Raw genomic sequence first — 230,686 nt, 5'->3', positions numbered from 1 at the left:
GATCGTCGAGGAGTTCGCCGAGGGTCGCCACGACCGGTGATCAGTCCATGGGCGAGTGCGGACGGGTCGCGTCGGTTGCCGGCGTGGCCCCCATCCGTGCCGTCAGCACACCCAGTCCGATCATCCCGATCCCGAGTACGAAGTGCAGCCAGTTGTCGGCCGTGTTGACCGGCACGAAGTTGGCGGAACTTTCCTGATCGATGAGGAGCCCGTAGATCCACAGCACGAGATAGATCACGCCACCGCCGATGAGGAACAGGCGTGCGGTGTGTGCCGCCCGGGCCAGGACGATGCCGGCCACACCGAACAGCAGGTGCACGACGTTGTGCAGGATCGACACCTGGAAGATCCCGAGCAGCTTCGCTTCCGAGTGGTGGCCCGCACCGCTGAGGGCGTCGTAGTCGGTGGTGATTCCCGGAATGAACCCGAGTATCCCGACGAGCAAGAACACCGCACCCACGGCGAGGGCAGCGATCTGCACCGGCGAACGGGTGACAGACGCATCACGTGTACTCATAGCACTCCTTTTCTAGGCGACATCTCAGGCGACATCTTTTTGGGCGAACATCGGATGCTCACCGTTTACCCAGCGTGGAATGCCATCAACCGATTGGGCGCTCAGCTCGCGTCGGGCACAGTGACCACCACCCGCGTTCCCCTCCCGGGCGCCGAGGTCAGATCGAACGAGCCGCCGAAACTTTCTACCCGGACGATGTGTGACGCCAGCCCGATGTGGCCCTGCGCCACCCGCTTCGGAACGACGGCGGGGTCGAATCCGGCGCCGTCGTCCTCGACCGTCATGACCAACCGCCCGCGCTCGCGGGTGAGCCGCAACTCGACAGTCGTGGCCTGAGCATGCCTGCCCACGTTCGCCAGAAGTTCACTGGCCACCCGGTAGAGCAGTTCCTTCGCGGCCGGATGCCCCACATCGTCGAGAGCCGTCCGCACCTCGAGGCCACCGCGGCGTGCATGCGCGTCGGCCAGTTCGCGCAACGCCGCGGTGAGTCCGAGTTGGGCGAGCACCTGGGGATGCAGCGTCGTCACCGTGGAGCGCAGTTGGCCGGCGGCCTCTCGTAACGCGGACTCGGCAGCGGTGAGCCTGTCGTCCGGATGCCTCTCCAGGGCCTCCTCGACGTCGAGGCGGGCGGCGAGAACGTTCTGCAACGGGCCGTCGTGCACATTCTCGGCCAGCTGCCTGCGTTCACGTTGTTCGGCATCCATCGATTCGGCGACCAACTGTTTACGGACGTCGAGCAGTGAGATGACGGTGGCCGAACGCCGGACGAGGACATAGGACAGCGCAGTGGTCGCGGCCGCGAGCCACAACAGGAAGCCGACATACAGGTACACCTCGTCCGGGAACCCGACGGCATCGTCGCGCTTGGAGTACACGATCCAGACGGCCTGATAACCCACGGCCGTACAGAGTCCGACTATCGCCGTCAGGCGGGGCCGGTACTGGAACGCCACCGAGATCGGCAGCAGGAAGAACACCGGCAGCAACACCGACGTCGCACCGCCCGAGGCGATACACAAGGCCAGCACTGCGGCGACGTCGACGGCGGTGGACGCCCACCCCGCCCAAGGGCCGACCTCCCTCATGAGCACGACGGCGAGCCAGATCACGGCGACGAGTGCGTAGACGATGAGCAGACCGGTGAAAATGTCCGGCTGCCAATGTGATACCTGGATCACCGGGCCCAGCAATGCCATGAGCCCGATGAGCGGCAACCTGAGCACGGCCGTGACCCGAACCGCTTCGGTGGTGTAGCGCCGGACTACGCGCCGCTGGAAGGGAGCCGGCACGTCACTCCAGCAGCCCGCGTCGCATCGCCTCGGCGACGGCGGCGGCCCGATCGCTCACACCCAGCTTGTCGTACAGACGTTGTACGTGCGTCTTCACCGTCGACGGAGCGAGATACAGCTCGCGGGCAATCGTGGGGATGCTCTGCCCCTGGGCGATCAACCCCAGCACCTCCCGCTCGCGGCCACTGAGTGTGGGCCCGGCCGGTTCACTGCGGCGACGAACTTCGCCTGCCAGTCCCACGGCCAGGGACGCCGGCAGCACGTCGCGGCCCTGAGCGCACTCGCGGACGGCCCGGACGATCTCGGCGCGGGTCGACTCCTTCGGCAGGAATCCCGCGGCCCCCTCCTGCAGCGCGTGATACACGATCGCCGACTCGTCATGGGCCGACAGCAGAAGCACTCGCGTGGTCAGTTCGGCATTGCGCACCGCCGCCGCCACCTGCGCACCGTCGAGTTCGGGCATGCGGTAATCGAGCAGCGCCACATCCGGCACCAGGTCGCGGATGAGTGCGAGGGCCGCGGCACCGTCGTCGGCCTCCCCGACCACCTCGATGTCCTCGCTCGCGACGAGCGCCCGGACCACTCCGTCCCGGAAGATCGGATGGTCGTCGCCCACCACGACACGCACGATGCTCACGGCGCGGCTCGATGCGATGTGACTCCGGCGAAGCCCATTGCTCACTTTCTCACGAGACGAGGCCCGCGCGGAGCACTTCGCGGCGAAGGTGTCCCCCGATCGGTGGACCTCGAGTTCATCCCGCTCTCCGTCCTGTCAGTGGACAGACGTCGGCCCTGATCCGCGACATAGTTGATGCACACCGGAAACGGGACACGGAAACCGAGTTCCACTCCCCCACAGACTCTTTCCACCAAGCACAGGAGAAGCCACCATGCGTACCCCCACCCGCCGCCGCGTAGCCCTGTTTTTCGCCCTGCCCGCCACGGTACTGACCGTCGCCGGCCTCGCCGTGGCCGCAAGCGGGGTCGCCACCGCCGGAACGATGCCGACGTCGGGCCCCACGATCGCGATGACGATCAGCAACGACACCGACCTGCCGATGGTCCTCGCGGGTTCGTCGAACCCCTACGGGCAGTGGATTCAAGCGCCGTCGGACTACCTCGCCCCGCACAGCAGCCAGATCGTGAAGGCATTCTCCAACGACCCGAACGGCGTCGAGGTGGACGCCACCTACTCGTTACCCGGTGGTGCTCAGGCCGTGTTCAGTGCCGACAACTACAGCAACACCACCGACGTGGACGGCACTCGCGTGGACGCCGACTTCGGCCACGCCTACGGCATCAGCAGCTGGATCGACTCCGGCTACCCGAACATGAACGTCGGCTACCACCTGTACGGACATCCCTGATCCCGACCGACTACCGATCCCTATCGACCACCGAACTTTCGACGAAAGCCAGAGACCATGATCATGCACGTCGACAACACCCCCACCCCGACAGTCTCCCGAACGATGTGGACCACCGAGGAGATCAAGGCACGTCTCGAGGAGATGGACATTCCGCGCACACGCACTCGCCGCGTGTCCCGCTGGGGCAGCCGCGACCGATAACCGCTAGGTCAGCGCTTGTGTCACCGCTGGGTCAGCGCTTGTGTCTGGGCTTCCAGACGACGAGTGCGTTGCTGCGGGGGATGGGAACGAGGTCACGCCGGTAGCCGGCGTGTACCTGAGCGAGTTCCTCGGCCAGCTCCCGCACACGGTGTTGTAGCGCTTCCACCTGATTGGTGAGTTCGATGATGCGCTTGATACCGGCGAGGTTGACACCCTCGTCCTGGGAGAGCCGCTGGACCTCGCGGAGCAGTGCGACGTCGCGCGGGGAGTAGCGTCGGCCGCCACCCTGGGTGCGGTGCGGGGTGACGAGGCCCAGACGGTCGTAGTTACGCAACGTCTGGGCGTGCATCCCCGCAAGCTCCGCCGCTACCGAGATCACGAAGATCTGGGCATCGGGGTCAACGGACGCGTCGTGTGGTTCCTGAGTTGTATCGGTCATCACGCACCTGCCCACCCGGCCCTGGGGTCGAACCCACTGGCCTTTTCGGCTTCCAGATAGGTTTTCAATGCGTCGACAGCGGGGTCGTCCAGTTTCTGCGGTACCGCAATCTTGACGGTGACCAGCAAGTCACCTGCCCCGCCGCCACGCTTGGGGACGCCTCTGCCGCGGACGCGGAGGATGCGTCCGTCCGCTGTTCCCGCCGGAATCTTCACGCCGACACGCCCCTCCAAGGTGGGGACGGAGACGGTCGTACCGAGCACGAGTTCACCGTAGCTGACCGGCACCACTACGGTGAGGTCGTCGCCGTTGCGGCCGAACACCTTGTCGGGTCGCACCCGCACGGTGACGAAGAGATCACCCGACGGCGCACCGCGCAGGCCCGCCTCCCCTTGCCCGGCCAGCCGGATCTTCTGGCCGTCACTGACACCGGCCGGAACGCGGACCGTGATGGTGCGGGTGCGGTTGGTCACCCCGTTGCCGTGGCACACCTCGCACGGAGAATCGATGATGGAGCCGGTACCGCGGCAGTCGTCACACGGTTCGCTGAAACCGAAGGCGCCCTGGTTGCGGCTGACGATTCCGGTTCCGTTGCAGCGGGGGCATACCCGCGGGCTGGTTCCCGGCTTGGCTCCGCTGCCGTGGCACGTGGTGCACGGCGATGGGCTGGTGAGGCGCAGCGGAACCGTGACGCCGAGAGTGGCCTCGCGGAATTCGAGCGTTGTCTCGGTCTCCACGTCGCTTCCACGACGCGGACGACTGGACGTGCGGGTGGCGCCGCCGCCGGCACCGCGGTTGAACAGTCCTCCGAAGAGGTCACCGAGTCCGTCGGCCGCGGCGCCGCCACCGCCGAACAGGTCGTTGATGTCGAAACCGCCCTGGCTGAAGCCACCCCCGGCGCCGGGGCTGAATCCACCCCGGCCGAAACCGCCGCTGGCGAACAGGCGCCGGGCTTCGTCGTACTCCTTGCGTTTGGCGGGATCCGACAGCACGGCGTGCGCCTCACTGACGGACTTGAACCGCTCCTCCGCTTTGGTGTCGCCGGGGTTCGCATCCGGGTGGAGGTCGCGGGCGAGCTTGCGATACGCCTTCTTGATCTCGTCCGCGGACGCGTCGGACGAGACGCCCAGCTCCTTGTAGAAGTCCTTCTCGATCCACTCCCGTTGGCTCACTGGGCGTCTCCTCCTCTCGCTCTTATTCTTGTTCCGACTCGGCGGGCTGTGCAGCCTCGTCGGAGGTATTCTCTCCGCCTTCGACGCGATCGATCACAGCTACCATCGCATGCCGCAGGACGCGGTCACCGAATTTGTAGCCCTTTCGCATCACAGTGCCCAGCACGGGGTCGTGACCGTCTCCCTCGTGCTGCACTGCCTCGTGCAGCGACGGGTCGAACGGATCGCCCTCCGCGCCGAACTCGCTCAGACCCAGAGAGGTGAGCGCGCCGGTGAGCTTGTCTGCCACAGCCTTGAGCGGCCCCGAGTCGAGGTCGCCGTGGCTGCGTGCCCGATCGAGATCGTCGAGCACACCGATGAGTTCACCGACCACCGACGCCTTGGCCGACTCGATGTCGACCTGCTTGTCACGCTGGACGCGGCGACGGTAGTTCGCGTACTCGGCCTGCAGTCGCTGCAGGTCGGCGGTGCGCTCGGCCAGCTCGTCCCGCTCGGGCGCAGCAGCCTGCTCCTGCACTTCCCCTTCATCCACCGAGCCGGGCTGCGGAGCGGCGGCGGCGCCCGCGAGGGACTCCGTCACCGGTTCCGCTTCCCGCACCTGACCGGTCTCGGGGTCGATCTTCCGCTTGTCCACGAAAGTGACCGGTTCCTGCTCGGTGTTGTCGGACGTCACTTCTTCTCCGCGTCGGAAGGCTCGTCCACGACCTCGGCGTCGACCACGTCATCGGAGCCGTTGCTGCCGGCGCCGTCGGTGTTCGCCGCCTCTTCAGCAGCGCTCGCCTCGTAGATCGCCTGGCCCAGGGCCTGCGATTCCGTGGCCAGCTTCTCCACCGCGGACTTGACCGCTGCGATGTCCGTGCCGGCCAGGGCGTCGTTGGCTTCCTTGATGGCAGCCTCGACCTTCTCCTTGACGTCCCCGGACACCTTGTCCTCGTTGTCCTTGATGAACTTCTCGGTCTGGTGCACCAGCGACTCGGCCTGGTTGCGAACCTCGGCCTCCTCCCGACGCGCCTTGTCTTCCTCCGCGTGCGCTTCGGCGTCCTTGATCATGCGGTCGATCTCTTCCTTGGACAGACCGGAGCCGTCCTGGATCTTGATCGTGTTTTCCTTGCCGGTGCCCTTGTCCTTCGCGGTCACGTGCACGATGCCGTTGGCATCGATGTCGAAGGTGACCTCGATCTGCGGCACGCCCCGCGGGGCGGGCGGCAGTTCGGTGAGCTCGAAGGAACCGAGGAGCTTGTTGTGCGAGGCGATCTCGCGCTCGCCCTGGAACACCTGGATCTGCACCGACGGCTGATTGTCGTCGGCCGTGGTGAAGGTCTCGGACCGCTTGGTCGGGATGGTGGTGTTGCGCTCGATGAGCTTGGTCATCACCCCACCCTTGGTCTCGATACCGAGGGACAGCGGCGTGACGTCGAGGAGCAGCACGTCCTTGACCTCGCCCTTGAGGACACCGGCCTGCAGGGCAGCGCCCACGGCGACGACCTCGTCCGGGTTCACGCCCTTGTTGGGCTCACGTCCGCCGGTGAGCTCGCGCACCAGGTCGGAGACGGCGGGCATGCGGGTGGAACCACCGACGAGCACGACGTGGTCGATGTCCTTGACCGCGATACCGCTGTCCTTGATGACTGCCTGGAACGGGGCGCGAGTACGGTCGAGCAGATCAGAGGTGATCTTCTGGAATTCGCTGCGCGAGAGCTGCTCGTCGAGGAACAGCGGGTTCTTGTCCGCGTCGACGGTGATGTAGGGCAGGTTGATCGAGGTGCTCTGCGAGGAGCTCAGCTCGATCTTCGCCTTCTCCGCCGCCTCACGCAGGCGCTGCAGCGCCATCTTGTCCTTGGTCAGGTCGATGCCGTTCTGACTCTTGAACTTCTCCACGAGCCAGTCGACGATGCGCTGATCCCAGTCGTCACCACCGAGGTGGTTGTCACCGGAGGTGGCGCGGACCTCGACGACGCCGTCACCGATCTCGAGCAGTGAGACGTCGAAGGTGCCGCCGCCGAGGTCGAACACCAGGATGGTCTGTTCCTTGTCGCCCTTGTCCAGGCCGTAGGCAAGTGCCGCGGCGGTGGGCTCGTTGACGATGCGCAGCACGTTCAGGCCGGCGATCTGGCCGGCCTCCTTCGTGGCCTGACGCTGGGCGTCCTCGAAGTAGGCGGGGACGGTGATCACGGCGTCCGTGATGTCTTCACCCAGGTATGCCTCGGCGTCACGCTTGAGCTTCATGAGCGTGCGCGCGCTGATTTCCTGAGGGGTGTACTTCTTGCCGTCGATTTCCACGTTCCAGTCGGTGCCGATGTGGCGCTTGACGGAGCGGATGGTGCGGTCGACGTTGGTGACCGCCTGGTTCTTGGCGGGCTGGCCGACCAGCACCTCACCGTTCTTGGCGAAGGCGACGATCGACGGGGTGGTGCGAGAGCCTTCGGCGTTGGCGACCACTACGGGCTCGCCGCCTTCCAGCACAGACACGACCGAGTTCGTTGTACCGAGGTCGATACCGACCGCACGAGCCATAGTGTTCCTCACTTTCGTTTTGCAGTTCCGGGGGCAGAGTTTTTTCGTACCGAACTGCGATGTTGGCGCTTGGTGAGCGCCCTCGGCTCAAGTTTGCACCCGAACCGCGTCGGGAGTCAATTCGAACTTGAGTCCAGGGCACTCAAGGTTGTCAGAAGGCTCAACGGGCCGTACTCCGGATTTGTTCCCAGTCGCTGCGGACAACTTCCAGGTCGTCGAGACGGTGAATGTACCTTTCGGCGCATCTGAGGCGTCGAAAGGTACATTCACCCGGCGGTGGGTGTGTCCGGCCGAACCACTGAGCGAGTCGGCACGGTCGCTCGCGACATCTCGATAGGATTCCCACCGTGACGACACCCGAACAACCGCCACGGCGCCCGGCCCCGCCGCGGCCCGTCCCGCCCCGTCCGGAGTTCGCGGTTACGCCCCTGCGCACCGCGCCGACCGACTCCACACCGAAGGCAGTGACGGTCTCACTGACCGCGTGGGTAGGTTCGTTCGTCGTTCTCGCCGGCATCGCGGGCGCCGTGGCTCTGGACCTTCGCGCCGTGCGTGATGCACTCGAGGCCTCGGTGGCCGCGGAGAATCCCGCCGACTCCGCACAGGACATCACCGACACGGTGAACTTCACGCTGATTGCCAGCGGCGCCATCGCGGTCGTGCTGATTCTCCTGGCACTCCTCGGGATACAGCTCCTCCGGGCCCGAAAAATGGCGGGCCTCGTCACGCTGGTGGTGATCGGCCTCCTCAGCGCGGCCGGTGGCGTCGGATTCTGGACCCTTCTGTCGGACGCCGGCGACGCCACGGCCGGGGTGTTGCAGTGGGCGCCGCTGGCCTACAGCGCACTGGTCGCCGTCGGCGTCCTCGCCCTGTTCGCGCCCGGCGTGTCTGCCTGGTTGCACCGACGCCGTTGATCCGGCTCAGGCCTGGCACGAATCCGTGCTGCCCGCGAACTCGGGATCGGGGTCGTATTCCTTGTTCGACGTGCCGGAGTACTCGGGATCGGGGTCGTACTCGTCGTTGGTCGTCCCGGTGAAGTCCGGATCCGGGTCGTACTCGTCATTGCTGGTTCCCTCATAGGAGGAGTTGCACGCCGGAGTGGCCGCCGCCACCTGTGTGACCGATGCGGCGCCGAAGAAGAGTGCCGCGGCCGCCAGGGCAGTAAGCGTGGTACGGAACATAATTGGGACCTTTCAGAGACGACCGAGTGAGGTAACCGAGCGGGGTGAACCGGGCAGCGCGGGCAGATCGAAGAAGACGCGGCTTCACAGCAGGACGAGACAGGCAGGGGGCGACGCGCACCGGATCTGTGGGGGCGGCCTGTGCGCGGGCTCCTCGGTGCCCCACCCCGGATACTGCACACCGGAAGCGTGAAAGCCGTGTACGTGACCGTTCATATGGCGCACTTCCCACACCTCGGTGGAGACCGGCTTCACAACTTTGTCGACTCGTCCCAAGTCCATCGACCGTTCGTTGGCCCGACTCGAGTTGGTGATGACGAAGTGGCGCGTCACCGAGGGGATACCCAATTTCTGACGGAAAAACAGTTGTCGGCGAACTTCTTTTCCGCTACGGGGACTTATGCCACCGTGAACCTCGACGCCCGGCTTCGCCTCACTGCCGAACGGGTCGAACTCACCGAGGAACCGGCCGCCTTCGGTGGGACGAAGATCACCGGAAATTTTGTCCCCCAGCAGATGTCGTCGGTACCGAGGTGTTGCCGCGACACGGTCGATCGCCTCGCCCCCAACGCACCGGCCCCACGACTACGCAGTGGCCGCGGCTCCGATGTCGGCAGAAGTTTCATGGTTGAAATCCTGCGCTGCAACCGGTGTCGGCACATCCAGGAAGGCACCCAACTTCGACCCCGAGAAACACCCCGAGATTGCCCTGCCTAACAAGGACCGTTTCTGACCGCAATACCGCCTATCGTTCTTTTCATGACCACTTCGGAGAAGCCCTCGATCACCGGCGAACGCGCGGACATCCTGCAGATCCTGCAGGAGCAACGAGACACGTTACTCATCACCGTCCGCGGCATCGACGACGCACAGGCACGTCAGCGCTCCACCGTCAGCGACCTGACACTCGGCGGGCTGATCAAGCACGTGTCCCACACCGAAAAGCACTGGATCGAAACCATTCTCGAACCTGACGAGAACGCGGAGTTCGACATGGAAGCGGCTATGGAGCTGTACTACATGCGAGAGGACGAAACCCTCGAGGGGCTTCTGGCCGATTATGCCGAGGTGGCCCGTGCGACGGAGACTGCGCTGGCGGGCCTGAGCGACCTGGACGTACTCATCCCGCTCCCCACCGCGCCGTGGGCACCCGAGCGGCAGTATTGGACAATCCGCCGGACCCTGCTCCACATCATTCGGGAGACCGGCCACCACTCCGGTCACGCCGACATCATTCGCGAATCCCTCGACGGTGCCAACACGACGAAGACGATGGGCACCGACGCCGGTATGGAGTTCTGAGAGGTCGACGCATCACCGTCCCTCGACGCCGGGATACCGTGAGGAGATGCCCTCGAAGCAGCGCGTTCGGGGCACTCGGTCGTTCGAGGGAAGGATTGCTCGATGGCGGTGCGTGATGAGGAAAGCGCGCTGCGAGCGCCCGCCGGGAGCAGGGTACGTAAAACCCGGACGAGGCTGGCGGACGGGCGCGAGCTCATCTACTTCGACGACTCGGAGCCGTACGTCTCCGGTGCGGCCACCCGTGAACCGGTCGATTCCAGGCCTCTGCCACCCGCCGTCTCGCAGTCGCAGATGCGTTTCGACGTCCTCACGGGTGAATGGGTTGTCATCGCGGCGCAGCGAATGGATCGCACGTTCCTCCCACCTGCCGACGCGTCACCACTCGCCCCGAGCCGGCCGGGTAAGCCGCCCACCGAAATACCCGCCGACGACTACGACGTCGTCGTCTTCGAGAACCGCTTTCCTGCCTTGGCGACCGTCGCAGAGGAGCAGCACCTTCCCGGGCGCGTCGATGACGAACCACTGTGGCCGCTGGCCCCGGCGTCGGGCCGATGCGAGGTGGTCTGCTTCAGCAGCGACCCCGACGCCAGGTTCTCGTCCTTGGACCCCGGCCGGGTCCGCACTGTGATCGACGTCTGGGCCGACCGCACCGCCGAACTGTCTGCGCTGCCCGGGATCCGCCAGGTGTTCTGCTTCGAGAACCGCGGTAGGGAGATCGGGGTGACGCTGACCCACCCTCATGGGCAGATCTACGCCTACCCGTTCCTGCCGGCGCGCACCGCCACCCTGATACAGCGGTCGCGCGCCCACGTCGAGCGGACGGGCAGGCTGTTGCTGTCAGACGTGCTCGAGGCGGAAAAACGCGCGGGCCGGCGGATCGTCCTTGCCGCCGAACATTGGACTGCCTATGTGCCCGCCGCCTCCCGGTGGCCGCTCGAAGTGCACCTCGCGCCACACAGCGACGTCCGAGACCTCGCCGAACTCGACGACGCCCAACGTGACGAACTCGCGCTCGTCTACCTCGAACTGCTGCGACGGGTCGACCGCTTCTTCGACGGCGTCGACGCCGTCCCCTACATCGCCGCATGGCATCAGGCGCCGGTGGGCGACGATCGCCCTTTCGGGCGCCTGTACCTCCAGCTGTACTCGATGATGCGGTCGCCGGGCCGGATGAAGTACCTGGCGGGTTCCGAGTCGAGCATGGGCGCCTGGATCAATGACACCACCCCGGAACGCATCGCCGACCGCCTGCGCGAGGTGGCCTCGTGACGGCCCCCACTGGGGTGGAACCCGCCGACGCCTACACCGTCGCTGCGGGCGCGGAAGCCTTGTTCCGCAGCACCTTCGGTGGAGCCGCTGACGGCGTGTGGGCCGCGCCCGGACGTGTCAATCTCATCGGCGAGCACGTCGACTACGCGGGCGGGCTCGTACTTCCGTTCGCACTCCCCTACGTCACGGTGGTGGCCGCCCGCATCCGGAACGACGACCGGATGCGTTGCGTCTCCACCCACACGACCGACGGGTGGCAGGGTGCAGTGGCCGAGGTGGCGCCGGGACGTCCGTCCGGGTGGGCCGCCTACCTGGCGGGTGTGCTGTGGGCGTTACGAGATTCGGGCATCGCGCCGGCGGGAACAGGTTTCGACGTCGCGGTGCACTCCACGGTTCCCGTCGGTTCGGGGCTGTCGAGTTCGGCGGCGCTGGAATGCGCGTTCGCGCTCGCCGTCGCCGACTCGCTCGGGCTGCCCACGAACACGGACGGACGCCGGACGCTGATCGACGCGTGCATCCGCGCGGAGAACGAGATCGTCGGGGCCGCGACCGGGGGAATGGATCAGTCGGTCGCGATGCTCGCCCGCCCCGGGCACGCCCTGCTGCTGGATTGCCGCAGCGGCGACAGCCGCCTCGTTCCCCTCGACTTTGCGTCGGCGGGTGCCCGACTCCTGGTGATGGATACCAACGCTCCGCACCGACTGGCCGACGGGCAGTACGGCGCGCGGCGGGCGACAATCGAGCGGGCATGCGCAGACCTCGGTGTGGACACACTGCGAGACATTCGCGACGTGGACGGCGCACTCGCCGCGCTGACGGTGCCGCAGTCGGTGCCGCGGGTGCGGCACGTTCTCGCCGAAATTCGGCGCGTCGACGAGGTGACCGATCTGCTGGCGCAGAACCGCATCGCCGACATCGGGGACGTCCTGACCCGTTCCCATCGCTCGTTGCGGGACGACTACGAGGTCAGCTCCGTCGAACTGGACTTGGCCGTCGAGGCCGCCCTCGACGCCGGAGCGTGGGGAGCGCGAATGACGGGGGGCGGCTTCGGCGGCTCGGCCATCGCCCTCGTTCCGCTCGACCGGGTCGAAGACGTGGTCGCACACGTACTCCACAGGGCCGCATCCGCGGCGTTGCCCACCCCGCAGTTCCTGTCCGCCACGCCGTCGTCCGCGGCGCGCCGACTCTGAGATGGGATCGTGCGAGTCCTTTCGCCAGCGGTGGTACGAGCAGTGTCGCTAACGTGGGTAGTCCGGTGACGCCCACGTGCGGGTATCGGACTCGCGACAAGGAGGGCATTGTGAACGATGCCGATTCGACCAGGCAGAAGCAGATCGTCGGCGCCCTCGTCGAGGCGTTCGCCGATCTCATGGAGGCAGACCCGAGCGCCTTCCGTACCAAGTTCCGGAAGATGGCGGCCAACCCGTTCGCCTTCTACCGGGGCAGTGCCTGCCTGTTCTACAACGACATCCGGGACTTCGACGACCCCTGGGCAGATGAGCGCACCAGCAGGGTGTGGATCCACGGCGACCTGCACCTGGAGAACTTCGGAACATACATGAACTCCGAGGGCACCCTGGTCTTCGACGTCAACGACTTCGACGAGGCCTACGTCGGGCACTTCAGCTGGGACCTTCGGCGCTTCGTTGCGAGCCTCGCGCTGATGGGCTGGCAGAAGGCTTTGCCCGAAAGTGATGTCCGGGCACTGGCAGAGACCTATCTGCGTACGTACGTCGAACAGGTCATGCATTACGTACAGCAGGAGGCGGACGACGCGTACGCGCTGCGGCTGGACAACTCCCGCGGCAGTATCCACGACCTTCTCCTGCAGGCCCGCCTCGCGACCCGTGTCAGCCTCCTCGACTCCGTCACGGTGCTCGACGATTACGACCGGCACTTCCGCCGCGGTCGTGGGGTCCGGGAACTGGACGAGAACGAACGCGACACCGTGTGCGAGTCGCTGGACGCCTACATCGAACGAGTGCCCCCCAACAAGAGGTCGGAGCGCCCGGTTTTCTATCGCATCAAGGATGTGGTGGGGCGCAAGGGTTTCGGTATCGGCAGCGCCGGCCTGCCGGCGTACAACGTGCTCATCGAAGGGGCCACCCAGGCACTGGAGAACGACATCGTGCTGTCCATCAAGCAGGGCAATGTCGCGGCCCCGAGCCGCATCGTCGACGAGCCGGCCGTCCGTAATTACTTCGAGCACGAGGGTCACCGCACCGTGGTGAGCCAGCGCGCCCTGCAGGTCCACACCGATCCCCTGCTCGGCTACACCGAGATCGGGGACACCGGATTCGTGGTCGCCGAACTGTCACCGTACGAACTGGACCTCGACTGGTCCGACCTCACCGAACCGGAGGAGATCGCCCCCGTGCTCGAAGACCTCGGCCGGGCGACAGCGAAGGTTCACTGCGTCTCCGACGAGGATAGTGATCAGACCCTGGTCACATTCCAGACCGAGGACGCCATCCATGGTGTGATCGAGGGTCGGCTCGACCAGTTCGTCGAGGAGATCATCGACTTCGGCCTCGCGTATGCAGAGGTGAGCCGCAAGGATCACCAGCTGTTCGTGGAGGCATTCCGGGAAGGCGAAATCGCGGGCGTCTCGGCAACCTGACGCGCTACAGGAGTACCGAGTTCAGCTCTTCCAGGACGCCTTCCGCGCTTCGTGCGGCAACGGTGCACGCCCGGGCGGTGAACTGGTCCAGCAACGGGTGACGCGCGCGTTCCCGCCATTTCCGGACGGCGGCGAGTGCCCTCATCCGCTGCAATTCCACCGCGTCGTCATTGTCGGTCCCGAGCCGCTCGGAGATCGAGATCCCGAATCCGCCGATCAGTCGCTGCAGCTCGGCCACGTCGTCGGGGGGTAGCCCCACCTCGGTGGACCGCAGCCGCCCGAGAAGCCGCAGTTCCTGGAAACCGTGCACATCGGACAGCAGACGCTCGGCAGCCAGCAGGATCCCGCCTGCGCCCTGCACAGGATGGGCGGTGAGCACCCGCTTCAACGCAACCAGCGCGGAGTGCGTCTTCAACTGGTCGGCACGCTGCCCGAACTGGATGTCGATGACCTGACGCAACTCGTCGAGCCCACTCCGCTCCACCAGTTCGGCGGCAAGGGTCGGCGAGTCCCGGGTGCCCAGCCGAATCAACGTGACGGCCATTCGAATCCCGAACAGCCCGAACCGGTCGGCCAGCTGCGCCCGCATTCGAGCATCGACGGGCAGCGGGCTGTCTTCCCGGGCGAAACGGTCGGCCGACAGCATGGCCATGTTCAGGTCGTCCACCGACACCTCGGCCAGGTGCTGGAATGCGGCGAACTCGGCCTGCCGCATCGTACGGGCACCCAAGGCCAGCAACCCCGCGACGGGAACCACCGCCTGGCACAGCCCGGTGCGTTCGAGCTCGCCCGCGAACCGGGACGCCACTTCCTTCGCCGACATCATGGCGTCGAGGCGTCCCGCCCCCACCTCGTCGGCCCGGGACACGACACCGACCACACCGAGCGGACCCGACTCGTCCCCCACGTGATCCCCGATCTGGCCGAGGAACTGCACATCCGTCGCGTTCAGGGTGCGCAGAAGGTAGACGACGGCGTCGGCACCGGAAGCCTCGTTGTCGGGGGTGAGCATCTCGAGGGTGCGCGCCGACACGTCCCGCGACAGCGAGGAGGTGCCGGGGGTGTCGATGATGGTGGTGTGGGCCAGCGCCGACGAAGGCCACTCCACATCGAGCCGGTCCACCTGCGCGGCGGTCAGGTGCCCGAGGTCGAAAGTCAGATGTCCGTCCCGGCGCAACACCGGAACGTTCGCCGAGGCCAACGCGCCGTCGGGGCCGTCCGCCTGGTACCAGGCGGTGACGGCGGGCGTCGACCCGCTGCGGTACCACGTGACGACACGGGTGCACTCCGTCGCATCCGTCGGGGCGATGTCCTGGCCCACCAGCGAATTGAGCAACGTGGACTTGCCGGCTTTCAGAGAACCCGCCAGCGCTACCCGCAGTGGTTGTTCGAGGCGGCGAGCGCATTCGGTGAGCTGATCGCGAATCTCGGGCCGGCCGGCGTAGAGCTGCCTGGCCGACGCGATCAGCCTGCGGGCCTCCGGAAGTGGCGCTGCGGTCATGCCGTGATCGCTCCGGCGTCGCCGACGACGAGCTGGGCTGCCCGCTCCTTCAGTTCGGAGGCGATGTGCAGATCCTTCTCGAGTTGAGCGATCCGGCGCGTGCGCTCGGTGGACTCTAGGTTGGCCGCCTCCTGCGCGGCACGCAGCGACTCGTTGATCGAGCGCAATGCCTGCTCGGCGATGCCTGTGAAGTGATCGCGCAGCAACCGCTGGATCGAGCGGAGCCGGTCTTTCGACTCCTTGCCCACCTGGAAGCTGGCGTCGTCCGCGAACCGGCGGATGGCCGCCTTCGCCTCGCCCCGCCGTTTGAGGACCCGGCTCTCCTTGTCCTCTCGATACGCTTTGGTACCGAGAAGGACACCGGCCCCGATCGAGATGGGGTTGACCAGCGCCATGCCCATCATGGTGGTGATGAGCCCGAACATCAGCACACCACCGTACGAGCCGCGCATACCGACGAGCACTTTCTGGGTAATGCCGATCCGGCCCGACTCGAGATCTGCGAGCGAAGCGACGGGCTCGAGGACCCCGTCGACGTTCGCGATGTCGAGGTGCGGAAGCTCCACGGCACCGGTTTCGGCGAAGTGTTGAGCCACCACCTCGGCGAGCCACAGCGCGCGGTCGTGCGCCCAGACGAAGTTGTCACCGATAGCGGTGGCGAACTCCTGCTCGAGCCACTGCCCCAACGCGTCCCAGTCCTTGCCCGGGTCCCCCTGGTCGACGGTTTCCTCGGCTTCCCGCGTCACGCGGCGCAGCCGGTCGCGGAGATCGTGATCGATATCCGCGGCCAGGTCGGCGATACCGTCTCCGAGGGTCTGCTGCCACAGCGACGTCCGCTTGTGCAGATCTTCCGCCGCGGCCTTCGCCTTCTGCAGCTCGGCGACGGCAGCGACACCCTTGGCCGGATCACGAAGGGCGGCAAGCTCACTACCGATTCCCAGAGTCAGATGCTCGGCCACCGAGGACACGTCGAGCGACACCGCGCGACGCGTGTTCGACTCCGCGCGGGCCACCACCCGATCGCGGAGGAAGGCGTAGAGCTCGACGAAGCCCGATTCGGTGTTGAGCTCCTCGTCCTGCAGCCGCAGCGCATGGGAACGGAGGAGTGAGGAAATGGGAATCAGTGGTACGTCGAGGCCGGCGCGCGCGAGGTGCCCTCGATCGGCCTCGACGATGTCCCGCCAATGGGGATACAGGTCGGTCTTGCTGATCAGGCAGGCCACCGACGGGCACAGGCTCGTGACCTGCCTGATGAATCCGAGCTCCGGTTCGGTGAACTCCTGGCTCGCGTCGGAGAGAACGAAGACGGCGTCGGAGGCGGGAATCAGCCCGAGCGTGCTCGCGGCATGTGGGTTGCCTGCGCCGCCCACGCCGGGAGTATCGACCAGGACCAAGCCGTCCGCCAGCAGTGGACTCGGCACGTTGACCTCGACCCGCAGTACCTCCCGGCCCCCGGCCCGGGGTGAGGCGGGCGTAATGCCGGTCAGCTCCTCGAGAGGCAGCGGGACCCGGATCGGATCTGCGCCGGGATCGGCGAGGACGAGTTCCGCCGACGCAGTCTCCGCATTCTGCACGAGGGTGGGAATGGCGGTGGTCTCGTCGTCACCGACCGAGCACACGGTCAGGTTGAGCAGTGAATTCACGAACTGGCTCTTGCCCTGCTTGAGCGGGCCGACCACCACGATGCGCATCCGCGGATCGAGGACGCGGGTCCGAGCCTGGTCCAGCCGCTGCGCCAGATCTCCGCGTCCGAACCGCCGCGCGACATCCAGAGTCTGCTCCAGCAGGGCGGTCATGGATTGCGCAGTGGTGGCGCCGTGCTCGGCGGTTGCACCGTGCTCGGTGGCACTGTGCTCGACGGCACTGTGCTTGCCGGTGGCACTGTGCTTGACGGCACTGCTTCTAGCGGCTGCACTGTCCATGAGTTCCGTTGACCCGCAATTCTTCCGACCTCGTGCGCACACCGCGTTCCGGTGCACCCACACCCGACTGTGGAATCAGCCCCGTCCGCATAGCGCGTCCGGGGCTGATTTCGTTACATCGTACGGCGGTTCCGGCCGCCCCGTCTGGGGGATGCCGGAACCGCCGTCTCATCACGGTTCGAAGTGATCGACAACGTCCGTGACGTGTTGCGTGGGTGCCACCGAGGAGTCGGTGTCGGCGAACAGGGAGCCTTCCGAATCACCGGTCAGGCTCGACTCCGCACCGAAGGCGTCCTGGGCGTCGATCGAGGACCAGGCGTTGGAACCCGCGTCGACAGTGCCGCCCAGCGTCGACTCGAGGTCGCCGCCGATCTCACCGGTGGTGTCGGCCACAGCCCCGCCGACCGCTCCGATGTCAGCCGAACCGCCCGTGGTCGCGTCTGCCTCGGCCGATCCACCGGCCGAAGCGCCACCGTCGATTGCACCGCCCACTCCGGCGGCACCATCGACAGCTCCGTCGAGGGCTCCACCGACCGAGGTGCCGAGCGAACCGAGGCCACCCACGCCACCCGACAGTCCGGCACCGAGGTCGGTCACCGCATCGGTGGTGGCGTCGAGGCCACCGGTGAGACCTGCGGTGGCGTCGACCGCGCTGTCCACGCTGCCTTCGATTCCACCGGCGACGTCGCCACCGATTCCGGTCGCGGCGTCCACCGTGCCACCGAGGGTTCCACCGACGTTCGCCGCCGTGTCCAGCGCGCCTTCGACGGTTCCGCCGAGGTTCGCCGCGGTGTCGAGCGCACCGCCGAGGTTGGCGTCGACGTTCGCGCCTGCGTCGGCCACGGCACCGACCGTGGCACCTGCTTCGCCGACCGCGTCGACGGCACCGTCGACACTTCCGGTCACCGCGGTGCCCAGGCCTGCGCCGGCATCGAAGATTCCGCCGAGTCCGCCGGTGAGGCCGCTCGTCAGACCGGCGCCGAGGCCACCGGCCGTCTCCAGGCCGCCGACCAGGTTGGTTCCGAGGTTGCCGCCGAGGTCGGCGCCCGCGTCGGCGACCGCACCGACACCGGCCGCCACTCCGGCACCGATGCCCGCGGCGGTCTCCGCACCACCGGCGACACCGCCGCCGACAGCTCCACCGACGTTGCCCGTCAGCTCACTACCTGCGTCGATCAGTCCACCGAGGGCACCGTCGATGCCGCCGGTCAGGCCGCCCGCGAGGTCGGTACCCGCGTCGAGGGCACCGTCCAGGGCCCCGCCCACACCGGCAGCAGCGCCGAGTCCGAGGTCGGCATCCAGCGCCGAGTCGAGATCGAGTCCACCGCCGGCCTCGAGTGCGGTCTCCAATGCGGAGCCGAGCGTGGCGCTGAGGTCACCGTCGGCCCCGAGGACACCACCGAGGGCGGTACCGAGAGTGCTACCGATGCTTCCTTCGCCACCGAGGACGGTGTCGAGGTCCAGAGCGCCGCCGGTTTCGAGTGCGCCACCGAGGACGCCGCCGAGAGCTGCACCCAGGTCGGCGCCTGCGCCGCCACCGACACCGAAGGCGCCGCCGAGCAGACCACCGAGATCGGTCACCGCATCGAGGTCGACCCCGCCACCGGCTCCGAGCGCCGCATCGAGTGCTGCGCCGAGGCCGGCGGTGGCGTCACCGTCGACTCCGAGGGCGCCACCGAGTGCACTGCTGATCGTGGTTCCGAGATCCGCACCGCCTTCGAGGATGCCGCCGAGTCCTAGACCGCTCTCCAGGGCACCGCCCAGAACGGCTCCGAGATCCGCACCGGCCTCGCCGCCCAATCCGAGGGCACCGCTGAGCGCCGTCGTCAGCTCGGAAGTCAGTTCGCCACCGAGTCCGAGGTCACCACCGAGTCCGAGACCCAGGTCGCCGCCCAGCAGGCCGCCGAGGTCGATGTCCGTCACACCACCGGCACCGAGCACCGCTTCGAGGGTGCTGCCCAACTCGGTGGCCAGGCCACCGTCGAGCCCGAGCGCACCACCGAGGACCGTGCCGAGCGCGGCATCAAGTCCCAGACCGCTCTCCAGCGCAGCCGACAAGGCGCCACCGAGACCACCCTCGAGATCCAGGGCGCCACCGAGCAGACCACCCAGCGCACCACCGAGGTCGGCACTGACATCGCCACCGGCACCCAGCACACCTCCGAGCAGACCGCTCAACGCACCACCGAGGTCACCATCCGCACCGAGAACCGCACCGAGGTCCAACCCGCCACCGGCACCGAGAACCGCCTCCAAGGCGGTACCCAGGCCAGCGGTCAGATCGCCACCGACACCGAGCTCGCCGCCCAGCAGACCACCGAGAACCGCACCGAGACCACCCTCCGCACCGAGAACCGCGTCCAGGTCCAGGCCACCACCGAGGTCGGCGATCGAACCGAGAGTCGCACCGAGCGCAACACCGAGATCCGCACCGAGGTCACCACCGGCACCGAGAACCCCACCCAGCGCGCCACCGAGCACACCACCGAGATCCGCACCGAGCACACCGTCGAGCGAACCCGCCACATCACCGAGCAGGTCGCCACCCAGCAGGCCGCCGAGGTCGATGTCCGTCACACCACCGGCACCGAGCACCGCTTCGAGGGTGCTGCCCAACTCGGTGGCCAGGCCACCGTCGAGCCCGAGCGCACCACCGAGGACCGTGCCGAGCGCGGCATCAAGTCCCAGACCGCTCTCCAGCGCAGCCGACAAGGCGCCACCGAGACCACCCTCGAGATCCAGGGCGCCACCGAGCAGACCACCCAGCGCACCACCGAGGTCGGCACTGACATCGCCACCGGCACCCAGCACACCTCCGAGCAGACCGCTCAACGCACCACCGAGGTCACCATCCGCACCGAGAACCGCACCGAGGTCCAACCCGCCACCGGCACCGAGAACCGCCTCCAAGGCGGTACCCAGGCCAGCGGTCAGATCGCCACCGACACCGAGCTCGCCGCCCAGCAGACCACCGAGAACCGCACCGAGACCACCCTCCGCACCGAGAACCGCGTCCAGGTCCAGGCCACCACCGAGGTCGGCGATCGAACCGAGAGTCGCACCGAGCGCAACACCGAGATCCGCACCGAGGTCACCACCGGCACCGAGAACCCCACCCAGCGCGCCACCGAGCACACCACCGAGATCCGCACCGAGCACACCGTCGAGCGAACCCGCCACATCACCGAGCAGATCGCCACCAAGCAGTCCCTCGAGCGTCGCGCCGAGGCCGCCGCCCGCACCGATCGCCGCATCGAGGGCACCGCCCAGAGCGCCGCCGAGACCGGCGTCCACTCCGAGCACACCACCGAGCGTCGAGCCGAGTGCGCCACCGATGTCCAGTCCGCCGCCGATGCCGGCCAGGATGTCACCGCCGAGGTCGCCGCTCACGTCTCCGATCACACCGAGGACCGCACCGAGGGCAGCACCCACGTCGGCACCCAGGTCGCCGCCGATGGCCAGCGCGGGAGCGAGGATCGCGGTCAGTCCACCGGTCAGATCGATCGCCGGGACCGCGGAGACAGCTGCTGTCAGAGCAGCGGCGAGCTGGGCGGTGATCTCGCCGCCGAGGCCGAGGAAGCCGTCGAGTGCACCGCTGATGACGCCGCCGATGTCGAGGGCGCTGTCGAGGTCGAGGCCACCGGTGAGGGACAGCGCAGCGTCGAGCGCCGCACCGAGCGCTGCACCGAGCTGCGCACCGATCTCGCCGCCGATCTCGAGCGCCGCACCGAGTGCCGCACTCAAGGCCGCGCTCAGTTCTGCCGCGAAGTCGAAGTCGCCGCCGAGACCGGCGCCGAGGCCGAGGCCGGCACCCGCTCCGACGCCTACTGCACCGCCGAGGCCGCCACCGAGTCCGAGGCCACCGCCCAGGCCACCGCCGATTCCGGCACCGATCCCACCGGCGACGTCACCGACGACGCCGGTGCCGGCGTTGACGATGGCAGCCAGGTCGGCTCCGCCGCCCGCGAACAGTCCGGACTCGGCCACCATCGGGGCGACGGACACGATGTCGGCGTGGGTCACACCCTCCAGGCCTGCGGCGCACAGTGCGTCCGTCGGGTTGGCGCAGTAAGCGGCAGCAGCCTGCTCGTCGCGAAGAAGGCCGAGGATGAACTCGAGGACGGCGTTGGTAGCCATGGCAATCTCTCCTGTGGTCGAGGATCGGGGAGTTCGGGTGGCCACCACAACAGCTGTGACGGCGAGTGAAACCCACGTTATGGATCGGCGGCCCCCTTCCCAACGGGGAGCGGCCCCCCACTCCCGCACCCCTCGATCGGGGATGCCCCCTCGGGGGGAACCGGCACCTCGTTAGGGGGTAGGGGGCCGTTAGGGGATCGTCCCCGTAATGTGCGGCGACCTGCACTGTCGACGTAACGAAACAGCCATTGCACGCGACAAGCCGGGTAACGACACGACGACGGTGCCGTCTGAGAACACGACGGCGGTGCCGTCTAATGGACACGGCGGCGGTGCCGTCCAAATGACACGGCGGCGCCCGCCCGCCCGGACCACAGGAGTGGAACATGGCTGCAGCGCTCGGCATCGGTGTCGGATCGGTCAATACGGTGGCCGCAGTCGACGCGGACGGAACGGGTGTTGCGGAGGCCTCGGACCTCACCGTCCTGTCACGGGCCAGCATTCTCCACCTCTCCCCCGATCGGGCGCCGGTCCTCGGCACCGACCCTGAGGAGCCGGACGCCATCGCGGTCTCCGATTTCGCGAACCGTGTCGGGGATCCGGTGGGGATACTCGCCGACGACGGCTCGACCTACTCGGGCGAGGACCTCGTCGCCACCGCGGTCAGCTGCATCGTGCACGAAGCCGCATCGGGCAGACACGGGATGCCGACCACGGTGGTCACCCACCCCACTGTCTGGTCGCCGTACACGGTCGGTGTGCTGGCGTCGGCGCTGGAACAAGCCGGTGTCGCGGACGCCACCCTGGTATCCGAAGCGCAGGCCGTGACGGCATGGCTCGAGCGAACCCGTGGCACGCTCCGCGACGCGGTGACCGTGATCTACGACCTCGGCGGCACCTCCCTCGACATCACCTTGTTCCGTTCCACCGAGAACGGTGAGGGTGCCGGTGTGCTCGGTAAGCCGGTCCGCTCCGAAGACTTCGGTGGCGCACATTTCGACCACGCCACCATGCAGTACGTGCTGGGTAACGTCGCCGAGCAGTTCGGGGACATCGATCCGTTCGCTCCGGACACCGTGGCCGCACTGACCGTGCTGCGCGCGCGCTGCACCGCCGCGAAGGAGGCTCTTTCCTCCGACACGGAGGCCACGATCAGTATCAAGCTTCCCGGGGTCTCCACGGACGTGCGGCTGGTGCGTTCCGAGCTCGAGGACCTCATTCGCGAACCCCTTCAAGAATCGGTGACGCTCGTCCGTGAGAGCATCCACGCTGCCGGCCTCGAGTCCAGCGACATCACCCAGGTGGTGCTCACCGGGGGAAGTGCCGCCATTCCGCTGGTCGCCGAGCTGCTCTCCGCGGAACTGCGTGTCCCGGTGATCGCCGCGGAACGTCCGGCGCACACCGCCGCGCTCGGTGCGGCCCTACTCGCGGGCGAGCGCAATGCCGGACGCGCCGCCGCCCCGACCGTCGCCCGGATGCCTGCCGTCGTGCCCGTCGCCGCGCCCGCCGCTGCGGCCGTTCCGGTCGCTCACATCGACTCCGACGCCGAGACCGTCGCCTTCACACCACGAACACCGGCACCGGTCCTCGCCGATCCCCCACCCACGGGAATGTCCAGGAAGAAGAAGGCCGGCATCATCGCGGCGTCCGCGGCGGCGATCGTGCTACTCGGCGCCGGCGGGCTCTCGCTCGGCACCGCGTTGACCGCCCCGACGGCCGAGTCCGATTCGGCCACCTCCCAGTTGTCGAGCACCTCGGGCGGCTCGGCGACCACCTCCGGCACCCCGGCCGAGGCGGCCGCCCCCGGCACGTCGGCCGCGGCAGATCCCGGTGCAGCAGCCGGTGTCGCGGCGACGGGCGTGCCCGGAACCGCCGCTGGTGTCGCCACTCCGGTAGCCGCACCCGGAGCCCCGGCTGCGCCGCCGGCACCGGTCGGACCGGCCCCCGCCCCGGCCGCCCCCGGCGCTCAGCCCGTCGCACCAGCACCTGCTCCAGCACCTGCCCCTGCTCCGGCACCGGCACCGGCACCGGCACCGGCTCCCGCGCCGGCCCCCGCACCGGCACCTGTTCCTGTCCAGCCGGACGGCGGCGAAATCGCGAATTCCTTCATAGAGGGAGCGCAGATCGTCGGAGGGTACATACCGACGGCGCCTCAGCAATTACCTGTGCCCAACTTCCCATCCGGCAACGGCGGATAGGGACCGCCGGTGTCTACACGGCCTCCGTCGCCTGCACCCGCCACCCACCGCGACCTCGCGTCGCTCGATGCTTCCCAGCTGTCGGTACTCGGATTGCTGCTGCTCGGGAACGACCCCGACGAGATCGTGGTCGCCGCTGTCCTCGACATAGAACCCGACTCCGCACGCAGTGTGATCGAGGTGTTGCGCGCGGACGGTTACGTCGACGACCGTGACACCCTCGTCGAGCCGCATCGCCGCCGTCTCGCCGGTGTCCTCGGCGAGAACCGCGTGCACGCATTGGCTCGCCGCCTGCTCACCCATCATGTCGCCGCGGGTACGCTCACCCTCCCCGTCGCCCGGGCAGTGGCCAAGACGGGTGTCCGCAGTAGCGAATTGTCCGAGTTCCTCTGCAGCCGAGCAGAATTGGCCGATCCGTCCGAGGCGGTGTCGCTGTACGGCGACGCCGAACGCGTCGGCCGGCTCGACGATGCCGCCGTTCTCGGTTACGCGGAGGCCTGCGCCCTCAGTGGTGACCTCGACACGGCCGTGGGTCTCGCCGATTCGGTACTCGAGCGGTCGGCCTCCGTCAGTGATGCGGATCTGGCTGCTGCCGTGCGCGTGTCGGCCGCCGGAGCCGCCTACTGCGGGATGATCGACCGCAGTGCCGAGTTGTACGCCTGGCTGGGCCCGAGCCGGGTGGGTTCGGACGCTTCCGTCGCCGCCTCCGTTCTGGTCGTCGCCGGCCGGCTCGACGAGGCGCAATCCGTCCTCGCCGCGAGCGCCGGTGCGCCACCGACGGCCACCACTGCCGGTGCCGCCCTCGTCGCAACCGGGCTCGTGCACTCGGTGACCGGTTCCGCGAATGCGGCACTGAACTCCCTCACCCGCGCGCTGTCGTTGCCGGGTCGCGCCGCGCGGCCCCGCGTGCTGCCCGACTCCCCAGCCGCGATCACGGCTCTTGCCGCCCTCCATTGCGGTGAACTCGCCCACGCGGAAGCCGTGCTCGCTCGTGCCCGGGAGAGCGACCGGCCCGGAAATGTCACCGCGAATCGACACCACCTCCTGACGGCGTGGACATCCATGGTGCGCGGTGACCTCCCGTCGGCGCAGGCCCGGCTCGATTCGCTCGACGTCGACACCATGCATCAACGTGATCTTCTGTTCGTCCACGGCCTGCGGGTCGGTTTGGCACGGCGGACCGGTGACAACGCCGCACTGTTGCAGGCGTGGGCCGGAGCGCAGGGGGTTCTCGCCGAGTATTCGGTGGACCTTTTGAGCTTGCTACCCCTCGGTGAGCTGTGGTTGACGTCGATCCGGGTGGGCGAGGCGGCCCGCATCACCCATCTGGTCGAGGACGCGCAGTCGCTGGTACGCACTCTCGGCGAACCCGCCATGTGGGCGTCGGCGCTGCACTGGTACGGCGTCCAGGCCTCGATTTTGGCCGAATGCCCCGCCGATCTGATCCCGCACGCGCGGGCCCTCGGTGAAGCTTCGAAGGTCAGCGCCTACGCCGCCGGCCTCGCCGGTGCCGGGCGGGCCTGGTTGCGCGTGCTGCAGGGCGATATCGATGTCACAGCCGTCGAGGACGCTGCCCGGACCCTCGACCGGATCGGACTTCCCTGGGATGGTGCGCGCCTGGCCGGAGAGGCCGCGCTGCGCGCCTCCGACACCAGGGTGGCCACCGCGTTGCTGCAGGTGGCGCGGGCCCTCCGCCAGCCGGCAGCGACAGCGACGGGCGCGGAACCCGCAACAGTTGCCGGTCCGAGTGCGCCGGGCACCCTCACCGACCGCGAAGCCGAAGTGGCCGAGCTGCTCGTCCAGGGACTGACGTACAGGGAGATCGGAAGCCGGTTGTACATCTCCGCCAAGACGATCGAACATCACGTGGCACGGATTCGGCGGCGCCTCGGCGCCGAGTCGCGGTCGGAGCTGCTGTCGATGCTGCGGGCCATGGGACATGGGACCACGTCGGACACCGCACGCCCCTGACGCCGGGACCGGTGTAACCATTCGACCTCGTCGGGCGACACACTGTGCAGTGGTGCGGTGACGCACCTCATGTAACGGTGCGGTGACGCACCTCATGTAATAGTGCGGTGACGCACCCGAAGTAGTGGTGCGGTGACGCACCCACGACCGTGCGCCCAGTAAGGATCTGCGATGACCACCGGAGTCGGACTCACCGTCGGCCATTCGGTCTCCACTGCGGTGGTGACCGCCTCGGGCACCGATGTGAGAACGATCGAGCATCCGTCCGTCCTGTTCACCGCACCGGACGGCACGGTGCAGCTCGGTGACCCCGGTACGGAGTCGACGGGGTCGGTGCAGGATTTTCTCGCCCGAGTCGGCGAGCCTGCCGGGATCGAGTACGCGGGCACGCTCACCCGTGCGGAAGATCTCGTCGCCACCGCCATGTTCTGTCTCTTCCGCGAGGCCGCCGAGGGGCTGACGGGGACGGTGAAGGTGACCGCCACCCATCCGTCGGACTGGGCCGCGGACACGGTGACGAAGCTCCGCGAATCTCTCGACTACATGGGTCTGCAGGAGGCGACCCTCGTCGCAGAGTCGGTGGCGCTGGCCGCCTCGGACGAGTCGCCGGCCCACGGCGCGGCCCTGCTTGCCGCCGGCTTGGCATTGACTCCCGACGACACCCAGGCCGACACCGAGTCGATCCCGGTGATCGCACCTCCTGTGCACACCGCGTACTCCGCCGTCACGGATGTGCCCGTTGTCGTCGCAGCGCCGGTCGTCGCAGGTTCGGCCGCGGACCCGTCGGTCGCCACCGGCCCGGCCGCTGTGCCGACCGGCTTCACCCCGCCGGTACCCGCCGCGAAGCGCACCACCCGCAGACCGTTGATCTTCGCCGGCGCCGCCGCAGCCGCACTGATCGCCATCGGTGGCGCGGTGGCCTTCGCCCTCACCGACACCGGCAGCACGGCCGTTCCCGCCATCCAGGACGCCCAGACCGCGTCGCTGCTGCCGTCGTCGACCACGACGGCGGTGAAGGCGCCGGTTGCCTTTCCCACTGCCGTTTCCGAGGAGGTGCCGCCGACCACCGACGTCGCCCCGCCTCCGTATACGGCGGTCGAGCCGACACCGGTGGCGACGACGTCACAGTTCGTGCCACCGCCACCGCCGCCGCCGGTCATCACGCTTCCGCCCGTCACCATCGTGACGACGACGGCACCGACGACGACGGTGACCACGGCGCCGACGACGACCACACCGACTACGACGGAGACCTCGACGGAGTCGGTCACGACGACGACCACGACCACGACGGTGGCGGGAGCGGCCGAGTAGAGGCTTCGGTCACACCTCACCGACATGTTTATGCGTTCGTAGCCTAAGGTGGGGCGCTGATACCCACCCAGAAGGAATCCCTCGACATCGGGTTCCGCGCAGAAGGGATTTCATGCGTAACGTGCTGGCGCACCGCGCCGCTGTAGTAGGCGCCTCGGCGATGCTTCTCCTCTTTCCGTTCTCGACCGCCGCCCAGGCAGACCCCGTTACGCAGCCCGACAGCACAACTCAGCTGAGTGCGGACGCGTTGCCGGCCGAACTCGTCGAAGCGATCACCCGCGATCTGAAGATCAGCCCGCAGGAGTACCTCGACCGCGCCGCGAAGGCTCAGGAGCTGGGTAGCTACGCCGAAGACTTCCGAGCCGAGCACCCGGACGGTTTCGCCGGTGCCTGGATCGGTCTCGACGGACAGCCCGTCGTTGCGGTTACCACCACGGAGGCTGCCGCGAAGGCGGCTGAGGCCGGGTATACGACGCGCATCGCGCCGGTCTCCGCGAACGGCCTCGAGAAGACTCTTTCCGACGTGAACGGCTGGATCGCGGGCCTCCCCAAGGATGTCGCCTCGCAGGTCAATTCCGCGTCGATCGACGTACTCGAGAACCGCGTCGTCATCGACGTCGTCAATTCGCCCATCGGTCAGGCGCTCAACCTGCCGACCCTGCTCGCCAACGTCAAGGTCATGCTGAGTCCCGGCGGTGGCGGTCCGGTCGAGAGGGGCCCCCTCGGCGGCGACACCTACATCACGACGGTGGGTGAACTTCCGAAGACGCCGATCGGGGAGATTTCCGTCTGCTCCCTCGGTTTCAACGGAGTGGACGACAGCGGTCAGTCGTACAACATCAGCGCAGGCCACTGCAATCCTGCGGAAGGCCAGCCGTCCCCCGTATTCCTCCCGAATCACCAGAACGTCGACGACAGCCAGCAAATCGGAGCGTTCTCCCACTCCTCTGTGGGTAACCCCGCAGACAAGCTGGACTACTCGCTCATCAAGCTCAACGACGCCGGTGTTCAGGCCGGCCTCGACCGTCCCGCGATCCGCGGCGCGAACGGCACCGCACTGCAGATCACGGGCACTGCCCGGCCCGTCGTGGGTGCCCCGATCTGCAAGTCGGGTCAGACCTCGTCCTTCACGTGTGGTGTGGTGGCCGCCGACCACGTCGAGACGCAGCTGTTCATGGCCGATGGCAGCAATCGCGTGATCAACGGGTTCGCCGGCACCGCCTGCACGCTCGCCGGCGACAGTGGCGGTGCCATCGTCACCGGAACGCTTGCGCTGGGAATCACCAGTGGATCCAACGCCAGTGGGGCGCCGAACTGCACCGAGGCCAACTTGGTCCTGGCCCCCGAGGGCGGCACGGCCAACCTCGGGATACCGGTGGCGGACATCGTCGCGGCAGCGGGTTCCGGCCTGCAGGTTCGCACCAACGCCGACTAGTTCCGCTGTTCTTCCACCTCGCCCGGCATCCGTCACTCGGATGCCGGGTGAGGTCGTTTTCGCGGTCCGGAACTCGAGTCGGATTGTGTGTGTGCCCGTCGGCCGATCGGCCGCAGCCGACAGTGTTACAGGTGGGATTAGACGGCCGGAACCCATATAGTCGACTCCGACTGTGTACGGCCCCACCCGCGGGGGCCGTATTCGTATGCGCCGCGAGCGCCTGCGAACAAACGAACTGAGAAAGGCCCCTATGCGTAGCTCCATCGCACGTCGTGCCGCCGTGTTCGGCTCGGCAGCGCTGCTGCTCCTCGGTCCCGTAACCGCCTCCGCCCAGGCTGATCCGGTCGAACCCGAAGTCTCCGATCAAGCTGCGGCGCTTCCGGTCGAACTGATCGACGCGATCCAGCGTGACCTCGCGTTGAGCCCGGACCAGTACCTGGAGCATGCGGAGCTGGGGCAGAAACTCGCCGAGTTCGCCAAGATCGCTCGTATCCAGTTCCCGGACGCCTTCGCCGGTACCTGGCTCGATGACGCAGGCAACGCCATCGTCGGTGTGGCCGACGGCGCCGACAAGGATGCCGCGGTGGCCGCCGCCCACGAGGCCGGCTTCCAGGTCAAGGACGTGGCCCAGAGTGAGAGCAGCCTGCAGGCGCAGCTGAAGACCCTCGACGGCTGGCTCGACACGCAGCCGCCCGCGGTCGCCGACCTCGTTCGCGGTGTCACGATCGACATCGTCAACAACGGCTTGGTACTCCGCGCCGACAACGCAGGTGGCTTGCAACTTCCCGACTTCCTGCAGGGGGCACGGGTGGTGCAGTCACCGGCCACCGCTGCCCCGCAGCCGTCCACCGACCTCGCACCGATCGCAGAGGTCATGCCCGCCGACGCCCTGCTGGGCGGCGACGCCTACGGGTCGCTGGGTGGTGGCATCGGTCTGCGTTGCTCGCTCGGTTTCAACGGCACCGACAACTCGGGTGGACCGGTCAACATCACGGCCGGACACTGCGACCCCAACCTCGCCGCTGCCGGTACCGCCGACGCGTCCGAGGCGTTCGCGCTCGCTCCGGGCGGGACGGGTCCGCGCGTGGGCACCTTCGCCAAGACGAGTCTCGACATCCACGATTACGCGATCATCCGTGCCGACGCGGGCGCTGCGCACCGATTCGAGAACAACGGTGTCCGGGTACCCGGCGCCGCTCCTCTGGCGATCACCGGAACAGCTGACCCCGTCGTCGGTGCGCCCGTCTGCAAGTCCGGTCTCACCACCGGCTACACCTGCGGTGTGGTGAAGGCCGTCGGCCAGACCGTCACGGTGGGCGAACGCACCCTGGCAGACAGCTTCTCGACGAGCATGTGCGCGTTGCAGGGCGACAGCGGTGGCACCATCGTCACCGGCACTCAGGCCCTGGGCATCTCCAGCGCGTCTAACGTGGGCCAGTACCCCGTGTGCCAGGTCGCGGACGTCGTCACCTTCGTCCTCGGCGAAAGTCCCGAGTTGTTCGCCACCCCGATCAATGCGATTCTCGCGGAGAACCCGGGTCTGCGCGTGCGCACGTCGTAACACTCGGCGCAAGACATACGACTACGGCCCGTCTCCTCGAGGAGGCGGGCCGTAGTCGTATGTCGAGAATCGTCCGGACTGGCTGTACAGCGGGAACTCGCGTCGTATCTTCTGGCGGTCGGTCGCGCTGATTCAGGCGGTCGGCGCAGGCGGCACGAAGGGCGTGTTGACGGTCACGAGGTACTGGATGCCGAGGATCGCCAGAGCGGCGCCACCCACGACGATGGTTCCGACGAGGCCTCCGGCGGCGAAACCTGCCATCAGGCCGCCGAGGCAGCCGACCGGTGCGCCGACGAGTGTCACCGCGAAGAGCCCGCACCCCACGACCAGACCCACGACCCCGAAGACGACGCCGAAGATCAGGCCACCGATCAGGGTGGCGTATCCGAGGTAACTGTTGAAGTCGGCCAGTGCCTTGTCATCGCGTTCGTCCTGCGTGTCGAAACCCTCGTCGGCCACGGACTTCAGCGACTGTGCGACATCGGCAGGGACGCGGGGCGTGAGACGCAGCGTCCGCTCAGCGAGGTCGACGTCGATCGGATAGACCGCCTCCCCCACACGGATGGTGAGCGGAAGCGCGGCGACGACGGTGCCACTGTCGTCCACCACCTCCACCGCGTCCTCGGCGTCGGTGATGCGGAACGTTCCCGCATCGATGGAGGTGACGACGGATGTGCCCTCGGCGTGGGCCGCGTACCCGATGTCCGGGGAGTCGGCGGTCGGAACCGGCGCCGCGTGTGTGGTCCCTGCCGAGATCGCGAGCGCTGCCACGACCAGGATCGCGCCGCTGGTGACGGTGCGCAGAGAACCGGCGAAACGGCCGCTCATGCGGCCGGAGCCGGAGCGGCGGGGGGAACGAAGGGGCTGTTGATCGTGTTGAAGTACTGAATCCCGAGCACGACGAGCGCGCCGCCGCCCACCACGATGGTGCCGGCAAGTGCGACCACGGGCGCGACGATCAGGGCACCGCCGATGCATCCGGCAACCGGACCGGCCAGTCCGAGGAAGGGAATCACCAGGGCGGCCGTGCCCGGGATGACGCCGATCGCGCAGCCGATGCCACCACCGATGATCGCCGCGACGATGGCCGTGATTGCCGTCGTGATTCCCAATTGCTGCTGGAAGTCGTCGAGCGCCCGCTTGTCGCGCTCAGCCTTGTCCTGCGGCGCGGCGACATCGTTCAGAGTCAGTCGTTCCGCGACAGGAACGGGGGTCGCGGCCGCAGGATCCATGTTGGGAACCAGCCGAAGGACCTTGGCGGAGTGGTCGACGGCAACCTCGAACGGGTGCTGCAGGTCGTCGACCCGGAAGAAGGTCGGAATGGAGGCCACCACGGCGCCCCCGTCATTGATTACGTCGACCGTGTCGTTCGCGGCGTTGATCGAGAAGGATCCCGCGTCGATGGTCGCTACAGCCGCGTCGCCGTCACGCGCGGTCTGGTAGTTGATGTTCGGGACGCCCTGCTGCGCGGCCGGCGCAGGTCCCGGCGCGGGCTCGGCGGCCGACGGCGCAGCTGCCAGGGCCATCGCCGCGACGACGAGCATGGAAGTAGCGGTAAACCTTCGAAGAATCATCGAGATCCGTTTCAATGAGCGCAGCGATGGGACGCACGAAGGGTAGCCTAAGCATTCCCCAGATCCGCTAGTCGGCTCAGCAGGTGTGATCGAGCTCACTCACCGAAACGGGAACCGCCCGCCCTCCATGTGACGGAGGGCGGGCGGGCGAGAAGAGGGGACGGACGCCTCCTACTTCACCCACTTCGTGGTGCCGGGAGGCGCGTTCAGCGTGTTGATCAGATCGATGCCCGCGACTACCAGCGTGGGACCACCGACGACAATGGTGCCGATGATGGCGCCGATTCCGGCTCCGGTCACACCGAACGGCAGGCATCCGAACACCGCGACGGGAGTGCCGATAGCGCATCCGACAGCGAATCCGAGGATTCCGCCGACGATCGTGCCGCCGAGACTCCCGACCGTGGTGGCAATTCCCAGTTGCTGCTGAAAGGCCGATTGAGCTCGGGTGTTCTCGTCGATCGAAGCGACGTCGTGCAGCGCGATGGCCTCGATCCGGTCGTCGGGAGCGACGGGCGTGGCTTCGGCCTTGTCGACGCTCGGTGTCAGACGGAGCGTCTTACCGTCTTCGGTGATCTCCTCCTCGAACGGAAACTCGAGTCCATCGAAGCGGTACGCGAGAGGAAGCGACACTACGGTCGCCCCGCCTGCATCCTTGATCGCGACCGACTCCCCGTCCGAGGAGACCTCGAACACGCCGGCATCGAGTGTGGTCACGACGGCACGGTCCTCGATGTGCGCCTCGTACCCGATATCGTCGCGAGATTCTGCCGGGTCCGCGACCGCAACCCCTGAGCCCGTCGCCAGGACACCAACCAATAGAGCCGATGTCGTAACGAAACGACGCAACTTCATTCCATCCCCTTAGAGTTTCAACCCCATCCATAAAGGACAGTAACGTGCGCCTGTGACAGATCCCAATTCAGGCACTATTCGATAAAATCGTGCAATACGGCAATGCCGATACCGAGTAGGGATCGACGACCATTCACGAGAATGGAAACCCGGCCAATCACCTCTTACCGAGTGCGCATTCAGATAATCTCCAGCAAACAGACCAGGGGACGGTTTCGTTGTGGGGCAGCTCTCCGAGCCCGGGCAGCGAACAGCCCCGCCGTGAAGGAGCCGCGACGGGGCTGGAGCGGGGAGACCGGGACTACTTGTCGCGGTCCGCGTAGATGGAGGTGCCGGGAGCGGCGTTGTACGTCTCCCACAGTTGATACGCGCTCACACCCAGCGTGGGGCCGCCGGCGACGATCGTTCCAAGGACACCGCCAATCCCCGCGCCTGTCACCATTCCCGGTAGACATCCCGCGGGAATCGTTAGAGCACAACCAATTCCAGCGCCGGCAATGGTCCCGACCAAGCTACCGACAGTGACCGCGATACCGACCTGTGTACCGAACTGGGCGAAGGCCCGGTCGTTCTCCTCCCGGGAGGCGACGTCGTGGAACGGTAGCGACGACACTGCCGGTGCGCTCGATACCGGCGCGGAAGCGGGCCCCGCAACAGGTTCCGCTTGGGAAACTCCAGCAGCTGAGACGATGGCCAGTGCCGCCATTCCCGCTGTGGCTGCAGCTTTTCTCACGATCATGGATGCCTCTTTCAGGAACGTCCCGACGAAGTACTGGAAAACCGTGTTCTGGAGCACGTGTTCTGGATCGACTTGCGCGCTGAGCCCTCCCCGCACGACCCTGGGCAGAGCCGGAAAACACGCTCAGAGTAACAGCGCAGTCACGATCGAAACGTTCAAAAAAAGAAACTCGTTACCGGTCCCATGTTACCGACGGGTAATGAGCGGTCTTTCGTAATTCAGTCGAATGACAAAAGCCGCCAGTCGCTGAAAATCCGCCCGAAAAACCAAACAGAACTGCAGTAATTGTTATTCGATTGCAACGCCTTCGCATCATCTCCGTGACAGCGGCCGCCCGGTGATGTCCCGGCAGGAGGACCACCGAGTCCGCATTCCGCACGCCCGAAAAGTGAAGTTAGGACGACCTTGGGAGCGGGGTCACTTTTCGACCACCTAACGTGACTTTCAGTTACGTCCGGTCGGTGCTACCTCTCACACCGATTGGATACCCCGACGGTGCTGGTAGACCGTCGAAAAACACTGGTTACCGGTCAGTAGGATGTTAGAGTTACTGGTGGGTAACTTACGACGGGTTACGATCTTGAGCATTCCCGTGGTGGCCCCCGCGCCGCCCTGAAACGAAAGGCCGCGACATGAATGCCCTGACGATCACGTTGGGCACCATCGGCGTGCTGTTGAGCCTCGTGTGTTGGTTCGCCTTCATCGGTGGCGTGCTGAAGACGGTGAGCATCGTCCGCCTGGGCCAACCGGCACCCGACCGCTGGCGACCCTTCCTTCCCCGCTTCAAGCAGATGTGCGTCGAGTTCATCGCCCACACCCGCATGGCCAAGTTCCGCACGGTCGGCTGGGCCCACTGGCTGGTCATGGTCGGGTTCATGCTGGGCGCGGTCGTTTGGTTCGAGGCGTACGGCCAGACCTTCGACCCGGCTTTCCACTGGCCGCTCGTCGGTAACACCGCCGTCTACCACTTCATCGACGAGGTCCTGGGCCTCGGCACGGTCATCGGTATCACCACCCTGATCGTGATCCGGCAGCTCAACCACCCGCGCAGGCCGGAGCGGCTGTCCCGATTCGCGGGCTCGAACTTCCGCGCGGCGTACTTCGTCGAGGCGGTCGTCCTCATCGAGGGTCTCGGCATGATCTTCGTAAAGGCCGGCAAGATCGCCACCTACGGGCATGCCAACGCGTGGACCGACTTCTTCACGATGAACCTGGCGAAGCTGCTGCCCGCTAGTCCCAACCTGGTGGCGGTCTTCGCGTTCGTCAAGCTGATGTCGGGCATGGTCTGGCTGTACATCGTGGGCCGCAACATCACCTGGGGTGTCGCCTGGCACCGGTTCGCGGCCTTCTTCAACATTTACTTCAAGCGTGAGGACGACGGCGGCGTCGCCCTCGGTGCGGCCAAGCCCATGATGTCCGGCGGCAAGCCGATCAACATGGAGGATGCCGATCCCGACAACGACACGTTCGGCGCCGGCAACATCGAGGACTTCTCGTGGAAGGGCTGGCTCGACTTCAGCACCTGCACCGAGTGCGGCCGCTGCCAGTCGCAGTGCCCCGCCTGGAACACCGGCAAGCCGCTGTCACCGAAGCTCCTCATCACGTCGCTGCGCGACCACGGGTCGGCGAAGGCCCCGTACCTGCTGGCCGGTGGCCGCAAGGACATGGGCGGCGACGAGATCGGTCTGGTCGACGGCGACGGCGGCGTGGACGAGGCGAAGCTCTCCGCCATCCCGGAGAGTGCCCGTCGTGAGGCGGAGCGCAAGCTCGTCGGCGAGACCGTCGAGGGCGAGTTGGCGCCGGTCATCGACTCCGAGGTTTTGTGGTCGTGCACCAACTGCGGTGCGTGTGTCGAGCAGTGCCCGGTGGACATCGAGCACGTCGACCACATCATCGACATGCGCCGTTACCAGGTGCTGATCGAGTCGGAGTTCCCCTCCGAGCTCGCCGGCCTCTTCAAGAACCTCGAGAACAAGGGCAATCCCTGGGGTCAGAACGCCAAGGACCGTCTCAACTGGATCAGCGAGATGGACTTCGACATCCCGGTCTACGGCCAGGATGCGGACAGCTTCGAGGACTACGAGTACCTGTTCTGGGTCGGCTGCGCCGGCGCCTACGAGGACCGTGCGAAGAAGACCACGAAGGCCGTTGCCGAATTGCTTGCCACGGCGGGCGTCAAGTTCATGGTTCTCGGCGCCGAGGAAACCTGCACCGGCGACTCCGCCCGGCGTGCGGGCAACGAGTTCCTGTTCCAGCAGCTGGCCATGCAGAACATCGAAACGCTGAATTCGGTGTTCGACGGCGTCGAGCAGAACAAGCGTAAGATCGTCGTCACCTGCGCGCACTGCTTCAACGCTCTGGGCAACGAGTACCCGCAGGTCGGTGGACAGTACGAGGTGGTTCACCACACTCAGTTGCTCAACCGCCTGGTCCGCCAGAAGAAGCTGATCCCCGTCGCCTCGGTCGGCGAGGACGTCACCTACCACGACCCCTGCTTCCTCGGCCGTCACAACAAGGTGTACGACGCCCCGCGTGAACTCATGGAGGCGTCCGGCGCGAAGCTCAAGGAGATGCCGCGGCACGGCGAGCGTTCGATGTGCTGTGGTGCCGGTGGTGCCCGCATGTGGATGGAAGAGAACATCGGCAAGCGCATCAACGTCGACCGGGTGGACGAGGCGCTGAGCACCGCAACCACCAAGATCGCAACCGGTTGCCCGTTCTGCCGGGTCATGCTCAACGACGGTGTCACCGCGCGCCAGGAGTCCGGTCAGGGTGAAGGCGTCGAGGTCGTGGACGTCGCCCAGCTGATGCTGTCGTCCATCACGCGTCTCGACGCGGACAAGCTGGCCGAGAACATCAAGGTGATCCCTCGTGAGAAGCCGGCCGAGCCGCAGAAGCCGGTGGAGCCGGTGAAGGACGAGGCGAAGGCCGAGGTCGTCGAGAAGGAGCGGGTCCAGGAGATCGAGGAGGCGGCCGACTCTCCGGCCGCCAAGCAGGCTCCCGCCGGTAAGGGCTTGGCAATGAAGGGCCTGGCCAAGGCACCCGGCGCCACAGCACCTGGCGCGAAGGCTCCCGGGGCGAAAGCTCCCGGCAAGGGGCTCGGCATGGCAGGCGGCGCCAAGGCGCCCGGCGCGAAGAAGACCGCAGCTCCGGCGGCCGAGAGCGCCGAGGCACCTGCCGCAGAGGCACCCAAGCCCAAGGGCCTGGGACTTGCGGGCGGGGCCAAGGCTCCCGGTGGTAAGGGTCTGCAGATGAAGGGTGCCGGAAAGGCGCCCGGAGCCAAGGCCGCTGCTCCGGCTGCCGGCTCGTCGGCGCCGTCCGAAGCTCCCGCCGAGGCAGCCCCGACCTCCGAGGCACCTGCCGCGTCCGAGGCACCCAAGCCGAAGGGCCTGGGACTCGCCTCCGGAGCCAAGGCACCGGGCGGCAAGGGTCTGCAGATGAAGGGTAAGGCGAAGGCGCCCGGCGCCAAGGCCGACGCCGCTCCGACGGCCGATTCTGCACCGGCGCCGGCTGCCGAACCCGAGGCACCTTCGACCGCCGAGGCACCTGCTTCTGAAGCTCCTGTCAGCGAGGCACCGAAGGCTCCCCCGGCTCCGAAAGCCGGCGGGCTCGGTTTCAAGGGCGGCGCCAAGGCACCGGGCGCCCGCCGGGCAGCGGCTCCCAAGGCCGCTGCTTCCCAGGCCGCTGCTCCCCAGGCACCGGCAGGCGAGGCGGACACCGCCGCAGCGTCCAAGGCTGAACCCGTGAAGACGACAACGACGAAGGTCGATGCCGTCGATACAGCCCAGGAGTCGGCGCCGAACGGTGACGGATCGAACGGCCAGACGCCGGCGCCGCCGAAGGCGAAGCCGGGTGGGCTCGGCTTCAAGTCCGGAGCCAAGGCACCGGGTCGCAAGAGCTAGCTCCACTCAGCACGACAACCAGCGCCCCCACCGGACACGGTGGGGGCGCTGGTTTCGCGGTGTGACCGCCTGATTCGCGTCAGCGACCGGGGGTAACCGACTCTCGTGTCCGCGAGGAAGGAGTCGACATGGCCACGTGTGAGACCTGCGGAAACGAATATGACAAAACATTCACGGTGACCCGGGGTGATCGATCCGCCACCTTCGACAGCTTCGAGTGCGCGATCTCGGCGATGGCACCCGAATGCTCGCATTGCGGGTGCCGGATCATCGGTCACGGCGTCGAGGTAGAGGAAGTGATGTTCTGTTGCGCCCATTGCGCGGGCGCCGCAGGACACAGCGAGCCGGTCGATCGGGTCGCTCGATGACGACGGACGAAAGTCGAGACACCGATCGCGCCTTTCGAAGTGCCGCCACGTTCACGTTGTCGGTACTCGGTGCCGCACTGCTGACAATGGTGGTGGCACTCGTGTGGATGTCGACGCAATCCGGGGACTGCACGGACTCGATGATGGAGTGTGCCGGAGACGAAAAGTACCTTCTCGTCTTCGGCCCTCCTCTCGTGCTGATACTCGGCGGTGTCACGGCCTTCGTCCGCACATATCAGGTGTGGCGTGCCGGGGGCAGATGGTTCGTCTGGCAGGGCGCCGGCTGGATGTTGTTCGTGCTCATGCTGATCTATGCCGCCGCCTCGTCGCGCGCCCTGCTCGATGTCTGACCGATCGCGGTCTTACTGCTCCGCGTCCGGACGCCAGAGTTCGAGCCGCGGAATGTCGGGCGGTTCGAATCCGAGCACCTGCCCGTAGAACGAGAGCTCGGCGTTGCGCGAACTGATCAAGGTGGCGAGTCTCCGGAACCCGTGCGACTCGCCCTCGTACGCGAGGTAGGCGTGGGGTATGCCCTTGGCGACGAGCGCATCCCGGAATCGCTCCGCCTGCGACGGCGGGACGATCGGGTCGTCGAGTCCCTGGAGCAGCAGGACCGGGCAGTTCAGTCCGTCGACGTTGTTCAGGGGAGCACGCTCGGCGTAGAGGTCTGCCGATTCGGGGAGCGGTCCGATCAACCCGTCGATGTACCGGGACTCGAAGTCGTGTGTCTCCTTGACGAAACCGTCGAGCTCGGCCACACCGTAATAGGATGCGCCGCAGGCGAACACGTCGGAGGTGGTCAGCGCCGCCAGCACGGTCCAGCCGCCGGCGGAACCGCCCTCGATGGCGAGCCTGCGCGGATCCGCCAGTCCGGCGTCGGCCAGACCGGACACCGCCGTGACCACGTCTTCGACGTCGACCACACCCCACTGGCCTCGGAGCCGGTTCCGATACTCACGCCCGTATCCGGTAGACCCGCCGTAGTTCACATCGACGACGCCGATTCCGCGGCTGGTGAAGAATGCGAACACCGGATTGAGGGTCGGTGTCACGCGGGAGGTGGGCCCACCGTGAACGAACGCCACATACGGCGGCAGCTCGCCGTCCATGCCGCTGTACAGCGGGTGACGTGGCGGGTAGGCGATGACGTGCACCTCCCTCTCGGGACCCTGGAAGGTCAACTGCTGCGCCTCGGGGAGGTACGCGGCCTCGGGGAGCTCGGTGACGGACAGGCGGACGGTGCGGAGTGCGCCGGTGTCGAGGTCGAGCTCGCGTAGGCCCGACGGAGCTTTCGCGCCCCCCGTGAGCAGCAATAGGCGATTCCCCTTGCGGTCGGACAAGCCGACCGTGGTGAGACCGTCGAGGGGGATGTCCGTCAGGGAGCCCGTGTCCGGATCGAGCACCGCCAGGGTGTCGGTCCCGAAGGTACGGACGGTGAGCAGGGTGCCGTCTTCACGTCGGGTGTGCCAGCGCGCGCCCAGCATCCACAGCGGACCACCGAAATCTGCGTCCATCGGGCACAGCGCCACGGGATCCGCATCGTCGGTGCCGATGCGGTACATGTTCCACCAACCACTGCGGTCGCTCACGACGTGGAGCTCGTCCACTCCCGCCCATTCGGGCTGCAGCACCGATTCCTCGGGTCCACCGAGAAGTGTCCTCACCTCGCCGACCGCGCGGCCACCGGCAAGGTCCACAACCCTGAGCTCGGTACCGTCCCAGGGCATTTGAGGGTGGTTCCACGCGATCCACGCGAGGTGACGTCGGTCGGGAGACAGTCGCGGATACGCGAGGAAGTCGGACCCGGCCACGACGGACCGAACACGATCGGGGTCGTCCGCGCCCGACCCGTCCAGAGGAACCACGCAGATGTCGCGGGTGACGCCGCCCTCGGTGTCGTGCATTTCCCGCACCGCCCATACCGCTCCGTCGACGACCGACAGGTCGCCGTAACGCAGGGAGCACGGGTGCGGCGGAACCGGGGTCAGGGGTACCGGCGTCGCACCTTCGAGGAGGTAGAGCCGTTGATCACCGAATTCGGCGAACACGAGATGGCCGGAGTCGGTCACCGTCCAGGCGCCACCGCCGTATTCGTGTACCCGTGTCCGCGCGTTCCACGGGGCAGGCAGCACGTCTTCCGGCTCGCCGTCCAGGCCGAGACGGCGCACGGCCACACGCCCACCTTCGCTGGGGCGCAGCTCCGACCACCACACGTCGTCACCGACGTACCGGCCGCCCTCCACGTGGTGGCCGCTGGACGCGAGGTCCGCCGCCGCGATCGGAGAGGGCCAGGAGCCGTAGGGCGCAGAAGTCATTGGCCGAGGATATTCCGCCTCACCTCACTGCGCAGGCAGCCACGCCCCGTGAAGTCCTGCAGGCACCCGGATAGGCAACCGCACCTTGGCCATCGGCCCGGATCCGGGGTCTTCGGCGGGAAGCACGAAGAACCACGACGACATGTCGTTCCGGTCGGTGCCGATCATTCCCCAGTATTCGTGCTCGGCGCCCGGCATGAAGATCGGTTCGCCCACCGATACACTGCCCGGGTCCCAGTGACACTGCGTGCCGCGGACGGTGTCGAAGAACCACAACGAATCCTGCCTGCCCCGGCTGACGTCGAGCTTGCCGACGGTGGCGATCGCGCGATGCGGTGCGGTGAGTTCGCGGTCGTCGATCCGGGGGAACTCGACGTCTCGGTCGGACATGACGTCCTTCGTCAGGTGTCCGGTCTCGGGATCGATGACGACGCGGACCAGTGACCCGGTCGAGGGGTCCGGCGCCTTGGCGAACCCACCGGGGTACGTCCACTCCACATAGTCGATGGACACCTTCCCGTCGGGCAGATCGAAGGCATTGGCGAAGTGCCACACCCAGTACGCATCGCACGTCAGCCAGCGCACGCGGCCGCCGTCGCGCGGAATCAGCGCGATACGCGTTCCCTCCTCGGGCCGCCAGTCGAGCACCGAACCACCGGTCAGCACCGCGGCCATGTCGAAGACGAGGGGACACAGCATCAACACGATGTACCGCCGCGTCAGCGCCATGTCGTGGATCATCAACGGCGTGTCCACGCCGTCGACCGCCGTCGGCGGGCGGGCCGCCGACCCGTCCGCGGCCACCACCGACCAGGTGAGATACGGGGCCTCGAGCATGTAATTGAACAGCACCATCTCGCCGGTCACCGGGTCGATTTTGGGGTGGGCGGTGCTCCCGACGGACATCGCGCCGTCGCAGTTGTCCGGTCCGAGCGTGCTCAGGTCCTTGGGATTCAACCGGTACGGCAGGCTGGTTTCCGCCATTGCCAGCAGGCGCCCGCCGTGCCGCACCACGTTGATGTCCGGTAGTTCGCGCGGTCTGCCCGCGAGTTCGGGCCCCACCTCCTCCACCCCGGGCGTGTACAGGTCGGTGACGCCCGGCCAGATGACGTGCCCCGCCTTCTCCTCCGCCTCCACCATCGGCGTGCGGACGAATCGGTTGGTGTATCGGGCAGTGCCGTCGGTCACTTCGACGCGGTGCACCATGCCGTCGCCGTCGAGGGGATAGATGTAGCTGCCGATCGGGTCGAAGCGTGGATTCGGTCCGTTGCGGAGGTAGGCACCCTGAAGATCGCCGGGCAGTTCGCCGATCACGTCGAGGCCGCCCACGTCCACCTCCTCGCGCTGGGGCTCGAATACGCCTGTGAGGTGGCTGTGGTGCACGACGTCGACGGGTGCGGGACGGATGAATTCCGGTGCGGACATCTTTCTCGTGCCTCCGGGTGACTGTGGGCGTCGGCCGAATCGGACCTCTTGTCGAGGGTACGGTGACCTTCCTCACATGTGCCTGCTTTTTCGCGGGTCGACCACCTCCGACCAGGGCGCTCGTACCGACCAGTAGAAATCGAGTTGCCCAGAGGTGGGAGAATGGCGGTCGTGAGCAACCCAGACCACGGCCATCACCGCACACCGCCACGCACGCTGGAGCAGTCGACCAAGCTCCAGAACGTGCTGTACGAGATTCGTGGACCGGTACACGCCCACGCCGCCCGGCTCGAGGCGGAGGGCCACCGGATCCTCAAGCTCAACATCGGCAACCCCGCGCCGTTCGGTTTCGACGCGCCCGACGTGATCATGCGCGACATGATCGCGGCGCTCCCCTATGCGCAGGGTTACTCCGAGTCGAAGGGCATCCTGTCGGCCCGTCGGGCGATCGTCACCCGCTACGAACTGGTGCCCGGCTTTCCCGAGCTCGATGTCGACGACATCTACCTGGGTAACGGTGTCTCCGAGCTCATCACCATGACGATGCAGGCCCTGCTCGACAACGGTGACGAGGTGCTGATTCCCGCACCGGACTACCCGCTGTGGACGGCCATGACCAGCCTGGCCGGCGGCACTCCCGTCCACTACCTCTGCGACGAGGGCAACGACTGGAATCCCGACATCGCGGACATCGAGTCGAAGATCACCGAGAAGACCAAGGCGCTGCTGGTCATCAACCCGAACAATCCCACGGGTGCGGTGTATTCGATGGAGGTGCTGCAGCAACTGGTCGACCTGGCGCGTAAGCATCACCTGCTGCTGTTGGCGGACGAGATCTACGACAAGATCCTCTACGACGACGCCAAGCACATTTCGCTGGCCACGCTCGCGCCCGACCTGCTGTGCCTGACCTTCAACGGCCTGTCGAAGGCGTACCGGGTGGCGGGATACCGCTCCGGTTGGGTCGCCGTCACCGGCCCCAAGGCGCATGCTGCGGGCTTCCTCGAGGGGCTTGACCTGCTGGCGTCCACCCGGCTGTGCCCGAACGTTCCCGGTCAGCACGCCATCCAGGTGGCGCTCGGCGGTCACCAGAGCATCGAAGATCTGATTCTGCCCGGCGGGCGACTGCTCGAGCAGCGGGACGTGGCGTGGGAGCGGCTCAACATGATCCCCGGGGTCTCCTGCGTCAAGCCCCGAGGTGCGCTGTACGCGTTCCCCCGCCTGGACCCCAACGTGTACGAAATCTACGACGACGAGAAGCTGGTCCAGGACCTACTCCTGCAGGAGAAGATCCTGATGGTGCAGGGCACAGGGTTCAACTGGCCGGACCACGACCATCTGCGGATCGTGACACTGCCGTGGGCTCGCGATCTCGCTGTGGCCATCGAGCGGTTCGGTAATTTCCTCACCAGCTACAAGCAGTAGGATCGGGGCACAGCAAGCGACACGCGCGTCGCTTGCGTGTCTTCCGGGGGAACACATGGTCACCAGCACCCGCGCGCGTTTCGGACAGTTCGTCTACAAGCGACGGCGTTTGCTGAACCTCACGCAGGACCAGGTCACGGCTGCCGGTGGTCCGTCCGACGCGGCGCAGACCCGCGCCGAGAACGGGACCGGGCCGGACCCGAGCATCGAGACTCTCCGCAAACTGGATGTCGCGCTGCGCTGGGCCCCCGGGAGCGCTGCCAGGACGCTCGAGGGCGGCAGTCCTACTCCCCTCGAGGCCCTGGACGCTGAAGAGCGGTCGGCGCCGTCCCGCCCGCTGACGCTGGGGCCGTCCGAGATTCCACTGAGCCTGGACACGATCATCGAGATCCTCGGCCCACACACCCGGATCACCAAGCTGAGTGCGGCACACCCGGAGGTCCCGGGATTGGCCGACGCCGCTGCCGACCTCAGCCGGGTGGTGTCGAAAATCACCGGCGCCTACGTCACCCGTTTGCTCGAGGTCAACGGAGGTCCGGCCGGCCCCCGACAGCCACTGATCGAGTTCGCCTTCGGCCATCTGCTCGAGGAACCCTCCACCGCGGACGACCCGCACGAGCGGGAGGAAGCCCTCTACCGCCGCTTCCTCTACGGGCGGGAAGAGGGCCTGGATGCCGCCACACGCGAGCGCTTCTGGCGCCGATGGGAAGACGCGGTGAGACTTAAAGACACCGACCACCCGGAACGTAGCGGCGACACGGAGGTGACAGGATGAACGGCGTGCCACTGTCGGTGCGGGTCAACCGCCTCTTCGCGCTGGCCCACGAACTCGACGACCCGGAGCCCGGGACAGAGATCGTCGCCGCGAGCGTTTCCCGCATACTCGGGAGGACCGTGGATCCTTCGGTGATCGATTCGTTGCGGCGCGGCGAGGAGCACGCGGCCCAGGCAGAGGTGCTCCGGGCGGTCGCCCAGCACTTTTCCGCACCCGAGCAGTACCTTGCCGCCGACGGGTACGGCGATTACGACACTCTCGTGCGCTTCAAGATCGCCGTTCGGGACGCCGGCGTGCAGCATCTGTCCATGCGCTCGCTCGATGCCGCCGCGCTCCCGACTGCCGACGAGATGGAATCCTTGATCCCGGTTCTGGAGAACTTGCGGCGAACCCCCGGCCGCCCGGCATAGCCCTATCCGGCGGTCACACGGTCATCCGGGACGGGAGCTGCTTGCGCCCACCGAACTGCGGTAGCCGCCGCTCCCACAGTGTTGCGGCCACCTGTTCGGCGTCGTGCCAGTGATCGGCCAGCTTCGCCAGCTCCCACGGTTCGCCGCCGATGTCGGACGACCACGAGTGTGCTTGCACGCCGGTGCCGTGTGCCGAGTGGCCGGCGATGCGGGCTCTGCACGCCAGGTGTAATCGGGTGGCCACGATCAGGGGCGCTGCACTGCCTGCCTGGTTGCCCAGTTCGAACACCACGTGCCGGTCCAGGATGAGGATTGCGTCTCGGATCTCGACGCCCATCCGGTCCAGACGATCGTCGGCCGACAAGGTGCGACGATCTTTGGGGCGTAGTTCGAGCACCACTTCCGGGACGGCTTCCGTCAACGTTCGCCACATCGGCAGTAGCCGCCTGGAAACTCGCCACGAACGGTACCGTCGACCGGCCGCCCGCAGCGCGGGTCCCAACGCGATCAGGGCTCCGGCCGACACCGCGAACAGCCGGATGAAGGCTCCCGAGTCGTAGTGCGTTTCGGTGAAGGTGGTGCCGTCGCTGACGGCCTTGCTCACGCCCGTCACCATGACGGTTGCCATGTCGGCCATCTCGAACACCGACAATCCGATGACGGCCAGGAAGATGCGGCGCTCGCGCCCGGCCACCGCGCTGCGCACCGCTTTCATCGAGATCCACAGATTCAGGCTTGCGGCCGCGAAGATCGGCGACGCATAGGTGAAGCAATATGCCGCGAAACGCCAGCCGCCTTCGTCCGCGAGAGAAATTCCCCGCGAACGCGCAGGCGCGCTCAGAACGACCATGATGGCCCCCGCGACGAGCGCCGCCGACAACGCGAACACATGAATTCGGGGAAGTCTCTCGGAACCCAGTGCCCACACGGAGAACAGGCTGATCAACGATGCGGCGGTCAGCATGATGCAGACATTGCCGAGGACTCGCGTGAGTCCGTAACCGAATTGGCCGTCGACGAGGTCGCGGATCGCCGGACGCCCGAGGACGAGCGACAGCGACGCGAAGACGAGCGCCGCATTCAACCGGCGCTCGGCGACCGTCGATCGGACGAGGAGCAGCCGGAGAATGGTTGTCGCCCAGGCAATCGACAACAGAGGCAACGTCACGTAGGCGGGAGGCGCGTACACGAGCTCAGAACGTTCCGAGTATCCGCGAGGCCCGCGGGTCACCGCCGGTGTCGCACATCGTCGATCGCCGTCCGCTCATGATGAGCGTGGCGAGAAGCTCCGCATCGTATTCCTGGTCGTTCGAGTAGTTGGAGCGACCGAACACCTTGACCACGTCCGTCGTGTCCACGGACGGCGCCGCCTCGGCGAGGACTCTCGAGTCGACGGAGGTATCACCGATCGCAGTGCGATCGTGGCCGAGTTCCATGTGCGCCAGCTCGTGGCAGATGATGTGCATGGCGTGTACGTCCGATGTCCCGGCAGCGTAGAGGATGACGTCGTCGGTTGCCCGCGCGAGCCAGAGGCCGAAATGACCGCCGCGGACGAGCGCGTGCGCAACCGGAACGACGAGGATGGGGCGTCTGCGCCGCCGCGCGACGCTGTTCACCAATTCGTCCCTGTTCCAGGGCACGGGAAGGTCCATCTGCGCCACGATCCGGCGAAGATGGTTCCTGGACCGCGGCAGCCGCGAAATGCGCATGGTGACACCTCCGAACGGCTGTAATCCTAGGCCGTCGGGTCGGCAGATCACGACACGGTGCGCGAATTGACGTACCCGGTTGACGAATACCCCCACCGTGTCGGTAGATTGGCAGACGGCACCTCGAGTGCCGCGAGCACCTGTCGCCCCTCCCCCCCCTGTGGGCGTCAGGTCGGTGGCGGGGTCAACCCCCCCTGTACCCCGCCACCCAGCTCGGCACTTCTCTCAGCAGGCCGTCACTTCTCTCGGCAGGGCGTCGGGGCTCTCGTCAGGGCCAGCCGGAACCCACCCCTCGTTTCGGGATTCCAACCCTTCCTTCGCAGATCTCAGCATTCGCTGCGTAATAACTGCAGCGCGCCACGCATCGATATCTAACCACACTGGCGACATCTAGGCGACACGAGAGCAATACCCACCAGATATCGCGGCAACACATGCATCTCTGGTCACTCCAGCCACAAAAGAGAGCGATGATCTCCGGCTACCCTGTGTGCGTGCGGAGACTATCCAGCCGGCAGCCGACGCGGTACCGCCGATGAGCGACTTTCACGGCCACGGCCACGGTCACGGCCACAGCGGCGGCCCGGTACCGGTGGGGCCCGTCGCCGCGAAGGTGGTGATCGGGCTCCTGGTGGTCATCGGCATCGCCGTGCTGATCGGTGCGATCGCGCTGTGGCCGAGCAAGCAGGACGTCGCCGTGGATCTGCCTTTCCAGAGCGCACAGGGCGGCGTGGCGGTCACCGAGGCAGGCACGGTGACCATGCAGAACATCGGCCCCTGCGGCAGTTCCTCCGCGGGGCGCGCGTTCACCGGTTCTCCCGTGCCCCCTCCGACGGACGCGTACGAGTGCCAGCGAAGCATCGTCGACATCGAGTCCGGTCCCAACGCCGGCACCCAGACGTTGCTCGAAATCATCCCGGGCCCCGGACAACCTGACCTCAGGGTCGGGGAGAGCATTCGTCTCTCCCGGCAGACCGATGTGAACGGGACGACGGAATATTCGTTCGAGGACTACGCCCGCGGCTGGCCGGTCACACTCATCGCGCTGACGTTCGCCGTCGTCGTCATCGTCGTGGCTCGGTGGCGGGGACTTCGGGCGCTGGTCGGCATCGTGGTGTCGTTCGGGGTGCTCGTTCTTTTCATGCTTCCCGCACTGCTGGACGGCAAGCCGGCGATACCGGTGGCTCTCGTGTCCGGAGCGATCATCCTGTACGCCGTGTTGTACCTGGCGCACGGCGTATCGCTACGTACGAGTTCCGCGCTGCTGGGCACACTCGCATCGATGCTCCTCGCGGCGGTCCTCTCCTACCTCACGATTTTGATGACGCAGCTGACAGGACTTTCCGAGGAGCAGAACACCAACGTCCAGGCCTATATCCAGCACGTCAGCATCACGGGTCTTCTTCTGGCGGGCTTCATCATCGGCTCGCTCGGTGTGCTCAACGACGTCACCATCACGCAGGCCGCGTCGGCGTTCGAACTCGCTTCGCTCGACCCCGACGCATCACGACGCCAGATCTTCGGTTCGGCGATGCGCGTGGGCCGCGACCACATTGCCAGCACGGTGTACACGCTGGTACTCGCCTACGCCGGTGGTGCGCTTCCCCTTCTACTGGTGTTCAGTGTCGCGGGGCGGTCGATCCAGGACGTGTTGCTCAGTGACGCGGTGTCCATCGAGATCGTGCGCTCGGCGGTCGGCGGTATCGCGCTCGCACTGTCCGTGCCGTTGACGACCGCCATCGCGGTGGTACTGGCACGCCCGCTCGGATCTCGGAGCGGCGGAAACAGGAACAGCGGCAGAGGCAACCCGCAGTTCCGCACCGCCGCACCTTCGCGAGGCGGCCGCCACTCGAAGTGAGGCCGGCTTCAGTTGAGGATGCCGGCCACCTGCAGCGCGATGATCAGGAGGGCCGCGGCCATCAGCCCGTAGACGGTGAGCATCGCCACCTTCTCCGCGGTCTCGCTGGTGGGCGGAAACATCCTGAGGATCGGCTTGTAGTACGCGACGGGAAGACTGCCGTCGCGCGTGCTACCGGACGAGAAGTTTCGTGTATTCGGGGTGTGGTACGACCCCGCGGGGGTGACAGTCACTGCACACTTCCTTCCTGCGCGACCTGGGTTCGACGCCGCCCGGACTCGGACAGTGCGAGAACCACATTCCATGGTAGGCGTGCAGAGCGCTTCGCCACCACGGGGAAAGTCGCGAAGTGCGGAGGTTATGTGCCGGGGATTCTCGGCAGCGGGGGCAGCTGCAGGGGTGGCAACTGGAACTGCGGAAACCCCGGGAACACCGGTGCGGGCGGTGGCGGCAAGGGTTCGGGCTCCGGTTCCGGAATCTGGATCCGGGACGCGGTCGCCGCGGGCTCCTCGACGACTTCGGTCGGAGGTGGCGGCGGCGCCGTCGGTGACGGAGTCGCCATCTCGGTCACCGCGGGGAGCTTCGCTTTCGGCTGAGTGGTAACCGGCTGGGACGTGCCCTCCGTGCTGTTGAGCAGGGTGCTGCCGTAACCGAGTCCGAGGCCGATCAGTGCGATGACGGCCAATGCCCCACTTGCGAGCGCGGCACCCCGGATCTGGACCTTTGCTACGCGCTGACTCGGTGGTGGCGCCGCCGCACTCAACCACGACGGCGTACTCGAGAGCCCGCTACTGCGTCCGCCCGACGGACCCGGCGCCTGGCGCGGGACGGAGGCGTCGTCGTAGTCGAGGGGCAGCACGGTGGGGCCGGCGGGAACAGCAGCATAGGGACTCATCGTTGCGTCGACGCCCGGTGGTGGGAGGACAGTGACGCCACCGGGCGCCTGCTGTTGCTGCGCCCGTTGCGCCAGGAGCGCTGCGCCCTGTGCTGCGACGAGTTCGGGGTGGTCCGGCACGATGACGGGCAATGCCAGCCAGGATTCGAGGACGGCGCGCACCAACGGGATCCGCGCCCCACCGCCGGTGAGAACCACGGCGTCGGGGATTCGCCCCGACCGAGCGATCACATCCCGAGCCAGGCGGGCAGAGGACTCGACGGTGACGCCGATGAGGGAATCGAACACATCGCGCGACAGCAGCAGCAAGCCGCCGTCCCCGGGCACCGCGACAGCGCCGCCGACGGACAGCCGTTCCTTGGCCTCCCGGCAACGGAGGTCCAGGGCGTGGCTCGCGGCGGCGTCGTGCGGCGTGGAGATGCGCTTGTTGACCAACTGGTTGTCGCGGATCAGCCGGTCGAAGAGGTCACCGCTCACGGTGTCGGTACGGGTGCTTTCCACCACGGCGCCGGTTTCCCGGTCGACGACACTGACGGTGAGGCCGGAACTGCCGAGGTCGTAGAACACCAGCGTCGAGTGGTCACCCAACGCGCCCGCAGCGTCGAGCACTGTCAGCGCCGCGGAAGCCTCGGGAACGAGTTGATAGTTCCCGAGCTGTTGGCGTGCCATCGCCGCCTGCACGGCGCCTGCCTGCGCCTCGTCGCGATACGCCACACCGGTGGCATGCACCTCGCGGTTGTCGAATCCCCCGGCCAGTACGACGCCGATCGATTCGGCGGCGAGGTCCTCGGGCAGTTCCCGCCCCGCGGCGACCACCTGGGCACGGAAGTCGGGTAACACGCGGTGTCCCGAGTCCTCGCGGGTCACGGAGTCGGGTCGTGCCAACCGCACAGCGCTTGCACCAACCGAAACTCCGAGAACCGAACTCATGGGCCGCCTTACTCGACTGTGCACGGGTCCGTGTGATGGAATCCCCCACTCCATTGCCCCGCAGTCTAACGAAAGGCATCACCGGGGCAACCGGGCAGCCCGGGAGGGAACGGTTAGCCGGCTGCTCAGGAGTTGCTCGCGATGATCACCCCGGCGATACCCGTACCGAGGGGAACAACCGTGCACGGGGGAACGGCCGCGTGAGCCGGATCGAGGGTGTTGAGGACGAGCTGCTGGGTGAAGGAGTCGTACGGCAGGTTGAAGTGCCCGGTCTGGTCGAGCGGGCACAAATCCTGGACGAGGATGTTCGTTGCGCCGGGGTCGCGTAACTCCACATTGGTGTACGGCTGGATCACCTCGTCGTACCGCGTCCCGATGGTCGTGTACTCGACGCCGGGTACGGTGTCACCGCCGCTGTTGAGCCGGGTGAGGAACTCGGAGCCCTCCACCTGTTCGGCCAGCGCCTCCGAGCCGAACCCTTCGATCAATTGGGTGCCGCCCGGCAGTGACACCACAGCGGTGGCGATGCCGAAGAAGGTTCCGCCGTAGGAGGGCGAGGCCAGACCGATCCACCGATCCACTTCGGCCGCTCCGCCGAGCTCTTTGATGTAGTACCTCGCTACGGTCGCGCCCTGGGAGTGTCCGACGATGTCGACCTCGTCGGCGCCGGTCGTGGACAGCACGTCGTCGACGAACTCCGCGAGCTCGTGTGCGCCGACCGTCATGGGCTGCATCCCGAAGTGGTCGGTTCCGGCCTCGCGGCCGTAGTTCAGCGCGAAGAGGCAGAACCCGGCGGCCTTCAGTTTCGGGCTCAGGCCCGCCCAGTTGGAGTATGCGCTGCCGTCGCTCCCGTGCACGAGGACCACGGGGGCGGGATGTTCGGGACCGGGACGGCAGGAGAAGTCGTTGACGCCGGGGGGTGCGGAACCGGGGTTGTCCTTCGAGTACCGGATCGCTGCGCCGGCGTCGGACTGTGCCGGACCCGGCCGAGTCGGGATTTCGGCCGCGTGGACGGGGACCGCACCGAGCAGGCAGACGAGCGCACCGAGCAGTGCTGTTGCGAATCCGACCCGGAACTTCGCCATCGCCTCGCCCTCCGTAGCGGCGAGATCAACGTTATCCCCTGCCCAGCCCCCGGTACACCCATCCCGCGTCCCGCCACTGCTGGGCGTCGAGGCAGTTGCGGCCGTCCACCATCACGCGGGCTCGGACCACTCCGGCGAGATCGTCCGGCTTCAGGGCCGCGAATTCGGCCCATTCCGTGAGAACCAGTACCGCATCGGCGTTTTCGCAGGCTTCGGCGACCGAGGTGGCGTAGTTGAGAGTCGGGAAGAGGCGCCGCGAGTTGTCGAGTGCCTTGGGGTCGTACACGCTCACGACGGCGCCGTGTAGCTGCATCATCCCCGCGACATTGAGGGCGGGCGAATCACGGACGTCGTCGGACTCCGGCTTGAACGCTGCGCCCAGCACTGCGACGTTGGCGCCCAGCAACGAGCCGCCACACACCTGTGCTGCCAGTTCCACCATCCGCGTACGTCTGCGCATGTTGATGCTGTCGACCTCGCGAAGAAAATGCAGTGCCTGGTTGGCGCCGAGTTCACCGGCCCTGGCCATGAACGCGCGAATGTCCTTCGGCAGGCAACCGCCGCCGAATCCCAGTCCGGCGTTGAGGAAGCGCCGGCCGATGCGCGCGTCGTAGCCGAGCGCATCGGCGAGCTGGGTGACGTCGGCGCCGGTGGCCTCGCACACTTCGGAGATGGCGTTGATGAAGGAGATCTTGGTGGCGAGAAACGCATTCGCCGAGACCTTGACCAGCTCGGCGGTCGCCAGGTCGGTGACCAGGAAGGGAATGTCCTCGGCGAGCAATGGGGCGTACAGCTGACGCAACTGCGTCTCCACACTGCCGGGTCGGTCCCGGTCGACTCCCAGGACCATTCGGTCGGGGTGCAGGGTGTCCTGGACGGCGAACCCTTCCCGCAGGAACTCGGGGTTCCACGCCACCTCGACGGTGTCCCCTGCAGGTGCCAGCGCCCGCGCCCTCGCGCCCAGTTCTGCCGCGGTTCCGACGGGCACCGTCGACTTGCCGACGATCACCGCGGGTCGGTCGAGGAGGGGCGCCAGGGTGTCGATCACCGAGTGCACGTGCCGCAGATCGGCGGCGTATTCCCCCTTCTTCTGCGGGGTGCCGACTCCCAGGAAGTGGAGGTCTGCGAACGCGGCGGCCTCGGTGTAGGAGGTGGTGAACTGCAGTCGCCCCGCCTCGATGTTGCGGCGGAGAACCTCGGCGAGGCCCGGCTCGTAGAACGGCACCTCACCGGCGGAGAGTTTCGCCACTTTTCCGGGATCGATGTCGACTCCCAGCACGTCGTGCCCCAGTTCCGCCATGCAGGCGGCATGGGTCGCTCCCAGGTATCCGGTTCCAAAGACGGTGCAGCGCATGCACCGTTGATATCCGGCGCGGGTGAGCAGGGCATTTACCCGACTGATGTTCCAAGCCAACAGTGCGTGTACGCGCGGTGCAGACCGAGACCCTATGCTTCGCCCATGCATGTTCTCTTCGTCTGCACCGGAAACGTCTGTCGTTCTCCTACGGCCGAGCGCCTCACCCTGGCATTCGCCGAGGAGCTCGGACTGACCGATCTCACTGCCGAAAGTGCAGGTACCCGCGCCATGGTGGGTCATCCGATGGAGCCGACCGCGGCCCAGGTACTCGAAGGCCTCGGCGGCGATCCCAGCGGGTTCACGGCTCGGCGACTCACCGAGGACCTGGCGGTCGACGCCGACCTGGTGCTCACGATGACCGAGCGTCAGCGTGAGAAGGTGCTGGCGATGGCTCCTGAGCAGTTGAAGAAGACCTTCACGTTGAGGGAGGCCGCACGACTTGCCGTGGCCGCAGATGCAAAGTCCGTTGCCGATCTGGCAGCAGCGCGTCCGAAGCACAGATCCGCAGACGGACCTGAAGACATCTCGGACCCGATCGGTCAGGACGAGGAAACCTTCCTGGCCGTCGGGTCCGAGATAGCCGACCTACTGGGTGTCTTGACGCGCACCGTCCGGAACTACTGACGCAGAGCGTCCGGGGCTACTGACGCGGCGCCTCCGGCCCGGACGCATCCTCCCCGTCTTCGCGGTATCGCCGAGCGCGCCGCGGAGCGGGGGGCTGCGCGGTGTAGGCGTGCGAATTCACTCGCTCCACCCAATCGGTGTCGTGTTCTTGTTCGAGCACCTGGTGGGCCTGCGTTTCCACATATTCGGAGCCCGAATGGTGTCCGTTTCCGGCCGGTGCGGAGTTGCGGGCCGGCGGCGCGGCCGGAGCCGGGGCGGCGTGGACCGGCTGCGGTGGTGTCTGCACCGCGGCCTCGGCCCGCTGCATCTGCGGCAGCGACTTGTCCGTCTCGTAGTAGTACTTGTATTCGTAGACTCCCTTGCCGCGGCTCGGCGTCATCGTGATGATCGTGCCGAGGATGGTGGCGCCCACGCTGTGCAGGTTTCCGACGGCGCGGGTCAACTGCTCGCGCTTGGTTTCGCCGTGCCGGGCGATTACCAGCGCGCCGTCCGACATGGCGGTGAGAACGGTGGCGTCGGTCACCGGGAGGAGCGGAGACGCGTCGACGATGACGTAGTCGAAACGTTCGCGTAGGTCGGCGAGAACCTGTCGCGCCGTGGCCGTTCCGAGCAACTCGCTCGGGTTCGGAGGGATCGGCCCGGACGCGAGGACGGTCAATCCCTGGTACGAAGTCGGCTGGAGCACCCCGTCCAGAGTGGCCTGCCCCGCCAGCACGCTACTGAGACCGACCGATCCGACAACGCCCAGATACTTGGACACGCGGGGCTTCCGGAGATCGCCTTCGACAAGGCATACGGACTTGCCGCCCTCGGCGAGCACCAACGCAATGTTGATGGCCGTGGTCGTCTTGCCCTCTGTGGGAAGCGAACTGGTGACCACGATGACCCGGGGCGGGTTGTCGACCTCGAGGAACTGCAGGTTGGTACGAAGTTCTCGGTATGCCTCCGCGCTCGACGAGTGGCCCTCCGCGAAATTGATGGGCTGCTGGGTCTGCCGATCCTTGTCGAACGGGATGGTGCCGATCATCGCGGAGCCGGCCAACTCTTCCACCGTACGACGGTCTTTCACCGTGTTGTCGAGGCGATCACGCAGTACCGCAAGGGCGATGCCGAGCAGGAGGCCAACTGCGGCACCGAGCGCGAGATTACGCAGTGTCTTCGGGGAGACGGGCGTCGACGGCGTCTGCGCTTGCTGTTCGACGACAACGCGCGCGGCCGGTGCGCCGCCCCGTTCGGGTGTTTCGAGTTCACGGACCATGACCACGAATTCGTCGGACATCGCATTGGCAATGTCACGGGCACGCTCGGGTGAGGGGTCCTGCACCTTCAGGTCGACGAGGACGGTGTCGGGTGCGGAGGTGGCCTTGACCTGATTGGCGAGCTCGGCCGGTGTCTCGGTGAGACCCAGCTTGTCGATGGTGCGCTGCGCGAGAGTCTGACCGGTCAGCAATTTGGTGTAAGACGCCACGCGTTGCTGCGAGTACAGGTTTCCCTGGTAGAGCTCATTGACCGACGAGCCCGCCGAGGTGGAGACGAACAACCGGGTGGAGGCTTCATACAGGGGCGTGGTGAGCAGTGAGGCACCGAGCGCCCCGAGGATCGCCACCACCGTGGTGATGGCGATGATTTTCCATCGTGCCTGCAGAATGCGCAGGTAGTCCTGGATTTCCATGTTCGAGTCTCCCATCGAGTTCACGCGCCGAGCGCCGTGATCGCGTTGTCATTCGTGTGTCCTGACCCGATCGACCTCCTCGTCTCGAAGGATGCGGGCCTCGGCTTGCTCAGGTTCCAGGGGCCACTGTGTTCCCCCGATCCCGTAACACTCGGCCGATCTCGGCGAGCGGTTCCTTGTCCGCCAGGGCGGCGTGGGTGGCGTCGACGTCGAACTCGATGAGGTTCTCGCCGAGCCGGCCCCGCCACATCTGTGGGGGACGCGCATGAAGTTCGAGGTCTGCTGCCGCGGTGAAGAACTGGATCTCTCCGTCGTAGCGGCGCGGTTGATGCCGGGTATTGAGGAGGCCGAGTTGGTCGATCACGTTCCCGAGTCGGCGGAGGGCGTCGGCGGTGAGGAAGCTCAGGCCCGGATGCTCGTCGGCCAGTACTCCCGCCGCGTCCTCGTAGTCGATCCCGCCGTCCGGCAACCGGTCTGCCGGGACACCGAGTTCGACCAGCGCGTCACCGATCGACGGCTGCTCGCCGCGGATGTCTTCCCGTTCGTGGAATTCCGGCGGCAGGGTGTCGAGCATCGCGAGTGTCGCGACACTCTCGTGGTTGTCACTCAACTGAACGGCCATCTCGTGAGCGATGATGCCGCCCAGAGACCAGCCCAGCAGGTGGTAGGGACCGCGGGGTTGCACGGCCCGGACGGCTTCGACATAGGAGGCGGCAAGCTCCGCGATGCTGTCGGGGACGGCGGCGGCCCCCGTGGCCTGGACACCGTAGAGGGGCCGGTCGCCGAGGTAGTCCGCGAGTCCTGCGTAGCACCAGGACATTCCGCTGGCCGGATGGACGCAGAAGAGAGGTGGGCCCTCCCCCGTTCCACCCAGCCGCACCACGGTGTCGAGCATACTTTCGGACAGTTCGGGGCCGGCCTCGATCCGGGCGGCGAGTTGCTGCACGGTGGGGTCGGTGAAGACCCACTGGATCGGCACCTCCCGGCCGAGGCGGCGCCGCAGTTCACCGGCCACCGTTGCCGCACCCATCGACGTTCCGCCCAGGGTGAAGAAGTCCTCGTCGGCGGGCACGGTGTCGACACCGAGCGCAGCGGCCATCGCGTCGGCCACGTCCTGCTCGACTCGTCCGGCCGGGAGGACGGTCACTTCGGTGTCGAATGCCGGTGTGGGGAGGCCGTTCCGGTCCACCTTGCCCGACGGCATCACCGGCAACCGGTCCAGGACGGTGACGGCGGAGGGGACGAGGTGCCGGGGCAGCAGGTGACGCGCGTGGGCGCGCACCGCAGCCGAGGTGAGGTCGGTGTCACCGCTGACGTAGGAGACCAGGACCGTGCTGCGATCACTCGTGGTGTGGGGCACGGTGACGGCGGACTGAACATCGGGGTGACGGAGCAACGCCGAATCCACTTCGGCGGGTTCCACCCGGATCCCGGCGATCTGCACCTGCGCGTCGCCGCGGCCCAGGTACTCCAGTTCGCCGTCGGCGGTGCGCCGCACCAGGTCACCCGTGCGGTACATCCGTTCGCCGGGTTTGCCATAGGGATGGGCAACGAATCGGGTTGCGGTGAGGTCGGTACGGCCCACGTAACCCCGTGCGACGCTGGTGCCGGCCAGGTACAGCTCCCCCACCACACCGTTCGGGACCGGATGTAGGCGCGCGTCCAGCACGAGGGCGGCACCGCCGTCGATCACGGTGCCGATGTTCACGCGGCCCGGCCCCAGCGGTCCGGCGAGCGACCCGAGGATGGTGAATTCGGTGGGCCCGTAGGCGTTGAACAGTCGGTGCCGCCGGGACCACCGCGCGGCGAGTTCGGTGGGCAGTGCTTCGCCGACGGCCACGACGGTACGCGGCGACAGCGTCTCGGCATCGAGGGTGGCCAGCACACTGGGTGTCGCAATGAGGTGGGTGATCTGTGCGTCGACGACCGTCTTTGCCAGTTCGTCTCCGGCGTAACCGAATTCCGAGGACATCACCAGGGTTCCGCCGGAGGTCAGAGCGTAGAGCATTTCGAACAGCGAGGCATCGAAAGTGGGTGAGGCGAGTTGCAGCACGCGGATGTCCGATTCGGTGCCGAGAACCGGAGGCTGTGCGGCCACCACGTTCACCAGACCCCGATGCGGCACCACGACACCTTTCGGTTGTCCGGTGGATCCGGAGGTGTAGATGAGGTAGGCCGCGTGATCGGGTTCCGTCACCTGCGCGTATCCGCGTCGACGGATCCGTCGATCCCCTCGGGTCGGTGTCTGCTCGTTCCACTGCGCATCGGACAGGTCGAGCCAGTCCACGGAGCCGGTCAGCGTAGAAGTGAGGTCGCCGACCGTCACGCCGAGCACCGCGGCCGAATCGGTGATCATCCAGGCGACGCGTTCCTCGGGATGCGCCGGGTCCACCGACAGCCACGCCGCACCGGACTTCGTCACGGCCCACACGGCCAGCACCCAGTACCGGCCGCGGGGTGTCGCGATCACCACGACGTCTTCGGGTCCGACGCCCCGGTCGATCAGTTGTCCTGCCCAGCGTTCCGCTTCGGCGTCGAGTTCCGCGTAGGTCCACTGCAGGTTGCCGTCCACCACCGCGACCGCGTCCGGGGTCGCCCGCACCTGGGCCTCGAACACGTCGGCGAGCGTGCGGGGCGACGGTGTGCGCAACGGCCCGCGGACGAGCTCGTCGTACTCGGGTTCGGTGAGGACCGGGAGGTCGCCGACCGGAATCGACGGGTTGTCGGCGACGGCGTCGAGGAGGCGCCCGTAGCGTCCGGCGAGCCCGCGGGCGCTCGCGTCGTCGAACAGGTCCGTGGCGTACACCAGACGGAGTGTGAGGGCCTCCTCGGTGTCGACGACGTCCCACACGAGATCGAATTCGATTCGCGGTTCGTCGACGTCGACCGGTGCGGCGCCGGGCAGGCTTACCGGCTGCGACGGCACCCGCCGATAATTGAGGACCACCTGGAACAGCGGGTTGTGGGCAGGTGAACGCTGCGGCGCCACCCGCGCGACGACGTCGTCGAACGGGACGTCCGCATGCGCGAAGGCCTCCAGGTCCACCGTGCGTACCCGGTCGAGCAGTTCCGCGAACGACAGGGCGGCCGGCACCTCGGTGCGCAGCGCCACGGTGCCGACGAACATGCCCACCAGCCGGTCCAGCAGGGGGTCGGGTCGCCCACCGACGGCGGTGCCCACCACGACGTCGGGGTGGCCGCTTTCCCGCGCGAGCACTACGGCGAGCGCGGCATGCAACACCATGAAGACGGTGACGCCGTGGACACGAGCCAGGGCATGCAGCCGAGCGCGTAGTTCCTCGTCGACGACCCAGTCCACGCGGGAACCGTTGCGGCTGGGGTGGCGCGGCCGCGGGCGGTCCGTCGGCAGCGACAGCGGTGCGTCGACGCCGTCGAGAACACGTCCCCAGTAGTCGAGTTGAGTGTGCGCGACACTGCCGGGATCGCCGGCGTTCCCGAGGAAATCGCGCAGCCACAGGGTGTAGTCACCGTAGTCGACGGCAAGCGGATCCCACTGCGGTGCCGCACCTTCCGCGCGCGCCTGGTAGGCCTCCGCGAGGTCGGCGAGCAACGGGTCCATCGAGCCGCCGTCGAGTGCGATGTGGTGCACTGTCGCGGCGACCATGTGGCCACCGGCAGGTTCTGCCCACATCCGCACGCGCAGGGGTGGTTCGTGTTCGAGGTCGAATCGTTGTCTGCCGAAATTTTGGAGGTCTGCGTCACCCTCCTGCACGAGGCTGTCGAGGACCTGAGCGGTGGGAACAATCACCTGGTGCGGGCCGTCCGCGTCGGCGGGAAAGACGGTCCGCAGCACCGTATGCCGCTCCACCACATCGGCGATCGCCGCCTGGAGAGCGGCCGGGTCCACGCCTGCGTCCAGCCGGGTACCGAACATCATGTGATGGACGGAAGCGTCGGGATCCACCTTGTTGAGGAGCCACATGCGTTGCTGCTGCGGGGAGAGGGGAACTCGGGTGTTCGGGTCCCGGCGCACGAGTGCCGGGCGCTGAGCCGCTCCGGTAGATCGCGTGTGGTCCAGCCAATGCGCGAGTCCGGCGGCGGTCGGGTTCTCGAACAACGCCCGCCATGCCACGCTCACCCCGAACGCCGTGGAGAGCCGGCCGGCCACCGCGGTGGCGGAGAGCGAATCACCACCGAGGTCGAAGAAATTGTGGTTCGCACCGGGCAGGTCGACACCGAGGACATCGGCGAAGACACCTGCCACCAACTCTTCGGTGATCGTTCGCGGCGGCAGCACATCCACCGGCTGCGTGGCAGGCAGCTGCAGCGCGCGCACGTCCAGTTTGCCGTTGGCGGTCAGCGGTAGGGACTCGAGCACCACCATTCTCGGCGGCACGAGGTACGCGGGCAGTTGTTCGGCCAGGCGCTCCGTCAACGACGCCGGGTTCAGGTCGGTGCCGGTGACGAAGGCGGTCAGTTCGCCGTCACGCAGAAGCACCGCGGCCTGCTCGACTCCGGTGAGTCGGAGCAGCCCGGCCTCCACCTCGGCGGGTTCGATCCGCATGCCCCGCACCTTCACCTGCCGGTCCACGCGGCCGACGAAGGACAGGGTGCCGTCTGCGCGGCGCTGCACCAGGTCGCCGGTGCGGTAGCTGCGCGAGCCACCTTCGGCGGCAATGAAGCTCGCCGCCGTCAGGCCGGGCTCGTCCAGGTATCCCCGGGCCAGACCGGGACCCGAGAGATACAGCTCGCCGATGCCGCCCACCGGTACCGGCTGCAGGCGGGGATCGAGCACGGTCGCCGTGGTGCCGGCAATGGGTGCGCCGATCGTCACGTTCCCGTCCACCTCGGCGAGCGTGGCCACCACGGTGGATTCGGTCGGCCCGTAGGCGTTGAGCATCAGTCGCCCGGCACTCCACATTTCGGCCGAGTCGGTGCGCAGCGCCTCACCACCCACCGCTACCACGCGCAGCGAGTCGAGCCCGTCGGGATCGAGGGTCGCGAGGACTGCGGGCGTGGAGAGGTAGTGGGTCACGTGCTGGTCCACCAGGAAGCGCTGCAACTCGGGTCCCGCGTACACGTCGGGCGGGGCGCACACCAGGCAGGCGCCCGACCCGAACGCCAGCAGCATCTCGAGGAGCGCCGCATCGAACGCGGGATTGTATCCATGCAGTACGCGCGATTCCGGCGTCACCCGGTAGCGCTGCACGACTTCGGCGGCCAGTGATGCGAGCCCGCTGTGAGTGACGGCCACGCCCTTCGGGGCTCCCGTGGACCCGGAGGTGTAGATGACGTACGCCAGTCCCCGCGCGGAGGCCCGATAGGTCGCGGTGGCGGCGATTGCCCGGTTCGGGCTGGGCACGTAGGCGGCGCCTGTCTTGGTGACGGCCCATAACTCGATGATGAAGTCGACGGATCGCGGCAGGTCGATCGGCAGCATCCACCCGGGGCCGAAGCCCTCGGCAACCAGTTCGCGAGCGCGCGCGTCCGACTGCCGGTCGAGTTCGCGATACGTCAACGTCCGGGTGCCGTCGGTGACCGCGGGGCTGTCGGGGTACGCGGCAGCGGTCGAGGTCAGAATTTCGGCGAGCGTGTGTTCCTCCGCGGCGGGCCCACCATCGAGCCGTTCCGCGCCGGTGAGCGCGATGTCGCCGGTGGCCACCTCGGGGTCGTGGGCGACAGCTTCGAGCACCCGGACGAGTTCTTCGGCCAGCGACTGAACGGTGGCGTGGTCGAACAGATCATGTGCGTACGCCACGGCGCCCGTCATACCGGCGGGGTCGGCGCCGTCCCACTGCTCGGTGAGGGTGACGTGGAGATCGAATTTGGCTGTTCCGGTGTCGACTTCCTGCGCCTGCACGTCGAGGCCGGACATCCGCACGGTGGGGGGCCGCAAGTTTTCCAGTGCCAGCGCGACCTGCGGAACACGGCCACCGAGGAGGTCGGCGATCACCTCGAACGGAACCTCGGCGGTGTCGAAGGCCTCCACGTCGAAGTCCCGTACCTGGGCCAGGAGACCGGTGAACGGCATGTCCGGCTCCACCTGCGCGCGCAGGGCGAGGGTATTCACGAACATTCCCACCGCCGCGTCCAGCGCCGGGTCCCCGCGGCCGGCGACTGCGGTGGCGATGGTGATGTCACGCTGGTCGCCGAATCTGGCGAGCAGCAAAGCCAGTGCGGCGTGCAGCACCATGAACGGAGTGGCCCGGTGTTCGTGTGCCAGCCGGTGGACCGCCTGCTGCACCGGAGCCGGTACGGAGAACCGCACCAGCCCGGCCGTGTCCGTGGACGCGCTCGTGCGGGGCCTGTCAACCGGGAACGGCGCGACCGATTCCGCACCCGCCAACGCGACCCGCCAGTGCTCGACGCCGCGGGCCGCATACGCACTGCCCAGCAGCTCTTCCTCCCAGAGCGCATAGTCGGCGTACTGCAGAGCCGGTGGCTCCCACTCCGGTGCGGTACCCGCGCGGCGAGCCGCATAGGCGGTAAGGACGTCGGCCACCAGCGGAGCGAGGGACCAGCCGTCGGCGGCGATGTGGTGAAGGACGATCACCAGCACGTGGACGTCGGGTGCTACTCGCAGCAGTTGCACCCGCAGTGGTGGCTGGGCGGTGAGGTCGAATGGTGCGCGTGCGAGTCGCGTGACCGCGTCGGCCACTTCCGAGGCGTCCACGTCGCGAGGTGTGAGGTCCAGTGCCACACCATGCGTGATGTCCTGCCAGGGCGACTCCCCCGGCTCCGACGGATACCGGGTTCGCAGCACCTCGTGGCGGGCAATCACGTCGCCGAGTGCGGTGGCCAGCGCCGTCACGTGCAGGTCACCTTCGAGCCGCACCGTGGCAGGGAGGTTGTAGGTGGCAGATGCCGGGTTGCGTCGATTCCACACCCACATGCGGTATTGACTCCGGGACAGCGGGATCCGGTCCGGTCGCGGCCGGGCTCCCAGTGCGGGGCGCAGGCCCGCCGCGGGCACCGTTGTGTCGAGGGCCCCGGCGAGCTCCGCGACGGTGGGATGGGCGAAGAGGGTGCGCAGCGGAACCGGGACGCCGACCGCGTCGGTCAGCCGCGCGGTCAATTGTGTTGCAAGCAAGGAATTTCCGCCGGTGTCGAAGAAGTGCGTTGCCCTGCCCGCCTCCTCGATCCCGAGAACGTCTGCGAACACGTCGGCGACCGTCCGCTCAGTGTCGGTGTTCGGCGGCTCGAGCTCACCGGTACCGAGGTCCGGGACGGGGAGCGCGCGGACGTTCAGCTTGCCGTTGATCAGCGGAGGCGGCGAGTCGAGTACCACGACAGAGGCCGGAACCAGATACGACGGCAACACTTCGGCGAGGCGGCGACGCAGGGCCACGGTATCCAGCTCGGCGCGCGGCAAGACGTACGACGTCAGCACGTCGTGGCCGGTGGGTGTGGTGCGCACGATGGTGGCGGCGAAGTCCACGTCGACGAGCCCGGCGATGGCAGTGTCGATCTCGCCGGGTTCGATGCGTACGCCGCGCACCTTGATCTGAGCGTCGTTCCGGCCGAGGAATTCGAGTACATGGCGGTCACCGGCCGCCTTCCACCGCACGAGGTCACCGGTGCGGTACCGGCGCCGGCCGTCGGCGGAGGCCACGAACCTCTCGGCCGTCAGTCCCGGTTGCCCGGCATAGCCACGGGCGAGGCCCGGGCCCGCGAGGTAGAGCTCGCCGGGGATCCCCACCGGAACCGGAAGCAACCGCTCGTCGAGCACGACGACCTCGAAGCCCGGCACGGGTTCACCGATCGGTACGGACTCGCCCCGACGGAGGGGGCCGGTGGCGATCGCGTACATGGTCGCTTCGGCCGGTCCGTAACCGTTGACCATTCGGCGGCCGGGCGCCCACCGATCTACCAGGGCGGTACCCAGACGTTCCCCGCCGAGCATGATCATCCGCAGGTGCGGCAATTTGCGCGAACCGATCGTGGCCAGCGCCGTCGGGGTGATGCAGGCGTGTGTGATCTGCTCCCGTTCCAGTAGATCTGCCAGTGCGGGGCCTGCGAACTCCGCGTCGGAGGCGACGACCAGGGTGGCCGCCGACGCACCCGCGACGAGGATCTCGAGCAACGCCATGTCGAAGCCGGCGGCCGCACGGTGCAGCATCCGGGACCCGGGGCCGGCGGCATAGCGCTGGGCGACGTCGATGTCGAGTGCGGCAAGGCCGCCGTGCGTCACCACCACTGCCTTGGGAGCGCCCGTGGTGCCGGAGGTGAACACCACGTAGGCGGGCTGGTCCGGGTGGACGCGGGGGCGGACCATTGCACCCGCCGACGTGTCCGCGTGCGTGTGGGGTTCCACCCAGGTGATCTCGCCGCCGAGAGTCGCCGAGCCCACGCCGAGAGTGGTGCCCGCCGCGGTGAGCATCGCGTGTATTCGCGCGCTCGGCAGATCGGGATCGACGAGTACGGGCGCCGCACCGGTTTTCGCGATCGCCCACAACCCCACCACGGATTCCGCCGATCGCGGTACCGACCATGCCACCGTCGTGCCGGGACGGGCGCCGAGTGCGTGCAGCTCCCGCGCCAAACCCTCCGACTGCTGGTCGAGCTGCCGGTAGGTGACGGCCCTCTCGCCGTCCTGCACCGCGACTGCGCCGGGCGCCAGCACGGCCCCGCGGGTGAGGATGTGGTGCAGCGGGACCGGTGCGGGTGCGGCGGGGCCACGGGCTGGGGCGAGGGCTGCGCGTTCGGCGGGACTCGACAGGTCCACGTCGCCGACCCGCTGATCGGGGTTTGCGGTGACCGACCCGAGTAGCCGTACGAGCTGGTCGGCGAAACCGAGAATCGTCGAGCGGTCGAACAGCGCTGCGTCGTACCCGAATTCGAGGTGCATGCGCGCACCCGGAGCTGCCTCGGTTGCGGTGAGCTGGAGGTCGAAGTTCGCGGGATGCGCCGTCGGCGTCATCGGTGTGACCTCGAGGCCGGGCAACGTGAAGTGTCCCGGGCGATGCCGCTGCATCGACAGCGCCACTTGGAACAGCGGGTGATGCGACGTCGAGCGGGCGGGATTGAGCAGTTCCACCAGGGTCTCGAACGGCATGTCGGCGTGCGTGTACGCGGCGACGTCCTCGGTGTGAACGTGGGCCAGCACCTCGGCGAAGCTGGCGGAGGGATCGATCTGCGTGCGCAGCACCAGCGTTCCGGCGAACATGCCGACGACGTCGTCGAGTTGCGGGTCGGTGCGCCCGGCAACCGCGGTGCCGATCGGGACGTCCCGGCTGCTGCTGTACCGCGAGAGCAGCACGGCCAGCGCGGCATGCAACACCATGAACGTGGTTGCCCGTCCGGTACGCGCCAGGGCGGCGATGCCGTCGTGCAGGGCCTCGTCCAACTCCACGGTGTGGACGGCTCCACGGCCCGAGGGTGCCGCGGGACGTGGGTGGTCGAGGGGCAGGGTCACCTGGTCCGGCAGGTCGGCCAACGTCTCGAGCCAGTACTCCCGGCCGGGGTCGTTCAGCATGGTGCGCTGCCACACGCTGTAGTCGCTGTACTGCACCGGCAGCGGCGGCCATTCCGGGCTGCGACCCTCGAGCCGCGCACGGTAGGCGACGGCGGTGTCGCGGATCAGCGTGCCGAGCGACCAGGCGTCGGCGGCGATGTGGTGGACAACCAGCGCGAGCACGTGCGAATCGGCACCGACGCGATACACGCGCCCCCGAACGGGCGGTGCGGCGGCGACGTCGAATCCGGTGTCGACGAGTGCCCGCACGTGGGCGTCGAGCGCGTCGGCGGGAATGGCGACCGGAGCCAGGTCGAGGGGTACCGCGTCGGCCGCGAGCAGCACCTGGTGCACCCCCTCGGCGTCGGACGGGTACACGGTGCGCAGGGTCCGGTGCCGCTCGAGCAGGTCCCGGGCCGCGGCCGCAAAGGCTGTGGTGTCCAGTTCGCCGTCGAGGCGGAGGAGGATCGGAATGTTGTATCCGGCTGCGTCGGTGTCGAATTGGTTGAGCACCCACATCCGCTGCTGTGCGGGCGAGAGCGGCACCCGGCCGTGCCACCGATCCGGCAGCAGAGCGGGTCGCCGACGCCCGATGTGCGCGCGGTCCTCCACGCGGGCTGCCAGCTCGGCCACGGAGGGTGCCTCGAAGAGGTCGCGCACCGTGATGTCCGTGTCGAAGACGGCACTCACCCGAGTCGCGACCCGGGTGGCGATCAGCGAGTTGCCGCCCAGTTCGAACAGGCTGCGGCGGATGTCCACCTCGGGCGAGCCGAGCAGTTCGGCGAAGATGCCGGCGACCACTTCTTCGATCGGGCCGTGCGGCACCTGCCACTCGTCGGCGGTCACGTCCGGTTCGGGCAGTGCGCGCCGGTCGACTTTGCCGTTGTGCGTCAGGGGAATCGACGGCACCGCAATGATCGCTCCGGGCACCATGTACTCGGGCAGGAGTGCACGTAGGTGCCGCGTGAGTGCGGCCGGATCCACCCCGGCCACCACGTACGCCACCAATTGTTCGCCGATGCTCGTGGAGCGCAACACAACTACCGCACCGTCGACGTCGTCGTGACGCAGCAGCGCCGCCTCGACCTCGCCGGGTTCGATGCGGTAGCCGTGGAACTCCACCTGCGAGTCGGCCCGGCCGAGGTAGTCGAGTTCTCCGTCGGCACGCCGGCGGGCGAGGTCTCCCGTGCGGTACATGCCGTCACCGGGCGTGAAGGGGTCGGCCACGAACCGCTGGGCGGTCAGGCCCGGCCGGCCGAGATAGCCGCGGGACACCTGCGGGCCCGCGACGTACAGTTCGCCGACGGTTCCCGGTGGCACGGGCCGCAGCGAGGTGTCCAATACGTACGTTCGCATTCCCGGGATGGCCCGGCCGAGCGAAGCCCTACCGTCGCCGACACCGAGATCGGTGTGGGTGACGTGCACGGTGGTTTCGGTGATTCCGAACATGTTGACGGCGCGAACCGACGGGTGCCTAGCGAGCCACGGCGACACTGGCGCGAGATCGAGCGCCTCACCACCGAAGATCAGCAGCCGCAGAGTGTCGGTCACGTCGTAGTCGGCCAGCTGGCCGAACGCGGACGGCGTCTGATTGAGCACCGTCACTCCCTCGCGGCTCAACAGTTCCGCGAAGTCGCGCGGCGAACGCGCCACGTCGTGATCCACCAGCACCAGCCGCCCGCCGGTGGTGAGCGCTCCCCACATCTCCCACACCGAGAAGTCGAAGGCGTGGGAATGGAACATGGTCCACACGTCATCCGCGCCGAAGCCGAATTCCCGGCAGGTATTCGCCAGCAGCCACAGCACATTGGCGTGGGAGACCAGCACACCTTTGGGCTCGCCGGTGGAGCCGGAGGTGTAGATCAGGTAGGCGCCCTGCGCCTGTGAGTGGTTAAGGAGTCCCTGCACTCGCGAACCACTCACAGGCGCAGCCTCGAGGAGCAGAACCGGGCAGGACACCTCGGGCAGGTTCGCGGCGTCTGCGGCGGAGGTCAGCAGCACGGTGGGTGATGCGTCCGAGAGGAGGTAGCGCACACGTTCGGCCGGGTAGTCGACGTCGACGGGGAGGTACACCCCGCCGGCACGGACCACCGCGAGCAGCGCCGCGATGAGTTCCGCCGACCGCGACAGCGCCACGGCGACGACGCGTTCGGGCCCCACCCCGGCCTCCGACAGCGCCGCGGCCAGTTCGGCGGACCGCCGGTCCAGGTCCCCGTAGGTCAGGGTGGTGTCGCCGTCGGTGACGGCGACGGCGTTCGGGTTCTCGGCGACACGCTGCGCGAAGAGTTCCGCCAGCGACTGCACCGTCGGTGCGACGCCCGGAGCGCCTGCGACGAGGGCCCTCTGCTCGTCCGCGGTCAGCACGTCGATGGCGCCAACATCGGCGTGGGGTCGGTCAGTGACCGCACGCAGGATCTGCAGCAGTCGCTGCACCCACTGCTCGACGGTGTGCTGATCGAACAGTTCGGTGGGGAAGGTGAACACGCCGTCGAGACCCGCGGGGCTTCCGTCGGGTGTGCGCCGGTCGCGCAACGACACCTCGAGGTCGAAGCGGCTGATCCCGGTGCCTGCCTCGCGGCCCCGGACGACGAGGCCGGGTAGTTCGGGTAGCCGGTCTGCGCCACCGTCTCCGAAGTTCTCGAACGCCAGCATCACCTGGAACAACGGGTGGTGACCCGCTGACCGTGCCGGGGCGAGGGCGTCGACCACGAGGTCGAACGGCACCTCGGAGTGCGCGAACGCGGCGATGTCGGTCTCCCGCACGGACGCCAGCAGTTGCGCGAACGTCGAGCGCGCATCCACCCGGCTGCGCAGGGCAACGGTGCCGACGAACATTCCGACGACGTCGTCCAGCGCGGGGTCGGTGCGGCCCGACGTGGGGGTTCCCACAGCGAAGTCGTCCGCCCCGGTCAGCTTGGACAGCAACACGGCCAGCGCCGCGTGCATCACCATGAACAGGGTGGAATTCTGTTGGTGCGCGAGCCCTTCGAGCGCCCGGTGCAGTTCGGCAGGCACAGCGAACGGGGCGATCCCGGCGGTCCCCTGCAGGGTGCCGGGACGTGTCCGGTCGGTGGGCAGCGGCAGAAGTGTGGGCATGTCCTGCAGTGCCCCGGCCCAGTACTCGAGCTCGCGGTGCGCGAGGCTTTCTGGATCGGCGGGGTCGCCGAGCATCTCACGTTGCCATCGCGCGTAGTCGGTGTACTGCACGGGCAACGCCGGCCACGACGGCGCCTGCCGGTCGAGACGAGCCGCGTACGCGGTGGTGAGGTCTCGGACCAGTGGGCCGAACGACAACCCGTCGACGGCTACGTGGTGCAGCACGACGGCAAGGGTGTAGCGCTCCGGAGCCCTCTCGAACAGGGCCAGGTGCACGGGCCGCTCGACCGCGAGGTCGAAGCCCTCGGCGGCGAGGGAGGCGATGGCGTCGTCCACGGCTTCTTCCGTGATGCAGACAGGTGTCAGCTCCACCTCGGCCGGGCCGACCGTCTGGACTGCACCGGTGTCGGTGATCGTGAACACGGTGCGTAGCGTGGCGTGCCGCTCGACGACATCGGTGAGCGCCCACCGCAGTGCGTCGACATCGAGTGCACCGTCGAGGTCGACAGCGAACGGCACGTTGTACGCGGCAGACCCCGGTGTGAGCTGGCCCAGCAGCCACAACCGTTGTTGCGCGAAGGCGGCCGGTGCCGGACCGTCGGTGTCGCGGGCCACGAGCGGCGGCCGCGCGTCCCCGCCCTCGGCGATCAGCGCGGCGAGGCCGGCGACGGTCGGCTGGTCGAACAGGTGACGCACCCCGACGCGCACTCCCGTCACCGACGACAGCCGCGACACCACTCGGGTAGCCGACAACGAGTTGCCGCCCAACGCAAAGAAATCGGTGTCGGCTCCCACCTCGGGCACACCGAGTACCTCGGCGACGGCATCGGCCACCACCTGTTCGAGCGGGGTCTGCGGTGGACGCGTCGACGACGTCGGCAGTTCCGGGTCGGGAAGCGCGGACCGGTCGACCTTTCCGCTCACCGTCAACGGCAACCGGTCGAGCGCGGTGATCGATGCGGGCACCAGATAGCGCGGCAGTCGCTCGGCGACGAAGGCGCGCAGTGCCGCCGGTTCCAGGGCGCTGCCGCTGACGTACGACGCCAGTTCGCCGCGGCGGGTCACCGTCACCGCCGAGTGGACTCCTGGCGCTGAAGCGAGCACCACATCGACTTCGCCGGGTTCTACGCGGAACCCACGAATCTTCACCTGACTGTCGGCACGTCCGACGAAGTCGAGCTCGCCGAATCGGTTCCAGCGCACCAGGTCACCGGTCCGGTACATGCGTCCGCCGCCGTACGGGTCGGCCACGAATGTGCCCGCGGTTGTACCCGGCTGGCCCACGTATCCCTCGGCCAGACCGGGGCCCGAGAGGTACAGCTCCCCCACTACCCCGACGGGAACCGGTCGAAGTCGCGGATCCAAGACCACGGCCGACATACCGTCGACGGGGCCGCCGATCGCGATGCGCGAGCCCGACAGTTCCGCCGCCGTCGCCCAGATAGTCGTTTCCGTGGGGCCGTACAGATTCAGTACCCTGCGTCCGGTTGCCCACCGGGACATCAGTTCGGGCGGGCACACGTCCCCCGCCAGCGCGAGAACCTCGAGGGCATCGAGTCCGCTCGGGTCGATCGTCGCCGGCACTGCCGGGGTCGATGTCCAATGACTGATCCGCTCGCGCCGCAGAAGCTCGCGCAGTTCGTCTCCGCCGAAGACGCCGGGTGGGGCGATCACCAGCACGGCGCCGGTGGTGAACGCCAGGAGCATCTCGTGGATCGACGCATCGAACATCGGGGACGCTGCGTGCAGCACCCGCGACTGCGGGGTGGCCCCGTAGAAGCGGTGCAGGGCGGCGGCGTGACCGGACAGGCCGCGGGGGGTGACGACGACGCCCTTGGGTGTGCCGGTCGAGCCGGAGGTGTAGATCACGTAGGCGGGATGATCCGCGGACAGCGGCCGAACCCGCTCGTCGTCGGACACCGCAATCGGATCCGCGCCGGTCCCGGACAGGACCAGTGGAGTGATACCGCCTGGCACCAGCGAGGCGTCGAGTGTCAGCGCCGTGGTGACGCCCGCGTCGGCAAGAATCCGTGCGGTGCGTTCGGCCGGCTGGTCGATGTCGAGGGGCACGAATGCGGCGCCGCTGCGCGCGATCGCCCACACCGCGATCACCGAGTCGAGCGAGCGCGGCATCATGATTGCGACCCGGTCACCGGGCCCGATACCGGAGGCGATCAGGCGGCGGGCCCACCAGTTGGACCGGGCATCCAGCTCGCGGTAGGTCAGTTCTTCGTTTCCGCATCGGACAGCGACCCCGGTCCGGTCAGGCGCCAACAGTTCCGGGAGCGTCTGTGGTGCTGGGGCTTTCGGGCCACGGGACGGAACCAGGGCGGCCGCCTCGGTGGGTGTCACCCATTCGAGGTCGCCCAGTGTCTGGGACGGATCCGCTACCACCGTGGACAGGATGTGGTGCAGCAGCTCCGACCACCGGACGATGCTGGAGGAGTCGAACAGTTCCGCCGGGTACACGAGGTCACCGTCGAGTCCGGCGGCTGCGCCGTCGTCGGCCCGCATTTCGCGCAGGGACAGTTCGAGGTCGTAACGACTGACGGCGCTCTCGATGTTGCGACGGCGGACGGCGACGTCGTCGAACTGCAACTCGGTTCCGCCGAACTTCTGGTACGCGAGCATCACCTGGAACAGCGGGTGGTGGGTTGCCGACCGCACGGGAGCGACGGCGTCCACCACCTGATCGAACGGCAGGTCGGCGTGGGCGAACGCCTCGAGGTCGGTGTCCCGGACGGCCGCCAGGAATTCGGTGAACGTCTGTCGGTGATCGACGCGAGTACGCAGCACTACTGTTCCGGCGAACATCCCCACCAGGTCGTCGAGCGCCGGGTCAGGTCGTCCGGAGGTCGGGGTGCCCACGGCGATGTCGTCGTTTCCGCTGAGCACGGCGAGCGTCAGCGCCAACGCGCTGTGCACCACCATGAAGGGAGTGACCCCGCAGCTGCGGGCCACGGCGTCCACGGCGCCGTGCAGCGCGGCGTCCACCGTGAACGCCACCCGTCCGGCAGTCCGCGTGGTTGCCGGCATCCGCGGGCGGTCGGTCGGCAGCTCGAGCAGCTCGGGAGTTCCCTGCAGTCGCTCGGACCAGTACGCGACGTCCGCCGGCGCCGTGGTGGCAGACACCGATCGCTGCCACTGCGCGAACCGCCCGTAGCCCACCGGCAGTTCCGGCCACCCCGGTTCCCGTCCGGCACAGCGCGCCGCATACGCCGTCATGATGTCTCGGGTCAGCGGGCCGAACGACAGTCCGTCCACCGCGATGTGGTGCGCGGCGACGGCGACGGTGTAGCGCTCGGGTGCACGTTCGAAGATCCGGATCCGTACGGGCACTTCGCGGGTGAGGTCGAATCCGCGGCTGCCCAGGGCCGCGAGTGCGTCGTCGAGCGTGCCGGGGGCAACGGCGATCGGCGACAGGTCCAGCTCGACCGGCCGCGCCACCTGCACCACACCGGCTGCCGTGTCCTCGAACACCGAATGCAGCGGCTCGTGCCGTCCGACCACGTCGCGTACGGCTGCAGCGAGAGCATCCACATCGACCGGTCCGTCGAGGTCGATCGCGAAGGGAACCACGTAGTCGGCTGAGCCGGGGTTCATTTGCTCGTGCAACCACAGCCTCTCCTGCGCGGGCGCGAGAGGCGAGGCACCTCGGTGTCCGTTGGGAGGTCCGTCGACGAGGGGCGGCAGAGCAGCGGTGGTGCGCGCGTCCTCCAGCCGGACCGCAAGTTCGGCGACGGTCGGTGCGTCGAACACATCGCGCACGCTGATCCGGCGGTTCAACGCCGCCCTCAGTCGCGACACCAATCGGGTTGCGGTGAGCGAGCTTCCGCCGAGGGCGAAGAAATCGGCGTCCGCATCGACCGACTGCAGACCCAGCACGTCAGCCACCACCCCGGCGACGAGCTCTTCCAGTTGCCCGCGTGGGGCCCGGGCGGGAACTGCCGCGAGTGTGGGCGCGGGCAGAGCCTTCCGGTCGAGCTTCCCGCTGCTGGTCAGTGGCACCTCGTCGAGCACGGTCACCGACGCGGGCACCATGTAGCCCGGCAAGCGTTCACGCAGGAACTCCACCAGGGCATGCGCATCGAGTTCCGCGCCGTGAACGTAGGACGCGAGCACCGGTTCACCCGCAGCCGAGGTCCGCACCACTGTTGCCGCGGTGTCGACTCCGGGTGCGGACGCCAGCGCGGCGTCGACTTCGCCGAGTTCCACCCGGAATCCACGGATCTTCACCTGGTCGTCGGTGCGGCCCGCGAATTCCAGCCGATGGTCGCTGGTCCACCGGACCATGTCCCCGGTGCGGTACATCCGGGAGCCCAGGCTTCCGTATGCGCTTGCTACGAATCGGCTTGCGGTCAAGGCGTATTTGCGGTGGTAGCCGCGGGCGAGGCAATCACCCGAAAGATACAGCTCACCGACGGCGCCGACGGGTACCGGCCTCAGTCGCTCGTCGAGCACCACGGCCGAGGTTCCCGCGTAGGGCGTGCCGATGGTGATGCGATCGCCGACGTGGAGCGGTTCTGCGCTGGTGCAGACGACGGTGGTTTCGGTGGGGCCGTAGCTGTTGAGGAGTACCCGGCCCGGTGCCCATCTGGTCACCAGTTCGGGTGGGCACGGCTCGCCGCAGACCTCGAGGACGCGGAGGTCGTCGAGGCTCTCCGGGTTCATCAGGCGCGGCACCGTGGGGGTGGTGAGGAAGTGGGTGACGCGTTCGCGGCGGAACAGTTCGGTGAGGTCGTCACCGAAGGTGTCGGGAGGCGCGATCACCACGGTGGCGCCGGCCGTGAAGGCCAGGAGTAGTTCTCCGACGGAGACGTCGAAGGACGGTGAGGCGACGTGCGCCACCCGGGAGTCGCGTCCGAGGTTGCGGTACTCGGCGTTTGCCGCCATGAGGGCGGCGAGTCCGCGGTGGGTTACCGTGACGCCCTTCGGCATTCCGGTGGAGCCGGAGGTGTAGACGACGTAGGCGGGATGGTCGAGGTGCAACGCGCGGGTGCGGTGCCGGTCGTCGATCGCGGCGCTCTCGCCCGTGAGATCTGCCGTGCCGATCCAATCGATACCGTCCGGAACCACCGATGCATCCCGAGCGAGCGCCACGTCGACGCCGGAGTCGCGGAGCATGTGCGTGATGCGCTGGGCTGGGTAGCCGGGGTCTATCGGCACGAAGGCGGCACCGGATTTCGCGACGGCCCACATGGCCACGACGGACTCGACGGACCGGGGCACCATCACCGCCACCAGATCTCCCGGCCCGATGCCACGTGCAATCAGTCTGTGGGCCAGACGGTTCGAACGCTGCTCCAGTTCCGGGTAGGTCATGTCATTGCCGTCGAACCGCAGTGCGACGCCGTCGGAGTTGAGCCCGTCGTGCAGGAGTTGCGGCAAGGTTCGCGCGGGAACCGAAGCACCGCCGGACGCCGGCACGAGCGCCGCCCGGTCGGCCGGACCGAGGAGGTCGATGTCGCCGACCGCACGGGTCGGGTCGCTCGCAACGGCGGCCAGGATCGTCTCGAGTTGCCCCGCCCACCGGTTCACGGTCTCGTCGTCGAACAGTTCACGTGGATACGTCATGACCCCGCGCAGACCACCCGGATCGCCGTCGCCGGCCGGGAGTTCGTCCACGGTGATGTCAAGATCGAAGGCGCGGACGTGCGGTTCCTGTTCCCGCACACGGGCCGTGACCCCGTCGAGCTCGGTCTCCGGGCCGATCGAATTCTGGTAGGCCAGCATCACCTGAAACAGCGGATGCGCGTCCGTGGTCCGGGTGGAGAGCACCTCCTGCACCACCGAGTCGAACGACACGTCGGCATTGGTGAAGGCTTCGAGGTCGGCGCGGCGGATGGTGCGCAGTAGGTCGGTGAACGTCGCACCTGCCGCTACCGGGGTGCGCAGTACCACCGTGCCGACGAACATGCCGACGATGCCGTCCAACGCGGGGTCGGGGCGTCCGCCGGTGGCGGTGCCGACCGCGATGTCCTCGGTTCCGGTCAGTCCGCGCAGCAGTACGGCGAGCGCGGCGTGCAGCACCATGAACGCCGTGACGTCGTGGTCACGCGCAAGGGCGAGCAGACGCCGGTGCAGCTCGGGGTCGACCCGGAACTCGGCGCTTCCGGCGGTGAGAATCTGTGGGGACGGTGGCCGTGGACGATCCAGGGGCAGCGGGAGCACCTCGGGCAGGCCACGCAAAGTGTCTTCCCAGTAGTCGAGTTGGCGGCGGACCAGGCTGGCGGGGTCGTCCGGATCACCGAGAATGTCTTGCTGCCACCACGCGTAGTCGGTGTACTGCAGCGGCAACGGCTCCCACACCGGCGCTTGCCCTCGACGACGGTCGGCGTACGCGGCCGAGACGTCCCGGACGAAGAGGGGAATCGAGAGTCCGTCGATTGCGATGTGGTGCACCACTACCGACATCGTGTACTGATCGGGGGCTACTCGGCGCAGCCGCACCCGGATCGGCACCTCGCGCGTGAGGTCGAACACGGCGGCGGTTTCGGCATCTGCCAGCTCGACGTTGGCGCTGCGCACCACCTGTCGTGGGCCGGCCCCGTTATCGGGAAACACCGTCCGCAGCGCCGGATGCCGCTGCACCACATCGTCGATCGCGGTACCAAAGGCAGCGACATTCAGATCGCCGGAGAGGTCGACCGAGAACGTCACCACGTACGGGTCGCGCTCGGGGTTCCGCTGATTCACTAGCCACAGCCGTCGCTGTTCCGCGGACAGCGGCGCCGCTGTGTCCACGGTCCGCGGCACCAGCGGTGGTCGCGACTCGGTGTCGGGCGCGCCGAGGTGAGCGGCCAGGGCTTCTGCAGTCGGGTGGTCGAAGATGTCGCGCACCGTGACCCGGCGGCCCAGCACCGCGCTCGACCGCGAGGCGAGACGTGCTGCGCCCAGCGAGTTTCCACCCAGTGCGAAGAAATCGGCATCGATCCCGACGGTGGCCAGTCCCACTTCCGCGGCGAATGCTCCGACGAGAAGTTCCTCGATCGGTGACCGCGGTGCGCGATCACCGGTCCCGCGCGGTGACGGGGTGGGCAGTGCCGCCTTGTCCACCTTGCCCGCCGGTGTCAGCGGCACCGAATCGAGCACGGTGATCGACGACGGAACGAGGTGGTCCGGCAACCGTTGCGCGAGATAGTCGCGCATCCGCGCGGGCTCGAGGTTCCGCCCGTGCACATAGGTCGCCAACTGCGGGCCGCTCACACCCGCGGCGGCAACAGTCACCGACAGATCCACACCGGGATACGTCCGCAGCACGGCGTCGATCTCGCCGGGCTCCACTCGGTGACCGCGGATCTTCACCTGGTCGTCGGCGCGACCGATGAACTCGAGCGTCAAGTCGGGGGTCCAGCGCACCAGGTCGCCAGTGCAATACAGGCGCCCGTCTCCGTAGGGATTGGCGACGAATCGGGTGGCGCTACGCCCCGGTTGTCCCAGGTATCCGCGCGCGACCCCCGGCCCGGACAGGTACAACTCCCCTACTGCGCCGACCGGTAACGGCCGCAACCTGGAGTCGAGCACCAACGCGGAAACACCCTCGATGGGGGCACCGATCGTGACGGCGTCGGCGGGTCCGAGCGGAGCCGTCGACGTGGACCACACGGTGGCCTCGGTTGGCCCGTAGAGGTTGAGCAGTGTCCGGCCCGGCGCCCATCGCGTGAGTACTTCGGGCGGGCATACGTCGCCGGCTACGGCCACGACCTGTAAGTCGTCGAGCCCGTCGGGGTCTGTCACGGCCGGTACGGCGGGGGTCACCGTCCAGTGCGTGATGCGCTCCCGGCGCAGCAATGCGGTCAGCTCGTCGCCGCCGTACACGTCTGCCGGGGCGATCACCAAGGTGGCGCCGGCGGTGAAGGCCGACAGCATTTCGTGAATGGACGCGTCGAAACTCGGCGACGCGAATGCGAGTACCCGTGATTCCGGAGTTACCCGATAATGCCTGCGCAGTGCGGCCGCATGGCTCGACAGTCCGCGATGAGTGACCACCACACCCTTGGGCGTTCCGGTCGACCCGGACGTATAGATCACGTACGCCGGGTGATCGACGCGCAGCGTGCGTACGCGGTCTGTGTCCGTGATCGGCGCGGCGGACCCGTCACCGTCAACCAGGGACATCCACTCGACGCCGTCCGGTACGACGTCGGGATCCACGGCGAGCGCGAGGGTGACCGCGCTGTCGGCCAGCATGTGCGCAACCCGATCGGCCGGATAGCCGAGGTCGACGGGGACGAAAGCCGCGCCCGCCTTCGCGACGGCCCATAACCCGACGATCGATTCGACGGAACGGGACGCGATCACCGCTACTCGATCTTCGGGCCCGACGCCTCGTTCGATCAGCCTGCGCCCCAGCCGGTTCGACCACTCATCGAGTGTGAGATATGTCACATCTGTTTCGCCGCAGCGGATTGCGGGGTTGGTCGCGTGCTCCGGCACGGTCAGCAGGGCGGCGAGGGTCGTCGGTTCGGCGGCGCTGGGCCCCGAAGCCGGAACGAGGACTCCGCGCTCGGCTGCGTCGAGAACCTCGAGGTCGGCGACCGGTCGATCGGCCCCGGCTCCGACGAAGTCGGTGAGGTAGGCCACGAATCGCTCGAGAAGCCTTTCCACCTCGTCCTGTTCGTACAGGGCGGGGTTGGCCTCGAAGCAGACACGCGGTGGGCCGCCGCCGACTCCGGGGTAGATGTCGACGGCGAGATCATCGACCGGTCCAGCGGAAAGGAGGTGCATCTCGCCTGCCTCGTCACCGAGGGTGACGTCATGCAGGAACGCCATGATGTTGACCACCGGCCCGAACGCAGCACGCGACTGGAACTCGAGCCCCAGGTCTCGCAGCATGTCTTCGTATCGATACCGCTGGTGACGCAATGCTCCGGTGAGTTCGAGCTGCACCCGGCGCACCACATTCTCGGTGTCATCTTCTGCACCGATTGCCACGCGCACCGGGACGAGGTTGGACACCATGCCCGCCGATCGGCGCATGGCCGCGGTGGTGCGCCCGGACACCGGAAGGCTCAGCACGATGTCGGTGTTGCCTGTCATCCGAGCCAGAAATGCGGCGAAGGCGGCGACCACGATCGGCACTTCGGACGAGTTGGATCGGCGTGCGAGTTCGTCCATCAGTTCGGTGGATTCGCGCGTGAGGGAACGGCTGGCGGTCCGGGAGACGGCGGCGGGCGGAGCTTCACGACGAGCCAGCCGCGACGGCGCGGGCAGCTCGGTCAGCCGCTCTGCCCAGTGTTCCCGGTCGACGGCCGCCCTACTCGAACCTTCGTACGCAACTTCGGCGTCGAATATGTCGCGCACACCCAGCGCCCGCGATTCCGGTGGTTCCGTACCGCGCACTGCGTGGGTGTACAGCTCCGCGATGCGCTCGACAACAGTCATCGCGCCGTACCCGTCCACGATCAAGTGATGCGCGAACGTGTTCCAGTAGAAGTGGTTTTCACCGAGATGCAGGAGTGTCGACGCGATCATCAAATCCGCGGTCGGGTCGAGCCGGCGGCTGTATCGGTCGGTCATCCACCGCCTGGCCTCGGCCTCGGGATCCGCGTATCCCCGCAGGTCGAGGTAGCTGAGGGCGTTTGGGATCGAAGGGTCGAACGACTGCGAGGGCACCCCGTCACGCTCGACTATGCGGACGAACGGAGACTGAAGCTCACGCGCCGCACGGGTGGTCGCCTCGGTCAATGCATCGACGTCCAGGGCCCCACGAACCTCGACGTACAGCGCCACGTTCAAGGGGACGTCCGGGTCGAGTTGCTGGGCGAACCAGAGCCCCTGCTGGGCACGCGAAAGAGGGAAGGCACTCACGAGCGCCACCCCCTCATCAGCGATGCACCGCATCGAGCCGTCACCCCGTCACCGAACCCCATCTATTTCTTTCGCCACCGGCTCCCGTGGCACGCCTTCCCGTTATCGGAAGAAGTGCGGGTTCTATTAGGGGCACAATACTTTGCCGAAGAGCCGTCCTCTACCTGAGGTCGGACGGGTATCGCACTTCACGCTACGCTCAGCCCACCGACTAGACAGGAGCCGATCTGCATGGATGACAACGTCACGGGCACATCGGGAGACGAGATTCCTGACCCCCAGGACGCGACTCGCCCAGCAGACGCCCCCAGGCGTGTACGTAAGCGCACCACGGTGCGCAGCAAAGCCTACAAACGACGGCGCCGGATTATCGCCGGCGGCTCGGTTGCGGCCCTGGTCGTGGTGGCTTTCGGGGCCTGGCTCGGCTATACCGCCCGCGAGGCACAGGCAAATCTGACCGAGGCTCGGCAGCACGCCCAGCTCGCGAAAGACGCCCTACTGGACGGTAATCCAGTTGACGCAGAGCGTTCGTCGGCGGATGCGGACAAGTACGCGTCCCGCGCATTCGACAACACCCACTCGATCCCGTGGAGCGTCGCGGCGGCCGTACCGTGGCTGGGAAGCCCGTTCGAAACGTCGCAGCAAATCTCGGCCGTTGTAAAGGGTCTCACGTCAGAGGTGCTCACACCGGCGGTAGCCGCAGGAACCTCATTGGCCCCGAATGAGTTGATCGCCGCCGGCGGGAAGGTAAACCTGCAGCCACTCCGGGATGCCGCCCCCGTACTGGGCGAGACAGCTGCTGCCGCTGAGCAATTGGACATCGAGGCACAGAATATCTCCGAGCCTACGTACCTCGACGCTGTTATCGATGCCAGAACCCAACTTCAGGTACAAACCGAAGAATTAGCGAAACTTCTTGGTAACACCGCAATTGCCGCTGAAATCGCACCGGGCATGCTCGGTGCCGACGGCCCCCGCAGCTATTTCATGGCATTCCAGACCAACGCTGAGGCTCGCGGTACTGGCGGCCTGCTGGGTGGATACGGCGTCGTTCGCGCGAACGACGGGGTGGCGCGGGTCGACAGCCTGGGCCGCAACTCCGACCTGCCCATGAACAGTCAACCGCTCGATCTCGGTCCGGAGTTTGCCGCCCAGTACGGCCGTAGCCGCCCCACCACGGATTCGCGCAACAGCAATCTCAGCTCGCACTTTCCGTACGCCGCGCAGATCTGGAAGTCGCTGTGGGCGCAGGATTCGGGTGAGCAGGTAGACGGTGCCATCGCCACCGACCCGGTAGCCCTGAGCTATGTACTCGGCGCCATCGGGCCTGTCACCATGCCGGACGGCGAGGTGATCAACGCCGACAACGTCGTCGAACTCACCGAATCAACGTCCTATGTCCGCTTCGCGAACGACAACAACGCACGTAAGCAGTATCTGCAGACCGTCGCTGCCCGTGTGATCGACAAGATGACCGGCCAGATCACTTCGCCGCAGAAGTTGCTCGACGCTTTGGGCCGCGGTGTGAGTGAGCGACGCATCGCAGTGTGGAGCGCGCACGCGGACGAGCAGGCTGTTCTGGCGGGCACCCCGCTCGGGCACACTGTTCCCGAAGACCCTGCCCCGTTCGCCGGCGTGGTGATCAACAACCAGGCGGGCGGCAAGCTCGACTACTACCTGACGCGCGAGATCGACTACACGGCGGAGAGCTGTGAGGGTGACACGCGACGGTCCACGGTGACGGTGCGATTGACCAACACCGTGCCTTCCGCGGAATTTCCCGACTATGTGGCGGGCACCTTCATCAACACCCTCAACGTGCCCAAGGGCACGAATGTGTCTGCGTTGTCGCTTCTCGCCACCCAGGGCGCGCAGCTCCGGAATGTGACTATCGACGGGAAGCCAACGATGTTCCTCACTGGTAAGGAGCTGGGGCATCCGGTGTTCGACACGCTCGTCCCGATCCGTTTGGGCGCCACGACCGAGGTGAAGTACGAGCTGACGGAACCGACCGTGCCCGGTGAGGCGCGCGTGCCTGTCCAGCCGTTGGTGGATGATCCGACGGTGACCGTCAACGTTCCCGTCTGCGGAGGTTGAGCGATCGATACGAAGCTGCGGCCCGTCACGCTGCTCGCCGTCATGGTGGGTGGTGCGGTGGGCGCCGCTGCGCGTTATCAGTTGTGGCGCTGGTGGCCTGATGATATCGACGAGTTCCCATTCACCACCTTCGCGATCAACGTGATGGGTTGCTTCATCTTCGGATTGCTGTTCGTCGTCATTCCGGCCAGCGCGCACGGCACTATTGCGCTGATTCGACCCTTCCTGCTTTTCGGTGTCATGAGCGGCTTCACCACATTCAGCTTCTTCGCGGTGCAAGGCGTCACGCTCACGTCTCCCCGTGTGGGCGTGGTGTATCTCCTGGTCACGCCCTTGGCCGCGCTGGCTGCGGCAATGGTGGGTGCGCGCGTAGGGCGGTTGTCCCGGTGAACGTTTCGACTTCGGCTCACTTCGGATGGTGGGTAGCCGTGGGTGGCGCCTTGGGAGCGGTGCTGTATTACCTCGCCATGACCGTAGTCGGCCCGGCCGTAGGAGTACGTCGTCTCACCGTGGCACTAGCCATGTGCGTTTGCGCTGTCTTGGGCATCGTCGTTGCTTCCGGGCGTCATGGTGATGGTTACGCCTTGGTGGGCGTTGGTCTTCTTGGTTCCGTCGTACCCTTCACCGCTGTGGTGGCGTCAGTGGTGGACCGGGCTCCGCACCAGCCGTGGCGTCGCAAGGCGATACTGGCGGCGTGGACAGTTCTGGCGGGTGTATCGATGGCGATTCTGGGTTACATTTTGGCGGACGTCAGCAGCATTGCATTCGAGAAGGTCCCAGGACGCCTTCGCTAGAACCACTCGGTCAGCATTCACCCTGAAGAACTGCCTTCGCAAAGCCCACCGTCTGGTAGAGGTAGGTATATTCCCATTCGGCCAGGCTAAAGTCGTACCGGCGCGGCACGTCCCGCACCAGAATTCGCCCGTCGAAGCACTGCGAGAAGATATAGCGGGCCCGGGGTAGGTGGTAGCGCCAGCTGATTACCAGCACGCTCCTCCACCCATTCTGGACCGCCAGGTCGCGAGTCAGAATCGCCTCGCCGCGGGTGGTACTCGGCTCCGGTGGCAGGCATGTCACGGTGAACTGTGGATCCGTGGTAGCACAGAAGGCGGCCATTTGCTTATCGCCGGTCCAGTATGCGTTGGACAGAACGATAGTCTCGGATACGCCTTGCCGAGCAAGACTCATGGCGTATTGCTCACGCCCGTCGTGCTCACCGCCCAGTACGATGATGGCGTCAACGGATTCGACGTCGTCGACGCGCGCTTCGGTGTACACGAAGTAGCCGATTACTCCGACCCCCGCGACCGCAAGGACGAGGGCACACACCAGGCTTACCGCAAACCCTCTCCACCGTCGCACGGCTTCAGCCTAGGCCCTGATCTTTCAGCTCGCCGTGTGGACGAAAGTGCCGGGATGCAACGGGAGTCGCTCCTCCCGGACGCTTCAAGGTGTGGCGCGTCCACGGTCCAAGAGCTGTAGAAGATACGAACCATAGCCGGACTTGAGCAGCGCCTCTGCCCGTTGACCCAACTCGTCATCGGAGATGAACCCTTGCCGCCACGCGACTTCCTCGGGTACGCCTATTTTCAGTCCTTGCCGTTGCTCGATGGTGCGCACGTAATTCGACGCCTCGAGCAACGAGTCGAAGGTCCCGGTGTCCAACCAGGCTGTCCCGCGGGGGAGAACTTCGACGTTGAGACGCCCCTGCTCGAGGTAGGCGCGGTTCACATCCGTGATCTCGTACTCCCCTCGGTCCGACGGCCGAAGGTTCTTCGCGATGTCGACAACGTCGTTGTCATAGAAGTAGAGCCCTGGCACCGCGTAATTCGATTTGGGTGTTGCCGGCTTCTCTTCGAGCGACAGCGCAAAGCCACGATCATCAAACTGGACCACTCCATACGCGGAGGGATCGGCCACCCAGTAGGCAAAGATCGAGCCACCGTCCAACTGGTCGAACCGGTCGAGCTGTTGTCCGAGCCCATACCCATAGAAGATGTTGTCTCCGAGGACCAGCGCCGCCGGACCATCGCCGATATGCTGCTCACCCAGCACAAAGGCCTGCGCAAGTCCGTTGGGGTCTTTCTGAATGGTGTAGCTGAGATTGACACCGAACTGGGAGCCGTCGCCCAAGAGCCGCTGGAACTGTTCGGCGTCGTGAGGGGTGGTGATGATGAGGATGTCGCGGATGCCGGCCAGCATCAGTGTGCTGAGCGGGTAGTAGATCATCGGCTTGTCGTATACGGGCACCAATTGCTTGCTGACGCCGATGGTGATCGGGTGAAGGCGAGTACCTGATCCGCCTGCAAGGATGATGCCTCTCATTCGGGACTCATTCGGAGCACCGGGGGCGCTCCCCGAGTTGCCCAGTTCGTTAAGCGAGACCACTGACCCACTCCTTCACCTCGTCGCAGCTGGGCAGCATGCCTGCTTGTACAGCCTCGTGCAGCGACGGGGCGGCAGCGTCCTTGTCTGATAGCGTGAAATTCATTGGCGCACCTGCCCGTGTCGTCGTAGGCCACTCGATGCCGACCTCTGGATCCAGCGGGTGGATACCGTGCTCTGCGCCCGGCGTGTACCCCGTGGAGCACAGGTAGACCACGGTCGAGTTGTCCTCGAGCGAAAGAAATGCATGGCCTAGTCCCTCGGACAAGTAGATCGCGCGCCGGTCGACATCATCGAGCAGCACCGAGTCCCACGTGCCGAAGGTCGGTGATCCGATTCGTATGTCGACGACGACGTCGAGTACGGCGCCTCGCACACAGGTCACGTACTTCGCCTGTCCGGGTGGCACGTCCGCGAAGTGAATTCCTCTCAGGACCCCGGCGGCCGACACCGAACAGTTTGCCTGGGCGAGGTTGAGGGAATGCCCGACACTGTCCTCGAAGATCGACCCTTTGAACCACTCGAGGAAAGCACCTCTGTCGTCCCCGAACTGCTCCGGAGTGATCTCCCACGAGCCCGGTACCTGCAACTGTCGAGTCTTCACCTTCATGCCCCCTGTGCCGCGTAGCGAACCTCGACATCGTGCTTCTCTGTCTCCCACCATGTGGGGTTGTTTCGGTACCAATCGATAGTGGCCTGCAGGCCCTGCCGAAAGTCGGTGTACCGCGGTTCCCAACCCAACTCGGTGCGCAATGTGGACGAGTCGATGGCGTACCTCAGGTCATGGCCGGCTCTGTCGGTGACGTGATCGAAGTCATCGGGGTCTTTGCCCATCAACTCCAGAATCATCCGAACAACTGACAGGTTGTCGAGTTCGCCGTCCGCTCCGATGAGGTAGGTGCGGCCGATCTCCCCTGCCTCGAGGATGCGCCAGACTCCCGAATTGTGGTCGTCAACGTGGATCCAGTCGCGCACGTTCTTACCGGCACCGTAGAGCTTGGGCCGCACACCGTTCAGGATGTTGGTGATTTGCCGCGGGATGAACTTTTCCACATGCTGGTATGGCCCGTAGTTGTTCGAACAGTTCGACAATGTCGCCCGCACACCGAAAGATCGCACCCATGCCCGGACGAGCAGGTCCGACGCGGCCTTTGTGGACGAATAGGGACTGGATGGGTTGTACGGGGTGTGCTCCGTGAACTTGGCTGGATCGTCCAACGCGAGGTCGCCGTACACCTCGTCTGTCGAAATGTGGTGGTAGCGAACGTCGTGCTTCCGCACCGCTTGAAGCAGTGAGTAGGTGCCGCTCACGTTCGTCTGCAGAAATGGCCATGGATCCGCGAGCGAGTTGTCGTTGTGCGACTCGGCCGCGAAGTGGACAACTGCGTCCGACTCCGCAACCAGCGCGTCGACCAAGCCGACATCGGTGATATCGCCTTCGACAAAGTTGATCGATTCACGTACCGCGGAGAGCGACGAGAGGGAACCTGCGTATGTGAGCGCATCCAGCACGGTGACCTTGACGTCTGGGCGATCTCGCACAGTCGCGTTAACAAAATTCGATCCGATGAAGCCGGCGCCACCGGTCACTAGAATCCGCACATTCACCCCACGTAACTTCGCAGAAATCTGCAGACATCCCGGCGTCAGAGTACTTTCGCGCCGACGGTCAGAGCCTACTCCCAGTCGAGGGCACCAACCAGAGTTCGGGCCCATAGTGTCGGACGCCACACTGTCGCGCCCCAGACATGCGACCGAATCCCACCCGGCACCGAAGTCTTTCCCCCGGAAGCGAACAGGTACTAGTCTGTTCGAATTCTCATCATACCCGCACATAGTTGACGATCGATAGCACCTACCCGCATACGACCCTGCCCATTCCGACACCGGGAACTTCCCACGCGCGCCTTTCGACCGCGGGCATCGCAGTCGCACAGCCGGCCCGCTGGCAGATACCTCCGTGTTGAGAGAGGGTTACGCCTAAGAGAAGATGCGGTAGCAGCAATCCCAGCCGAAGCAGCGCGACTCGCATTCTCGGACCGGCGATACGAAGACGAGCACCTAGAGGATTTGACGTGAAGAAGACAAATATGCTTGTAGAGATCGCCCGCGTAGTGGACCGGGGTAACTGCTCGGGATGTGGCACATGCGCCCTGCTGAACCCGGCCACGAAGATGACTTTGTCCGAAGACGGTTACATGCGGCCGGTTACTCAGGATGGACACGAGTCGAACACCGACACAAATCTTCTCCGCACCTTCGCTGAGGCCTGCCCGGGTCGAAGGGTCGATGCTCAGCGACCGGAAACATCCACCCGGCACCCGATCCTCGGCCCGATCACATCGATCTGGGAAGCGTATGCCATCGACCCTGAGATCAGGTTCAAGGGAAGCAGCGGTGGCACGATCACTGCGTTGTCCACCTGGCTTCTCGAGACCGACCGCGTCGCGCAGGTACACGCAGCGCAACCCGACGACTCCGATCCACGTCGTACCGAAGCGGTTCGAGTCACCGATTCGAAAGACACGCTTCGAACAGCCGGCTCCAGGTATGCGCCGGTATCCGTCACACCGACAGTGGACATCGACAGCAGCACATCGGCTGTGGTCGCAAAACCCTGTGAAATATCGGCACTACGCAAACTCACGCAGTTGAGAGGCATCGACGGACCGATACTTTTGTCATTCTTCTGCGCGGGCGTACCCAGCCAGCATGCGACGGACGACCTCGTCGAGAGGTTGGGCATCCCCTCCGACCAGGAGTTGGAATCGCTTCGCTACCGAGGGCACGGCTGGCCCGGCGAGTTCACCGCACAGGACACCGAGGGAAACGTCGCACGAACCTCTTATGACGTGTCTTGGGGATCCCATCTTGGACCGGCAATTCAAAGTCGTTGCAAGATATGTCCGGACGGAGTCGGAGAAAGCGCAGACATCACTGCCGGTGACTACTGGAGGGCTGATGAGCGCGGGTATCCCGATTTCGCCAATGCCGAGGGTGTCAGTGTGCTTATTGCCCGCACCGCCCGCGGAGAAACTCTGCTTCGCGAGGCAGCAGCCGCAGGAGTGATCTCGATCCGCAGCATAGACCCTGATTCGGTAGCGGCGATTCAGCCTTCCCAAAGCGTCCGGCGGCGCACACTGTCGGGCAGACTGCTGGGTGGCCGAGTCGCCGGACACCTGCCACCGCGATACAGAGGTTTCGGGCTGCTCGGACTGTCAGCTAGGGCACCCGTGAAATCCGTGCGAGCTGCTGTGGGAACCTACATCCGAGCCCGACGTTGGCAACGATGACACTTCAGAGCGGAGTTGAGAACATGACATGGCGAAGCACACACCCGGTAGCGAGAATACTGGCCGCCCTGTACTCCCGATTGCCTGCCCAACGGCGGATCCGCCATCTCATTGCGCAGCTCGAAGGTGGTGAGATGAAATCTCCGACTCTCAGGAGAATCCTCTCCCGCCACCACGGATTGGAGGTCGGCCATCATTCGTACGGCTCCCTACTCGACCCGGCATCATGCGATAGAGGGACGACTATCGGGAACTATGTCTCGATCGGACCCGGTGTGAGACGTTTCGGTGCCAACCACCCACTCGAGAAGTTGGGACTGCACCCGTACCTCTACAATCCAACGTTGGGAATGGTGGAGGCGTCGGCCGACGTAGACCGCACTTCTCTGGTTATAGGTCATGATGTGTGGATCGGCGCCAATACCGTGATCCTGGCCCCCGTCACATCTATCGGGAACGGCGCTGTCATCGGCGCAGGCAGCATAGTGACCCGAAACGTCCCGGACTTTGCGGTCGTCGCTGGCAACCCGGCCAGAATCATGAAGTATCGCTTCGATGAACAAATACAGAACCTCATCGAGACTACGAAACCATGGGACATGCGTCCCGCCGAGTACGTCAACTGGGTCCACTCCAACTCTCCCGACGAGTGACTTGCGCGAGAAGGAACGATGAGATGGCGCACCGCGCGAGCCCACCGCTAGAACGCGGAAAACTGTCCTCAATAGCGAACTCGCCGAGCATAATCGCTGCGTCGCGCCTTCTCGTGCAACTCTCGCCGCTGATCACGGCGCCCGTCGTGGCACGGGCGCTCGGGCCCGAAGGCAGGGGCTACTACGCCGCGTGTTTCGCCGCGATGATTCTGACACCCGTTGTTCTCGGAGCGGGCCTGCCGCTCGTCGTCCGGCGACGAGCGGCGAACGAGACTGCCGCGCCGGCCTTGCGCGCGGTGTACTTTCTGATTCCCCTGGCAGTGCCGTTCGCTGTTGGCATCGGGATCCTCGTCGAGAAGACACTTTTGTCGGGCATCGACTCTCATACGGGGGTTCTCTATATCGTCGGGATGGGGTGTTCCGTGTTGTTCATCGGAACGTTGTGCACCCAAAGCGTACTCATTGCCGAGCAGAGCTACCGGAGCATCGCGATCGTCCAGTCCATACAACCAATTTCATTGACGGCTGGAATCGTCATCGGCTGGGTCGCCGGGTCACTCACCCTCGACTGGATTCTGATCGTCGCAGCCATCAGTATGTTTAGCTCCTTCGTCGCCGGACTTGCACTAACTCGCATTCCGCTCAGAGGTAAGCGCGAGACCATTCCAGGGATGCTACGGGAGGGTGTCACATACTCGGGCAGCCAGATCGCCGAAACAGCCAATGTCACTTTGATTCAAGTCCTGGCCGTCGGAGTGATCGGAGCTGCCGAGACGGGTTTTCTGGCGATTGCCGTAACGATAGCCGGTCTGCCCCTAACCATCGCGCATACCGTGACCGCGGTGATATACAAGGATGCCGCTGTGGTAGACCGCCGCTCTTCGGTGTTGACTGGTATCGCGCTTCGGGTCACCGTACTTGCCGCCGCGGTGCCGACCGTCGTTCTCGCCCTTTCGGCGCCAATTGCCATTCCACTGATATTCGGACAAGCGTTCGTGCCTGCCGTCGACACCACACTGCTTGCTCTGTCGGCATCTGTATTCCTCGCTGGCGGTTACGTGCTGGCGCAGATCCTCGCAGCACAGAACAAGGGCGCCTGGATGACGGTGAATCAGCTGGCAGGGCTCGCAGTCAGCGTTGCATTCCTCTTTTTCTTCGGTTCACAACTCGGCGCAGATGGTGCGGCATTAGGTTTGGCCGCTGGCTGGTTGACTGCAGCCGGCCTTCATGTCATTTCACTGAGAGTGCCGCTACGCCTACTTGTTCCCCGACCGCGCGATGTGAAGCACTTCGTGGCAATCGTGCTGCGTGGAAGGTTCGACTACGAAATGTTCTGACGAGTCAAGAGGCTCTGCATGTGGGCGACAAGATCGTCCATCTTCTGGTCGCTTCGAGCGCGCAGCGATGCGGTCCGCTCCAGAAACGTTTCGGGATCGAGCGAATCGATTATTGCCATCGTGGCCGTTGCCGCATCACTCACAGTCTTCAGATCGATGCTCGAATCCCATCCCAGAGCTGACAACAGCGGCTCGAATTTTCTCGAGTAGGCCCAGGGAATCGCCGGCGTGCCGACCGACAGCGCGTTCAGGCACGCATGCATCCTCGCCCCGATTACGAGTTTTGCAGTCGCCATATGTGACCGCGCTTCGGATAAATCGCCAGGCACTAGCAGTTCGACGCGAGACCCGTAGTACTCGGCCACTGATCGTGCAGCTGGAACATCATTGTCGGCCATATCGGAGTCCAGTACATGGGCAAGCACGGATACACCCCGCCCACGTTGGATCAGTGCGTCGATCAAGGAGAATGTCGATTCTCGATATTTCGAGGAGTCCACGTGACTGTTGGGCCTCCACAGCAGTCCAGACACGTTGACAATGACATCGTGGGCCGAGGACGATCCGGCCTCCGGGACCGGAAGCGCGAAAACCATATCCGTCGAGATTCCATCTACGGGGCGTCCGCGCCGCATCGAATAGTCCGCACTCACCGGGTCGCGTGCAAAAACCGCTGACACTCGCCTGAGTGCGCCAGTGCCGATCACATTGCCTAGCAGGCTATGAAACGGTCCGATCGTCTGTGGCATAAGCACCAGTGGCACACCGGACTTTTCTGCCGCCCTGTGGACGTATGCCATCAGCACAAGGCGGCGTAGTCCGTAGATATCGGTGAAGCTGTCTCCACCGCCGGTGTCGAGGACGATGTCGTACGTACCGATCTCAGCCTTGACTGGTCCGCGGCTCCTGCCGAGATCCGCCAGTACTTTTCTTCGCTGTAACGGAGTCCCGATGCTCGCATGAGTGTGGAAGACCATCTCGCAGTCGGTCCCCCATGCACGGAAGGCGATCTCACGTACGCCTTCGGCCAAGGCTCTCAATCCCAGGTTGGTCGATTCACCATCCGCCCACAACACCAAAATCTTGAACGGTCGATCTGCGCTCCCTGTTCCCGAGGTCGTCATGACGAAACCACCGCTTCCGATGGCGCCGTGTTGTCGGCGATTCCGCACGCTGACCAGGTGAGTGCCGCGAGCCGTCCATAGAACCACGGAGGTAGATACAGCGGCGTGCTGACATAGGGCCAGGAACGCAGGTGGCGTATCGCTAGGCCGAACATGAGAGCCGCGCCAGCAAGTATCGTTAACTTAGGCATACCCCCATTCACCTCGTAGGCGAGGAAGAAGACTCCGCCGAGGGCAGCCTTCTCTTCAGTCCATGCGCTGCGTCGAGCTCGACCGGTCGCGCGCGTCATCGTCCAGTTCATCGCGAAATCACTTCCTCCGCGGAGCCTGTCCGAACCAAACGACTGTCCTGCCGCAAGACGGTCAGAGCGAATATCTCTGCACGCTTCGCTTCGACCAAGGACGAATCCCTCGTCGCCGGCTTCAGTCGCGATCGGGCACGGTAGGCCAGCGCTCGGACGCCGAATCCTGACGCCACCGTAGCTTTCCAGCTGATACTGGCCAGGCGGGTGGATGCAATCTTCCATCTGTACAGATCGTAGAGATTCTCGATCCATGCCGTTCCGGGTTCCTTGGGCTCCGCGTCTCCGGAACTCCCGCCAAGAGCGTGGGTTCCGAAGACCTCGGCGTTCATGACGACTTTCTGGCCGATGTCGCGTACACGAAGGCACAATTCGACGTCCTCCGCGTACATAAACCACCGTTCGCTCATGCCACCCAACTCCCGCCAGGTGCTCGCGCGCACCATCATGCATGCACCCGACACCCATCCGACCTCGCGAGTTGTCAGGGCGTGCTTGTGCAGAAGGTAGGCACCTTCGAATATTCGGAAGCGATGGGAGAGCCGGGATACGCCGGTGTAGTGACAGAAAACGCGCCACAGGGTCGGTACGTGGCCGCCTTCCCTGACATGCAAGTGCTGTCCCGGCCGGTGCAGGACTGGCGCGATGATCCCGATCCGCGAATTCGCTTCCATCGATTGATACAGATCGAGCACGGATTCCGCGCTGATCACTGCATCCGGGTTTAACAACAGGATCGCCTTGCCTGTCGATGCGCGGGCGGCTGCGTTGACCCCACCCGCGAATCCTAGATTCTCCTCGCTAATGATAAGTGTTGCCTTCGGGCTCGCTGACCGAACCACGTCCGTGGTGGAGTCGCTGGAGGCGTTATCGAAAACAATGAGTTCGATGTCGTCGCGATTACTCAGTGGCATGAGACAGTTTTCGATCACCGCAGCACTGTTGAAGGTGACAACGACGACCGACACGACCGAGTCCGGGTTGCTAGAGACCAACACGCACCTCCCGCGCGTCGTTACCGGTCACAAGGAATTGACATACTCGATGACCGGTGTCCTCGGAAGTGATGAGGCGAGCGTGCTTACGCATTGGTGTTCCCCATCAATCTACCGAGGGTGCTCACTATTTCTTTCCGGTAGCGATCCACCCCGAAATTGAGTTGTGCCGCCCTTTGCGCGTTTCTCGACAGCTTCGCAGCAAGGCTCGGTTCGGTCATCAGCGCAAGGATCTTCTCTGCCAGGTCGTGTGCGTTACCGGCCTCGAAATGTAGCCCGGTCACACCATCCTCAACGATTTCGACCAACCCCTGGATACGAGAGACGATCACGGGCCGTCCCGCCAACTGCGCTTCGACTGCGGTGTTTCCGAACGGCTCTGCCCGTGAGGGAACCAGCGATATGTCACCGCGCTCCAACGCCGGCCAAATCGGAGAGACGTATCCAGAGAATGAGACGGCGTCGGTGAGGCATTTCTCCGATGCCTTCTTTCGTAGATCGGCCTCGAACCACTCGTACCCGGGAAAAGTGGACCCGCAGATGTCGAGTTCGACCTGGTGTCCATCCAGTCGCAAGATTCGCACCGCGTCAATCGCCGTATCGATTCCTTTCCTCGGAGACAACCGACCGATGAGCACCAGTTTGGCGTGGTCCCCACAGGCGTCGGAGGCGGTGGCCGCGATCGGACCGGGCGGCATGGGAACTCCGTTGTAAATTCGATCGATCTTAGGTTCCAGCCGCGGTAAGACGTCGGTTAAGGCGAGCCTGGATGCGTTGCTGTTGACGACGATGTGATCGGCCAGTAGTAGGGGCGCGGCCAAGCCCGTTCGGACCACGCGGCGCGCGGCGTCCTCGGCTTCGTGAACGTGGCAGAGCACCGGCACTCGCGCAGCCTTCGCCCCAAGGATCCAACCTGGAATCGTTACGGTGTTGACGTACAAGGCGGCGGGTCGAACGTCGCGCAGCAAACGGATCTGTGAAATCAAGGCGACAAGACTCTCGAACGCCAACCGGACGAGCCCGAGTGGAGAAAGTGCGGACTTCCGCAGAACAGGCATCGGCACGATCCGCACTTCAGCGCCCTCGCCTTCGAGGCGTGGGACGAGTGGCCCGCTCTCCGGGATTACAACGAGTACTCGGTGCCCGGCGTCGACCATCGCAGCGACACTTTCGAGGAGTTGCAGATCGGATCCATATAGATCGGGTGAGGGATGCGCGACGACGATCGTTTTTGCACTCATCGGTGTCAGGCCTTCCGCTTGCGCAGGAGTTTCGCGGGTACGCCGCCGTAGATTCCGTACGACTTATACTCCCCGGCCGGGACCACAGAGCCAGCCGCGAAGACGCAACCATCGCCGATGGTTGCGCCGTCGAGAATCGTCACTCGGGAGCCGATCCAGCAGTCGGAACCGATCCGAATTCCCTGCCGCGTCACGCCCTGCAGTCGTATCGGTACATCGATGTCGGAAATATTGTGGTTTTCAGAATGTAGCGAGGTGTAGTTCCCGAAAATCGTGTCGGACCCGATCTCAATTCCGCCCGCACTGCCAAAAAGGTTGTCGGTGCCTAGACCAACGTTGTCGCCAGCGCGAAATCCGCGACCGATGTTCTGAATATTTCCGGTGCACTCGATTCGCGAGTTCTTCCCCAGCGACACGTTCGAGCCGAGGGTAACACCGAGCGACGACATGGCGTCGATGTACGAACCCCTGTCGAGCGTCACGGTTCTGCCGAAGTCGATCAGGTGTCGGCCCTTGATTCCTACCCCCGGACCGATGAAGGGCTTGTGCTGACGCAATGGGAATTTCGCGTATCCCCGGAGCTTCATGAACAGCCGACGCACGGTCAAGTCGACGAGGTAGCCTGAGCTTATCCGTTGATCGATGCGGTAGTCACTCCCCTTCGCATTGGAAATGTATGAGTTAAGAGCTGCGGTCAGCATGAGCGCCCCCGACGAAGTTCAGACAGTCCAGGCTGGGAGGCGTCGAGAACGTTGACCAGACTTTCTCCGTAGCGCTCGCACACGGACTCCCACGTGTATCGGGTCCTCGCCTCTTCGAGGGCTCTGAGAGAAAGGGCCTTCCGTTCACCGGACGAGCCGAGCAGTTTCAGACACACCCCGGCTATGTCCTCCGGAACCGGTCGGACGAACAGTCCGGCATCCCTCAGCACCTCTCGGTTATAGACGGTGTCCCGCGCGACAATCGGAGCGCCACAGGCCATAGCCTGCACCAGTGCGGGATTAGTCCCGCCGACACTGTGTCCGTGGAAATAGACTCCGGCGTGTTGCCAGAGCGAGAAGAGTTTCGTGTCGTCGCTGACGTGCCCCAACCACTTGATACGGGCTGATCGCCCGGCGAGTTCCTCGACCCTCCGATCCAGCTCCCCGCCGTATCCAGACGAGCCCACTATGACGACATCGTGGCTTCGGCTGAGGATCTCTGCTGCGTCGATAAATTCGGAGACTGTATTTTCCGGCACGAACCGGGCGACCATGAGCACATACTCACCTGGTGTCAAACCGTCGACGACCTCGAGACTGTCGACGGCATCGCCACCGTACGGAATGAAGTCTCCCGAACGGTTGAACTCGGTCTCCCACCGTCTCTGGATTTCGAGCGAGTCCATCACGAGACCGTTGGCATATTTGGCCGTCAACTGGGCGCCCTGCCTGAAGACTTGCTTGGCGCGCTTACTCCACTTCGCCCGTTCCCATTCGATTCCGTCGACGTTCACCAGGGAAGGCACGCCCCGCATCCTCAGGGCCGGTAGCCAGAAACCGTTGGCAACGTTCATGACGAGCGCAACATCCGGCTTACGCAATGCTGTGTCCACCGTGGACGTCAGTCCGTACGACAGGGTACTGGCGGACTTGGATTCGACGCCTAGTGTCGTCCTCACTTGCACACGGGGATCCCGGTCCGGGTCGGCGTCAAACGTGGAACCTCTGCGCCCGTACACGGTGACGTCCCAACCGCGTGAGACAAGGTGCGGCGCCAGACGTCGGACCAATGTTTCGAAGCCACCGTAATAGCTCGGGTAGCCCCGTGTTCCCAGTATTGCTACTGACCGAGTCATGCACATTCCTCATCGCTACGTCCGGTAGTGTGACGCCTCCGCACCGGGTCGATCGCGCAGTCGCCTCCATTGCTAGTAAGCCCCATCACCCGCGATCACCGCCCTGAGCGTCTTGCCAATGATCAGTACGTCCCCGGTCATTGACCAGTTCTCCACGTAGGAGAGGTCGAGCCGCACGGTCTCTTCCCACGACAGGTCCGACCGGCCACTCACCTGCCACAGTCCTGTGATCCCAGGTTTGACCAGTAGCCGGCGCCGAACCGTTCCGTCGTAGGTCTCCACCTCTCGGCGTAGAGGCGGACGGGGGCCGACCACACTCATCTCACGGCGGAGAACGTTGATGAACTGCGGGAGTTCATCAATGCTGAACTTCCGCATGATCCGACCGACCTTAGTGACTCTCGGATCCTCACGCATCTTGAACAGAACGCCGGCCCCCTCGTTCGACTTCATCAGTGAAGCAACCTGTTTGTCGGCGTCCACTACCATGCTTCGGAACTTGAACATCGGGAATGGTTTACCGTCCAACCCCATCCGCTCCGACTTGTAGAACACGGAGCCCTTGCTCGTCAGTTTGATCGCGACTGCGACCGCGAGCATCACCGGACTGATCGCGATCAGCGCCAAACTGGCGAAGACGAGGTCGAACCCGGTCTTCATGAACTTCTGTGCCCCGTGGTATTGAGGCTTCTCGACATGTATCAGTGGAAGGCCGGCCACCGGCCGCATCGACAGGCGCGGCCCAGCAACATCCATCATCCCGGGGGCTACCACCAAATCCACATGGTGAGGCTCCAGCGCCCACGCCAGCGCGCGCATCCCATCATGACCAAGATGTTCGGTGGCCGTGACTGCCACGGTGTCTGCGCCGCAGAACTTCAGGGCGCTCAATACGTGCCGTTCGTCGCCGAGTATCGGTATTTCGCGCCCACCGACCACAATGCTCCGCCCACACTCGACGCCACGGCCGGGTGTGCAAACACCTACAACACGGTATCCATCGGCGGTACCACGCGAGAACGACTCCGCGAGGCTTCGAACCGCTCGCTCGCCACCCACCACCAGCACGGAGGTTTGAAACTCGCCCTGCGCCCGCTTGCGCGCGATTACACGTCGCCAGCACCACCGGCTGATGACAAGCGCCGCCAATCCGACCGGAAAGGCGATGCCGAGGTACAGACGCGCCAAGTCAACTCGGAACAGGAGGGACACAATCGCGATCAAACCGAAGAGACGAATCGTCGAGGAGAAAATTCGTCGGTACTCCTCCGGGCCACTCCCGATCACACGAATTGTGCGGGTTCGGAAGATCACCAAGGTGGCGAGCCACATCATGATCAGTGCCGCGGAGATGAACGAGTAGCTGAGATCCGGGATCGAACTCGACGACGCCAGAACCTCACGGTCTCCGAACCGAACCCACTGCGCGATCGCAACGGCCGCGATCACGATCAGGGTGTCCGAAATTCTCAGTCGTCGAATGTAGGTTGCCTGCCAGTCCCTGCGACTGCCGACCCTTCCGGCCCCTGGCGCAGTCGCCGAACCCTCCACACCCACTGCGGGGCTGAGGGGCACATTGAATGCCGTAACCATCGCACACCTTCCACCTGAAGCCGTTACGCGCGTCGGCAGCCCGTATGACTTGTGATGTGTGACGGAAAAAGAGAAACCGTCCCCCCGGATTGCTGCCGTCTAGATGATCGCACCCATGGCCCGTCCGTTACCTATCGAGCGCGGACTGCACCCAGATCGGCCCGGCAATGTGATCCGAGCAGAAAAGTGCTGGTCAACTCGATTTGGTTATCGCGAGCCGCGCCAGAATCGCGCTGCATCGCTGCGGATTGTGAGGCGAATCACAAGCGGTAAGGGAACTTTCGCACCCGCTGCGTCCTGTCTACTCGCGAGTAGGAGTCTAAATACCCTTGACTCCAGGCTTATTGGAGGATTCTTGGACGATCGCCCAAGAATGCGAAAACAGATACCCGCCGACGGAGCGCGGCACATGTAGCCGGGATTGAGCTTAGTCCGCCCTTCCTTTGCGCACGCGGACAATGGAACACAGCAGCGCTTGCAGACGATGAACGGGATGCGGCTGCCAATCCGGCGTCTATGTTTGTGTTTTCGCGTCTCAGATAGTTCACCGCCGCGTTCAGCGTTCGAAACCGATCCCTGTTCACGTTCTGCGACCGTGAACAGGTTCTCATTCTGTTTACGATCGACGAAGAACAGCCGCGGCAGATTGGACCGTGCGGATTGGCCCCCGTGGGTTACCGTCGGCGTCGCTCGGGGCTAGTGGAGTCGACAGGACGACGGCGGAGGGCCAGCGCGTACGACGGCTTCGCCGTCCAGTCAGAGTTTCCACAGGATATGCACAGGCGCGAAGTCTTTGACGAGCGTCCAAGCGCGGGCATACTCGAAGGGTGTGGTGGTGGATTTTAGGGGCTGCGGTGGTGCTGTGGGTGGTTTTGTCGGTACCGCTCGCGATTGTGCTCGGCCGAGCGGCCCGGCTAAAGGATGTGCGGGAGCAGCCGGCCCCGCTGAAGGATGATCACCGACACGATCCGCCAGACCAGACGGTGGCATGAGGCCACGTGCTTCTCACGAGCCAGGCCGGTCAAGCTGGGAACACCCGTCGTTGGGCTTCTAAGCCCCTTCGTGACGGGCGAGCGGGCCGTCACGAAGGGGCTGGTCGATGCGCGCTCGCGCGCGAGCGGTGAGCTCCCAGATGCGGCTGGTCTCCTGGACGCCGACACAGGGAACGCCGGCCTCCTGCGCACGTTGCATCATCGCGGAATCCTTCGCAGACCCGACACCATCCATGACGTCGACCGTCGCGATTACACAGAGGACGTCACCGTTGAGTTCCCGTATCGGTTTCAAACCGCGGGCCGTAACCCACTGCCGTAGCTTCGCCCACTGGGTAACTTCGAGATAACTTGTCGGGTTACCGACAAACAGAACAAAACGGGATCGTCGAGCCCGTGCCACCTCTATCCGGGAAACAGTAGTCATGGTGAGGTTCCTTTCGACGAGCAAGTTCCACGGCGCAGCAGAGGGCTGGGTATGCCGCCAACATATACGTCGTCGTTGACGGCGTGCGTTAACCGGAATCAAGCCCCATGCTGGAGTGCTCGGCTTGTCGTCGAATCAACCGACGACCACCATGCCACTCGATCGTCTCGGGGCAACTCACGCTCATCCTTCAGTCGCGCCGCCGAACCGAACAGAACGGCAAGCGGTATCGCGCCGAGTCCCCATATCACGACTATTCCTATGACCCACCACATGCCGTCCAGTATGCCGATAAACATACGTCCGGTCTGTTTATTTGCCAAAACGAGACTTACTACCTAGTTAGGTCTCATTTTGTTACAAACCTCGAATAGTGGCTGCCATACGCGAACTGACGGAGCCGAACGAAAGGCAATCTCCGCAGGCCGGTGGCACGATCAACTTCGTGACCGAAAATCGTCCTGACAGAACTGCTCCGAAGCGGACCCGACTACAGAGGGTACGGATCGCGTGGCGGAAGAACCTCGACTCCAGCGAGCAGTCCGCCGTCGTGGCTTGGACCGCGTTCACTCTGACCTTCGGTGGGGTACGTGCGTTGACCCATTGGATCAAGGACGGGCATGGGCCCAGCAGCGGCGGGATGACACTCGGTGGCCGCCATTTTCACCATTACAATCTCGGGATCTGCGCACTGGCGGGCGTGGGGGCCGTCGCGGTACGCGGCTCCGAGAAGCAGCGGCGGCATCCGACCGTCCCCCTGTCGTACGGCGCCGGACTCGCGCTCATTGTCGACGAACTGGCGTTGCTACTCGACCTGGAAGACGTGTACTGGGCCAAGGAGGGACGTACCAGTGTCGACGCGGCAGTGATCATCATCGGTCTTGGCGGGCTGATGACAGCAGGACTGGAGTTCTGGCCCGCCGCCCAGCGCGCGATGGCAAGGCCCTAACCCGTGTGTCACCACAAGACCTGAACTGGGGCCCACTCTGTGAGCCCCAGTTCAGAAAGATGCTGCCTTATGCGCCGCTGGATCCAGCTTCTGACCCGAAGGTGAGGAACTGCGCGAGGAAGGTGACCAGTTCCGTGAGGCTGCCGAAAGCTGAAGACATGTTTGCTCCTGTCGAGGCGTTTAGGGGGAGAACCTTCGATTTGCACCCTGCCGGGCACTCGTTCTTTCTACACGACCAGCCGAACATCGCAACCGCAACAGCTATGTGGCGCAGTGCAACACGTTACAGCCGACTCGGCGCTGCAGATCGTCCCGTCCCCTAATCGGCTCTACTCACGTGCCGATGAACGGAGAAACTACCGGAAAGAAGACCGGATCTGGATGCTGCGGCCCGCGAGCCGGTTCAGGCGGCGGACAGCGGGGCGCGATTTGAACCTGCAGTATGTTATTACGCTCCACAAAGTATTCATCCGTTTGACCGAGTCGGGCTCCACTTGCTTTCAGCGAACAGCCGACGGGATGGCCGCGGTCCACCCGAGGAGTTACAGATCGATTCGTCGGTCAGGCGCACGACCATATGAGCGAGCCGGTGGTTACGGTAAGCGCCTAACGCGAATTCGGCCGAAATCAGTTCTTCTCAGTTGTCAACAAGCTGCACCGAGCGAGCCGCCGGACGCCGCAATCCCGATATTCGGCGCCTCGGCGCAGAACTCGCTATGCAGTCGGCACGATTCGATGCCCGCCGATTATTTACCCATACCCATTCACCGATCAGCTCTCCCCAGTGGATCAATGGGCTGCACCCGTCAATTGCCGGGTGCATGCGCCACCGACTAAGCCTCGACGAACTGCACCGGCAAGATGATCGACGCCGATAGCTGCGGCCGGAATGATCGCATAGCGTCCAGCCAGTAATCCTACGATGGCGTGCCGTTGTCACGGAGGTCGAATGTCGCGCGAATGTCCAACTTGTGCAGGCATCAAGGGGGTGGTTGCTTCGATGTGGCCGGCGCTCCGATCGGACCCCTCGATACGACGGGTGCGCTCGGTAACAATCTCGTACAATGTAATTCAGTTGTCCAGACGGGACGAAAGAACTAAGCCTGCCGAAGCTGGGGCATTCGTCGTGTGGGGCACCGGATGTGCTCATGGGCGAGGGGCGTCTGATCGCTCGATAGGCGAACGCACCAGAGGGTACGGCATGATGTAGCGCATGCGAACATTCGCCTTCACTGCGGGAGCCGCCGCAATCGTTGCCGTGGTGCTTGTAACCACCGCAAATCGCGTCTTCTACGATATGGACACGGCACGATTCATCCTCAACTTCGGCGTTGCCGCGGCTGCAACCTGCTGTGGTCTGCTCTACCTGGGCACGATGTTGCTGACCGCAGCACAGCACTCGGTATTCCTGGACGATCGAACGGAATACCGACCATGACCTGGCAGGCGGATCGAGCCCCCGCGCACCTGCGTGACAGCTCATGGCGGTTCTACGCAGTCTCCGGGCTGGTCACACTGGGCGCGAGCGCTTCCGCCTTCAAGATGCTCACACCCGATGGGATTAATTACCCGCTCGCGCTGATCTACCTATTCGCGGTGGTCGTTTTCGCCAACCTTAGGTTCGAGGTCGTCATGTCGACCATCGTCCTCGCATCAATGTGGACCGGTTTCATGCTGCCCGTCGCCGGGATCAACACCCGCATCGACACTCTGCTCATGCCAGCAGCGGTGCTCTCGGCGGTGCTGAACGGCCGCATCACGGAAGTCAAACGGGTATTCCGTGAACCGGTCGTTCTACTCCTCCTAGCGTTCATCGCCCTCAACGCGATCAGCAGCATCATATTCGCCAACGTTCCGGCTGAGAGTCTCCGCATTGTCATTTGGTATCTATCGAATTTCACGGTCCTTGTGCTCGCCCTCGCCTGCTGGGGTAGAAGTCGAGAGAAGCTGTATCGACTTCTATTCATCGGTGCCACCGTCAACGTGTTCGCTGGGCTCGTCGGATGGTTCGTCATCTCGGCCGGCGGCACTTGGGGCGGCTACACAGACGGCATCTACGGTGCCCGTGCTAGTGGCATAGCATTCGAGGCGAACATCCTCGCGGGCATTTGCGCGATCTGGCTACTCATCGCCATCACGTCGACAACCAAGTTGCATTGGGTTGTGTGGGTGACGATCCTTGTCGGATCGGGCGTGACTATTATGACGAACACGCGTGCAGCCGTGATTGCTGTCGTGGTCGGGGCGCTGATTTTCTTCACGTTCCGTGGCCGCAAGGTTGGGCGAGTGCTGCCCGTGTTGCTCGCCGTGGCGACCGGAGCATGGGCGGTGCGGCTTTTCGACCCGGAGACGTACGAGCAGATCGTCGGAAAGCTCTCGAATTTTCGCTTCGACAATGACACCGCCGTGTACCGCTACGACGTGTGGGACATCGCTTCAAGTGAACCGCAGGGGTGGAGCATCCTTCTCGGGATGGGCACGAACTCGTACGGACAGCGGCACCTTGACCCAACCGACCTAACGCACCAGAAAGCGGCGTACATCGGCAACCTGCCGTTGCAAACCTATTACGACGTGGGCATTGTCGGGGTAGTGATCCTCGCGGTTGCAGTGTTCCTGGTGTGGCGGCGAGGCAGCAGCCACTCGCGGCAGCGACGCCTCGCCATCCTGACCGGGTTCCTGATCATCTCGACCGCGTGCAGCCCGTTCTTCTTCGCGTACTTCTGGCTAATGATCGCCCTTAGTCTCGCCAAGGATTCCGCGTCAAATGACGGTCCGGTGGCCGCCGTCGTCGACGACCCGAGCAGCGCTGCCAACCGTGATCGTGGTGACCGCGGTCGTGGTGTTCATGTTGTCGGCGCCCAGACGTGGCAAGTGTGACGCTGCTGAGCCCTTGTTCTCGATTAGGTGCTAGATGCAAACGATGAACACTAAGGCTGGGAGTGTCAATACCGTTGCCGATGCGCCCGTGAACATCAGCATGGATTGCGCTGCGGTCGAGAGTCAGCGTTGTTGCGGCCATGATTTTCACTTGGGGTAGCCGCAGGACTGTTGGGCCACCATGGCCCCGGCGCGAGGTCGGCCGTCTGGGCATGGAGTTCGTTCACCGCCGCCTTCTGCGCGGTGCGGGCGCTGACGCACTGGATCAAGGACGGCCATGGCCCCAGTAGTCGCAGCATGACACTCGGCGGGCACCATTTCATCACTACAACATCGGCATGGCACCTTAGGGATGATCGGTGCCATTGCCGTCCGTGGTTCCGACAAGCAGCGACACCACCCCGCCGTGGCGCTCTCGTTTGGCGCGGCTGTGGCGTTCATCGTCGACGAACTGGCGCTCCTACTCGACCTGGAAGACGCCTACTGGGCGAAGGAGGGGCGAAAGAGGGGCGGACGAGCGTCGACGCCGCGGTGACCCTGATCGGGCTCGGTGGGCTGATGACCGCCGGATTCGAATTCTGACCCGCCGCCCAGCGGGCCCTTCAACCACGCGATTCGCACGCGCAATAGTGCGCCGCTGCGCTCTCAGCTTTCCCCAATAGGCATCGCATACTCGAGCGGTGTGGTGGATTATCGGCGCAGTAGCGGCGTGGATCGTCTTGTCGATTCCGATCGCGATACTGATCGGCAAGGCGGCGGCGCAGAAGGACGTGCGCGAACGCCCCACGCCGGCGTCCGATGACGGCCGCGAGACCGAACCACCCGACGGCAAGGTCGCCTGACGAACGTCCCTGCCGACCGGGTGGTCCGCGGTTAGGCTGACGAGCAGCAACCGCGTTCCCGGCTGGAAGGCAGAGACGATGCATGTAACTCCGCTCGCCTGGGGCCTGACGATCGTCGTGATCGTCGCTCTGCTCGCGTTCGACTACTTCTTCCACGTCCGCCACGCCCACGTTCCGACGCTCCGGGAAGCGGCGATCTGGTCGTCGATCTACGTGGGCCTCGCGCTTCTTTTCGGCGTGGTCGTCCTGATCTTCGGTGGCACCACCATGGGGTCGGAGTACTTCGCCGGTTATGTGACGGAGAAGGCGCTCTCCGTCGACAACCTCTTCGTCTTCCTCATCATCATGTCCAGCTTCCGGGTGCCACGAGAAGACCAGCAGAAGGTGCTGCTGTTCGGCATCGTGTTCTCGATCTTCGCGCGCACCGCGTTCATCTTCCTCGGCGCCGCGCTGATCAACTCGTTCGCCTGGGTCTTCTACTTCTTCGGCCTCATCCTGCTGATCACCGCCGGCAACATGCTTCGCCCCGAGTCCGAGGAGTCCCACTCGGCCGACAACTTCATCATTCGGATCGCGAAGAAGTTCATGCACACCACCGAGCACTACGACGGCGACAAGCTGTTCACCATCGAGAACGGCAAGCGGGCCATGACGCCGATGCTGTTGGTGATGGTCGCCATCGGTGGCACCGACATCTTGTTCGCCCTCGACTCCATTCCGGCGATCTTCGGCCTCACCCAGAACGTCTATATCGTCTTCACGGCCACCGTGTTCTCCCTCATGGGCCTTCGGCAGCTGTACTTCCTGCTCGATGGGCTGCTGGACCGTCTCATCTACCTCTCGTTCGGGCTGGCGGCGATCCTCGGCTTCATCGGCGTCAAGCTGATCCTGCACGCGTTGCATGAGAACAACCTGCCGTTCGTCAACGACGGCGAGCCCGTCGACGTGGTGGAAGTGAGCACCACGGTGTCACTCGGTGTGATCATCGGGGTCCTGGTAATTACCGTCATCGCCTCTCTGTCGAGTCAGAAGGGCAGGGCCCAGTCGGCGATCGCCGGCGCCCGCCGCCATGCAACGAACTATGTCGATCTCGACTACACGGCTGATGCCGAAGAGCGCGAACGGATCTACAGCAAGCTGGTCAAGGAGGAGCAGCAGCTCAAGAGCCTCGACCCCAAGTTCAAGAAGATGGTGCGCGAGGAGACCGCCCTAATGGATCTCATCAAGCGCGCCCATGCCGATCACGACGCATTCCTGAATCGGTGAAAAGGACATTGCTGCTATCGCCGTCACACGCAGACCTCGTCCGTCGTGGAATGCAAGCCTCGGTGAGCATTACCTCGCGCGCGCGACCGGAAACTACGCCCACGAGTCACATTTATCCAGGCCGTCGAGGGTGAGCGACGTAACGTGGGTTTATGACCGCTGGGCGAAGTAGGAGCACCCGCGGGTGGTAGTAAGAGCATTTCGGGTGCTACGTCCGCCCCGCGTGCTCCTGATTCCACATCAACGCGACCTCGGATCGTGAACCCGGCCTTAATCCGCGCCTTTCATCAGGTAAGGCGGATGTGACGAAGTCACATTCGTTCAAGTGTGACAAGTACGTCATGCTCCACGCCCGACGGGCATTTGTTATCGCTGAGTTCGGCACCAATCAAACCACGAGCGCACCCCCGTCGAACCATCCCACGGCGAGGACATGAGTCTCAAAGAACAGAGGAGCGGCGCCTGTGGTCACCAGACAGTGGTCAATTAAGTTGAACGTGTTGACCAATCGAAGCCGCCTGCTGACCGTTTCCAGCCCATGTCAATCCACCCGGCAGATTCGACTTCGCATGCGTATATAACGACACGTAACCACGGAAAAGATTGTCTCCACGGTTATCGCGAGGACGACTCTTCACAACTACGGGCCCCATCGATATGGACGCCACCATACGACCAAGGCATATCTCAGTTAATCAAGCTTCAAAATCTGACGCAACCGGAATTGGTCGGTGCGCGGCCCTCATAATCCGGCATTCCTCAACCATTCTGCGAGCGCGGGAGCAATCAGATGCCCGTACTCAGGAGTGATGTGCGCGGAGTCTGATTTCATAGGCGTGTTTCCAACGAAGCTGGGACAATAATTATCGGGCGTACAGAAAAGCTGTCGCGTGTCGATATAGACCGCATTCAGTGAGGCAGCTAAGGCTTCCTCGGCTGCGGATCGCTCGAACCAGCTGCTCGTGACACGGCTGATGCAGTCGGTAGGCCTGCTGAGGCGCGTGTAACAGTCAGCGATGTTGACGTCCGCCGGCGGGGCGCTGAGAAGCACGATTTTCCCAACGTTCTCTGCGAACTGGTCGGTGAGACGTCGAATACCGGCAGACCATTCTTCAGGCGGGAATCCACCATAGATATTCGAGATCACAACCACATCGGGACGTATCTCATTCACAGTGCGAATCGCGTCACGTTTGCGGTCGGGGCACGCAGCAGATACTGCGGCGTCCTTTAGAGGGACTGTAATGTCAACGAATGAGCACCCAGCCGTAGCTCCGCTCTGAACCTTCCATTGTCCTTCACTACTCTCTGCGAATTTCTTCAGCGGACCCATATACGACATAGCAATGGAGTCTCCGAGAACCATCATTTCTCTCGGTGCAGCCGGGTCACCCCACGTGCACGTCGGAATAGTACTGGTGGAGACACTCCCACACGCGATGGCCTCCGGAATTGCCTTCAATCCCGCTATCGCATCGTCCATGGATGGTTGCAGTTCAGGCCACTCGACCATGCCAACCGCTGCATCAATCTGCTGCGCAAGAGCTGTACCCGCGGGTCCTAACGATATGGCGCCTGCCGCTTCATTCTCCGCGTGAAACGGCGAGGAAAGTTTTCGATCCGGTACGGCAGCTACTTCGACAGGTCGCACGGCATATATCGAAAGTCCAATAGTCACCAGAATGAGTGCGGCAATCCCGGCGTGCTGGGCCGGGCCCGTCCGGGTGACAACGGGGAATGCGATCCGCTTCCCGAACCTCTTTTTCTTCATCGGCTTTTGGAGGCCGCTCGGGACTAGCCAGTTCGAGCGACGGATTGGATTCTCAATGAGATGATAGGAAGCGATAGAGAACCCGAACGTCAAAGCGAGTGCGGTGGCATAAAAGTAGATGTCTTCTTCCATCAGCGCGCCCAGGACAACGATGATCGGCCAGTGAACTAGATACAGGGAATATGAGATGTCACCTATGTAGACGCTGACACGGTTGGTGATGGGTTGCAGGAATCGATGATCGCCGTTCACGCCAGCGCTAATTATCAGAGCTGCACCCATAACCGGGAGAGCGGCTGCAGGGGCAGGGAACCCGCTTGATTCGGATGTCCCAAAGGCGCCGACGCCGATGGCGAGAATACCGGCCCACGCGAAGTAAGGGCGTGCTCGGTCCGGCATCCGATTGAGCGACTTGAGACAGATCGCGAGAAGGGAACCAACTCCAAGTTCCCACACGCGGGTAAACGTCGAGAAATATGCCCACGTCGGTTGAGTGGCCGATTGCATGAGTGCCACGGTGAATGAAATTGCAATGATGGCACACATCACAGACGCGGTGATTATGCCCCGCGCTCGGTTAGCCAACGATTTTCGGGTGACTAACAAACCGACTAGTAGAATTATTATAGGCCAAACGACATAAAACTGTTCCTCGACAGATAATGACCAGTAGTGCTGAAATGGAGAGACTGGTCGATCAGAGTTGAAATAATCCGCGCCCTCAAGGCCGAAGCGCCAGTTCGCAATAAACGCGAACGCCCATCCGCCATCGACAACTGCGGACTTAAACCGCGCGGCCGAAAAGACTGGATAGGCGATAATAAGCGTACCCACTAGAACCATTGTGGCTGCCGGAAAGATTCGCCGCAAACGGTTTCGGTAGAAATCGGAGAAGGAGATGCGACCCGTTTGATCAAGGGTCTTGAGTAGCTGCCCCGTAATCAGAAATCCGGAAATCACGAAAAATACATCGACCCCGATGAATCCACCACGCGGCCACCCGAAGAGGTGATCGAGCAGGACAAGCATGACTGCCAGCATGCGCAAGCCTTGGATGTCGAGTCGCTGCTTGGACCTTGGTTTCGTCTTCACACGCCGTTTCACGATCGGGTGTAACACAGCAGAGCCCGAAACGGTAACCATGAAGCCCCCCTCAGTTTCCCGCCCCCACTTCCGAGGGATGGTTAGCAATATAGACGGCGATGACACTGCTCACCTGTTCAACTCCAGGTGGCGATCGAGTACGGCAAGGTGGCAATCGAGTACGGCAAGGTGGCGTCCGGCCCCGAGCGCTGAGCATGAACGGAACTTCTCTTCGCTGCACCAATGTCTGAGTTCGGTGGTTGGTACTGCAAAAACTGTAGGAGTGCGCCCTTCCTTGCTCAGCTCCGATTAATCCGACGTGTCCGTTAATGCGGCGTTGGCCGGATCAGCGAGATGTAGTCCGGACGTCCGTTTTTGTGACTGCAGAAGTAGATCTTGCTCATCAAGCTAACAACGGAGGAACAACGACTGATGCAATCCCGAAGTGCGCGAACACCAAGCGGGAGGAGGACGTCTCGGTAGACGTTTCAACCGCGCCCGCGCGGACCCACGACGCGTTCCTCAACCGTAAAGCGCAGGCGTACCGGCCACGGCGACCGTCGTCGCCGCCGTGCTCTGGATATTCGGCACCGGCCAACTCGAAGGTCGGATTCTCTGGTGGTGACCCCGTCGCACGGACTGACCATGTCAGACCTGCTCTCAGCCGCCGCCCTGGCGATCGCGGCGTGTGGATTCCTCGAGGCAGGACCACGAGGGCCGCAGCGCGGCGCGCGAAGCCTCCTCCGCCGGCGGCTCTGAGAAGCCCCCACACAGGCGGCAGCGCCCGCCGTTAGTGGGCGGGCGCTGCCTCCGAGTTTCCTTTCGTACGTAGTCGACCAGTTACTTCATGCGGTCTCCGCGGTCTTCGCGCATCCCCATCGCTGTGACACCGAGGCCGAGCAGGCACACGATGGCGCCACCGATCACGTTCGACCAGATCATGCCTGTGGTCGTGCTGACGTCGGCCACCAGCCACGGGCTGACGATCATCCACAGACCCAGCAACGGCGCGACGAAGGTCATCCCGTGGGTGCGGCCGTACGCCGATGTGAATCCCACCGCGAGCAGGGCAACAGCGATGCCCGCGATCAGGTTGCACATCGCCAGCCCCATCTGATCGCCGAAGCCTACGATCCACGGTGACGCCGCCACATACAGCGCCGCGATGAACATCAGACCCTCGGCCACCTGCGTGACCGGCCTTTCCGCGACTCTGTCGTAGCGATCGCGCAATGCAGCAATGTCGGGGTGTCTCTCGATCGACATTCCGGATGTCGTCGACATGACTCATTCACCTCCAAGAACGAAACGGTTCCCCACCGTGGGAGTGCCCGCGCCGAAACCTTCCAAAACCGCTGTGAACAGGAAATACACCCGGTTTCACGCACCCTCCCGCGGCGTCCCGTTCGAAAGCGACATACGAGCTCGCACCCGGGCCGTGGTGTGCCAGATCGTGGTGGTGTCGTGGACGCTGATGCAGGGCACAGCGTTGTCCCGAGCCTGCCGCACGACGAGCGACTCCGCGGACGAACATCGGCCGTCGAGCACGTCCTCGGTCACGATCACGCAGAGCACGTCGTCGCCGAAAGACCGGATGGGTTCGAGTCCCTGAAGAACGACCCACTGCCGGACCATCGCCCACTGCGACACGTCCGAACGTCGAGTGGGGCTACCGACGAACAGCACGCGCCGCGACCGACGGCACCGCGCCGCCCGGATATCGGAAATGGGTGCCATGACGGGTGTTCCTGTCCACGAGGGTGAGTGATCCGCTGCGCGCTAGCGCATGGCACAACTCTCCCGCCGTTGCCGGCTGGCGTCTGTCCACCGATCGGGCGCCATTCGGGTGGAACTCTTCGTCCCCCGATCGACCGACGATCGAACGGGCAGAGTCCGCACTGGTACTGCCGGGGCGACCTGGGACGCACCGGAAACCAGTCAGGGCCGTCCTGGCCAGGGCTGCTGCCGTCGGGATGCCCGAGTAACCGACTGCTGAGAACGCCAGTTCAAGCAGGATCCAATGGCGAAATCCTCCGAGTCCCCCGGTCCAACAGCAGCGTTGACGAAGACCAGGTTCGCCACTCAAAATTCCTTACCCCAGGTCCAGGCGCCGGCTTCAAGGACGATTCGCTGGCACAGGACAACAACAGTGTGAATGGTCTGGAGTGACTAGGTTTCGGGCAAAGCGGACACGCGGATGTGGTGAACTGGATGTATCCGGGCCCCCGAGCTGGAAGGTCGCGCCCATGCGCTGTCTAGCGGTTCACCGTTGCTTCGCCGCCGTGGCGGTGGGATCCGTGGCCATCTCGACCGTGGCGTTCGGCTCGTCCGCCGCAGCGGTCCCGCTCCCATCGGCGGTTCCGGTCGCATCGACCACGGCCTTTCAAATTCCGGTGACGTTCCGCTCGGGATGCGGGGTGGGATTTCGGTGTTACGTGCCCACGCTGGCGCTCATCACGCCGTCGGCGACGGCGGAGGCACCCGGGTCGGTGACTTTCACGACAGGGCCGCCATCGACGATCTCGATCACCACTATCGACTGCATTGACGTGACGGTGAACTGGCGAAACCTGACCACTGGGGACGCGGGCACGACCGAGATCCGACGTGTGCCGCGGGACTACAGCCGGGCCCAGACCCCGGACGAATGGTGCCGATATGTCCCTGCGACGGTGTCCACCGGTGGCGGCATCGTCACAGCGACCGCCGACGTCGTCGCCTCCGCCCAGCGTTCGGGTGATCACGTCCCAGTGAGCTCGGGGTTCGGCGTCTTCCAGGTCCCGTAGACCCCGCTCGAGGGGCTGGGCGAGGCACCGAGCAGGAAGGGCGGGTGGGCCAGGGAGCCGACACCTCTTGGAGTACCCGCTCCGGATCAGATCGATGGGTCGGCCTGCGCAACGACCGGCTGCGGCACGATCGGTGGCAGTTCGGTACAAGTTATCTCCCGTGCCTCACTCTCGGCCCCTCGCGACGATTTCCTCAGCGCGCTCAGAATGACCATTTTCCTGCAATCAGGGAACCGATTGCAGGAAGCCAGCGTGCTTTGATCGCGATCAGAATTAGCCCTCAATTAGCCCGGATGCACCGAGAACGAAAATCGAACGCGACGCCGACGGCCCCATGTTCATCGACAGGGAGATCAGCTGTCCGTCAGCAGGGACGAACGTGTCCACCTACAGGGAGGTTGGCATGTCCGCTAGCAGCACGGCCACGATGCAATCTGCGCGTAGACCGGCACAGTGAGTTGCGGGCTCGCGTGCAGACCCGTCGATCCCATCGATCGAACGGTGCGCCCGATGCTGTCACCGCTTCACCCGAACGCGTGCCGAGCGAGCCGGCACCGAGCCTCCTCGGCATCGAGGAGACTCGCCGCGAAAGCCCGGTGCGAGTACCGCACCCAGGCCGGGCGGTGTGGGCGGGGCGACCGGTGGGATACCGGGTTCGTCGATCTCGACGGGCATCCCGGGGTTGCTGGGGCAACCGACCCGCCGCACCGCCCGCCGTCGTCGGTTGGCTGCCCGAACGGCGGTCCCGAGTTCGCGACCCGATCGAGTTCGTAGCCGTATACTTCACACATTGCCGCACACCGACCACAGAGGTTGGGCGGATCCACGAAGACCTTTCGAGACCCGCCGCCCTCCGCTGGCACGGCGCACAGGTACCCCCACCGAAGAGGTTTTCGTGACTCGCCCACTGCACGGTCACCAACAGTGGCCACCCGGCGACGGGGCGCGGCCCGGGCCGGGGAGCCCATTGCCGCGCATGGTGAGGGTGGTCGGACTCGCTATGGTCGTCGGACTCGGACTCGCCGTGGTCGTCGTCTCGGTCGGCATCGTCGCGCTCGTTGTCTTCTCGACGCCAGGCGAGGTGAGGCCCGTCCTCGCCATCGGCGACTGCATCCGGATCCTGCAGATTTCCGGTAATACCGAGTCGGAAATCGAATCCGGCGAACGCGACTGCTCCGATGTGGAGGCGACCTTCGAAATCGTGAACAAGCTTCCCGGATCGGCGTATTGCGGTAAGGGGTACACCAACCAACCCCTCCAGGACTACACCAGCGAGTTCGATTCATACCATCTAGTCGGAACATTGTGTCTCATGCCGAATCTACGGGCGGATACCTGCTACGACATCGAACGCGAGGTTCGCTACTTTCCCGCGCCGTGCGGATCGTCGCCCACCGTGGTGAAAGTGGCGAGCCGCGCCGACGGCACAGCCGATCAGTCCGAATGTGTCGGGATCGACACCATCAAAGTGGCTGTCTACGACAAGGACCCGAAGAGAACCTACTGCCTCGTCGACGCGCACGGCTGATCGGCGCAGGCCCTGCCCTGCAGCTCGTGCCTGATTCGCGGCGCACAGGCCTCGACGGCTGGCCCGTAAGCCGGCGAGAAGACACCGCACCCTCCTCCGGCCCGAGGCTTCGTCTCGCCCCTGATCAACGATCGCTCTGCACAAATCCGGGCCATTCAGTTTCGCGCGCACCGCCAACGGGCTCGTCGCTGATCCGTCACACCACTTCACCATGTCCGGGGATCGGTCACCACGGTCCGCGGGACAGGGCGGACAGGTCTCGATCGGCGCCGCGAAGGTCTACCCCGGTTACCCCCGACGAAGGACGCCGGCGGGGTAGGGTCATCGGTGTAGTGGACGGCACACAGCCCGGGACCCGACTGCACTTCGACGTGCTCGGCCCGGTGCAGATGACGATCGACGGGATCGCCCCATCGCTGGGTGGGCCGAAGCAGCGTGCCGTCCTTGCCGCCCTGATCATCAACCGCAACTACCCGCTGTCCGCCGATGCCCTCGCCGACAGGGTGTGGAATCATCGGCCGCCACCCGAGGCCCGGGCGAGCCTGCAGGTGTTCATCTCGAATCTGCGCCGAATGATGCGCCATGCCGGGATCGATGCCCGGGCGGTGCTGGCCAGCGTGCCGCCGGGGTACCGGCTCATCGTGCCGGACCAGGGTTGTGATCTGGGACGATTCCTCGCCGGGAAGAGGGCCGGGATCCAGGCCGCCGCCGCGCGGCGATTCGAGGACGCCAGCGGGCACCTGGCCGCCGCGCTCGCCGAGTGGAAGGGCCCGGCACTCGCCGATCTCCGGGATCTGGAGTTCGCCGAGACGTTTGCCGCCGCGATCGAGGAGGAGAGGGTGTCAGCCCTCGCCGCCCGCGCGGAAGCCGAGATCGCGTTCGGACGCGCCGAGGCGGTGATTCCCGAGTTGGCGTCCCTCGCGTCCGTACACCCGCTTCGTGAGCCGGTGTGGGGTCAGCTGATCACTGCGCTGTACGTGTGTGGTCGACAGTCCGACGCCCTCGACGCGTGTCGCCGGCTGCGATCGAACCTGGCCGAGGAACTCGGCATCGATCCGGGCCGTGACCTGCTGGAACTGGAGGGCCGCATCCTGCGGCAGGAACTGTTGGCGGTGGTCGAGACCGCGCAGGCGACCGCCGCCCACACGGTCACCGTCCTCGAGACGCTCGAACGCGCCCTGGCCGCGCAGCTGCGTGATCGTCAGGGCCGTGCCTTTCGGATCGGATCGGCGGGAGTCCGAATCGGCCGGATGCCCGACAACGACATCGTGCTCGTTCAGAGCAAGGTCAGTCGCCACCACGCGATCATCGTGGACACCGGGATGAACTTCGTGTTGCGGGACCTGCGGTCCTCGAACGGGGTTTACGTGCGCGGCGACCGCGTCGTCGACAGCGTTTGGCTCACCGACGGCGACATCATTCGGATCGGCGACACCGAGCTCGAATTCCAGATCGTGGTCGAATAGCAGCGCCTCCCCATTCCAGACACGTGCACGTTTTGACACCGATCGGTGCCCCGCCTCGTCGGCATCGCTGGTGCGGACGCTGCGTGTGCCGGTCGCGGAAGCCGCCGTGGGGACGGCACCGACGGGCAACACCCCACCGAACCGGTTTCGCCCCGTGCGGCAACCCACTCACCCGGGGCGGGCGGTCGGCGGGATCAGACGGGGAGCGCGTAGGTGTACTGCGGGCAGTACACCGTCACGGCGTCGGCGATGATGAAGCCCGCCTCGTACGCCGAGTAGGAGGACTCACTCAGGAAATCCAGTCCGATGTCGTAGAAGTCGTAGCCGCTCTCGAAGTCCCCGCAGACCGCGTAGGCGGTCGCCACCGCGTAGTAGGCCGAGCTGTAGGGGATGCCCTCCTCGTCGAGGGCGGTGAGGTAAACCTCCTCCGGCGCAAGATGGCTGGTGGCGTTGGCGACGCCGACCCCACCCACGGTGGCGACGCCGAACACGGCGGTGACGGCGGCGACGCGAGCGGCGGACTTGACGGTCTTGGGAAACATGGCGGGTCCTTTTCTGGGAGTGCTTGGCAGGTACGAAAAGGATCTGGGATGTCGCTTGTCGAATTCTGAAGGAAAACTTGTGAGGTCTCCGCGAGCCCGACACGGGCCTGGCGCTGGTCACAGCGAGAGGACCGCCGCGTCGATGGGTTCGGGTTCGATGCCGCCTCCCGTCGGCACCGTGGGCTCGACGGGCCTCGGCGGATCCCGAGCCGATCCGATCCGCGTTGGATGTCCGCTCGCCCGGGTCGGAATCGGCGGCCGAAGCGGTCGTGGCGGCAGGTGGAACGCCGCGGGGCGGCGGAGGCATCCACCTCTGCCGCGACGGCCGAGGCGGATGGCGTGACCGACCGACTCTGCCGCCCCGTGAGTCTGCGGAGTCCTACACTCTGAGTGGCTCACAGACCGCGCAGCGGTCTGATCGAAGGCGGTGTTGCCGATGGGTGGTGCGGAACTCGAGCCGGGTGACGTGTTCGCCGGCTACACCATCCAACGCGTGCTGGGTATCGGCGGGATGGGCGCTGTGTACCTCGCTCGCGATCCTCACCTGCCCCGGAACACCGCCCTCAAACTGCTGGACCGGAGCCTGACCACCGACGATTATTTCCGCTCCCGCTTCGAGCTCGAAGCCGACCATGTGGCACGCCTGGAACACCCCAATATCGTGTCCGTCTTCGACCGCGGTCAGGAAGGAAATCAACACTGGATTGCTATGCAATACGTCGCCGGAACCGACGCCGCGGTGGCACTGAATGAGGGTCCGATGGACCTAACGCGCGCCGTCCACATTATTGCCGAAACCGCCAAAGCCCTGGACTACGCGCACGAGAACGACGTGCTTCACCGCGACGTCAAACCGGCGAACATTCTGTTGGGCACGTCGGGCGCCGAGCAACCCGAGCGGGTACTCCTCACCGATTTCGGCATCGCCAAGGCGCTCGACGAGACGCAGCACCTGACCAGAACCGGGTCGCTGGTGGCCACCCTGCAGTACTCGGCGCCCGAGGCTTTCCAGGGCATCCCACTCGACCCCCGCGCAGATGTGTATGCGTTGGGGTGCACGCTATTTTGCCTGCTCACCGGACGCCCCCCGTTTACCGGAAGCACGCAGGAAGTCATGCGCGGCCATCTCAATTCACTACCGCCGCGGATCAGCACTGTGCGCGGTGATCTTCCGTCTGCCATCGACGACATCGTCTCCGCAGCGTTGACGAAGCGGCGCGAAGACCGGCTGCCGACCTGCCGCGCACTCTCAGCAGGCGTTCAGCTTGCCCTGTCGAACGTGCAGTCCTCGCATACGGCCCAGTCCACCAGTTGGCGAACGCAGACGACAACGCACGGCACACCCACCGCCCAGACGGCTCGGCAGCCGATCTCACCACAACATTGGCGACCGCCGCCCCGGCAGACGCAGCAACCACCCCCACCGCAGACGGTCAGCGTGCCACAGCGGCGAAACCGGGTGTACGTTCTACTTTCGCTAGCCTGCCTCGCACTCTTGGCCGGCAGCGCCGCGGTGGCGTTCATCTACTGGGGAAACCGGGCACCGACGCAGACCACGCTGCCGTTCAACGGCCTCAACTCCCCGGTCGGCGTGGCCGTCAATACCGCGGGAGATCTCTTCGTCGCCGATGCCGACAACAATCGAATCCTCAAACTGGCCGCGAACTCCGACGCCCAGGACGTACTCCCGTTCACCGACCTCGACCACCCCTCGGGGGTCGCGACCAATGACGCCGGCGACGTCTTCGTGGCCGACACACGCAACAATCGGGTGCTGAAACTCGATGCCGGAGCCGAATCCCAGACGGTGCTCCCGTTCACCGACCTGGCCGGGCCCGCCGGGGTGGCGGTCAGCGAAGGCGGACACCTTTTCGTCGCCGACAACAACAACAACAGGATTGTCGCGCTACCCGCCGGCGCCGCGAGCCAACAAGAACTGCCGTTCACCGACCTTCACGGACCGGTCGGCGTGGCGGTCAACTCCAGGGAAGACGTATTCGTCACCGATACCGGCAACAATCGCGTGGTCTTCCTGTCCGCCGGCGCAACCGACCAGACCGTGCTGCCGTTCACAGCGCTGGCGTCCCCCACCGGTGTGGCGGTTGATGCCACCGGCGACCTGTCCGTCGCCGACTACCAAAACGGCCGCGTTGCCGAACTTCGAGCGGGTGCCGACACCCCGACTGTGGTGCCGTTCACCGGTCTGCGCCACCCGATCTGGGTCGCTGTCAGGGCCACCGGCGACCTCTTCGTCACCGACGGCAACACGGTCCTGCAACTGGCCCACGACAGTTGATGTTCTCCCTGCCAGCCGGTCCACGGTCAGCCACCACCGACGACTTCGAACGACCCGTACCAGTTTCCCCAGTCCTGGGACGTGACACCGTTGGCTGTCGAACCTTGGTACGAGCTGAGACCGGGAGAGATCTGGATGATCACCACACCACCGCTCTGCTGGGAGATGACCCCCGCATGCACACCGGCCGTGCACACGCTCGAGTCATCCGTGTAGAGGCCGGTGCCCCACACGCTGCCCAAGGTTCCTCCGGCCGGGCAGCCGAACGACGCTTGTCCTCCGTCCTCGCCGCGGAAAGCCTCGGCGGTCATACTCCAGTCGGCGGGTGGCAGCGCCTGCGTTGTCTGCGGCTGCGTTCGCCGGGGTGGCGCGACCGTGGTCCGTGGCGGCGGGGGTGGCGCGGCCGTCGTCCGGAGCGGTGGCGCCGCTGTCGTCCGCGGCGGGGGTGGCGCCGTCGTGGTCGGCGTCCTCGTCGGTTGCTGCGGTGTGCCGCTGCCGGCGTTGATTACCACGGGTGCCCCCGTCACGATGTTGATGACCGTGAACTCGGTAATGGGTGCGGGCGCGGGCTGCACGACGATGATCTTGTCGGGTTCGAAACCCGGCCATTGCTGCCCGGTGTAGGTCGGGGCTGCTTTGGTGGGTTGCGGCGGCAAAAGCGGATTCCCGCACTGGCACCGGACCCGCGGCACACCGCGGTCGTCGACGAGGACTGCCGTCCCGGCTTGCAGCACGGACTGCAACGGTGTCGGGCGGTCATTCTCGTACCCGTGATTCGTCACCCGGGTATCGGAACCGAGAATCACGGACGTGAGCGACTCGACATAGGCGCGGACGTCGGAAATACCCAACACCTCGCCGAACGCGGCCCGTTGCCCCGGATTCTGCTCGAGGAATCCGATCAGTTTCGGCTTGTCGCAGACCGACAACTCGAGGGAGCCACCGTAGATTCCGGTTCGGTCGCCCGGCACGGCGATCAATCCGGGCCGCCCCGGATCCGGCGCATCGGCAGCCACCGTCGGCATCGTCTCCGGAAGCGCGGTCGGCGCATCGGGGGGCGCTATCGGCGGCGTCCACGGAAACGGCCCTTCGGATGCCGCCGCCTCGAGCAACACCTCACCCTCATCCGCGTCGCCCCTCACGAACAACAGATAGCCGCCGACGAGCACTCCGATCAGCATGGCGGCAAGCAACCCGACCAGCAGAGGCCACCGGCCACCGCCCCGCGAACGACGAGGTGGAGGTTGCGGTGGACCCGGGGGCTGCCCACCGGCGGGCGGCCATTGCTGGGCGTGCGGTTGCCATTGCTGGGCGTGCGGTTGCCACTGTTGGCCCTGAGGTTGCCACTCGGGCCCGCGGGGTTGCCAGTGCGGGCTGCCTGGCGAACCCGGATCGTCGCTCATGGTGCACCGCCGTCGAACCAATGCCGCCGGATTTTCGCTAACGATACCCCCGAAAACCGGTCCCCACGACCCCCGGTGTCGATGGCACAGGTGGCTGCCCGGCTTGCGCAGAAGGGAAACGACAAACCCGGTCCATGGGTCCACGGTCCCGCTGACCGCGACTAATCCCCAATTCCTGCTCCAACGACGCTGGCGGGGTGACGCGCTCACCAGAGTCTCCGGCGAGGTACTCGACGCTGGATAACGCCTCCCGGCCACCCGACATTGCGGGGCGGACAGTCGGTCAGGCAAGCACATCGCGTTCGGTGAAGAAGGCGTCGGCGGGCGTATGGGTGACGACGCCGACCAGAATCCGGTGACGACGCCCGTCAGGTGACCGTGATCGATTGGGCGACGGCTCCACTGCTGTCGCACACCACAGTCACGGTCTGGTCGCCGGGAGGAGTACCGAAATACAGAGTGAGAGAGCCGGTGCCATCCACCACTCCGTCGAGGAAGAGTGCCTCGTTCGCGTCGGTGGTGGCTATGCATGTCTCGCCGGGCGCGGCGCCCGTAATGAATATGTCGGCACCGCCGGGACCGCCATAGATGTTGGCGTAGTAGCCCTGGGCGGGTCCGGGGGCGGGTGCTGGTGCTGGGGCTGGTCCCGGACCGGGGCCGGTGGGTGCGACCGTGACCCATTGGCCGTAGCCCCCGCTGCTGTCGCACGCCAGAGTCACCTGGTGGTCGCCGGGCTCAGCTGGAATAAAGATAGCCAGAAACCCCGCATCATCCACCACGTCACCAAAGGTGTAGCCGTTGTCGGTGACCAGGCAGTTCTCCCCGGGCGTACCGTCGGTTACATACACTTCAACCTCGCCGGCGCCCCCATAGACCTCAATAGTTGCGGCCGAGGCTATCCCGTGACCGAGCAGCACCAGGGGAACCGCAGCGCCGACACACATCGCGGCGCGCAGAACTGCGGGTTTCATGATCGAACCGGTGTTTCGGGGCGCCGGTGTGGCGGTGGCGACACAAGCGGCGGACTTGACGGACTTGAGGAACATGGCGGGCCCTTTTCGCGAGTTGTCTGTGGCAGGTACGAAAAGGATCTGGGATGCCGCTTGTCGGATTCTTAACGAAAACTGGTGATGGTCGCCCAGACCACGCAAGACACCGTGGGGTCCGATGCCGGCGGACACGCGACGTCGAAATCGTTGACTCCAAGTAATGATGCTCGGCGATCTCTTTACCGAGTCGCGCGATGACCGCCGCTGCGGGATCCGTTGTGGCATGGCGGTAATCCACACCTGCTATGCCCGGACCATATGTGAGAGCGGTGGCAATTCCGCCTCACGCATCGGCGAACTCCTGACCGTCGAACGAATACTGCAAGTTCTGAATAAGACACGTCTACCAGTCAAATCACACCGGGCAAGGGGTGCGCACCGCGCCGGGATCTGCGCGCACGTACTGCGAACTACTCGCCGATCGCATCGGCGAGCTGTGACGACTCTGACGCACCCTCCCCGCGGGCACGGCATGATTCATGCGTATCCGCGGGGAGGGGTGCGTCGTAAAGAGGCGCCTCGGCTACCGCACTAGGCTGGCGGGTCTTCACCCTCGACCGGCGGATCCTCGCCCTCCACCGGCGGGTCTTCACCCTCGACCGGCGGATCCTCGCCCTCCACCGGCGGATCCTCACCCTCGACCGGAGGCGGATCCTCACCTTCCGCGGGCGGCGGCACCACAGGCGGTACAACGACCGGTGGCGGCGGGATCACCGGCGCCGGCGGCGGTGCGACGACTGCGGGCGGTGGATTCACGGGCGCCGGCTGACCGGCGGCGGGGGCTTGCCCGCCACCGCCGCCCGACCCTGCGCCCGGCGCACCGCCGCCACCGTCGTTCGACCCGGGCGGCACGGCGGGCGGGGCCGACTCCGAGGTCTTCGTCGTCGAGGTGGCCGAGGTCGTCGTGGCCTTGGTGGTGGAACTGGAGGTTTCGGAGGTCGGTGTCGGTTCGGTGTCGGATCCGCACGCCGACAAGGTGAGGAGTGCGCAACTTGCGGCGGCTACCACCAAGCGTTTCAAGGACAGCTCCTTCGTTTGCACATCTATTTACCGGTCACGGCGGAACCTACAGTCCGAACGGTATGGTTTGTCCGGTTTCGGCCGAAATCGAGACCGACCCGATTCCGATCCACCGACACCCGCGCGCGCCTCGGCGAAACCACCGGCGACGGCGGTACCGTCGAGAAGGTGATGGGACTGCCTGATGCGATCTCGGCCTGTTTGTTCGATCTCGACGGTGTGCTCACCGGCACGGCGGTGCTACACCGCAAGGCTTGGAAACGCACGTTCGACGAGTTCTTGAAGCATCGCGAGGGCGCGAATTTTCGGCCGTTCACCGACCAGGACTACTACGACTATGTCGACGGCCGGCCCCGCGCCGACGGGGTGCGCACCTTCCTCGCCTCCCGCGCGATCACGCTGCCGGAGGGACTCCCCGACGATCCGGCGGGCGCGGAGACGGTGAACGGTGTCGGCAACACCAAGAACGTCCGCCTTCTGCGGGTGATCGACGAGGAGGGGGTGAGCCCGTACCCCGGTTCGGTGCGATACATCAAGTCCGCGTACGACGCCGGCTTGAAGATCGCGGTGGTCACGTCGTCGGCGAACGGAAAGCAAGTCCTCGACGCCGCCGACCTCAGCCGATATGTACACGTGCGCATCGACGGCGTGGTGATCCGCGATCAGGAACTCCGCGGCAAGCCTGCACCGGATTCCTTCCTCGCCGCGGCACGCGCCCTCAACGTCCATCCCGATCAGGCGGCCGTGTTCGAGGACGCCCTCTCCGGGGTGGAAGCGGGACGCGCCGGTGAGTTCGGATTCGTTGTCGGCGTGAACCGCAACGATCAAGCCGAAGCCCTCCGCGAGCACGGCGCCGACGTGGTGGTCAACGACCTGGCCGAACTGCTGGAAAGGTGAGCATGGCAGACGACAAGGGCTACGAGATTTCGCCGTGGCAGCTGCGCTGGCGCGGACTGGACCTGCAGGCACTCCACGCCACCGAGTCGACCTTCGCTCTCTCCAATGGACACATCGGTATTCGGGGCACCTTCGAGGAGGGTGAACCCCGGGGTCTGCCCGGCACCTACCTGAACGGTTTCTACGAGCAACGCCCGCTGCCCTACGCCGAGGCGGGCTACGGCTATCCCGAGGACGGCCAGACGGTAGTCAACGTCACCGACGGCAGCATCATCCGGTTGCTGGTGCAGGACGAACCACTGGACATGCGGTACGGCAGTGCCACACACCACGAGCGAGTGCTCGACTTCCGGTCCGGCACACTGCGCCGCACCACCGAATGGACCTCCCCGACCGGCCGACGGGTGCGCATCCATTCGGAGCGGTTGGTGTCGTTCACCTCCCGTGCGGTCGCCGCCATCCACTACGAGGTGGAACCACTCGACGGGGACATCGAACTCGTCCTGCAATCGGACCTCCTGGCCAACGAGCCGATCCCGGCGCGGACGGACGACCCGAGAGTCGCCGCAGCCCTGGACAACCCGCTGATCTCCGATTTCGCCGCCGCCCACGACTTCCGAGCGGTACTCGCCCACCACACGCGGAGCTCGGGACTGCGCATGGCCGCAGGCATGGACCACGAGATCGACCTCCCGGCAAATGCCCGCTGCGGCATCGAGACCGAAACGGACCTCGCCCGCCTCACCGTTGCCGCCGATGTGCCGAGCGGACAGCGACTACGGGTCACCAAGTATCTGGCCTACGGATGGTCGGCCCGAAGGTCCACACCAGCATTGCGCGGGCAGGTCGAGGGCGCCCTGGCCGGTGCGCTCGAAACCGGGTGGGACGAGCTGCTGCGCCGCCAACGCGAATACCTCGACGACTTCTGGGAAACCGCGGACGTGGAGATCGACGGTGACGCGGAACTCCAGCAGGCGGTGCGTTTCGCCCTGTTCCACGTGCTGCAGGCCGGTGCGCGCGGTGAGTCGCGCGCCATTCCCGCGAAGGGCCTGACCGGCCCCGGCTATGACGGGCACGCGTTCTGGGACACCGAGACGTTCGTGCTGCCGCTGCTCATCTACACCGTGCCCGACTCGGCACGTGACGCCCTGCGCTGGCGACATTCCACCCTGGACAAGGCGAAGCGGCGGGCCCTGCAACTCGGCCAGGGCGGTGCCGTCTTTCCGTGGCGGTCGATCACCGGTGACGAGTGTTCCGGATACTGGCCCGCCGGAACCGCCGCATTCCATGTGGGCGCCGATGTCGCGGTCGCGACGTCGCGGTATCTGGCCGCCACCCACGACGCCGAGTTCGAGGACGAATGCGGGCTCGAACTGCTGGTCGAGACGGCACGGTTGTGGGCCACCCTCGGCCACCACAATTCCCGCGGCGAATTCCGCATCGACGGTGTCACCGGACCGGACGAATACACGGCCATCGCTGACAACAACGTGTTCACCAATCTCATGGCGCAGAAGAACCTCCGCGACGCGGCCACCGCGTGCGAGCGGCGACCCGCCAAGGCTCGCGAGCTCGGCGTCGACGACGAGGAAGCGGCACGGTGGCGGGACTCGGCCGAGCACATGCGCATTCCGTACGACGCCGCACTGGGCGTGCATCAGCAGTCCGAGGGCTTCACCCATCACGACGAATGGGACTTCGAGGGCACCCTGCCCGAGCACTATCCCCTGCTCCTGCACTACCCGTACTTCGACCTGTACCGCAAACAGGTGGTCAAACAGGCAGACCTGGTGCTGGCGATGTATTTGCGTGGTGATGCCTTCACCCCCGAGCAGAAGATCGCCAATTTCGCCTACTACGAGGCGCTCACGGTCCGCGACTCGTCCCTGTCGGCGTGCGTCCAGGCGGTCATGGCCGCGGAGGTCGGACACCTGCAACTCGCCTACGACTACCTGGCCGAGGCCGCGCTCACCGATCTCCACGACCTCCATGCCAACGTGGAGAACGGACTTCACATCGCCTCCCTGGCGGGTACCTGGACGGCCTGCGTCGCCGGATTCGGCGGCATGCGGGACCACGACGGTGACGTGACGTTCGCACCCCGGATCCCGCCGCAGTTGACGCGATTATCGTTCCGCATGACCGTGCGCGGCAGCGCAATACACGTCGATGTCCGTCCGCTGGTGGCGACGTATCGGCTGATCTCCGGCGAACCCCTCCAGTTGGCGCACCACGGAAGCACATTCACGTTGGACGCCTCCCCGGTCACCAAACCGATCCCCGCGGCACCGGACAGCCCCGCCGTCCGGCAACCGTACGGTCGTGCGCCCGTTCATCGCGGGTAGCGGCCATCGGAGGCTCACACTCCGCGCCGGCGGAACAGCGTTCGGCGAGGTGGTGGTTCAGGTTCGGTAGACCGGGGTATGAGGTCACAGGGTAGCGTCCTGGACGGACGTCCCATTTGTACCGTATGCCCCACCTACTGATTCGTCCTGCACCGAAAGAGTCGCCGATGCCCGTCGCAGTGTCCGCACGACCGCGTGTTGCCCGACTCGTTGCTGTACTGGCCGCGTGCGGAATCGTCCTCCTGCCGATGCCGGTTGCGTACGCGCAGGACCCCGCAGACCAGCCGGCACCCGCCGATTCGGTCAGTCTCGGTTCCCGCGCACTCGGTTTCGGTGATGCCGTTCCGTTCCAGGGCAATCAGGACGCGGTCACCGTCACGGTACCCGTCCCTCAGGGCCTCACCCCCACAACGCTCGAGGCGGTGGCCGATCTTCCGGGCAACGTGGGACGTGCCTGGATCGACGTCGAATCGGCGGACCGGTCGCTGGCCCGGGTGGATCTTCCTGGTGCTCCCGCTGCCACCGCGCCGATATCGATTCCGCTCACCGGCGCCGAGGTCACGGATCAGGCCGTGGCGGTCACTCTGCGCAGCACGCTCATCCCGATCGACAACTTCTGCCCCGAGGCCTGGTCGAGCCGTGGCCTCACCCTGCGGGACGTCACGGTCCGCTACAGCGGCGCACCCGCGGATCCGGCTGTGGTGGCCGACTTCCTGCCGCCGGTTCTGCAGCAGCTCGTCCTCTACATTCCTGGCGACCCCACCGAAACCGAGAGCGCCGCCGCCCTCGACCTCGCCGGGGCGGTGGTCGCCTACTACGGTGCCCAGCCCGTGCGCGTCGACGTCCGAAAACTACCGGAGGGCCTGCCATTGCTGCCTGCCTCCGGCGGCCCGTTCGAGCGGTCGGTGATCATCCGGGAGAGCGGCGAGCCCGCAACAGAATTGGTTCCCCTGCCCGGAGGCGGTTCGGCCTTACGCCTCAACGGAGACGACGCCACCCTGCAGGATCAGGTTCGACTGGTCACCAGCAAGGTCGCTGCGGTGGCCGTCGACGCCCGCGCCATCGCCGGGTCGATGGATCGTCCGTCGATACTTGCTCCCACCTCCACCACCTTGCGGAATCTCGGCCAAACGAACCTCGTCGCCACGTCCAGCGGGCGGGCAGAGGTGGCCGTGGGCGTGGATCAGAGCCGACTCGGCCGGGCGTCGGGGTCGTTGCGGGTCAACGCGCAAGGCGCGTACACCCCACTGTCCGAGGACCGAAGCGGGCTTCTCTCGGTGACCGCGGGCGAGTACACGCTCGACAGCTGGGCGGCCGAACCCAGTGGAGTCATCGATCGCTGGATCGACGTCCCCGACGACGCCCTGCGCCGGGTCACCACCCTCACCGTCGCCCTGGACACCACGGGTGCCACCAACCACTGCGGCACGGAGCAACCCGTCACCCTCACCATCGACCCCGACAGCGAGGTCACCAGCGAACCGTCGAAAGAGCCGAATCCGACAGGCTTCCAGGCTCTGCCGCAGTCATTACTGCCGGGGGTCGACGTGGCCGGTACGGTCGGTGGGTTCGACGACACTGCCCGCGCGGTGGCCGTCGTCGCAGGACTGCAGTCGTTGACCACCATCCAACTCGACCCCCGCTGGGTGTCCCTGGACGAGGCGATCGAGTCCGGTATGCCCGCCATTCTCATCGCGGCCGACGGCGCTCTGCCCGACAGTGTGCCGCTGCCACTCGAACGCACCGAGGACACCACGCTCGAGCTCACGGACCCGTCGACCGACGAATCCGCGGCGGTCACCCTGGGGGCACCGATCGACTTCGCTTCGCTGCAAACATCGTTCGACGGGAAGCGGCAGCTGGTCGTCGCCGGCTCCACGGGTGTGCCGGGGGAACTCGACCGCACGCTCGAGTGGCTGCGTAGCTCACCCGACCGGTGGGCCGGCCTCGACGGCGACGTCCTGTTCACGGCCGCCGACCGGGACCCGGTTGAACTGTCCGTGCCGGGAAGCGGCAGCAGTTCCGTCTCTTCGGGGATATCCGCGGCGCTGGTGTGGGTACTTGCGGTAGGCGGGGCGCTCTTCCTGGCAGGTGTCGTGGTGGCAGTGGTGGCGCTCCTGCGGTCACGTCGCTCGCGCACCGCTGCGCGGTGACGTCTCCTCCATGGTTACTCGACATCCCGCGTTCGACGCATCCTGGCGCCTGGCCGTCCGCTGGATCCTGATCGGGGCGGCCACCGTCCTCGGATTCTGGAAGACCTGGCAAGACGTGTGGTTCAGCGCGGCCGAGGGCACGGCCATCGGTTATGTCTTCGTCGTGCCCTTTCTCTGCATCACCGCGGCCATCGGAATTTCGTTACGGCGGAACAACGAGTTGCCGATCCACGACCGTCAGACCGACAAGATCGTGGGCGGCATCGGTCTGCTCGTGTCGCTGGGTATTCGCATGCTGCTGATGCCTCGGTACGCGGAGAACTACCAGTTGATGCACCTCGACGTGGTCGCGGCGTGGGTGTTCCTGTTCAGTGCCGCGATCCTGGTATTCGGACTGCGATCGGTCAGCCGCTTCTGGCCCGTGTGGTTACTGGGGATCGGGCTGTTTCCCCTTCCCTACCGCACTCTCGGGGTCCTGCTCGGGGGCAACCGATTCGCGTTCGGGCTCATCATGGTGGTTCTCGCGTCCGGGGCCGCGGCCATCGCGGTCAACCGCAGCAACCGGCGGGCGGTCGCGGGCTTCGCCGCCTCCGTTCTCCTCGGCACGATCGCCCTCTACCTCACGGTGCAGCGCTTCCCGACCGCACCGCTGTTCGTCGTCCAGCTCGGTCCGGCCTTGGGCAGTGCCATTCTGGTCGGGATCGCGTTCTACGTGTACACGAGGCGCGGTGGCCCGATGACACCGCTCGACCGGCCGGTGCGGCGTCCCACCACACCGACGAGCGGATTGACCACGGTCGCCGTCTTCGCGGTGGCGCTGGTGATGTTCATCCCGCCGCTCCCGGACCAGAAGCTCACCCCCGTCTCCCCCGGCCCACCACCGTCCGCCGCCGCGGGAATCCTCGTCCCCGGCGGATGGGAACAACATGCGGTGACCGAATATTCGTGGCCGCGTCGATACTTCGGTGTCACTTCGGAACTCACCCGCCAGACCATCCGCACCACCGAGCCGAACCCCGCATGGGATACCCAGAACCGCAACCGCACGGTCCAGGTCGACGTGCTCTCGGTCCGCAGGCCCAGCACGCTGGAGGTGTATCCCAGCCCGACCATGTACGAACTCGAGAACGCGCGGGTCAGCCCCAAGGTCGCGATCGACATCGGGCGGGGTGTCGTGGCGGAGATGTACACCATCGTCGACGATGCCCTCCTGCTCACCTGGAGCAATCTCAATTTCGTGTGGGTGCGGAGCCCGGAGCTGACCCAGCGCGTCACGCTCGTGAGCGTCGACAACCACGAACCCGACGCGCAGTTCCCCGAACCGGCGCCGTCCATGGCGACCAACGGTGCCAATACGCTGGCCGTGCTGCTCCGCGGACAGAATGCGGTGTCCGACACCGAGCCGGAATACAAGGACCGCGACATGCTGGTGACCTTGGCGGGGGAAATCGTGAAGGAGCAGCAATGGTGACCCGGGAAAGTGCGTACGCCCTGGACGACGGCGTGCACTCCGACGCCGAGTTTCGGGCGGCGGCCCTGCACGATGCCGTGAACGGGTTGCGGGAGAGGCATCCGCTCTCGTCGGCGTCGGTGGCGTTCTACCCGTGGCAGCGCAACACGCTGCTGGCGCTGGCCGCACTGACGATCCTGTCGGCCGTGTTCTTTCTGACGCCCACGCTGATCGTTCTCACCCTGCTGTGCACGCTCGGCTATGTGGGGACGATGATCGATCGCCTGCTGCTGTTCAGCCGTGGGCTCGACGGCAGCACCATCGTCGCTGTCAGCGATGACGAAGCGCTCGCTGTTCCGGACGAGCAACTGCCGTCCTACACGATTCTGGTGCCGGCGTACGACGAGCCGGAAGTGGTGGCCGACCTCATCGGGGCGATGGCCGCGCTGAAATATCCTCCCGACAAACTCCAGGTTCTGTTGCTGCTCGAGGAGGACGACGACGTCACCATCGAAGCGGCCCGAGCAGCGGGCGTCGGCGATGTGGTGACGATCCTCCTCGTGCCGCCGGCCGACCCGCGAACCAAACCGAAGGCGTGCAACTACGGGCTGCACTTCTCCACCGGCGAGATCATCACGATCTTCGACGCCGAGGACCACCCCGATCCGTTGCAACTGCGGCGAGTGGTCGTCGCCTTCGACCGACTGCCCGACGACACCGCCTGCGTGCAGGCCAAACTGGCGTTCCACAACGGAACGCAGAACCTGCTCACCGCCTGGTTCACCGCGGACTACGCCCTGTGGTTCGGGTTCATCCTTCCGGGGCTGATGCGCAGCAACGCACCCATTCCGCTCGGGGGGACGTCGAATCATCTGCGCCGCAGCGTGCTCGACGAGATCGGCTCCTGGGACCCGTTCAACGTCACCGAGGACGCCGACCTCGGTGTGCGCATCGCCGAATCGGGCTATCGTACCGCCGTACTGGATTCCACCACTCTCGAAGAGGCCAACAGCGACGCCATCAACTGGGTGCGGCAGCGGTCCCGCTGGTACAAGGGGTATCTGCAGACCTGGCTGGTTCACATGCGCCGTCCGGTCGGGTTGTGGCGCGGACTCGGCCCGGTCGGATTCTTCCGGTTCACCACCCTGATGGCGGGCACTCCGCTCATCGCCTGCCTCAACATGGTGTTCTGGTTGACCAGTCTCGCGTGGATCCTGGGGCAGCCGTCCGTGATTCAGCAGATCTTCCCCGCCTACGTGTATTTTCCGGCGCTGATCTCGCTCGTCTTCGGCAATGCGGCGGTGCTGTACATGAATCTGATCGCCTGCCGCGAGACGCACAATTCGGCGTTACTCGTGGCCGCACTCACCACACCGCTGTACTGGGTGATGATGAGCGTCGCCGCCCTCAAGGGCACCTACCAGTTGGTGCGCAACCCGTCGTACTGGGAGAAGACGTTCCACGGTCTCAGTGCGCCGAATACATCCGGTTCGACGAGTTCCGGGGCGGGGGACGCTTCTTGAGGCCGACGCGCTGGTTGTTCTGGGGGTGTAGCGCGCTCTATCTCGGTGTCGGTCTGTATCTCACCGTGGGTCAGGGCTTCGTACTCGGTGATGCGCTCAGCCGGGTGTCGGCGGCGCGCAGCGTGTGGTTCAGCCGCGACCCGCATCTGGCGGCCATCGGGTTCGTGTTCACCCCGCTCACCGCGCTCGTGCAGTTGCCCACCGTCCTGCTCAGCCACTGGTGGCCGGACCTCACCTCGTGGGCGGTGACGGGGGTGCTGATGTCGGCGCCGTTCATGGCCGGCGCGGTGGTGCAGATCCACAAGATCGGTGCGGACCGCGGCTGCCCGATCTGGCTGGTCTGGACCGTCACCGCCGTGTTCGCGCTCAACCCGATGATCGTTTTCTACGGTGGCAACGGGATGAGCGAGGCACCGTTCCTGGCCATGATGTGCTGGGCGACCCGGCGGCTCATTCGCTGGTGCACCACCGATGACATCCACGATCTTCTTGCCGCGGGGTTTGCGCTGGGCCTCGCCTACCTCGCGCGATACGACGCCTTGGCCGCCGGGCTGGCCGTCACCGTTTTCGTCTTCGCCGTCACCGTGCTGCGCCGCGGGTGGGCAAACCGCCGCGCACAGATGCGGCCCGCCCTTCTCGACGCCGTTCTCGTCGGGTTGCCCACTGCCATGGCCTTCTTCGTCTGGGCCGCCGTCAGCTGGTTGATCACCGGCCAGGCGCTGCAGCAGTTCTCGTCCACGTACGGGAACGCGAGCATCCTTGCTCAGAGCGGCGGCGGCTCCACCGACACCGTGTACGCGGTGCTGTTCTCGGCCGCCGAGAGTCTCGTGCTCGGGCCCGCCCTCCCGCTGCTCGTCCCGATCGCGGCCGCCCTGGCGTGGCGTCGCCGCGATCTCGAAGTGCTGGCGGCGGTGGTGGTCCTGGCGTCCGTCCTCGGCTTCGCCACCTACAGTTACGCGCGCGGTATGACCTTCCCCTTCCTCCGCTTCTACCTGTGCGCGTTGCCGTTGATGGCCGTGCTCGCGCTGCAACTGGTACCCGCCGGGGACCCGCTGGTCGTACGGCGCCGCGGCCCATCCGGTTTCGTCCGCACCCGGTTCGCCGGCGCACCAGCCGTTCCGGCCGCCCTCGCCGCAGCCCTCGTTGTCCTCACGCCCGCAGTCACCGGGGCGTCGATGCTCTCACCCACGCTGTCGAGTCAGCAGTACGCGCTGCGGTCCATCGTGTTCCCGTCGAGCACCGACACCTCGGACCGCCGGGCGACCGAACAGCGGATTTTGGCCAGCTTCACCACCGAGCGTGAACTGGCCCGGTACCTCGATGCCCTGGCGCTGCCCGACGGCTCGGTCCTGATGGATACGGTCTACGGCTTCGCGGTGTACACCGCCACCGAACGTCCCCGCACCTTCGTGATCCCATCCGATCAGGACTTCACCTCGGTGCTGAACCGCCCCGCCGAGCATGGCGTGCAATTCCTCCTGGCGGTACCCAACAGCGGTCGCGGCGAATCGGATGCGGTCAACCGTCGCTACTCGACGCTGTACGAGACCGGCGCAGACATCGCGACCCTCGAACTCGAGGTGCCCAACGACGGGCAGGACCAGCCGACGTGGCGGCTGTACCGGGTGCTGTAGTCGGGTCAGCGGGTGCCGTTGCGCTCGCGGAGCACCCGCCGGAGCGGGTCGTCGGGACCGATGTCGTAGGTGCATTCGGCGGGGCGAGGGTCGGGGACGAACGCCCACAACAACGCTCCGGCAGTACCGGCCTCTCGCTGCCCGTCCAGCTTGTTCGCGACGTCGCGCGCTCGATCCCCCACGGAACCGCAACCGGCCCCCGCGCTCTGACCGATCTCCGCAACGAGAAGTGGCTTGCCGAGACCGCGTGCCTGCTGAAGATGCACCGCCAGACCGTTGTAGCGGTCGCCCGGCAGCGGCACTCCGTCGGCGCCGTAGTCGTGGTATTGCAGGACATCGAGTGCGTCCGAGGCGCCGACATACGCGTAATCTTCACCCGCCGTGCCACATTGGCCACCGCCGATCGTCCCGAGGGTGATCGGGTGCTCGGCGTCGAGCGCGCGGACACTGCCGCCGACCTCGTCGACGAACGCGCGCAACAAGCTCGCCGCCTGCGGGGTGCACGTGCGGTCGAGCTGCAGTGGTTCCGGCTCTCCGATCAGTTCCCACATCGCCAGCGACGGTGAGTCCCGCCATCGGCCGACAGCCGTCGTCACCCAGTCCTGGTAACTCAGCACCGAGCCCGGCGCGACGGTCTTCCAGTCGCCGGCATACCAGTTGCTGGTCTTGAATATCTCGTCACCGCACGCGCCGTCCTGGGCGGCGAGGACCGGAATCAGCAGTTGTCGATGGGCTTCGGCGGCCCGGAACACGGCGTCGATTCCGGTGAAGTCGAGTGCACCGGTCTTCTTGTCGATCGCGAGCCAATGGAAGGCGTTGAACCGGGTGAGCGAGGCCGCGGGCAGGCTCGCGAAGAACGAGTCGGTGTCGACCTCGGCGCCGCACCCACGATTGACCGACCAGTCGGTAGCCAGTTGATACGCGTTGAGACCGGCCGGCCACCACGGGGAGCCGTCGAGCGTCAGCCCGTCCACGGTGGCCTGCACCCGGGCCGTCGGCGTGACGGTTCGTTCGGACGTCCCCGCGTCGCAGGCGACGACCCCGAAGAGAACGACCAGGATGAGAGCCGCCCGCCACCATCTCGTCATCCGTCTGAGGATGCCAGCCACTTCTGCTCTCGTACACCGATCGGTGCCGTGTCACAGTGGTCCGGACATCGGTGGACCGACCGGAAGGGCACAAGTGATGCGACCTGTGGTGACCGTGGACGAACTGAAGAAGGCGCTGACCGGTGACGCGCCGCCGGTGCTCCTCGACGTTCGATGGGCACTCGGCGACACCGAAGGCCGTCGGCACTACCTCGAAGCGCACGTGCCCGGTGCCGTGTTCGTCGACCTCGACACTGAACTCGCCGGCCCCGCGACACCGGCAGACGGTCGCCACCCACTCCCCTCGGTCGGCGCGCTGCAGGACGCGGCGCGCCGTTGGGGTATCTGCGCCGGGAGTGCCGTCGTGGCGTACGACGACACGGGCAACCTCGCGGCCGCCCGCGTGTGGTGGCTGCTCCGATGGGCCGGTCTCACCGAGGTCACGTTGCTCGACGGCGGTCTCCGCGCATGGACGGAGTCCGGCAATCCCACCCGTTCCGGCGACGAACATCCGGACGCACCCGGTGACGTGGTTCTCGAGGCGGGACATCTCCCGACGTTGACGGCCGACGAGGCCGCCGCACTCGCCGGTGACGGCGTGCTACTCGATGCCCGGGCGGCCGAACGCTACACCGGCGAGACCGAACCCGTCGACCCGCGAGCCGGTCACATCCCCGGCGCGATCAGCGCTCCCACCGCCCAGAATTTGACTGCCGACGGCCGGTTCGCATCGGCCGATGTGCTGCGAGATCGATTCGCCACGGTGGGGGCGGAACAAGGCGCACGCGTGGGCGTGTACTGCGGTTCCGGGGTGAACGCTGCCCATCAGATCGCGGCGCTGGCCCTCGCCGGTGTAGATGCGGCGCTGTACCCGGGGTCGTGGTCGCAGTGGTCGAACGACCCCGAACGTCCGGTGGCCACCGGGACCGACCGCTAGCCGACCGACTCCGTGTCGTGCGCCGTCGGCGCCGGGTCGACACCTTTACCGCCGCTGAGCTGAGTCTTCGGTGATGGAGGCGAACAACTGCCCGCAGGGGCCGGAATGTCGGTGTCTCCGCCGCCGAACCAACGCTTCGGCCGTTTACCATTTGTGCCGTCAGGGGCCGGCAATGGTGAATGCGGCCCGGGCTGCCGGTCTAGTCTCTCCTTCGTGACTTCACGCACCGGCACCTCGCCGTCGATGCCGCTGCGCCGGACGGCGAACAGGATGACCCTGACCCCTGTCAGGGTGGTTGCCCTGGGTTTCGCGGCCGCGGTCGCGATCGGTACCGGGTTGTTACTCTTGCCCGCCGCAAGCCAGCCCGGCGCAGACTCCAGCTTCGTCGACGCCCTGTTCACCGCGACCTCAGCCATGTGCCTGACCGGACTCATCGTCGTCGACACCCCCACCCACTGGTCAGGCTTCGGCCAAGGTGTCATCCTCGGTCTGATCCAGGCCGGTGGCTTTGGAATCATGACGATGGCCTCGGTGGTCGGGCTGCTTCTCGCCAATCGGATCGGATTGCGGGCACGGCTCAATGCCGCAGCCGAGGTCCGGGCGTCCGGTCTCGGCGACGTGCGCAGCGTCGTCGTCGGTGTAATCAGGATCAGCATCCTGATCGAAGCCGCCACCGCCGTGTGCCTCGCTGCCCGCTTCTTCGTCGGCTACGACGAACCACCCGGACGGGCCATGTGGCTGGGAGTGTTTCATTCGATCTCGGCATTCAACAACGCCGGTTTCGCGTTGTTCAGCGACAACATCATCGGATTTGCCGACGACCCGTGGATCTGCATCCCACTGCTGATCGCGGTCGTTCTCGGCGGTATCGGATTTCCGGTGCTGTTCGAAGTTGGCCGGCGGGTGCGGCGCACCACTTCCCGGCGGTTGAGCCTGCACACCCGGCTGACCGTGATAGTCACCGCGGTGCTGCTGGTGATCGGCCCAGCGCTGGTACTGCTCCTCGAGTGGGGTCACACGCTCCGCGAGCACGACTTCGGGTCGAAAATGATGGTCGCCGCGTTCCAGGGCATCATGCCCCGCACGGCCGGATTCAACAGTGTCGACTACGCCCAGATGGATCCCGCCACCCTGCTGGTGACAGACGTGCTGATGTTCATCGGTGGCGGTAGCGGCGGCACCGCCGGCGGCATCAAGGTCACGACCTTCGCGCTCCTGCTGTTCGCGATCGTCGCTGAGGTGCGCGGCGAGCGGTCGGTGGTCATCTTCGATCGTCGAATCAACCCGCGTGTGCAACGGCAGGCGCTGTCCGTGGCACTCATCGGCGTCGCCCTGGTCATGGTGCCCACCATCGTGCTGATCGCCGGCACCGATTTCGATCTCAATGTTCTGCTGTTCGAGGTGGTCTCCGCGTTCGCGACCGTGGGACTGTCGACCGGTATCACCGCCCAGCTACCCACCTGGGGGCAACTGATCCTGGTAATGCTGATGTATCTCGGCCGCATCGGCTCCATCACCCTGGTCAGTGCGCTCGCCGCCCGCAACCGGGACCGCCGCTACGAATTCCCCGAAGAAAGGCCCTTCATTGGCTAGGAAACCGTCCTCCGACGTCGTTGTCGTATTAGGACTGGGCAGGTTCGGTAAATCCCTCGCCCTCGAATTGATGGAGCAAGGCACCGAGGTGCTCGGTATCGACGGCAACGAGACGGTGATTCAGAAGATTTCCCATCGACTCACCCACGCCGCCGTCGCCGACACCACCGACGAGGAGTCGCTGCGTCAGCTTTCGGTGCACGACTACGACCGCGCCGTGGTGGGAATCGGGTCCGACCTCGAGGCCAGTCTGTTGACCGCGTCCGCGTTGATCAACATGTCGGTACCGAACATCTGGGCCAAGGCGATCAGCTTTGCGCACGCGAAGATCCTCCGTCAGATCGGTGTCCAGCACGTCGTCCGGCCCGAGCACGATATGGGCAAGCGGGTGGCGCACCTGGTGCGCGGACGCATGATGGACTACATCGAGTTCGACGACGGCTTCGCAATGGTCAAGACCACCCCACCCGCGCCCGTCCTGGGAAAGAAGTTGGGTGAAACCACCATCCGAAGCAAATACGGAGTCACCGTCGTCGCGATCAAACGACCAGGCGAGGACTTCACCTACGCCACCGCGGAGACGATCATCGAACCCGGGGACACCATCATCGTCTCCGGCCAGGTGCGCAACACCGAACGATTCAGCGACCTCACTTGAGTGTGGGGCCGCGGCGAATCAGCAGCGTCGTCGCCGTCGTTCGATTGGAAACCGCCCCACTGGAAGGGGGCGTAGGCTTCCCCTCTAGCTCAGCGAGGAGAACGAGGTACTCGAGGAAATGCCCACCAGGTTGCGCGCCCGGTTCAGCCGATCCGATGTGCTGACCGAGCGCCCCGACTTCGCTCTCGTCGGAATCGTGCAGGTACCGCGGACTCCAAGTAGTCCAGTCCGTGCCATCACCCGCCGGATCGGCTACGCGTTCGCTGCCCTGGCGTTGGTGGTGCTGGTGGTATACCTCGATCGCGACGGCTACCGCGACGTGCAAGCAGACCCGCTCTCCCTGCTCGATTGCCTCTACTACGCGACTGTGTCCCTCTCGACCACCGGTTACGGCGACATCACGCCCATCACCGCGCAGGCGCGGCTCGTCAACGTCCTTGTCATCACCCCGCTCCGGATCTTCTTCCTCATCGTCCTGGTCGGCACCACCCTCGCGGCCCTGACCGAGAACTCCCGCCAGAGTTTCAAGATTCAGCGCTGGAGACGCCGAACCCGGAATCACACCATCGTCGTCGGATACGGAACCAAGGGCCGTGCGGCCGTCGACGCAATGCTCGGTGACGGTGTCCCGGCATCCGACATCGTGGTGGTCGATACCGACCTCACGGTGCTAGAGGCCGCGACCGGGCACGGGTTCGTGACGGTCCACGGGTCGGCCACACAATCGGATGTGCTTCGACTCGCCGGCGTTCAGCAGGCGTCGTCGATCATCGTCGCCACCAGCCGCGATGACACCGCAGTCCTGGTCACACTCACCGCGCGCGAGATCGCACCGAACGCGACGATCGTCGCCTCGATCCGCGAAGCGGAAAACAAACACCAGTTACGCCGATCCGGTGCCGATTCCGTTGTCGTCTCCTCCGAAACCGCGGGCCGACTGCTCGGCGTCGCAACCTCAACCCCGAACGTTGTGGACATCATCGAAGACCTCCTCACCCCGGAGACCGGCTTCGCCATCGCCGAACGCAGCATCGAACCGAACGAGGTCGGTGCTTCGCCGCGCCACCTGCCGGACATCGTGCTCGCCGTCGTACGCGGTGGACAGCTACTGCGTGTCGGAGCACCCGGGGCCGAGATCACAGTGGCCGGCGACAAGCTGCTCTACATCCGGCAGGTGACGGATGCTCAGGCGGAATGACAACCCCAGCGGTCCTTAATAACCCGGACACCCCTCTTGCCACATCGCCACCCGCGGAATTCTTCATCGCCTGCGCCTCGGTGCGATCATTGATCGGCTATGCCTCGAGAACGTTGACCATGCCGGCACCGTCGGCGAAAAGTTGAGATGTGTCCCGATCTGTCAACGTCGGTGGGTAGGTGAGAAGCGTGAGCGCAACCGATCCGCCACCGCTGGTCGTCATGCCGCCGGGGACCGGGCAGACCGGTGATCTCGGCCCGATCGGGGTCGAATTCAGGCTCTGGGGCCATGACCCGGTGGGGTGTTGTCGGTCGTCGAGCACCCGTTCCCGGTCGGTGCGCTGGTGCCGCCGCATCTGCATACGCGGGAGGACGAATTCTCGATAGTGACGCAGGGTGCGATCGGATTCCGCTCCGGCGACCGGGAGGTCGTTTTCGGGCCCGGCGGATACATCACCAAGCCCCGGGGTCAGATGCACGCCATGTGGAACGCCGGCACCGTCCCGGCGCGGATGATCGAGATCATCAGTCCGGCCGGCTTCGAACATTGCTTCCTGGAAATATCCGAACTGATCGCCGCCGGCGAACCGGATGTCACCGAGATCGTCGCAGTTGCCGACCGCTATGGGCTGCAATTCGGTGAACCCGACTGGTACCGGACATTCCGGTCTTCGGAGTGGTCTCGATACCCGAAAGGCCCTCTCACCGGCATACCCGGGAGAAGAATCAGGGCGGTGAGCCCGCTGGGACGGATCAGTCGCGCACTGTTGGCGTTCGCGCTGGTGGTTGTCGCCGGTACGGCCGGGTACCTCCTCCTCGGCTTCGGGATCCTCGACGCCCTCTATCAAACCGTCACCACCATCACGACCGTCGGATTCCGCGAGGTGCACCCCCTTACCAGTGTCGGTCAGTGGTTCACCATGCTCCTCATCCTGGCCGGGGTGGGCACCGCGCTATACATGTTCGGCGTCCTCCTCGAGGCCCTCATCGAAGGCCACCTGCGCCATCACATGGAAAGACGGCGAATGGACCGACGCATCAGCCGGATGACCGGCCACATCATCATCTGCGGATGCGGCCGGGTAGGCACCGCGAGCGCGCAGTACCTCACCACCCTCGGCCGCGACATCGTGGTCGTCGACCGCGATCCGGAGCGATTACGCGATATCGAGCACCCCACCGTCATCGGCGACGTCACCGACGACCGAACCCTGGAAGCCGCGGGGATTTCGCACGCCCAGGCCCTGATTGCCGCGCTCGACACCGACGCCGACAACGTGTACGTCACGCTCTCGAGCCGGGCACTGCGCCCCGACCTCGTCATCATCGCCCGCGCCCGTAACGAGGGGTCGATGTCCAAGCTCGTCCGCGCCGGCGCCAACCGGGTGGTCAACCCCCAGCTGATCGGCGGCCGCCGGATGGGGTCCTTCGCACTCCAACCCCACGTCGCCGAATTCTTCGACGTGGTGATGCACGACGAAAACCTGGACTACCGCATGGAGGAAATCCCGGTCGGCCCGACATCACCGTGGTTGGGATACACGCTCGGGCACATGGCACTGCGCGAGCGAGGTGCGCTACTTCTCGCGATACGGGCGACCTCCGGACAGTTCATCGCCAACCCGGCCCCGAGCATCACCCTCGAACCCGGCACGATCCTCATTACTCTCGGCACGCCCGACGAACTCGATGCGATACGCCGTCACGTCAACCCTTGAGGCGACCAGCACTTGCGCACGCCGGACACGGCAACGCGAGCGCGGCTAGGCGACGCTCACCGGCCAGTGCCCCTACCCGCCCGACATGGCGCGTCCGAATCACTCTCTCTGCAAACGACTCGAGGCCACCAGCCATGAGATGCGCGGTTTTCTTTCGCTGCGGAAGATCTCGCGGTTCACTGCCCTTCGATCATTCCGGGGCCTCGGGCACACGCTGCATGGCCAGACACATCAACTCGGCGCGGTCGGACCTCGAGCCGTGCGGTCAGGGCGCAAATACGACGTGTAGCGGCACTGTCACCGGGCACCGCCACCTCCGTCGCGGTGGGACTCGTCAACGTCGTCGATGGCAGATTCTTCATGGTCCGGCCCGGTGGCGGAGCCACGCCGGTATCGGCGAGTCCTGCGGTAGGACAACATTTCCCCATCCAGGTCAAGAGCCACGCCTCGATCTGCTCGTTGAGGTCGAAGACCCGCTCGGCCGCGGGCAGGTCCGCCCGCACCAGGGCATCGGTCGCCACCTCGATCGCCTGTTCTGCCAGGTGACACATCGACGCCAACCGGTCGGTCAGCGCATCGAGCTGGTCCTGAAACTTAGTCCGCATGGGATTCATCCTGGTGCACATCGGTCTGTCGGATAACTGGAGGACGAGGATGCTTCGAGGGCTGGCTAATGGGCGGATCCTTGCTCCATGATCGAGTAGGCCCCCTCCTCGTCGCTCTCGCATCGACAGCACGCATACCGATGTTGTGTTTCCTCCCAGAGCAGCGGCGGAACGCCAAAGCGCTCACCGAACCGACGGCGGCGGCGACGATCCGCAGCACCTGGCTGAGCGCTTCCGTCGATCGCGTTGCCGCAGCGCCAGCGCGAACATGGCCACATGGTTCCTGGTGCCCGCAATCTGGGCGACGACGGCGGATCCGGACTGCGGCACGCTGCGGACGGGCAGCATCAACACCGGCCCGGTGGCCGCGATCAGCCATACACCACCGGCGGCGTGCGCACTCGTATACGCCAAATCTGCGGCGGCGACACACAGCACGGCGGCGGCCGTGTGCATCAGGGTGATCGGCCGCCGGAGATGAAGTCCCCACGGCACGAAGAGCAGCGCAACGCCGGCAGCCACCATCCACGGACGGGACGCTCCCGCCCGCAGCCGACACCGATCAGCATCGCACCGACGATCACTATGATCGCCACGAGGGTGCAACGGCCCCCGCGGTGACCGCTCATAGCAGCCGACTTCTGCATGCGCGCTGCCGGTGGTCAGATGGCTTGCCTCTTCCTTCCAATTCAGATAGCTAGACGCGGCTACGCCGCTTCTAGTGCCGTGTCAGAGAATGTTTGCCCTGCCACTTGTCAGGTGCGTCTAGCTCCAGGGTGCACGGCGGCGCGGAAAGGGAGGACATTTCCTGACGCGGCGCTACCTTCAGGAGGTGACAGTAATCAATGCCGACCGTCGGTGGTCAGAATCCATGCCGGCGGCTTATGAGCAGTACCTCGTGCCGGTGGTCTTCCGGCCCTTCGCCGAGGACCTGACCGCCCGGGCGGCGGCACTCCACCCTCGGCGAATCCTCGAACTCGCGGCGGGGACTGGCGTGTTGACAGCGGACCTGCTCGCAGCGGCACCCTCGGCCGAGGTGACGGCCACCGACCTGAACGAGGCCATGGTCGCTTTCGGGTCGACCCGGGTCCCCGGAGCGGTGTGGCGGCAGGCCGACGCGCAGCGGCTGCCCTTTCGCGGCGGAGGCTTCGACCTGGTGGTCTGCCAGTTCGGCGTGATGTTTTTTCCCGACCGCATCGAGGCCTTCACCGAGGTCCGCCGGGTGCTGGCCCCAGGCGGCCGGTTCCTGTTCAACACCTGGGGCCCGCTCGGGATGCACGGCTTCGAAGTCGCGCTGCAGGCCGGGCTGGAGCGAGCCTTTCCGGTGGATCCGCCACTGTCCTTCCAGACGGTTCCGCACGGCTACGCCGACCCCGCTGTCGTGGCCGCTGATCTGGCGGCCGCCGGGTTCGCCGTCGAGTACGAGCAGGAGCTGACACTTCAGGGCCGGGCAGCGTCGACCGCTGACCTTGCCACCGGGTACCTCAGCGGGACACCGGTGCGCGCGGCCGTCGAAGAGCGCGGCGACGGACCGGCCATCCGGGCCACCGTCATCGAGGAGATGACGGCCCGGCTGGGCCCGGGGCCGGTCACCGCTCCGATGATGGCGTACGTCTTCCTCGCGGCCTGAACGCAGCACGCGCCTGCCCAGAGGGATGGGCGAGTCGACCAGCTCCATGACCACTGCCCAGGCGACGGAAAGCCATCGGCTTCATTGTCGTGCAGGAAGTGAATCGCCACGGATAACGGCTCGGCGGGCGGACAATCAGCGGATGAGCGGTGCCGACCGGGGGCTGATTGCGCCGATGTTGACGACTCTGGGCGCTCCCCCGAGGGTGAATCGAGTGGGTTGTGGGCGGCGGAGATCAAGTTACGGCTGCCGACTGCTGGCCTCGGCCGGTGGCCGCGGTGATCCGGTCGCGGTGATCCGGTTCTGTGGTCCCGGAATCTGAATGTGGTGACGTCGTCGTATCCGGAACTGGTCGTGGCCTTGGCGGACGCTTTCGGTGGCCGCCGAAGGGTGGTCTGGACGGGGAGGTCGTCGCGTTGGGAGCCGATGGGCGGCCCTCGTTCGGCCGTCTGCAACGCCGCATGAATGTGGTGCGCCCATCGGCGATGCTGCGCCGCCAGGTCGCGGTCAGCTTTTGTTATCGACGATTTCGAAGTGCTGTTCAGAGTCGACTGATCTCGACAATTTGCTGCCGCCTCACCCCACTCCGCTACCGACTCGTGGAATTCGCAATACTTGCCGCGCGGGCAGCGGACTATTCCACACAAGCCCGCCCCCGACCTGAAATGGGTTCGGGGGCGGGGTAACGGCGCGGCACTACGAGAAAGAGCGAGCGGGTGGGGCTACCTGCGCTGATCCAATTCCGGGCTTCCCGGTCACGGGCGGAGTCTGGAAAAGCCATGTGCCGTCTGATCGGCACAGCTGGTAAGTCCCGTCCGGGTGGTAGACCTTCGCGCCGACGCTGTAGGTTGTCCCAGCATAAGTGCAGGTCACCGGCGGGGTCGTCCCAGAAATAGGGTCTGCGTTGGCAATCGAGGTTTGGCTGGCGACCAATCCGGCGGCGACGAGCAATCCGGCGGTCACGGCTTTTACTGCTGTCCTGGTAATCAAATTCTCTTGGTCCTTGTTCGGTTGTTGTCCTTCAAGTCTCATGGGGGACAACGGAAAGAACTAGGCACCCTCGGGAGGGGATCCGGTACCCCCTGTGGCACGCATCAAACGCGCCACCGTCCGACCGCGCGGCTGCAACGACCATGGGCGTAGTTTCGCCAGCTCTGCGCTGTCATAGTCAGCCCACGGCGATGGCCGACCCGAACCCTTCTCGTGGATGACCGGATGGCGCGGTGTTCAACCGGGTGGGTCACCCATCGGCCGGATTCCCGGGCGCGGTCGTCCAGCGGAGCAGGGTCGTCTCATCCTCTGGCCTACGACGAGACGGGGGTCCGTCGCTACCTGCGCCATGTGGGATCGGATTCACTCAGGCCGTGCGCTGCCAACTCCAGGAGAAGCTGGCCACCCGCGAGTGCCGCACTGCCACACTGCGCATCCCACGAAGCTGAATCCGACCCGCAGACTCATATAGTTGCGCAATTGCCGGCATTCCCTGGCCAGGCAGCAACGAGACGTTCCCTGCTTACGGTTGTTTGGCTGGCAAAATGGGCCTTGTATCGCAGTGAAGGCAGAGTTCGTGACTCGCAGTGAAGCTCCCGGCAGCCAAAACGTGTCCCGGGATTTCGATGTCGAGGATCGTTGGCCGGAGTTGTTCGCGCCGCTCCACAAGACCCAGCGGCGCGCCGCGCACTGGCGCAATCTTCGGCGAGTGCGTGGCACGAGGGCTGGACCCCGAACTGTGAGAACCTCGAGAATCTGACCGATCGTGCCCGCGGGGCGATCGACCGGGCGGAGTATCGGCAGCGGCTCATGCCGCCCGGCGTCAGACGACCGCAACTGCCTGGACGTGACGGCCGCCAGGTCTGGGGACTTGCATTTCTCTCCGCCTTCCGATCACCGCACGCTGCGCACCTGTTCAACCAAGGCGATCCGCGGTTCTCTTTGTGGCGCAGCGCCGAGCTCAGACGCTCAACTCTCCAGGCCGCTGGGCTAAAAGACCGCTCCCCCAGCGAGTTTCGCGAGCCGGTAATGGAAATTCTGCCAACTAGCCTGACCAGTTGTTGCAACAGTCCGCGGAGTTGCCCGGCTGTGGCAATCATGAACATCGCCACCAACCGCAGCTCCCGCCAGCTGCTCTCCGGGAGACGAGCGGGCCAGGTGATGCACCAAAACGCTCGGCGCCCAGGTGAAGGACCTCGGCGGCGCCCCACCGGTTCGGGCCGCGTCGGCGCGATTCGTAGCACGTCCTCGACATCCCCACCCCCATCGTCGCCGACGCTAGCCCGCCTGGAATCGCTGCGTCGCAGTCGGTCACCTCGGTGAACACATGAAACCGCGACAGATGATTCACGACCCACCCTTGGACCAGACATCACTGTGGCGTTCATCACATTATGAATCCTGGCGGCGTGTCTGCTTGCGCTGCGCCATGACGCGGCCGGACGCCGTGTCGCGGGGTGTCGCCGCGCCGGGCCCCCGCACCGCTCGCTGACTCGCAAATACCGAGGTCAGTACTGCTTTCCGTCGCCCTGCGCTGCACTGCTCAACGATGTATGCGGGACGGTAATCCCGTTGTCGTGGTCTGGCGGCGCTGAGCCACTCCAGGCCGCTGACGTGGACGTATTCGAGCAAGATCATATTTGAGTATCGATTGGGTCACGATGGCGCAGTCGATACCGTTTTGTTACTTTCCTTCTCGACGGGGGTCCGAGGCCGCGAAACTCAGGAGCGCGCGCCTAGCCAAACAAAGACGAGGTAAGACACCGTGGCGAAGCACCGCAGGACGGCACACCGTTCTCATTCCATCACCGGCCGCCTGAAGATCGCGACTGTCGCCGCTGCGACCGGCGCCATTCTGATCGGCGGCGCGCAGTTCGGCGCCGCGTCCGCGGCCGCCCGCCCGCTCGAGATCCCGCCGGGCCTGCTGCCCGCCGGTGTTCACCTACCCGCGATCGAGCTGCCCGACATCCCGGCCGCCCCGCCCTCGCCCGGCGTGCTCGGGCCGGTCAACCAGGGCACCCCCGCTCCGCTCAAGGCCCGCACCGTGCAGCCGGTATCCGGCACGCTGTCCTCCGGCTACGGCCCCCGCTGGGGCGCACACCACGGCGGCATCGACATCGCGGCCCCGATCGGCACCCCGATCCAGTCCGCAGCCGACGGTGAGGTCATCTCCGCGGGCCCGGCCTCCGGGTTCGGGTTGTGGGTGCGGGTGCGCCACGACGACGGCGCCGTCACCGTCTACGGCCACATCAACGAGTTCATCGTCAACGTCGGCCAGCGGGTCGCGGCGGGTCAGCAGATCGCCACCGTCGGCAACCGTGGTCAGTCGACCGGTCCGCACCTGCACTTCGAGGTGTTGGACGCGGGCGGCAACCGGCTCAACCCGAGCCAATGGCTGCGCGACCGCGGCGTCTCGGCGACCTGGGGAACCGACTAGAACCCGCCCGGCGGTAGTCAGTTCCCAACTATGCCGCCGCGCCGTTACCACGCTGCGCGCGCAATAGGAATTGCAGGACAACCGGTTTCGTTCGATGCGGTCGCCGGGAAAGCGTACTGCTGCGCGGCGGCGGTCCGGATCATCACAGCTTGCTGCCGATGGCGAATCGTCTCGCGGACCGGTTCACCGCTGTTGTTCCGGATGTGCGGGAGTACGGCAGCTCGGTGTGCCGGGATCCGGCTTTGCACACATGGAGTCGCTGCGCCGCCGACGTGATCGCCCTACTCGACCATCTCGGCGTACCGGAGGCGGTGGTCGGTGGGACCGGACTGGGCGGCACCATCGTCCTTGCGCGTCGCTCTGGCCTTCCCCGCACGAGTGCGAACTGTCGTGGTTGTCAGTGCCGAGGATATCGAGGACGACGACGCCAAGTTGGCCGAGACCGCGCTAATGGACCGCTTTGCCGAGCGGGTGCGCACGGAGGGTATCGAAGCGGCGTGGGAGTTGTTCCTTCCCCACCTGCAACCGTTGATCGGGAACCTGGTGCGCTCTGCGATACCGCGCGCCAACCCGGGGAGCGTCGCCGCAGCGGCCGCCATTGGGCGTGCCCGCTCGTTTCGCACGCTCGACGAACTCGGTGTGATCGAGGTTCCGGTGCTCATCGTCCCCGGCGCCGATGAGCGTCACCCGGCCGCATTCGCCGAACGCATGAGCGCGACCATCCCGTATGCGACCCTCGCGCGGACCGTGTCGTTCGACGCGTTGCGGACGGCTTCGCCGCCGCCGTCGTCCCGCGAATCCGCCGCTTCCTCGACCTCTGAGGCCCGTCCCTGTCCGCGTACGTGGACGTTATCCGCGCCCGCTTCCCGGATCGTTGTTCGCGTGGTAGCGAAGTGGGAGCATGGGTAGATACCGGCTCGATTTGGGGCTGTCGGCTGTGCGCTGAACGGATGAATTGCGGGGGCACCCACGGGGGCTGCGCATGATGACCTAGCGAAACGATTCAGCGACGAGGAGTGAGAGACATGGCCTGGCGAATCTCGGCGAACTACTACGAGGCCTGCAACTGCGACCTTGGGTGCCCGTGCAACATGAGCGGCTTTCCCACCCACGGAAACTGTGACGGTGTGGTCGGATTCGAGGTCACCGGAGGTGAACGCGACGGCGTCGATCTGGCCGGGGCAAAGGTCGCGAGCGCGGTGAAATGGCCCGGCGCCATCCACGAAGGCAACGGAACAATGGCCCTGTTCATCGACGCGACCCCCGAGCAGCGACAGGCCCTGCTGCCGATTCTCACCGCCGAGGATCCCGGTTTGCCCTGGGAGATCCTCGCCGCGACCGTCAGCGAGATTCATGGTCCGTTCTTCGAGACGATCGAGATCGACGACCGGGACACCGATTCCCGAATCCAGGTCGGCGACAAATTGGTCGTTCAGATGCAGAGCTTCACAAACCCGGTGACCGGGGAGAAGCACGAACCCCACATGGTCCTCAAGGATGGGTTCATCTTCCAGGACGGTCAGATCGGCACTACCTCGGTGCTGCGGCTCGACGCCGACGGAGTGACATTCGAGCATCCGGGCAACAACGCGTACTACTCGCGCGTCGAGTGGTCCAGCGAGAACCGGATGGCGCCCGCCGGAGCGGCCGGCAAGTTCTGACTCGCGGCAGTACACCACGATACGACGGCGGTGGTGCGGCCCAGCTCGCCCGGGCGAGGCGGTGGAGTGTGACGGAGGAGTGCCGATGAGTCAGCCCCCGAAGATGGACACTCCCCGGATGGCCTACAGCGCCCTCGAACGCCGTGCGACGCTCGCCACGGTGGGGATTCTGCTCGCCCTTGCCGGGGTGGCGTGGTGGCGCACCATCGCTACTGCGGACGGCATGGAATCGATGGTTCAAGGTTTCGCGTGGGTCGGTACGGCCATGCCCTTCGACATGGGTGCCGCCGTCTTTCTCGCCATGTGGACAACGATGATGGTGGCGATGATGTTTCCGACGATCGCCCCGATCGTCTTGCTGCACCGCCTGGTCATGCGCCGGCAGGCCCGCGGAATCGCCCCGACGGTCACCTTCGCTGCGGGCTACCTGGCGGTGTGGTCGGCTGTCGGGGTCGTTCCGCTGGCGGTGCTGCTCGGCTTCCGCCGGATCTCGCACGGCTCAACGTGGGTCGAGGTCGCGGCCGGTGGTGTGCTGGTCATCGCCGGCGGGTACCAGTTCACCCGGTGGAAGCAGGCGTGCCTGCGGGCCTGCCGCACCCCGCTGACCTTCCTCGCCACCCACGACTTCGGAACCGGTCTGCGGGGCACCTTCCGCGCGGGTGCCTCGCATGGGCTCTATTGCTTGGGCTGCTGCTGGGCGTTGATGGCGGTCCTTCTCGTCGTCGGGTTGATGAACCTGACCTGGATGGCGGCGATCGCCGTAATCTTCCTGGCCGAAAAGAACTCCCGCCATTCGGTCGCGCTCACCCGGGTGGTCGGGACCGCGGTCGCCCTGCTCGGGGTCGCCGTCCTCGTCCACCCCGCGCTGCTGCAGTCGCTGTCCCCCATGCCGGATATGTCCTCGCCGATGTCGGGCATGTGACCGATGCACCGATCCCCGGCGGGATCGGTGCACTCGATGACTAAGCCAGATCGACCGCAGACCGACCCACGAGACGTCGCCGGTGGGATTCGGACGGTGCCCGAATCCCACCAGAGCGGTTGCGGCCGTCAGTTCAGCGCAGCCTCCGTCGTGAGGTCCGGTTGCGTCGTCGGTGTGCGCATCGACACCGCAGTGACGCCAGCCCCGGCCAGGGCGATGACGGCGGCGCCGAGGAACGCGGCGGAGAACCCGTTCGTCAACTCCGGGAGGTTACCGATCTGGTTGGCGCCGAACGAGGCGGCGACGGCGGTCATGGTTGCCAGGCCGAGTGCCGAGCCGACCTGGTAGCTGACGTTGACGATGCCCGACGCCAATCCGCCCTCTTCGGGCCGTGCGGCGGAGATCGCCGTGCCGAGGGAGGGAATGAAGGCGAGCGACATACCCGCTGCGGCAACGAGGGAAGCCGGAAGCACGTCGACCCAGAAATTACCGGTGGGCCGGACCAGTGCCATCCACCCCAGCCCGATCGCAAGAACGATCAAACCGGTCACGATCATCGGTTTCGCCCCGAACCGCTGCATAGCCCGCGGCGCGATGACGATCATGCCGAGCATGATCAGTGTCGTCATCGGAAGGAGTGCTGCGCCGGCGGGGAAGGCGCTGTACCCCAACACCTGCTGCAGGTACAGGTTCAGGAAGAACCACATCGGGATCCACGCCGCACCGAGCAGCAGCTGGGCGATGTTCGCGGCGGCGAGGTTGGGGGCGGCGAAGATTCCCAAGCGCATGAGGGGGTCACGGCGCCGGAACTGGATCAGGACGAACGCGGCCAGCAGCACCGCGGACGCGGTGAGGTATCCCCAGGTTTGACCGGAGCCCCAGCCGACCTCGGGAGCCCGGACGATGGAGTAGACGGCGAGCGCCAGTCCGGCGGTGACGGTCAGTGCGCCGAGAATGTCGATCGATCCGGATCGGGCGGGGGCGTTGGGCATCAGCAGCGGTGTCGCGGCGAGGGCGATCAGGGCGATGGGAATGTTGATGTAGAAAACCCACGGCCAGCTGAGATATTCGGTGATCATTCCGCCGAGGAACACACCGGCGGTACCGCCGGCGGGTGCGGCGGCACCGTAGACGGCGAGGGCCTTGGTCAATTCCTGTTGGTTGGAACCGAACAGCATCATCAGCAGCGTCAGTGCCGAGGGTGCGATCAGTGCGGCCCCGGCGCCCTGGATGGCGCGTCCGGCCAGTTCGGTGCCGACGTTCCCGGCGGCGCCGGCGGTGATCGATCCGGCGAGCAGAACCACCCAGCCGGTGGCGAAGATGCGTTTGGCGCCCCACAGGTCGGACAGGCGTCCGCCGAGCAGAAGCAGTCCACCGAAGGCGATGACGTAGGCGTTGAACACCCAGGTCAGGTTCTCCTGGGAGAAACCGAGGTCGGTCTGCATTTCCGGTAGCGCGATGCCGATGATGGAAGTGTCCATGATGACCATGAATTGGGCTGCGGCGATCAACGCCAGCGCCCACCACTTGCGTGTGGATGAAGCCTGCGTAGACATGACAATCATTCCTTACGGGTACGGGGTATGTGTGAGATGGACGATGACGAGCGCGGGGGTCGACCTACCCGCAACATCGAAGCCCCAGCCCCCGGTCGATCGCGAATAGCTCTGAATAGCTGGATCTTTCGGTTTGGTTGCCACCTTCTGTGCACATCGCTGTCCTCCTGGATTCCGCGCTACTCCTCTGTGACTACAGATACCTTAGGGGGGTATAGTGTCGAGCACAAGGAGTGATTCTTACCAAGTCGCCGAAAGTGAGCACCTCCCAGATCCCCACGGCCTCACGACCGACATCTCGAAAACACGCCCCGGGGGTATAGACCCGGTGAGTGCATGTCCTGACCCTTACCGCCTTGCATACCATAGGGGGGTATGGTAAATCTGTAGATGGGTCGCGGCACCCCGATCGCACCTGGCGAACGAATCGAAGAAAGAAGGACATCGATGAGCACCACCACCGTCACCGTCACCGGAATGACCTGCGGGCACTGCGTTTCCTCGGTCCGCGAAGAGATCGGCAACATCCCCGGCGTGACCGCCGTAGACGTCGACCTCGCCAGCGGCCGGGTCGTAATCGACTCCGACTCCCCGATCGAGAAGGCATCGCTCGCCCGGGCAGTCGACGAGGCCGGCTACCAGCTCGCCGGCTGACCGGACGACACCCAGACCCGGACAGGAGATTCCCACGATGAACGCATCGTCGAAGTTCGCCGGATTCACCGTCGGCCTGGCCGCGGTCTTCGCACTCGCCCTCGGGGCCGGGGCCGCCTTCGGCCCCGAGGTGCCCGCACCGGCCGACACACACGACACCGCAACCCACGACGCCGGACCCGGTTCGATTACGGGCGCACCGGTCGCCGAACAAACACCTGGAGGACTGATGGTCACCGACAGCGGATACACCCTGGCATTGGACACGGCGCAGGTTCCCACCGGCGCTGACGTGCCACTGCGGTTCCGCATCCTGGGCGCCGACGGAGCACCCGTCACCCGCTACGTGGAGAGCCACGACAAGCAACTACATCTGATCGCGGTGCGCCGCGACCTGACCGGATACCAGCACGTGCACCCGGTACTCGACGCCGCCGGAACTTGGTCCGTTCCGCTCGATCTGACCCGCGCCGGGGCGTACCGGGTGTTCGCCGACTTCACCCCCGCCGGCGGTGACGGCGTGACCCTGGGCGCCGACCTGCAGGTCGCCGGTTCCTACGATCCGCAGCCCCTGCCCCCGGTTGCCGCAGCCACCGTGGTCGACGGGTACACCGTCACCCTCGACGGCACCCTCACCCCGGGTCAGGCGTCGAAGGTCACCCTGTCGGTGGCCCGCGGCGGGCAGCCGGTGACGGATCTGCAGCCCTACCTCGGCGCGTACGGTCACCTGGTGGCCCTGCGGGCCGCCGACCTCGGCTACCTGCACGTGCACCCGGACGGCCATCCCGGCGATGGTGTCACCGCACCAGGTCCGGGCATCGACTTCTATGTCACCACCCCGAGCGCGGGCGACTACCGCCTGTTCCTGGACTTCCAGCACGATGGAGTGGTGCGGACCGCCGAATTCACCCTGACCGCCGGGCAGAGCTCCGGCGCCGCAGTGCCCCCCGCCCCGGAGCCGATGCCCGCCGGGCACGGACACTGACGAAAACCACCACCGGAGAGGAGGAACGATGAATTCCGTCACGCAGCACCCGACCGCCGACGGCCGGGTCGAGCTCGAAATTGGTGGCATGACCTGCGCCTCGTGCGCGAACCGGATCGAGAAGAAGCTCAACAAACTCGACGGCGTCACCGCCACGGTGAACTACGCCACCGAGAAGGCACGGGTCAACTACGTCGGTGCTGTGTCGACCGAGGATCTCGTGGCCACCGTCGAGGAGGCCGGCTACACCGCCAAGGTCCCGGCGCCGCCCGCCGCCGATACCGCGGCCGGCCCCGCCCCGGAGCCGGACCCGACCGCCGCACTGCGTGAACGCCTGCTCGTGTCCTTGGTGCTCAGTGTTCCGGTGATCGCGATGGCCATGGTTCCGGCGCTGCAGTTCACCCACTGGCAGTGGCTTTCGCTCACCCTCGCGGCCCCGGTGGTGGTGTGGGGGGCGTGGCCGTTCCACAAGGCCGCCTTCACCAACCTGCGGCACGGCACCTCCACGATGGACACCCTCATCTCGATGGGCACCCTCGCCGCCCTGGGCTGGTCACTGTATGCGCTGTTCTGGGGCACCGCCGGTATGCCCGGCATGACCCACCCGTTCGAGCTGACCATCTCCCACTCCGACGGGGCCGGCAACATCTACCTCGAGGCCGCCGCCGGGGTGACCACCTTCATCCTCGCCGGCCGCTACTTCGAGGCCCGCTCCAAGCGGCGCGCCGGTGCCGCCCTGCGGGCGCTGCTCGAACTCGGCGCCAAGGAGGTCTCGGTGCTACGCGGCGGTGTCGAGCAGCGCATCCCTGTCGATCAACTGGCCGTCGGTGACGAGTTCGTCGTTCGCCCCGGGGAGAAGATCGCCACCGACGGTGTCGTCACCGACGGCTCTTCCGCGGTGGACGCGTCGATGCTGACCGGCGAATCCGTGCCCGTCGAGGTCGGACCCGACGACCAGGTCGTGGGCGCCACCGTCAACGTCGGCGGCCGGATCACCGTGCGCGCCAACCGCATCGGGTCCGACACCCAGCTCGCGCAGATGGCGAAACTCGTCGAAGACGCGCAGACCGGTAAGGCGCAGGCGCAACGGTTGGCCGACAAGATCTCTGGAATCTTCGTCCCGATCGTCATCGCCCTGTCCGTCGCCACGCTGGGTTTCTGGATCGGCACCGGCGGCGGCCTCGCGGCCGCGTTCACCGCCGCCGTCGCCGTACTGATCATCGCCTGCCCCTGCGCCCTCGGCCTGGCCACCCCGACCGCACTGATGGTCGGCACCGGCCGCGGCGCCCAGCTCGGCATCCTGATCAAGGGGCCAGAGGTCCTCGAATCGACCCGCCGCGTCGACACCGTGGTGCTCGACAAGACCGGCACCGTCACCACCGGCAAGATGACCCTGCTCGATGTGATCACCGCCGACGGCGAAGACACCATGCAGGTGCTGCGCCTGGCCGGCGCCCTCGAGGATTCCTCCGAGCACCCCATCGCCGCGGCCATCGCCAAGGGCGCCCGCGACAAGGTCGGCGCCCTGCCGAAAGTGGAGCAGTTCACCAACATCGAAGGCCTCGGAGTGCAGGGCATGATCGACGAGCACGCGGTTGTCGTCGGCCGGGCCCGGCTCCTCGCGGACTGGGCACAGCACCTACCCGCCGATCTCGAAGCGGCCATGACCGCAGCCGAATCCGAGGGCAAGACCGCCGTCGCAGTCGGCTGGGACGGTAAGGCCCGAGCCGTGCTCGTCGTCGCCGACGCCGTCAAGGCCACCTCGGCCGAGGCGGTCGGACAGCTGCGCAGGCTGGGCCTGACGCCGATCATGCTCACCGGCGACAACACCGCCGCCGCCCGCGCGATCGCCGACCAGGTCGGCATCGACGAGGTGATCGCCGAAGTGCTGCCCGCCGACAAGGTGGACGTCGTCAAACGGCTGCAGGATCAGGGCAAGGTCGTCGCAATGGTCGGCGACGGTGTCAACGACGCAGCCGCCCTGGCGCAGGCCGACCTCGGTCTGGCGATGGGCACCGGCACCGACGTCGCGATCGAGGCCAGTGACCTGACGCTGGTGCGCGGGGACCTCCGCGCCGCCGCGGACGCGATCCGGTTGGCCCGCAAGACGTTAGGCACCATCAAGGGCAACCTGTTCTGGGCCTTCGCCTACAACGTCGCCGCCCTCCCCCTGGCCGCGGCCGGGCTGCTCAACCCGATGCTCGCCGGTGCGGCGATGGCGTTCTCGTCGGTGTTCGTGGTCAGCAACAGCCTGCGGCTGCGTCGATTCCGGTCCCTCACTAGATAACCGCAGGCAACGCATCCAGGAGGCGTGTGGGGTGGGCGTGTGCCCGCCCGCCCCACCCCGCGCCGGTTAACCCGAATCCGGTCCCGAAAGGAGAAGATCATGGCAACGGTGGCAACGACGTTGGTGCGCATCGTCCGACACCCCGTGACCCGGGCGGCGGCCCGGTGCGCGGTGATGTGCGCCGCATCGGCGATCGGCCGCCGGGTCGAGGGCCCACACCCCGCCCCGGATACCCCGGGCGGGCATAATCGGGGGTGCTCGGCATGACACTCGGATTCCAGGAGGACACCATGGCCACCACTCCCGCGGCCACCCACGCACCTGCCGAGACCGACGGCCATGACCATGCCGGGCACGGCTACATCACCGAAAAAGACGCCTACCTCAAGCGCCTCAAGCGCATCGAAGGCCAGGCCCGCGGACTGCAGAGGATGGTCGAGGAAGACAAGTACTGCATCGACATCCTCACCCAGGTCTCCGCGATGACCAAGGCCTTGCAGGCCGTCGCCATGGGACTGCTCGAAGACCACATCAGTCATTGCGTCGTCGACGCCGCCGTTGCCGGCGGTCCCGAAGCCGACGCAAAGATCAAAGAGGCCACCGACGCGATCGCCCGGCTCGTCCGCTCCTGAAAACCCGCAGCGCGGCTCGAGGATCAGTCGTCGTCCACCCCGGCGCTCTCGTCGGAGATCTCGACGAGGCGGCGACGGCAATGCATCCGCAACCCACCACACACCCGCGCCGCGGACCGACCGACTGTTTACCCGTTCGGGTTTACGGGTACAGGGTGACGAGGCCGACGTTGTTGCAGCGGCGTCCGCCGCCGACATGCCCCTTTCACGAAAGGGAGTCATCGTGAGCACAGCCGAGCAGATGCTCGAGAGCTATCCGAAGAACTGCGGCACATCGACCCGGCGACACTTCTCGCCGGCATCGGGGCGCGCGCCGAGTGCTCGCAGACATGCACGGCCTGCGCGGATGCGTGTCCGAGTGAGCCGTCGGTGGCCGACCTGACCGCCTGCATTCGCACCGACCTCGACTGCGCTGCGGCGTGCCTGCGGTGTGAGAGGGCCAGCCGCGAGCTGTTTTCCGCACTCGACTGACCCCCGTCTTCGTCAGCGCATCCGCCGAAAGAAGAGAGAAGGTAGTTGGCGATGAACAAGTCCCTCGCCCTCGGCGCCGCATCGGCGGCGCTGCTGCTCGCCCTGACCGCGTGCGGTGACTCCGGCTCCGAGGAGAGCGCCGCGACCACCAACTCGGCCGCCACCACCTCGGTAAGTGCCGAAAACGGTGCCGCCGAGCACAACGACGCCGATATCGCCTTCGCGCAGGGGATGGTTCCCCACCACAGCCAGGCGATCGAGATGAGTGAAATTCTGCTCACCAAGCAGGGGATCGACCCCCGAGTGGTCGACCTCGCGCAGCAGATCAAGGCCGCGCAGGGCCCGGAAATCGAGCAACTCAACGCCTGGCTGACCGCGTGGGGCCAAGGCACCGCAGCGACCACGACGACCGGCATGAACATGACCGAGTCCATGCCCATGGGCACCGGAATGCAGATGCCCGAGGCACCGGTGGTGATCCCGCCGGCGGGCACCAGTGAAATGGACATGCCCGGCATGGAGGGCGGCGAGGGCATGGAGGGGATGATGTCGGCCGAAGACATGGCTGCCCTGCGCGACGCCCAGGGCGTCGATGCCGCCAAACTCTTTCTCAACCAGATGATCGAGCACCACAAGGGTGCGATCACCATGGCCCAGACCGAGGTGGAGGACGGCCAGAACGCGCAGGCGAAAGCGATGGCGCAAAACATCATCACCACCCAGCAGCAGGAAATCACCACCATGGAACAGATCCTGTCGACCCTCTAAGGCGCGACACGGTCAGCGCGCCGGCGCAACCCATCCATGGTGACCTGCACCAGCCGCTGGACCGGTTCCCGGGTCGAAAGACCGGTGGCGGCGGTCAGGGCGTGCAGGCAGTATCTCGCGAGCTCGTCGGCGGCGAACGGCGGCGCCTCGCTACCGTCTCACCCACCTAGGGTGGACGCGTTCACAACGTCGTTCAACGCTCTGTGACGGGAAAGACAGCGAAAACAGTTACTTGCTTGGGGTAACGATGTATATAGTTGCATGCAGAAAGTAAGTCGTCCTCAGGGGTTGTTGCCATGTCCACGCCATCCGCGTCTTCCGTGTCGTCCGTTTCGCTCGGCACGACCGAAGCTCTGATCGACGAGGTGTTCCTCTTCGGTCGGGTGCTTCGTGATGCCCTGGCGTCGGAAGCCGACGACCACCTCCCCCGCGCCCTGACAGGAGTTCTCCTCGTCCTGGCCGGGAGGGGTGAATGCCGGCAGAACGAACTGGCCACGGAAATGTGCGTCAGTCAGTCCTCCCTCAGTCGCCAGATCACCGATCTGGTGGACGCCGGGTACGTCACCCGGCACCCGGACCCTGCGGACGGGCGTGCATTCCGAATACGCGTGTCGGACGACGGCTTGGCGTACGTGAAATACGTACGAACACGACGTGCCGCACGCATGCAAAAAATGCTGACCGGATGGAACGAAACCGAGGCAGCCACGGCCCTCGACTCGATCCGGCATCTGAAGGAAACACTCTTCGATGCCGAGCACCGGATCGTATCGAGCTCGAACCCGATTGGAACACAAAGCGTATGACCGAAACAGATATCCGCACGCCGGTCGGCGAACCGCAGGCCATGAGTCACCGTCAGATTCTCGAAGCCCTCACCGGCCTGCTCGCAGCCCTCTTCACGGCACTGCTGAGCACCACCATCGTCTCCACCGCCCTGCCGACGATCATCGGTGACCTCAAAGGGACGCAGACCGCGTACGCCTGGGTCATCACCAGCGCGTTGCTGGCCAACGCCGCCTCGACGCCCATTTGGGGCAAGCTCTCCGACCTGTTCAACAAGAAGGTCCTGGTCCAGAGCGCGATCGTCATCTTCGTCATCGGTTCGGTGATCGCCGGATTCGCACACAACGTGCCGCTACTGCTGACCGCACGTGTCATCCAGGGCGTCGGCATGGGCGGCCTGACCGCGCTCGTCGTCGCCATCATCGGCACCATCGTCTCGCCTCGCGAGCGCGGCCGGTACTCCGGTTACATGGGTGCCGTCATGGCGGTCTCGATGTCGGGCGGCCCGATCCTCGGCGGAGTCATCGTCGACAGCCCACTCGGCTGGCGCTGGACGTTCTTCGTCTGCGTCCCGCTTGCCGTCGTCGCGCTGTTCCTGCTGCAGCGCACATTGCACCTCCCGACCGAGAAGAAGGACAACGTCTCCATCGACTGGCTCGGAGCGCTGCTGCTCACCGCGGGCGTGTCCATCCTGCTCATCTGGGTGTCGTTCGCAGGTAAGGCCGGCTACTACGAGTGGTTCTCCCGCGAGACGGCGCTGTACGTCGGCACCGGTGTGCTCCTCCTCGTGGCAACCGTCCTGGTCGAAGCCAAGGCGAAGGCTCCTATCATCCCGCTGAAGATCGTCACCGAGCGGACCACCGGCCTCGCGATCATCGCATCCGTCGCCGTCGGTGTCGGAATGTTCGGTTCCACCACCTTCCTCGGCCAGTACTTCCAGACCTCGCGGGGCTACACCCCCACGATGGCCGGCGTCCTCACCATTCCGATGGTCGCCGGGATGCTCATCGGCACGGTCGGCTCCGGACAGCTCATCACCCGGTTCGGGAAGTGGAAGTCGTTCGTCGTCGGCGGCGCCGTATTGATGATCATCGGTTTCGGGCTGCTGAGCACCCTCGATCACGAGACGAGCCTGACCCTCGTCAGCCTCTACATTGCCATCATCGGTCTGGGCATGGGCATGCTGATGCAGAACCTGGTGCTCGCCGTGCAGAACACTGTCAGCGTCCAGAACATCGGTGCGGCCTCGAGTTCGGTCGCCTTCTTCCGAACCTTCGGTGGCGCCATCGGCGTCTCGGTTCTCGGTTCGGTCCTGGCGACACGGGTCTCCGACCTCTCTGCCGACGGATTCGCCAAGCTCGGCATCCCGGCAGGGTCGAGCAGCGGTGGCGGCAGCCTGGACCTCACGTCCATGCCCGCACCCGTGCAGAGCGTCATTCGTGCTGCATACGGAGACGCGACCGGCCGGATCTTCCTCATCGCCGCGCTCGTCGCCCTCATCACCCTGCTCGCCGTCATCCTGCTGCCCAACCGCCCGCTGCGTCGCACCATCGACCTGTCGAGCGACCAGGATCCGGTGCAGGAACCGGACTACGCCATGGCGACCGACCGGGCACGGGAGTCGGATACCACGCCGATCCCGTCCGCCGGTTCCCGCGGAGGCAGGCACGAGGCGCCCGCCGACCAGCAGCCGTTCGCAGGCCTCAGCGCGGACGCTCGTGACCGGCTCCTGTCCCTGCTCCTGCCTAAGCCCGAGCAGACCCTGGAAGCGATCGACGAGGCCGAGAAGATTCGTGACGAGGTGAACCGCCTCCGAAACGACCTCAACGCCAAGCTCATCGAATTCGATGCAGTCTGGGATCGCCTGCGCGACCTCGGACTCAGCGAAGACCAGGTGGCCGGCGTGCTTGGCGGCACCCCGGTCACGGACACCGGCAACGGCGTTCTGCTCCGCTGAATCACCCCCCGTGAGTACTTGTTAACACCCCGCTGTTAACAAGTACTCACAGCACGGGGCGGCGCCACGGACCACGGATCGCCAGAAGCAACCCGGGCGACTGAATGCTCGCGAACAGCGTCTTCCCGTCCGCGCTGAACGCCGGACCGCAGAACTCGCTGTCGTTCAACTCGTTACGGGCAAGCGCAAACGGCTCCCCCTCCGCCGTGACCCCCACCAGATGGCTGATGCCGTCGCCGTCCTCGGCGAGGATGACACCGCCGTGCGGTGACACGGTGATGTTGTCGGGGCCGTCGTAGTTTCCGGTGTCCACGGCCGGGTCCGGGTTGACGCCGAACAACGTCTTCAGTGTGATGGTCTCCGTCGCCGGGTCGTAGAACCAGACCTGGCCGTCGTGCTCGGCGGCACTGCCGTCGCCGGTACGCGCGAAGCTGGCGACGAAGTAGGCGCCACCGTCACCCCACCACTGCCCCTCCAACTTTCGGCTGCGCGTCACCTGGTCGTCGGTGAACTGTTTGCGCACCGGGGTGCTCTTGGCGTCACGGTCAGGCACGTCCACCCACTGCACCGTGTACCGGACACCGGGTTCCGTCGCCTGCGACAGGTCGCGTACGTGGACACCGTCCTGGAAGCACGCCATCGCCTGTAGTGCGCCTGCGGTGTCCCCGCCCGACGACTGCGCGAGTCCGCGGAGCGCGCCGGGTCCCCCACGGAAACCCTGCGGCGGCGTCCACCGGTAGTACAGGCCGTTCGGATCGGACGCATCCTCGGTCAGGTAGATGGCATTGGTCGCGGGATCGACCGCGACTGCCTCGTGTGCGTACCGGCCCAGGAATTTGTAGGGCACCGGACTCTTGCCCCGGTTGGCGTCCTGTCCGGCCGGATCGACCTCGAAGACGTACCCGTGGTCGAGGAGAAATCCGCCCGTTCCCGCGCGAGCCTCGGTTTCCTCGCAGGTCAGCCACGTGCCCCACGGCGTGATCCCGCCGGCGCAGTTGTTCACCGTCCCCGCCACACTCACGTACTGACCCAGCCACTTGCCTTCCGCGTCCACCGTTGTGGTGGTGGTACCGCCGCGCGCACCCGCGTCGTAGGTGAGCCCCTCGACTGCGGGCACGCCGAACGGCTCGTCCTTGCCGATCTCGTGGTTGCTGACCACAGTGGATCCCCCACCTTGCCGGGCGAACACGCCGTTGGCGTCGAAGTCGCTGGGCACGGACTCACCGCTGTCCAACTTGGTGTCGCCGGACCGGGACACCACCGTGTACGAGAATCCGGCCGGGAGCGCGAGAATTCTGTTCGGGTCGGGAATCAGCGGCCCGTAGCCGATCGCCCGACCGGGCACCGCGGACGCCACAGCAGGTCGGACGAAGGCCTCGACACTACCGGCGAGCGCCACGCCCAAGCCGGTCAGCGCGGTCCTGCCGAGGAAGCCGCGGCGATTGAGTGGTGCTGTGGTCACTGTCTGTTACCTCCATGCATGCCAACGGGACATCCGGACGCTAGGGAGCGAACATGTCCGACTTCGGCGTCGCACCGTGTCACCGAGGTGAACTGGACGCGAATTCGTTGACATGTGACCAAATGGTCACCTATCGTTGAGCCATGGACGACGATCACGTCTTCAAGGCGCTGGCCGACCCGACGCGCCGCCTGATCCTCGATCGATTGTTCGCCCATGACGGTCAGACGCTGACCGAACTCGAGTCGCAGGTCGAGATGACCCGGTTCGGGGTCATGAAGCATCTGCGCGTACTCGAAGACGCGGGCCTGGTGGTCACGCGTCGTGCCGGCCGGGAAAAGCTGCATTATCTCAACCCCGTGCCGATCCAGCTGATCCACCAGAGGTGGATCGACAAGTACACCGAGCGTCACGCCGCGGCGCTCGCTCAGCTGAAAGCCGAACTGGAGGAAGAGAAATGACTGAACTCGTGCAGATTTATGCCGTGTACATCAAGGCGACGCCCGAGGCGATCTGGGAGGCCGTCACCAAGCCGGAGTGGTCGGAGAGGTACGGGTACGGCGGACACGTCCACTACGACCTCCGGCCCGGAGGCAAGTACGAGTCGCGCGCCAGCGATGACATGAAGGCCCACCCAGGCGTGCCCGATGTCGTCGTCGACGGCGAGGTGCTCGAGTGCGATCCGCCGAAGAAGCTCGTCCAGACGTGGCGCATGCTGATGGACGCCGACAACATCGAAGGATTCACCACCCTCACCTACGACATTGCGCCGTCGAGTCGACCCGGAGTCACGAAATTGACTGTGACGCATGATCTCAGCAATGCCCCCCAGATGGCACGGATGGTCGCGGGCGAGCACGAAGCGGAAGGCGCCGGTGGCGGCTGGAACGAGGTCCTGAGCGGACTGAAGACACTCCTCGAGACGGGCGAGCCGATGGTGAACTGGGGCTGAACTTCGGGTCGGTGCGCACGAGTGCCGACACTCGTCGGTGGGCAGCAGTAAGCTGCCCACTATGACGGCCGCGCAGTCGCTCGACGAGGATTTCCTCGCCCTCGCCGACCCTTATCGACGTGAGTTACTGGCCCATTGCTACCGCATGATGGGTTCGCTCCACGATGCCGAAGACCAGATGCAGGAGACGTTCATCCGCGCGTGGCGCGGGTACGGGGGCTACAAGCAGCAGTCGTCGCTGCGCACCTGGCTCTATCGGATCGCCACCAACACCTGCTTGACGGCCTTGCAGAGCCGGTCCATGCGACCCCTGCCCAGCGGACTGGGTGCGCCCGATTCGGATCCCACCGCTGAGCTGGTCCAACGGCACGAGGTGCCTTGGCTCGAGCCGATTCCCGACACCGTGTACGACGACGCCAGCGATCCCGCGAACATCGTCACCTCCCGCGAAACGGTGCGGCTGGCGTTCATCGCCGCCCTGCAGCACCTGCCTCCCCGCCAGCGCGCGGTCCTGGTGCTGCGCGACGTGCTGCAGTGGAAGGCGTCCGAGGTCGCCGCGGCTCTCGACAGCACGACTCCCGCGGTCAACAGCCTGCTGCAACGGGCCCGCGCGCAGCTCGAACTGGCCATGCCCACCACCGACACCCTCGTCGAACCGGAATCCCCCGAGGAAAAGGCCCTCCTCGAGCGGTACGTCACGGCCTTCGAGAACTACGACGTCGAGGCAATCGTGGAGATCTTCACCAAGGAAGCCGTGTGGGAGATGCCGCCCTTCGACGGCTGGTACCTCGGCGGTGAGAACATCGGCCGGCTCATCAGCAACAATTGTCCGGCGCAACGCGCCGGCGACATGCGCCTGCTCCCCTCGTGGGCGAACGGCCAGCCCGCCTTCGGCCTCTACATGCGAGGCGAGGACGGCGTGCACCGGCCGTTCCAGCTCCACGTCCTCGACGTCACGGCCGGTGGAGTCGCGCACGTCGTCTGCTTCTTCGATCTCGACCTGTTCGAGAAGTTCGGGCTGCCGCAGACTCCACCGACCTGATCCTTACGCGGGTACGGCCGTCGGATCCATCCACATGACCTCCCAGACGTGACCGTCGAGGTCGCGGAACGCCCGGCCGTACATGAAGCCCTCGTCCTGCAACTTGCCCCATGCACTTCCGCCTGCTGCGAGGGCCTTGTCCACCAGGGCGTCGACCTCCTCGCGGCTTTCGGCCGAGATGCACAAGAGGGCCTCGACCGCTTTCGAGGTGTCGCAGATGTCGACCTCGATGAAGTCCCGAAACTTCGGCTCGACGAGCAACATCACCGACGTGGATTCGTTGATCACCATCGCGGCGCACGAATCGTCGCTGAAAGTGGCATTGAACTCGAACCCGAGATCACTGAAGAACTTCTTGGTGGCGTCGAGATTCTTGATCGGCAGGTTGACGAAGAGCATCCGGGACATCGCAATCTCCTTCTCGAAGTCCTTCCCCAGCGGAAGGTCATCGATACAGACTGCCGTCGTCCTGGAATCTCATCGGTGAGCCGGAAAGTTTTTTTCTCAGTTTTCCGCGAGGTCGAGGAACGCGCCGATCACCACTCGCCCGACGGCAGCCACCTCGTCCATATGCTCTCCGGACGGTGCCGTGCCCGCGGGCATGTGGTTCTGCATCACCGACAGGTGTTCGCGCGTCAACTCGACATGGAACTGCAGCCCGTATGCGCGGCGACCGAGCCTGAAGGCCTGGTTCTCGTAGGCCTCACTACTCGCGAGCCGAGTCGCCTCCTCCGGAAGATCGAAGGTGTCGTTGTGCCAGTGAACGACGGCAAACTGACTTCCGGCCGAACCGAACACGGGATCACGGGCGCCCTCGTCGGTCACTGTCACCAGTCCGGCACCGTGCTCCGGAACCGGACCGGTTCGAACATCACCGCCGAAAGCAGCGGCGAGAAGTTGAGCGCCGAGGCAAATTCCGAGAACCGGGAGCCCGGCGTCGACTGAATCCCTGATGAATTTTCGCTCTCGCGGAAGTTGCGGGTGGGTAACATCGTCCAACGCACCCATCGGACCGCCCATCACCACGAGACCGCCGATGTCGTCGGCGGCGGGAAGTTCGAAGGCGTGATACATCGGGTATTCGACGTAAGAAATCCCGCGGTTCTTCAAAAGGGCCCCAACCAATCCCGGCCCCTCGAACGACACGTGTTTCACTACCGCCCACGGCTTGTCCATGCCGTGATTGTCGCTGATATGGGACTTTCGACTCTAGCCAGGGCACACTCACTCGAATTCCGCACTGGGTGCACAATTTTCGCCTGTTCACGTGGGCGTCACATACCCCGCGCCGCCACCTGGAGTTGGACGCTTGTCTAGTGGCATGGCTCACGGCAAACCTGGTACAAATACCAGCGTCACTGATTCGTGACCCGTCCCATATCGATTAGTTATTTAGTGGTGGCGCCCGACAAGGGGGCCACCATCCCCCGCCGTCACCTCAAACCAGAGACGAAACCTCCCGCGATCCGGGAAACGTCCCCGGGATGGAAAGGGCAATAGATGCCGCTCCCCATGTCACCTCTCGACTCGATGTTCCTCCTCGGCGAGTCTCGCGAGCATCCGATGCATGTCGGCGGTGTCGAAATCTTCCAGCCGCCGGAGGGTGCCGACACGCACGACATCCGCGCCATGCTCGACCGCGCGCTCGCCGAAAGCACCGGGACAATCGCCCCGAAACTGGCCAAGCGTGCCCGCCGGTCCCTGTCCTCGTTCGGTCAGTGGAGCTGGGAGACGGTCGACGAACTCGACCTCGAGCACCACATCCGCCACGACGCCCTGCCCGCTCCGGGCACCGAGGCCGAGTTGATGGCGCTGTGCTCGCGGTTGCACGAATCGCTCCTCGACCGGAGCCGGCCGTTGTGGGAGATGCACCTCATCGAGGGCTTGAGCGACGGACGCTTTGCTGTCTACACCAAGATCCATCACTCGGTTGCCGACGGCGTCACCGCGATGAAGATGCTGCGCAACGCGCTCAGTGAAAACTCCGAGGAGCGAGATATGCCCGCTCCGTGGGAGCGGGCACACACACGACCGCCCCGCGCGCAGTCTTCGGGCGGATTCAGCCTCTCCAACCTTGCCGGCGCCACGCTGCGCACCGCGCGCGACACCGCCGGAGACGTTGCCGGACTCGTTCCCGCACTCGCCGGAACGATCACTCGGGCGTTCCGGGACAAGGGTGGTCCGCTCGCCCTCTCCGCTCCGAGAACTCCCTTCAACGTTCCCATCACCGGTGCACGCCAGTTCGCTGCCCAGTCGTGGCCGCTCGAACGCCTGCGGCTGGTGGCGAAACTGTCCGACTCCACCATCAACGACGTCGTCCTCGCGATGTCATCGGGGGCGCTGCGCAGCTACCTCGAGGATCACGACGCGCTCCCGGCGGAGCCCCTGGTCGCGATGGTGCCGGTGTCGCTGCAGAACCAACGCCAGGCCGCGACGGGGAACAATATCGGTGTCCTCATGTGCAACCTCGGCACGCACCAGCCGGATGCCGCGGATCGGTTGGACACGATTCGCACCAGCATGTGCGAAGGCAAAGAGGCGCTGGAGTCGATGAGCGCCACCCAGATCCTGGCGATGAGCGCTGTCGGTGCGGCGCCGGTCGGCGCGAGTATGCTCTTCGGACACAACTCGCGGCTGCGTCCGCCGTTCAACCTCATCATCTCGAACGTTCCCGGGCCCAGCGCCCCGCTGTACTGGAACGGTGCGCGGCTCGACGCCATTTACCCGCTGTCCATTCCGGTGGACGGCCAGGCGCTGAACATCACCTGCACGAGCAACGACGACATCATCTCCTTCGGGGTCACCGGTTGCCGCAGCGCGGTGCCCGACCTGAAGTCGATCCCGGCGCGGCTCGGCCACGAATTGCGCGTCCTCGAGGAGTCGCTGGGGATCTGACGGGTCAGGTTTCGGCGTCGCCACTGTGCCCGAGGGGCGGTCGGAGCCACGAGGAACGGTTGGGGCACAACAGGTCCGAATCATGTGGGGTCGGGAGCGATGTAGCGGAAAGTGAACGATGGGGGTGCGGCGGGGTCGATGATCCACGCACCGCCCTTGGCGGTCTTCGTGGCCGGGGGCACCCGGGCCGATCTGTGTGTGGGTGCCGTCGCCGCAAGGTCGTCGAGAACCTCACCATGGGTGCACCACAGCGTTCCGTCGATGTCCGGGGCGCACAGCGCGGCGAACAGTCGATCGACCGGGGCACCCGGCGCGAGCAAGCAGTGATCCTCGACAGTGAGTCCCCGGGCCGCGGCCAACGGCGCGAGTGTGCCGCGGCACCGCACGCTGGGGCTCGAGAGCAACGTGCCCGACGTCGTCCTCCTCGATGCCGCAGCAGCCTGGGCGATGGCCAGCCTGACCCCCGGTCCGCGACCTACTCGTCGGACACCCGGAATCAGCCACACGATCCGAGACGTATTCCGCACCTACCACACCCACGGCCGCACCTTGTCCTTCACGACGGTTCCGGGCGACCTCGTGGAAAGGACGCCCACCGAACACTTCGCGACCAGGTCCACCGAGCCGAGCGCTTCGCCCTCGCGCTGCCGCGCGGCGGCACGTCCCGATCCCCACCCCCGAACAGACCGCGTATCTGGCCGCCCTGACGCTTCTCGTCGCACTGCAGATCATCGATTGGCCCGTCGCCCTCGTGATCGCCGCCGGGTACGTCGTCACCACGGGTCGTCGGCGCCCCGAGCGTGCGCTCGCCCCGTCCGCGGCCTGAACGGGGCACCGCACTCGACGAATACACTCGAGGTAGGTCGAGAGTGGTCGCCCACACTGACGGTTCACCGACAACCCGTCGATCGTCACCCTCAAAGAACCAGGCGAAGTATGTCGTTCGTCACGGGCCTGTCCGGTCAGCACGCCAGCGGGAGAAGGTGATAACCAGTGACGCAGCGAGAATGGGTGGAACGCGACTTCTATGCCGACCTGGGCGTCCCGTCGGACGCATCGACCGAGCACATCAAGAAGGCTTACCGCAAGCTCGCCCGGGAGCTGCACCCGGACGCCAACCCGCACGACTCCCGAGCCGAGGATCGCTTCAAAACGGTCAGCGAGGCGCACGCCGTGCTCTCGGACCCGGTCAAACGCAAGGACTACGACGAGACACGCAGACTGTTCACCCCCGGAGCCTCCGGCCGCAGCGGGTTCCACGCCGGTGCAGAGTCGGGCGCCGGCGGCAGCGGCGGAAATTTCGGCCTCGGCGACCTGTTCGGGCGGAGCTCACCCTTCACCAGTACTGGGGACCTGTTCGATCGGACCACCGGCACGCGCCCACGGCGCGGCAGTGACATCGAGACCGACACGCGACTGACCTTCCGAGCGGCCATCCGCGGCACCGTGGTGCCACTACAAGTAAGCGGCGTCGCCACATGCACCGCATGTCACGGCAGCGGCACGACTCCCGGGACCACCGCGAGAGCCTGCCCGCGCTGTTATGGAATGGGATTGGTCACCCGCAACCTGGGAGCATTCGGGTTCAGCGAACCCTGCGACGACTGCCGCGGCAGCGGGTTCGTCATCGACGCACCCTGCCCAGATTGCCAAGGCACCGGCAGCGGGCACCGCACCCGCACCGTCAACGTCCGGATGCCGGCCGGCGTGTGCGATGGCCAACGCCTCCGCCTCCCGGGTCAAGGCGAACCGGGCCTGCGGGGCGCCCCTTCGGGCGATCTGTACGTTCGCATACACGTCACCGAGGATCCGGTGTTCGGCCGCGACGGCGATGACCTCACCGTCACGATTCCGGTCACCTTCAGCGAGCTGGCCTTGGGTGCAACGATGTCCGTTCCCACCGTCGAGGGAACCGTCGGAATGAAGATTCCGGCGGGCACGGCAGCGGCACGAACCTTTCGGATTCGCGGTCGCGGAGCGCCCAGACGTGACGGCACGGCGGGCGATCTGTTGGTCCGGACCGAAGTCACGGTGCCACCGAAGCTGGACACCACCGCCGCCGAAGCCCTGCGGGCATACGCGCACGCCGAGCGCGCATCCGGATTCGATCCCCGCGCCAAGTGGGCGGGCAGGAGATGACTCCGAGAGACTCGACGATCCCATCGCCCGGCTCGGCCTACGAGTTGCGATCCCTCGAGGAGTCGCTGAGATCTGACAGGTCAGGTTTCGGCGCGGTCGCTGTGCCCGAGGTGGCGGTCGGGAGCCACCCTGCCACGGACCAGTTGCTTCAGGACGGTGATCTCGGGGAATCCGCTTTTCTCCTTGCGGTCCCAGATGAGTTCGCCGTCGACGGTGATACGGAAGATTCCGCCCGTGCCGGGTACGAGCGCGACTTCGCCGAGGTCTTGCCCGAAGGTGCCGAGAAGTTCCTGCGCCATCCATGCTGCGCGTAACAACCACTGGCACTGCGTGCAGTAAGTGATCTCGACCCGGCTACCTGGGCTGCTCGTCGTCATCGGGCCAATGTAGCCGACCAGAAGTCCCGAACTCACTCGGACGCTTGCCGATTGATGAGCCGACGAATCTACACCGATGCCATCGTCTCGTCATCTGGATGTCACCGACGAACTGCACAATGTCGATCGTCAGACCGTGCCCGTCTTGTGAAAGGAAGTTCCCATGTCTACTGCACTCGAAGAATCACGTCGCCACGCCATCGAATTGACCAACGAGAAGATTCAGGCCATCAAGGATTTCTTCACCAACATCTTCCGCCTGGACACCGCGAAGTAGCGCGCGTCTGCCACCACCGTCGTGGCCGCGTTGCGTCCTTTCTCGTCCTCCTTCGTCTGATCTGGTACCCATCCCTACGGATCAAGGAGTCACCATGACGGGCACCAACGAGTTCGAGACGCCGACGACGGATCGGACGGACGCACCATCCCAGGCTGCCGCACCGACGTGCTGCAGCACCGAACGGCAGACCACCTGCTGCGATCAGAGCGAGAAGTCGACGTGCTGTGGTCCGGCGGCGACGGCCGGCGGCGGATGCGGCTGCCAATAGCCAGTCGACACGGCGGTGCGGTGCGAGCGAAAGTGGGCTCGCACCGCACCGCCGTCTGTGCGTAGTTATGCGCGGATGACCGGCGTCACCCCGCTGGGTTGCCGGCCTACTGATCGTCCGGTGGCGTGGTTCCGCAGGCACAGGCTCCGCCGCTGCGCGGCTGATAGTCGTGCACGTGACCGGTGCGATCCTGGCTGATCTGACAGCAAGCGTGCAGCCGAGCCTGAAGAGTGGCACGGCCGCGCTGGACCCGGGATTTCATCCCGGACACCGAAATTCCCGCCTCGCTGGCCGCGGCGGCGTGGGTTCGGGCGTCGAGGTCGACCATCTTCACCGCCGCGGCCTGCTCGGCGGGCAGCCCGGAGAGCATCGGCACCAGGCACGAGGCGAGTTCTTTCGCCGCCGCCTCGTCGGGGTCGGGTTCGCCGCCGAGTGGGTTGTCCGGGACGGCGTCGACGGCAAGTTCCCGCCGATGAGGCGCCGACCGGTAGTAGTCGGTAATCGCGTTACGGGTGATGGCATACATCCATCCCAGGAGGCGGTCCTGCTCCCGTAGATTGTCCAAACTCATTGCCATCCGCAGAAACACGATCGACAGGATGTCGTCGGCGTCCTCGGGACGCGAGACCCGGCGGGCGATGAAGGCCCTGAGGTCGCTCGAGAAGCGGCGCCAGAGCTGGTCGAGATCAGCGGGCGGCTCGGATGTGGTCGTGGTGGTGGAAGTGTCCTCGCTCATGATGTTCGGTTCCTCTCCGTCTCCAGCATCCCCGCCTGACGGCGCGGTGACGACCCCCTGAGTCGTCTTTCAGGTACGGACGACGGTCACCGCGTTCGGACGCATCGTGCGTCCGAAAGCCGGGTTCCTCGTCTGTATGGGTGTCGAGTCGATGACGGGTTCTCCGCTTCGACGTACCAGTTGAAGCGCGTGAGGAGGTGAGAGCGATGCTGACCACACATTTGTTTTCGGGTCTGACCAGTGAAGAGGTCGATCTGATCGTGGCGGAGGAACTGCATCTGCTCGGCGCCGCCGCATGAGCGCTGTCGTCGCCCCGCTCGGGCGTATCCGCTGATTCCAGCACCCCGGATTTGCCCCTACCCTCTCGCAGGGTGGGGGCCAGAAGAGTGCCCGGCTCCGGACCAGCAGTGCACATGACGAACCCGCCCCGCCCTTTCCCTGCGGAAGGGAAAGGGCGGGGCGGGTAAGTCTTCGTTCAGCGGGCGCGCGCTGACCGAACCAGGCGGGTGAGAATCGGGACGGCGGTGACCACAGCCCACAACCCGATCGCCGCGACCAGGGCTGCGGCGGTGTCACCGATGGTCGCGGTGCCGAGCACGTGCCCTCGCAGCGCGTCGGTGGCGTGCGCGACCGGATTGACCGTCGCCATGGCCTGCATCCAGCCGGGCATGGTCTCGATCGGGGCGAAGGCACTCGAGATGAACATCAGCGGCATCATCACCATCATTCCGGCGAACTGCACCACATCCGGGCGGCGGAGCCGGTCCCCGATGAGTCCGAACAAGGCGCTCATCGCCCCGGCCAGCACCACCAGCACGAGGACCGCGGCGGCGGCATCGAGCGCGGTGCCGTAGAACTCGAAACCCAGTGCGACCGCCGCAATCCCGAGCAGCGCGGCCCGGGCGAGAGTGAAGACCGCCTCGTTGAGGGTGCGGGCCACCCCCGGCAACGCCGCGCGCATCGGCAGGGCCGCGAAGCGATCGTGCAGGCCGTTGGTGTGGTCGATCGCCGCAGACACTCCGGCATTCGTGCCGGCCATCACGGTGGACACTGCGAGCATGGCCGGGGTGAGGAAAACGATGTAGCTGACCCCGGGCGGAAAGCCCGGCCCGGCGGCGACGCTGCGGAAGACCTGGCTGAACAGGACGAGCATCGCCATCGGCATGGTCAACGAGAACATCAGGAGCTGCGGAACGCGCGCGCTGGTGCGCAGGTTGCGGACGGTGAGGGCGGCGAGCTGGTCCCCGATCGGGAACCGCCCCGTCGTGGTGGTGCGAATGGTGGTCATCGGTGGGCTCCAGTGTGGGCGAGGTGGGTGAAGACGTCGTCGAGGCTCGGTGAGGTCACGTCCAGGTCGGTGACCTCGACGCCGCCTCGGTGCAGGTGAGCGACCAGTTCGGTCGCGGCGGGTGCGTCGTCGACGGTGACCGGCACCCGAACCCGACCGTCGTCGAGACGGTGATCGGTGTCCGGGATGAACGGCAGGCTGCCGAGTTGGTGGGCGGGGACGGTCGCGGTCAGGACCTTGCCGCCGACGATCCGTTTCAGCTCGGCGGGGGTGCCGCGGGCGGCGACGCGACCCCGGCTCAGGACCACGATGTGGTCGGCGAGCCGGTCGGCTTCCTCCAGATACTGGGTGGTGAGGACGACGGTGGTGCCGCTGGTGGTCAGCTCGTCGACGACGTCCCACAGCCCGGCCCGGGCAATCGGGTCGAGACCGGTGGTCGGTTCGTCGAGGAACAGCACCGACGGGGACCCGACGAGACTCGCGGCCAGGTCGACGCGCCGTCGGGAGCCACCGGAAAGTTCCCCGATCCGCCGAGTCGCGTACTCGTGCAACCCGAGTCGGTCGATCAGCGCATCGGCCCGTGCGCGGGCGGCGGTGCGACGCAACCCGGCCAGGCGGCCGATCAGCTCCAGATTCTCTCTAGCGGTGAGGAATTCGTCGAGTCCGGCGTATTGGCCGGTCACCCCGATCCGGCGGCGCACCTCGGAAGCGTCGGCGACGACGTCCAGACCCTCGACCTCCACCCGGCCGATCGTGGGGCGCACCAGGGTGGTCAGAGTACGGATCAAGGTGGTCTTACCGGCGCCGTTGTGGCCGAGTACCCCGAGGGTGGTCCCGACCCCGGCGGCGACGTCGACTCCGTCGAGGGCCCAGGTTTTGCCGTAGGCGACGTGCAGGTCCTCGACGAGGACGGCGGGGGCGGTCATCGCACACCCCCGGCGTGATCGGCGTCGGGATGGGCGGACAAGTGGGTGGTCATCGGAAGATTCCTCTCGAAGAAAGGTGTGCTCCCACCCGGTGGTGAGTGGAAGTCCGCTTTCTCAGACGAAGCAACCGAGAGTTGGATGCAGCAGGATCCGCCAGCTATTTGCTGCGCCTATAGTTGCTCACTTCGGCTCGTGTGCGAGGTCAGTTCTGCGGGTGTCCTTGCAGGCCAGGTGGCTTCACCGACGAGGTATCCGTCGGTGAACTGTGCGACGATGCGCAGGCCTGTGTTCGAGCTGTTGTCGTACACGGTCGCATGATCGCAACGTGGGAATGCCTGAGCGACGAGACCTCACAGTCTTCGGTGCTGCCTTTTTCCCTCGGCCATCGCGCTGGACACCAGGTCTGCCGCCAAGCGCGTGACCTTGTCCGCAGGACTTTGCATCGCTTCGCTTCCCGTGTGGTGTAGCTGTTTGCTACAAGCGTAGCTGGTAGCTACATCATTGCCGGGGTTCGCGGACGCTCACCGGCCTTCCCTGCTATCCGTTCGGACGGGCAGTCAGAGTCACCAGCTGCGGAGCCGGTGCGGCGCCGCGGCCACCCTCAGCGGCGGGTTCGGGTTCGTCGAACACCCCGGCGCCGCCGCACACCCCGGTCTCGGGCAGGGTCAGCTCGATCCGGGCCGCGGCGTCGTGATCCCCGCTCAGGGCGGCGGCGATGCTGCGAACCTGCTCGTAACCCGTCATTGCCAGGAAGGTCGGGGCGCGGCCGTAGCTCTTCATCCCCGCCAGGAACACATTCGGCTCGGGATGTGACAGTTCGGTGACCCCGTGCGGGTAGACGGTGCCGCAGGAGTGCACGTTCGGGTCGATCAACGGCGCCAACTGGGTCGGGGCCTGCAGCACGGGGTCGAGGCCGAGTCGGATCTCCGACAGCCAGGAAAGGTCCGGCCGGAACCCGGTGAGCACTACCACCCGGTCGACGTCTTCGATGCGGGCCCCGGTGTCGGAGACCAACGCGACCTGCCCAGCATCGGATTCGATTGTCGCGGTACGGAACCCGGGAACCACCTGCAACAGTCCGGCATCGACGGCCGCCTTCGCGCGCAGGCCGAGGGCGCCGCGGGCGGGTAGCTGGTCATCCTCGCCGCCGCCGAATGTGGAGCCGACGTCACCGCGGCGCAACACCCACGTGATGCGGGTGCCCGAGGCATGCTTCTCCAGATTGGCCAACGCGACGATCGCGGTCAACGCCGAGTGTCCACTGCCGGCGATGACGGTGTGTTTGCCCGCATACCTTGCTCGCACTGCGGCGTCGGCAAGGTTCGGGACCCGGTACTCGATCCGGTCCGCGGCAGCCTTCTCGCCGAGTGCCGGCAGGCCTTCGCCGCCGAGCGGGTTCGGGGTGCCCCAGGTGCCGGAGGCGTCGATGACCGCCTGAGCGATGATGCGGTCCTCGGTGCCGCCTGAGCGGCGCAGGTGCACCGACAGCGGTTCGGTGTCGCGGCCGGCGTCGACCACCCGGTCCCGGCCGCGGCGGGCCACCCCGATCACCTCGGTGTCCAGCTGAACCACGTCGCCGAGCGTGGATGCCAGCGGCTGCAGATAGTTCTCGGCCCAGTCCTGGCCGGTCGGATATGTGTCATCGTCCGGGGCTGCCCAGCCGGTCGCCTCGAGCAGGCGGCGAGCGGCGGGGTCGATCAACTCCCCCCAACGGGAGAACAACCGCACATGGTTCCACTCGGCGACGGCAGCACCGGCGAGCGGACCGCGCTCGAAGACCAGCGGAGTCAGGCCGCGCTCACGCAATTCGGCGGCTGCGGCGAGGCCGATCGGCCCCGCACCCACTACGACCACAGGCAAAGCATTCATCTCGAAATCCTTTCATCGACGTTCATCGATCTACTGATCTCGGAGAGTATCGATGCTCGTCGATGAATGCAACCATCGATGCATATCGATATAGTGAAGTCATGAGCTCCGTGGAGATGTCGGCCGTCCGGACTACCCGCCCGAAAGATGCGCTGGCGACCGAAGATGCGGTCACCTACGCCGGTTGGTTCGCCTGCCTGGCCGACCCCACCCGGGTCCGGCTGCTGCACCAGGTCGCATCCCGGCCTGCCGGGATCACGGTCGGTGAGCTCGCCGACGCCCTCGAAATAGGACAGCCCACCGTCTCGCATCACGTCCGCAAGCTCGCAGACGTCGGCTTCGTCACCGTGAACAAAAGCCGCACCAGCACCGTCGTCACGGTCAACCCCTCCTGCTGCACCGGACTGCCACACGCCGCGGACGCGGTCATGGGCGTGCTGACCTCGCGCCCGTGCTGCCCGGACGACCTACCCGGCGATGTAACCGTCCGCCCCATGACAGACGAGGACTGGGAGGACGTGCGCCGGATCTACGGCGAGGGCATCGCCACCCGCACCGCCACCTTCACCACCGAAGTGCCCACCCGGAAATCCCTGGACGCACAGTGGCTCCCCGATCATCGGTGGGTCGCCGAGATCGACGGCACGGTGGCCGGCTGGGCCACGCTGAGCCCGACGTCCGGACGGGACTGCTACCGAGGCGTCGCCGAAAACTCGATTTACGTCGCCGACGGCATGCGCGGGCGCGGCGTCGGCAAGACCCTGCTGCGCACCCAGGTCATCGCCGCCGACGACGCCGGTATCTGGACGCTGCAGACATCGATCTTCCCGGAAAACCGGGCCAGCATCGCCCTCCACCACTCCGCCGGATTCCGCACCGTCGGCGTCCGCGAACGCATCGCCCAACTCGACGGTATGTGGCGCGACACTGTCTTCCTCGAACGCCGCAGCGCAGCGACGACCTGAACGGTGTTCGCAACCTTCGACTTGACCTTCGAGTCGAGTTGAAGGTTTACCGTCGATGACATGAGCACGTACAGGATCTCCCAACTCGCGGAGCTCTCCGCGGTGCCGGCCACGACTCTGAGGTTCTACGAGACCGCGGGCTTGTTGCCCGCGGCGCGGACCGCGTCGGGTTACCGGGTCTATGACGACGACGCGGTAGACCGGTTGGCGTTCATCTCCTCGGCGAAACTTCTCGGGTTGCCGCTCGAGGAAATCCGGGAGCTCCTCGAGGTGTGGGAGCAGGGGGTCTGCGCGCACGTGCGGCAGCGGATGCTGCCGATGATCACCGAGCGCATCACCGATGCGGACGGCCGGATCGCCGAACTTTCCGCGTTCTCGGCGCACCTGGCCCGTGTCCGCACCGACCTGTCCCAGCCCCCGCCGACAGGCGCTTGCGGACCCGAATGCGGCTGCCTCACAACCGCCCCGACGACACCGGTCGCGGTCTCGTTCACCCGGACCCGGCCCGAGCCGGCACCGGCACTCGACGACAGACCGGCGACTCCGGTGGCGTGCACCCACGGGGGCGACCAGAAGGGCGAACGGATTCAGCAGTGGCGGCAGGTCCTGGACTCGGCGACAGGCCGTGAGGACATCGACGGCGGCCTGCGACTGCGGTTCCCGGCCGATCCGGACCTGGTCGCCGACGTGGCACGGCTGGCCACGGCCGAGCAGGGCTGCTGCGCGTTCTTCGATTTCACCCTGCAGCTGACCCCCGGCGCCCTGGTGATGAGTGTGCGCGCCCCCGAGGCGGCCGAGCCGCTGGTGACCGAGCTGTTCGGAGTGAGGGCATGACGGCAGAATACGAACCGACGAGGGAGACGAGCAGTGGCACAGCCGCAGGGCGTGGTCGCGCGAATGGAACAGCACCAGGTGGCGATCTACCTCGCGGCGATGGTCGCCGGCGCCGGGATCGGCTGGGCCGCACCGACAGCGGGCCCTGGCCTCGAGCACGCGATCAACCCGGTTCTCGGCGCGCTGCTGTTCGTGACGTTCCTGCAGGTGCCGGCCGCCGAACTGCTGCGGTCCCTGCGCGACGGCCGGTTCCTGGCGGCCATCCTGGCGGTCAACTTCCTGCTCGTCCCGCTCGTCGTCGCCGCGATGTTCACCTTCCTGCCCGCCGACCAGGCGGTGCGGATCGGTGTGCTGCTGGTGTTGCTGTGCCCGTGCGTGGACTACGTGATCGTCTTCTCCGGGCTGGCCGGCGGCAGCAGCCGCCGTCTCCTCGCGGCGACCCCGCTGCTGCTGCTCACCCAGATGCTGTTGCTCCCGGTGTTTCTCGTGCTGTTCCTCGGTTCGGACCTGTCCGATATCGTCGACGTCAAGCCTTTCGTCACCGCGTTCATTCTCTTGATCGTCATCCCCCTCGTGTTGGCGTGGGCCACCCAGTTCTGGTCGGCGCGTGCGGAATCCGGGCGGAGCGCATCGGCGGCGGCAACCGCACTGATGGTTCCGCTGATGGCGGCCACCCTGCTGGTGGTGGTCGCCTCCCAGGCGCCGAAGCTCGAGGGCCAAGTTGCCGATGTGGCCGCGGTGGTGCCCTTCTACGTGGTGTTCCTGGTGGTGATGGCGTTCGCGGGACTGCTGGTCGCCCGGTTGTGTCGGTTGGACCCGCCGTCGGGGCGGGCCGTGGTGTTCAGCGGAGCAACCCGTAACTCCCTGGTCGTGCTGCCCCTTGCGCTGGCCCTGCCCGACCACCTCGCGGTCGCCGCGGTCGTCGTGGTCACCCAGACCCTCGTCGAGGTCGTCGGCATGGTGATCTACGTCCGGTTGGTGCCGCGTCTGCTGCTCGCGGCCACCGATACCTCACCCGCACCGGCCTGAGCCGGCACCCGGCGAGCACTGTACGACTTCCTCGATTACGCCACGGCGGCGGATTTCCACGCCTCAGTTCAGTCGCCGCAACACTCGCGGTCATTGGCTGCGGTATCGGGGGCGGAATTGACCGGCGCGGCACAGCAGCTCTCGCCCTTCCAGGCGTTGACCCCTTCCTTGACGGCGATCACCGCGATCACCAGCGCGGCAACCGGATCCGCCCAGGACCAGCCGAACAGGCTGTTGACCAGCAGGCCCACCAGTAAGACGGCGGACAGATAGGTGCACAGCAGGGTTTGCTTGGAGTCCGCGACCGCGGAGAGGGAGCCGAGTTCACGTCCGGCTCGCCGTTGCGCCCAGGACAGCACCGGCATGACCGCCAAACTCACAGCAGCCAAACCGATTCCGATAATCGAATGTTGCGCTTCGCCCAGCCCCATCAGCGACCGGAGAGCGTCGACGCTCACATACAGCGCGAGTCCGAAGAAGGAGAAAGCGATGATCCGCAGCGCGATCTTCTCGCGCGCTTCGGGATCCTTGCCCGCAAACTGCCAGGCTACGGCGACCGCCGAGGACACCTCGATCACGGAGTCCAGCCCGAATCCGATCAGCGCGGCAGAGGACACCCTAGTGCCCTCGGTCAACGCGATGACCGCCTCGATCACGTTGTAACTGATCGTCGCGGCCACCAACCACCGAATTCGGCGCGAGAGCAACTGGCGACGATCCGCCGAGAGACCGGGTGGCCGCATCCCCGGGGTGCCGAGATCTGACGCCATCAGCAGCACCCGTCGGCATCCGCTGTCGGGCAATGGGACGGATCGACGGCCAGGACCAGACCGATCAAGTCGTCGAGCGCACGCCCGATACGAGGATCCGCCAGTTCGTAGCGAGCCCGTCGCCCCTCGGGAACGGCGACCACCAGTCCACAGCCCCGCAGGCACGCCAGATGATTCGACAGGATCTGCCGCGACACCCCGATCTGCTCGGCCAACTCGGACGGATAGCCCGGCGCTGACCGCAGACGCAGCAGGATCTGCGTGCGCGTCGAATCCGAGAGCGCATACCCGAAGCGGGCAAGCGCATCACCGTGCACCAGTGTGTCCACACCCAAACGATACATCTGTTTCTGTATCCAGAAAAGCATGTACCAGAGCCCATTCATCGTCTGTTCATTTGTGGACTGATTCGATGTCTGTCAATATCGACCTATGTCGAATCAGGAACTGCCGGAGAGTGGTGCGTGTTGCTCACCGCTGGTACGCGAACCGTTGACCGAGGACTGGGCCGGCGATCTGGCCCGGATGTTCAAGGCCCTCGGTGACCCGGTCCGCCTGCGCCTGCTCAGCCTCGTGGCCTCTCACGCAGGTGGGGAGGCGTGCGTGTGCGACATCTCCGAAACGTTCGACCTGTCGCAGCCGACGATTTCCCATCACCTGAAGGTGCTCCGGTCGGCCGGACTGCTGGACTGCGAACGCCGCGGCACCTGGGTCTACTACTGGGTGGTCCCGTCCGCGTTGCAGCAGCTGTCCGCGGTGCTGCTCACCGAAGGTGGACCCGTCGTACCGTCCGAGACATGCGCGGCGGAGGTGCCGGCATGAGCGAGGCAACCACCACCGAACACCACCCGGCCGTCGTCGGCAAACTGTCTACTCTCGACCGATATCTGCCGGTGTGGATCGGCGTCGCCATGGTGGCCGGGCTGCTGCTGGGCAGGATGATCCCCGGTCTGGGTGATGCCCTGTCCGCGGTGGAGGTCGACGGAATTTCCCTGCCGATCGCCCTCGGTCTGCTGATCATGATGTACCCGGTGCTGGCCAAGGTCCGCTACGACCGTCTCAACACGGTCACCGGCGACCGCAAACTCCTCGTCGGGTCCCTCGTGCTGAACTGGGTCCTCGGCCCGGCGCTGATGTTCGCCCTGGCCTGGCTATTGCTGCCGGATCTGCCCGAGTACCGCACCGGCTTGATCATCGTCGGGTTGGCCCGCTGCATCGCCATGGTGATCATCTGGAACGACCTCGCCTGCGGTGACCGCGAGGCCGCCGCCGTGCTGGTGGCGATCAACTCGGTGTTCCAGGTAATCATGTTCGCCGTCCTCGGCTGGTTCTACCTCTCGGTTCTGCCTGGTTGGCTCGGCCTCGAGCAAACCACTATCGACACCTCTCCGTGGCAGATCGCGAAGTCGGTGCTCATCTTCCTCGGCATCCCGCTGCTCGCCGGCTACCTGACCCGCCGCTACGGCGAAAAGGCAAAGGGCCGTATCTGGTACGAGTCCAAGTTCATCCCCCGCATCGGGCCGTGGGCGCTCTACGGGCTGCTGTTCACCATCGTCATCCTCTTCGCCCTGCAGGGCGAGCAGATCACGTCCCAGCCGCTCGACGTCGTCCGCATCGCGATCCCGCTACTCGCCTACTTCGCCATCATGTGGGGTGGCGGCTACGCCCTCGGCGCCGCAATGGGTCTCGGGTACGAGCGCACCACTACCCTGGCGTTCACCGCCGCGGGCAACAACTTCGAACTCGCCATCGCCGTCGCCATCGCCACCTACGGCGCCACCTCCGGCCAAGCACTCGCCGGTGTCGTCGGCCCACTGATCGAGGTGCCAGTCCTCGTCGGACTCGTGTACGTCTCGCTCGCGCTGCGTAGAAGATTCGCCGAGCAGCGCACGCCCACGCCGGCCGTGACGCTCGACAATCACGACTCCTGATCGACACCTACCTCCGAAAGGCATTTCGCATGGCTTCCCGACCCAGCGTGTTGTTCGTCTGCGTCCACAACGCCGGCCGCTCCCAGATGGCCGCCGGATTCCTCACCCACCTCGCGGGTGATCAGATCGAGGTCCGCTCCGCCGGATCCGCCCCGGCCGAGACCATCAACTCCGCCGCTGTGGAGGCCATGGCCGAGATCGGCATCGACATCTCCGGCCAGTCCCCGAAGATCCTCACCCCCGACGCCGTCCAGACCTCCGACGTCGTCATTACCATGGGTTGCGGCGACGCCTGCCCCGTCTTTCCCGGGGTCAGCTACCGCGACTGGGCACTCGAGGACCCGGCCGGCAAGGGCGTCGAGGCGGTCCGTCCGATCCGCGACGAAATCCGCTCCCGGGTCGAGGCGTTGATCGCCGAACTCGTTCCCGCCACCGCCTGAGACGGGGACCGACCGATGACGAAACCCTCCGTGTTGTTCGTGTGCGTGAAGAACGGCGGCAAATCCCAGATGGCTGCCGGGCTGATGCGAAAAGCAGCCGGCGACGGCGTCGACGTACACTCCGCCGGAACCAAACCCGGCACCGCCGTCAACGCCCTGTCGGCGGAGTCCCTGCTCGAGGTCGGTGTCGACATCACCGGTGAAACGCCGACACCCATTGACCCGCAGCTGGTTCGAGACGTCGACGTGGTAGTCACCCTCGGCCGCGAAGCTCACGTCGACCCCGTGGACGGGACCCGGTTCGAGAACTGGGACACCGATGAGCCGTCCGACCGCGGCATCGACGGGATCGAGCGGATGCGCCTGGTCCGCGACGACATCGCCGCCCGCGTCGATCAGCTCGCCGCCCAACTCTGCACCACCCAGCCCTGATACCCGAGGAGAACCTGCTCGTGAGCACCATCGAAATATTCGAACCCGCCCTGTGCTGCAATACCGGCGTCTGCGGCGACGACGTCGACCAGGCGTTGGTCACCTTCTCCGCAGACATGGACTGGGTCCGCTCCCAGGGCGGAGACATCGCCCGGTTCAACCTCGCCAGCGAACCCCTCGCATTCGCCGAGCGGGAACCGGTCAAGGCGTTCCTGCAGGTTTCCGGATCCGAGGGCCTGCCGCTGGTGCTCGTCGACGGGGTCACCGCGCAGACCGGCCGCTACCCCGACCGTGCCCAGCTCGCCAAGTGGTCCGGACTTACCGAGGCCCCGTCCGCGGCTCCGGCCGGGATCACGATGCTCGGGCTCACCGACGCCGGATCTTGCTGCGCCCCAGACGACGACAGCACCAGCTGCTGCTGAAAGGGTCTGCCTGTTGTGAAGTTTCTCGACTCCCCGCCCCGCTTCCTGTTCTTCACCGGTAAGGGCGGGGTCGGGAAGACTTCCATCGCCTGCGCCGCCGCGATTCACCTCGCCCGCGCCGGCCGCAAGGTCCTGTTGGTGAGCACCGACCCGGCGTCGAATGTCGGGCAAGTGTTCGGGCTGACGATCGGCAACACCATCACCGACGTTGTCGCCGTGCCTGGATTGTCGGCGCTCGAGATCGACCCCGAGCAGGCCGCCGACGCCTACCGCGAACGCATCATCGGACCCGTGCGGGGGTTGTTGCCGGAGAAGGAATTGGCGTCGATCACCGAGCAGCTGTCGGGTTCGTGCACCACCGAGATCGCTTCGTTCAACGAGTTCACCGCCCTGCTCACCGACCACGACACCGTCGCCGACTTCGATCACGTGCTTTTCGACACTGCCCCCACCGGACACACCATCCGGCTGCTGCAACTGCCCGGATCGTGGACCGACTTCCTGAACGACGGAAAGGGCGATGCCTCCTGCCTGGGCCCGATGTCCGGGCTCGAGAAGCAACGCAGCATCTACGCGGACGCGGTCGCCGCCCTCGCCGACCCGCAGCGCACCCGGCTGGTTCTGGTCGCCCGGGCGCAGCGGTCCCCGCTCGCCGAGATCGCCCGCACCCATGCCGAACTCGCCGACATCGGGCTAATCCACCAGTACGTCGTGATCAACGGTGTCCTTCCCGCTCCCGAGGACGGGGACGAGCTCGCTGCTGCGATCTACCGGCGCGAACGGGCTGCCCTCGAAGATCTTCCCCGTGAGCTGTGCGCTCTGCCGTCCGACCGGGTCGAGCTCAAGCCCACCAACATGGTCGGCATCAGCGCACTCGAGGGCCTGTTCACGGTGAACCCTGACGCCACGCCGCAGGCCATCGCAGCAGAAGCGACACCGGTGCCGCAGGCGCCGCTGTCCGCCCTCATCGACGAACTCGCCGAAGCCGATCACGGGCTGATCATGTGCATGGGCAAGGGCGGGGTCGGCAAGACCACCCTCGCCGCCGCGATCGCTGTCGCCCTGGCGCAGCGAGGACATGACGTGCACCTGACCACCACCGATCCGGCTGCCCATCTGACCGACACCCTCGACGGACACCTCGCGGGCCTCGAGGTTTCTCGGATCGATCCGGCCGAGGCCACCGCGCAGTATCGGGATCGAGTGCTGGCCACCAAAGGCGCCGCCCTCGACGAGCAGGGCCGCGCCACCCTCGCCGAGGACCTCGCCTCCCCGTGCACCGAGGAAGTCGCCGTCTTCCAAGCCTTCTCGCGGGTCATCCACGAATCTCGGCGCAAGTTCGTCGTCGTCGACACCGCCCCGACCGGACACACCCTGCTACTCCTCGACGCCACCGGGTCCTACCACCGGGAGATCGCCCGCCAGATGGGTGACAGCACCAATTTCACGACTCCCTTGATGCGGCTGCAGAACCCGGAGGAGACGAAGATCCTGTTGGTTACCCTCGCCGAAACCGTTCCGCGGCTCGAGGCCGAAGGCTTACAAGCCGACCTGCAACGCGCAGGAATCACGCCGTGGGCGTGGATAATCAACAACTCGCTTGCCGCCGCACAAACGATGTCCGACCTGCTCCGGCGGCGGGCTGCGGCGGAGCAATCGGAAATCGATGTCGTCGCGCACCCGCGGATCGCGGTCGTTCCGATGCAGCCCACAGAGCCGGTTGGCGAAGCGGCGTTGACCGCGTTGGTCGAAGCTGAGGTGTTCGGACTGGCGACCTAGCCGCCTGGAACCGGCCCACGGTCATAGCGCTATCGCATGCTCACGGCTGGTTCGTGCAGAAGGCGACGATGTCGTCGACGCGGAAGTGGTCGGGCGACACGTGTTCGCCGCTCACGACGATCAACTCCGCGGCCATCGACGCGGCGCGCAGCCGTTGCACCCACGGCCCGGTCACTTCGGCGATGTTCGCCACCGCATCCTCCGGCGACGCGTACACGCGGATCGGCACGCCCGCACAGGCGTCCGGCTCGTGGCGAACGGCATCCCATGCTTCAGTCTTCGACTCCAGGTCGTGCCCGTCGGCCGACAGCCCGTACGCCGCCGCGAGGGTGTCGCGGCCATGCTCTCCGCGCTCCCACACCGCTCGCATCGACAATGACGGAGCGACCAATATCGCTCCCGCCCATTGCATTTCCCGCAGGCGGATCGCGTTGGCGGCGGTGGTCGCACCCATCGACTCGCCGATCAGGAACCGGCGCGACACCGGCCACCGGCACGACACCCAGTCGTGGAGGGCACCCAACGCGTCCTGGGCATCTCGGTTTCCCCACAGATCGCCGTGCAGGTAGGGGCTGACGACGACAAACCCGGCGTCGAGCAGACCGTCGCGTACGCCGGCCCGTTCACCGATCGACGTTTCATCGGCCGTGCGTCCGTGAAGGTAGTAGACGGCTGCGGACGGTGAAACTCCCTGCGGCACCATGACGAGCGCGCGGTCGCCGGATGCCGGAATGGTTACCGCGTACTCGTCGTACCGCGTGAGGCCGGCCGTGCGCCGCTCGAGCGGCACGGCGGATTCCTCACGAACTCTCATGCGGTCACGCTAACAAGGAGGCTCTGATCCCGCTGGGTCACAACCTGCGAACACCCAGTGGTTTACGTCTGGTCCCGTTTCTCACCGGGTCCACCACTCATACCATTGGATAAATTCCTAACCAATAGTATGGTCCGCGTATGACATCGGTTGATGACGGACGGCGATGGCCGCCCGTCGCCTACGAGGACCATCCCTGGGTCAGTACCACCGGCGACTACGGATCTCGACGCGAACGTCGCCTCACCGCCGGCCCCTACCGCGCGGCGGTACCGCCATTCATCGCGAACCGGACCATCTCACTGAACGGCGAACTGCAGGCGCTGACGGAGGAAGCGGCGACCGAACTCACCCGCTTCGACGCCGAGGTCGGCCACATCACCGCCCCGTTCGCATCCATTCTGCTGCGCACCGAGAGTGCATCGAGTTCGGAGATCGAGAACCTCATCAGCGGGGCACGCCAGATCGCGCTGGCCGAACTCGGCGAGCACGCCTCCCGCAACGCCCGCCTGATCGTCGGAACCGTCCGGGCCATGCAGGCCGCATTGGAGTTGTCCGACCGCATCGACGCCGACGCGATCCTGCAGATGCACCGGGCACTGCTCGAACACGGCGATCCGAACACCGCCGGCCGATGGCGGCAACAGCAGGTCTGGATCGGCGGCGGCAGCCTCGGACCACACACCGCACAATTCGTCCCCCCACATCACGACCGCGTTCCCGAACTGATCGACGACCTGATCGCCTTCGCCAACCGGGTCGACGTACCCGTGGTCGCTCAAATAGCTGTCGCACACGCACAGTTCGAAACCATCCACCCGTTCCCTGATGGCAACGGGCGCGTCGGTCGCGCCCTGATCCAGGCGATGCTGCGCGGCGGGCAACTCACCCGCAGCGTCGCCGTACCGGTGTCCGCGGGCCTGCTGCACGACACCGCCACCTATTTCGAAGCCCTCGGCGAGTACCGTTCGGGCAACCTCGAGCCGATCGTGCAGTCGATCGCGGAGGCATCATTCGCCGCCGTCGCCAACGGCCGCACCCTCGTCCAGGACCTGGAAACGGTTCGAGCCGACTGGCGCACCCGGGTGAAGGCGCGACGAGACGCCGCGGTACACCGCCTCGCCGACCTCCTCCTTCGCCAACCGGTCGTCCACAGCAAGCTCGTCACTTCCACGCTGGGGGTCACCGGCGCCAACGCGCAAATCGCGATCGACCGCCTGGTCGACGCCGAAATTCTCACCCAAATCACCGACGGACGACGCAACCGGATCTGGCAAGCCAAGGACGTCGTCCGCGTCCTCGACGAATTCGCCGCCCGCGCCAAACGCCGCCGAGGATGAATGCGGTGGGGTTCTCACTCCCCACTGTGGATTCAGGGCACCGCAACTGCGCCGATCCAATACACGATCCCCTGATGTGGTCGTCCCGACAGCTCCGTCCGGTACGGCACATCCACGCTTGCCGACCCACTCGCATGTGATCGCCGGGCGCCGCGCTCGCCGGTGACTGGCAGACGGCCCCCGACTCTTGTGCAGCGGACCGTGTTGGCGCACCTGTTATTCCCCACCGAGGCCGCTGTATTTTGTATCAGTGACGCGATGCGGCAACGTCTTCGTCGAGGAATTCCTTCAATCCCCCACTGAAGACATCATTGTCGTCGCCGGCAACCATATGACCGGCCCCGGCAACATCGATCAGCGTGGCAGTCGGAATCAGTTCGAGCAGTTCCTTCGCGCCTTCTTCACTGACCACATTCGATTGCTTGCCACGAACGAGCATCGTGGGCACGGAGATCGCCGCGGCGGCGTCCCGGGCGCGTTCATAGCGCACGATCGAATCCGCTTGGCGGGTCGGTTCGTCACCCTGGCGCAGGAACGCCGGATCCCAATGCCAATACCAGCGACCATCACGCAGGCGAAGGTTCTTGCGCAACCCTTGCGGGTTGGGCTTGCGGACCCGGTTCGGGGTATACGCCGCGATCGCCGCTGCAGCGTCGTCGAGACTCTCAAAACCATCGAGGCCGCTGCGCATGAAGTCCATGATTTCCGCGGTGCCGGCCGTTTCCACCTTCGGCGCGATATCGACCAAGACCAGACCGCGCGCGAGTTCCGGGTTCTCCCCTTGCCCGATCAACGACGTCATCCCGCCCATCGAGGCACCGACGAGTACCGGCTTCTCCCCCAGCTCGCCGATGATTGACATCAAGTCGGCGACCAGCGCATCGATGCCGTAGTCCCCGTCCGGCGCCCACTCACTGTCTCCATGCCCACGCGCATCCAGAGCAATCGCGGACCACCCGTCCGCCGCGAGGCTGCGCCCGGTGTTCCGCCAGGAATGCCGGGTCTGCCCGCCGCCGTGCAACAACAGGACCAAACCTTTCCTGTCCGCGCCTGATCCGCCGGCATCAGCCGTCGGTGGATCCCACCGGTCGGCGGCGAGCGTGACACCGGCACCACGGAATTCGGACTGTGTGACTACGGGATTCATCAAACTTCCTCACCAACATTTGTCGAGTCGAGCATTCTCCACCATGTGCACCACGGGGTGAACGGAGTTTCACCTCGCGTTCGTTGCGACAAAAGATTTCGCCGCGCACCGCCCGGCCGGGAACGGACGCAAAGGCCGTTATCGAGTATCGAGCAGTTCCTTGATGTGCTCGACATGCTCGGAGTTCATCGGCGGCACCCCGAGTGCCTCTGCGCCGGGCCGCAATCCCGCGATCATCACGGCCAGGATTCTCCGCCACCCCGTGTCGGTGACGCCGCGGGTCGTCGTGACGACACCGCGCAGGGACCACAGAACCAAATCCAGGTCCGCGTCCGTGGCATCCTCGCGGATCCGGCCGTGCCGCTTGGCCTGCGCCAGCAACTCGACCAGGATCTCACGATATTCATTCTTGAGAACCGTGGTCTCGTCGTCGTTCCACATACGCGACAGGCATCCGCGGTTCGACGCCAGGATGGCACCGCTGCCGTAAAGCAGCTGCTCCAGACCCTCGCCCACCGGCGCGGAACGGGCATCCCGGGCCAGGGCCACGAAGTCCTCGAGTACCTGGCGAACCAGTTCACTGATCAACGCATCCTTGGTGGGGAACCGGCGGTAGAGGGTGCCGACGCCGACGCCGGCGACCCGGGCGATCTCGTCGACACCCACATCGAGGCCGCGCGCACTGAACACGGTCGCCGCCGCATCGAGGAGCCGTTGCCGATTCTCCGCGGCGTCGCGGCGCAGCGCCTTGCCACTCTCCTGAACGCTCACATCGGACCTCATTCGGATTCGTCGCCCACCAGCGTGCCTGCGGCGACCATCGCGAGCTCCGGGTGTCGCAATTCGGACGACTGCTCGAGATTGGTGCTCGTGTTCCGCTGAATTGCCGGGATGAACAGGGCCGCGACCGCGCCGAGACCCACCGCGACACCCAGCATGAGGAATCCGTGGGTGTAGCCGGATTCCGGCGGAACCCCCGACGAGGGCGCCCCGGCGGTGACAACGGTGGCCATGCATGCCGCCCCCAGTGCGCCGCCGATCGTGCGGATGTTCGCGTTCATGCCGCTCGCGACACCGGTCTGTTCCGGTGGCACCGCGGCGACGACAACATTTGACATCGCCGAGAAGGCCAGGCCGAAACCGATCCCGACCAACGACATCGCGAGATAAATGTCTATCTCGGTTTCGTGCCGAAACGCCACCATGAAGTACCCGACCGCACTGACGATCGACCCGGCGATCAGCAGGTTTTTCGAACCCAGTCGCGCCGCCAGGCGGCCGGAGGCGAGTCCGAGCGCGAACATGCCCACGCTCACCGGCAGCAGCATCAGACCCGACTCGGTAAGCGACGCACCGAAGCCGTATCCGGCGAACGTGGGTGTCTGGAGAAATTGCGGCAGGAAGCCGAACGCGGCGTACATGCCGACCCCCATCAGCAGCGCTAACAGGTTGGCGGCCCAGACGCTGCGGATCCGCATCATCGTCATGTCGATCAGCGGGTTGGCCGACCGCGATTCCACCGTCACCCAGACCGCCACGATGACCGCGGCAGCCACGAGCAGCCCGATGACGATCGGGGAACCCCACCCCCACGCGGGCGCCTGACTCACCCCGAGCAACAACGCGACCAGCCACCCCGACAGCAACAGCGCGGTGAGCCAGTTGATCTTCCCGGCAGTGCGAAAACGGGATTCGGGGATCAGGATCTGCGCGGCCAACCCCGCCAGCACGACCATGATCAGCGGAATCCAGAACAGCCAGTGGTAACCCAGCACGCTCACTATAGGACCGGCGAGGACGATACCGAGACCGGCGCCGACAGCGGTGAGCGCGGCGATCATGCCCACCGCTCCCACCACTTTCTCCTGCGGGAACTCGTCACGAATGATCCCGAAGGCCAACGGCAACACCCCGCCCCCGATCCCCTGGATCACCCGTGCCGCAATCATCACTGACAGCGACGAGGCGAGGGCTGCCAGCACTGACCCCACCGCCAGCGAAACAAGGGCCACCACGAACACCCGCTTCTTGCCGTGCATGTCACCGAGGCGTCCCATCACCGGAGTGAAGATCGACGCCGACAACAGGTAGGCAGTCAACACCCACGTGATATCGGCCTGTGTCGTACCCAGCGCCGCCTCGAGCGTGGGCAGCACCGGGATCACCAACGACTGCAGCAGGGCAAAGGCACCGACACCAACAGTCAGCACCGCAAATGTCAGCTGATAATGCGCCCGCCGTGAAGCGGTTTCCATAGATTCTCCCTACCACAACCGGAGCGCTCACTCCGCATATAGAAAAAACTTAGCAGCCCTAATCGCAATCTGCCTACTCTGAGCGCAGCGTCACATAGGCGCTTCATCGTCTGCGCGACGCCTATTTCCGCGCGGTGTTTCAGGCTTCGCAACGAGGGTCGACTACGTGGCCCTAGCAGGCATGGTCCCTGCGATCTGAGTCCAGACGAGTCACGTCGCAGATACGCGCGATGAGCGAGCATCGCTGCGCGCTGACCCCGGCAGGCCCCTCAACCTCGGGATTTCGTCCTACACCGGGTGAGGGCGTGTAAATCACGGAAGTGCCTGCCTGGTAGTGGATTCTTGACTTGTCGACGGTCAAGGTCTGCCACTCAGAGAGGAGCTCCGCAGGGGAAGACTAACCCCTATCCGAGTCTGGTTCTCGACCGCGGCCGCGAGTCGTTGATCTCGTCGTCGGGAGCGCTGCTGCTGCGCGAGTCCGTCCGGGTCGCGGGGTTGGACCGTGCCTTGTCCGCAGCGTTCGCTCCGTGGCGGCCATCGCGATCGATCCACGATCCAGACGAAGTGACGCCGAAATCCTCACCCAAATCACCGACGGACGACGCAACCGGATCTGGCAAGCCAAGGACGTCGTCCGCGTCCTCGACGAATTCGCCGCCCGCGCCAAACGCCGCCGACGATGAATGCGGTGGGTTCTCACTCCCCACTGTGGATTCAGGGCACCGCAACTGCGCCGATCCAGATCCCGCTGGTCACGACCTTGCGAAACCCACCATCGACAAGCTCGCCGCGAAAGCCGAGTAGTCGACTACTCGCGATATCCGGGCTCGTTTACGCCAGGCTCGAATAGTGCCGTCCACGTGACTCGGCACCGGCTCGAGAGCGGAGGAATCACCCATGTGTGCTCAGGCTGCGCAGGCTCCGCGACAGCAGCAGGCCCGCGGAGAAGAAGAGCGGTTCGAATACGACGCCTTCATCTCCTACGCCCACGATGATCGGCCGGTCGCCGCCGGCATCCAGAAGGGTCTGCACCGCATCGGCCGTCGAATGGGCCAGCTGCACGCGTTGCGGGTATTTCGCGATGCCACCGATCTGATCGCCAGTCCCGACCTGTGGGGCAGGGTGACCGAGGCGATGGGCCGCGCCCGGTACCTGATCGTGGTGCTGTCGCCCCATTCGGTCGCGTCGGGCTGGGTGAACAAGGAGGTCACCCACTGGCTCGAGCGGCACGGACCGGACCGGCTGCTGTTCGTCGTTACCGACGGGCATCTGACCTGGGACGAGGCATCTGGACGGTTCGACCCGGACCGGTCCGATGTGGCCCTGCCGGTCCTGACCCAGCCGGGAATTCTGTCCGCAGAGCCCTTTTATGTCGACGTCACCGAGGACGCGCCGTGGGATCCCACGTCACCGATGTTCAGGGAGAAAATTACCGATCTGGCCGCTCCCATCCACGGCAAGCCCAAGTACGAACTTGCCGGTGAGGATCTACGCGAACAACGACGCTTCCGGCGCCTACGGCGAGCCGCCATCACCGGCCTGGTGTTGTTGACTGTCCTCGCGATCGTCGCGGCGACGATCGCATTCGCGCAACGGCAGGAGTCGATACGCCAACGGAACCAGGCGATTGCCCTGCGGCTGGTCTCGGAAGGCCAGTCCATGCTCGCCGGCGCCCGACCCGGCGGTGACGCACGCGCGCTGAAACAGATACTGGCCGCGCAGTCGATCGGCTCCGAACCTGAGGATGCCGCCCTGCTCGACGCCGTGCTCGCGCGGAACGAACTGCTCGAGATCGCCGAGACCACAGCAACGGATGTGAAGGACATTGCGCTCTCACCGGACGAGCGGCGCATCGTCACCGGCGGTGTCGACGGCACCCTACGGCTGTGGGAAGCCGACACCGGCAAGCCGATCGACCCACCCATGACCGGAGACCAGGGCGAGGTGACCATCGTGATGTTCAGTCCGGACGGGAGGCGTATCGCATCTAGCGGCGCCACGACGGTGCGGGTGTGGGACGCGGACAGTGGAGCACCACTCGGCGCGCTAATGACCGTGGACCGGGGCGAGGTGACGAGCCTCGAGTTCAGTCCGGACGGAAGGCGGATCGCCACTGGCTCGTGTGAAATGACTTCGAGCGGCTTGGTCAATCGCGGCGTAGTTCAGGTATGGGACGCGAACACCGGAACACCGCTCGGTGCGCCCATGACCGAGCATGACGGTGCGGTTGGGAGCGTGGCATTCGCCCGAGACGGGCGACGCCTCGTCGTCGGCTCGGGCGGACCCGTCCACGGCGCCGTCCGGGTGTGGGATACAGACACCGGTGCAACGCTCGACTCGCCCATGACCGAGCATGACGGCATGGTCGTGAGCGTGGCATTCGCCCCGGACGGGCAGCATGTCGCCTCCGGCGGTGCCGACGGCACCGTCCGGCTGTGGGACGCCGACACCGGAGCACCCATAGGCGAGCCCATGACCGGACACGCGGGTGCAGTAGCGAGTGTGGCATTCGCTCCCGACGGGGCACGGATCGTCTCAGGCGGTGCCGACGGCACCGTACGGCTGTGGGATGCCGACACCGGAGCTCCGCTCGGAAAACCCTTGACGGGACACGAGGGTTGGGTCGCCTCGGTGGCCTTCAGCTCCGACGGCCGACGGGTCATCTCCGGTGGCGGCGACGAAGGCACTGTACGGGTATGGGATGTCGAGATCGGTTCAGCCAACCAGGGTTGGGTGATGAGCGTGGCGTTCGCCCCGGACGGGCGCCGCTTCGTCTCCGCCGGTGCTGACGGCACCCTGCAGCTGTGGGACGCGGATACCGGTTCGCCGATCGGGGAACTGACGACCGAACAAGGCGTGGTGATGAGCGTGGCGTTCTCCCCGGACGGGCGGCGTATCGTCTCTGGCACCTTCGCCCCAGCGTCAGATGGCACGACTGCCCAGTCGGGCACCGTGCAACTGTGGGATGCGGACACCCACCAACCCATCGGCGAACCGATGACCGGACACCAGGGCCATGTAATCAGTGTGGCGTTCGCGCCGAACGGGCGGCGCATCGCCTCCGGCGGCAGCGACGGCACCATCCGACTGTGGGACGCCGACACCCGCCAACCCATCGGCGAGCCCATGACCGGACACCGGGATGCAGTTGTGAGCGTGGCGTTCGCCCCGAACGGAGGGCAGATCGCCTCCGGAGGCAACGACGGCACCATCCGACTGTGGGACCCCGACACCCGCCAACCCATCGGCGAGCCCATGACCGGACACCAGGGTGAGGTCACGACGGTGAGATTCGCCCCGGATGGGCAGCGCATAGTCTCCAGCGGTCTCGACGGCACCATCCGGCTGTGGGACCCCGATACGCGGCAAGCGGTCGGCGAACCTCTGAACGGACCGGGGGGTCCGCTTGCAAGTGTGGCGTTCGCGCCAGACAGCCGCCGCATCGCCTACGCGGGTTACGACCGCTCGGTACGACTTTGGGACACGGACACCGGCATGCCGATCGGCCCACCCATGAGCGAACACACAGACATGGTGCGCAGTGTGGCTTTCAGCCCGGACGGGCGGTGGGTTGTCTCCGGCGGTATCGATGGAAAAATCTGGCGATGGGCCATCACACCGGCAGACTGGGCAGCCACTCTATGCGCCAAGCTCACCACGAATATGAGCCACCGACAGTGGCGCGAATGGGTTTCCCCCGACATCGACTATGTCGAACTCTGCCCCGGACTTCCAATTCCCGCCGACGACACCCCACCCGGGAACTGATGGCGCACATCCGGCCGATGCCGGTAGGAGGTAGACGATGCACGCCGACGATCATCGATCCGAGCTGAGCCACCGACTCTGGAACGACCCGCAAGGCAAGACGGGATCTCATGGCCGCGCCATCCCCTATGAGAGCGCCGTGCTCGATCAATACCGGATCTACGTAGAGATGGCCGACCGGATCAGCGCCCGACGAGGCTTGACCAACTCGTTTTTCCTGAGCCTCAACACCGGCATCTTCGCCCTCGTGGCGGCCTTCGGAAAAATCTCACTTCCAGACAGGACGTGGTGGCTGGTGATCCCGCTGATCGCGGTGCTCGGTCAGTGTTTCGCCTGGTTCTATCTGGTTCGGAGTTACCGCCTCCTGAACAGTGCGAAATATCAGGTCGTCGGCGCCCTCGAGGAACGCCTTCCGGCCTCGCCGTTCTGGCGTGCTGAATGGTGGGCCTTGGGTGAGGGGAACGACCGGTCCCGGTACTGGCCCCTGTCCCATATCGAGCAGTGGATCCCGATTCTCTTCGGGCTTGCCTACATCTCCGCATTTCTCGCCATCACTTTCACGTGAGTGTGCTGCGTCGGATCCGGCTTCCACAGAGGTCGGCCCAGTTTCGGACTGGAAACAAACCGACTAGGCTCGTTGGTATGCACCAGCCGTGGCCGGTGATCGAGAGGCGCGCGGAGGCACAAGCGATCGCCGAGGCCATAGGCTGCGCCACCGGCCCCCGGGGAGTGATCGTCGACGGTGTCTCGGGCGCGGGAAAGACGACACTTTTGTCGGGATTTCTAACGTCTCGTGTTGGACCGACAACCTGGCTGGCCGGCAACGCGGCTACGAGTAGCACTCCGTTCGGGGCCTTCGCTCGCGTGATCGACAGCCCCGACCCCTGGGATGTGGCAGTGACCTTGTCGAAAATCTGCCGGACGGTCACAGATGAAAATAGGGACGGGACCATCGTGGTGGATGATGCCCACCTGCTCGACCCGCTCTCGGCCGCCATTCTGAACCAGATCGCCACCACTCACACCCTCTCACTGGTAGTCGCGCTCCAGACGGGAGTTCCGGTCCCCGAGGCAATTTCGGCACTCTGGAAGGACCGCGGATTCTCCCGAGTCACCCTCGATTGCTTCGGCCGTAACGAGATCGACACCGTCCTGATCGCCACACTCGGCGGCCCTGTGGACAGCAAGACTTCGGCGCGGATCGCGGCGGCATCGCAGGGAAATCCCCGCTTTCTCCGTCACCTGGTGGAGGGTTCGTTGGCCGACGGCAGGCTGATCTGCTGCAACGGTATCTGGCAGCTGCGCGGCGAGCCCACCATCACCGAGGAATGTGCACTGCATCTGCGTCACCGGTGTGCAGCAGCACCGGCGGCCGCCAAGCGAGCTCTGGCGGTAATAGCCTTCGGTGAACCTCTCGACGTCGCAGTTCTCGAGACGCTGACCAGCACAGATTCGATGCTGGCGGTCGAATGCACCGGATTGGTCCGTTTCGGCACAGAGGGCGGGATTGTTGTGGCGCGACTGGCGCACCCCTTCCTCGGGGAGCTTGTGCGGCAGCAGGTGGATGGTGCGGAGGGTCGCCGCATCCGTGGGGAACTCGCAGCCCTACTCGGCGCGGACGCCAGGGAACCGCTCACACGCATTCGGGCTGCTGAACTCTCCATCGGTACCGACCATCATCGAAGTCCGCAGTCGCTCACCGCGGCTGCCGCGGACGCGACTGCGCTCTGCTCCTTCGCGAGCGCAGAAGAACTCGCGCGCGCAGCCTCGGCCGAGGGCGCCGGCTTCCGGGCTCAACTCCTTCGCGCAGGCGCACTGGCGTGGACGGACCGAGGCGGCGAGGCGGAACAAATGCTGGCCTCACTCGATCCGGTGAACAGGCCGGAATCCGACTACACCCGGTGGGCAGTGCTGAGGGCGGGAAACCTGTTCTGGAACCTCGACGCGCTCCCCAGCGCATACAGGATCCTGAGAACTGCCTACGCACATGTCGCCAGTCCAGCAGGACGCCACTGTGTGGAGGCGGCGCGCGCGGCCATCGATGTCTCGGCCGGCCGGGTCGTCTCAGCAACGGAGGCCGCAGCTCGGGTTCGCCACTCTCCGAACGCTCCGTCAGCCGCGAAAATGTGGGCGGCGAGCGCGAGCTGCATGGGTCTCGCGATGATGGGACACGGAGACGAGGCGGCCTCCCTGGCCGATGAATCACTCCCCCTCACTCAACCCGACACAGCTGTGCTGCGGTTCTCCATCGGCCATGGTCATATCACGGCTCTCATCTACACAGGTCGATTCGCTGAGGCAGAACTGGTTGCCGCCCGCTGCCTCGAGCTGGCGCGACACCACGACGCCGCTTGGTTCGGCATCAACGCGCTGGTCGGGAAACTCGATTTGGCCCGGGGGCGAATCGGTGACGCACACAAGAGATTGACGGAGGCCGCAGCGGTCCTTCACACATCCAGTCCCGAGCGACGCGTCGTCACCAACCTTCTCCTGACCCGGGTCCTTACTGTCACGGGACGGACCCCGGAGGCGGTGTGCGCGTTCGAGCAGGCCGAGACGTCCTTGGGCGAACACCGACATCTCTACCGATCCGACGTTGAGATCTCGCGAGCCTGGATCTCGGCCGCTTCCGGTAACCTCGGCCGCGCGATCGGCTTGGCACGTCGTGCTGCCGCCGAAGCGGAGGAGGCGGGTCTTCTCGCCGTTGCCGCGGAGGCAGCGCATACGGCCGTCCGGTTCGGGGACAGCGCTTCGGCCGTTCAGCTGCACGCACTCTCGACTGCCGTCGACGGGCTGTTGATCGGCCCGATGGTGGACCACGCGTCCGCACTCGCCGACTCCGACGGTGATGGATTGCTCTCTGCTGCAGGGGACTTCGAATCCCTGGGTGCCCATCTTCTGGCTGCGGACGCCTACGCCCACGCTGCGGAGGTTTACCACCATGCCGGTAATCGCCGTGACGAACTCCGCTCCTCCACGCGGGCCTACGCACTGGCGCAGAAGTGTGACGACGCCTGGACCCCCGCGATATTCACCTCGGCGGCTCCGCTACCGCTGACACCCCGTGAAAGGGCCGTCGCTGCACTTGCGGCCGGCGAGCTCACGAACAAGGAAATCGCTCAACGACTGGGTGTATCTGCACGTACAGTCGAAGGACACGTCTACCACGTGCTGATGAAACTCGATGTGCGCGATCGAGAAGAGATGGCCGAGACTGTCGCGATGGGGACCTGCCCCTAGGCATCGGGACCGATCATGAGTCTGTTCACCAGCGATTTCCGATTGTCGACGCCGAGTTTTGTGGACATCCGATACACGTGACCTTCGACGGTGCGTACCGACAACGTCAAACGTTGAGCGATCTCCCGATTGGTCATACCGATGACGACGAGCGCGGCGATGCCGACTTCGCGAGGTGTCAGCCACGAAGGACTATCAAGTGCACGTAACGCGGGTGTCTTCGCACCGGGGCACAGGCCGGCGAGTCTACGGGCTGCTGCCGTCGACAACTGCCGACTGGCATCGTCACCATGCCGCCGATGCACGATTGCAGCCTGCGCGGCCGCATCAGCTGCGAGTAGGTAGGCGTGCATCCTTTCGAACTCCGTTGCGACGCGGTCTAATCCGTGACCGTCCCGCATACCGAAGCTGTGTGCCTGAGCAGCAGCCACGCGCACCAAGGGACCGTCCACCGAATGGGTCAGTGCCCGCAGTCGGCCCGTGGCGGATCGGTCTCCGAATCGGACCGAGGTATGCAACGCCACCGTCTCGACACCGAACATCGACCCGGCGTGAGCCCGCCTCGCAGCCTTGCGTGCGGCCGCGATTGCCTCACGATGCTCGCCACGCGCCGCCAGCATCCAGGCGCGTGCGAGCAACAGATCGGGTTCGAACGACGCCATGTGGGCACCGAACGACGACTCCGCAGCAGCAAGCGCTTCGGTGGCATCATCGGTCCGCTCCTGCATGCCCAGAGCTTGACACAGTCCGATTACACTCAACGTCAGCCAGATCGGGGGTCCCCCGTCCAACGCCGCGGCCCGACCGCGCCGGAACTGATCCTCTGCGTCGGCCGCACGACCCACTGCGAGATGAGCAAGCCCGCGAATGTACATGTCGACCACCCAGTTTGCTCTGCCTTGGTGGGTGGGCACGTAGCGTTCGAGCACCGAATCGAGGGTGTCGAGCTGTCCCGATACGGTGGCGGCGAAGACCTCGGCAACACCGATCTGCATGTGCCCGAGCATGAATCCCACCTCTTTTGCCGCCTCCGCACCACGCGTGATGACACCTCGGACCTGATCTGTGCTACCCGCTCGCGCCAGCGCTGCGCCACCGATGGACGCTGCGAGCGCCAAAGCCGGCGGCGTCCCTTCTCCGGGCCCGAATAGGTCGCGAGTCAATTCGAGCGATCGCGGCACGTCCTTGGCGAAGAAGTCGAAGGTCAACTCCACGGATGTGACGACGTCCCGTCCGTGGCGGTCCGTCACGCGAGCACGCATGTCGGCCAGCTTCTCCCGCGCGGCGGCCTCACGGTCCGCGAAAAACAAGGCCGTGGCACGCCACATCCCCCAGGTGAGCGATTCCGCCTCGGACATCTCCGCAGGATCAACGGCCGCGAGCAGCGTGTCGGCATCGTTCACCCGTCCTTGCCACGTCATCGCCCGTGCCGCGACCATGGCCGCTCTGATTCCGCCTCCTCGGGACAGGGCCGCCTGGGCGAGGCGCTCGGCGAGCGCATACTCACACAGGTCGAGCGCGGATTCGGCCGCCTCGACCGTTCGAGCGACATCGATCTCGGCGTCACTGTCGAGCGCGAGCGTCGCCAGCCGCAACGTGTCGCCCGGCGAATCACTTGCAAGGTGGGCGCGAACAATCCGTCCTCGCAGTACGCGGGCGGCCAGCACGCCCGTCTGCTCACGCAGCACTTCCCCCAGGATCGGATGGCTGAGTGTCGCGGCGCAGCCCAGGCCCTCGGAGCGAAACCGCAGAAGTCCGCTGCAATGTGCGGCAGCGACGGCGTCAGGTGACGTGGCGCGCTGGAGGACGTCGACGTGGATGCCCTCTTCCAGAGCCACCAGCTGAAGCGCGTCGAGCACGTCGGGAGGCACGTTCCGCAACCGCGACCCGAGCAGCGATGCCAACACCGTGCTGACAACGGGCCGCGATCGCAACCTCCACACGCCGTCGGATCGCTCGAACAGGCCGGACTTCCATGACCCTTCGACGAGATGCCGTAGGTAGAGCGGGTTCCCCTCCGACATATTCCACAACCATTGCGCGCCGACGTCGTCCATCGGCCCGCCGAGAGCAGTTTCGATCACCCGCACCGCTTCGTCACAAGTGAACGCGTCGAGTTCGACTCGATGCAGGACGGCGTCGGGGAGAAGCGCGGTACTCGGGCGTGATTCACGGCCGCCGAGCGTCACGACGAGTCGAACACTCCCATCGTCGATCAGACATCGGAGCAGAGTGGTGGACAGCGGATCGAGCCGGTCCGCATCGTCGACGACAAGGGTTGCCGTGCATCCCCGGAGTGCGATCACAGCGCTCGTGAGTGCGGTGTCGGGATCCGGTGCCGCACCGATATTCACCACCGAAGCGAATGCGCCCAGCGGGACGCCGCGCAACGAGTCCGCCCCGACGACCCAGACTGCCTCGCAGTCACGCTCGCACACGATCTTCTGCGCCAAGCTGGTTTTTCCCACCCCAACCGCGCCGACGATGACGATACCGCGCGTCGAATCCCGCGCGAGGGCGCTGATCTCGGGCCCCCGCGGGATGGATGGCCACGTCAGGACCATGAAACACAGTCTAGGTGCGGCAGAAGCGCGGGGGAAGGAGGTGGGTTGCCTCCCGATCCGCAGATCGGGAGGCAACGCGCTACCGGCCGTCGTGAGGGTTGACGCCCCCGTCGTCACGGAACCCGGGGCTCGACACGGGGATCTTGAACTGCAGCACCCTGTACGGCCATCCCTTGTCGGGGCCCTCCGTCTTCCACTGACTCACGAAGATATGGAACCCGCCGTCCAACTTCGATCCGGGGACGATCGACGGACCGTAGAGTTGGGCCACCGCATCGTCTCCCTCCTGTCCCCAGCCGACCCCGCGCAAGGCTGTGCTCTTGTGTGCCTCGTAGAGGTTGTCGGTGATCTTGGAGAACACACGCACGTCGATGTCGTAGCCGCCCGCGTCGGAGCTGTCGAACGTGACGAGTACCCACTTACCCTGGATTGCCCGCAGACACATTTCACCGAACTTGGCGGCTGAGTGCGCTCTCTCCAGCACCGGGGTCGGCTCGTTGCCCCAGCGCCACGCGCCGTCCTTCCAACCCCACCCCTCGTACGCATTCCGGTCGGTGATCCTGTCCTCGCGCACACGCCGGAGGATCAGCGGTTTGTCGCGCTGGAAGCCGGTGGAGAACACGTAGACCCATCCGTCCCCGGGAGCATCCCACGTCCAGAGCTGGGCAAGTCCGCGGTGGATCCCCGCATCGAATTTCGCCCCGGTGTGCTGCCACGTGTGTCCGTCGTCGGTCGACTTCCAGATTTCGGTCCAGACGACGTTGCCGAGGCCCTTGTTGACCATGGCATGCAGGTACATCGTGTCACCGATGGTGACGACGTCGGACGGGAGAACTGTCGAGAAGAACGGATTGTCGTGTTGGTAGTCCCAGAGCTGTCGCGCATATCGGGGATCGCCGCCGGCGGCCTCACTCCACACGATTCCCTCGTCGAGCTTCTTGGTGTCGGAGAACAGCGCTACCGGCGAACGCCAGTCACCGTCACCTACTCGGGGTCCACGGAAGGTGTCGCCGAATATTGCCAGCATTCGTCCCGACGGTGTGCGTGCCATCACGCCGAGATCGGTTGCGGCCATGCCGAACCTGTCGGTCAGCCCGGGACCCGTCACCTCCTTGATCTTCTTGGAGTGGTGCACCTTGGGCCCGGCCTCGATCGGTACCGCCGGCCGGGGTGGTTCCGGTGCCGGCAACCGCCACCCGTTATGGATGACTTCGTTCCATTCACCCTCATAGACGTTCCCGGTGACCGGCCATCCCCACAGCTGCTGCATTCGCGTCGCAACATCTTTGGTGGCCTTGTCGAAAATGCTGGTGCCGGGAATCCCGATGGTCTGCTGCCAGCGCTTCAGGCCGTCTTTCGAGGACTGCGGTTCGTTGCCGAAGGTGTTCGACCACGATTCGGTGGGCCCGTCCAGCGGCCCCCAGTAGTGACCGGGCGGTAGCGGAAAGCGATCGGGATCTTCGGGTAGTCCCGCGTACCGCTTCGCCGCGGTAAGCACGACGTCATAGGGAAAGGTGTCGGGGACGTCCCAGTGCGTTCCATCCTTGAAACCTTTGAGAACGCGCGAACCGTACGTGTAGTTGTTGTGGCTGCTCACTCCCCTGCGGTTGTGGCCCACCCCGCCGATGTCGACGCGCTCGATCGGAATGTCGTACTCCGTGGCGACCTTGGCGATGACGAAAGCCACCATGTCGAGCATCTTCGTGTGAGCGAGCCACTGCTCGCGCGACTTGGGGCGTTCCTCGCGGTTCGGATTGCCGCCACTCCAGGTTTCAGTGCTTCCCGAAGTGCCCACCATCGCGATCTGGACGCTGACACGGTTGTCGCTGAGCACGCCCCACGCGGTGTTCTTGGTGCTGACGGTGTTGATGATGTGGTGGTCGTCGATCAGGTAGTGGTAGCTGCCGTTCTGCGCTCCGGCCTGGTAGTTGGCAACATTCTCGGCGCGGGCCACCCAGTCCTGGTTCTCGGTGGTGTGCAGATAGATCCGCAGATATGCGCCGTGACCGGTGTCGTACCCTGGGCCTCCGTACCACGTGATCGGGTATCCAGTGGGCGACGTGACCGGCTGCGGTTGCGCTGGTTCGACGACCGGGGTCGGAACGTCTGCGGCGACACCGTCCCACTGGCCGAATTGCTCTTTGAGGATACGGTTCCGGTCGATGCCGACGCCTCCCACCTTCTGCTTGTCGATCTCGAATTGGTGCAGGTGCGCCGCGGGGTGGACGCGACCGTTGCTGCCCCAATTGTGCATCCAGAAATAGGTGCCGATGCCGTCGCGGAGCGCCCACTCGATGGTCGGGTAGTTGCAGTAGACACCCATCCTGGTCTTGCCGAGCCGTTCCTGCCACGCGAGCAGGTAAGGGCGAACCAGCGTATTCCACTGTTCCTCGCTGGGCGACGCATCCACCGACACATAGATTGCCGCCGTCTCGGGGCCACCGGCCTCACGGTGAATCTGTATCCCCCGCTCAGCATCCCGTCGACCCTGCTCCGCTCCGCCGAGCCAGTCGGATTTGCCGAATTGGAAGTTGGAGACGACGACCATACCGCGTGCGCGCAGGGCGTCGGCCTCCTCCCTCCGCAGCGGTTTGCCGAGCATCCATCCCGCCCTCGGGTCGGAGATGTACCGAATGGCACCTGCGAATCCGCCCGACTGGATCTGAGCAGCTGTGGGAACACCAGCGGAGAAGTCGACCAGGAGCTTGCCTACCAATGAGGTGTGTCCGTTGTCCTTCGGCGCCTGACGCGGATCTTTGGCTTCCTTCAGCCATGTCGAGTCGGGATCCAGATCGGGTCCGCCGAAGCGGCCCGGCGCACCGAATGTCTCGAAATGCAGATGAGGGCCGCTCGAACCACCCTCCGAGCCGACCACGGCTATCTGCTCACCCGCGTGCACTGGATCGCCGAACTTCCACTGTTCCCCAGTGTGTGGGTTGATGAACGACGATGGCGGCGTGTGGCCGAACGTGAAATCCAAACCCCATTGATTCTGGGAGTCGATCACCAGCCAGGAGCCGTAGCCCTGAGGGTCGTCGTCGATTCCCACATGGGCGATGGTGCCGTCTGTCGGTGCATAGATGGGCGTGCCGTTGTTCGCGGCGATATCGACGCCGCGATGATCCGGCCGGTCCGGGGTTCGGTAGCCGCTGCTCACGCCGGTGTAGGTTCCGGGGGCCAACGGATGGTAGCGATTCATGATTTCCTCACCAGTGAGATGGAACTGCGGTCCGCGACAACGCCGGGGTGCTCCATGTCGGACCAATCACCCCACTGCGCTGAATAGTTCGATCCTCTCCCCTGCCGTGTGGGTTCGTCGTGAGTAGTCCGGTACTCGATTCTCGAGCCAGTTGTCATCGACGTCAGAGGATGAGGTCCTGGAGGCGGATCAATTCACGGGGCAGAGTGGTGCCCTCGACCTGTTCGAGTGGATCAGCCGCCACGTAGGCATCGAGGTCGAGCCCGGTCAACTGGGTGATCCTCCGGACCGGAACCTGAAACGTGCGATACGCGCCGTAGGAGAACGACTCCTCCCCTTCCGTGAACTCGTCGAGCAGTGCCGCCTGAGTGAGCAGGTAGCCGGTAACCGAGAGGCCGCCGTCTCGCTTGGCCATCGCCACGGTCTTCCAGAACTGACGCGGCAGCGCCACCCCACGGTAGCGGGGATCGTCGGCGGCGAGCACCGGACCCGTCAGGACGCTCACGGCAAGATCGGCGTTGTCGGCGTTCTTCAGCACGTAATCTTCGAGTCCGAGCCACAGCGTCCTGCCCGCGTTGAAGTCGTGGTGCTGCGGAGTGCAGTTCGTGAAGTGGAACGTATCGTCGTTTGCCGTCTTCGCATTCGGGCCCCAGGCGGGGTCCAGTCGGCGCACGAGGTGCCCACGGTCGAGCGGGTTGTCCTCGTACACACGCTCACCGGTTTGTTGGCGTGCCGGGAGCCGAGGGTCGAGAATCCAGCGGTCACGGTCCCGCTTCGGATTCTGCGACTGCCGGCCGTCGATGTTCACAGCCGTGAACAGCGCAAGAGCCCGCTCTGTGTGCATGACTACGCTGAAGTGGTGGTAGCGGAGCTCTTCGGACGCAATCGAAGCGACGTGCGGGCCGGGCACCGGCAAGGGTAGATGAACTCGTAAAAACCCCGGGTCGTAACCACGACGGTTGCTGTAGTCGGGGTCGATCGAAATTGCTTCGGAGTCAACAGGCTCACCGCCGGCGGCCCTGCGAGGTTCGGCGGAACCGAGGCGGACAGTAATCTCCAACGGAACGCGCACGGTGATTTCCTCCCTGGGCACCACGTCTTGCCGGGGCGATGAAGAGGGTGTCGCTAATTCCTGCTCCGCGCTGACGATCTCGTCGACGAGAGCGCGCCAGTTCCGCGGCATGTCCTGGTCGGCGACGATCTTCATGATGCGGCTGATCCGCACCCCCTCGTTGAGGATCCCACCGAACTCGGTGTGCTGCGGTGCTCGTACGCTCGCGTGGTGGAGCGCAACTACCTCCCACTGGTCGTTGAACACCGGCGAGCCTGAGGAGCCCGGTTCGGTGTCCGCCGAATAGTGCAGGAATCGTTCGGGAATATCGACGATGCGATTCTCCCGCAAGGCAATTTGCTTCTTGTCTCCGCGCGGATGCTGCACGATGGTTACGAACTCTCCGATGACGGCCTTGCCCTCAGCTGCGAACAGCCGGTTGAATCCGAACTGGGCGAGAACCGGCGCAGGTGCCCGAACCGCCACCAAGGCGAAGTCGCGCTCCCGATCGGCGAGGAAGAACCGGCCCGGATCCAGCGGGAAGACCTGCACCGGAAGCGGGTTGCCGTCGATACCGTCCTGATAATCGAACTCGATTACGCTGCTGCGTGCTGTTTCGGCGCTCGGCAGCACATGGTGATTCGTCAGAAGCAAGGTCGGCGAAACGAGAAAGCCGGTGCCGTAGCCCTGCAGGTTTCCCCGGGAATCGCGGATGTTCACCCTTCCGATCGACCGTGCCGCTGCCACCCCGGCATCGAGATAGCGCACTCCCACGAAATCGGAGGTGTTGATGATTTTTTCCAGCACCTGATCGGCCGAGGCGTCACTATCCACCCACTCGCTCACCCGGTCGAGCGCCTCTTCCACGAGGACACCCGACGCTGCGGTGGGGGTCGCCTGCGGTACGTCCTCGCCTGTGTAATAGCGGGTGAGCCGATCCAGGCGTTTGGCGATTCGTTCGGGAGTCTCGACGGCCGCGATTCCACCGCGACCGGCAAGCGCGTCCACATGATCGCGTCTCTGCGCGGCCCTCTCCCGTGCGCGGCGCTCGGCCGCTTCGGCCTGCCGCTGTTTCTCGGTCGCGAATGTCTTTGCGGGCGAATCGAGTCGAACTCGAGGTCTTCCCATACTGTTGACGGTGGTCATCATTCTTCCTCGGGTAGTACTGGGCGGTTGCTACCAGCCTTGTCCCGTGCGGCACGGCAGTCATGAGTGGTCCGCTACTCATATTTCGGCGTCACCGCGGAATCGCTACGCTCGAACTGCTCGACACCGTTGCGGACCACCTTGCGGACGGCACCGCCCTCGGCCACGAGGGCGTCGAGGATCGGTACCGCCAATTCTGGGCGGATCGGCGTTTCGGCGAGTAGTTGCCCGAGTTCGAGCGCCTCCGACCCCAGCGCGCCGACGATGAGCCTGCGGCGGGCTCGATCCAGTGCAGCTTCCATGTCCAGCCGCTTTGCGGACTCACCACGCCCCGCCGGTATCGGGACTGCCGTGTCCAGCAGCAGCGCACGGACCTCGGAGGCCGTCAGATTCCGGTCGGTGGCCCACACCAGCATGGCAGCGGCAGCCACGTACAGCGCGGCGAAGGTCGTCCCCTCCATTTCCGGTTCATCGACAATCTCTTCGCAGGTGGTCCCGGAGATGGTTCTCGGCGCGTAGATGTCCGGCTTGCCCTCTCGGGAGAAGTACGGCGTCTCGTGGGTGAGGGAGCCGTCATCCTCGACCGCACCGACCGCAAGTGCGTCGGTGCTCCACGCAGGGAAGCTGAGTTCGTCCGAGTGATCACCTGATGCGATCACCAGTCGACCCTCTCTGACCAGATCGGCGATGATCGTGTTCTGGGTGTCGGTCGGCTCCGCGTTCCCGTAGTCGAGGACGATGATGTCGGCTCCCGCTCGCCCCGCCTCTTCCAACCACAGACAGACTTCGCGCTCCGACGGCTCGCCGTTCGTAAACGCCAATTCGTGTGACAGCAGTTCGGCAAGAGCAGATTCATCGACTCCTGTTTCACCGGCGACGACCCGCCCGGGTACCCCCTGGTTGATGGCACACTGGGTGAGCGCGACGGCGACCTCCTGACGGCGCCGGGCAGTGAACGGCCCGGCGACCGCCAGCTGCAATGGGCGCATCACCGGACTCGCGGGTGACAGTCGTTCTACGTCGGATTCGAGTTCGGTCGACGTCCCGAAGAAGTCGCTGCCGATCGCCGCTGCCGTAGGAACCTTCCCGGGTGGAACCGCGACTTGCTTGACGAGGACCGGCAGATCGTCCGCATCGAACGAATTGCTCTGGCCAACCAGATCGGCCAGTTGTTCCCACAGTTCGAGGTGGCGCAGTTGGCCGTACAGTTTCGACAGTTCCGTCTCGGAGAAGCGAGTGAGTGTCGGCAGATTGCGGCGGATCCACTGCCACACCTCGGGCCAGGAGAGTGCCTCGAGGCGAATCGTGCGCACTTCGGACGGTCGCAGCGACTGCGTCAGTTGATCGAGATCGCTTGTGCTGGCCACTGCCAACCGTGCGCGGCCGCGTCGTCCAGTGAGGGTGACGAGTGCGTTCAAGAGGTCAGATGCGCCGGCGGAATCGCCTGCGAGCAAGTCCGCATCGTCGATCACGATCGCGGCCGGCACGGCCCCGAGGTCCCCGATCAACCGTTCCCACCAGTCGTCGGCGCTGAACCTACCCGCCGGCACCGCCCGAAGCCCTTTGCCGTCGATCAGTTCCTTGACGAGGCAGGCCAGTTCGCGGACCGGGTCGGGTTCCGCGAGCAGACGCTTGGCGCTGATGAAAAGCTGCGCGATGTCCGGATCGAGTTCCTCGAGTACCCGGTCGAGAAGTGAGGTCTTCCCAGTCGCCGGCATGCCGACCACCTGCAGAAGCCGCGCCGAGGTGTTCCCGGACAACACGTCCACGGCCTCACGCAACTCGGTGAGCCGGGAGATGAAGCGCAGTTCACCTTGACGTACGCCCAGGTGGCGACTGACCTTGCGCTGCGCGGGCCTCGGCCGGGCCTTCGCGTCTGGGTCGATGACCGCACCGGGATCGCTTCCGCCGACGAACAGACAGGGCACGGCCCAGTTCAGCAGAGGGTCACCGCTGTTCTCGTCGCCGTTGATCGCGAGACGCGCCAAACGCAGTGCCTCGGCGACGGATTGCCCGGCGGTAAGTCCCTGGTAGAAGAAGCGGGTGAAGAGTCGCTCGGTCCCGAAGGGCAGCACGGCTTGCATGCCGATTACCATCGGACACGCGTCCCGCACGCAGTAGTCCGCCGAAGACAGCTGGCCCGGCCACGTTTCGTCCGCCGCCGAGACACCCGGCGCGCGTGCCGTCTCACATCCCGCGAAAACAGCGAGTCGGAGATCCGGAAGCTGTTGTAGCAAAAGGGCGAATTCTTGGCTCGGCAGAAGTGTTCCACGACCGTTTCGGCGTTCCAGCTTGAGTCCGTAAGGATTGGCATGCCCGAGGTAGTGGAACAGATGAAAGCCGCGGCGTTGCATCCCCATACGAGTGCGCAGACGCTCGACCGAGGGGCGATCCTCCACCACCACACGCAACAGGCCTCGATCGACCATCGGCTGCAACTCCGTCAGCAAACTGCGCTTTTCAGCATAGAGGTCGAACGGTGCCTCGGACTCGTCCGGGCCCGATCGAAGCGGACTCGACATGACCAGCAACAGATTGAGTGGTGGATCGATCGGCGCTTGCCGGATCGGGTAGGTGCGCGATCGTCCCGACCGCACCACGTGGACATCCCGCGCCATGGACAGAAACCGTTCAGGGCGCTGGGGGTCCAGTAACAACTCCCACGGCCATGCGGCGATCCGGTTCGGCGCCGCGAGTATCCGAATGAGCAACTGGTACCCCGCGGTCCCTGCCGTGCCACGCGTCTGCTGCAGAAGCGTGACGATCTCCGGCACACCGAACACCAGGTCCGTCAGCACCCTGCCCACCTCGAGCGCTTCGGGGCCGGCGTCCGGGCGAGCGTGCCGGACGGCATCGGTGAGCCATTCACCCGGTTCGTCCACCGGCCTGCCGGTGACATCGCGGGGTAGCTTCCACTCCGGTAGGGGTCGTTTCACCGCGAATACCGAACCCTGCGGGGACCTCGCCGAGAGCCACATGTGGTCCCCGGCTTCGAGGACACTGATTTCCAGCTCTTCGAAACTGCGCCTCGATAGCGGAATCATGCTTTCCAGCTCCTACATATCCGCTGTCCGTGCTACCTCGTCCAAGTCGACAACGCTCATTAGGTCCGTGACGGGATGCACTCCCGGAGCACCGACCGTGATGCGGTAGTCCTGAGCTGCGAGGTCCTCGACAGTTGCCTGCTGCCAACCGTCGGCTGACGTCGAGAGCCGATATTCCCGGACCGGCCCGCCGACGGCCGGCTCGACATGTGCGACGAGTTCGGCGCCTGGGTCGTCGGTCCGCGCACGGATCACCAGTGGTTCGGCGGTCGTCACGTCGTCGACTTCGAGCGACACCGATTCGCTCACCGCAGGAAATACGTTCGGCGGGGTGATCACCGCAATGTTCAATACCCCGCCGACGTGGTCGAGCACCGGGTCGTCGTTCTGCAGCGAGGCATGTTTCTGGCTGAAGAAGGCGGCGTTCTTCCACCCCTTCATGAGTTCGGGTGGGGTCGCCGACAACTTCGGCACTGTGCCGTCGCCGCCGCTTTCGCCCGGTCCGCGCACGGGCAGCGATACGATCTTTCCGTCCACCAACCGGGCAGCCCAGTGTGTGCGCTGGAAGTCGCCGATGATGGGACGGATGTCGTAGCCCTCGTCCCTGTCTGCTTCGAGTCGCTCCTGCACCTGAGTGCGCAGCTGCCGGTGCAGCGTCACCGCGTCCTTCATGCGGGCGGCGTCCAGCCCGGTCCCCGTCCAGTCGTCCATATTGTCGTCCAGGTTCGACCACGACGCATTCGGGCCTTCGAGACAGCGATAGGACGGCAGCAGCTGATAGGCGGAGGTGAAGGAACCAATGAGGTTGCCGAGATCGACGGTGAACGGGCCCCATCCTTTGCGGAATCCGTTGACGAGGAACTCGAGCGCGTTGATCGACCCGGAGTACGGCGTGCCGAACGTGATGAGTGTCCGGGTGTCCTTCCACCCCTCGAGCAATTCGAGGTAGAGGCGGGCAACGATGCCACCCATGGAGTGACCCACGAGGATCAACTGTGCATCGGGATTGCCCGACTTCTCCCGCCAGCGCGTCAACCATCCGTGAGCTTGCCGCGCCAGCTTGCGGGCTGCCACCCGATTGTCACGCCGCCAGTCATACGGAAGCTCGAAGTAATTCTCGCCCGGTACCACCCCGAACCGGCGCACCAGGTCAACGCGGAACTTGGTGTAGCCGTCGATCTTCCAATCCAAGCCCGGAAGTACATGGAAGTCCGGCATCACCCGGGTCGCTACCACGCCGTCGCCGAGATCGTCGACCTCTGGATCGTCCCCGTCGAGCTGCAACCGCTTGATGTTGTTGCCGAGCGAGAGCACTCCCCGCAGCGCAGCCCCCGGAGTCGACGCCCACACCTCCTTGCCGTCTCGTGCCAGAACCGATCCAGTGATCCCTGGTATCAACACAACGACATCTTTCATGGCGGCCTCCACACCGAACACCGGCAACGGTCCGTTCCGACCCCAGTGTTCTCAGGTCCGCGAGGGAGCACACGAGTAGCCGACTACTCGTTTTTAGTTGGTCGTGTGGTGAGGTTCATCAACTGGGCGAGCTCGTCACGGTCCGCGACCCCAAGCTTGATGCACGCGCGGTAAACGTGTCCCTCGACGGTCCGGACCGACAGGAAGAGACGGTCGGCGATGTGCCGGTTCGACAATCCCGCCGCCACCATCGATGCGATCTCACGTTCGCGAATCGTGAGCGGCAGTGGATGTGCGGCCTCCGCGAGAGCAGGAGACAACATCCGGTCGCATTCGTCCGCCAGTGCTGCCGCCGTGGCGGCGCACTCGACCGAGAGTCGTTTGATGTCCGCGCGGAGGAAGGCGATCGCGGCCTGCGCATAGGCGTCGGCGGCATCGGGAAGTGCACCGACCGTTCGAAATCTGTCAGCTGCCGCCGCCAGCCCGGGTCCGTCGGCGGAGGCTGACGCGGATGCTTGTGCTGCCGCGATTCGGACGAGTTCGCCGTCGCACTGTTCGGCAAGGGCCGCCAGTCGCGGAGCAGTGGAATGGTCACCGAATCGAGTGGCAAGGTGCAGTGCGGCCGCCTCGACACCGAACTGTCCCGCAGCTGCTGCTGATTCGGCGGCGGACCGTGCGAGCGCGATGGCCTGCGAAGTCTCACCCTGTGCCGCGGCGAGCCACGCGGCAGACAGTTCGAGTTGGGGGCCGAACACTGCCACGTGCCGGCCACTGCGGGCTCGCGCCTCCGAGATGACGCGCTGCCCCTCGTGGATGCGGCCGAGCACGGCGTATGTCTGTCCCAGGGCAATGTACGCGGGGACGCTCCAGGACACTGCGTCAGCGGTGTCGCCCACGTCGAGTGCTGCGATCGCCTGTTCGAGGCGCTGAGCCGCGGCGGTGAACCGTCCGCGGACGAGTTCGACCGTCCCGACCAGGATATTCGCCAGCCCCCATGCCAGGTATCGGCCACTCGACGCGAACGCGAGATACTGTTCGGCTCGGCGCTGCGCCCTATCGAACTGCCCGGTCATGGTCAAGGCCAGAATCTCGCCGTGCCCGGCGGGAAAGCGCAGCAGTCCGTCGATCTGTTCGGCAACGGCCGCGCTCCGCGCCGCCAACGCGGGAACCTCGTCGCCGCGTCCCATCAACGCCAGCGCCAGTCCCCCGCCGAAGAACGCCCATTCGACCGCCCACGGCCGCTCCGAGGCGAGAACAGTGCACGCGGCGTCCACCGCTTCCTGCGGTCGATTCTCGAAGACCGCGCACACAGATCCGATTCCCTCGACCACCGGAAGGAGACTCGGTTTGGTGACACGCTCGCGTAGCACTGCGAGGACGTCGTCCGCTTTCTCCGAATCGCCGAGTGCCCAGAAGAGGTTCGCGATACGTGATGTCCCCCAGCGCACCAACTGCGCTTGAGTCAACGAGTCGGGGGAAAATGCGAGCAGCAGTGCCTCGGCTTCGGCCGCGTGCCCCTGCCACAGCAATGCCCGGGCAAGGAGGTCGGCCGCTCCGAAGTCACCCGTTTCTTCGAACGCTGCACGTGCCAGACGTTCACCGAGCGGGACATTGGCCAGCCCGATGGCATCCGCAGCCGCCGACGCGAGCAGCGCCGGGTCGACGGATCGGTCGCTGTCGAGTGCAAGCTCGGCGAGACGTATCCGGTGCGCCGCACCCGTCACCGCACCATTACCGAGCTCTTGCACCAGCTTCCCGCGTAGCCGGCGTCCCGCCGCACGACCGACCCGTCGGCGAATCACCTCGGCAAAGAGCGGATGGGTGTAGCGCACATCGAGATGGTGTCGTTCTTCGGCGATCCTGATTAGGCCGCGTCGTTCCGCCTCTTCCACTGCGTTTTCACCGGCGAGAGCGCACAGAACATCGAGGTCGAGCGGCTCGCAGAAGGTCAGCAGTTGAAGCGCTTGCAGCACGTCGGACGGGATTTTCTCGATCCTGGTTTCGAGTAGTGACGCGAGCTCGGAGGTGATTGCTGCGCGACCCCGCAGCTGCCAGACACCGCCGGACCGGCGGAGTGTCCCCGCTTCCAGCGCGCCCTCGACGAGATGCCGGACAAACAGGGCGTTGCCCCCCGACGCCTCCCAGATCATGTCGGCACTCAGCCCCTCGAGCGGGCCGTCCAGCACGGACTCGACCAGTTCGATGCTCTGCTCGCGCGTGAACGGCATCAATTCCAGCCGGAGAAGATGCCCGTCCTTCCACAGGGACGTGATCGCGTCGGGCACGGTCTCACCGCTCCGGACGGTCGCGACGATATTGACCACCCGATCGAGGGCCAGTTGGTGCAGGAATGTCGCCGAGAGCTGATCGAGCAGGTGGGCGTCGTCTACCCCGATCACCATGTCCTGGTGGGTGTCGCCGTCGTGAATGAGGGCCTGCCGTGCCGTGGAAAGTAGCGTGACCGGATCCCGAGAGGTCGACGCACCCACCAGGTGAGCGAAAACGCCGAGCGGGATGCTTCGAGCGGATTCCGTCCCGGCAACCCAGCGCACCTCGCCGGGCAGTGATTCGGTCGCGAACCGGGCGAGGGTGGTTTTCCCCACGCCAGGATCGCCGGTAAGGACCACCCCGCAACACTCGGACCGGGCCTTCAGCGACGCGGTGATGGCGTCGAACTCGGCTTGTCTTCGAATCAGGGGCCACCTCTGACTCATTCTCGAAGTCTAGTTTGTCGACACCCTCGTTCTCAGCCCCTCCGCTGCAATTCATAACGAATGTACGGTCTCATTACGACCTCGTCTGGCTCCCATACACAGAGAACAGGTAGTCCACTACCCATGATTGGAGTGGGTACATTCGGCAGACTGGACTCAGGACCCCGCAGAGGGCCTTCCGAGGTGCAGGAGATGGTCATGAACACTCTGCCTGAGCGAATCTCCAGTGACACGGAGCGGCCAGCCGACCGCGCCGCGTACCGTGAAACATGCTCGGCTCCATGGATACTCGACCAGTCGATACGACTGGGGGACAACGACGCACGATTGATCGCCGTCCGGGACGAGTACACCGATACGAGTTACCTCGCGCTTCTCGTCGGCAACGTCACCGGCAGTGCGCCCGTTACCGTGCGAGCAGTCGACGAGGAGGCTCTGCTCATCGAGGGCAGCCGCACCATGTTTCCGGAAATTTTGATCGGCGTTGCCGAGTCACCGAGTGCCTCCGACATCGGCCGTCGGGATCTCGAATGCCGGACAGCCGTCGAGGGGTCACTCCGATCGACGATCGACTCGATCGGAGTGCACTCGGTGATCGCCGAATGGAACGCGCGGGCGTGAGGTCCGCGAGCGCTCAGTCCCGTGCGAAATTCAGGTACGCCTTGGACGGGGTCGGGCCCCGCTGCCCCTGATACTTGGAGCCCGCGGCCGAGCTGCCGTACGGGTGCTCCGCCGCGCTCGACAACCGCAGAAGGCACAGCTGCCCGATCTTCATTCCCGGCCAGAGCGTGATGGGCAGGTTCGCCACATTGGACAGCTCCAAGGTGATGTGGCCGTTGAACCCGGGATCGATGAACCCGGCGGTCGAATGTGTGAGCAGACCCAGGCGACCGAGTGACGACTTACCCTCGAGTCGCCCGGCAAGGTCGTCGGGCAGCGAACACACCTCGAGCGTGGAGCCGAGAACGAACTCGCCGGGGTGCAGAACGAAGGGCTCTCCCTCGGCCGGTTCGACCAGCGTGGTCAGTTCATCCTGCCGCTGAGCTGGGTCGATATGGGTGTAGCGGGTGTTGTTGAACACCCGGAACAAGCTGTCGAGGCGCACGTCCACGCTCGAAGGCTGAACCATGGAGGGATCGAACGGGTCGATGCCCAGACGTCCAGCGGAAACTTCGGCACGGAGATCGCGGTCGGAGAGAAGCACAGGTAGAGGTTAACGGGTCAGCGGGTGTGGATTGCCATCGAGAGCAGCAGATCGGTGCAGGTGTTCACGAGGTCTTCCTCGGGCAGTGTCACGGTGCCGTTCAACCAGGCCGTCAGTGTCTGCGCCAGGCCCCCGACCATGAAATGCGCGGCAAGGTCGAGACGGGGACTCTCCGCCACCTCGTAGAACCCGACGGTCTGCTTGGTCACCAGGCCGGCGAACAAACGCGAACTGTCGAGCCGTCGCTGCGCCAGCACCTCACTCGACTGCGCTACCGAGAACATGAGTCGGCCGTGCCGGGGATCTTCGGCGACCGCACGGACGATGTTGCGCACGCCTGCTTCGACGATCTCGCGTTCGCCCGGCCCCGCCGTCGACACAGCTTCCAACGTGCTGGTGGCGATGCGTTGCACGACAGAGTCGTAGACGGCGACGATCAGCGCGTCGCGGTCGGTGAAGCTTTCGTAGAAGTAACGAGTGGCCAGTCCGGCCCGCTTACAGACTCCGCGTACCGACAGCGTGTGGTCGCCGTCGTCCCCGCCCAGTAGGTCGAGTCCGGCCTCGATCAGCTGCGCGCGACGCTCGGCGCGACGCGCATCGCCCTCCTGACCGCCATACATGCGGCCACCTGTCGAACCTGACGGTGCCGTAACCATGGCGACCATCCTTCCACCGAACTCTGGACGACGAACATATATGTGAGTACGGTCGTATTCAGATCACGTCCCGTGGATGGATAACAGGAGCAACTATGTCGACGTCACTCGACGCACCAGACCGTCTCGACCAGGTCATGGACGGTGCCGGCCTACTGGCGGGCGCTGCCAACATCATCATGCAGTTGGCACATCCCGGAGTCGGGTACGGCGTGTACGAGAGTCGGGTCGAGAGCGGGCAGCTCTTCCGGCATCCGATCAAACGATCCCGCACCACGCTGACCTACCTCGTGGTCGCCGCACGGGGCACCGACGAGGAGAAAGCCGTCTTCCGTCGAGGCGTCGACCGCGCCCACGCCAAAGTGCGGTCCACCGCAGACAGCCCGGTCCAGTACAACGCTTTCGACCCCGAACTGCAGCTGTGGGTGGCCGCCTGCATCTACCGCGGATTCGAGGACGTCACCAGGGCCCTGCACGGCGACCTGTCCCCGGAGGCGTCGGCGTACTTCTACAAGGAAGGCGCCACTTTCGGCACCACCCTCCAGGTCCCACCGGAGATGTGGCCGGCCGACCGCGCCGCTTTCGAGGAGTACTGGAACCGTTCGCTGGCCAACGTGTCGATCGACGACACCATCCGCGAACACGTCCTCTCCATCGCACGGCTCGAATTTCTCCCCACAATCATCTCGCGCCTCTTCGGCCCGATGAACCTGTTCTTCACCAGAGGTTTCCTCCCCCAACACTTCCGCGACGAAATGCAGCTGACCTGGAGCGAGAAGGACCAGCGACGTTTCGACCGCATCCTCCGGACCATCGGCGCCGTCAGCCGCCGCCTGCCCAACGCCCTGCGCGAACTCCCCTACAACCTGCTCATGCGCGACCTGCGGTGGCGAATCAAGTCCGGCCGACCACTCGTCTGAGCATCGGCGTGTGCGCCTCCAGCGAGACCAACATCATCTGCTAATGTTTGCCCCGCAGGGTGTTGGGCCTGCCTACGGGCGCCCAATATCATGCGCGCCGATGTAGTTCAATGGCAGAACATCAGCTTCCCAAGCTGAATACGCGGGTTCGATTCCCGTCATCGGCTCCACCAAAAGACCTGGTCAGAGCGTTTTCCCGTACCTGGTCACTGTGGCCAAGACTGTAGCCAGTACCTCCCCTCAGATCAACCAATTACCGGACAGCCCCGCTGGGTTCGTTAGAAGGGGTACACCGGCATCGTGCTTTGCGCGGTGACCCACTGTGTTTCGGTGAAAGCATCGAGATTGGCGCCGATGCCGCCGACCCGACCGCCGTTACCGGAGGAGCCGACGCCGCCGAACGGGACGACTGCCTCGTCACCGACGGTTTGGTCGTTGATGTGCACCAATCCGGCGGGGATCCGCTGCGCGAGCTCGAGACCTTTCATGGCATCGGCTGTCAGGATGCTCAACGACAGTCCGTACTCGGAGCTGTTGGCGATCCCCACGGCTTCCTCGACCGAGCTGAACGATGCCACTGGCGCCACCGGGCCGAAGACCTCGTCCCGGAAGGCCGGGGCGGTCAGCGGTGTCTGTGCGAGCACGGTGGGCCGGTAGAAAAGATCGTCGTAGACACCGCCCGCGGCGAGGGTTGCGCCAGCGCTGATGCTTTCCGTCACCAAGGTGTGAATGTGGTCTCGTTGCTTAGCATCGATGATGGGGCCGAGGGCGACGTCACCGGTGAACGGGTCGCCGACGGGCAGCCGTTCGGCGTGTTCGGCGAGGAGTGCGGTGTAGTCGGCGGCAATGCTTTTGTGCACGAGTTGACGGCCCGCCGCCATACAGATCTGGCCTTGGTGCATGAAGGAGCCGAAAGCACCGACGGACACAGCTTTGTCGAGGTCGGCGTCGGCGAGCACGATCAGTGCGTTGTTGCCGCCGAGTTCGAGGTGGGCGCGTTTCAGGTGTCGACCGGCGAGTTCACCGACGGCGCGCCCGGCGCGGGTCGATCCGGTGAAAGCGATGACCCGGACGGCGGGATGGATGACAACGGCTTCCCCGGCGGCAGCGCCGCCGGGGAGCACGCTGAGCAGGCCGGCGGGAAGTCCGGCTTCCTGGAAGATGCGGGCGAGAACCACACCGCCACAGATGGCGGTGCGGGGATCGGGCTTGAGGACGACGGCGTTACCGAGCGCCAACGCCGGCGCGACGGCACGGATCGACAGGATGATCGGGAAGTTGAAGGGGGCGATCACCCCGACGGTGCCGACCGGAATGCGGCGGGAGAAGCTCAGGCGCGGTTGCTCCGAGCGCAGCACTTCGCCGTGTGGGTGTGCGGCGAGCGCCGCAGCGTTGTAGCACTCCTCGGCGGCGGTGTGTATTTCAATGTGGGCCTTGGCCGCGGTGCTGCCGGCTTCGCGTATCACCCATTCGGCGATTTCGTCGGCGTGCTGCTCGAATAGGATTCCGGCGCGGCGAAGCACTGCTGCCCGTTCGGTGTAGGGCCTGGCGGCCCAGTCGGCTTGCGCGGTCGCGGCTCGGTCCGCGGCACGTGCCACATCGTCTGCGGTGGCCATGCCGATGGTCGAGAGTTGTTTGCCGGTTGCGGGCTCGACCACGGAGTGGTCGTCGGCGCTGCCGCGTACCCATTCGCCGGTGAAGATGCGTGATTCCCACACCGGTTCGTCCAGCAACCGCCGAACCGAGCCGTGTTCTTGTGTACTCACCGTCAGTTTCTCCGTTTCATCTCTGTCAGCGGCGAGTGCCGCTGGGTGTGTTCTTTTCACTGTGGTGCTCGGCGGCAGCGGATTCACATACTGCTTTCGCTCAGAAAAAGGGCACGTTTGCGCCGCCGAATTGGTGGCGGTGAACGAGCGCGGGCGCAGTAACTTTGTTCGGCGTGTCAAGCGGAACGGTCGTGGTCGGCGAAGCCGGTGAAGTCGGTCTTCTTCATGGCAGCCAGGCTCAACAGTGACACGGCCACGAACGCGATGAGATAGATCGAGATCGATAGAGAGGTTCCGGTGGTCTCGATCAGCCATTCTGAGATGGCGGGGGCGAAGCCGCCACCGATGATGCCGCCGACGGCGTAGGGAAGGGAGGCTGCGGTGTAGCGAATGCGCGGCGGGAAGAGTTCGGCGAACATCGCGCTCTGCGGCCCGTAGGACAGTCCCAGGGCGATCGCCAGAACGAACACCGCGAGAGCGAATGCGCCCATGTTCGCGGTGTCTACGAGCAAGAACAGTGGAACCGCCCAGGCTGCCATCAGGACATATCCGGCCGTCATGATCGGGCGGCGGCCAAACCGATCTGACCAGGAGCCACCGAGCACGGTGGAAACAATCCACACCAGGGCGGCGAGCATCAGGGTGAAAAGTACTGCACTCGAGTCCATTCCAAGGTTGTTGGTGGTGTAGGAGAGCATGTAGCCGATCACCAGGTAGCCGGCGAGGATGTTGGCGACGAAGGATCCACCGGCGAGGACCATCTTGCGGGAGTGGCCGTGCACGGCTTCGGCCAGCGGCATCGCCGCTTCGGCGTGGGCTTGCTGGACCTCCGCGAATACCGGGCTCTCGGAGATCGAAGTGCGTACCTTCAGGCCGACCAGGACCAATGCGACGCTGACGAAGAAGGGCACCCGCCAGCCCCATGACTCGAACTGCTCGGGGGAGGTCATCGTCTGGAGAAGGAAGAAAACGCCCGTGGACAGCACGAGTCCGGCCGGTGTGCCGATCTGGGAGAAGATCCCATAGAGGCCTCGCTTGTTCGGTGGCGCGTACTCTACGGACATCAATGCGGCGCCGCCCCATTCACCGCCGGTGCTCAGGCCCTGGAGGAAGCGGAAGATGACCAGCAGTAGGGGGGCGATGAGGCCGATCTGCTCGTAGGTGGGGAGCAATCCCATTCCAAGGCTGGCCAAGCCCATGACGACGAGTGTTCCGATCAGTGCGGATTTGCGGCCGTACCGGTCGCCGACGTGGCCGGCGAGGATACCGCCGAGAGGGCTGGCAATGAAACTTGCGGCGACCGACCCGAGGGAGACGATGAGCGCGTTGGGTCCGAGCGCACCGAAGTACTGCTCGCTGAAGATCAGTCCAGCGGCTGAAATGTATGCGAACGACAGGTACCACTCGATCGTGGATCCGATTCCGCTGGCGAATCGCACCTTGACGAGTTCGTTAGGAGTGGGGCTTCGGTGCGCGGCCGTTGCCGAAGTTGAGGTGGTGTCCATGGTCGTCCTCAGAGTTGGGGGGAATGGGGGCGGCGGAAGTCGTCTCGCGCGGTCAGTTGTGCGCTGGGGAGGGTGCGGGAATGGTGCTGGGGCGGTGGATGTCGATAATGTGCGGCGCCAGGGATGCGACGCTGGCGAGCAGGTGCTCGTCGGTTCCCGCCGCCGAGGAAAATTCGATGCCAACGGGCAGCGCGGTCGTCGTTCCGAGGCCGACAGGGATGGAAATCCCCGGCAGGCCAAGCGTTCCCCCGAGATCGCCGTGACGGATGATCGTCGAGAAGGTGGGGACCCGGCGCCCGTTCAGTTCGATGGTGTCGTCCTGACCGAGGGGCGGAGCCACCACCGGGGTGGTGGGAAACATGAAGGCGTCGAGGTCTGCCGAGGACATCCGGTTCGCAAGTTCCCGGCGCAGGTCACCCACGATGGCGAGATTCTGCCGGTAGGTGTGCGCGGTGGTTGTGGCGAGTCCGTCGGCAACTACTCGGCGGACGTCGGGGCTGCTGATGGCGGCGACGACGGTCTCGATGCCGGGGAGTCCGCGTGAGCGGAGGTATCCGCTGAGTCCATCGGCTGCCTCCCCCCAGACGATCGATGCGGCGATCGTTGCGGTCCGATTGATGATGTCGTCGATGTTGACGTCGACGAACGTCACTCCTGCGGCCGCGAGGGTGTTCCGGACCCGCTCGTAGGCCGTTTTGACGTCCGGATCGAGATCTTCACCGTGTGCGGGTGTCAGGCCGATACGCAAACCGCCAGCAGTGTCGCGGACAGTGATTGCAGGGCGTTGCGCGAGTATCGAATCGAGAAGAAGGATGTCGTCGATGCTGCGCGCGATCGGGCCCGATGTGTCCCTGCTGTGGGACAGTGAGACGATGCCCTCGGCGGGGTATCGGCCCACGGACGGCCGGAACCCGATCACGCCGCACAGTGCAGCCGGAATGCGAACGGAACCACCGGTGTCCGTGCCGATCCCCGCTGGTGCGATACCCAGTGCTATTGCGGCAGCGGTGCCTCCGCTGCTGCCACCTGCGGTCAACGAGAAGTTCCACGGATTGTGCACCGGGCCGTGGAAGGCGTTGTTGGATGTCGCTCCGAGCGCCAGTTCGTGCATGACGTTCTTGCCGCTGATATGGGCCCCGGCCGCCACCAGGCGTTGCACGATCTCGGCGTCTTCGGTTGCAATGTTTCCCACCAGGCCAGGGGTTCCGGCGGTCGACTCCGTTCCGGCTACGTCGATGCTGTCCTTGACCACCATGGGGATGCCGAGCAGCGGGCCTGACTGCTCGTGCCTGTCCGGGATCGAGGGGGTGGGCAGCGTCGTGGTCATCGTGTTGAACTCGGCAACCTCAGCGGTGCGGTGACGCAGACTTGCCGCGTAGTGCTCGGCGTCGAGCAGACCGGCGGTGAGGAGGGACCTCGTCTCGACGATCGTGAGATCGAACAACGGGTCACCCGCGATCGGGCCGGTCGCCAGCTCCTGTGTGCTGTCACCGTTCATGCTGTATCTCGCCTGTCTATGTGTCTGCTTCGGAGCGGCATCCGTTGATGCCGGGGTCGGGTGTTGTCGGTCACTGTCGACGACGGTCATGATCCGAACAATCCTTCCTCTCAACATGCGGAAGAAGTACCGTGAACCTTTATCAGCACCCCGGCGGAGCGAGGGACCGATCGTTGAGCAATTCCAAAAGTTCATTAGCCCGTGCGCTGTCGATTCTCGAGTCGTTCAGTGAGGACCGACCCGAGCAGACGCTGGGCGCCATCGTCAGCGCGACGAACATCCCGCCGGCCACTGTGCATCGGTATCTCGCCGAACTCGTCAAATGGGGTGGGCTCGACCGAACCGGTCGCGGGACCTACACGGTCGGCACACGCCTGTGGCAGCTCGGGGCCCTCGCTCCGAAGGAACGACAACTCCGCGATGTGGCACTTCCGGTACTCGAGGACCTTTTCGAGACCACCCACGAAGTGGTGCATCTGGTGGTCCTCGACGGCACCCGCGCGCTTTACGTCGAAAAGCTCGCGCCGCGCTCGCGGATCGGTACCAATGTCTCCTCCCAGGTCGGGTACCGGCTGCCCCTGCATGCGACCGGACCTGGGAAGGTGTTGCTGGCCTTCGGCACCCCCGAGCTGCGGGAAACGGTGCTTTCCGAGGAGTTGCCGAGAATGGCATCGGAGACCATCACCGACCCCGATGACCTGCGCCGAGCGCTCGCAGAAATTCGCACCACCGGATTCGTCATCTCGCGAAACGAGATGACCGAGGGCAATGCGTCGGCAGCCGCCCCGGTCTTCGGAAGGGACGCCGCCATCGTCGCCGCAATCTCCGTGGTAGTACCGGCCGCGCATCCAAATCTGGCAGGCCTGGCCCAAGGAGTCCGGGTCGCAGCAGCCGTGATCTCCCGCAACCTTCGCCAGGACGGCAGAAGGTGATCGGCCGCTGCGACGTCGACCTCAGCTCAGGTGGTCAGTCCTGCCCGAGCGAGATGCTTTCGGCGGCGGTGCGGACGCTCTCTGCACCGGACCGCAGGGTACCGAGTTCGGCCTCGGACAGCTCCCACTCGACGATGTCGCGAACCCCGCCCTTGCCGAGCAGCGCTGGCACAGTCAGGCTGGCACCCTTGGCGCCGTATTCGCCGTCGAGGACCACCGAGACCGGCAGCGGCTGATCGGATTCGGTCACCATTGCATCGACGAGCAGGGCGGTGCCGCGTCCGGTGCTCCACGTTGATGTGCGTCCCGAGTCCAGTGCCACGTGGGTGACGTACCAGGTGTCGATGTAGTCCTGCGCGATCGCCTTCTGGGCGGCGTCGAGTCGGACCGGTGAACCGTCGACTCGAATGTGATCGTAGAGGGGTACTTGTCCGGCGCCGTGTTCGCCGAGGACCCAGGCCTCGACGCGGTGTGGGGAGACGGCCAATGCTCGTCCTACCCCGGTTCGCAGGCGCAGACTGTCGTTGATCGTGTAGCCGAGCAGTTTGTGACGATCGAAGCCGGTGCGCTGGTGCAGCCAGGTGGTGAGGGCATCGGCGGGGTTGGTGAGCATGATCAGCACCCCATCCCAGCCGGATTCGATCAGCGGAACAGCGAGTTGCTCGACGATCCGCGCGTTATCTGCCAGAAACACCGATCGGGATGTGTTCAGCCGCAGCGGGACTGCGGCGCTGAGGATGACGATGTCGGAATCGGCGGCGTCCTCGGCAGTCCCTCCCCGCACGGTGGAGAAACCGTCGACGGCTGCCATGTCCTGCATATCCATCACGTGGCTCGTGACCATGTTGGGTTTGGTGTCGACGACGACGACGTCGTACGTCGAGGGTCGAAGCAGCAGGTTGAAGGCGACGGAGGACCCGATGCCGCCCGCGCCTCCGAAGATCGTCACCTTCGTGGGGGTGTGACTCATGACAATGTTCCTCTCCTATAGCTAGTGTCGTCAGGCCTGGAAGTCGCGGCCAGCTTTAACAGCGACTTCCAGGACAAGTGGGCTCTTGCGGGTAGATAGTGTCGGGATGATCTCGTCGAGAATCTCGGTGAGTTCGCTGATGTCGGCCGCGCGAGCGATGGGGCAACCGAGGTTGGTGGCGAGGCCGCTGACGGAGACTTCCTCGAAGGCGGGCCACGGCGCCGGCCCGGTATCTTCCTTCTCCGCCAGTCGGTCCATAATCGCGTAGCGGCCGTTAGCGAGAACTATGAACAGGGCACCGACGTCGTACCGCGCTGCACTCCACAGTGACTGGATGGAGTAGAGCGACGATCCGTCGCCGAGCACCGCCACAACCGGCCGCTCCGGTGCCGCCATCTTCAACCCGATGGCGGCCGGCATCGCGAACCCGAGTCCGCCCATCGCGGCACTGACGAAGCCGAGCGGTTCACGAGCCGGAAGCAACTTGTGCAGATCAGGTCGGCTCGATGGGGTTTCTTCGACAACGATGGTGTTCGGAGCAAGCCGATCACTGAGGGCGGCGAGCACATGCGCCGCGCGCAGAGGTACCCCGTGCTGGGCGGGCGCGGGCCGCTCGACACGGTGAGGTACCGCCGTCGTCCCGTGGCGAACCGACACCTGCACGGCAAGTTTCTGGGCGAACTCGGCCGGATCGGCCAGGACGGCTAGATCAGCTGGGCTGCGCGAGGCCTCGCTGTTGTCGTCAGTGACGACGACCACCGACGTACCTGCGGGGACGAGAGTTCCGTCTTCGTACGGATACTGACGAAATACTGGTGCACCGATCACGACGACGAGGTCGTACGGTGCGAGCGCGGCCCGTAGCCGGGACCGCCCGGCCGGGAGGTGGCCGGCGAACTGCGGATGATCCTGTGGGAATCCGGCTCGGGCACCGAATGACTCCTGATACACAGCGCACCCGAGCCGCTCGGCCAGTGCCGTCGCGCCCTCCCAGCCGGCGATGCTGTCCAATCCGGCGCCTACCACCAGCAGCGGATGACTGCTCGCATCGATAAGTTCGGCGACCTCGGTCACCGACTCCGGCCGCGGTGAACGGCCGACCAGCATCCGGACGGGTGCCGCCTGCTCCACCTCGCCTGCTGGGGCGAGCCAGTCGTCCATCGGGACGATGACCAGCGCAGGGCCGTGGCCGATCATGGCTTCGTGCCAGGCCCGGGCGATGGAGCCTGGCACGTCCTGCGGTCGTACGGGCTCATCCACCCATACCGGATAGTCACCGGCCAGTTGGGCCAACCGTCCGGCCAAGAACGGCTCGAAGGCCAAATGACGCCTATCCTGTTGCCCCACGATGACAACCAGCGGCGTCCGGTTGACCCGGGCCGTGGCCAAGGCTCCGACGGCGTTCCCGAGGCCGGCCGTCGTGTGCAGGATGACCAGTGCGGCGCGCTCGGCGGCGATCGCGTGCCCGGTGGCGATGCCTACCACGGACGCCTCGTGCAAGCCCAGGACGAAGTCGAGGTCGTCGGGAAGATCGGTCAGGAGTGACACCTCCGTCGACCCGGGATTGGAGAAGATCGTCGTCATCCCCAATCGTCTGAAGACGTCGAATGCAGCGTCACGAACAGTAACCATGGATAGAACTCCAGTCATCAGGAAGAGGGGTCGTCGTCACGACGCTCAATGGGTTTCGGAAGCTTCCGCCTTGGGACGGGGAGGGAAGGCTTTCAACACAATTTCGTCGTAGGGGCGGCCCCTCGCCCCGACGTTGTTGCGCCCGGCCATGCTGCCGAGCCATGCAAGTGCGAATGAGAACGGCACGGTCACGATCGCGGGAATGCTAAGTGGAAAGAGTGCGTTGTCGCCCATTACGTTGGGGCCGATCACCACGAGGAGGACACTCAGCGTCAGCCCTCCGGTGATCGCCGCCTGGGCGCCGAATCGGTTGAATCCGCGCCAATAGATTGTCAGCACCAGTACCGGTGTGAGTGTGGCTGCGGCGATGGCGAAGGCGACATTGGCGAGGAACCCGATGTTGAGATTCTGGGCCCCGAGTGCGAGCACGATCGCCAGCAGCGAAATCACTACACCGGCGACGCGGCCTACGACCAGCTGTTTGCGGGGACTGACGTTGCCGCCCTTGATGACATTGGTGTACAGGTCGTGGGCCGCGGCACCGGAGGCGGCGATGGCGATGCCTGAGAGGACCGCGAGGATGGTCGCAATTATCACTCCAGCGAGAATCGACAGCAGCACGTTGCCACTGACGGCCTCGGCCAGCCGTGCCACCGCGAGGTTGCCGCCTTTGTTGTCGGCCACGATCGTCTCGCGACCGACCTCGTTGAGCGCGGCGTACCCGAAGATCGGCAGCAGCAGGAAGAATGCGGAGAAAATGATCATCGCGATCAGGGAGGACGAACGCGCCGCCCGGGCGTTCTTGGTCGTCAAGAATCGCAGCATCACGTGCGGCAAGCCCATCACGCCTAGCGAAAGCCCCACCATCAGTGACACGTTGTTCCACGCTGACGTGGAATCGAGCCGGTGCGCGCTGACCACGTCGGGCCCGAACTTGTCCGAAGCGTCGATGAGCGGGCCCACGGGATTCCAACCAGTCCGTGAGATCACGAACAGCAGCAGGATAAATACGACCGCGAGCAGCAGCACGCTCTTGAACACCTGGATGTAGGTCGCGGCGACCATCCCGCCGAGGAGCATATACACCGTCATCAACACCGCAAGGACGACCACCGCAAGCGAAAACGGCACGCCCAGTAGCAGTTCGGCGAGAATCCCGGCTCCCACGAACTGGATCATCATGTAGATCACGCTGATCAGCAGTGTCGTGACCGCCATCGACCCACGCAGCAACCGACCTTCGAATCGGAACGACACGACGTCGGCGAGGGTGTATTTGCCGAGGTTACGCAACGGTTCGGCCACCACGAGCAGCACCAGCAGGAACGCCGTCGGAATACCAATGGCCAGATAGAAGCCAGTGAACCCGGTCAGAGCCACCGCTCCAGTGATACCCAGCAGCGATGCCGCTGACAGTTGCTCACCCGCGAGTGCCAGCCCATTCTGCAGCCCGCTGACGCGTTGACCTGCCACGTAATGGTCGCCGGCGTCGGAATTGCGGCGTGCCGCCAGGGCGGCCAAACCCAACGTCGCCGCCACGATGCCGGCCACTATGAACATCGGTAGCGCGTCCATCACTCGACCTCTCCACTGTTGTCGAGCCGGTTGCTGCGCACGCAATGGATTGCGGCAATCGTCAGGACGATGAGGAAGTCGAGGAATCCGACAATGTAGCCGACTCCGACGCCGCCGATATGGCCGTCGAAGACCGGGGTGAACAGCATGAGCACCGTCAACGCGAGAAGCAACCCGAAAGCTGCTGCGCCGGTCCGCAGGTTGCGCCGGATCTGAACTCGCGTGTCGGGAGGCAGCGTTCGAGGCACCTGCGCCTCGCGGTCAACGGCGGATAGATCCATGGATTGCCTCCGAGCAGTATCGAATTCGTGTGTCGGAACACATCCGCGTACCCGGTGTACGGCGGCTCACACACTGTCGCCCACACGCTGGCCAGAACGGAACCGGTTCTCTCAACATACGGAAAAGGGGGGGCAACGGTGAAGGGTGAAGGGTTCAGCCTCGGGACGAGCCCGTTGCGGTTCGCGAAACGGTAGAGACGTATGAGCTTCATCGACAGATTGACTTGGACCGCGCTGAGGTTTTCCTTGCAAGCCGCGAGACCGGATCAACCGAGTTCTTCGCGTGCGGCTCTCCAATTGCTTCAGTCGTGTTACGCAGATCCGGCTGCAGTGAGCACTCGGCAACACGGTGTTATTCCCGGCGGAACCAATTGGAAATCGGTTGTGGGTGTACTGGTTCCAGACCAAAGCGGACGTCGGTTCGCCGACGCTCAGTCTATTCAATCCGACACACGAGGAGCCAACACGTGTCCGATATCGACCAGACCATCGTCGAGAACATCGCAAAATCGCTTGCCGAGATCCCGCATCCGGCGCTTCCCAAGGGCAGCAACATCTACGGATCGACGAAGATCTTCCCAGACTACAAGGCCGAGGACGGCGAGAGCTACTTCACCCTGGTTCACGGCATTGCGCACGAGTCGTCGGTGAGTTTCGTGGCTGTGTTGCAGGCGACGCGGGCGCTGCGGAAGGGTTTCGAATCTGCCATCTATCTCTACGGCACCGGAGCCATGAATGCCGTTGCAACCCGCGGATTTCCCACTACCGGTGACAACGGCTTTCCTGGGGAGCAGAACATCAACGACGCCTTGGCGACGTTCATCAAGGAGGGCGGCAAGGTGTTCGTGTGCCGCTTCGGGTTGGCCCTGCACGGACACCGCGAGGAAGACCTCATCGAAGGCGCGATTCCCGCCCATCCCCTCGACGTGCAGGACGCGATCATCCACTACGCGCGCAAGGGCGCCATCATCAACTCCACCTACATGGTCTGAGGTGTAATCACATGAGCGGCCTGTCCACTCGAGTCGATCTTGCCGTCCGCGGGATCCGCGGTCTCGACACGCCGGTCCGCAGACAGTCTGGCGCCGGCCCCAGCGACGACGGCCACGTTCTCATCGGCGGTCTGGGCGGGGCCATTCCAGTCCGCTCCGACAGCCCGTATGAGGTCAGCGGCAACCGCCTGCTGATGAACGGCACGGACATGGGGGTCGACATCGAAGCCGTGCAGCGGCCGAGGTTTTACGACCTGCGGACATCAGACGGGGTGTCCTACGAGAAGATCGCTCGACTGCACGGCGCGAACGTGCTGGCCACCACCGTCGTCCAGACATGCATTCGTTACGACGCGGATCAGCGGTGCCGCTTCTGCTCGATCGAGGCCTCGCTGGAGGCGGGCTCCACGATCGCGGTGAAACGACCCGAGCAACTGGCCGAGGTCGCCGAGGCCGCAGTCCGCCTCGACGGGGTGAGCCAGATGATCATGACGACGGGGACGTCGGCGGCCAAGGATCGGGGTGCCCGGCACCTTGCTCGCTGCGTCGCGGCGGTCAAGGCCGCCGTCCCGGCGCTTTCGATCCAGGTGCAATGCGAGCCGCCCGGAGATTTGGCGACGATCACCGATCTTCGGGAGGCCGGTGCTGACTCCATCGGTATTCATGTCGAGTCGATGGACGACGATGTGCGTCGCCGGTGGATGCCGGGTAAGTCGACGGTGCCGCTCGACGAGTACCGGGCGGCGTGGCGAGAAGCCGTCCGGGTGTTCGGCCGCAATCAGGTGTCGACGTATCTGCTGGTCGGCCTGGGTGAGGATTCTGATGAGCTGGTCTCCGGGGCCGCCGAGCTGATCGAGATGGGCGTCTATCCGTTCGTCGTCCCGTTCCGTCCACTGGCAGGCACTCTCGCCGTGGACGAAGACGGAGCGGAGGCGCCGAGCGCGGAGGTGCTCGAAGACGTGACGTCGCGGGTCGCCAGGGAACTCCAGGCGGCGGGAATGCGCGGCGCCGACCAGAAAGCGGGTTGCGCGGCGTGCGGTGCGTGCAGTGTCCTGCAGAATGCGGGAGGATGAGATGCTTGATCTGGGTTCGCTGTGCGGGTCGAACACTGTGGGGCCGTCGGATCTGGCGGTCCTAACTGGGCCGGCACCGACGGCCACCGGCCCATCGTTCCTGGTACGGGTGGCCGACACCACCGCGGCACTCGCGGTGTATCACGGTCTGCGCCGGGAAACGTTCGTGGCCGAGCAGGGGTTGTTCGCCGGCTCCGATCAGGACGACATCGACGACGACCCCCGGACGGTGGTTCTCGTCGCGGCAGACAGCGACGGCACCGTGCTGGGCGGCGTCCGCCTGGCGCCGGTCACCGACGGCACCGATATCGGCTGGTGGGCGGGCAGCCGGCTGGTAGTCGACCGTCGGGCGCGGGATCGATCGGGGATCGGCAAGGCACTCGTCCGCGCGGCGTGCGCCTATGCCGAGACCCACGGCGTGCTGCGCTTCGACGCCACCGTCCAGGTGCAGAACGAGCCGATGTTCACCCGGCTCGGGTGGGAGCGGATCGCCGACACCATGGTCGCGGGACAGCCTCACGTGCTGATGCGCTGGCCGATCGATCGGATCGAACGGCTCGTGCAGTCCACGAAAGCAGTACTCGGCGAGGCATTGTCCGCGCTCGCGTCGCAACCGTCCGCGCTCGTCGGGTCCGGATTCCGGGGAGACGACGGCGCCCCGGTGCCCGGCACCGACATGATCGCCGCGTGCGATGCGATCGTGCCGTCGATGGTGCAGCGTGACCCCGAGTGGGCAGGATGGTGCGCCGCCCTGGTCAACCTCAACGACCTGTCCGCGATGGGCGCCGACCCCGTCGGCCTGCTCGACGCAGTCGGGGCTCCCAACCGGTCGATCCTCACCCGGGTGATTCGTGGGCTGAGCCGGGCGAGCGCGGCGTGGGGTGTGCCCGTCCTCGGGGGCCACACCCAGCTGGGCGTCCCGGCCGCACTGTCGGTGACGGCCCTCGGCCGGACCACCGACCCGATACCCGCCGGTGGCGGACGAGCCGGTGACGACCTGCGGCTCACCGCCGACCTGTCCGGTGACTGGCGTTCCGGATACGGCTCTCAGCAATGGGATTCCAGCTCCCACCGGACGAGAGAAGAGCTCGCGAGTCTGGGTTCGTATGTGCGGCGGGCGCATCCAGCGGCGGCCAAGGACATCAGCATGGCAGGCGTAGTGGGGACGACAGGAATGCTGGCCGAGGCGGGTGGCGTGGGGGCCGAACTCGACGTGGCGTCGATCCCCAAGCCGCACGCGGCAACGATGGGCGACTGGCTGACATGTTTCCCCGGTTTCGCCATGATCACCGCGGACCGGCCGGGGCGACCACACACCACAGACACAGGGCCTGCCACCTCCGCGGTGTGCGGCCGATTGACAACGACACCCGGGGTCGGTTTGCGCTGGCCCGACGGGGTCATGACACGTGCGGTGCACTCCACCGTCACAGGATTGGGAAAAGCATGAGCGACATCGGAATCTCGGTCGCCGCTGCCGAATTCGGCCGCGACATGGAACAGGCGTACGCCACCATCGCAGAACTGATCGAGCAGGCGAAGGATGCCGGCAGTTCCCTGCTCGTACTCCCGGAGGCCTGCCTCGGCGGTTACCTCCCCAGCCTCGGCGGCGGCGACGAAACCGAGGAAGAACGCGAACGCCGCCTGCGTAGGCTGCCGCCCGCACTCGAACTGGACGGCCCGGAACTGCGCCGGGTCATCGACATGGCCGGTGACCTCGTCATCACCCTCGGTTTCTGCGAGGCGGACGGGACCACGCGTTATAACGCCGCCGTCACCCTGCACGGCGACGGAATCCTCGGGTCATACCGCAAGGTGCACCAACCACTCGGTGAAAACCTCTGCTACGCAGCAGGCGACGCCTACAACGCGTTCGACACTCCGGTCGGCCGGATGGGGATGCAGATCTGCTACGACAAGGCCTTCCCCGAAGCTGCACGCGCCCTAGCCCTCGACGGCGCCGAGATCATCACCTCGCTGTCGGCGTGGCCTACCGCCCGCACCGCGCCCGCGGACGACATGGCGAACGACCGCTGGAAGCAGCGTTTCGACATCTACGACCGGGCCCGCGCCACCGAGAACCAGGTGGTGTGGGTGGCATCCAATCAGGCGGGAACCTTTGGTTCGCTGCGGTTCGTGTGCAGCGCCAAGATCGTCGGGCCCGGCGGTGACGTGCTCGCGGACACCGGGGTCCGCCCCGGACTGGCAACTGCCACGCTCGATGTCCAGGCCGAGATCTCCGCCATCCGCAGCGGCGGAATGTACAACCTCCGCGACCGGCGCCCCGAGGTCTACGGCGACGTGGTCGCGCAGAACCTCGTCACGGCCACCCTGCTGACCGCCGAACAACGGCCGGCCTCACTCCGGAAGGAACCCGCCCATGCCTGAGATGACCTTCTCCATCCAATGGCCGGACGGACGCAAACAAACCTGTTATTCCCCGTCGCTCGTGATCCACGACTACCTCACCGCGGGCGAGCAGTACAGCGTCGCGGACTTTCTCGACCGCACCCGGAGCGCTCTCACCGAGGCGAGTGAGCGGGTGAAGGAAAAGTTCGGCATGTATTGCACGTCCGCCGCCGAACAGCTCCACGAATTGGAAAAGGTTGCGTTCGCGCACTCCCCCGACTCCCTCGTCCACGTCCTCGACCTGAACCCGGATACCGTCCCAGGAGGCACCCGATGACGACCCATCACGACGTCGTGGTGATCGGCGGCGGCCAGGCCGGCCTGTCGATCAGCTGGCATCTCGTCGACCGCGGCATCAATCATGTAGTGCTCGAACGCGACTCGATCGCGCACGAGTGGCGCGACAGCCGCTGGGACAACTTCACACTTGTCACCCCCAACTGGCAGTGCAACCTCCCCGGATACAGCTACACCGGCGGCGACCCGGACGGGTTCATGACGCGGGAGCAGACCTACGACTTCGTCCGCGGATACGCCGACACCTTCCCGGTACCCGTCCGCGAGGGTGTGGCGGTCACATCCGTACATCAGTCCGCGGTCGGCGGATTCGACGTCGACACCACGCAGGGACCGCTGCACGCCGGCCAGGTGGTGGTCGCGACCGGCGGCTACCACACCCCGGTGATCCCACGGTTCGCCGAACGGCTGCCCGCCGACATCGAACAGATCCACTCGTCGCAGTACAGATCGTCGCAGGCCCTGCCGGACGGCGAGGTCCTCGTCGTCGGCAACGGTCAGTCGGGAGCGCAGATCGCCGAGGACCTCATGCTCGCCGGCCGGCGGGTGCACCTCGTCACCGGCGGCGCACCCCGGGTCGCCCGTTTCTACCGCGGCCGCGACTGCGTCGCCTGGTTGCACGACATGGGAACCTATGACGTGTCGATCGCCGACCACCCGGGCGGGCGCGCGAAGCGGGAGAACACCAACCATTACGTGACCGGCCGCGACGGTGGCCGCGACATCGACCTGCGCGCCTTCGCCCTGCAGGGCATGCAGTTGTACGGCCGGCTTCTGGAGGTGGTGGACGGCACCCTGCAGTTCGCGCCCACCCTGGCCTCGTCGCTCGACGCCGCCGACGCCCTGGCCGAGAGCATCAAGGACTCCATCGACGCGTACATCGAGCGCGCCGGGATCGTTGCTCCCACCGAGGAACGGTATGTCCCGGTGTGGCGGCCCGAGCGGGAAACGACCTCGCTCGAGCTGGCGTCGTCTGGGATCACCTCGGTGGTGTGGTCCATCGGTTTCCGCACCGACTACCGGTGGCTGCATGCCGGCGTGTTCGACGGCGAGGGACATCCCTGCCACAACCGCGGCATCACCGCGGTGCCAGGACTGTTCTTCCTCGGCCTGCCGTGGCAACACACCTGGGGCTCCGGGCGGTTCGCCGGTGTGGCCCGTGACGCCGAGTACCTGGCCGAACGAATCGAGTGCGAAGCGAATGTGCGCACCTCCGTGTCGTCACTAGCCTGAACCCATGGGAACGACCAGACTGGCCGCGCTCGCCGGCCACTTCGGCCGGGACGTCGACCGCGCACTGCTCAAACTCGACGCGCTCGTCGCCAAGGCTCACAGTGACGGCATCGACCTTCTCGTCCTCCCCGACGCATGCCTCGGCGGCTACATCTCCGACCTGCGCAGCCCGGACCCGGACGAGCTCCCGCCCACGTTGGAAGCGGACGGCCCGGAATTGAAAGCTGTGGCAAAGATGGCGGGCAACATGACCGTCTGTATCGGTTATACCGAACTGTGCGACGGTCTCCGGTACAACACCGCGGCCTGCGTCACCGGTGACGGGATCCTCGGCAGTCACCGCAAGGTGCACCAGCCCGCGGGGGAATCTTTGGCGTACGCCGCCGGTGATGGGTTCACCGCATTCGACACCCCGGTGGGCCGGATGGGCATGCTGATCGACTACGACAAGACGTTTCCCGAGTCCGCCCGGACACTGGCCCTCGATGGTGCCCGGGTAATCTCCGCGCTCTCGGCCTGGCCCGCCAGTATCACCGACCGCGCGGAACGACTGGCACAGGACCGGCAGTCCCGGCTGTTCGACCTCTACGACTCCGCGCGAGCGGCGGAAAACCAGGTGGTGCTGGTGTCGTCGAACCAGACCGGGATCCAGGGCGGACTCCGATTTCTCGGGCAGGCCAAGGTCGTCGGCCCGGGCGGCGACGTCCTCGCGCGCACCGGCGTGAAGGGCGGCCTCGCCGTCGCCGACCTCGACGTCGACTACGAGGTGAACCGGGCACGGAAGGTGTTGCGGCACCTCGAGGAGCGCCGAGTCGACACCTACCGTTATCTCCTCGAGAAGGGCAAACCCTGACGTGCGCATCGCTCTCCTGACGTACTCCACCAAGCCACGTGGCGGTGTCGTCCACACTCTCGCCTTGGCGGAGGCGCTGTCGCGGCAGGGAGCCGACGTCACCGTGTGGTCGTTGGGACGCGGCGGTGACGCCGCCTTCTACCGGCCCGTCGACCCGGCCGTGTCGGTACGCATCGTGCCCTTCGAAGCCAGGGAAGACGAGGGCGTGGGCGTTCGGATCCTGCGCTCGATCGCCGTCCTCCGGGAGGCGTTCACTCCCGGCGCCTACGACGTCGTGCACGCCCAGGACTGCATCAGCGCCAACGCCGTGAGCTCCTGCATCCGCACCATCCACCATCTCGACCAGTTCACCACCCCGGAGCTGGCGGCATGCCACGAACGCGCGGTCGTCGAGCCCTACGCCCGGATCTGCGTGTCCGAGGCCGTGGCCGCCGAAGTCCGCGCGGGATGGGGATTCGAGCCCACGGTGATTCCCAACGGCGTCGACGCGGTGAGGTTCGAAACCGCAGCCGCCGACGCGCCCGGCCGTCGCCGTTGGGCCGATCAACTCGGCCGATACGTGCTGGCGGTCGGGGGTATCGAGCCGCGTAAGGGCAGCATCGACCTCCTCGAGGCCTACGCGCTGCTGTCGCGCACCCGCCCGGAGCTGCGGCTGGTGTTCGCGGGAGGAGAGACACTGTTCGACTACCGCAATTACCGGGACGACTTCGACACCCGATGCGAACACCTCGGTGTCCGGCCGCACATCCTCGGCACCGTGCCCGACAACGACCTACCGACCCTCGTCGCCCAGGCCGAGGTATTCGCCTTCCTGTCGACCAAGGAAGGGTTCGGCCTCGCGGCGATGGAAGCCCTCGCCGCCGGCGTGCCCGTGGTCGCCCGCTCTCTTCCCGTACTCCAGGAAGTCTTCGGTGAGACAGTACGGTTCGCGTCCACCCACACGGAGATGGCCAACGCACTCACGCAGCCCAACGATCCGGCGCGGATCAGTCGCGGACAGGCACTGGCACGAGCACACCGCTGGGACGACGTCGCCCGCGCTCACCTCGACTTCTACGAGCGCCTGTCGTAGGTACCTTGATCACGAACCTGCGTTCCAACGTGCTCGGGGCGAGGCGAGGTACCGGACAAGATCTGCGACGTCTTGGGGGCTGCACTTCGGAATGACAACGCGCCGGTTCATCGAGCGGTTGTGGCAGGTTGTCCCTGAATCGAACTGTGTCCCGGACGAGATTCACAGATTAGCAAGCACATACCCGTACCACCACCGATCCGGCGGTTCATGCGGCTGACGGTCGAAGCGGGTGCGGTCGCGGGTGGTCATCCGTGTGCGAAGACGGTGGCGAGGCGGTGGATCGCTCGGGCTCGAGCCAGCTTGGGGAGGTCGCTGCCGTCTCTGACGCCGGCGCCGTCCGCGCCGAGTTGTTCGATGACCTCACGGGCCCAGTCGATGTCGGTCGTGGATGGGCTCAGCGCGTGATTGATGGCAGGGGCCTGCTCGGGGTGCATGCACAGCTTGCCTGACATGCCCATGGTGCGAGTCACGGTCAGGGCATCGGTGAGCTCGTCCTCTGAGGTGGTGAGGGTGGGGCCGTCGACGGGGCCGGGGAGACCCGCTGCCCGGCTCGCCACCACCAGTCGCCCTCGTGCATAGGCAAGGGCAGGCGCGAGGTCGGTGGCGCCGGTGTCGCGGCGGAAGTCGCCGCTTCCGAAGGCGAGCCGCGAAGTTGGTTGTGCGGAGGCGATGTCGTAGGCGCGTTCGATGCCGAGTGCCGATTCGACGAGTGCCATAACAGGGGTACGAGCCGACAATCGGGCAGCGGTCTCGGTGACGTGTTCTGCCGACTCGCATTTGGCGAGCATCACACCCACGAGCCCGGGTGTTGCCTCGAGTGCGTCGAGGTCGCTACTCCAGTCCTCGGTGCCGGCTGGGTTGACGCGGACCCAGCCGGTGCCGCCGCGAGAGAACCAGAGGTGGACGGCTTCTCGTGCCGTGGGTCTCGCGGAGGGGACGACACCGTCTTCGAGATCGTAGATGACGGCGTCGGCCACTCCGGTGTGCGTTTCGGTGAAGTGCCTGCTGTGTGCTGCGGAAACGAGCAGCCACGATCGGGCATCGGCGGCGGGGATGCCGGTACGGTTCTGCGATGTCGATGCCATGGGGTCCTCCGGGTGGGTCGTCGTTGTTCTATCGGGACAGCCATCCACCGTCGACGGACAGGGCGGTGCCGGTGACGTAGGCGGACGCGGCCGAGGCGAGGAAGACGGCCGCTCCGGCGAGGTCTTCCGGCCGTCCCCAGGTGCCGGCGGGGATGCGGCGCAGCATGTTCTCGGCCCGCGCGGGGTCGTCGCGGTGCGCGGCGGTGAACTCGGTTTCCATGTAGCCGGGGGCGATCGCGTTTACGCGGATGCGGTGCGGCGCCCACTCGTTCGCGAGAGCCCGGGTCAGTCCGAGGATGCCGTGCTTGGAGGCAGCGTAGGACGGAACCTCCATTCCACCTTGGAACGAGTTGATCGACGCGATGTTGATGATGCTGGCAGCGGCGTTGTCGTCGAGGGCGGCCCGTGCGAAGGCCTGGCTGAGCAGGAACGGCGTCGTGAGATTGAGGTCCAACACAGCCGACCAGTCCGACGGCGTGGTCTCAGTCGCCGGGCCGCGGCGGATGATGCCCGCGTTGTTGATCAGGATCGTCGGATGCGGGAACTCGGCCCCGGCCCAGGAGATCAGCTCGGCCGCAGTGTCCGGGGTCAGGTTGCTGAGGTCGGTGGTGCGGGTCGCGCATCGGACTCCCCGGGCACGCACCTCTTTGGCGACCTGGTCGAGATCGCCGATGTCGACGGCGACGATGTCGGCTCCCGCCTCCGCGAGAGCGATGGCCAGTGCACGGCCCAGACCGCGCGAGGCGCCGGTCACGATGGCCGCGTTGCCGTTTAGGCGGAACAGGTCCAGAACCGAGGTGTGGACAGGTGCGTTCATGCGAGCGCTCTTTCTAGTCGAATCGGGAGACGACATGGTGGCCGGGCGGTGTGCGGGGTGAGCACCGCACACCGCCCGGTGGCCTGTCAGTTGCCGGTGACCTCGTCGAGGACCCGGTCGTGAACGAGGGAGGTGCGGGCGGTTTCCTTGGCGGCGATCACGGCAATGATGGTGATCACGGCGAGGACGGCGAGGTAGATGCTCACCGCGATGGTGTTCTTTTCCTCGACGGTGCCCAGCAGTGCGACCGCGATGACCGGAGCCAGGCCGCCGGCGAACACCGACGCGAGCTGGTAGCCGAGGGAGGCGCCGCTGTAGCGAACACTGGTGCCGAACAGTTCGGAGAACATCGCCGCCTGCGGCGCGTACATCAGGGTCGTGAAGATCAGGCCGATGAAGATGGCCGCCGCGATGACGGTTTGGTTCCCGGTGTCGATGAGGGGAAAGAACACGAATCCCCAGATGCCGGCACCGACTGCGCCGGTGAAGTACAGCGGTCGTCGGCCGACCCGGTCGGAGAGGGCACCGATGATCGGGGTGAGGAAGAACTGCGCGACCGAGGCGATCAGCACACCTGCGATAGCGGCGCTCTTGGGCATGTCCAAGTAGGTGACCATGTAGGTCATCACTACCACGGTGAAGATGTAGTACGAGGTGTTCTCCACCATTCGCAGGCCCATGGCGATGAGGACCTCGCGGGGGTACTTGCGCAGGACCTCGATGATCGGGGCATGCTCGGCTTTGTGATTCTCGAGGACCTTCTTGTTGGCGGCGAAGACCGGGGACTCCTCAATGCTCAACCGGATCCACAAACCGATGAGAACGAGAACAGCGCTGAGCAGGAAGGGAATTCGCCAGCCCCACGAATCGAACGCTTCGTCGCTCTGGAACAGGGCCAGCACCCACAGCACCACCGCGGAGAGAAGATTTCCGAGGGGCACCCCGGCCTGGGTCCAGGAGGTCCAGAATCCGCGGCGGTCGTTGTCGCCGTGCTCGGCGGCCATCAGGACCGCTCCGCCCCATTCGCCGCCGACGGCGAAGCCCTGCAGCAGTCGGCAAAAGACCAGCAGCAGCGGGGCGGCCAGGCCGATGCTCTCGAAGGTCGGCAGCAGTCCGATGGCGAAGGTCGCGGCGCCCATCAGCAGGAGGCTGACGACCAGCATCTTCTTGCGGCCGATTTTGTCACCGTAGTGGCCGAAGACGATGCCGCCGAGCGGGCGGGCGAAGAATCCCACCGCGAATGTGGCGAACGCCAGCAGGGTGGCGGTGGCCGGAGTGTTGTCGGGGAAGAACAGGGGTCCGAAGACGAGCGCGGCGGCGGAGCCGTAGAGGAAGAAGTCGTACCATTCGACGGCGGTGCCGATCATGCTGGCGAAGGCGACCTTCACGATCGAGGTGTGCCCGGCCGTGTGGTTGGCGGGTTCGGCCGCTACATCGGGTGTGGACATGGCGTGTCCTTTCGGGACAGGGGTGGGATCCGGTGTGGTCATGGGACGAGCACGACCTTCATGTCGTGGCCGGCCGCGGCGCGTTCGAGCGCCGAAGCCGCGTCGGTGAGGGGAATTTCGGTCACCAGCCGGGGCCACGGCGCCTGGTCGGCGGCCATCGCGTCGGCTGCGGCCTGGTAGTCGACCTTGGTCGATCCGTAACTGCCCTGCAGTCGAATTTCCTTGCGGGTGACGGCGTTGAAGTCGACCGGTCCGGTGCGGGCGAAGAGGCCGACGACGGAGATGGGGCTGCCGGGCAGGACCGCGGCGATGGCGGCATCGAGGGCGGCGGTCGAACCGGAGGCGTCGACCCAGGCGGTGGGGGTGAAAGGCAGCTCGTCCCGGCCGGCGATCACGGTGCGCAGACCGAGTGCGCGGGCGAGCGGCAATCGCACGTTGTCATCGTTATCGACTCCGGAGAGCACGACGTCGTGGCCGCGCTGGGCGAGGACGAGGGCGGCCATCGTGCCGATCGGTCCGGGCCCGGACACCACAACCCGGGTGGGGCCCACGGCGGCGTTCTCGATGTGCGCGACCGCGCGGCAGGCGACCGACAGTGGTTCGGTCAGCGCCAGGGTCGACGCCGGCAGATGCCGGTCGACCTCGACCAGGCGGACCTCGGGGACGACGAACGATTCGGCGGCCGCGCCGTCGAAGGACAGCCCGAGCACGGTGCGCTCGGGACAGATCTGCCGCAGTCCGCGCTCGCACAGATCGCAGACACCGCAGCCGTCGATCGCAACGGGGACAACGCGTTTGCCGAGCCAGCTCGGGTCGACGCCCTCGCCGAGGGCTTCGACGTATCCGACCGCCTCGTGGCCGAGCACGACCGGGGGACGGATCCATTCGTAGCCGGTGTCGTGACGCCAGGCGTGCACGTCGCTGCCGCACAGCCCGCACGCCTCGGTGCGTACCCGCACCTGCCCCGGGCTCGGTTCGGGCTTGGGCAGATCCTGCACGACGACGTCGTGTGGAGTGGCACTTCTCTTGGTCAGAGCTCGCATGGGGAACCTGCTAACTTTCGCCCGCTGCCGGGCTCAGGGATGAAAAGTGGGTGAGGCGCCGGCGGACACCGCCCCTGAGTGCGGAAGACACTCGGTGTGGTTGCGCCATGTCAGGCGGTGTCCGCCGCAGTGTCACCGGATGAATCGGTCGACGTAGTCGGCGCCGAGTCCGATCTTCTCGTAGTGGGCGCGGGCCTTGTCGATCTTGCTGAACACATCCTCGATACCGACGGTGTTGCCGTCGACGTCGACGTAGATGTACGCACCGCTCACGTGGAACAGGGTCGCCATCTCGGTCACGTCCTCGGGGACCTCGAGGGTGTGGATGTCGCCGGGCGGCTCGAACGCGTAGGTGCCCTCTTCGGCCCACCAGTCGTACTCGAGGTAGTGCCAGCGGCCCCGGAGGGTGAAGGCATGCACCGCGCCGGCGTGCCGGTGTCGGGACAGGATCCCCGAGCGGCGCACCCGCAGGATGTTCACGAAGTAACCCTGGCTCGCCGACAGCACCAGCGGGCGGAACTCGACGTCCTTCGACTGCGGAACCCACAGTCGCTCGTCGCATTCGAGGTCCAACGCACCCGGAACAATCAGGTCGTCACTCATTCCGTACGGTTTCGGCCCCGCGTATGGCACAGCCTCTTCGTTCTTCATCTCAACAGTGGAACTCACGATGCTCTCCTTTCGCTTAATCGCATAAGTGACGGTACATCGTTGTGTTCCAGGGCACAAGTGCGGGATATCGCCGGAGCAAATCACCCATTCAACTGGGCAAATACGCTACTTCGCCGCTCTCTATCGGAGGACCAGGTCCGCGATTGCCGGATTTTCTCTTACTTAACCGAATCATCAGATTCTGCCGCCGAATAGCACCCGATGCTGCCCCGACGCTTAACCGACTAAGCTGGCGGGTATGACCGATGCCACTCAGTCCCAGAGCGGGGACCGTCGTGTCGGTGGCCGTCCTCGCCGCGTGACGATGAGCGATGTGGCTCGTAAAGCTGGGGTGTCGTCGGCGGCGGTCTCGTACGCACTCAGTGGGGCTCCGGGGGTGAGCGAAGAGCGTCGCCAGCGAATCCTCGTCATCGCCGAAGAGATGGGATTTCGACCTAATCGAATCGCCCGTGAGCTTCGCGCCGGCACGACGAAAGCGATCGGGCTTCTCCTCGCCGACATCGCGAACCCCTTCTACACCGAGGTCGCCGGGGGTGTGGTCGCTGCCGCCGCCGAAGAGGGCTACGAGGTGTTCGTCTCCCACGTCGGCGTGGATGGCTCGCGTCAGGCCGATATCGCGCTGGCCCAGGTCGATCGGAACTGCAGCGGCCTGATCTTCACCTCGCTCGTCGCCGACGACAAGCCCCTGCTCGACAAGCTTCGTAACGAGAACATCCCGATTGTGCAGCTCTACCGCAAGGTCGAGGACGAGCCCTCCGACTGGGTCGGTATCGACGACTATTCCGCCTCGTTCGAGATGGCCTCGCATGTCGTCGCCACCGGCCGGCGCAACGTCGCCATCCTCGGCGGTCCCGGCACGTCCAGCGTGTCCGCCAACCGCATGAGCGGATACCGCGACGCCCTCGCCAAAGCGGGCGTGCAGGCGATCAACGAACCCGATCTGTGGGGCGACCTGACCCGCGCATCCGGAGCGCAGCGTGCACGAGCACTCTTCGCCGAACACCCCGAAACCGACGCGATCGTCTGCGGCAATGATCTGATCGCCCTCGGCGTTCTCGACGTCTGCCGAGAAATCGGTAAACGAGTGCCCGAAGATGTGGCCTTGACCGGATTCGACGACATGAGTTTCTCGAGCGCAGGTCCCTTGCAGTTGAGCACCGTGACCGTGCCCCGGGACCTGATGGGCCAACGAGCCGCCCGCATGATCCTCCAACGGATCGCCGGCGACGACAGTCCCCCACGCAACGAACTACTGCCCTACAGCATCCAGGTACGGGACACGACCGCCCGACGCGGATAGCTTGCAGACCTGCGGTGGCCTAAGGCGACGATGCGCGTCGACGGCAGATCTCGAATCCTCGAGGAGTACAAGCTGTTTGGGAGCCCCTTCCGCGCAGCCGCATGCGGCAGAGTATGCGATCGAGACGGTCCGCACGACCCTGCAAGCATCCCCTCAGTACGACGCCCGGCCACCGCTGGCGTCGTAGACGGCGCCGGTGGAGAAGCTGAGCGCCTCCGAGCACAACCATGCGACGAGTTCGGCGATCTCCTCGGGCCGTCCCATCCGGGCCATGGGGGTCAGGCTCTGCGACCGCGCGAGGATCGCCGGGTCGGTGCCGGCATTCATCGGGCTCTGCACCGCGGCGGGTGCCACCACGTTGGCCAGGACACCGGTCTTGGCGACTTCCTTGCCGAGTGATTTCGTCAGCGCGATCACGGCCGCCTTCGACGCCGAGTAGGCGCTCTGGTTGGGATTACCATCCTTCGCGGCGATGCTCGCCAGATTCACGACCCGCCCCCAGCCGGCGGCGGCCATGGCCGGTACGAATGCGCGGCAGAGGAGGAACGTCCCGTCGACGTTGATGCGGAACGTTCGGCGCCAGTCCTCGAGGTCGATGTCCACCAGAGGAGCGGACGGTCCCACGACACCTGCGCTGTTGACGAGGATGTCGATGCGTCCGAGCCGGGCGGCGAGCTTCTCGACGGTGTCGGCGTCGGTGACGTCGAGGTGCTCGTCGGCCCCGGTAGCGACGTCGGCGGTGACAACGCGGACCCCGGCGTCGGCGAGGCGTTTCGCGCACGCCGCGCCGATTCCGCTCGCGCCGCCGGTGACGAGCGCCGTCGCGCCCTCGGGATAGGTGGCCATGGGTTTCTCCTCGCGACTGTGTGCGCATTAGTCTTTTTCTATGTGCGAAATCAGAATGATTCGTTACGCACTGTGTATGAATTGGAATATATGGCCTGGCCCACATCTGGCCAACTCGTCGAAGGGAATCCGATGGAGATTCGCTGGCTGCAGGCGTTCGTCGCCGTCGCCGAAGAACTGCATTTCGGCAGGGCTGCCGCGCGACTCCAGATGGCCCAGTCGCCGCTGAGTCAGACGGTGCGCAAACTCGAGAAGGACATCGGCGTGCCGCTGTTCGAGCGAAGCACCCGCAGTGTCGCGCTGACGTCGGCTGGCCATACGTTTCTGCCGCACGCCTACCGCATTCTCGAGAGTGTCGACATCGCGCGGCAAGCCACCCGCGCGTCCGCCGGGGGCGTGTACGGCCGGATCAAGATCGGCTTCACGGGCGTGCTCAATCACCTGTCCCTGCCCCCGCTCACCCGCGCGCTCCGGCAGCGTTATCCCGACATCGAACTCACCCTCGTCGGGCGCATCATGACTCGTGAAGCTCTCTCTCAATTAGATAGCGGCGCACTCGATCTCGCGTTCGTCGGACTTCCCGTCGAGACGTCCTCGGTGTCGACCCGGTTGATCCGCCGCGAGCCATTCGGGGCGGTGCTCCCGGCGGACCACCCGCTCGCGTCCGAGCCGGAGATCGACTTGCGCGACCTGGCCGAGGACGGGTTCGTCACGACACCGCTGTCGGCCGGCTCGGCGTTGCAGGAGGTCGCGATGCGGGCCTGCGTCGATGCAGGGTTCCGTCCCCGCGTGGTGCAGGAGATCACCGACCCGTACATGATCCTGATGCTGGTGGCGACGGGTGTCGGCGTGGCGCTCATGACGTCGGGCATTGCAGCGCTCACGCCCCCGGGCACGGTGTTCGTGCCGCTCACCGGCGAGCCGATCTACATGAACCACGGACTCGCGTGGTCGCCGCGTCGGGTATCCGACGCGCTCCGGGTGGCCCTCGCGGTATCGGAGGACATTCTCCCGACCCCCGATTAGGACATTTTCGGTCTATATCTAAGACTTTTTTTGCGCTGGACTGCGCATAGTCCGCCATGACACGCTCGTCACGGTCCGGAACTTCGTGTGAGGTGGATCACCTCCGAAGAAGCGCTTCGCGGCGCACCGGATCCCTGGGACGAAAGGAACACCATGGCAAGCACCTCTACTCGTGACACCGGGGGACAACCGAACGAGAAC

The 230,686-nt window shown here is 65.8% G+C and carries 178 protein-coding genes, 1 tRNA gene and 3 pseudogenes (2 of these 182 cut by a window edge); 98 read left to right on the top strand and 84 right to left on the bottom strand.

Annotated elements, in window-relative coordinates; genetic code table 11:
• Positions 1-40, top strand: the end of a protein-coding gene (locus L1080_RS01720) for a type 1 glutamine amidotransferase domain-containing protein (RefSeq protein WP_109332788.1). 524 nt of this gene lie to the left of the window's left edge; the window shows 40 of its 564 coding nt (coding positions 525-564); the start codon falls outside the window, past its left edge; its stop codon occupies positions 38-40.
• Here the strand turns inward: L1080_RS01720 and L1080_RS01715 are convergent, their stop codons facing one another.
• The 3 genes from L1080_RS01715 to L1080_RS01705 form a co-directional block, all read right to left on the bottom strand.
• Positions 41-517 carry a DUF4383 domain-containing protein gene (locus L1080_RS01715; RefSeq protein ID WP_159924800.1) on the bottom strand — a complete coding sequence of 159 codons (477 nt, stop codon included), beginning with the start codon at positions 515-517 and terminating at the stop codon, positions 41-43. It abuts the gene before it with no gap.
• A 101-nt stretch (positions 518-618) separates the two neighbouring features.
• A complete protein-coding gene (locus L1080_RS01710) occupies positions 619-1,806 on the bottom strand; it encodes a sensor histidine kinase (RefSeq protein WP_250772025.1) in 1,188 nt (395 codons plus the stop codon).
• A gap of 1 nt (position 1,807) precedes the next feature.
• Positions 1,808-2,434 (bottom strand): response regulator, encoded by a 627-nt coding sequence (locus tag L1080_RS01705; protein WP_250772075.1) that lies wholly within the window; start codon positions 2,432-2,434, stop codon positions 1,808-1,810.
• A gap of 262 nt (positions 2,435-2,696) precedes the next feature.
• Here L1080_RS01705 and L1080_RS01700 point away from each other — a divergent pair, with 262 nt between their 5' ends.
• Both L1080_RS01700 and L1080_RS01695 read left to right on the top strand, forming a co-directional pair.
• Positions 2,697-3,173, top strand: coding sequence for a hypothetical protein (locus L1080_RS01700; RefSeq protein ID WP_250772030.1), 477 nt, complete (start codon positions 2,697-2,699; stop codon positions 3,171-3,173).
• Between the two features lie 57 nt (positions 3,174-3,230).
• Positions 3,231-3,377, top strand: coding sequence for a hypothetical protein (locus L1080_RS01695; RefSeq protein WP_250772033.1), 147 nt, complete (start codon positions 3,231-3,233; stop codon positions 3,375-3,377).
• A 31-nt stretch (positions 3,378-3,408) separates the two neighbouring features.
• On the opposite strand, the gene L1080_RS01690 is transcribed toward L1080_RS01695, so the two are convergent.
• Genes L1080_RS01690 through dnaK form a run of 4 tightly spaced genes read right to left on the bottom strand, consistent with a single transcriptional unit; the run spans position 3,409 to position 7,502 of the window.
• Positions 3,409-3,816 (bottom strand): heat shock protein transcriptional repressor HspR, encoded by a 408-nt coding sequence (locus L1080_RS01690; RefSeq protein WP_109332794.1) that lies wholly within the window; start codon positions 3,814-3,816, stop codon positions 3,409-3,411.
• The gene (gene dnaJ / locus L1080_RS01685; RefSeq protein ID WP_109332797.1) at positions 3,816-4,988 is read right to left on the bottom strand and encodes a molecular chaperone DnaJ; all 1,173 of its coding nucleotides are present in this window, start codon (positions 4,986-4,988) and stop codon (positions 3,816-3,818) included. Before dnaJ (L1080_RS01685) ends, L1080_RS01690 begins: the two co-directional genes overlap by 1 nt.
• A 22-nt stretch (positions 4,989-5,010) precedes the next feature.
• Entirely contained in the window at positions 5,011-5,661 is a 651-nt protein-coding gene (grpE, locus tag L1080_RS01680; protein ID WP_109332798.1) for a nucleotide exchange factor GrpE, read from the bottom strand.
• The gene (gene dnaK / locus L1080_RS01675) at positions 5,658-7,502 is read right to left on the bottom strand and encodes a molecular chaperone DnaK (protein WP_109332799.1); all 1,845 of its coding nucleotides are present in this window, start codon (positions 7,500-7,502) and stop codon (positions 5,658-5,660) included. Before dnaK ends, grpE begins: the two co-directional genes overlap by 4 nt.
• Positions 7,503-7,849: 347 nt before the next feature.
• Between dnaK and L1080_RS01670 the strand changes: the two genes are divergently transcribed.
• Entirely contained in the window at positions 7,850-8,416 is a 567-nt protein-coding gene (locus L1080_RS01670; protein ID WP_159924792.1) for a hypothetical protein, read from the top strand.
• Between the two features lie 6 nt (positions 8,417-8,422).
• On the opposite strand, the gene L1080_RS01665 is transcribed toward L1080_RS01670, so the two are convergent.
• A complete protein-coding gene (locus tag L1080_RS01665; protein WP_109332813.1) occupies positions 8,423-8,683 on the bottom strand; it encodes a hypothetical protein in 261 nt (86 codons plus the stop codon).
• Between the two features lie 759 nt (positions 8,684-9,442).
• On the opposite strand from L1080_RS01665, the gene L1080_RS01660 reads away from it, so the two are divergent.
• From L1080_RS01660 to L1080_RS01645, 4 genes are all read left to right on the top strand, one after another.
• A complete protein-coding gene (locus L1080_RS01660) occupies positions 9,443-9,985 on the top strand; it encodes a DinB family protein (protein WP_250772037.1) in 543 nt (180 codons plus the stop codon).
• Between the two features lie 102 nt (positions 9,986-10,087).
• Positions 10,088-11,254, top strand: coding sequence for a galactose-1-phosphate uridylyltransferase (gene galT / locus L1080_RS01655; RefSeq protein ID WP_250772040.1), 1,167 nt, complete (start codon positions 10,088-10,090; stop codon positions 11,252-11,254).
• Positions 11,251-12,444, top strand: coding sequence for a galactokinase (galK, locus tag L1080_RS01650; RefSeq protein ID WP_250772044.1), 1,194 nt, complete (start codon positions 11,251-11,253; stop codon positions 12,442-12,444). The genes galT and galK overlap by 4 nt, the downstream gene beginning before the upstream one ends.
• A gap of 110 nt (positions 12,445-12,554) precedes the next feature.
• Positions 12,555-13,874 (top strand): DUF2252 domain-containing protein, encoded by a 1,320-nt coding sequence (locus tag L1080_RS01645; RefSeq protein WP_250772048.1) that lies wholly within the window; start codon positions 12,555-12,557, stop codon positions 13,872-13,874.
• A gap of 4 nt (positions 13,875-13,878) precedes the next feature.
• Here the strand turns inward: L1080_RS01645 and L1080_RS01640 are convergent, their stop codons facing one another.
• The 3 genes from L1080_RS01640 to L1080_RS01630 all read right to left on the bottom strand — a co-directional run bounded on the left by L1080_RS01640 (position 13,879) and on the right by L1080_RS01630 (position 21,434).
• Positions 13,879-15,375, bottom strand: coding sequence for a dynamin family protein (locus L1080_RS01640; RefSeq protein ID WP_159924782.1), 1,497 nt, complete (start codon positions 15,373-15,375; stop codon positions 13,879-13,881).
• Complete coding sequence (locus L1080_RS01635) at positions 15,372-17,171, bottom strand: dynamin family protein (RefSeq protein ID WP_159927468.1); 1,800 nt, start codon at positions 17,169-17,171, stop codon at positions 15,372-15,374. Before L1080_RS01635 ends, L1080_RS01640 begins: the two co-directional genes overlap by 4 nt.
• A gap of 297 nt (positions 17,172-17,468) precedes the next feature.
• Positions 17,469-21,434: an IniB N-terminal domain-containing protein gene (locus L1080_RS01630; RefSeq protein WP_250772050.1), complete on the bottom strand. Its 3,966-nt coding sequence runs from the start codon at positions 21,432-21,434 to the stop codon at positions 17,469-17,471.
• 386 nt (positions 21,435-21,820) lie between these two features.
• Between L1080_RS01630 and L1080_RS01625 the strand changes: the two genes are divergently transcribed.
• From L1080_RS01625 to L1080_RS01605, 5 genes are all read left to right on the top strand, one after another.
• Positions 21,821-23,632 (top strand): Hsp70 family protein, encoded by a 1,812-nt coding sequence (locus L1080_RS01625; protein ID WP_459030187.1) that lies wholly within the window; start codon positions 21,821-21,823, stop codon positions 23,630-23,632.
• A gap of 9 nt (positions 23,633-23,641) precedes the next feature.
• On the top strand, positions 23,642-25,603 hold the full coding sequence (locus tag L1080_RS01620; protein ID WP_250776965.1) for a LuxR C-terminal-related transcriptional regulator: 1,962 nt from the start codon (positions 23,642-23,644) through the stop codon (positions 25,601-25,603).
• Positions 25,604-25,774: 171 nt separating this feature from the next.
• Complete coding sequence (locus tag L1080_RS01615) at positions 25,775-26,917, top strand: hypothetical protein (RefSeq protein ID WP_250776961.1); 1,143 nt, start codon at positions 25,775-25,777, stop codon at positions 26,915-26,917.
• 112 nt (positions 26,918-27,029) lie between these two features.
• Complete coding sequence (locus tag L1080_RS01610) at positions 27,030-28,352, top strand: S1 family peptidase (RefSeq protein ID WP_250776960.1); 1,323 nt, start codon at positions 27,030-27,032, stop codon at positions 28,350-28,352.
• A 250-nt stretch (positions 28,353-28,602) separates the two neighbouring features.
• A complete protein-coding gene (locus tag L1080_RS01605) occupies positions 28,603-29,913 on the top strand; it encodes a S1 family peptidase (protein WP_250776959.1) in 1,311 nt (436 codons plus the stop codon).
• A gap of 132 nt (positions 29,914-30,045) precedes the next feature.
• On the opposite strand, the gene L1080_RS01600 is transcribed toward L1080_RS01605, so the two are convergent.
• The 4 genes from L1080_RS01600 to L1080_RS01585 all read right to left on the bottom strand — a co-directional run bounded on the left by L1080_RS01600 (position 30,046) and on the right by L1080_RS01585 (position 33,081).
• Positions 30,046-30,741 carry a hypothetical protein gene (locus L1080_RS01600; protein ID WP_250776958.1) on the bottom strand — a complete coding sequence of 232 codons (696 nt, stop codon included), beginning with the start codon at positions 30,739-30,741 and terminating at the stop codon, positions 30,046-30,048.
• Positions 30,738-31,487: a hypothetical protein gene (locus L1080_RS01595; protein WP_250776957.1), complete on the bottom strand. Its 750-nt coding sequence runs from the start codon at positions 31,485-31,487 to the stop codon at positions 30,738-30,740. The genes L1080_RS01600 and L1080_RS01595 overlap by 4 nt, the downstream gene beginning before the upstream one ends.
• A gap of 171 nt (positions 31,488-31,658) precedes the next feature.
• On the bottom strand, positions 31,659-32,342 hold the full coding sequence (locus L1080_RS01590) for an ammonium transporter (protein ID WP_159924764.1): 684 nt from the start codon (positions 32,340-32,342) through the stop codon (positions 31,659-31,661).
• A gap of 301 nt (positions 32,343-32,643) precedes the next feature.
• Positions 32,644-33,081 (bottom strand): hypothetical protein, encoded by a 438-nt coding sequence (locus L1080_RS01585; protein ID WP_159927466.1) that lies wholly within the window; start codon positions 33,079-33,081, stop codon positions 32,644-32,646.
• A gap of 632 nt (positions 33,082-33,713) precedes the next feature.
• Between L1080_RS01585 and L1080_RS01580 the strand changes: the two genes are divergently transcribed.
• The 3 genes from L1080_RS01580 (at position 33,714) to L1080_RS01570 (ending at position 37,701) form a co-directional block, all read left to right on the top strand.
• Complete coding sequence (locus tag L1080_RS01580) at positions 33,714-36,983, top strand: heterodisulfide reductase-related iron-sulfur binding cluster (protein WP_250776956.1); 3,270 nt, start codon at positions 33,714-33,716, stop codon at positions 36,981-36,983.
• A 128-nt stretch (positions 36,984-37,111) separates the two neighbouring features.
• Entirely contained in the window at positions 37,112-37,351 is a 240-nt protein-coding gene (locus L1080_RS01575) for a hypothetical protein (protein WP_109332862.1), read from the top strand.
• On the top strand, positions 37,348-37,701 hold the full coding sequence (locus L1080_RS01570) for a hypothetical protein (RefSeq protein WP_250776955.1): 354 nt from the start codon (positions 37,348-37,350) through the stop codon (positions 37,699-37,701). Before L1080_RS01575 ends, L1080_RS01570 begins: the two co-directional genes overlap by 4 nt.
• Before the next feature lie 12 nt (positions 37,702-37,713).
• On the opposite strand, the gene L1080_RS01565 is transcribed toward L1080_RS01570, so the two are convergent.
• Together L1080_RS01565 and L1080_RS01560 are read right to left on the bottom strand one after the other, a co-directional pair.
• Entirely contained in the window at positions 37,714-39,666 is a 1,953-nt protein-coding gene (locus L1080_RS01565) for a prolyl oligopeptidase family serine peptidase (protein WP_250776953.1), read from the bottom strand.
• 24 nt (positions 39,667-39,690) lie between these two features.
• Positions 39,691-41,091 carry a carotenoid oxygenase family protein gene (locus L1080_RS01560; protein ID WP_250776945.1) on the bottom strand — a complete coding sequence of 467 codons (1,401 nt, stop codon included), beginning with the start codon at positions 41,089-41,091 and terminating at the stop codon, positions 39,691-39,693.
• A 162-nt stretch (positions 41,092-41,253) separates the two neighbouring features.
• On the opposite strand from L1080_RS01560, the gene L1080_RS01555 reads away from it, so the two are divergent.
• From L1080_RS01555 to L1080_RS01545, 3 genes are read left to right on the top strand one after another with little or no spacing between them, the layout of a single operon-like run.
• On the top strand, positions 41,254-42,516 hold the full coding sequence (locus L1080_RS01555) for a pyridoxal phosphate-dependent aminotransferase (RefSeq protein ID WP_109332866.1): 1,263 nt from the start codon (positions 41,254-41,256) through the stop codon (positions 42,514-42,516).
• 55 nt (positions 42,517-42,571) lie between these two features.
• Positions 42,572-43,291 (top strand): helix-turn-helix domain-containing protein, encoded by a 720-nt coding sequence (locus L1080_RS01550; RefSeq protein WP_250776944.1) that lies wholly within the window; start codon positions 42,572-42,574, stop codon positions 43,289-43,291.
• Positions 43,288-43,701 carry a hypothetical protein gene (locus L1080_RS01545; protein ID WP_159924752.1) on the top strand — a complete coding sequence of 138 codons (414 nt, stop codon included), beginning with the start codon at positions 43,288-43,290 and terminating at the stop codon, positions 43,699-43,701. Before L1080_RS01550 ends, L1080_RS01545 begins: the two co-directional genes overlap by 4 nt.
• A gap of 13 nt (positions 43,702-43,714) precedes the next feature.
• On the opposite strand, the gene L1080_RS01540 is transcribed toward L1080_RS01545, so the two are convergent.
• Both L1080_RS01540 and L1080_RS01535 read right to left on the bottom strand, forming a co-directional pair.
• Positions 43,715-44,890 carry an MAB_1171c family putative transporter gene (locus L1080_RS01540; RefSeq protein ID WP_250776943.1) on the bottom strand — a complete coding sequence of 392 codons (1,176 nt, stop codon included), beginning with the start codon at positions 44,888-44,890 and terminating at the stop codon, positions 43,715-43,717.
• Between the two features lie 4 nt (positions 44,891-44,894).
• Entirely contained in the window at positions 44,895-45,410 is a 516-nt protein-coding gene (locus L1080_RS01535; RefSeq protein WP_250776938.1) for a hypothetical protein, read from the bottom strand.
• Positions 45,411-45,945: 535 nt separating this feature from the next.
• On the opposite strand from L1080_RS01535, the gene L1080_RS01530 reads away from it, so the two are divergent.
• Positions 45,946-47,268 (top strand): YibE/F family protein, encoded by a 1,323-nt coding sequence (locus tag L1080_RS01530; protein ID WP_250776936.1) that lies wholly within the window; start codon positions 45,946-45,948, stop codon positions 47,266-47,268.
• A gap of 8 nt (positions 47,269-47,276) precedes the next feature.
• On the opposite strand, the gene L1080_RS01525 is transcribed toward L1080_RS01530, so the two are convergent.
• From L1080_RS01525 to L1080_RS01510, 4 genes are all read right to left on the bottom strand, one after another.
• Positions 47,277-47,501: a hypothetical protein gene (locus tag L1080_RS01525; protein WP_159924744.1), complete on the bottom strand. Its 225-nt coding sequence runs from the start codon at positions 47,499-47,501 to the stop codon at positions 47,277-47,279.
• Between the two features lie 125 nt (positions 47,502-47,626).
• Entirely contained in the window at positions 47,627-49,093 is a 1,467-nt protein-coding gene (locus tag L1080_RS01520; RefSeq protein WP_159924742.1) for an Hsp70 family protein, read from the bottom strand.
• Between the two features lie 125 nt (positions 49,094-49,218).
• Complete coding sequence (locus tag L1080_RS01515; protein WP_159924740.1) at positions 49,219-50,178, bottom strand: esterase/lipase family protein; 960 nt, start codon at positions 50,176-50,178, stop codon at positions 49,219-49,221.
• 31 nt (positions 50,179-50,209) lie between these two features.
• Entirely contained in the window at positions 50,210-51,532 is a 1,323-nt protein-coding gene (locus L1080_RS01510) for a UDP-glucose dehydrogenase family protein (RefSeq protein ID WP_159924738.1), read from the bottom strand.
• A 105-nt stretch (positions 51,533-51,637) separates the two neighbouring features.
• Between L1080_RS01510 and L1080_RS01505 the strand changes: the two genes are divergently transcribed.
• On the top strand, positions 51,638-52,159 hold the full coding sequence (locus L1080_RS01505; protein ID WP_250776934.1) for an arsenate reductase/protein-tyrosine-phosphatase family protein: 522 nt from the start codon (positions 51,638-51,640) through the stop codon (positions 52,157-52,159).
• A 16-nt stretch (positions 52,160-52,175) separates the two neighbouring features.
• Here the strand turns inward: L1080_RS01505 and L1080_RS01500 are convergent, their stop codons facing one another.
• Together L1080_RS01500 and L1080_RS01495 are read right to left on the bottom strand one after the other, a co-directional pair.
• Complete coding sequence (locus L1080_RS01500; protein WP_250776932.1) at positions 52,176-53,831, bottom strand: tyrosine-protein kinase domain-containing protein; 1,656 nt, start codon at positions 53,829-53,831, stop codon at positions 52,176-52,178.
• A 109-nt stretch (positions 53,832-53,940) separates the two neighbouring features.
• On the bottom strand, positions 53,941-76,152 hold the full coding sequence (locus L1080_RS01495) for a non-ribosomal peptide synthase/polyketide synthase (RefSeq protein WP_250776931.1): 22,212 nt from the start codon (positions 76,150-76,152) through the stop codon (positions 53,941-53,943).
• Between the two features lie 231 nt (positions 76,153-76,383).
• Between L1080_RS01495 and L1080_RS01490 the strand changes: the two genes are divergently transcribed.
• Complete coding sequence (locus L1080_RS01490; protein WP_250776929.1) at positions 76,384-78,249, top strand: DUF4012 domain-containing protein; 1,866 nt, start codon at positions 76,384-76,386, stop codon at positions 78,247-78,249.
• 42 nt (positions 78,250-78,291) lie between these two features.
• Positions 78,292-78,639: a fluoride efflux transporter FluC gene (locus L1080_RS01485; RefSeq protein WP_284708893.1), complete on the top strand. Its 348-nt coding sequence runs from the start codon at positions 78,292-78,294 to the stop codon at positions 78,637-78,639.
• A gap of 414 nt (positions 78,640-79,053) precedes the next feature.
• Here the strand turns inward: L1080_RS01485 and L1080_RS01480 are convergent, their stop codons facing one another.
• From L1080_RS01480 to rfbB, 4 genes are all read right to left on the bottom strand, one after another.
• Positions 79,054-79,611 (bottom strand): YdcF family protein, encoded by a 558-nt coding sequence (locus L1080_RS01480; RefSeq protein WP_250776926.1) that lies wholly within the window; start codon positions 79,609-79,611, stop codon positions 79,054-79,056.
• 84 nt (positions 79,612-79,695) lie between these two features.
• Positions 79,696-80,574, bottom strand: coding sequence for a glucose-1-phosphate thymidylyltransferase RfbA (rfbA, locus tag L1080_RS01475; RefSeq protein WP_159924724.1), 879 nt, complete (start codon positions 80,572-80,574; stop codon positions 79,696-79,698).
• A gap of 49 nt (positions 80,575-80,623) precedes the next feature.
• Complete coding sequence (locus L1080_RS01470) at positions 80,624-81,244, bottom strand: dTDP-4-dehydrorhamnose 3,5-epimerase family protein (RefSeq protein WP_284708892.1); 621 nt, start codon at positions 81,242-81,244, stop codon at positions 80,624-80,626.
• Positions 81,241-82,236 (bottom strand): dTDP-glucose 4,6-dehydratase, encoded by a 996-nt coding sequence (rfbB, locus tag L1080_RS01465; protein WP_250776925.1) that lies wholly within the window; start codon positions 82,234-82,236, stop codon positions 81,241-81,243. Before rfbB ends, L1080_RS01470 begins: the two co-directional genes overlap by 4 nt.
• A 488-nt stretch (positions 82,237-82,724) precedes the next feature.
• Here rfbB and L1080_RS01460 point away from each other — a divergent pair, with 488 nt between their 5' ends.
• The 3 genes from L1080_RS01460 (at position 82,725) to L1080_RS01450 (ending at position 85,917) form a co-directional block, all read left to right on the top strand.
• Positions 82,725-83,927, top strand: coding sequence for a Coenzyme F420 hydrogenase/dehydrogenase, beta subunit C-terminal domain (locus tag L1080_RS01460; RefSeq protein WP_308202212.1), 1,203 nt, complete (start codon positions 82,725-82,727; stop codon positions 83,925-83,927).
• 134 nt (positions 83,928-84,061) lie between these two features.
• On the top strand, positions 84,062-84,580 hold the full coding sequence (locus L1080_RS01455) for a CatB-related O-acetyltransferase (protein ID WP_250776924.1): 519 nt from the start codon (positions 84,062-84,064) through the stop codon (positions 84,578-84,580).
• 23 nt (positions 84,581-84,603) lie between these two features.
• Positions 84,604-85,917, top strand: coding sequence for a lipopolysaccharide biosynthesis protein (locus L1080_RS01450; RefSeq protein WP_250776923.1), 1,314 nt, complete (start codon positions 84,604-84,606; stop codon positions 85,915-85,917).
• Here the strand turns inward: L1080_RS01450 and L1080_RS01445 are convergent.
• From L1080_RS01445 to L1080_RS01415, 7 genes are all read right to left on the bottom strand, one after another.
• Positions 85,902-87,041, bottom strand: coding sequence for a polysaccharide pyruvyl transferase family protein (locus L1080_RS01445; protein WP_250776922.1), 1,140 nt, complete (start codon positions 87,039-87,041; stop codon positions 85,902-85,904). The genes L1080_RS01450 and L1080_RS01445 overlap by 16 nt on opposite strands.
• A gap of 298 nt (positions 87,042-87,339) precedes the next feature.
• The gene (locus L1080_RS01440; protein WP_250776921.1) at positions 87,340-88,311 is read right to left on the bottom strand and encodes a glycosyltransferase family 2 protein; all 972 of its coding nucleotides are present in this window, start codon (positions 88,309-88,311) and stop codon (positions 87,340-87,342) included.
• A gap of 113 nt (positions 88,312-88,424) precedes the next feature.
• Positions 88,425-89,579 carry a glycosyltransferase family 4 protein gene (locus L1080_RS01435; RefSeq protein ID WP_250776920.1) on the bottom strand — a complete coding sequence of 385 codons (1,155 nt, stop codon included), beginning with the start codon at positions 89,577-89,579 and terminating at the stop codon, positions 88,425-88,427.
• A gap of 5 nt (positions 89,580-89,584) precedes the next feature.
• Positions 89,585-90,280, bottom strand: a complete 696-nt coding sequence (locus tag L1080_RS01430) for an acyltransferase (protein ID WP_250776919.1) — start codon at positions 90,278-90,280, stop codon at positions 89,585-89,587.
• On the bottom strand, positions 90,274-91,416 hold the full coding sequence (locus tag L1080_RS01425; RefSeq protein WP_250776918.1) for a glycosyltransferase: 1,143 nt from the start codon (positions 91,414-91,416) through the stop codon (positions 90,274-90,276). Before L1080_RS01425 ends, L1080_RS01430 begins: the two co-directional genes overlap by 7 nt.
• Before the next feature lie 72 nt (positions 91,417-91,488).
• Positions 91,489-93,009, bottom strand: coding sequence for a sugar transferase (locus tag L1080_RS01420; RefSeq protein WP_250776917.1), 1,521 nt, complete (start codon positions 93,007-93,009; stop codon positions 91,489-91,491).
• 1,050 nt (positions 93,010-94,059) lie between these two features.
• Positions 94,060-94,428 carry a BRCT domain-containing protein gene (locus L1080_RS01415; protein ID WP_250776916.1) on the bottom strand — a complete coding sequence of 123 codons (369 nt, stop codon included), beginning with the start codon at positions 94,426-94,428 and terminating at the stop codon, positions 94,060-94,062.
• 445 nt (positions 94,429-94,873) lie between these two features.
• On the opposite strand from L1080_RS01415, the gene L1080_RS01410 reads away from it, so the two are divergent.
• The 6 genes from L1080_RS01410 (at position 94,874) to L1080_RS01385 (ending at position 100,365) form a co-directional block, all read left to right on the top strand.
• Positions 94,874-95,377: a hypothetical protein gene (locus tag L1080_RS01410; protein ID WP_250776915.1), complete on the top strand. Its 504-nt coding sequence runs from the start codon at positions 94,874-94,876 to the stop codon at positions 95,375-95,377.
• A gap of 1,213 nt (positions 95,378-96,590) precedes the next feature.
• Positions 96,591-96,815, top strand: coding sequence for a hypothetical protein (locus L1080_RS01405; RefSeq protein ID WP_250776914.1), 225 nt, complete (start codon positions 96,591-96,593; stop codon positions 96,813-96,815).
• Complete coding sequence (locus L1080_RS01400) at positions 96,812-98,257, top strand: O-antigen ligase family protein (RefSeq protein WP_250776913.1); 1,446 nt, start codon at positions 96,812-96,814, stop codon at positions 98,255-98,257. The genes L1080_RS01405 and L1080_RS01400 overlap by 4 nt, the downstream gene beginning before the upstream one ends.
• A 352-nt stretch (positions 98,258-98,609) precedes the next feature.
• Complete coding sequence (locus L1080_RS01395; RefSeq protein WP_308202211.1) at positions 98,610-98,792, top strand: hypothetical protein; 183 nt, start codon at positions 98,610-98,612, stop codon at positions 98,790-98,792.
• A gap of 145 nt (positions 98,793-98,937) precedes the next feature.
• On the top strand, positions 98,938-99,099 hold the full coding sequence (locus L1080_RS01390; protein WP_250776912.1) for a hypothetical protein: 162 nt from the start codon (positions 98,938-98,940) through the stop codon (positions 99,097-99,099).
• Positions 99,100-99,177: 78 nt separating this feature from the next.
• A complete protein-coding gene (locus tag L1080_RS01385) occupies positions 99,178-100,365 on the top strand; it encodes a TerC family protein (RefSeq protein WP_250776911.1) in 1,188 nt (395 codons plus the stop codon).
• Between the two features lie 742 nt (positions 100,366-101,107).
• On the opposite strand, the gene L1080_RS01380 is transcribed toward L1080_RS01385, so the two are convergent.
• The 3 genes from L1080_RS01380 to L1080_RS01370 all read right to left on the bottom strand — a co-directional run bounded on the left by L1080_RS01380 (position 101,108) and on the right by L1080_RS01370 (position 104,956).
• Positions 101,108-103,279, bottom strand: a complete 2,172-nt coding sequence (locus tag L1080_RS01380) for an acyltransferase family protein (RefSeq protein ID WP_250776910.1) — start codon at positions 103,277-103,279, stop codon at positions 101,108-101,110.
• Between the two features lie 780 nt (positions 103,280-104,059).
• Positions 104,060-104,503 (bottom strand): SPW repeat protein, encoded by a 444-nt coding sequence (locus L1080_RS01375; protein ID WP_250776909.1) that lies wholly within the window; start codon positions 104,501-104,503, stop codon positions 104,060-104,062.
• 96 nt (positions 104,504-104,599) lie between these two features.
• The gene (locus L1080_RS01370; RefSeq protein WP_250776908.1) at positions 104,600-104,956 is read right to left on the bottom strand and encodes a hypothetical protein; all 357 of its coding nucleotides are present in this window, start codon (positions 104,954-104,956) and stop codon (positions 104,600-104,602) included.
• 560 nt (positions 104,957-105,516) lie between these two features.
• Between L1080_RS01370 and L1080_RS01365 the strand changes: the two genes are divergently transcribed.
• The 3 genes from L1080_RS01365 (at position 105,517) to L1080_RS01355 (ending at position 108,999) form a co-directional block, all read left to right on the top strand.
• Positions 105,517-106,005: a hypothetical protein gene (locus L1080_RS01365; RefSeq protein ID WP_250776907.1), complete on the top strand. Its 489-nt coding sequence runs from the start codon at positions 105,517-105,519 to the stop codon at positions 106,003-106,005.
• Between the two features lie 895 nt (positions 106,006-106,900).
• Positions 106,901-107,533: an LppU/SCO3897 family protein gene (locus L1080_RS01360; RefSeq protein ID WP_250776906.1), complete on the top strand. Its 633-nt coding sequence runs from the start codon at positions 106,901-106,903 to the stop codon at positions 107,531-107,533.
• 332 nt (positions 107,534-107,865) lie between these two features.
• A complete protein-coding gene (locus L1080_RS01355) occupies positions 107,866-108,999 on the top strand; it encodes a BTAD domain-containing putative transcriptional regulator (RefSeq protein ID WP_308202210.1) in 1,134 nt (377 codons plus the stop codon).
• 194 nt (positions 109,000-109,193) lie between these two features.
• Here the strand turns inward: L1080_RS01355 and L1080_RS01350 are convergent, their stop codons facing one another.
• Positions 109,194-109,541, bottom strand: coding sequence for a DUF732 domain-containing protein (locus L1080_RS01350; protein ID WP_250776905.1), 348 nt, complete (start codon positions 109,539-109,541; stop codon positions 109,194-109,196).
• Between the two features lie 436 nt (positions 109,542-109,977).
• Between L1080_RS01350 and L1080_RS01345 the strand changes: the two genes are divergently transcribed.
• Entirely contained in the window at positions 109,978-111,837 is a 1,860-nt protein-coding gene (locus L1080_RS01345; RefSeq protein WP_250776904.1) for a serine/threonine-protein kinase PknD, read from the top strand.
• A gap of 26 nt (positions 111,838-111,863) precedes the next feature.
• Here the strand turns inward: L1080_RS01345 and L1080_RS01340 are convergent, their stop codons facing one another.
• The 3 genes from L1080_RS01340 to L1080_RS01330 all read right to left on the bottom strand — a co-directional run bounded on the left by L1080_RS01340 (position 111,864) and on the right by L1080_RS01330 (position 115,309).
• A complete protein-coding gene (locus L1080_RS01340; RefSeq protein WP_250776903.1) occupies positions 111,864-113,240 on the bottom strand; it encodes an LCCL domain-containing protein in 1,377 nt (458 codons plus the stop codon).
• A gap of 368 nt (positions 113,241-113,608) precedes the next feature.
• Complete coding sequence (locus L1080_RS01335) at positions 113,609-114,286, bottom strand: hypothetical protein (protein ID WP_250776902.1); 678 nt, start codon at positions 114,284-114,286, stop codon at positions 113,609-113,611.
• Positions 114,287-114,820: 534 nt separating this feature from the next.
• Positions 114,821-115,309 carry a chromosome condensation regulator RCC1 gene (locus tag L1080_RS01330; protein WP_459030167.1) on the bottom strand — a complete coding sequence of 163 codons (489 nt, stop codon included), beginning with the start codon at positions 115,307-115,309 and terminating at the stop codon, positions 114,821-114,823.
• A 171-nt stretch (positions 115,310-115,480) separates the two neighbouring features.
• Between L1080_RS01330 and L1080_RS01325 the strand changes: the two genes are divergently transcribed.
• From L1080_RS01325 to L1080_RS01300, 6 genes are all read left to right on the top strand, one after another.
• Positions 115,481-116,206 (top strand): HAD family hydrolase, encoded by a 726-nt coding sequence (locus tag L1080_RS01325; protein ID WP_250777744.1) that lies wholly within the window; start codon positions 115,481-115,483, stop codon positions 116,204-116,206.
• Between the two features lie 2 nt (positions 116,207-116,208).
• Complete coding sequence (locus L1080_RS01320) at positions 116,209-118,551, top strand: glycoside hydrolase family 65 protein (RefSeq protein WP_250777746.1); 2,343 nt, start codon at positions 116,209-116,211, stop codon at positions 118,549-118,551.
• A gap of 167 nt (positions 118,552-118,718) precedes the next feature.
• The gene (locus L1080_RS01315; protein WP_250777754.1) at positions 118,719-120,704 is read left to right on the top strand and encodes a hypothetical protein; all 1,986 of its coding nucleotides are present in this window, start codon (positions 118,719-118,721) and stop codon (positions 120,702-120,704) included.
• 10 nt (positions 120,705-120,714) lie between these two features.
• Positions 120,715-122,175 carry a hypothetical protein gene (locus L1080_RS01310; protein ID WP_250777756.1) on the top strand — a complete coding sequence of 487 codons (1,461 nt, stop codon included), beginning with the start codon at positions 120,715-120,717 and terminating at the stop codon, positions 122,173-122,175.
• A complete protein-coding gene (locus L1080_RS01305; RefSeq protein WP_250777758.1) occupies positions 122,169-123,677 on the top strand; it encodes a glycosyltransferase in 1,509 nt (502 codons plus the stop codon). The genes L1080_RS01310 and L1080_RS01305 overlap by 7 nt, the downstream gene beginning before the upstream one ends.
• Entirely contained in the window at positions 123,674-125,311 is a 1,638-nt protein-coding gene (locus L1080_RS01300) for a glycosyltransferase family 39 protein (RefSeq protein ID WP_250777760.1), read from the top strand. Before L1080_RS01305 ends, L1080_RS01300 begins: the two co-directional genes overlap by 4 nt.
• A 5-nt stretch (positions 125,312-125,316) precedes the next feature.
• On the opposite strand, the gene L1080_RS01295 is transcribed toward L1080_RS01300, so the two are convergent.
• Positions 125,317-126,399 carry a beta-mannosidase gene (locus tag L1080_RS01295; RefSeq protein WP_250777762.1) on the bottom strand — a complete coding sequence of 361 codons (1,083 nt, stop codon included), beginning with the start codon at positions 126,397-126,399 and terminating at the stop codon, positions 125,317-125,319.
• Positions 126,400-126,505: 106 nt separating this feature from the next.
• Here L1080_RS01295 and L1080_RS01290 point away from each other — a divergent pair, with 106 nt between their 5' ends.
• The 4 genes from L1080_RS01290 (at position 126,506) to L1080_RS01275 (ending at position 130,785) form a co-directional block, all read left to right on the top strand.
• Entirely contained in the window at positions 126,506-127,336 is an 831-nt protein-coding gene (locus tag L1080_RS01290; protein ID WP_250777789.1) for a sulfurtransferase, read from the top strand.
• A 270-nt stretch (positions 127,337-127,606) separates the two neighbouring features.
• Positions 127,607-128,929, top strand: coding sequence for a TrkH family potassium uptake protein (locus tag L1080_RS01285; RefSeq protein ID WP_250777791.1), 1,323 nt, complete (start codon positions 127,607-127,609; stop codon positions 128,927-128,929).
• Positions 128,922-129,587 (top strand): potassium channel family protein, encoded by a 666-nt coding sequence (locus L1080_RS01280; protein ID WP_250777764.1) that lies wholly within the window; start codon positions 128,922-128,924, stop codon positions 129,585-129,587. Before L1080_RS01285 ends, L1080_RS01280 begins: the two co-directional genes overlap by 8 nt.
• Before the next feature lie 118 nt (positions 129,588-129,705).
• On the top strand, positions 129,706-130,785 hold the full coding sequence (locus L1080_RS01275; protein ID WP_250777766.1) for a potassium channel family protein: 1,080 nt from the start codon (positions 129,706-129,708) through the stop codon (positions 130,783-130,785).
• A gap of 97 nt (positions 130,786-130,882) precedes the next feature.
• Here the strand turns inward: L1080_RS01275 and L1080_RS01270 are convergent, their stop codons facing one another.
• On the bottom strand, positions 130,883-131,008 hold the full coding sequence (locus tag L1080_RS01270; RefSeq protein WP_284709028.1) for a hypothetical protein: 126 nt from the start codon (positions 131,006-131,008) through the stop codon (positions 130,883-130,885).
• Between L1080_RS01270 and L1080_RS01265 the strand changes: the two are divergent.
• Both L1080_RS01265 and L1080_RS01260 read left to right on the top strand, forming a co-directional pair.
• Positions 130,974-131,437, top strand: a pseudogene (locus L1080_RS01265) (cupin domain-containing protein); the annotation flags it as partial. The gene L1080_RS01270 and the pseudogene L1080_RS01265 overlap by 35 nt on opposite strands.
• 81 nt (positions 131,438-131,518) lie before the next feature.
• Complete coding sequence (locus tag L1080_RS01260) at positions 131,519-132,502, top strand: potassium channel family protein (protein WP_250777792.1); 984 nt, start codon at positions 131,519-131,521, stop codon at positions 132,500-132,502.
• A 446-nt stretch (positions 132,503-132,948) separates the two neighbouring features.
• Here the strand turns inward: L1080_RS01260 and L1080_RS01255 are convergent.
• Together L1080_RS01255 and L1080_RS01250 are read right to left on the bottom strand one after the other, a co-directional pair.
• Positions 132,949-133,107 (bottom strand): annotated as a pseudogene (locus L1080_RS01255) (phosphate transport system regulatory protein PhoU); the annotation flags it as partial.
• Positions 133,108-133,290: 183 nt separating this feature from the next.
• Positions 133,291-133,632, bottom strand: coding sequence for a hypothetical protein (locus L1080_RS01250; RefSeq protein WP_250777768.1), 342 nt, complete (start codon positions 133,630-133,632; stop codon positions 133,291-133,293).
• 307 nt (positions 133,633-133,939) lie between these two features.
• Between L1080_RS01250 and L1080_RS01245 the strand changes: the two genes are divergently transcribed.
• The 6 genes from L1080_RS01245 to L1080_RS01220 all read left to right on the top strand — a co-directional run bounded on the left by L1080_RS01245 (position 133,940) and on the right by L1080_RS01220 (position 140,747).
• Positions 133,940-134,737 carry a class I SAM-dependent methyltransferase gene (locus L1080_RS01245; protein ID WP_250777770.1) on the top strand — a complete coding sequence of 266 codons (798 nt, stop codon included), beginning with the start codon at positions 133,940-133,942 and terminating at the stop codon, positions 134,735-134,737.
• Positions 134,738-136,366: 1,629 nt separating this feature from the next.
• Positions 136,367-137,050, top strand: coding sequence for an antitoxin VbhA family protein (locus L1080_RS01240; protein WP_374436211.1), 684 nt, complete (start codon positions 136,367-136,369; stop codon positions 137,048-137,050).
• 442 nt (positions 137,051-137,492) lie between these two features.
• Entirely contained in the window at positions 137,493-138,164 is a 672-nt protein-coding gene (locus L1080_RS01235) for a M23 family metallopeptidase (RefSeq protein WP_250777772.1), read from the top strand.
• Between the two features lie 348 nt (positions 138,165-138,512).
• Entirely contained in the window at positions 138,513-139,073 is a 561-nt protein-coding gene (locus tag L1080_RS01230) for a hypothetical protein (RefSeq protein WP_250777774.1), read from the top strand.
• 116 nt (positions 139,074-139,189) lie between these two features.
• A complete protein-coding gene (locus L1080_RS01225; protein ID WP_250777775.1) occupies positions 139,190-139,825 on the top strand; it encodes a DUF1326 domain-containing protein in 636 nt (211 codons plus the stop codon).
• A gap of 85 nt (positions 139,826-139,910) precedes the next feature.
• A complete protein-coding gene (locus L1080_RS01220; RefSeq protein ID WP_250777777.1) occupies positions 139,911-140,747 on the top strand; it encodes a DUF2182 domain-containing protein in 837 nt (278 codons plus the stop codon).
• A gap of 128 nt (positions 140,748-140,875) precedes the next feature.
• Here L1080_RS01220 and L1080_RS01215 read toward each other — a convergent pair whose 3' ends face one another.
• On the bottom strand, positions 140,876-142,303 hold the full coding sequence (locus L1080_RS01215; protein ID WP_250777786.1) for an MFS transporter: 1,428 nt from the start codon (positions 142,301-142,303) through the stop codon (positions 140,876-140,878).
• Between the two features lie 447 nt (positions 142,304-142,750).
• On the opposite strand from L1080_RS01215, the gene L1080_RS01210 reads away from it, so the two are divergent.
• From L1080_RS01210 to L1080_RS01170, 9 genes and pseudogenes are all read left to right on the top strand, one after another.
• Positions 142,751-142,957, top strand: coding sequence for a heavy-metal-associated domain-containing protein (locus L1080_RS01210; protein WP_159924667.1), 207 nt, complete (start codon positions 142,751-142,753; stop codon positions 142,955-142,957).
• A 37-nt stretch (positions 142,958-142,994) separates the two neighbouring features.
• On the top strand, positions 142,995-143,942 hold the full coding sequence (locus L1080_RS01205; RefSeq protein ID WP_459030160.1) for a hypothetical protein: 948 nt from the start codon (positions 142,995-142,997) through the stop codon (positions 143,940-143,942).
• Positions 143,943-143,970: 28 nt separating this feature from the next.
• Entirely contained in the window at positions 143,971-146,229 is a 2,259-nt protein-coding gene (locus L1080_RS01200) for a heavy metal translocating P-type ATPase (RefSeq protein ID WP_459030158.1), read from the top strand.
• A 99-nt stretch (positions 146,230-146,328) separates the two neighbouring features.
• Entirely contained in the window at positions 146,329-146,496 is a 168-nt protein-coding gene (locus L1080_RS01195; protein ID WP_250772084.1) for a hypothetical protein, read from the top strand.
• A 23-nt stretch (positions 146,497-146,519) separates the two neighbouring features.
• Positions 146,520-146,861, top strand: coding sequence for a metal-sensitive transcriptional regulator (locus L1080_RS01190; protein ID WP_250772542.1), 342 nt, complete (start codon positions 146,520-146,522; stop codon positions 146,859-146,861).
• Between the two features lie 223 nt (positions 146,862-147,084).
• Positions 147,085-147,284 (top strand): annotated as a pseudogene (locus tag L1080_RS01185) (four-helix bundle copper-binding protein); the annotation flags it as partial.
• Between the two features lie 99 nt (positions 147,285-147,383).
• Positions 147,384-148,100, top strand: coding sequence for a DUF305 domain-containing protein (locus L1080_RS01180; RefSeq protein WP_250772086.1), 717 nt, complete (start codon positions 147,384-147,386; stop codon positions 148,098-148,100).
• Between the two features lie 296 nt (positions 148,101-148,396).
• Positions 148,397-148,906, top strand: a complete 510-nt coding sequence (locus tag L1080_RS01175; RefSeq protein WP_159924662.1) for a MarR family winged helix-turn-helix transcriptional regulator — start codon at positions 148,397-148,399, stop codon at positions 148,904-148,906.
• A complete protein-coding gene (locus tag L1080_RS01170; protein WP_374434094.1) occupies positions 148,903-150,843 on the top strand; it encodes an MDR family MFS transporter in 1,941 nt (646 codons plus the stop codon). Before L1080_RS01175 ends, L1080_RS01170 begins: the two co-directional genes overlap by 4 nt.
• Before the next feature lie 46 nt (positions 150,844-150,889).
• Here L1080_RS01170 and L1080_RS01165 read toward each other — a convergent pair whose 3' ends face one another.
• Entirely contained in the window at positions 150,890-152,305 is a 1,416-nt protein-coding gene (locus tag L1080_RS01165) for an alkaline phosphatase PhoX (RefSeq protein WP_250772088.1), read from the bottom strand.
• A gap of 143 nt (positions 152,306-152,448) precedes the next feature.
• On the opposite strand from L1080_RS01165, the gene L1080_RS01160 reads away from it, so the two are divergent.
• The 3 genes from L1080_RS01160 (at position 152,449) to L1080_RS01150 (ending at position 154,299) form a co-directional block, all read left to right on the top strand.
• Positions 152,449-152,766 carry an ArsR/SmtB family transcription factor gene (locus L1080_RS01160; RefSeq protein ID WP_159924660.1) on the top strand — a complete coding sequence of 106 codons (318 nt, stop codon included), beginning with the start codon at positions 152,449-152,451 and terminating at the stop codon, positions 152,764-152,766.
• Complete coding sequence (locus L1080_RS01155) at positions 152,763-153,257, top strand: SRPBCC family protein (RefSeq protein ID WP_250772090.1); 495 nt, start codon at positions 152,763-152,765, stop codon at positions 153,255-153,257. The genes L1080_RS01160 and L1080_RS01155 overlap by 4 nt, the downstream gene beginning before the upstream one ends.
• A 61-nt stretch (positions 153,258-153,318) precedes the next feature.
• On the top strand, positions 153,319-154,299 hold the full coding sequence (locus L1080_RS01150) for a sigma-70 family RNA polymerase sigma factor (RefSeq protein WP_250772092.1): 981 nt from the start codon (positions 153,319-153,321) through the stop codon (positions 154,297-154,299).
• 3 nt (positions 154,300-154,302) lie between these two features.
• On the opposite strand, the gene L1080_RS01145 is transcribed toward L1080_RS01150, so the two are convergent.
• The gene (locus L1080_RS01145; protein WP_250772094.1) at positions 154,303-154,707 is read right to left on the bottom strand and encodes a VOC family protein; all 405 of its coding nucleotides are present in this window, start codon (positions 154,705-154,707) and stop codon (positions 154,303-154,305) included.
• A 96-nt stretch (positions 154,708-154,803) separates the two neighbouring features.
• The gene (locus L1080_RS01140) at positions 154,804-155,475 is read right to left on the bottom strand and encodes a type 1 glutamine amidotransferase (RefSeq protein ID WP_250772096.1); all 672 of its coding nucleotides are present in this window, start codon (positions 155,473-155,475) and stop codon (positions 154,804-154,806) included.
• Positions 155,476-155,799: 324 nt separating this feature from the next.
• Between L1080_RS01140 and L1080_RS01135 the strand changes: the two genes are divergently transcribed.
• Positions 155,800-157,194: a WS/DGAT/MGAT family O-acyltransferase gene (locus tag L1080_RS01135; RefSeq protein WP_250772098.1), complete on the top strand. Its 1,395-nt coding sequence runs from the start codon at positions 155,800-155,802 to the stop codon at positions 157,192-157,194.
• 80 nt (positions 157,195-157,274) lie between these two features.
• Here L1080_RS01135 and L1080_RS01130 read toward each other — a convergent pair whose 3' ends face one another.
• The gene (locus L1080_RS01130; RefSeq protein ID WP_250772100.1) at positions 157,275-157,721 is read right to left on the bottom strand and encodes a hypothetical protein; all 447 of its coding nucleotides are present in this window, start codon (positions 157,719-157,721) and stop codon (positions 157,275-157,277) included.
• Between the two features lie 466 nt (positions 157,722-158,187).
• Between L1080_RS01130 and dnaJ (L1080_RS01125) the strand changes: the two genes are divergently transcribed.
• Positions 158,188-159,333, top strand: coding sequence for a molecular chaperone DnaJ (gene dnaJ / locus L1080_RS01125; protein WP_250772102.1), 1,146 nt, complete (start codon positions 158,188-158,190; stop codon positions 159,331-159,333).
• Between the two features lie 80 nt (positions 159,334-159,413).
• Here the strand turns inward: dnaJ (L1080_RS01125) and L1080_RS01120 are convergent, their stop codons facing one another.
• Positions 159,414-159,710: an Rdx family protein gene (locus L1080_RS01120; protein WP_250772104.1), complete on the bottom strand. Its 297-nt coding sequence runs from the start codon at positions 159,708-159,710 to the stop codon at positions 159,414-159,416.
• Positions 159,711-160,081: 371 nt separating this feature from the next.
• On the opposite strand from L1080_RS01120, the gene L1080_RS01115 reads away from it, so the two are divergent.
• A complete protein-coding gene (locus tag L1080_RS01115) occupies positions 160,082-160,258 on the top strand; it encodes a hypothetical protein (RefSeq protein ID WP_162603283.1) in 177 nt (58 codons plus the stop codon).
• A gap of 106 nt (positions 160,259-160,364) precedes the next feature.
• Here the strand turns inward: L1080_RS01115 and L1080_RS01110 are convergent, their stop codons facing one another.
• The 4 genes from L1080_RS01110 to L1080_RS01095 form a co-directional block, all read right to left on the bottom strand.
• Entirely contained in the window at positions 160,365-160,994 is a 630-nt protein-coding gene (locus tag L1080_RS01110) for a sigma-70 family RNA polymerase sigma factor (RefSeq protein WP_250772107.1), read from the bottom strand.
• A 475-nt stretch (positions 160,995-161,469) separates the two neighbouring features.
• Positions 161,470-162,282, bottom strand: coding sequence for an ABC transporter permease (locus L1080_RS01105; RefSeq protein ID WP_250772109.1), 813 nt, complete (start codon positions 162,280-162,282; stop codon positions 161,470-161,472).
• Positions 162,279-163,208, bottom strand: a complete 930-nt coding sequence (locus tag L1080_RS01100) for an ATP-binding cassette domain-containing protein (RefSeq protein WP_250772111.1) — start codon at positions 163,206-163,208, stop codon at positions 162,279-162,281. The genes L1080_RS01105 and L1080_RS01100 overlap by 4 nt, the downstream gene beginning before the upstream one ends.
• A gap of 537 nt (positions 163,209-163,745) precedes the next feature.
• On the bottom strand, positions 163,746-165,077 hold the full coding sequence (locus L1080_RS01095) for an NAD(P)-binding domain-containing protein (protein ID WP_250772113.1): 1,332 nt from the start codon (positions 165,075-165,077) through the stop codon (positions 163,746-163,748).
• A 101-nt stretch (positions 165,078-165,178) separates the two neighbouring features.
• Here L1080_RS01095 and L1080_RS01090 point away from each other — a divergent pair, with 101 nt between their 5' ends.
• From L1080_RS01090 to L1080_RS01080, 3 genes are all read left to right on the top strand, one after another.
• Positions 165,179-166,042, top strand: coding sequence for a helix-turn-helix domain-containing GNAT family N-acetyltransferase (locus L1080_RS01090; protein WP_250772115.1), 864 nt, complete (start codon positions 165,179-165,181; stop codon positions 166,040-166,042).
• 60 nt (positions 166,043-166,102) lie between these two features.
• Entirely contained in the window at positions 166,103-166,876 is a 774-nt protein-coding gene (locus L1080_RS01085) for a MerR family transcriptional regulator (protein WP_250772117.1), read from the top strand.
• A 63-nt stretch (positions 166,877-166,939) separates the two neighbouring features.
• Complete coding sequence (locus L1080_RS01080) at positions 166,940-167,905, top strand: arsenic resistance protein (RefSeq protein WP_284708150.1); 966 nt, start codon at positions 166,940-166,942, stop codon at positions 167,903-167,905.
• A gap of 68 nt (positions 167,906-167,973) precedes the next feature.
• Here L1080_RS01080 and L1080_RS01075 read toward each other — a convergent pair whose 3' ends face one another.
• Complete coding sequence (locus L1080_RS01075) at positions 167,974-168,675, bottom strand: cation diffusion facilitator family transporter (protein WP_250772122.1); 702 nt, start codon at positions 168,673-168,675, stop codon at positions 167,974-167,976.
• Positions 168,675-169,004, bottom strand: coding sequence for an ArsR/SmtB family transcription factor (locus L1080_RS01070; protein ID WP_250772125.1), 330 nt, complete (start codon positions 169,002-169,004; stop codon positions 168,675-168,677). Before L1080_RS01070 ends, L1080_RS01075 begins: the two co-directional genes overlap by 1 nt.
• A 103-nt stretch (positions 169,005-169,107) precedes the next feature.
• Between L1080_RS01070 and L1080_RS01065 the strand changes: the two genes are divergently transcribed.
• The 6 genes from L1080_RS01065 to arsA are packed head-to-tail and all read left to right on the top strand — an operon-like array spanning position 169,108 to position 173,679.
• Positions 169,108-169,497, top strand: coding sequence for an ArsR/SmtB family transcription factor (locus L1080_RS01065; protein ID WP_213576566.1), 390 nt, complete (start codon positions 169,108-169,110; stop codon positions 169,495-169,497).
• Complete coding sequence (arsB, locus tag L1080_RS01060; protein WP_250772128.1) at positions 169,494-170,606, top strand: ACR3 family arsenite efflux transporter; 1,113 nt, start codon at positions 169,494-169,496, stop codon at positions 170,604-170,606. Before L1080_RS01065 ends, arsB begins: the two co-directional genes overlap by 4 nt.
• A 29-nt stretch (positions 170,607-170,635) precedes the next feature.
• A complete protein-coding gene (locus tag L1080_RS01055) occupies positions 170,636-171,046 on the top strand; it encodes an arsenate reductase ArsC (RefSeq protein WP_250772131.1) in 411 nt (136 codons plus the stop codon).
• 15 nt (positions 171,047-171,061) lie between these two features.
• Positions 171,062-171,478, top strand: a complete 417-nt coding sequence (locus L1080_RS01050) for an arsenate-mycothiol transferase ArsC (RefSeq protein ID WP_250772133.1) — start codon at positions 171,062-171,064, stop codon at positions 171,476-171,478.
• Positions 171,479-171,498: 20 nt separating this feature from the next.
• The gene (gene arsD, locus L1080_RS01045) at positions 171,499-171,900 is read left to right on the top strand and encodes an arsenite efflux transporter metallochaperone ArsD (RefSeq protein ID WP_250772135.1); all 402 of its coding nucleotides are present in this window, start codon (positions 171,499-171,501) and stop codon (positions 171,898-171,900) included.
• Between the two features lie 15 nt (positions 171,901-171,915).
• Complete coding sequence (arsA, locus tag L1080_RS01040) at positions 171,916-173,679, top strand: arsenical pump-driving ATPase (protein ID WP_250772138.1); 1,764 nt, start codon at positions 171,916-171,918, stop codon at positions 173,677-173,679.
• A 40-nt stretch (positions 173,680-173,719) separates the two neighbouring features.
• Here arsA and L1080_RS01035 read toward each other — a convergent pair whose 3' ends face one another.
• The gene (locus L1080_RS01035; RefSeq protein ID WP_250772141.1) at positions 173,720-174,493 is read right to left on the bottom strand and encodes an alpha/beta hydrolase family protein; all 774 of its coding nucleotides are present in this window, start codon (positions 174,491-174,493) and stop codon (positions 173,720-173,722) included.
• 140 nt (positions 174,494-174,633) lie between these two features.
• Here L1080_RS01035 and L1080_RS01030 point away from each other — a divergent pair, with 140 nt between their 5' ends.
• The gene (locus L1080_RS01030) at positions 174,634-175,833 is read left to right on the top strand and encodes a Fic family protein (RefSeq protein ID WP_250772143.1); all 1,200 of its coding nucleotides are present in this window, start codon (positions 174,634-174,636) and stop codon (positions 175,831-175,833) included.
• Positions 175,834-176,080: 247 nt separating this feature from the next.
• Here L1080_RS01030 and L1080_RS01025 read toward each other — a convergent pair whose 3' ends face one another.
• The 3 genes from L1080_RS01025 to L1080_RS01015 all read right to left on the bottom strand — a co-directional run bounded on the left by L1080_RS01025 (position 176,081) and on the right by L1080_RS01015 (position 179,235).
• Entirely contained in the window at positions 176,081-176,980 is a 900-nt protein-coding gene (locus tag L1080_RS01025; RefSeq protein WP_250772145.1) for an alpha/beta fold hydrolase, read from the bottom strand.
• A gap of 138 nt (positions 176,981-177,118) precedes the next feature.
• Positions 177,119-177,763, bottom strand: coding sequence for a TetR/AcrR family transcriptional regulator (locus L1080_RS01020; protein WP_250772147.1), 645 nt, complete (start codon positions 177,761-177,763; stop codon positions 177,119-177,121).
• Positions 177,760-179,235, bottom strand: a complete 1,476-nt coding sequence (locus tag L1080_RS01015; protein WP_250772149.1) for an MFS transporter — start codon at positions 179,233-179,235, stop codon at positions 177,760-177,762. Before L1080_RS01015 ends, L1080_RS01020 begins: the two co-directional genes overlap by 4 nt.
• 527 nt (positions 179,236-179,762) lie before the next feature.
• Between L1080_RS01015 and L1080_RS01010 the strand changes: the two genes are divergently transcribed.
• The 4 genes from L1080_RS01010 to L1080_RS00995 all read left to right on the top strand — a co-directional run bounded on the left by L1080_RS01010 (position 179,763) and on the right by L1080_RS00995 (position 186,243).
• The gene (locus L1080_RS01010) at positions 179,763-179,918 is read left to right on the top strand and encodes a hypothetical protein (protein ID WP_236603242.1); all 156 of its coding nucleotides are present in this window, start codon (positions 179,763-179,765) and stop codon (positions 179,916-179,918) included.
• A 214-nt stretch (positions 179,919-180,132) separates the two neighbouring features.
• A complete protein-coding gene (locus tag L1080_RS01005) occupies positions 180,133-183,003 on the top strand; it encodes a WD40 domain-containing protein (RefSeq protein WP_250772152.1) in 2,871 nt (956 codons plus the stop codon).
• A 37-nt stretch (positions 183,004-183,040) separates the two neighbouring features.
• A complete protein-coding gene (locus L1080_RS01000; protein WP_250772154.1) occupies positions 183,041-183,568 on the top strand; it encodes a RipA family octameric membrane protein in 528 nt (175 codons plus the stop codon).
• A gap of 77 nt (positions 183,569-183,645) precedes the next feature.
• Positions 183,646-186,243 (top strand): LuxR C-terminal-related transcriptional regulator, encoded by a 2,598-nt coding sequence (locus L1080_RS00995; protein ID WP_250772156.1) that lies wholly within the window; start codon positions 183,646-183,648, stop codon positions 186,241-186,243.
• Here L1080_RS00995 and L1080_RS00990 read toward each other — a convergent pair.
• The 6 genes from L1080_RS00990 to L1080_RS00965 all read right to left on the bottom strand — a co-directional run bounded on the left by L1080_RS00990 (position 186,240) and on the right by L1080_RS00965 (position 201,377).
• On the bottom strand, positions 186,240-188,807 hold the full coding sequence (locus tag L1080_RS00990) for a LuxR C-terminal-related transcriptional regulator (protein ID WP_250772158.1): 2,568 nt from the start codon (positions 188,805-188,807) through the stop codon (positions 186,240-186,242). The genes L1080_RS00995 and L1080_RS00990 overlap by 4 nt on opposite strands.
• Positions 188,808-188,886: 79 nt before the next feature.
• The gene (locus tag L1080_RS00985; protein WP_250772160.1) at positions 188,887-192,006 is read right to left on the bottom strand and encodes a DUF4185 domain-containing protein; all 3,120 of its coding nucleotides are present in this window, start codon (positions 192,004-192,006) and stop codon (positions 188,887-188,889) included.
• A 163-nt stretch (positions 192,007-192,169) separates the two neighbouring features.
• Positions 192,170-194,203 (bottom strand): DNA/RNA non-specific endonuclease, encoded by a 2,034-nt coding sequence (locus L1080_RS00980; protein ID WP_250772162.1) that lies wholly within the window; start codon positions 194,201-194,203, stop codon positions 192,170-192,172.
• A gap of 74 nt (positions 194,204-194,277) precedes the next feature.
• The gene (locus L1080_RS00975; RefSeq protein ID WP_250772165.1) at positions 194,278-197,247 is read right to left on the bottom strand and encodes a CHAT domain-containing protein; all 2,970 of its coding nucleotides are present in this window, start codon (positions 197,245-197,247) and stop codon (positions 194,278-194,280) included.
• 12 nt (positions 197,248-197,259) lie between these two features.
• A complete protein-coding gene (locus tag L1080_RS00970) occupies positions 197,260-198,663 on the bottom strand; it encodes a lipase/acyltransferase domain-containing protein (protein WP_250772167.1) in 1,404 nt (467 codons plus the stop codon).
• 83 nt (positions 198,664-198,746) lie between these two features.
• Positions 198,747-201,377, bottom strand: coding sequence for a helix-turn-helix transcriptional regulator (locus L1080_RS00965; RefSeq protein WP_159924580.1), 2,631 nt, complete (start codon positions 201,375-201,377; stop codon positions 198,747-198,749).
• Positions 201,378-201,575: 198 nt separating this feature from the next.
• Here L1080_RS00965 and L1080_RS00960 point away from each other — a divergent pair, with 198 nt between their 5' ends.
• Positions 201,576-201,998, top strand: coding sequence for a hypothetical protein (locus L1080_RS00960; protein ID WP_159924578.1), 423 nt, complete (start codon positions 201,576-201,578; stop codon positions 201,996-201,998).
• A 13-nt stretch (positions 201,999-202,011) separates the two neighbouring features.
• Here the strand turns inward: L1080_RS00960 and dcd are convergent, their stop codons facing one another.
• A complete protein-coding gene (dcd, locus tag L1080_RS00955; RefSeq protein WP_159924576.1) occupies positions 202,012-202,581 on the bottom strand; it encodes a dCTP deaminase in 570 nt (189 codons plus the stop codon).
• 17 nt (positions 202,582-202,598) lie between these two features.
• Positions 202,599-203,246 (bottom strand): TetR/AcrR family transcriptional regulator, encoded by a 648-nt coding sequence (locus tag L1080_RS00950; protein WP_159924574.1) that lies wholly within the window; start codon positions 203,244-203,246, stop codon positions 202,599-202,601.
• Positions 203,247-203,332: 86 nt separating this feature from the next.
• Between L1080_RS00950 and L1080_RS00945 the strand changes: the two genes are divergently transcribed.
• Both L1080_RS00945 and L1080_RS00940 read left to right on the top strand, forming a co-directional pair.
• Complete coding sequence (locus L1080_RS00945; RefSeq protein ID WP_159924572.1) at positions 203,333-204,157, top strand: oxygenase MpaB family protein; 825 nt, start codon at positions 203,333-203,335, stop codon at positions 204,155-204,157.
• Between the two features lie 96 nt (positions 204,158-204,253).
• Positions 204,254-204,327, top strand: a tRNA-Gly gene (locus L1080_RS00940).
• Between the two features lie 108 nt (positions 204,328-204,435).
• Here the strand turns inward: L1080_RS00940 and L1080_RS00935 are convergent.
• The 3 genes from L1080_RS00935 to L1080_RS00925 form a co-directional block, all read right to left on the bottom strand.
• Complete coding sequence (locus L1080_RS00935) at positions 204,436-205,923, bottom strand: aldehyde dehydrogenase family protein (protein WP_201453418.1); 1,488 nt, start codon at positions 205,921-205,923, stop codon at positions 204,436-204,438.
• A gap of 176 nt (positions 205,924-206,099) precedes the next feature.
• On the bottom strand, positions 206,100-207,428 hold the full coding sequence (locus L1080_RS00930; RefSeq protein WP_250772170.1) for an MFS transporter: 1,329 nt from the start codon (positions 207,426-207,428) through the stop codon (positions 206,100-206,102).
• Between the two features lie 52 nt (positions 207,429-207,480).
• Positions 207,481-208,926, bottom strand: coding sequence for an amidase family protein (locus tag L1080_RS00925; RefSeq protein ID WP_250772172.1), 1,446 nt, complete (start codon positions 208,924-208,926; stop codon positions 207,481-207,483).
• A 173-nt stretch (positions 208,927-209,099) separates the two neighbouring features.
• Here L1080_RS00925 and L1080_RS00920 point away from each other — a divergent pair, with 173 nt between their 5' ends.
• Complete coding sequence (locus L1080_RS00920; protein WP_159924566.1) at positions 209,100-209,858, top strand: IclR family transcriptional regulator; 759 nt, start codon at positions 209,100-209,102, stop codon at positions 209,856-209,858.
• A 34-nt stretch (positions 209,859-209,892) separates the two neighbouring features.
• Here L1080_RS00920 and L1080_RS00915 read toward each other — a convergent pair whose 3' ends face one another.
• From L1080_RS00915 to L1080_RS00900, 4 genes are read right to left on the bottom strand one after another with little or no spacing between them, the layout of a single operon-like run.
• Positions 209,893-210,828 carry a malate dehydrogenase gene (locus L1080_RS00915; RefSeq protein WP_250772174.1) on the bottom strand — a complete coding sequence of 312 codons (936 nt, stop codon included), beginning with the start codon at positions 210,826-210,828 and terminating at the stop codon, positions 209,893-209,895.
• 30 nt (positions 210,829-210,858) lie between these two features.
• On the bottom strand, positions 210,859-212,460 hold the full coding sequence (locus L1080_RS00910) for a thiamine pyrophosphate-dependent enzyme (protein ID WP_250772176.1): 1,602 nt from the start codon (positions 212,458-212,460) through the stop codon (positions 210,859-210,861).
• Between the two features lie 45 nt (positions 212,461-212,505).
• Positions 212,506-214,035 (bottom strand): solute symporter family protein, encoded by a 1,530-nt coding sequence (locus tag L1080_RS00905; RefSeq protein WP_159924560.1) that lies wholly within the window; start codon positions 214,033-214,035, stop codon positions 212,506-212,508.
• Positions 214,035-214,316: a hypothetical protein gene (locus L1080_RS00900; protein WP_250772178.1), complete on the bottom strand. Its 282-nt coding sequence runs from the start codon at positions 214,314-214,316 to the stop codon at positions 214,035-214,037. The genes L1080_RS00905 and L1080_RS00900 overlap by 1 nt, the downstream gene beginning before the upstream one ends.
• A gap of 467 nt (positions 214,317-214,783) precedes the next feature.
• Between L1080_RS00900 and L1080_RS00895 the strand changes: the two genes are divergently transcribed.
• Genes L1080_RS00895 through L1080_RS00860 form a run of 8 tightly spaced genes read left to right on the top strand, consistent with a single transcriptional unit; the run spans position 214,784 to position 222,245 of the window.
• Positions 214,784-215,308 (top strand): MSMEG_0572/Sll0783 family nitrogen starvation response protein, encoded by a 525-nt coding sequence (locus L1080_RS00895; protein ID WP_159924558.1) that lies wholly within the window; start codon positions 214,784-214,786, stop codon positions 215,306-215,308.
• Between the two features lie 11 nt (positions 215,309-215,319).
• A complete protein-coding gene (locus L1080_RS00890; protein ID WP_250772181.1) occupies positions 215,320-216,381 on the top strand; it encodes an MSMEG_0568 family radical SAM protein in 1,062 nt (353 codons plus the stop codon).
• 1 nt (position 216,382) lies between these two features.
• The gene (locus L1080_RS00885; RefSeq protein ID WP_250772183.1) at positions 216,383-217,831 is read left to right on the top strand and encodes an MSMEG_0567/sll0787 family protein; all 1,449 of its coding nucleotides are present in this window, start codon (positions 216,383-216,385) and stop codon (positions 217,829-217,831) included.
• The gene (locus L1080_RS00880) at positions 217,828-218,769 is read left to right on the top strand and encodes a carbon-nitrogen hydrolase family protein (RefSeq protein WP_250772185.1); all 942 of its coding nucleotides are present in this window, start codon (positions 217,828-217,830) and stop codon (positions 218,767-218,769) included. Before L1080_RS00885 ends, L1080_RS00880 begins: the two co-directional genes overlap by 4 nt.
• Complete coding sequence (locus L1080_RS00875) at positions 218,762-219,067, top strand: MSMEG_0570 family nitrogen starvation response protein (RefSeq protein WP_159924550.1); 306 nt, start codon at positions 218,762-218,764, stop codon at positions 219,065-219,067. Before L1080_RS00880 ends, L1080_RS00875 begins: the two co-directional genes overlap by 8 nt.
• Positions 219,064-220,320, top strand: a complete 1,257-nt coding sequence (locus L1080_RS00870; RefSeq protein WP_159924548.1) for an MSMEG_0569 family flavin-dependent oxidoreductase — start codon at positions 219,064-219,066, stop codon at positions 220,318-220,320. Before L1080_RS00875 ends, L1080_RS00870 begins: the two co-directional genes overlap by 4 nt.
• Before the next feature lie 4 nt (positions 220,321-220,324).
• Positions 220,325-221,173 (top strand): carbon-nitrogen hydrolase family protein, encoded by an 849-nt coding sequence (locus tag L1080_RS00865; protein ID WP_250772188.1) that lies wholly within the window; start codon positions 220,325-220,327, stop codon positions 221,171-221,173.
• 1 nt (position 221,174) lies between these two features.
• Complete coding sequence (locus tag L1080_RS00860) at positions 221,175-222,245, top strand: MSMEG_0565 family glycosyltransferase (RefSeq protein ID WP_159924544.1); 1,071 nt, start codon at positions 221,175-221,177, stop codon at positions 222,243-222,245.
• Between the two features lie 248 nt (positions 222,246-222,493).
• Here L1080_RS00860 and L1080_RS00855 read toward each other — a convergent pair whose 3' ends face one another.
• From L1080_RS00855 to L1080_RS00835, 5 genes are all read right to left on the bottom strand, one after another.
• The gene (locus L1080_RS00855; RefSeq protein ID WP_250772190.1) at positions 222,494-223,333 is read right to left on the bottom strand and encodes an HpcH/HpaI aldolase/citrate lyase family protein; all 840 of its coding nucleotides are present in this window, start codon (positions 223,331-223,333) and stop codon (positions 222,494-222,496) included.
• A 28-nt stretch (positions 223,334-223,361) separates the two neighbouring features.
• Positions 223,362-224,150 carry an SDR family oxidoreductase gene (locus tag L1080_RS00850; protein ID WP_250772192.1) on the bottom strand — a complete coding sequence of 263 codons (789 nt, stop codon included), beginning with the start codon at positions 224,148-224,150 and terminating at the stop codon, positions 223,362-223,364.
• An 86-nt stretch (positions 224,151-224,236) separates the two neighbouring features.
• Entirely contained in the window at positions 224,237-225,598 is a 1,362-nt protein-coding gene (locus tag L1080_RS00845; RefSeq protein ID WP_250772194.1) for an MFS transporter, read from the bottom strand.
• A gap of 38 nt (positions 225,599-225,636) precedes the next feature.
• The gene (locus tag L1080_RS00840) at positions 225,637-226,641 is read right to left on the bottom strand and encodes an alcohol dehydrogenase catalytic domain-containing protein (RefSeq protein WP_250772196.1); all 1,005 of its coding nucleotides are present in this window, start codon (positions 226,639-226,641) and stop codon (positions 225,637-225,639) included.
• A 132-nt stretch (positions 226,642-226,773) separates the two neighbouring features.
• On the bottom strand, positions 226,774-227,310 hold the full coding sequence (locus tag L1080_RS00835) for a 2,4'-dihydroxyacetophenone dioxygenase family protein (RefSeq protein ID WP_250772198.1): 537 nt from the start codon (positions 227,308-227,310) through the stop codon (positions 226,774-226,776).
• Between the two features lie 241 nt (positions 227,311-227,551).
• On the opposite strand from L1080_RS00835, the gene L1080_RS00830 reads away from it, so the two are divergent.
• The gene (locus L1080_RS00830) at positions 227,552-228,613 is read left to right on the top strand and encodes a LacI family DNA-binding transcriptional regulator (RefSeq protein WP_250772200.1); all 1,062 of its coding nucleotides are present in this window, start codon (positions 227,552-227,554) and stop codon (positions 228,611-228,613) included.
• A 153-nt stretch (positions 228,614-228,766) separates the two neighbouring features.
• On the opposite strand, the gene L1080_RS00825 is transcribed toward L1080_RS00830, so the two are convergent.
• On the bottom strand, positions 228,767-229,459 hold the full coding sequence (locus L1080_RS00825; protein ID WP_159924530.1) for an SDR family NAD(P)-dependent oxidoreductase: 693 nt from the start codon (positions 229,457-229,459) through the stop codon (positions 228,767-228,769).
• Between the two features lie 132 nt (positions 229,460-229,591).
• Between L1080_RS00825 and L1080_RS00820 the strand changes: the two genes are divergently transcribed.
• Both L1080_RS00820 and L1080_RS00815 read left to right on the top strand, forming a co-directional pair.
• The gene (locus L1080_RS00820; protein ID WP_159924528.1) at positions 229,592-230,485 is read left to right on the top strand and encodes a LysR family transcriptional regulator; all 894 of its coding nucleotides are present in this window, start codon (positions 229,592-229,594) and stop codon (positions 230,483-230,485) included.
• A 153-nt stretch (positions 230,486-230,638) separates the two neighbouring features.
• Positions 230,639-230,686: the 5' end (the start) of an MFS transporter gene (locus L1080_RS00815; RefSeq protein ID WP_250772202.1), read on the top strand. 1,317 nt of this gene lie beyond the right edge of the window; only the first 48 of its 1,365 coding nucleotides appear in the window; it begins with the start codon at positions 230,639-230,641; its stop codon lies off the right edge, out of view.

The sequence above is a fragment of the Rhodococcus sp. MSC1_016 genome, from assembly GCF_023667485.2.
Lineage (GTDB): Bacteria > Actinomycetota > Actinomycetes > Mycobacteriales > Mycobacteriaceae > Rhodococcus_F > Rhodococcus_F oxybenzonivorans.
This window is presented reverse-complemented; position numbering and strand designations above follow the sequence as displayed.

Coding starts and splice junctions, on each gene's coding strand:
- L1080_RS01715 (WP_159924800.1), bottom strand. CDS start 517: ATGAGTACACGTGATGCGTCTGTCACCCGTTCGCCGGTGCAGATCGCT.
- L1080_RS01700 (WP_250772030.1), top strand. CDS start 2,697: ATGCGTACCCCCACCCGCCGCCGCGTAGCCCTGTTTTTCGCCCTGCCC.
- L1080_RS01695 (WP_250772033.1), top strand. CDS start 3,231: ATGATCATGCACGTCGACAACACCCCCACCCCGACAGTCTCCCGAACG.
- L1080_RS01690 (WP_109332794.1), bottom strand. CDS start 3,816: ATGACCGATACAACTCAGGAACCACACGACGCGTCCGTTGACCCCGAT.
- dnaK (WP_109332799.1), bottom strand. CDS start 7,502: ATGGCTCGTGCGGTCGGTATCGACCTCGGTACAACGAACTCGGTCGTG.
- L1080_RS01665 (WP_109332813.1), bottom strand. CDS start 8,683: ATGTTCCGTACCACGCTTACTGCCCTGGCGGCCGCGGCACTCTTCTTC.
- L1080_RS01660 (WP_250772037.1), top strand. CDS start 9,443: ATGACCACTTCGGAGAAGCCCTCGATCACCGGCGAACGCGCGGACATC.
- galT (WP_250772040.1), top strand. CDS start 10,088: ATGGCGGTGCGTGATGAGGAAAGCGCGCTGCGAGCGCCCGCCGGGAGC.
- L1080_RS01640 (WP_159924782.1), bottom strand. CDS start 15,375: ATGACCGCAGCGCCACTTCCGGAGGCCCGCAGGCTGATCGCGTCGGCC.
- L1080_RS01635 (WP_159927468.1), bottom strand. CDS start 17,171: ATGACCGCCCTGCTGGAGCAGACTCTGGATGTCGCGCGGCGGTTCGGA.
- L1080_RS01630 (WP_250772050.1), bottom strand. CDS start 21,434: ATGGCTACCAACGCCGTCCTCGAGTTCATCCTCGGCCTTCTTCGCGAC.
- L1080_RS01625 (WP_459030187.1), top strand. CDS start 21,821: ATGGCTGCAGCGCTCGGCATCGGTGTCGGATCGGTCAATACGGTGGCC.
- L1080_RS01615 (WP_250776961.1), top strand. CDS start 25,775: ATGACCACCGGAGTCGGACTCACCGTCGGCCATTCGGTCTCCACTGCG.
- L1080_RS01610 (WP_250776960.1), top strand. CDS start 27,030: ATGCGTAACGTGCTGGCGCACCGCGCCGCTGTAGTAGGCGCCTCGGCG.
- L1080_RS01605 (WP_250776959.1), top strand. CDS start 28,603: ATGCGTAGCTCCATCGCACGTCGTGCCGCCGTGTTCGGCTCGGCAGCG.
- L1080_RS01600 (WP_250776958.1), bottom strand. CDS start 30,741: ATGAGCGGCCGTTTCGCCGGTTCTCTGCGCACCGTCACCAGCGGCGCG.
- L1080_RS01595 (WP_250776957.1), bottom strand. CDS start 31,487: ATGATTCTTCGAAGGTTTACCGCTACTTCCATGCTCGTCGTCGCGGCG.
- L1080_RS01590 (WP_159924764.1), bottom strand. CDS start 32,342: ATGAAGTTGCGTCGTTTCGTTACGACATCGGCTCTATTGGTTGGTGTC.
- L1080_RS01585 (WP_159927466.1), bottom strand. CDS start 33,081: ATGATCGTGAGAAAAGCTGCAGCCACAGCGGGAATGGCGGCACTGGCC.
- L1080_RS01580 (WP_250776956.1), top strand. CDS start 33,714: ATGAATGCCCTGACGATCACGTTGGGCACCATCGGCGTGCTGTTGAGC.
- L1080_RS01575 (WP_109332862.1), top strand. CDS start 37,112: ATGGCCACGTGTGAGACCTGCGGAAACGAATATGACAAAACATTCACG.
- L1080_RS01570 (WP_250776955.1), top strand. CDS start 37,348: ATGACGACGGACGAAAGTCGAGACACCGATCGCGCCTTTCGAAGTGCC.
- L1080_RS01565 (WP_250776953.1), bottom strand. CDS start 39,666: ATGACTTCTGCGCCCTACGGCTCCTGGCCCTCTCCGATCGCGGCGGCG.
- L1080_RS01560 (WP_250776945.1), bottom strand. CDS start 41,091: ATGTCCGCACCGGAATTCATCCGTCCCGCACCCGTCGACGTCGTGCAC.
- L1080_RS01555 (WP_109332866.1), top strand. CDS start 41,254: ATGGCGGTCGTGAGCAACCCAGACCACGGCCATCACCGCACACCGCCA.
- L1080_RS01550 (WP_250776944.1), top strand. CDS start 42,572: ATGGTCACCAGCACCCGCGCGCGTTTCGGACAGTTCGTCTACAAGCGA.
- L1080_RS01545 (WP_159924752.1), top strand. CDS start 43,288: ATGAACGGCGTGCCACTGTCGGTGCGGGTCAACCGCCTCTTCGCGCTG.
- L1080_RS01535 (WP_250776938.1), bottom strand. CDS start 45,410: ATGCGCATTTCGCGGCTGCCGCGGTCCAGGAACCATCTTCGCCGGATC.
- L1080_RS01530 (WP_250776936.1), top strand. CDS start 45,946: ATGAGCGACTTTCACGGCCACGGCCACGGTCACGGCCACAGCGGCGGC.
- L1080_RS01520 (WP_159924742.1), bottom strand. CDS start 49,093: ATGAGTTCGGTTCTCGGAGTTTCGGTTGGTGCAAGCGCTGTGCGGTTG.
- L1080_RS01515 (WP_159924740.1), bottom strand. CDS start 50,178: ATGGCGAAGTTCCGGGTCGGATTCGCAACAGCACTGCTCGGTGCGCTC.
- L1080_RS01510 (WP_159924738.1), bottom strand. CDS start 51,532: ATGCGCTGCACCGTCTTTGGAACCGGATACCTGGGAGCGACCCATGCC.
- L1080_RS01505 (WP_250776934.1), top strand. CDS start 51,638: ATGCATGTTCTCTTCGTCTGCACCGGAAACGTCTGTCGTTCTCCTACG.
- L1080_RS01500 (WP_250776932.1), bottom strand. CDS start 53,831: ATGGAAATCCAGGACTACCTGCGCATTCTGCAGGCACGATGGAAAATC.
- L1080_RS01490 (WP_250776929.1), top strand. CDS start 76,384: ATGGATGACAACGTCACGGGCACATCGGGAGACGAGATTCCTGACCCC.
- L1080_RS01485 (WP_284708893.1), top strand. CDS start 78,292: ATGGTGGGTGGTGCGGTGGGCGCCGCTGCGCGTTATCAGTTGTGGCGC.
- rfbA (WP_159924724.1), bottom strand. CDS start 80,574: ATGAGAGGCATCATCCTTGCAGGCGGATCAGGTACTCGCCTTCACCCG.
- L1080_RS01470 (WP_284708892.1), bottom strand. CDS start 81,244: ATGAAGGTGAAGACTCGACAGTTGCAGGTACCGGGCTCGTGGGAGATC.
- L1080_RS01460 (WP_308202212.1), top strand. CDS start 82,725: ATGCTTGTAGAGATCGCCCGCGTAGTGGACCGGGGTAACTGCTCGGGA.
- L1080_RS01455 (WP_250776924.1), top strand. CDS start 84,062: ATGAAATCTCCGACTCTCAGGAGAATCCTCTCCCGCCACCACGGATTG.
- L1080_RS01450 (WP_250776923.1), top strand. CDS start 84,604: ATGGCGCACCGCGCGAGCCCACCGCTAGAACGCGGAAAACTGTCCTCA.
- L1080_RS01445 (WP_250776922.1), bottom strand. CDS start 87,041: ATGACGACCTCGGGAACAGGGAGCGCAGATCGACCGTTCAAGATTTTG.
- L1080_RS01435 (WP_250776920.1), bottom strand. CDS start 89,579: ATGAGTGCAAAAACGATCGTCGTCGCGCATCCCTCACCCGATCTATAT.
- L1080_RS01430 (WP_250776919.1), bottom strand. CDS start 90,280: ATGCTGACCGCAGCTCTTAACTCATACATTTCCAATGCGAAGGGGAGT.
- L1080_RS01425 (WP_250776918.1), bottom strand. CDS start 91,416: ATGACTCGGTCAGTAGCAATACTGGGAACACGGGGCTACCCGAGCTAT.
- L1080_RS01420 (WP_250776917.1), bottom strand. CDS start 93,009: ATGGTTACGGCATTCAATGTGCCCCTCAGCCCCGCAGTGGGTGTGGAG.
- L1080_RS01415 (WP_250776916.1), bottom strand. CDS start 94,428: ATGACTACTGTTTCCCGGATAGAGGTGGCACGGGCTCGACGATCCCGT.
- L1080_RS01405 (WP_250776914.1), top strand. CDS start 96,591: ATGCGAACATTCGCCTTCACTGCGGGAGCCGCCGCAATCGTTGCCGTG.
- L1080_RS01400 (WP_250776913.1), top strand. CDS start 96,812: ATGACCTGGCAGGCGGATCGAGCCCCCGCGCACCTGCGTGACAGCTCA.
- L1080_RS01395 (WP_308202211.1), top strand. CDS start 98,610: ATGATCGGTGCCATTGCCGTCCGTGGTTCCGACAAGCAGCGACACCAC.
- L1080_RS01385 (WP_250776911.1), top strand. CDS start 99,178: ATGCATGTAACTCCGCTCGCCTGGGGCCTGACGATCGTCGTGATCGTC.
- L1080_RS01380 (WP_250776910.1), bottom strand. CDS start 103,279: ATGGTTACCGTTTCGGGCTCTGCTGTGTTACACCCGATCGTGAAACGG.
- L1080_RS01375 (WP_250776909.1), bottom strand. CDS start 104,503: ATGTCGACGACATCCGGAATGTCGATCGAGAGACACCCCGACATTGCT.
- L1080_RS01370 (WP_250776908.1), bottom strand. CDS start 104,956: ATGGCACCCATTTCCGATATCCGGGCGGCGCGGTGCCGTCGGTCGCGG.
- L1080_RS01350 (WP_250776905.1), bottom strand. CDS start 109,541: ATGTTTCCCAAGACCGTCAAGTCCGCCGCTCGCGTCGCCGCCGTCACC.
- L1080_RS01345 (WP_250776904.1), top strand. CDS start 109,978: ATGGGTGGTGCGGAACTCGAGCCGGGTGACGTGTTCGCCGGCTACACC.
- L1080_RS01340 (WP_250776903.1), bottom strand. CDS start 113,240: ATGAGCGACGATCCGGGTTCGCCAGGCAGCCCGCACTGGCAACCCCGC.
- L1080_RS01335 (WP_250776902.1), bottom strand. CDS start 114,286: ATGTTCCTCAAGTCCGTCAAGTCCGCCGCTTGTGTCGCCACCGCCACA.
- L1080_RS01325 (WP_250777744.1), top strand. CDS start 115,481: ATGGGACTGCCTGATGCGATCTCGGCCTGTTTGTTCGATCTCGACGGT.
- L1080_RS01320 (WP_250777746.1), top strand. CDS start 116,209: ATGGCAGACGACAAGGGCTACGAGATTTCGCCGTGGCAGCTGCGCTGG.
- L1080_RS01315 (WP_250777754.1), top strand. CDS start 118,719: ATGCCCGTCGCAGTGTCCGCACGACCGCGTGTTGCCCGACTCGTTGCT.
- L1080_RS01310 (WP_250777756.1), top strand. CDS start 120,715: ATGGTTACTCGACATCCCGCGTTCGACGCATCCTGGCGCCTGGCCGTC.
- L1080_RS01305 (WP_250777758.1), top strand. CDS start 122,169: ATGGTGACCCGGGAAAGTGCGTACGCCCTGGACGACGGCGTGCACTCC.
- L1080_RS01295 (WP_250777762.1), bottom strand. CDS start 126,399: ATGACGAGATGGTGGCGGGCGGCTCTCATCCTGGTCGTTCTCTTCGGG.
- L1080_RS01285 (WP_250777791.1), top strand. CDS start 127,607: ATGACCCTGACCCCTGTCAGGGTGGTTGCCCTGGGTTTCGCGGCCGCG.
- L1080_RS01275 (WP_250777766.1), top strand. CDS start 129,706: ATGCCCACCAGGTTGCGCGCCCGGTTCAGCCGATCCGATGTGCTGACC.
- L1080_RS01270 (WP_284709028.1), bottom strand. CDS start 131,008: ATGACGACCAGCGGTGGCGGATCGGTTGCGCTCACGCTTCTCACCTAC.
- L1080_RS01250 (WP_250777768.1), bottom strand. CDS start 133,632: ATGGTGGCTGCCGGCGTTGCGCTGCTCTTCGTGCCGTGGGGACTTCAT.
- L1080_RS01225 (WP_250777775.1), top strand. CDS start 139,190: ATGGCCTGGCGAATCTCGGCGAACTACTACGAGGCCTGCAACTGCGAC.
- L1080_RS01220 (WP_250777777.1), top strand. CDS start 139,911: ATGAGTCAGCCCCCGAAGATGGACACTCCCCGGATGGCCTACAGCGCC.
- L1080_RS01215 (WP_250777786.1), bottom strand. CDS start 142,303: ATGTCTACGCAGGCTTCATCCACACGCAAGTGGTGGGCGCTGGCGTTG.
- L1080_RS01210 (WP_159924667.1), top strand. CDS start 142,751: ATGAGCACCACCACCGTCACCGTCACCGGAATGACCTGCGGGCACTGC.
- L1080_RS01205 (WP_459030160.1), top strand. CDS start 142,995: ATGAACGCATCGTCGAAGTTCGCCGGATTCACCGTCGGCCTGGCCGCG.
- L1080_RS01200 (WP_459030158.1), top strand. CDS start 143,971: ATGAATTCCGTCACGCAGCACCCGACCGCCGACGGCCGGGTCGAGCTC.
- L1080_RS01195 (WP_250772084.1), top strand. CDS start 146,329: ATGGCAACGGTGGCAACGACGTTGGTGCGCATCGTCCGACACCCCGTG.
- L1080_RS01190 (WP_250772542.1), top strand. CDS start 146,520: ATGGCCACCACTCCCGCGGCCACCCACGCACCTGCCGAGACCGACGGC.
- L1080_RS01180 (WP_250772086.1), top strand. CDS start 147,384: ATGAACAAGTCCCTCGCCCTCGGCGCCGCATCGGCGGCGCTGCTGCTC.
- L1080_RS01175 (WP_159924662.1), top strand. CDS start 148,397: ATGTCCACGCCATCCGCGTCTTCCGTGTCGTCCGTTTCGCTCGGCACG.
- L1080_RS01170 (WP_374434094.1), top strand. CDS start 148,903: ATGACCGAAACAGATATCCGCACGCCGGTCGGCGAACCGCAGGCCATG.
- L1080_RS01160 (WP_159924660.1), top strand. CDS start 152,449: ATGGACGACGATCACGTCTTCAAGGCGCTGGCCGACCCGACGCGCCGC.
- L1080_RS01155 (WP_250772090.1), top strand. CDS start 152,763: ATGACTGAACTCGTGCAGATTTATGCCGTGTACATCAAGGCGACGCCC.
- L1080_RS01150 (WP_250772092.1), top strand. CDS start 153,319: ATGACGGCCGCGCAGTCGCTCGACGAGGATTTCCTCGCCCTCGCCGAC.
- L1080_RS01145 (WP_250772094.1), bottom strand. CDS start 154,707: ATGTCCCGGATGCTCTTCGTCAACCTGCCGATCAAGAATCTCGACGCC.
- L1080_RS01140 (WP_250772096.1), bottom strand. CDS start 155,475: ATGGACAAGCCGTGGGCGGTAGTGAAACACGTGTCGTTCGAGGGGCCG.
- L1080_RS01135 (WP_250772098.1), top strand. CDS start 155,800: ATGCCGCTCCCCATGTCACCTCTCGACTCGATGTTCCTCCTCGGCGAG.
- L1080_RS01120 (WP_250772104.1), bottom strand. CDS start 159,710: ATGACGACGAGCAGCCCAGGTAGCCGGGTCGAGATCACTTACTGCACG.
- L1080_RS01115 (WP_162603283.1), top strand. CDS start 160,082: ATGACGGGCACCAACGAGTTCGAGACGCCGACGACGGATCGGACGGAC.
- L1080_RS01110 (WP_250772107.1), bottom strand. CDS start 160,994: ATGAGCGAGGACACTTCCACCACCACGACCACATCCGAGCCGCCCGCT.
- L1080_RS01105 (WP_250772109.1), bottom strand. CDS start 162,282: ATGACCACCATTCGCACCACCACGACGGGGCGGTTCCCGATCGGGGAC.
- L1080_RS01100 (WP_250772111.1), bottom strand. CDS start 163,208: ATGACCGCCCCCGCCGTCCTCGTCGAGGACCTGCACGTCGCCTACGGC.
- L1080_RS01095 (WP_250772113.1), bottom strand. CDS start 165,077: ATGAATGCTTTGCCTGTGGTCGTAGTGGGTGCGGGGCCGATCGGCCTC.
- L1080_RS01090 (WP_250772115.1), top strand. CDS start 165,179: ATGAGCTCCGTGGAGATGTCGGCCGTCCGGACTACCCGCCCGAAAGAT.
- L1080_RS01085 (WP_250772117.1), top strand. CDS start 166,103: ATGAGCACGTACAGGATCTCCCAACTCGCGGAGCTCTCCGCGGTGCCG.
- L1080_RS01080 (WP_284708150.1), top strand. CDS start 166,940: ATGGAACAGCACCAGGTGGCGATCTACCTCGCGGCGATGGTCGCCGGC.
- L1080_RS01075 (WP_250772122.1), bottom strand. CDS start 168,675: ATGGCGTCAGATCTCGGCACCCCGGGGATGCGGCCACCCGGTCTCTCG.
- L1080_RS01065 (WP_213576566.1), top strand. CDS start 169,108: ATGTCGAATCAGGAACTGCCGGAGAGTGGTGCGTGTTGCTCACCGCTG.
- arsB (WP_250772128.1), top strand. CDS start 169,494: ATGAGCGAGGCAACCACCACCGAACACCACCCGGCCGTCGTCGGCAAA.
- L1080_RS01055 (WP_250772131.1), top strand. CDS start 170,636: ATGGCTTCCCGACCCAGCGTGTTGTTCGTCTGCGTCCACAACGCCGGC.
- L1080_RS01050 (WP_250772133.1), top strand. CDS start 171,062: ATGACGAAACCCTCCGTGTTGTTCGTGTGCGTGAAGAACGGCGGCAAA.
- L1080_RS01035 (WP_250772141.1), bottom strand. CDS start 174,493: ATGAGAGTTCGTGAGGAATCCGCCGTGCCGCTCGAGCGGCGCACGGCC.
- L1080_RS01030 (WP_250772143.1), top strand. CDS start 174,634: ATGACATCGGTTGATGACGGACGGCGATGGCCGCCCGTCGCCTACGAG.
- L1080_RS01025 (WP_250772145.1), bottom strand. CDS start 176,980: ATGAATCCCGTAGTCACACAGTCCGAATTCCGTGGTGCCGGTGTCACG.
- L1080_RS01020 (WP_250772147.1), bottom strand. CDS start 177,763: ATGAGGTCCGATGTGAGCGTTCAGGAGAGTGGCAAGGCGCTGCGCCGC.
- L1080_RS01015 (WP_250772149.1), bottom strand. CDS start 179,235: ATGGAAACCGCTTCACGGCGGGCGCATTATCAGCTGACATTTGCGGTG.
- L1080_RS01005 (WP_250772152.1), top strand. CDS start 180,133: ATGTGTGCTCAGGCTGCGCAGGCTCCGCGACAGCAGCAGGCCCGCGGA.
- L1080_RS01000 (WP_250772154.1), top strand. CDS start 183,041: ATGCACGCCGACGATCATCGATCCGAGCTGAGCCACCGACTCTGGAAC.
- L1080_RS00995 (WP_250772156.1), top strand. CDS start 183,646: ATGCACCAGCCGTGGCCGGTGATCGAGAGGCGCGCGGAGGCACAAGCG.
- L1080_RS00990 (WP_250772158.1), bottom strand. CDS start 188,807: ATGGTCCTGACGTGGCCATCCATCCCGCGGGGGCCCGAGATCAGCGCC.
- L1080_RS00985 (WP_250772160.1), bottom strand. CDS start 192,006: ATGAATCGCTACCATCCGTTGGCCCCCGGAACCTACACCGGCGTGAGC.
- L1080_RS00980 (WP_250772162.1), bottom strand. CDS start 194,203: ATGACCACCGTCAACAGTATGGGAAGACCTCGAGTTCGACTCGATTCG.
- L1080_RS00975 (WP_250772165.1), bottom strand. CDS start 197,247: ATGATTCCGCTATCGAGGCGCAGTTTCGAAGAGCTGGAAATCAGTGTC.
- L1080_RS00970 (WP_250772167.1), bottom strand. CDS start 198,663: ATGAAAGATGTCGTTGTGTTGATACCAGGGATCACTGGATCGGTTCTG.
- L1080_RS00965 (WP_159924580.1), bottom strand. CDS start 201,377: ATGAGTCAGAGGTGGCCCCTGATTCGAAGACAAGCCGAGTTCGACGCC.
- L1080_RS00960 (WP_159924578.1), top strand. CDS start 201,576: ATGAACACTCTGCCTGAGCGAATCTCCAGTGACACGGAGCGGCCAGCC.
- L1080_RS00950 (WP_159924574.1), bottom strand. CDS start 203,246: ATGGTCGCCATGGTTACGGCACCGTCAGGTTCGACAGGTGGCCGCATG.
- L1080_RS00945 (WP_159924572.1), top strand. CDS start 203,333: ATGTCGACGTCACTCGACGCACCAGACCGTCTCGACCAGGTCATGGAC.
- L1080_RS00930 (WP_250772170.1), bottom strand. CDS start 207,428: ATGGACACCACCTCAACTTCGGCAACGGCCGCGCACCGAAGCCCCACT.
- L1080_RS00925 (WP_250772172.1), bottom strand. CDS start 208,926: ATGAACGGTGACAGCACACAGGAGCTGGCGACCGGCCCGATCGCGGGT.
- L1080_RS00915 (WP_250772174.1), bottom strand. CDS start 210,828: ATGAGTCACACCCCCACGAAGGTGACGATCTTCGGAGGCGCGGGCGGC.
- L1080_RS00910 (WP_250772176.1), bottom strand. CDS start 212,460: ATGGTTACTGTTCGTGACGCTGCATTCGACGTCTTCAGACGATTGGGG.
- L1080_RS00905 (WP_159924560.1), bottom strand. CDS start 214,035: ATGGACGCGCTACCGATGTTCATAGTGGCCGGCATCGTGGCGGCGACG.
- L1080_RS00900 (WP_250772178.1), bottom strand. CDS start 214,316: ATGGATCTATCCGCCGTTGACCGCGAGGCGCAGGTGCCTCGAACGCTG.
- L1080_RS00890 (WP_250772181.1), top strand. CDS start 215,320: ATGAGCGGCCTGTCCACTCGAGTCGATCTTGCCGTCCGCGGGATCCGC.
- L1080_RS00885 (WP_250772183.1), top strand. CDS start 216,383: ATGCTTGATCTGGGTTCGCTGTGCGGGTCGAACACTGTGGGGCCGTCG.
- L1080_RS00880 (WP_250772185.1), top strand. CDS start 217,828: ATGAGCGACATCGGAATCTCGGTCGCCGCTGCCGAATTCGGCCGCGAC.
- L1080_RS00875 (WP_159924550.1), top strand. CDS start 218,762: ATGCCTGAGATGACCTTCTCCATCCAATGGCCGGACGGACGCAAACAA.
- L1080_RS00870 (WP_159924548.1), top strand. CDS start 219,064: ATGACGACCCATCACGACGTCGTGGTGATCGGCGGCGGCCAGGCCGGC.
- L1080_RS00865 (WP_250772188.1), top strand. CDS start 220,325: ATGGGAACGACCAGACTGGCCGCGCTCGCCGGCCACTTCGGCCGGGAC.
- L1080_RS00855 (WP_250772190.1), bottom strand. CDS start 223,333: ATGGCATCGACATCGCAGAACCGTACCGGCATCCCCGCCGCCGATGCC.
- L1080_RS00850 (WP_250772192.1), bottom strand. CDS start 224,150: ATGAACGCACCTGTCCACACCTCGGTTCTGGACCTGTTCCGCCTAAAC.
- L1080_RS00845 (WP_250772194.1), bottom strand. CDS start 225,598: ATGTCCACACCCGATGTAGCGGCCGAACCCGCCAACCACACGGCCGGG.
- L1080_RS00840 (WP_250772196.1), bottom strand. CDS start 226,641: ATGCGAGCTCTGACCAAGAGAAGTGCCACTCCACACGACGTCGTCGTG.
- L1080_RS00830 (WP_250772200.1), top strand. CDS start 227,552: ATGACCGATGCCACTCAGTCCCAGAGCGGGGACCGTCGTGTCGGTGGC.
- L1080_RS00825 (WP_159924530.1), bottom strand. CDS start 229,459: ATGGCCACCTATCCCGAGGGCGCGACGGCGCTCGTCACCGGCGGCGCG.
- L1080_RS00820 (WP_159924528.1), top strand. CDS start 229,592: ATGGAGATTCGCTGGCTGCAGGCGTTCGTCGCCGTCGCCGAAGAACTG.